Origin of the sequence: Burkholderia sp. BCC1047, from assembly GCF_902833155.1 — a bacterium.
Lineage (GTDB): Bacteria > Pseudomonadota > Gammaproteobacteria > Burkholderiales > Burkholderiaceae > Burkholderia > Burkholderia sola.
This window is the reverse complement of record NZ_CADFEH010000004.1, coordinates 1-227,182: the sequence shown is the minus strand read 5'-3', so window position 1 is coordinate 227,182 and position 227,182 is coordinate 1. Positions and strand designations below refer to the sequence as shown.

206 protein-coding genes, 1 tRNA gene and 4 pseudogenes (1 of these 211 cut by a window edge) are annotated in these 227,182 nt (G+C 66.9%); 71 read left to right on the top strand and 140 right to left on the bottom strand.

The window, feature by feature from the left end; all coding sequences use genetic code 11:
* The 5 genes from HWX55_RS07115 to HWX55_RS07095 form a co-directional block, all read right to left on the bottom strand.
* On the bottom strand, nt 1–726 hold the 5' portion of the coding sequence (locus HWX55_RS07115) for a C45 family peptidase (RefSeq protein WP_175975012.1). 324 nt of this gene lie to the left of the window's left edge; only the first 726 of its 1,050 coding nucleotides appear in the window; the start codon lies at nt 724–726; its stop codon lies off the left edge, out of view.
* 20 nt (nt 727–746) lie between these two features.
* Nucleotides 747–1,475, bottom strand: coding sequence for a glutamine ABC transporter ATP-binding protein GlnQ (gene glnQ, locus HWX55_RS07110; RefSeq protein ID WP_069230959.1), 729 nt, complete (start codon nt 1,473–1,475; stop codon nt 747–749).
* On the bottom strand, nt 1,472–2,179 hold the full coding sequence (gene glnP / locus HWX55_RS07105) for a glutamine ABC transporter permease GlnP (RefSeq protein ID WP_174388474.1): 708 nt from the start codon (nt 2,177–2,179) through the stop codon (nt 1,472–1,474). Before glnP ends, glnQ begins: the two co-directional genes overlap by 4 nt.
* A 15-nt stretch (nt 2,180–2,194) precedes the next feature.
* Nucleotides 2,195–2,947, bottom strand: coding sequence for a glutamine ABC transporter substrate-binding protein GlnH (gene glnH, locus HWX55_RS07100; protein ID WP_175975010.1), 753 nt, complete (start codon nt 2,945–2,947; stop codon nt 2,195–2,197).
* A 394-nt stretch (nt 2,948–3,341) separates the two neighbouring features.
* Entirely contained in the window at nt 3,342–6,881 is a 3,540-nt protein-coding gene (locus HWX55_RS07095; RefSeq protein ID WP_175975008.1) for an ABC transporter ATP-binding protein, read from the bottom strand.
* Between the two features lie 119 nt (nt 6,882–7,000).
* Here HWX55_RS07095 and HWX55_RS07090 point away from each other — a divergent pair, with 119 nt between their 5' ends.
* Entirely contained in the window at nt 7,001–7,948 is a 948-nt protein-coding gene (locus tag HWX55_RS07090; RefSeq protein WP_175975005.1) for a LysR family transcriptional regulator, read from the top strand.
* Between the two features lie 34 nt (nt 7,949–7,982).
* On the opposite strand, the gene HWX55_RS07085 is transcribed toward HWX55_RS07090, so the two are convergent.
* Nucleotides 7,983–8,354: an MAPEG family protein gene (locus HWX55_RS07085; protein ID WP_175975003.1), complete on the bottom strand. Its 372-nt coding sequence runs from the start codon at nt 8,352–8,354 to the stop codon at nt 7,983–7,985.
* A gap of 302 nt (nt 8,355–8,656) precedes the next feature.
* Between HWX55_RS07085 and alr the strand changes: the two genes are divergently transcribed.
* Nucleotides 8,657–9,778 (top strand): alanine racemase, encoded by a 1,122-nt coding sequence (gene alr, locus HWX55_RS07080; protein ID WP_175975001.1) that lies wholly within the window; start codon nt 8,657–8,659, stop codon nt 9,776–9,778.
* A 165-nt stretch (nt 9,779–9,943) separates the two neighbouring features.
* On the opposite strand, the gene HWX55_RS07075 is transcribed toward alr, so the two are convergent.
* Both HWX55_RS07075 and HWX55_RS07070 read right to left on the bottom strand, forming a co-directional pair.
* Entirely contained in the window at nt 9,944–10,738 is a 795-nt protein-coding gene (locus HWX55_RS07075; RefSeq protein WP_175974999.1) for an enoyl-CoA hydratase, read from the bottom strand.
* Between the two features lie 184 nt (nt 10,739–10,922).
* A pseudogene (locus HWX55_RS07070) lies at nt 10,923–12,190 on the bottom strand (MFS transporter).
* A gap of 296 nt (nt 12,191–12,486) precedes the next feature.
* On the opposite strand from HWX55_RS07070, the gene HWX55_RS07065 reads away from it, so the two are divergent.
* Nucleotides 12,487–13,365, top strand: a complete 879-nt coding sequence (locus tag HWX55_RS07065) for a LysR family transcriptional regulator (protein WP_175974997.1) — start codon at nt 12,487–12,489, stop codon at nt 13,363–13,365.
* A 22-nt stretch (nt 13,366–13,387) separates the two neighbouring features.
* On the opposite strand, the gene HWX55_RS07060 is transcribed toward HWX55_RS07065, so the two are convergent.
* From HWX55_RS07060 to HWX55_RS07030, 7 genes are all read right to left on the bottom strand, one after another.
* Nucleotides 13,388–13,846, bottom strand: a complete 459-nt coding sequence (locus tag HWX55_RS07060) for a DUF3592 domain-containing protein (protein ID WP_175974995.1) — start codon at nt 13,844–13,846, stop codon at nt 13,388–13,390.
* A gap of 144 nt (nt 13,847–13,990) precedes the next feature.
* Nucleotides 13,991–14,356, bottom strand: coding sequence for a response regulator (locus tag HWX55_RS07055; protein ID WP_006486240.1), 366 nt, complete (start codon nt 14,354–14,356; stop codon nt 13,991–13,993).
* 36 nt (nt 14,357–14,392) lie between these two features.
* Nucleotides 14,393–15,352, bottom strand: a complete 960-nt coding sequence (locus HWX55_RS07050; RefSeq protein WP_175974993.1) for a chemotaxis protein CheX — start codon at nt 15,350–15,352, stop codon at nt 14,393–14,395.
* A gap of 22 nt (nt 15,353–15,374) precedes the next feature.
* Nucleotides 15,375–15,956 carry a hypothetical protein gene (locus HWX55_RS07045; protein ID WP_175974991.1) on the bottom strand — a complete coding sequence of 194 codons (582 nt, stop codon included), beginning with the start codon at nt 15,954–15,956 and terminating at the stop codon, nt 15,375–15,377.
* On the bottom strand, nt 15,953–16,681 hold the full coding sequence (locus tag HWX55_RS36315) for a methyl-accepting chemotaxis protein (RefSeq protein WP_175975100.1): 729 nt from the start codon (nt 16,679–16,681) through the stop codon (nt 15,953–15,955). Before HWX55_RS36315 ends, HWX55_RS07045 begins: the two co-directional genes overlap by 4 nt.
* Nucleotides 16,682–16,703: 22 nt before the next feature.
* A complete protein-coding gene (locus HWX55_RS07035) occupies nt 16,704–19,091 on the bottom strand; it encodes an MCP four helix bundle domain-containing protein (RefSeq protein WP_175974989.1) in 2,388 nt (795 codons plus the stop codon).
* Between the two features lie 328 nt (nt 19,092–19,419).
* Nucleotides 19,420–19,653, bottom strand: coding sequence for a virulence-associated protein (locus HWX55_RS07030; RefSeq protein ID WP_244140514.1), 234 nt, complete (start codon nt 19,651–19,653; stop codon nt 19,420–19,422).
* A gap of 162 nt (nt 19,654–19,815) precedes the next feature.
* On the opposite strand from HWX55_RS07030, the gene HWX55_RS07025 reads away from it, so the two are divergent.
* Nucleotides 19,816–20,499: a phospholipase gene (locus tag HWX55_RS07025; protein ID WP_175974986.1), complete on the top strand. Its 684-nt coding sequence runs from the start codon at nt 19,816–19,818 to the stop codon at nt 20,497–20,499.
* An 85-nt stretch (nt 20,500–20,584) separates the two neighbouring features.
* Here HWX55_RS07025 and HWX55_RS07020 read toward each other — a convergent pair whose 3' ends face one another.
* Together HWX55_RS07020 and HWX55_RS07015 are read right to left on the bottom strand one after the other, a co-directional pair.
* Entirely contained in the window at nt 20,585–22,090 is a 1,506-nt protein-coding gene (locus HWX55_RS07020) for an amino acid permease (protein ID WP_050013765.1), read from the bottom strand.
* Nucleotides 22,091–22,167: 77 nt separating this feature from the next.
* Nucleotides 22,168–23,574 carry an aspartate ammonia-lyase gene (locus tag HWX55_RS07015; RefSeq protein ID WP_175974984.1) on the bottom strand — a complete coding sequence of 469 codons (1,407 nt, stop codon included), beginning with the start codon at nt 23,572–23,574 and terminating at the stop codon, nt 22,168–22,170.
* 142 nt (nt 23,575–23,716) lie between these two features.
* On the opposite strand from HWX55_RS07015, the gene HWX55_RS07010 reads away from it, so the two are divergent.
* Nucleotides 23,717–24,691 (top strand): LysR family transcriptional regulator, encoded by a 975-nt coding sequence (locus HWX55_RS07010; protein ID WP_175974982.1) that lies wholly within the window; start codon nt 23,717–23,719, stop codon nt 24,689–24,691.
* Nucleotides 24,692–24,747: 56 nt separating this feature from the next.
* Here the strand turns inward: HWX55_RS07010 and HWX55_RS07005 are convergent, their stop codons facing one another.
* The 5 genes from HWX55_RS07005 to HWX55_RS06985 all read right to left on the bottom strand — a co-directional run bounded on the left by HWX55_RS07005 (nt 24,748) and on the right by HWX55_RS06985 (nt 29,271).
* Nucleotides 24,748–25,809, bottom strand: a complete 1,062-nt coding sequence (locus tag HWX55_RS07005; protein ID WP_175974980.1) for an asparaginase — start codon at nt 25,807–25,809, stop codon at nt 24,748–24,750.
* Between the two features lie 313 nt (nt 25,810–26,122).
* A complete protein-coding gene (locus HWX55_RS07000; RefSeq protein WP_175974978.1) occupies nt 26,123–26,572 on the bottom strand; it encodes a DUF4279 domain-containing protein in 450 nt (149 codons plus the stop codon).
* Nucleotides 26,573–26,592: 20 nt separating this feature from the next.
* On the bottom strand, nt 26,593–27,615 hold the full coding sequence (locus tag HWX55_RS06995; protein WP_175974976.1) for a DUF2891 domain-containing protein: 1,023 nt from the start codon (nt 27,613–27,615) through the stop codon (nt 26,593–26,595).
* A 19-nt stretch (nt 27,616–27,634) separates the two neighbouring features.
* Nucleotides 27,635–28,585, bottom strand: coding sequence for a DUF979 domain-containing protein (locus HWX55_RS06990; protein WP_069618345.1), 951 nt, complete (start codon nt 28,583–28,585; stop codon nt 27,635–27,637).
* Nucleotides 28,582–29,271, bottom strand: a complete 690-nt coding sequence (locus tag HWX55_RS06985; protein ID WP_175974974.1) for a DUF969 domain-containing protein — start codon at nt 29,269–29,271, stop codon at nt 28,582–28,584. The genes HWX55_RS06990 and HWX55_RS06985 overlap by 4 nt, the downstream gene beginning before the upstream one ends.
* A 283-nt stretch (nt 29,272–29,554) precedes the next feature.
* Here HWX55_RS06985 and HWX55_RS06980 point away from each other — a divergent pair, with 283 nt between their 5' ends.
* On the top strand, nt 29,555–29,779 hold the full coding sequence (locus tag HWX55_RS06980) for a hypothetical protein (RefSeq protein ID WP_050013757.1): 225 nt from the start codon (nt 29,555–29,557) through the stop codon (nt 29,777–29,779).
* A gap of 49 nt (nt 29,780–29,828) precedes the next feature.
* Here HWX55_RS06980 and HWX55_RS06975 read toward each other — a convergent pair whose 3' ends face one another.
* A complete protein-coding gene (locus HWX55_RS06975; protein WP_175974973.1) occupies nt 29,829–30,257 on the bottom strand; it encodes a hypothetical protein in 429 nt (142 codons plus the stop codon).
* Between the two features lie 315 nt (nt 30,258–30,572).
* On the opposite strand from HWX55_RS06975, the gene HWX55_RS06970 reads away from it, so the two are divergent.
* On the top strand, nt 30,573–31,577 hold the full coding sequence (locus HWX55_RS06970; protein WP_175974972.1) for a chemotaxis response regulator protein-glutamate methylesterase: 1,005 nt from the start codon (nt 30,573–30,575) through the stop codon (nt 31,575–31,577).
* A 67-nt stretch (nt 31,578–31,644) separates the two neighbouring features.
* A complete protein-coding gene (locus HWX55_RS06965) occupies nt 31,645–32,709 on the top strand; it encodes a PleD family two-component system response regulator (protein ID WP_175974971.1) in 1,065 nt (354 codons plus the stop codon).
* Between the two features lie 36 nt (nt 32,710–32,745).
* On the opposite strand, the gene HWX55_RS06960 is transcribed toward HWX55_RS06965, so the two are convergent.
* Together HWX55_RS06960 and HWX55_RS06955 are read right to left on the bottom strand one after the other, a co-directional pair.
* Nucleotides 32,746–34,995 (bottom strand): EAL domain-containing protein, encoded by a 2,250-nt coding sequence (locus HWX55_RS06960; RefSeq protein ID WP_175974970.1) that lies wholly within the window; start codon nt 34,993–34,995, stop codon nt 32,746–32,748.
* Nucleotides 34,996–35,264: 269 nt separating this feature from the next.
* Complete coding sequence (locus tag HWX55_RS06955; protein ID WP_124638566.1) at nt 35,265–36,158, bottom strand: LysR substrate-binding domain-containing protein; 894 nt, start codon at nt 36,156–36,158, stop codon at nt 35,265–35,267.
* A 120-nt stretch (nt 36,159–36,278) separates the two neighbouring features.
* On the opposite strand from HWX55_RS06955, the gene HWX55_RS06950 reads away from it, so the two are divergent.
* Nucleotides 36,279–36,917 carry a hydrolase gene (locus tag HWX55_RS06950; protein WP_175974969.1) on the top strand — a complete coding sequence of 213 codons (639 nt, stop codon included), beginning with the start codon at nt 36,279–36,281 and terminating at the stop codon, nt 36,915–36,917.
* Nucleotides 36,918–37,132: 215 nt separating this feature from the next.
* Entirely contained in the window at nt 37,133–37,855 is a 723-nt protein-coding gene (locus HWX55_RS06945) for a haloacid dehalogenase type II (protein ID WP_175974968.1), read from the top strand.
* A 54-nt stretch (nt 37,856–37,909) separates the two neighbouring features.
* Here the strand turns inward: HWX55_RS06945 and HWX55_RS06940 are convergent, their stop codons facing one another.
* Both HWX55_RS06940 and HWX55_RS06935 read right to left on the bottom strand, forming a co-directional pair.
* Entirely contained in the window at nt 37,910–38,701 is a 792-nt protein-coding gene (locus HWX55_RS06940) for a uracil permease (protein ID WP_175974967.1), read from the bottom strand.
* A 93-nt stretch (nt 38,702–38,794) separates the two neighbouring features.
* The gene (locus HWX55_RS06935; RefSeq protein ID WP_175974966.1) at nt 38,795–39,754 is read right to left on the bottom strand and encodes a LysR family transcriptional regulator; all 960 of its coding nucleotides are present in this window, start codon (nt 39,752–39,754) and stop codon (nt 38,795–38,797) included.
* A 156-nt stretch (nt 39,755–39,910) separates the two neighbouring features.
* Between HWX55_RS06935 and HWX55_RS06930 the strand changes: the two genes are divergently transcribed.
* The 3 genes from HWX55_RS06930 to mmsB all read left to right on the top strand — a co-directional run bounded on the left by HWX55_RS06930 (nt 39,911) and on the right by mmsB (nt 43,781).
* A complete protein-coding gene (locus tag HWX55_RS06930; RefSeq protein ID WP_175974965.1) occupies nt 39,911–41,230 on the top strand; it encodes an MFS transporter in 1,320 nt (439 codons plus the stop codon).
* Between the two features lie 116 nt (nt 41,231–41,346).
* Complete coding sequence (locus HWX55_RS06925; RefSeq protein WP_175974964.1) at nt 41,347–42,873, top strand: CoA-acylating methylmalonate-semialdehyde dehydrogenase; 1,527 nt, start codon at nt 41,347–41,349, stop codon at nt 42,871–42,873.
* Nucleotides 42,874–42,890: 17 nt separating this feature from the next.
* On the top strand, nt 42,891–43,781 hold the full coding sequence (mmsB, locus tag HWX55_RS06920) for a 3-hydroxyisobutyrate dehydrogenase (RefSeq protein ID WP_175974963.1): 891 nt from the start codon (nt 42,891–42,893) through the stop codon (nt 43,779–43,781).
* A gap of 115 nt (nt 43,782–43,896) precedes the next feature.
* Here the strand turns inward: mmsB and HWX55_RS06915 are convergent, their stop codons facing one another.
* Entirely contained in the window at nt 43,897–44,229 is a 333-nt protein-coding gene (locus HWX55_RS06915; RefSeq protein ID WP_050013746.1) for a hypothetical protein, read from the bottom strand.
* A gap of 539 nt (nt 44,230–44,768) precedes the next feature.
* On the opposite strand from HWX55_RS06915, the gene HWX55_RS06910 reads away from it, so the two are divergent.
* Complete coding sequence (locus tag HWX55_RS06910) at nt 44,769–45,530, top strand: DUF4397 domain-containing protein (RefSeq protein WP_050013745.1); 762 nt, start codon at nt 44,769–44,771, stop codon at nt 45,528–45,530.
* Between the two features lie 123 nt (nt 45,531–45,653).
* On the opposite strand, the gene HWX55_RS06905 is transcribed toward HWX55_RS06910, so the two are convergent.
* Together HWX55_RS06905 and HWX55_RS06900 are read right to left on the bottom strand one after the other, a co-directional pair.
* Complete coding sequence (locus HWX55_RS06905; protein ID WP_175974962.1) at nt 45,654–46,205, bottom strand: DUF3005 domain-containing protein; 552 nt, start codon at nt 46,203–46,205, stop codon at nt 45,654–45,656.
* A gap of 199 nt (nt 46,206–46,404) precedes the next feature.
* Complete coding sequence (locus HWX55_RS06900) at nt 46,405–46,653, bottom strand: hypothetical protein (RefSeq protein WP_175974961.1); 249 nt, start codon at nt 46,651–46,653, stop codon at nt 46,405–46,407.
* Between the two features lie 234 nt (nt 46,654–46,887).
* On the opposite strand from HWX55_RS06900, the gene HWX55_RS06895 reads away from it, so the two are divergent.
* The 3 genes from HWX55_RS06895 to HWX55_RS06885 all read left to right on the top strand — a co-directional run bounded on the left by HWX55_RS06895 (nt 46,888) and on the right by HWX55_RS06885 (nt 50,436).
* A complete protein-coding gene (locus tag HWX55_RS06895) occupies nt 46,888–48,438 on the top strand; it encodes an NCS1 family nucleobase:cation symporter-1 (protein WP_175974960.1) in 1,551 nt (516 codons plus the stop codon).
* A gap of 23 nt (nt 48,439–48,461) precedes the next feature.
* Nucleotides 48,462–49,190: an aspartate/glutamate racemase family protein gene (locus tag HWX55_RS06890; protein ID WP_175974959.1), complete on the top strand. Its 729-nt coding sequence runs from the start codon at nt 48,462–48,464 to the stop codon at nt 49,188–49,190.
* A 61-nt stretch (nt 49,191–49,251) separates the two neighbouring features.
* A complete protein-coding gene (locus HWX55_RS06885; protein ID WP_175974958.1) occupies nt 49,252–50,436 on the top strand; it encodes a LysR family transcriptional regulator in 1,185 nt (394 codons plus the stop codon).
* A gap of 36 nt (nt 50,437–50,472) precedes the next feature.
* Here HWX55_RS06885 and HWX55_RS06880 read toward each other — a convergent pair whose 3' ends face one another.
* Nucleotides 50,473–52,044 carry an MFS transporter gene (locus HWX55_RS06880; RefSeq protein ID WP_175974957.1) on the bottom strand — a complete coding sequence of 524 codons (1,572 nt, stop codon included), beginning with the start codon at nt 52,042–52,044 and terminating at the stop codon, nt 50,473–50,475.
* A 100-nt stretch (nt 52,045–52,144) separates the two neighbouring features.
* Here HWX55_RS06880 and HWX55_RS06875 point away from each other — a divergent pair.
* Both HWX55_RS06875 and HWX55_RS06870 read left to right on the top strand, forming a co-directional pair.
* Nucleotides 52,145–53,022: pseudogene (locus HWX55_RS06875) on the top strand (LysR family transcriptional regulator).
* A gap of 162 nt (nt 53,023–53,184) precedes the next feature.
* Nucleotides 53,185–54,168 (top strand): ABC transporter substrate-binding protein, encoded by a 984-nt coding sequence (locus HWX55_RS06870; protein WP_175974955.1) that lies wholly within the window; start codon nt 53,185–53,187, stop codon nt 54,166–54,168.
* 22 nt (nt 54,169–54,190) lie between these two features.
* Here the strand turns inward: HWX55_RS06870 and HWX55_RS06865 are convergent, their stop codons facing one another.
* A complete protein-coding gene (locus HWX55_RS06865; RefSeq protein ID WP_175974953.1) occupies nt 54,191–54,565 on the bottom strand; it encodes a phage protein NinX family protein in 375 nt (124 codons plus the stop codon).
* 219 nt (nt 54,566–54,784) lie between these two features.
* Here HWX55_RS06865 and HWX55_RS06860 point away from each other — a divergent pair, with 219 nt between their 5' ends.
* The 6 genes from HWX55_RS06860 (at nt 54,785) to HWX55_RS06835 (ending at nt 60,643) form a co-directional block, all read left to right on the top strand.
* Nucleotides 54,785–55,852, top strand: a complete 1,068-nt coding sequence (locus HWX55_RS06860) for an ABC transporter substrate-binding protein (RefSeq protein ID WP_175974952.1) — start codon at nt 54,785–54,787, stop codon at nt 55,850–55,852.
* Nucleotides 55,853–55,866: 14 nt separating this feature from the next.
* A complete protein-coding gene (locus HWX55_RS06855; RefSeq protein WP_175974950.1) occupies nt 55,867–56,709 on the top strand; it encodes an ABC transporter permease in 843 nt (280 codons plus the stop codon).
* Nucleotides 56,710–56,733: 24 nt separating this feature from the next.
* The gene (locus HWX55_RS06850; protein ID WP_175974948.1) at nt 56,734–57,549 is read left to right on the top strand and encodes an ABC transporter permease; all 816 of its coding nucleotides are present in this window, start codon (nt 56,734–56,736) and stop codon (nt 57,547–57,549) included.
* Nucleotides 57,550–57,598: 49 nt separating this feature from the next.
* The gene (locus HWX55_RS06845; RefSeq protein WP_175974947.1) at nt 57,599–58,444 is read left to right on the top strand and encodes an ABC transporter ATP-binding protein; all 846 of its coding nucleotides are present in this window, start codon (nt 57,599–57,601) and stop codon (nt 58,442–58,444) included.
* 148 nt (nt 58,445–58,592) lie between these two features.
* The gene (locus tag HWX55_RS06840) at nt 58,593–59,546 is read left to right on the top strand and encodes a TauD/TfdA family dioxygenase (RefSeq protein ID WP_175974945.1); all 954 of its coding nucleotides are present in this window, start codon (nt 58,593–58,595) and stop codon (nt 59,544–59,546) included.
* A gap of 149 nt (nt 59,547–59,695) precedes the next feature.
* Nucleotides 59,696–60,643 (top strand): TauD/TfdA family dioxygenase, encoded by a 948-nt coding sequence (locus HWX55_RS06835; protein ID WP_175974942.1) that lies wholly within the window; start codon nt 59,696–59,698, stop codon nt 60,641–60,643.
* A 45-nt stretch (nt 60,644–60,688) separates the two neighbouring features.
* On the opposite strand, the gene HWX55_RS06830 is transcribed toward HWX55_RS06835, so the two are convergent.
* Nucleotides 60,689–62,350 carry an ABC transporter substrate-binding protein gene (locus HWX55_RS06830; RefSeq protein ID WP_175974941.1) on the bottom strand — a complete coding sequence of 554 codons (1,662 nt, stop codon included), beginning with the start codon at nt 62,348–62,350 and terminating at the stop codon, nt 60,689–60,691.
* 357 nt (nt 62,351–62,707) lie between these two features.
* Here HWX55_RS06830 and HWX55_RS06825 point away from each other — a divergent pair, with 357 nt between their 5' ends.
* On the top strand, nt 62,708–63,115 hold the full coding sequence (locus HWX55_RS06825) for a DUF427 domain-containing protein (RefSeq protein WP_050017347.1): 408 nt from the start codon (nt 62,708–62,710) through the stop codon (nt 63,113–63,115).
* Nucleotides 63,116–63,628: 513 nt separating this feature from the next.
* Nucleotides 63,629–64,624, top strand: coding sequence for a sulfonate ABC transporter substrate-binding protein (locus tag HWX55_RS06820; RefSeq protein ID WP_175974939.1), 996 nt, complete (start codon nt 63,629–63,631; stop codon nt 64,622–64,624).
* Nucleotides 64,625–64,628: 4 nt separating this feature from the next.
* On the opposite strand, the gene HWX55_RS06815 is transcribed toward HWX55_RS06820, so the two are convergent.
* Nucleotides 64,629–65,213 carry a putative glycolipid-binding domain-containing protein gene (locus HWX55_RS06815; protein ID WP_175974937.1) on the bottom strand — a complete coding sequence of 195 codons (585 nt, stop codon included), beginning with the start codon at nt 65,211–65,213 and terminating at the stop codon, nt 64,629–64,631.
* A gap of 207 nt (nt 65,214–65,420) precedes the next feature.
* Between HWX55_RS06815 and HWX55_RS06810 the strand changes: the two genes are divergently transcribed.
* Complete coding sequence (locus HWX55_RS06810) at nt 65,421–66,329, top strand: LysR family transcriptional regulator (RefSeq protein WP_175974935.1); 909 nt, start codon at nt 65,421–65,423, stop codon at nt 66,327–66,329.
* 4 nt (nt 66,330–66,333) lie between these two features.
* Here HWX55_RS06810 and potE read toward each other — a convergent pair whose 3' ends face one another.
* Both potE and HWX55_RS06800 read right to left on the bottom strand, forming a co-directional pair.
* Nucleotides 66,334–67,719 carry a putrescine-ornithine antiporter gene (potE, locus tag HWX55_RS06805; RefSeq protein WP_175974933.1) on the bottom strand — a complete coding sequence of 462 codons (1,386 nt, stop codon included), beginning with the start codon at nt 67,717–67,719 and terminating at the stop codon, nt 66,334–66,336.
* A gap of 78 nt (nt 67,720–67,797) precedes the next feature.
* Nucleotides 67,798–70,062, bottom strand: coding sequence for an Orn/Lys/Arg decarboxylase N-terminal domain-containing protein (locus tag HWX55_RS06800; RefSeq protein WP_175975098.1), 2,265 nt, complete (start codon nt 70,060–70,062; stop codon nt 67,798–67,800).
* A 542-nt stretch (nt 70,063–70,604) separates the two neighbouring features.
* On the opposite strand from HWX55_RS06800, the gene HWX55_RS06795 reads away from it, so the two are divergent.
* Together HWX55_RS06795 and HWX55_RS06790 are read left to right on the top strand one after the other, a co-directional pair.
* Nucleotides 70,605–72,785 carry an ornithine decarboxylase gene (locus HWX55_RS06795; RefSeq protein WP_175974931.1) on the top strand — a complete coding sequence of 727 codons (2,181 nt, stop codon included), beginning with the start codon at nt 70,605–70,607 and terminating at the stop codon, nt 72,783–72,785.
* Between the two features lie 59 nt (nt 72,786–72,844).
* Nucleotides 72,845–73,366 carry a hypothetical protein gene (locus HWX55_RS06790; RefSeq protein WP_175974929.1) on the top strand — a complete coding sequence of 174 codons (522 nt, stop codon included), beginning with the start codon at nt 72,845–72,847 and terminating at the stop codon, nt 73,364–73,366.
* Between the two features lie 37 nt (nt 73,367–73,403).
* On the opposite strand, the gene HWX55_RS06785 is transcribed toward HWX55_RS06790, so the two are convergent.
* From HWX55_RS06785 to HWX55_RS06775, 3 genes are all read right to left on the bottom strand, one after another.
* Nucleotides 73,404–74,561, bottom strand: coding sequence for an iron-containing alcohol dehydrogenase (locus tag HWX55_RS06785; protein WP_175974927.1), 1,158 nt, complete (start codon nt 74,559–74,561; stop codon nt 73,404–73,406).
* The gene (locus HWX55_RS06780; RefSeq protein WP_175974925.1) at nt 74,558–74,893 is read right to left on the bottom strand and encodes a putative quinol monooxygenase; all 336 of its coding nucleotides are present in this window, start codon (nt 74,891–74,893) and stop codon (nt 74,558–74,560) included. The genes HWX55_RS06785 and HWX55_RS06780 overlap by 4 nt, the downstream gene beginning before the upstream one ends.
* Nucleotides 74,894–75,132: 239 nt before the next feature.
* Nucleotides 75,133–75,852, bottom strand: a complete 720-nt coding sequence (locus HWX55_RS06775) for an SDR family oxidoreductase (RefSeq protein ID WP_175974923.1) — start codon at nt 75,850–75,852, stop codon at nt 75,133–75,135.
* A 134-nt stretch (nt 75,853–75,986) separates the two neighbouring features.
* Here HWX55_RS06775 and HWX55_RS06770 point away from each other — a divergent pair, with 134 nt between their 5' ends.
* The 3 genes from HWX55_RS06770 to HWX55_RS06760 all read left to right on the top strand — a co-directional run bounded on the left by HWX55_RS06770 (nt 75,987) and on the right by HWX55_RS06760 (nt 79,138).
* Entirely contained in the window at nt 75,987–76,964 is a 978-nt protein-coding gene (locus tag HWX55_RS06770; RefSeq protein WP_175975096.1) for a LysR family transcriptional regulator, read from the top strand.
* A 142-nt stretch (nt 76,965–77,106) separates the two neighbouring features.
* Nucleotides 77,107–78,495 carry a nucleobase:cation symporter-2 family protein gene (locus HWX55_RS06765; protein ID WP_124679727.1) on the top strand — a complete coding sequence of 463 codons (1,389 nt, stop codon included), beginning with the start codon at nt 77,107–77,109 and terminating at the stop codon, nt 78,493–78,495.
* Nucleotides 78,496–78,712: 217 nt separating this feature from the next.
* The gene (locus HWX55_RS06760) at nt 78,713–79,138 is read left to right on the top strand and encodes an NUDIX hydrolase (RefSeq protein ID WP_175974921.1); all 426 of its coding nucleotides are present in this window, start codon (nt 78,713–78,715) and stop codon (nt 79,136–79,138) included.
* 61 nt (nt 79,139–79,199) lie between these two features.
* Here the strand turns inward: HWX55_RS06760 and HWX55_RS06755 are convergent, their stop codons facing one another.
* From HWX55_RS06755 to HWX55_RS06695, 13 genes are all read right to left on the bottom strand, one after another.
* Complete coding sequence (locus HWX55_RS06755) at nt 79,200–79,412, bottom strand: hypothetical protein (RefSeq protein ID WP_175975094.1); 213 nt, start codon at nt 79,410–79,412, stop codon at nt 79,200–79,202.
* A gap of 173 nt (nt 79,413–79,585) precedes the next feature.
* Complete coding sequence (locus HWX55_RS06750; protein ID WP_175974919.1) at nt 79,586–80,578, bottom strand: GNAT family N-acetyltransferase; 993 nt, start codon at nt 80,576–80,578, stop codon at nt 79,586–79,588.
* A 57-nt stretch (nt 80,579–80,635) separates the two neighbouring features.
* Nucleotides 80,636–81,178 (bottom strand): glycoside hydrolase family 19 protein, encoded by a 543-nt coding sequence (locus HWX55_RS06745; protein WP_175974917.1) that lies wholly within the window; start codon nt 81,176–81,178, stop codon nt 80,636–80,638.
* Nucleotides 81,165–82,046 carry a DUF4239 domain-containing protein gene (locus tag HWX55_RS06740; protein ID WP_175974915.1) on the bottom strand — a complete coding sequence of 294 codons (882 nt, stop codon included), beginning with the start codon at nt 82,044–82,046 and terminating at the stop codon, nt 81,165–81,167. The genes HWX55_RS06745 and HWX55_RS06740 overlap by 14 nt, the downstream gene beginning before the upstream one ends.
* A 2-nt stretch (nt 82,047–82,048) precedes the next feature.
* Entirely contained in the window at nt 82,049–83,107 is a 1,059-nt protein-coding gene (locus tag HWX55_RS06735) for a hypothetical protein (protein WP_244140512.1), read from the bottom strand.
* Between the two features lie 34 nt (nt 83,108–83,141).
* Entirely contained in the window at nt 83,142–83,801 is a 660-nt protein-coding gene (locus tag HWX55_RS06730) for a hypothetical protein (RefSeq protein ID WP_175974914.1), read from the bottom strand.
* Between the two features lie 92 nt (nt 83,802–83,893).
* Nucleotides 83,894–85,585, bottom strand: a complete 1,692-nt coding sequence (locus HWX55_RS06725; protein WP_175974912.1) for a S8 family serine peptidase — start codon at nt 85,583–85,585, stop codon at nt 83,894–83,896.
* Between the two features lie 161 nt (nt 85,586–85,746).
* Complete coding sequence (locus HWX55_RS36040) at nt 85,747–86,874, bottom strand: hypothetical protein (protein ID WP_244140511.1); 1,128 nt, start codon at nt 86,872–86,874, stop codon at nt 85,747–85,749.
* Nucleotides 86,875–87,072: 198 nt separating this feature from the next.
* Entirely contained in the window at nt 87,073–87,249 is a 177-nt protein-coding gene (locus tag HWX55_RS06715) for a hypothetical protein (protein ID WP_244140510.1), read from the bottom strand.
* 17 nt (nt 87,250–87,266) lie between these two features.
* Nucleotides 87,267–87,521 (bottom strand): LuxR C-terminal-related transcriptional regulator, encoded by a 255-nt coding sequence (locus tag HWX55_RS06710; protein WP_175974910.1) that lies wholly within the window; start codon nt 87,519–87,521, stop codon nt 87,267–87,269.
* A gap of 554 nt (nt 87,522–88,075) precedes the next feature.
* A complete protein-coding gene (locus HWX55_RS06705; protein ID WP_175974908.1) occupies nt 88,076–88,651 on the bottom strand; it encodes a DNA-3-methyladenine glycosylase I in 576 nt (191 codons plus the stop codon).
* A gap of 39 nt (nt 88,652–88,690) precedes the next feature.
* A complete protein-coding gene (locus HWX55_RS06700) occupies nt 88,691–89,470 on the bottom strand; it encodes an SDR family oxidoreductase (protein ID WP_175974906.1) in 780 nt (259 codons plus the stop codon).
* Nucleotides 89,470–89,823: a nuclear transport factor 2 family protein gene (locus tag HWX55_RS06695; RefSeq protein WP_244140509.1), complete on the bottom strand. Its 354-nt coding sequence runs from the start codon at nt 89,821–89,823 to the stop codon at nt 89,470–89,472. The genes HWX55_RS06700 and HWX55_RS06695 overlap by 1 nt, the downstream gene beginning before the upstream one ends.
* A gap of 65 nt (nt 89,824–89,888) precedes the next feature.
* Here HWX55_RS06695 and HWX55_RS06690 point away from each other — a divergent pair, with 65 nt between their 5' ends.
* Nucleotides 89,889–90,242 carry a winged helix-turn-helix transcriptional regulator gene (locus HWX55_RS06690; RefSeq protein WP_175974904.1) on the top strand — a complete coding sequence of 118 codons (354 nt, stop codon included), beginning with the start codon at nt 89,889–89,891 and terminating at the stop codon, nt 90,240–90,242.
* A gap of 63 nt (nt 90,243–90,305) precedes the next feature.
* Here HWX55_RS06690 and HWX55_RS06685 read toward each other — a convergent pair whose 3' ends face one another.
* Together HWX55_RS06685 and HWX55_RS06680 are read right to left on the bottom strand one after the other, a co-directional pair.
* Complete coding sequence (locus tag HWX55_RS06685; RefSeq protein WP_175974903.1) at nt 90,306–91,646, bottom strand: APC family permease; 1,341 nt, start codon at nt 91,644–91,646, stop codon at nt 90,306–90,308.
* 138 nt (nt 91,647–91,784) lie between these two features.
* On the bottom strand, nt 91,785–92,630 hold the full coding sequence (locus tag HWX55_RS06680; RefSeq protein ID WP_175974901.1) for a carbon-nitrogen hydrolase family protein: 846 nt from the start codon (nt 92,628–92,630) through the stop codon (nt 91,785–91,787).
* Between the two features lie 176 nt (nt 92,631–92,806).
* Here HWX55_RS06680 and HWX55_RS06675 point away from each other — a divergent pair, with 176 nt between their 5' ends.
* Entirely contained in the window at nt 92,807–93,625 is an 819-nt protein-coding gene (locus tag HWX55_RS06675) for a helix-turn-helix transcriptional regulator (RefSeq protein ID WP_124554053.1), read from the top strand.
* Nucleotides 93,626–93,677: 52 nt separating this feature from the next.
* On the opposite strand, the gene HWX55_RS06670 is transcribed toward HWX55_RS06675, so the two are convergent.
* On the bottom strand, nt 93,678–94,724 hold the full coding sequence (locus tag HWX55_RS06670) for an AraC family transcriptional regulator (RefSeq protein ID WP_175974899.1): 1,047 nt from the start codon (nt 94,722–94,724) through the stop codon (nt 93,678–93,680).
* Between the two features lie 58 nt (nt 94,725–94,782).
* Here HWX55_RS06670 and HWX55_RS06665 point away from each other — a divergent pair, with 58 nt between their 5' ends.
* Complete coding sequence (locus tag HWX55_RS06665; RefSeq protein WP_175974897.1) at nt 94,783–95,838, top strand: aldehyde reductase; 1,056 nt, start codon at nt 94,783–94,785, stop codon at nt 95,836–95,838.
* Nucleotides 95,839–95,955: 117 nt separating this feature from the next.
* Here HWX55_RS06665 and HWX55_RS06660 read toward each other — a convergent pair whose 3' ends face one another.
* Genes HWX55_RS06660 through HWX55_RS06620 form a run of 9 tightly spaced genes read right to left on the bottom strand, consistent with a single transcriptional unit; the run spans nt 95,956 to nt 102,813 of the window.
* Nucleotides 95,956–96,390 (bottom strand): HrpB1 family type III secretion system apparatus protein, encoded by a 435-nt coding sequence (locus HWX55_RS06660; RefSeq protein WP_244140508.1) that lies wholly within the window; start codon nt 96,388–96,390, stop codon nt 95,956–95,958.
* 30 nt (nt 96,391–96,420) lie between these two features.
* Complete coding sequence (gene sctT, locus HWX55_RS06655) at nt 96,421–97,227, bottom strand: type III secretion system export apparatus subunit SctT (RefSeq protein WP_089436243.1); 807 nt, start codon at nt 97,225–97,227, stop codon at nt 96,421–96,423.
* Nucleotides 97,228–97,278: 51 nt separating this feature from the next.
* Nucleotides 97,279–97,764 carry a type III secretion system protein gene (locus HWX55_RS06650; protein ID WP_175974895.1) on the bottom strand — a complete coding sequence of 162 codons (486 nt, stop codon included), beginning with the start codon at nt 97,762–97,764 and terminating at the stop codon, nt 97,279–97,281.
* Nucleotides 97,765–97,779: 15 nt separating this feature from the next.
* A complete protein-coding gene (sctN, locus tag HWX55_RS06645; RefSeq protein WP_175974894.1) occupies nt 97,780–99,171 on the bottom strand; it encodes a type III secretion system ATPase SctN in 1,392 nt (463 codons plus the stop codon).
* Between the two features lie 51 nt (nt 99,172–99,222).
* Entirely contained in the window at nt 99,223–100,236 is a 1,014-nt protein-coding gene (sctL, locus tag HWX55_RS06640) for a type III secretion system stator protein SctL (RefSeq protein WP_175974893.1), read from the bottom strand.
* Nucleotides 100,230–101,024: a type III secretion protein HrpB4 gene (locus HWX55_RS06635; protein ID WP_244140507.1), complete on the bottom strand. Its 795-nt coding sequence runs from the start codon at nt 101,022–101,024 to the stop codon at nt 100,230–100,232. The genes sctL and HWX55_RS06635 overlap by 7 nt, the downstream gene beginning before the upstream one ends.
* Nucleotides 101,021–101,815: a type III secretion inner membrane ring lipoprotein SctJ gene (gene sctJ, locus HWX55_RS06630; RefSeq protein ID WP_175974892.1), complete on the bottom strand. Its 795-nt coding sequence runs from the start codon at nt 101,813–101,815 to the stop codon at nt 101,021–101,023. Before sctJ ends, HWX55_RS06635 begins: the two co-directional genes overlap by 4 nt.
* 1 nt (nt 101,816) lies before the next feature.
* On the bottom strand, nt 101,817–102,215 hold the full coding sequence (locus HWX55_RS06625) for a serine kinase (RefSeq protein ID WP_124554048.1): 399 nt from the start codon (nt 102,213–102,215) through the stop codon (nt 101,817–101,819).
* Nucleotides 102,216–102,243: 28 nt separating this feature from the next.
* Nucleotides 102,244–102,813 carry an HrpB1 family type III secretion system apparatus protein gene (locus HWX55_RS06620; protein WP_175974891.1) on the bottom strand — a complete coding sequence of 190 codons (570 nt, stop codon included), beginning with the start codon at nt 102,811–102,813 and terminating at the stop codon, nt 102,244–102,246.
* 377 nt (nt 102,814–103,190) lie between these two features.
* Between HWX55_RS06620 and sctU the strand changes: the two genes are divergently transcribed.
* From sctU to sctS, 6 genes are read left to right on the top strand one after another with little or no spacing between them, the layout of a single operon-like run.
* Nucleotides 103,191–104,249 (top strand): type III secretion system export apparatus subunit SctU, encoded by a 1,059-nt coding sequence (sctU, locus tag HWX55_RS06615; RefSeq protein ID WP_175975084.1) that lies wholly within the window; start codon nt 103,191–103,193, stop codon nt 104,247–104,249.
* 5 nt (nt 104,250–104,254) lie between these two features.
* The gene (locus HWX55_RS06610) at nt 104,255–106,231 is read left to right on the top strand and encodes an FHIPEP family type III secretion protein (RefSeq protein WP_175974890.1); all 1,977 of its coding nucleotides are present in this window, start codon (nt 104,255–104,257) and stop codon (nt 106,229–106,231) included.
* Between the two features lie 16 nt (nt 106,232–106,247).
* Nucleotides 106,248–107,192 carry a type III secretion system protein SctP gene (gene sctP, locus HWX55_RS06605; RefSeq protein WP_175974889.1) on the top strand — a complete coding sequence of 315 codons (945 nt, stop codon included), beginning with the start codon at nt 106,248–106,250 and terminating at the stop codon, nt 107,190–107,192.
* Between the two features lie 7 nt (nt 107,193–107,199).
* Nucleotides 107,200–108,324: a type III secretion system cytoplasmic ring protein SctQ gene (sctQ, locus tag HWX55_RS06600; RefSeq protein WP_175974888.1), complete on the top strand. Its 1,125-nt coding sequence runs from the start codon at nt 107,200–107,202 to the stop codon at nt 108,322–108,324.
* Nucleotides 108,311–108,967: a type III secretion system export apparatus subunit SctR gene (sctR, locus tag HWX55_RS06595; RefSeq protein ID WP_059582633.1), complete on the top strand. Its 657-nt coding sequence runs from the start codon at nt 108,311–108,313 to the stop codon at nt 108,965–108,967. Before sctQ ends, sctR begins: the two co-directional genes overlap by 14 nt.
* A gap of 10 nt (nt 108,968–108,977) precedes the next feature.
* Nucleotides 108,978–109,241 carry a type III secretion system export apparatus subunit SctS gene (gene sctS / locus HWX55_RS06590; protein WP_050011159.1) on the top strand — a complete coding sequence of 88 codons (264 nt, stop codon included), beginning with the start codon at nt 108,978–108,980 and terminating at the stop codon, nt 109,239–109,241.
* Here sctS and HWX55_RS36035 read toward each other — a convergent pair.
* A complete protein-coding gene (locus HWX55_RS36035; RefSeq protein WP_244140506.1) occupies nt 109,211–109,921 on the bottom strand; it encodes a hypothetical protein in 711 nt (236 codons plus the stop codon). The two genes, sctS and HWX55_RS36035, sit on opposite strands and share 31 nt — an antisense overlap.
* On the opposite strand from HWX55_RS36035, the gene HWX55_RS36030 reads away from it, so the two are divergent.
* From HWX55_RS36030 to HWX55_RS06565, 5 genes are all read left to right on the top strand, one after another.
* On the top strand, nt 109,916–110,428 hold the full coding sequence (locus tag HWX55_RS36030; protein ID WP_244140505.1) for a hypothetical protein: 513 nt from the start codon (nt 109,916–109,918) through the stop codon (nt 110,426–110,428). The genes HWX55_RS36035 and HWX55_RS36030 overlap by 6 nt on opposite strands.
* A 113-nt stretch (nt 110,429–110,541) precedes the next feature.
* Complete coding sequence (gene hrpD5 / locus HWX55_RS06580; RefSeq protein WP_175974885.1) at nt 110,542–111,579, top strand: HrpD5 family protein; 1,038 nt, start codon at nt 110,542–110,544, stop codon at nt 111,577–111,579.
* Nucleotides 111,580–111,602: 23 nt separating this feature from the next.
* Complete coding sequence (locus HWX55_RS06575) at nt 111,603–111,863, top strand: hypothetical protein (RefSeq protein ID WP_011660757.1); 261 nt, start codon at nt 111,603–111,605, stop codon at nt 111,861–111,863.
* 173 nt (nt 111,864–112,036) lie between these two features.
* Nucleotides 112,037–112,246: a hypothetical protein gene (locus HWX55_RS06570; protein ID WP_006765597.1), complete on the top strand. Its 210-nt coding sequence runs from the start codon at nt 112,037–112,039 to the stop codon at nt 112,244–112,246.
* A gap of 123 nt (nt 112,247–112,369) precedes the next feature.
* Nucleotides 112,370–112,825 (top strand): molecular chaperone Tir, encoded by a 456-nt coding sequence (locus HWX55_RS06565; protein ID WP_089489224.1) that lies wholly within the window; start codon nt 112,370–112,372, stop codon nt 112,823–112,825.
* A 144-nt stretch (nt 112,826–112,969) separates the two neighbouring features.
* Here HWX55_RS06565 and HWX55_RS06560 read toward each other — a convergent pair whose 3' ends face one another.
* The 4 genes from HWX55_RS06560 to sctC all read right to left on the bottom strand — a co-directional run bounded on the left by HWX55_RS06560 (nt 112,970) and on the right by sctC (nt 118,274).
* Nucleotides 112,970–114,406 (bottom strand): secretin N-terminal domain-containing protein, encoded by a 1,437-nt coding sequence (locus HWX55_RS06560; protein WP_175974883.1) that lies wholly within the window; start codon nt 114,404–114,406, stop codon nt 112,970–112,972.
* The gene (locus HWX55_RS06555; protein WP_175974881.1) at nt 114,403–115,173 is read right to left on the bottom strand and encodes a response regulator transcription factor; all 771 of its coding nucleotides are present in this window, start codon (nt 115,171–115,173) and stop codon (nt 114,403–114,405) included. Before HWX55_RS06555 ends, HWX55_RS06560 begins: the two co-directional genes overlap by 4 nt.
* Before the next feature lie 88 nt (nt 115,174–115,261).
* Entirely contained in the window at nt 115,262–116,470 is a 1,209-nt protein-coding gene (locus tag HWX55_RS06550) for a PAS domain-containing sensor histidine kinase (protein WP_175974879.1), read from the bottom strand.
* Nucleotides 116,471–116,510: 40 nt separating this feature from the next.
* Nucleotides 116,511–118,274 (bottom strand): type III secretion system outer membrane ring subunit SctC, encoded by a 1,764-nt coding sequence (sctC, locus tag HWX55_RS06545; RefSeq protein ID WP_175974877.1) that lies wholly within the window; start codon nt 118,272–118,274, stop codon nt 116,511–116,513.
* Between the two features lie 109 nt (nt 118,275–118,383).
* On the opposite strand from sctC, the gene HWX55_RS06540 reads away from it, so the two are divergent.
* On the top strand, nt 118,384–119,484 hold the full coding sequence (locus HWX55_RS06540) for an ATPase, T2SS/T4P/T4SS family (RefSeq protein WP_027782676.1): 1,101 nt from the start codon (nt 118,384–118,386) through the stop codon (nt 119,482–119,484).
* 106 nt (nt 119,485–119,590) lie between these two features.
* Here HWX55_RS06540 and pilV read toward each other — a convergent pair whose 3' ends face one another.
* The 10 genes and pseudogenes from pilV to HWX55_RS06490 all read right to left on the bottom strand — a co-directional run.
* Entirely contained in the window at nt 119,591–121,288 is a 1,698-nt protein-coding gene (pilV, locus tag HWX55_RS06535; RefSeq protein WP_175974875.1) for a shufflon system plasmid conjugative transfer pilus tip adhesin PilV, read from the bottom strand.
* A complete protein-coding gene (gene pilM / locus HWX55_RS06530) occupies nt 121,281–121,760 on the bottom strand; it encodes a type IV pilus biogenesis protein PilM (RefSeq protein ID WP_175974873.1) in 480 nt (159 codons plus the stop codon). Before pilM ends, pilV begins: the two co-directional genes overlap by 8 nt.
* Nucleotides 121,761–121,812: 52 nt before the next feature.
* Entirely contained in the window at nt 121,813–122,367 is a 555-nt protein-coding gene (locus HWX55_RS06525) for a type 4 pilus major pilin (RefSeq protein ID WP_175974871.1), read from the bottom strand.
* 103 nt (nt 122,368–122,470) lie between these two features.
* Nucleotides 122,471–123,547, bottom strand: coding sequence for a type II secretion system F family protein (locus tag HWX55_RS06520; protein WP_175974869.1), 1,077 nt, complete (start codon nt 123,545–123,547; stop codon nt 122,471–122,473).
* A complete protein-coding gene (locus HWX55_RS06515) occupies nt 123,537–125,321 on the bottom strand; it encodes an ATPase, T2SS/T4P/T4SS family (protein ID WP_175974868.1) in 1,785 nt (594 codons plus the stop codon). Before HWX55_RS06515 ends, HWX55_RS06520 begins: the two co-directional genes overlap by 11 nt.
* A 4-nt stretch (nt 125,322–125,325) precedes the next feature.
* Nucleotides 125,326–125,856, bottom strand: a complete 531-nt coding sequence (gene pilP / locus HWX55_RS06510; RefSeq protein ID WP_244140503.1) for a type IV pilus biogenesis protein PilP — start codon at nt 125,854–125,856, stop codon at nt 125,326–125,328.
* Nucleotides 125,857–125,902: 46 nt separating this feature from the next.
* A complete protein-coding gene (gene pilO2, locus HWX55_RS06505) occupies nt 125,903–127,219 on the bottom strand; it encodes a type 4b pilus protein PilO2 (RefSeq protein WP_175974865.1) in 1,317 nt (438 codons plus the stop codon).
* 25 nt (nt 127,220–127,244) lie between these two features.
* Entirely contained in the window at nt 127,245–128,990 is a 1,746-nt protein-coding gene (locus tag HWX55_RS06500) for a PilN family type IVB pilus formation outer membrane protein (protein WP_175974863.1), read from the bottom strand.
* Complete coding sequence (locus HWX55_RS06495; RefSeq protein WP_175974860.1) at nt 128,990–130,153, bottom strand: toxin co-regulated pilus biosynthesis Q family protein; 1,164 nt, start codon at nt 130,151–130,153, stop codon at nt 128,990–128,992. The genes HWX55_RS06500 and HWX55_RS06495 overlap by 1 nt, the downstream gene beginning before the upstream one ends.
* 529 nt (nt 130,154–130,682) lie before the next feature.
* Nucleotides 130,683–130,989, bottom strand: a pseudogene (locus tag HWX55_RS06490) (transposase); the annotation flags it as partial.
* Nucleotides 130,990–131,244: 255 nt separating this feature from the next.
* Between HWX55_RS06490 and HWX55_RS06485 the strand changes: the two are divergent.
* Both HWX55_RS06485 and HWX55_RS06480 read left to right on the top strand, forming a co-directional pair.
* Nucleotides 131,245–132,681 carry a helix-turn-helix transcriptional regulator gene (locus tag HWX55_RS06485; RefSeq protein ID WP_175974858.1) on the top strand — a complete coding sequence of 479 codons (1,437 nt, stop codon included), beginning with the start codon at nt 131,245–131,247 and terminating at the stop codon, nt 132,679–132,681.
* Between the two features lie 182 nt (nt 132,682–132,863).
* Nucleotides 132,864–133,331 carry a lytic transglycosylase domain-containing protein gene (locus tag HWX55_RS06480; RefSeq protein WP_175974856.1) on the top strand — a complete coding sequence of 156 codons (468 nt, stop codon included), beginning with the start codon at nt 132,864–132,866 and terminating at the stop codon, nt 133,329–133,331.
* A gap of 206 nt (nt 133,332–133,537) precedes the next feature.
* Here the strand turns inward: HWX55_RS06480 and HWX55_RS06475 are convergent, their stop codons facing one another.
* Entirely contained in the window at nt 133,538–134,092 is a 555-nt protein-coding gene (locus HWX55_RS06475) for a hypothetical protein (protein WP_244140502.1), read from the bottom strand.
* A gap of 441 nt (nt 134,093–134,533) precedes the next feature.
* Between HWX55_RS06475 and HWX55_RS06470 the strand changes: the two genes are divergently transcribed.
* Both HWX55_RS06470 and HWX55_RS06465 read left to right on the top strand, forming a co-directional pair.
* Nucleotides 134,534–136,738: a hypothetical protein gene (locus HWX55_RS06470; protein ID WP_244140501.1), complete on the top strand. Its 2,205-nt coding sequence runs from the start codon at nt 134,534–134,536 to the stop codon at nt 136,736–136,738.
* A 260-nt stretch (nt 136,739–136,998) separates the two neighbouring features.
* On the top strand, nt 136,999–137,814 hold the full coding sequence (locus HWX55_RS06465) for a phage tail tip lysozyme (RefSeq protein WP_175974855.1): 816 nt from the start codon (nt 136,999–137,001) through the stop codon (nt 137,812–137,814).
* Between the two features lie 192 nt (nt 137,815–138,006).
* On the opposite strand, the gene HWX55_RS06460 is transcribed toward HWX55_RS06465, so the two are convergent.
* The gene (locus HWX55_RS06460; protein WP_175974853.1) at nt 138,007–138,366 is read right to left on the bottom strand and encodes an HrpB1 family type III secretion system apparatus protein; all 360 of its coding nucleotides are present in this window, start codon (nt 138,364–138,366) and stop codon (nt 138,007–138,009) included.
* A 19-nt stretch (nt 138,367–138,385) separates the two neighbouring features.
* Complete coding sequence (locus HWX55_RS06455) at nt 138,386–138,691, bottom strand: hypothetical protein (protein ID WP_027782660.1); 306 nt, start codon at nt 138,689–138,691, stop codon at nt 138,386–138,388.
* A gap of 283 nt (nt 138,692–138,974) precedes the next feature.
* Here HWX55_RS06455 and HWX55_RS06450 point away from each other — a divergent pair, with 283 nt between their 5' ends.
* Nucleotides 138,975–140,684 (top strand): hypothetical protein, encoded by a 1,710-nt coding sequence (locus HWX55_RS06450; protein ID WP_175974851.1) that lies wholly within the window; start codon nt 138,975–138,977, stop codon nt 140,682–140,684.
* Nucleotides 140,685–140,889: 205 nt separating this feature from the next.
* Nucleotides 140,890–141,744, top strand: a complete 855-nt coding sequence (locus tag HWX55_RS06445; RefSeq protein ID WP_175974849.1) for a formyltransferase family protein — start codon at nt 140,890–140,892, stop codon at nt 141,742–141,744.
* 156 nt (nt 141,745–141,900) lie between these two features.
* Here HWX55_RS06445 and HWX55_RS06440 read toward each other — a convergent pair whose 3' ends face one another.
* The 9 genes from HWX55_RS06440 to fdnG form a co-directional block, all read right to left on the bottom strand.
* Nucleotides 141,901–143,031 carry a hypothetical protein gene (locus HWX55_RS06440; protein WP_175974847.1) on the bottom strand — a complete coding sequence of 377 codons (1,131 nt, stop codon included), beginning with the start codon at nt 143,029–143,031 and terminating at the stop codon, nt 141,901–141,903.
* A gap of 154 nt (nt 143,032–143,185) precedes the next feature.
* Nucleotides 143,186–143,674 carry an HrpB1 family type III secretion system apparatus protein gene (locus HWX55_RS06435; protein ID WP_175974845.1) on the bottom strand — a complete coding sequence of 163 codons (489 nt, stop codon included), beginning with the start codon at nt 143,672–143,674 and terminating at the stop codon, nt 143,186–143,188.
* Nucleotides 143,675–144,246: 572 nt separating this feature from the next.
* Nucleotides 144,247–144,342, bottom strand: a tRNA-Sec gene (locus HWX55_RS06430).
* Between the two features lie 32 nt (nt 144,343–144,374).
* Nucleotides 144,375–146,300, bottom strand: coding sequence for a selenocysteine-specific translation elongation factor (gene selB / locus HWX55_RS06425; RefSeq protein WP_175974843.1), 1,926 nt, complete (start codon nt 146,298–146,300; stop codon nt 144,375–144,377).
* The gene (gene selA / locus HWX55_RS06420) at nt 146,297–147,736 is read right to left on the bottom strand and encodes an L-seryl-tRNA(Sec) selenium transferase (protein WP_175974841.1); all 1,440 of its coding nucleotides are present in this window, start codon (nt 147,734–147,736) and stop codon (nt 146,297–146,299) included. Before selA ends, selB begins: the two co-directional genes overlap by 4 nt.
* 71 nt (nt 147,737–147,807) lie before the next feature.
* Nucleotides 147,808–148,743 (bottom strand): formate dehydrogenase accessory protein FdhE, encoded by a 936-nt coding sequence (gene fdhE, locus HWX55_RS06415; RefSeq protein ID WP_175974839.1) that lies wholly within the window; start codon nt 148,741–148,743, stop codon nt 147,808–147,810.
* A gap of 390 nt (nt 148,744–149,133) precedes the next feature.
* Nucleotides 149,134–149,760: a formate dehydrogenase subunit gamma gene (locus tag HWX55_RS06410; RefSeq protein WP_089489179.1), complete on the bottom strand. Its 627-nt coding sequence runs from the start codon at nt 149,758–149,760 to the stop codon at nt 149,134–149,136.
* Entirely contained in the window at nt 149,757–150,671 is a 915-nt protein-coding gene (gene fdxH, locus HWX55_RS06405; RefSeq protein WP_175974837.1) for a formate dehydrogenase subunit beta, read from the bottom strand. Before fdxH ends, HWX55_RS06410 begins: the two co-directional genes overlap by 4 nt.
* Before the next feature lie 10 nt (nt 150,672–150,681).
* Nucleotides 150,682–153,753: a formate dehydrogenase-N subunit alpha gene (gene fdnG, locus HWX55_RS06400; protein ID WP_143328897.1), complete on the bottom strand. Its 3,072-nt coding sequence runs from the start codon at nt 153,751–153,753 to the stop codon at nt 150,682–150,684.
* Nucleotides 153,754–153,907: 154 nt separating this feature from the next.
* Here fdnG and HWX55_RS06395 point away from each other — a divergent pair, with 154 nt between their 5' ends.
* The 3 genes from HWX55_RS06395 to HWX55_RS06385 all read left to right on the top strand — a co-directional run bounded on the left by HWX55_RS06395 (nt 153,908) and on the right by HWX55_RS06385 (nt 157,296).
* Nucleotides 153,908–154,852 (top strand): YihY/virulence factor BrkB family protein, encoded by a 945-nt coding sequence (locus HWX55_RS06395; protein WP_175974835.1) that lies wholly within the window; start codon nt 153,908–153,910, stop codon nt 154,850–154,852.
* A gap of 419 nt (nt 154,853–155,271) precedes the next feature.
* Nucleotides 155,272–156,429, top strand: a complete 1,158-nt coding sequence (locus HWX55_RS06390) for a porin (RefSeq protein WP_175974833.1) — start codon at nt 155,272–155,274, stop codon at nt 156,427–156,429.
* Nucleotides 156,430–156,822: 393 nt separating this feature from the next.
* A complete protein-coding gene (locus HWX55_RS06385) occupies nt 156,823–157,296 on the top strand; it encodes a VOC family protein (protein WP_175974831.1) in 474 nt (157 codons plus the stop codon).
* 154 nt (nt 157,297–157,450) lie between these two features.
* Here HWX55_RS06385 and HWX55_RS06380 read toward each other — a convergent pair whose 3' ends face one another.
* From HWX55_RS06380 to HWX55_RS06370, 3 genes and pseudogenes are all read right to left on the bottom strand, one after another.
* On the bottom strand, nt 157,451–158,242 hold the full coding sequence (locus HWX55_RS06380; protein ID WP_175975078.1) for an AadA family aminoglycoside 3''-O-nucleotidyltransferase: 792 nt from the start codon (nt 158,240–158,242) through the stop codon (nt 157,451–157,453).
* Nucleotides 158,243–158,287: 45 nt separating this feature from the next.
* Nucleotides 158,288–158,383: pseudogene (locus HWX55_RS06375) on the bottom strand (ATP-binding cassette domain-containing protein); the annotation flags it as partial.
* Between the two features lie 220 nt (nt 158,384–158,603).
* The gene (locus tag HWX55_RS06370) at nt 158,604–159,053 is read right to left on the bottom strand and encodes an HU family DNA-binding protein (RefSeq protein ID WP_011548077.1); all 450 of its coding nucleotides are present in this window, start codon (nt 159,051–159,053) and stop codon (nt 158,604–158,606) included.
* Between the two features lie 257 nt (nt 159,054–159,310).
* Between HWX55_RS06370 and HWX55_RS06365 the strand changes: the two genes are divergently transcribed.
* Nucleotides 159,311–160,429: an acyltransferase gene (locus HWX55_RS06365; RefSeq protein WP_175974829.1), complete on the top strand. Its 1,119-nt coding sequence runs from the start codon at nt 159,311–159,313 to the stop codon at nt 160,427–160,429.
* A gap of 368 nt (nt 160,430–160,797) precedes the next feature.
* Here HWX55_RS06365 and galU read toward each other — a convergent pair whose 3' ends face one another.
* A complete protein-coding gene (gene galU / locus HWX55_RS06360) occupies nt 160,798–161,685 on the bottom strand; it encodes a UTP--glucose-1-phosphate uridylyltransferase GalU (protein ID WP_027782643.1) in 888 nt (295 codons plus the stop codon).
* A 230-nt stretch (nt 161,686–161,915) separates the two neighbouring features.
* Nucleotides 161,916–162,059 (bottom strand): hypothetical protein, encoded by a 144-nt coding sequence (locus HWX55_RS06355; protein ID WP_006479318.1) that lies wholly within the window; start codon nt 162,057–162,059, stop codon nt 161,916–161,918.
* Between the two features lie 216 nt (nt 162,060–162,275).
* Here HWX55_RS06355 and HWX55_RS06350 point away from each other — a divergent pair, with 216 nt between their 5' ends.
* Nucleotides 162,276–163,451, top strand: a complete 1,176-nt coding sequence (locus HWX55_RS06350; RefSeq protein WP_175974827.1) for an acyltransferase — start codon at nt 162,276–162,278, stop codon at nt 163,449–163,451.
* A 399-nt stretch (nt 163,452–163,850) separates the two neighbouring features.
* Here HWX55_RS06350 and HWX55_RS06345 read toward each other — a convergent pair whose 3' ends face one another.
* The 3 genes from HWX55_RS06345 to HWX55_RS06335 are packed head-to-tail and all read right to left on the bottom strand — an operon-like array spanning nt 163,851 to nt 170,009.
* Complete coding sequence (locus tag HWX55_RS06345) at nt 163,851–166,310, bottom strand: glycosyltransferase family 4 protein (RefSeq protein WP_175974825.1); 2,460 nt, start codon at nt 166,308–166,310, stop codon at nt 163,851–163,853.
* On the bottom strand, nt 166,307–167,773 hold the full coding sequence (locus tag HWX55_RS06340) for a flippase (protein ID WP_175974823.1): 1,467 nt from the start codon (nt 167,771–167,773) through the stop codon (nt 166,307–166,309). The genes HWX55_RS06345 and HWX55_RS06340 overlap by 4 nt, the downstream gene beginning before the upstream one ends.
* 19 nt (nt 167,774–167,792) lie before the next feature.
* On the bottom strand, nt 167,793–170,009 hold the full coding sequence (locus HWX55_RS06335; RefSeq protein WP_175974821.1) for a hypothetical protein: 2,217 nt from the start codon (nt 170,007–170,009) through the stop codon (nt 167,793–167,795).
* 445 nt (nt 170,010–170,454) lie between these two features.
* On the opposite strand from HWX55_RS06335, the gene HWX55_RS06330 reads away from it, so the two are divergent.
* Genes HWX55_RS06330 through HWX55_RS06320 form a run of 3 tightly spaced genes read left to right on the top strand, consistent with a single transcriptional unit; the run spans nt 170,455 to nt 173,553 of the window.
* Nucleotides 170,455–171,519: an acyltransferase gene (locus tag HWX55_RS06330; RefSeq protein WP_175974819.1), complete on the top strand. Its 1,065-nt coding sequence runs from the start codon at nt 170,455–170,457 to the stop codon at nt 171,517–171,519.
* Nucleotides 171,520–171,554: 35 nt separating this feature from the next.
* Complete coding sequence (gmd, locus tag HWX55_RS06325; RefSeq protein ID WP_175974817.1) at nt 171,555–172,601, top strand: GDP-mannose 4,6-dehydratase; 1,047 nt, start codon at nt 171,555–171,557, stop codon at nt 172,599–172,601.
* The gene (locus HWX55_RS06320; RefSeq protein ID WP_175974815.1) at nt 172,588–173,553 is read left to right on the top strand and encodes an NAD-dependent epimerase/dehydratase family protein; all 966 of its coding nucleotides are present in this window, start codon (nt 172,588–172,590) and stop codon (nt 173,551–173,553) included. Before gmd ends, HWX55_RS06320 begins: the two co-directional genes overlap by 14 nt.
* 109 nt (nt 173,554–173,662) lie before the next feature.
* Here HWX55_RS06320 and HWX55_RS06315 read toward each other — a convergent pair whose 3' ends face one another.
* The 12 genes from HWX55_RS06315 to HWX55_RS06260 all read right to left on the bottom strand — a co-directional run bounded on the left by HWX55_RS06315 (nt 173,663) and on the right by HWX55_RS06260 (nt 187,043).
* Entirely contained in the window at nt 173,663–174,853 is a 1,191-nt protein-coding gene (locus HWX55_RS06315) for an O-succinylhomoserine sulfhydrylase (protein ID WP_175974813.1), read from the bottom strand.
* 260 nt (nt 174,854–175,113) lie between these two features.
* Nucleotides 175,114–176,646, bottom strand: a complete 1,533-nt coding sequence (gene purF / locus HWX55_RS06310) for an amidophosphoribosyltransferase (protein WP_050011268.1) — start codon at nt 176,644–176,646, stop codon at nt 175,114–175,116.
* 51 nt (nt 176,647–176,697) lie between these two features.
* Nucleotides 176,698–177,192, bottom strand: a complete 495-nt coding sequence (locus tag HWX55_RS06305; protein WP_027782633.1) for a CvpA family protein — start codon at nt 177,190–177,192, stop codon at nt 176,698–176,700.
* 7 nt (nt 177,193–177,199) lie between these two features.
* Nucleotides 177,200–178,039: an SPOR domain-containing protein gene (locus HWX55_RS06300; protein ID WP_175974811.1), complete on the bottom strand. Its 840-nt coding sequence runs from the start codon at nt 178,037–178,039 to the stop codon at nt 177,200–177,202.
* A gap of 29 nt (nt 178,040–178,068) precedes the next feature.
* The gene (gene folC / locus HWX55_RS06295) at nt 178,069–179,379 is read right to left on the bottom strand and encodes a bifunctional tetrahydrofolate synthase/dihydrofolate synthase (protein WP_077177763.1); all 1,311 of its coding nucleotides are present in this window, start codon (nt 179,377–179,379) and stop codon (nt 178,069–178,071) included.
* A gap of 99 nt (nt 179,380–179,478) precedes the next feature.
* The gene (accD, locus tag HWX55_RS06290) at nt 179,479–180,351 is read right to left on the bottom strand and encodes an acetyl-CoA carboxylase, carboxyltransferase subunit beta (RefSeq protein ID WP_009691548.1); all 873 of its coding nucleotides are present in this window, start codon (nt 180,349–180,351) and stop codon (nt 179,479–179,481) included.
* Between the two features lie 64 nt (nt 180,352–180,415).
* The gene (gene trpA / locus HWX55_RS06285; RefSeq protein ID WP_175974809.1) at nt 180,416–181,231 is read right to left on the bottom strand and encodes a tryptophan synthase subunit alpha; all 816 of its coding nucleotides are present in this window, start codon (nt 181,229–181,231) and stop codon (nt 180,416–180,418) included.
* A gap of 42 nt (nt 181,232–181,273) precedes the next feature.
* Nucleotides 181,274–182,125 (bottom strand): site-specific DNA-methyltransferase, encoded by an 852-nt coding sequence (locus HWX55_RS06280; protein WP_124632525.1) that lies wholly within the window; start codon nt 182,123–182,125, stop codon nt 181,274–181,276.
* A gap of 9 nt (nt 182,126–182,134) precedes the next feature.
* Nucleotides 182,135–183,328 (bottom strand): tryptophan synthase subunit beta, encoded by a 1,194-nt coding sequence (trpB, locus tag HWX55_RS06275; RefSeq protein WP_175974807.1) that lies wholly within the window; start codon nt 183,326–183,328, stop codon nt 182,135–182,137.
* Between the two features lie 54 nt (nt 183,329–183,382).
* The gene (locus HWX55_RS06270; protein ID WP_175974805.1) at nt 183,383–184,084 is read right to left on the bottom strand and encodes a phosphoribosylanthranilate isomerase; all 702 of its coding nucleotides are present in this window, start codon (nt 184,082–184,084) and stop codon (nt 183,383–183,385) included.
* Nucleotides 184,081–184,893, bottom strand: coding sequence for a tRNA pseudouridine(38-40) synthase TruA (gene truA, locus HWX55_RS06265; RefSeq protein WP_050011275.1), 813 nt, complete (start codon nt 184,891–184,893; stop codon nt 184,081–184,083). The genes HWX55_RS06270 and truA overlap by 4 nt, the downstream gene beginning before the upstream one ends.
* Nucleotides 184,893–187,043 carry a FimV/HubP family polar landmark protein gene (locus HWX55_RS06260; protein WP_175974803.1) on the bottom strand — a complete coding sequence of 717 codons (2,151 nt, stop codon included), beginning with the start codon at nt 187,041–187,043 and terminating at the stop codon, nt 184,893–184,895. The genes truA and HWX55_RS06260 overlap by 1 nt, the downstream gene beginning before the upstream one ends.
* A gap of 812 nt (nt 187,044–187,855) precedes the next feature.
* Between HWX55_RS06260 and flgE the strand changes: the two genes are divergently transcribed.
* The gene (flgE, locus tag HWX55_RS06255; protein ID WP_175974801.1) at nt 187,856–189,100 is read left to right on the top strand and encodes a flagellar hook protein FlgE; all 1,245 of its coding nucleotides are present in this window, start codon (nt 187,856–187,858) and stop codon (nt 189,098–189,100) included.
* 95 nt (nt 189,101–189,195) lie between these two features.
* On the opposite strand, the gene asd is transcribed toward flgE, so the two are convergent.
* From asd to HWX55_RS06215, 8 genes are all read right to left on the bottom strand, one after another.
* Nucleotides 189,196–190,317, bottom strand: coding sequence for an aspartate-semialdehyde dehydrogenase (gene asd, locus HWX55_RS06250; RefSeq protein WP_175974799.1), 1,122 nt, complete (start codon nt 190,315–190,317; stop codon nt 189,196–189,198).
* 85 nt (nt 190,318–190,402) lie between these two features.
* Entirely contained in the window at nt 190,403–190,522 is a 120-nt protein-coding gene (locus HWX55_RS06245) for a hypothetical protein (RefSeq protein ID WP_006756675.1), read from the bottom strand.
* Nucleotides 190,523–190,645: 123 nt separating this feature from the next.
* Nucleotides 190,646–191,713 (bottom strand): 3-isopropylmalate dehydrogenase, encoded by a 1,068-nt coding sequence (leuB, locus tag HWX55_RS06240; protein ID WP_011548096.1) that lies wholly within the window; start codon nt 191,711–191,713, stop codon nt 190,646–190,648.
* 79 nt (nt 191,714–191,792) lie between these two features.
* On the bottom strand, nt 191,793–192,443 hold the full coding sequence (gene leuD / locus HWX55_RS06235) for a 3-isopropylmalate dehydratase small subunit (RefSeq protein ID WP_050011279.1): 651 nt from the start codon (nt 192,441–192,443) through the stop codon (nt 191,793–191,795).
* Nucleotides 192,444–192,511: 68 nt separating this feature from the next.
* Nucleotides 192,512–192,658 (bottom strand): entericidin A/B family lipoprotein, encoded by a 147-nt coding sequence (locus HWX55_RS06230; protein WP_011548098.1) that lies wholly within the window; start codon nt 192,656–192,658, stop codon nt 192,512–192,514.
* Nucleotides 192,659–192,661: 3 nt separating this feature from the next.
* Nucleotides 192,662–194,071 (bottom strand): 3-isopropylmalate dehydratase large subunit, encoded by a 1,410-nt coding sequence (gene leuC / locus HWX55_RS06225; RefSeq protein ID WP_175974797.1) that lies wholly within the window; start codon nt 194,069–194,071, stop codon nt 192,662–192,664.
* 176 nt (nt 194,072–194,247) lie between these two features.
* On the bottom strand, nt 194,248–195,177 hold the full coding sequence (locus HWX55_RS06220) for an alpha/beta hydrolase (RefSeq protein WP_175974795.1): 930 nt from the start codon (nt 195,175–195,177) through the stop codon (nt 194,248–194,250).
* A 168-nt stretch (nt 195,178–195,345) separates the two neighbouring features.
* Nucleotides 195,346–195,951 (bottom strand): TetR/AcrR family transcriptional regulator, encoded by a 606-nt coding sequence (locus tag HWX55_RS06215; protein ID WP_175974793.1) that lies wholly within the window; start codon nt 195,949–195,951, stop codon nt 195,346–195,348.
* Nucleotides 195,952–196,124: 173 nt separating this feature from the next.
* Between HWX55_RS06215 and HWX55_RS06210 the strand changes: the two genes are divergently transcribed.
* The gene (locus HWX55_RS06210; RefSeq protein ID WP_175974792.1) at nt 196,125–196,850 is read left to right on the top strand and encodes a glutathione S-transferase; all 726 of its coding nucleotides are present in this window, start codon (nt 196,125–196,127) and stop codon (nt 196,848–196,850) included.
* A 52-nt stretch (nt 196,851–196,902) separates the two neighbouring features.
* On the opposite strand, the gene HWX55_RS06205 is transcribed toward HWX55_RS06210, so the two are convergent.
* From HWX55_RS06205 to HWX55_RS06185, 5 genes are all read right to left on the bottom strand, one after another.
* The gene (locus tag HWX55_RS06205; protein WP_175974790.1) at nt 196,903–198,450 is read right to left on the bottom strand and encodes an amino acid permease; all 1,548 of its coding nucleotides are present in this window, start codon (nt 198,448–198,450) and stop codon (nt 196,903–196,905) included.
* Nucleotides 198,451–198,552: 102 nt separating this feature from the next.
* Nucleotides 198,553–199,017 (bottom strand): Lrp/AsnC family transcriptional regulator, encoded by a 465-nt coding sequence (locus HWX55_RS06200; RefSeq protein ID WP_050011284.1) that lies wholly within the window; start codon nt 199,015–199,017, stop codon nt 198,553–198,555.
* A gap of 97 nt (nt 199,018–199,114) precedes the next feature.
* Nucleotides 199,115–199,873: an arginine deiminase family protein gene (locus tag HWX55_RS06195; RefSeq protein ID WP_175974788.1), complete on the bottom strand. Its 759-nt coding sequence runs from the start codon at nt 199,871–199,873 to the stop codon at nt 199,115–199,117.
* A gap of 209 nt (nt 199,874–200,082) precedes the next feature.
* Nucleotides 200,083–201,333, bottom strand: a complete 1,251-nt coding sequence (locus HWX55_RS06190) for a DUF1479 domain-containing protein (protein WP_175974786.1) — start codon at nt 201,331–201,333, stop codon at nt 200,083–200,085.
* 111 nt (nt 201,334–201,444) lie between these two features.
* A complete protein-coding gene (locus HWX55_RS06185; protein ID WP_050011286.1) occupies nt 201,445–201,834 on the bottom strand; it encodes a VOC family protein in 390 nt (129 codons plus the stop codon).
* Between the two features lie 71 nt (nt 201,835–201,905).
* On the opposite strand from HWX55_RS06185, the gene HWX55_RS06180 reads away from it, so the two are divergent.
* Both HWX55_RS06180 and HWX55_RS06175 read left to right on the top strand, forming a co-directional pair.
* Entirely contained in the window at nt 201,906–202,871 is a 966-nt protein-coding gene (locus tag HWX55_RS06180; RefSeq protein WP_175974784.1) for an AraC family transcriptional regulator, read from the top strand.
* A 574-nt stretch (nt 202,872–203,445) separates the two neighbouring features.
* A complete protein-coding gene (locus HWX55_RS06175; RefSeq protein WP_175974782.1) occupies nt 203,446–204,183 on the top strand; it encodes a hypothetical protein in 738 nt (245 codons plus the stop codon).
* 284 nt (nt 204,184–204,467) lie between these two features.
* On the opposite strand, the gene gltA is transcribed toward HWX55_RS06175, so the two are convergent.
* The 7 genes from gltA to HWX55_RS06140 form a co-directional block, all read right to left on the bottom strand.
* Nucleotides 204,468–205,769, bottom strand: a complete 1,302-nt coding sequence (gltA, locus tag HWX55_RS06170) for a citrate synthase (RefSeq protein ID WP_050011289.1) — start codon at nt 205,767–205,769, stop codon at nt 204,468–204,470.
* Nucleotides 205,770–205,835: 66 nt separating this feature from the next.
* Entirely contained in the window at nt 205,836–206,108 is a 273-nt protein-coding gene (locus tag HWX55_RS06165) for a succinate dehydrogenase assembly factor 2 (protein ID WP_050011290.1), read from the bottom strand.
* A gap of 7 nt (nt 206,109–206,115) precedes the next feature.
* Nucleotides 206,116–206,817 carry a succinate dehydrogenase iron-sulfur subunit gene (locus HWX55_RS06160; protein ID WP_059237255.1) on the bottom strand — a complete coding sequence of 234 codons (702 nt, stop codon included), beginning with the start codon at nt 206,815–206,817 and terminating at the stop codon, nt 206,116–206,118.
* A 21-nt stretch (nt 206,818–206,838) separates the two neighbouring features.
* Nucleotides 206,839–208,614, bottom strand: a complete 1,776-nt coding sequence (gene sdhA, locus HWX55_RS06155) for a succinate dehydrogenase flavoprotein subunit (RefSeq protein ID WP_050011292.1) — start codon at nt 208,612–208,614, stop codon at nt 206,839–206,841.
* 3 nt (nt 208,615–208,617) lie between these two features.
* Entirely contained in the window at nt 208,618–208,986 is a 369-nt protein-coding gene (sdhD, locus tag HWX55_RS06150) for a succinate dehydrogenase, hydrophobic membrane anchor protein (RefSeq protein WP_006487767.1), read from the bottom strand.
* A gap of 4 nt (nt 208,987–208,990) precedes the next feature.
* The gene (gene sdhC, locus HWX55_RS06145; RefSeq protein WP_175974780.1) at nt 208,991–209,407 is read right to left on the bottom strand and encodes a succinate dehydrogenase, cytochrome b556 subunit; all 417 of its coding nucleotides are present in this window, start codon (nt 209,405–209,407) and stop codon (nt 208,991–208,993) included.
* Nucleotides 209,408–209,575: 168 nt separating this feature from the next.
* Nucleotides 209,576–210,400: a GntR family transcriptional regulator gene (locus HWX55_RS06140; protein ID WP_006479356.1), complete on the bottom strand. Its 825-nt coding sequence runs from the start codon at nt 210,398–210,400 to the stop codon at nt 209,576–209,578.
* A 288-nt stretch (nt 210,401–210,688) separates the two neighbouring features.
* Here HWX55_RS06140 and HWX55_RS06135 point away from each other — a divergent pair, with 288 nt between their 5' ends.
* From HWX55_RS06135 to acnA, 5 genes are all read left to right on the top strand, one after another.
* On the top strand, nt 210,689–211,675 hold the full coding sequence (locus HWX55_RS06135; RefSeq protein WP_006479357.1) for a malate dehydrogenase: 987 nt from the start codon (nt 210,689–210,691) through the stop codon (nt 211,673–211,675).
* 185 nt (nt 211,676–211,860) lie between these two features.
* Entirely contained in the window at nt 211,861–212,868 is a 1,008-nt protein-coding gene (locus tag HWX55_RS06130) for an aldolase/citrate lyase family protein (protein ID WP_175974778.1), read from the top strand.
* 230 nt (nt 212,869–213,098) lie between these two features.
* Nucleotides 213,099–213,614 (top strand): hypothetical protein, encoded by a 516-nt coding sequence (locus HWX55_RS06125; protein WP_050011294.1) that lies wholly within the window; start codon nt 213,099–213,101, stop codon nt 213,612–213,614.
* Nucleotides 213,615–213,636: 22 nt separating this feature from the next.
* A complete protein-coding gene (locus HWX55_RS06120) occupies nt 213,637–215,088 on the top strand; it encodes a bifunctional 2-methylcitrate dehydratase/aconitate hydratase (protein ID WP_175974777.1) in 1,452 nt (483 codons plus the stop codon).
* 56 nt (nt 215,089–215,144) lie between these two features.
* Complete coding sequence (gene acnA / locus HWX55_RS06115) at nt 215,145–217,862, top strand: aconitate hydratase AcnA (RefSeq protein WP_175974775.1); 2,718 nt, start codon at nt 215,145–215,147, stop codon at nt 217,860–217,862.
* Nucleotides 217,863–217,967: 105 nt separating this feature from the next.
* Here the strand turns inward: acnA and HWX55_RS06110 are convergent, their stop codons facing one another.
* From HWX55_RS06110 to HWX55_RS06070, 9 genes are all read right to left on the bottom strand, one after another.
* Complete coding sequence (locus tag HWX55_RS06110) at nt 217,968–218,399, bottom strand: DUF1801 domain-containing protein (protein WP_175974773.1); 432 nt, start codon at nt 218,397–218,399, stop codon at nt 217,968–217,970.
* The gene (locus tag HWX55_RS06105) at nt 218,396–218,827 is read right to left on the bottom strand and encodes an SRPBCC domain-containing protein (protein ID WP_175974771.1); all 432 of its coding nucleotides are present in this window, start codon (nt 218,825–218,827) and stop codon (nt 218,396–218,398) included. Before HWX55_RS06105 ends, HWX55_RS06110 begins: the two co-directional genes overlap by 4 nt.
* Nucleotides 218,824–219,147, bottom strand: coding sequence for a metalloregulator ArsR/SmtB family transcription factor (locus HWX55_RS06100; protein ID WP_175974769.1), 324 nt, complete (start codon nt 219,145–219,147; stop codon nt 218,824–218,826). The genes HWX55_RS06105 and HWX55_RS06100 overlap by 4 nt, the downstream gene beginning before the upstream one ends.
* A gap of 215 nt (nt 219,148–219,362) precedes the next feature.
* Nucleotides 219,363–220,775 (bottom strand): hypothetical protein, encoded by a 1,413-nt coding sequence (locus HWX55_RS06095; protein WP_175974768.1) that lies wholly within the window; start codon nt 220,773–220,775, stop codon nt 219,363–219,365.
* A complete protein-coding gene (locus tag HWX55_RS06090; RefSeq protein ID WP_175974766.1) occupies nt 220,772–221,029 on the bottom strand; it encodes a PAAR domain-containing protein in 258 nt (85 codons plus the stop codon). Before HWX55_RS06090 ends, HWX55_RS06095 begins: the two co-directional genes overlap by 4 nt.
* 22 nt (nt 221,030–221,051) lie before the next feature.
* Nucleotides 221,052–221,783, bottom strand: coding sequence for a hypothetical protein (locus tag HWX55_RS06085; RefSeq protein ID WP_175974764.1), 732 nt, complete (start codon nt 221,781–221,783; stop codon nt 221,052–221,054).
* Nucleotides 221,784–221,955: 172 nt separating this feature from the next.
* The gene (locus tag HWX55_RS06080) at nt 221,956–222,666 is read right to left on the bottom strand and encodes a hypothetical protein (protein WP_244140500.1); all 711 of its coding nucleotides are present in this window, start codon (nt 222,664–222,666) and stop codon (nt 221,956–221,958) included.
* On the bottom strand, nt 222,666–224,606 hold the full coding sequence (locus HWX55_RS06075; protein WP_175974760.1) for a DUF3274 domain-containing protein: 1,941 nt from the start codon (nt 224,604–224,606) through the stop codon (nt 222,666–222,668). Before HWX55_RS06075 ends, HWX55_RS06080 begins: the two co-directional genes overlap by 1 nt.
* A 3-nt stretch (nt 224,607–224,609) precedes the next feature.
* On the bottom strand, nt 224,610–227,039 hold the full coding sequence (locus HWX55_RS06070; protein WP_175974758.1) for a type VI secretion system Vgr family protein: 2,430 nt from the start codon (nt 227,037–227,039) through the stop codon (nt 224,610–224,612).
* Nucleotides 227,040–227,182 lie beyond the last annotated feature (143 nt).

The window sequence follows — 227,182 nt, the reverse complement described above, 5'->3', positions numbered from 1 at the left end:
CGCGTGGCCGCCGAGGTGCGCGACGTCGACGATCGAACAACGTGCGACGCTCGCCTCGATGCTCAGCACGCGCGCATCGCCGGTCGCACCGATCGTGTGATGAAAGCCGCTCGCGCGCGCATGCGATCGCAGCACGTCGGCCGCCGCGTCGAGCGACGTCGCGTCGAGCACCGCACGCGCGAGGACCATGCGCGGCACGCCCGGCGCCGGCGTGCGGATCCGCAGGTTGTTGATCGCCTGCGCGATGCCCGCGCGGTTCGCGGCAAACGTATGGCCCGGCAGCGAGCCGGGGTAGTAGAAACTGATGAAGCCGGGCTTTCCCTGCGGCTGCACGTCGACGAGCAGGCAGCGTTCGCGCAGGTACGGATCGCCGTCCTCGTTGTGCGCGATCCAGCGCGTGCCGTTCGCATCGCGCGCGGCGAGCGTCGTGCAGCCGTCCGGCGCGTTGTGGATCAGCTCGCCGCGGCAATTCCACAGGAAGATGTCGTCGGCGTGCCAATCGACGCCCGCCGCGATCCCGTCCAGTTCCGCGACGAGGTCGGGATACGCGGCGAGCGCGGCCTGTCGTAGCGCATCGACGAACGGATGGCCGCGCCAGCGGCGCACGGCCTGCCATGCGCTGCTCTGCTGCATATACGCGTCGAATATCGGGCGGGCAAGCTCGCCGAGGCGCACACCGATGTCGAACGGCGTGCCGGCGATGACGGCAGAAAGGGAAAGCGGCATGTCGGAGGGTTCGGTTCCGTTCAGGACACGTGTTTCAGGAATTCCTTCAGGCGCGGCGTCGGCGGCCGGTCGATCAGGTCGACCGGATGGCCGTCCTCGGCGATGCCGCCCTGATCCATGAACAGCAGCCGCGTGCCGACCCGCTTCGCGAAGCCGATCTCGTGCGTGACGACGATCATCGTCATCCCTTCGGTCGCGAGATCCTGCATCACTTTCAGCACTTCGTGGCGCAACTCCGGATCGAGCGCCGACGTCGGCTCGTCGAACAGCATCAGCCGCGGCCGGATCGCGAGCGCACGCGCGATCGCGACGCGCTGCTGCTGGCCGCCCGACAGCTCCGACGGATAATGATTCGCGCGCGATTCGAGGCCGACCTTGTCAAGCAACGCCATCGCCTGGTCGCGCGCGTCGGCGCGCGACGCGCCGCGCACCTGCATCGGCCCGAACATCACGTTCTCGAGCGCGGTCATTTGCGGGAACAGGTTGAACTGCTGGAACACCATGCCGGCTTCGAGCCGGATGTTGCGGATCGTCGTCGCGTTGCCGCGCACGCTCTGGCCGTCGACCAGCAGCTCGCCGCCGGTGATTTTCTCGAGCGCGTTGATACAGCGCAGCATCGTCGATTTGCCGGAGCCCGACGGGCCGACCACGACGACCACCTCGCCCGCGTCGATCCTCAGGTCGATGTTCTTCAGCACCGGCACGTGGCCGAAGCTCTTCGACACGTTCTGGAATTCGATCATGCTCATAAGATTTTCATCCGCTTTTCGACGATCCGCAGCGTCAGCGTCATCGCGCCGGTCAGAATCAGGTAGATGACGGCCACCGCGCTCCAGATCTCGACCGCCTGGAAATTGCCCGCGATGATTTCCTGCCCCTTGCGCGTCAGCTCGCCCACGCCGATCACGATGAACAGCGACGTGTCCTTCAGGCTCACGATGCACTGGTTGCCGAGCGGCGGAATCAGCCGTCGGAACGCCAGCGGCCCGACGATCTTCAGCAGCACGCGCGGCATCGACAGCCCCATCGCGAGCCCCGCTTCCGTCAGCCCCTTCGGGATCGACAGCAGCGCGCCGCGCACCACTTCCGCGAGATACGCGCCGGAATTCACCGTGATCGCGATGATCGCGGCCGTCAGGCCGTCGATGCGGATATGCGCGAGCAGCGGCAGCGCGAAATACAGGAACATCACCTGCACGACGATCGGCGTGCCGCGAATCAACTCAATATAGACCTGTGCGAGCACGTTCATCGCCTTCGGTCCGTATGCGCGGAACATGCCCGCGATCATCCCGACGATGAAGCCGCCCACCAGCCCCAGTAATGCGATGAACACCGTCAACCGGACCCCGTCCATCAGGTCCGGCAACGCCGCCCAGATCGCCGACCAATCGAAATTCACTTGTCGCTCCCCGTTCGATTCAAGACCGGCGCGGCCGCCCGGCCGCGCCATCGCGCATGATCACGCTCACATCTTCGGCGGCTCGGCGCCGAACCACTTCTTGTAGATCTGCGCGTAGCGGCCGTCGGCCTTGATCTTCACGAGCGACGCATTGACCTTCGGCACGAGCGCGCTGCCCTTCGGAAAGCCGATCCCGTACTTGTCGCCGCTGACCGGCTGGCCCGCGACCTGCACCTTGCCCTTGCCTTCGTTGTTCACGAAGAACAGCACGTTCGGCGTGTCGTGCATCGCCGCGTCGACGCGGCCGGCCTCGAGCGCGAGGTACGCCTGGTCGATGTTCGGGAACTGGCGGATCTCCTTCGGCTTCAGGTGCGCCTTGATCCAGTCGATCGTCGCGGTGCCCGTCTTCGCGGCGATCACCTTGCCGTTCAGGTCGTCGATCGACTTGATCGACGTATTGCCGGCTTGCACCATCGCGGCGAGCCCGCTGTCGTAGTAAGGCGCGGAGAAGTCGATCGCCTTCTTGCGCTCCTCCTTGATCGTCATCCCGGACAGCGCGACGTCGATGTTCTGCGTCTGCAGCGCCGGGATCAGGCCCGCGAAATCCATCGGCTGGATCGTGTATTTCCAGCCCTGGTCCTTCGCGATCTCGGCCCACAGGTCGAGATCGAAGCCGACATACTTGTCGCCCTGCTTGAACTCGAACGGCATGAACGACGTATCGGTCCCGACGACAAGCGTCTTGGTGTCCGCGTGCGCGAGGCTGGCGCCGAGCGCGGCAGCAACCGCGACGGCTTTCAGGAAGGAACGGCGACTCATGGTTTCTCTCCGCATGATTGAGCGATGTAACCGGCCACCGGGCCGGCGGAACGACGACAGCAAGCCGCACCGCAACATGCGATGTCGAATTAGACCTTAGTGAAACAAGTGTTGTCAATGGCGATACTACGACAACAAAAAAGTCCGCAACAAATAAATGCGTCGAGACAAACCCGGGGCACGCGGTGCGGATAGATCGGAGGAAAGCGGGAAAATGGCGGAGCAGAACGCCCCGCCCGATCGTGGCGGGCCAGTGGATGGCCGCACGGGGAAAGAAGACGCCGCGCCGTACCGGGATGGCCGTGCGCGCGCAGCCGCACCGCCTGCCCGGCTCAGCACATGTTGTCGGACGCGCGCGGAATCGGCGAACGACCGTGCGCCGATCCCGCGTCGTTCACGCCGCGACCCCGCTCGCCTGATGCGACACGAGCCGCGCATACGCGCCCTGCCGCGCCATCAGCTCCGCGTGGCGGCCGGCCTCGATCACCGCGCCCTGCTCGATCACGAGGATCAGGTCGGCATGGCGCACGGTCGACAGGCGGTGCGCGATGATGATCGACGTGCGTTGCGTCATCAGGTCCTCCAGCGCCGCGCGGATCTGCTGTTCGCTGATCGTGTCGAGGTGCGACGTCGCCTCGTCGAGAATCAGCACCGGCGCATCCTTCAGGAACGCGCGCGCGATCGCCACGCGCTGACGCTGGCCGCCCGACAACTGCACGCCGCGCTCGCCGACGCGCGTTGCGAGCCCGTCCGGCAGCCGCGCGACGAAGTCGCCGAGCGCCGCATGGTCGATCGCGCGCCGCACGTCCGCGTCCGACGCATCGCTCGCGGCGAGCCGGATGTTCGCTTCGAGCGTATCGTTGAACAGGTAGGTATCCTGCGCAACGAGCGCGATGTGCTGCCGCAGATCGTCGATCCGCAGGTCGCGCAGGTCGACGCCGCCGAGCGTCACGCGGCCCTGCTGCGGATCCCAGAAGCGCAGCAGCAGGCTCGCGATCGTCGACTTGCCGGCGCCCGATGCGCCGACCAGCGCGACCGTGCTGCCGGCCGGCACCTCGAAGCTCACGCGGTCGATCGCGGGCACGCTGCGCCCCGGATACGTGAACGACGCCGCGTCGAACCGCACCGCCGAATGGCCCGGCATCGCGTGCGTGCCGTCCGTCACCGTCACGGGCTCCTTCTCCAGCGCGCGCAAGCGGCGCGTCGACGCGATCGTGTCGGCAAGCTGGCGCGCAACCTGGCCGATCTCGGCCACCGGCATGAACGCGGCCACCGCGACCAGCACCAGCAGCGGCAACGACTCGCGCGGAAACCCGCCGCGTGCGCACCACCACGCACCGAGCGCCGCGACGGCCAGCCCGCCGAGCCCGCTCGCGACTTCCAGCGCGGCGCTTTGCATCGACAGATCGTCGAGCAGCTTCGCGCGCTGCCGGCGGTACGCATCGACTTCGGCGACGAACGCCGCGCGCCGGCGCGCGATCGCCTGGAACGCGGTGAGTTCCGCGAGCCCCTGGATCGTTTCGGTCAGATGCGCGCCGAGCTGGCCGAGCGCGTCGCGCGCGCCGGTGCCGAGCCGGTCGACGTCGCGCCGGGCCAGCACGGGCGCGAGCCCGGCCCACAGCAGGAACGGCAGCAGCACCAGCGCGAGCGGCCACGCGACCGACGCGAGCAACACCAGCACGCCGGCCGGTACGAGCACCGCGACGAACGCGGGTGCGAGCGTATGCGCGTAGAAATATTCGACGGTCTCGACGTCCTGCGTCGCGAGCGCCACGAGATCGCCGGAGCGGCGCCGCAGCAGTCCGGCCGGCGCGAGCCGTTCGAGCGTCGCGAACAGCGCGATGCGCATTTCCGCGAGCAGCCGGTACGCCATGTCGTGCGCGAGCCATGATTCGAGCCAGTGCAGCACGGCCGCGACCGGCGCGATCACGAGCAGCGCAACCACGAGCCCGGTGCCGACATGACCGGTCGGCACCGCGCCGACCACGAGCGCACCGATCACGCCGACACCGATGAACGCGAGCACGCGGCCGATCCCGAACAGCACGGTCAGCACGACCTTGCCCTTCCACGGCCGCACGAAGCGCAGCAGCGTCTGCAACGTCTCCGGCCAGCCGATCGTCGCCGCGTCGTCGTTCAGCGGCCGCACTTGCGGGGCCGACGACGCGCGCGCGGTCGCGCCGGCCACCGCCGCCGCGCCGACGGTTTCGGCGACCGCTTCCAGCTGCGGCCCCATCAGCCGTCGATACGGGCCGTCGCGCGCGATTAGCGCCGCATGCGTCCCTTCGTCGACGACCTGCCCCTGGTCGAGCACCAGGATGCGATCGGCGCCGATCACGCTGGACAGCCGGTGCGCAAGCACGAGCGTCGTCCGCCCGCGCGTGAGCCGGTCGAGCGCCTGCTGGATCAGTGCTTCGTTTTCCGCATCGCCCGACGACAGCGCCTCGTCGAGCAGCAGGATCGGCGCGTCGCGCAGCAGCGCGCGGGCAATCGCGATGCGCTGGCGCTGGCCGCCCGACAGCATCAGCCCGCGTTCGCCGATGCGCGTCGCGTAACCGTCGGGCAGCGCCGAGATGAAATCGTGCGCATTGGCCGCGCGCGCGGCGGCGATCATGTCCGCGTCGCTCGCGTCCGGGCGGCCGAGCCGCAGGTTGTCGGCGACGCTGCCGTCGAACAGCGTCGCATCCTGCGCGACGACCGCGATCATCTCGCGCACCTGGTCGGCATCGAGCGTGCGCACGTCGTGGCCGCCGATCCGGACCGCACCGCCCTGCGCGTCGTGCTGGCGCAGTAGCAAGCGCACGATGGTCGACTTGCCGGCCCCGCTCGGCCCGACGATCGCGACCGTCTCGCCCTCGCGCACCGAGAAACTCAGCGCCGCATGCGCGTCCGCACGGCGCCCCGGATACGCGAAGCTGACGTCGTCGAACACGATCTCCGGCCGCAGGCCCGCTACGCGCGGCGCGTCGACGGAACGCGCATGACCGCCCGCGTCGAGCAGCGCATGGATCGCATTCGCCGCCGACTGGCCGATCATCCCTTGGTGCAGCACCGCGCGCAGGTCGCGCAGCGGCCGGAAGATCTCGCTGCCGGCCATCAGCACGATCAGCAGCGCTTCGAGGCTCATGTCGCCGTGCCGCACGCGCCACGCGCCCACCGCGATCGCCGCGGCCGCGCCGAGGCCGGTGCCGAGATCCGTGAAGAGCCGCGTCAGCAGCCCGAGCGCGAGCACCCAGAACGTGCTGTCCGACAGCGCGCGCGCCTTCGCGGCCAGCTTCGCGCCGAACGCGGTGCTCTGCCCGAACGCCTTCAGCGTCGGCAGGCCCTGCACTGCGTCGAGAAACTCCTCGCCGAACGCCTTGAACGCGGCCGAACGCGCGAGCGCCGCGCGCTTGTCGGCGCGATGCACGAGCTGCGGCAGCGCGAGCGTGACGAGCGCCGCGACGAGCAGGATCGCGGCCGTCGGCGCGTCCCACCACGCGAGCACCGCGAAGATCATGACCGGCGCGCACGCGGCGATCACGAGCTGCGGCAGGTAGACGCCGAAGAAGGTCTGCAACTGCTCGACGCCGTCGACGACGGCCAGCATCACGCCGCCCGTGCGTTCGCCGCTGAACCATGCGGGGCCGAGCGCGGCGATCCGGTCGAACAGCCGCGCGCGCAGCGTCGCCTGCACGCGGCCGGCCGTCTGCTGCGCGAGCACCGTGCGGCGATGGTCGAGCCATGCGCGCAGCAGCACGCAAGCCGCCGTTGCAGCGACGGCCTCGCCGATGCCGCGCGCCGGCGCACCGGAAAACACCAGCGCCAGCACGCGACCGAGAAACACGAAGCGCAGGATGCCGACACCCATCGCGAGCAGCCCGAGCGCGACGGCCGCCGCCACGCGCCAGCGCAGTCCCGCCATCATTGCCCATAGTCGTCGGTCGAAATACATGCAGCCCTCCGGTCGGTGTTTCGTTGCGTTTTTATTGACCGGATCGAGGCTACCCGCGCCAGCCGCGCGCGGCAAAAGATGATTTTTCAACGGGTGTTGAGTCAACTACAATACCCCGCATGTCGCATCTTCCTCCCCTCAGCGCGCTGCGTGCTTTCGAGGCGGCCGTCCGCCTCGGCGGGTTCGCGCGCGCGGCGGCCGAGCTGAACGTGTCGACCAGCGCGGTCAGCCATCAGATTCGTTCGCTCGAGGAATCGCTCGGCGCGCGGCTGCTCGAACGCAGTACGGGGCTCGGCGGCATCAGCCTCACGCCTGCCGGCGCGCGTCTGCTGCCGGCCGTCGGCGATGCGCTGTCGCGTCTCACCGACGCGTGCGCCGAGATTCGCGGCACCGCGCAACGGCTCACCGTGTCCGCCAACGCGCCGTTTTCGTCGATGTGGCTCGCGCGCCGTCTCGCGGAATTCTCGTCGCTGCATCCCGACACCCCGCTGCATGCGGTCGTGCTCGACGACGAGCCGGATTTTGCGCGCAGCAGCGTCGATCTGGCGATCGTGCACGTGCCCGCGCATCGGCTGCGCGCAGACGACGACGTGCTGATCCGGGAAACCGTGTTTCCGGTCTGCAGCCCCGAACTGTTTCCGTACGCATCGGAGCACGTCTGCCGCTCGCGGCTGCTGCAGGAGATGCACGAGAATAGCCCCGAGATCGACTGGCGCAACTGGGCGGTGCACTTCGGCTTGCCGGACGACTTCGACACGAAGATCGTCCGCTACAGCAGCTTCAGCCAGGTGATCGGCGCGGCCGTCGGCGGCGCAGGCATCGCGCTCGGCCGCGTGCCGCTGATCGAGCCCGAACTGCGCAGCGGGCGCCTGGTGCCGCTGGTGCCGGGTCTCGCACGCGATGCGTCATGGCGCTTCGTGCTGCGCCGCCATCCGTCGACGCGGCACCGGCTGCTCGACCCGTTGATCGCGTTCCTGCGCAGCGAAGCGGACGCGCCGCCGTTCGTGTCGAAGATCGTTGCGCCCGCATCCAATGACAGTCACGCACGAGGCGCGGGCGGCGCCTGACGAGCGCCCGCACGCGTTGCCCGTGGGCAGCCACTTACGGCGTCGCGAAGAACAGCCCGACGACGCACGCCATCCCGCCGAACCACACGAGCGAACGCAGCGACGCCCAGTTCAGCAGGTACATCAGCGCATAGACGACGCGGATCGCGACGAACGCGATCGCGAGCTGGTCGACGCGATGCACGTTCGCGCCGTTGTGCCATGCCACCACCAGCGCCGCCGTGAACAACGCGAGCGCTTCCCATGAATTCTGATGCGCGGCCTGCGCGCGTGCGCGCCAGCCTTCGAGCTTCGCCAGGTAGTCGCGCGGCGTACGGTTGTCGTAACCCTTGCGGGCCTTGGCGAGGAACGTCATCGGGAATGGCAACAGCGCCACGATGAACAGGCACAGCTGGGACGTCGTCATCAAAGTCTCCTCCGTTATGATTACATTGATCAATGACAAGATCGCCGAGAGCTTAGCACTGCATCGTGCCGTTCGCGCACCGGTTTTCTAGACGGGAGACTCGGCCGCACACGCCGCGGATGACGGCGCCCGGCCCGCGCCGCTGCCAAAATTTCCACCAAATCATCGACAAATACGTTAATTAAAACTGGTCGAACACCCATAACATAGCGCTCAACACTGGCTTGACGCGCCCTCGCGCCCGGCCAGCCGTTTCCACCGCGCTACCCTGCGCCGAACGACATCCGACCCGAGCCCTTGCCATGCCCCGTCCCATCGTCGCCCATATCCGCCCCGACGCCGTTCGCCACAACCTCGATTTCATCCGCCGCACCGTCGCGCCATCGCGCGTGTGGGCCGTGATCAAGGCCAACGCGTACGGCCACGGCATCGAACGGATCTACCCAGGCCTCGCGGCCGCCGACGGCATCGCGCTGCTCGATCTCGACGAAGCCGTGCGCGTGCGCGAGCTCGGCTGGGACAAGCCCGTGCTGCTGCTCGAAGGCGTCTTCGAACCGGCCGACGTCGAGCTGGCCGATCGCCATCGGCTGACGGTCGCCGTGCACTGCGACGAACAGCTCGACCTGCTGATCGCCGCGAAGCCGCAGCAGCCGATCGACATCCAGTTGAAGATGAATTCCGGCATGAACCGGCTCGGCTACCGGCCGGCCGTGTTCCGCGCCGCGTGGGAACGCGCGGCGAGCGCGCCGTCGATCGGCAAGATCACGCTGATGATGCATTTCGCGAACGCCGATGAAGGCGAAGTCGATTGGCAGCTCGACCAGTTCGACGCGACCACGGCCGGGATTCCGGGCGAGCGCTCAGTGTCGAATTCGGCGGCCGTGCTGTGGCATCCGCGCGCGCACCGCGACTGGGTGCGGCCCGGCACGATCCTGTACGGCGCATCGCCGACCGGCGCAGCGCGGGATATCGCCGACACGCCGCTGACGGCCGCGATGACGCTGACCAGCAAGATCATCGGCGTGCAGACGCTCGCACCCCAAGAGACCGTCGGCTACGGCCGCCGCTTCACGGCCGACCGGCCGATGCGGATCGGCGTCGTCGCGTGCGGCTACGCGGACGGCTATCCGCGCCACGCGCCGACCGGCACGCCGATCGCGGTGGACGGCGTGATGACGCGCGTCGTCGGCCGCGTGTCGATGGACATGCTGACCGTCGACCTGACGCCGTGCCCGAACGCGGGCATCGGCTCGAGCGTCGAGCTGTGGGGCGACCAGGTGAAGGTGGACGATGTCGCGGAAGCGAGCGGCACGATCGGCTACGAGCTGATGTGCGCGCTCGCGCGCCGCGTGCCGGTCGCGATCGTGCCGCCCGGCGCGTCGACCGTGCAGCCGGCGCTGCGCACGGGAAGCTACGGACGCTGACCGGCGGTGCTGCGGCGGTGCCGCGGTGCCGCGGTGCGACGATGCGGCGGTGCGTGACCGTGTCGTCGCGCATGCCGTTCTACTTGCTCGCGGGCCGCGTTGGCGGCCCGTCTGCTTTGCGGCGAACCGACTTCGCGCAACGCGCTCCCTGCTTCCATCACCGCATCACGAACGCCACGTCGGCTTGCGCTTCTCGAGAAATGCGTCGATCCCTTCGCCCGCATCCTCTTCCATCATATTGCGCGCCATCACGTCGCCCGCGTACGCATACGCTTCGTCGAGCGGCAACTCGCGCTGACGATAGAACATCTGCTTGCCGACCCGCACCGCGGCCGGACTCTTCGCAACGATCTCCGCGACCTTGCGCGCGACGGCCGCATCGAGCGCGTCCTCGGGCACGGCTTCGTTGACGAGCCCCCACGCGGCGGCCGTCGCCGCATCGACGAAACGGCCGGTCACCAGCATGTCGAACGCGCGCTTGGCCGCGACGTTGCGGCTCAACGCGACGGCCGGCGTCGAGCAGAACAGCCCGACATTGATGCCCGACACCGCGAAGCGCGCGGTATCGGCCGCGATCGCGAGGTCGCATGCCGCGACGAGCTGGCAGCCGGCCGCCGTCGCGATGCCATGCACGCGCGCGATCACCGGCACCGGCAACGCGCGCATCGCGAGCATCACGCGGCTGCACTGCGCGAACAGCGTGCGGTAGTAGTCGAGTTCGGGCTTGGCGCGCATCTGCCGCAAATCGTGGCCGGCGCAGAACGCCTTGCCTTCGGCGGCCAGCACGACGCAGCGCACGTGCGGATCGGCGGCCAGCGTATCGAATTCATCGTGCAGTGCCGACAGCATCGCTTCGGACAACGCGTTGAATTGCTGCGGGCGATTCAGGCGCAGCGTGACGACGCCGTCGTGCGCATCGCGCAGCAGGATCGGCTCGGCTGTCTGGTCAATGGGTTCCATGGTGTTCCGCTTGACGGGTTCGGCAGGTTTCGATGCGGCGCGACCGGACGAAACGCTTGTCCGTCCGTTCGCCGCATCGTCACGAAATGGTCCTCCACATTCCGCACGGCGTCCAGCCGCGGTGCCGCACGCGCACGCGCATACGCGGCGGCCCGCCATGCGCAACGCCCGTGCCCGTCTCGCGTCAACGGCGTCGTTGCGCGGCGTCCGCGCGGCCTGCCGTCCTCGCGGCCAGCGCGGCGATCGCATAGGCGACGCAGCCGAGCGCCGCGACCGTCCACAGCGCATCGGTCAGATCCGGCAACAGTATCGTCGCGGCGCCTGCGACGGCCACGCCGAGCAGGCTGCCGGCCTGACGTGCTGCGTTGAGGAACCCGGACGCCACGCCCGCCGCGTCGGCAGGCACCTGTTCGAGCACCGTCGCGATCATCGGCGCGACCGACAGCGCGGTCCCGGTGCCGAAGGCGGCCATGGCGATCCAGACCACCGGCCACCTCGCATGCAGCGCGAGCGCAAGCGCGATCGCCGGAATGGCCAGCGCGGCCATCGCAAGACCGTTCGCCATCAGCGTGACCGGACGAACGCGGCCATGCAGTTTTCCCGACAGCAGATTGCCGAGCGACAGACTCAGCGCGAACGGCAGCAGTGTCAGCCCGATCTGCCGCGCGCTCAAGCCGAAGCGCCCGTGCAGGTACAGGCTCAACACGAACAGCAACCCGAAGTAGCCGACGTAGACGAGACTGCCCATCAGGTTCATCGCGACGAACACGCGATTGCGAAACCACGCGAGCGGCACCATCGGATGGCGCGCACGCCGCTCGACGACGACCAGTACCCCGGCGGCGAGCGCGGCGAACAGCAATGCGGCGCGGACCTCCGTGGCGCCGGCGCCGCGGGTCGGCAATTCGATCACCGCGAAACACAGCGCGCCGAGCGCCGCCGCACCGACGCACTGGCCGGCCCAGTCGAAGTGGCGCACATCCCGCGCGACCGATGCGCGAACGAGCGCGGCCGCGCCGGCAAACGCGACCGCGCCGGTCGGCACGTTGATCAGGAACGCGCTGCGCCAGCCGAAATCGTCGACGAGGATGCCGCCCAGCACCGGCCCCACCGCGACCGCGACCGACGCGATGCCGGCCCACACCGCGATTGCCCGCGCGCGCTCGGCCGGCACGTCGAACGTGCTGCGCACGATCGCGAGCGATGCGGGCAAAAGAGCGCGGCACCCATGCCCTGCACGAAGCGCGCGGCCACGAGGATCGCCACCGACGACGCGACGCCGCACGCCGCCGATGCGCCGACGAACAGCGCCAATCCGGCAAGGTACACGCGCTTCGCGCCGAACCGGTCGGACAGCGCACCGCCCGCGAGGATCAGCGCGGCGAAGCTGAGCGTATAGGCGTCGACGATCCACGCGAGCTCCGCGACCGTCGCGCCGAGGCTCGTGCGCATCGCCGGCAGCGCGACGTTGACGATCGTCGAATCGAGCACCGCCATGAACATGCCGACCGCGACGAGCGCGAGCGTCAGGCGCTGCTCGCGCGCCGTCGCGCGGCTCGGGGCCGCCACAGCGAGGGTAACGGGGACGGAAACGGAACGGCAATCGGACATGACACCTCCATGCAGATGCCGGAAGTCTAGGACCGGGTGCGCGATGCGGAAAAGTGATAATTTCGCATTTCCCCGATGCAGATTTGCATCACCGTTTCCTGTCCGTCGCCGCCTGCCCGATGACACAATCAGTCCGTATGAACTGGGACAACGCCCGCTTCTTCCTTGCGCTGGCGCGCACCGGCACGCTGCGCGGTGCCGCGGCTCAGCTGAATGTCGACCAGGCGACGGTCGGGCGCCGGATCGCCGCGCTCGAGGACGAGCTGTCGGCCCGGCTGTTTCTGCGCACGCCGTCCCTCTATGTACTGACGACCGCGGGCGAAGCGCTGCTCGAACCGGCCGAAACGATGGAGCGCGCGTCGCTCACGATCGAACGCCGCGTGATGGGGCTCGACGAGCAACTGGCCGGCTCCGTGCGCATCGCGACGACCGACACGCTCGGCAAGCGCTTCGTCGTGCCCGCGATCGCCCGCGTACGGCGCCGGCATGCCGGCATCGACGTCGTGTGCGTGACGTCGGCGCAAATCACCAACCTCACGCGCCGCGAGGCGGATCTCGCGATCCGCACGTTGCGGCCGGAATCGCCGGATCTGATCGCCAGGCGGCTCGGGCATCTCGAAACGGGCATCTACGCATCGCGCGCTTACCTGGCCGAACGGGGCGAACCGGTCGCGGGCAGCGCGTTCGACGGGCACGATCTGGTGATGTATCAGCAGCCGGTGGTGCCGACGATGTGGGACGCGCTGTGCGGCGAGCCGACGTCGCGCGGCCGCGTGATGTTCCAGACCTCGTCGACGATGATGCTGGTGGAGGCGACGCTGGCGGGGCTCGGAATTTCGGAGCTGCCGTGCTTCCGCGCCGACACCGAGCCGGAACTCGTGCGACTCATGCCGCAGCGGTGCAATCATTTCGACGTGTGGCTCGTCGCCCATGCCGATCTCTACAAGACCGCGCGCGTGCAGGCGGTGATCGAAGCCGTCGTCGAGGAGTTCGCGACGGCGGCGGCGAGCCGATAGCCAGCCTCCACGCTTCAGGGCGTCAGCGCGCGGTCGCGTTCCGCCCGCTGCGCCATGCACGCACACCCGACCACAACTGACCGACGCCGACGGCGAAAAACACCGCCCCCATCGCGCCGATCGCCAGCACGCCGCCCCAGATCGCGCCGAACGTATTCATCCGCGCGGTCATCTTCGGCGCGTCCGGCGCATAGCGCACTTCGACCGTCGCGCCGTCCTGCACGCTGACGTCGCCGCCCTGCGCATATTCGACCTGCTCGCCCGTGAGCGTCGTGAACGCGATCTCCGGATGATGCGCGCCCGCGTTCAGCTTGACGACACGCCCCGGCACGACGACCGACGTTCGCAGGAATTCGCGCGTCGACTGCGCGTACAGCGCGACGCCGATCAGGATGCACGTGCCCACGATGGTAAAAACGACGCCCTTCGCGATCTGCATTCCCGTGTGCCGCGCAGCGGGTCGCCCGTATTCGGATGCCATCGGTTTCGTTCCGTTCCTGATGTTCGTCAATGCCGGGCGTGCGGCGCACGATGCGCCCCACGCCGCCCTCGGCATCCGGCAGGATACGGACATCCCGGCGCGCTGTAAATTGCGCGCGCAACCATTCGACGGCCCGCTGGCGCGTCAGCCCGCGAGCTTCTTCAGCGCGTCGAGCACCGCGTCGCCCTTGAACGGCTTCACGATCCAGCCCTTCACGCCGGCGGCCTTGCCGCGCTCCTTCATCGCCGGGCTGCTTTCGGTCGTCAGCATCACGACGTTGACCGCCGTGTTCGCGAGCTCGCCGCGAATCTTCTCGACCATCGTCAGGCCGTCCATGTTCGGCATGTTCACGTCGCTGATCACGAGGCGCACGCCGGGCGTCGCCTTGAGCTTCGCGAGCCCGTCCTTGCCGTCGACGGCCGTCGCGACGTCGAGCCCGTGATTGCGCAGGAAGCCCGCGACTTCGTCGCGCACCGTGCCCGAATCGTCCACCACCAGAATCTTTGCCATGTCGTCTTCCCCTTTCGTCGTTGCCGACTTCAACATTCAAAACAGTTCGAGTTCGCCCGCTTCGACCATCGCCCCGACGTCCTGCACCGATTCGCGGAAATCCTCCGGCGACCAGCTCAGGCTGAACACGAAACGCTGGTCGAGACGGACCGAGCGCCCCGAGGCCGGATCGGTCATCCGGTACTTGAAGCAGAGCTGCGGACAGTCGCCGCCGAACGAGATGAACTTCTGCTTGTGATTGACGACGAGCGGCACCTGCACCGGATGGCGCGCCAGCGCCTCCGCGTCGCCGAGATAGCGGTTCTTGAACGCGCCCCACACGAGGTTGGTCAACTCGCCGAGCACGCTGTTCACGTCGCGGAAGTCCGGCGCGCGGCCGCCGTCGCGCGTGCCGCCGAGCATGTCGAGCAGCGGCTGCTCGCTCGTCTGCAACAGCATGTAGCCGCGGCACCATGCGCTTTCGAGCGCGATCAGGCTGAACACCTCGCCGAAGATGATCTGGTCGCGGACGATGCACGGCGTATCGTGCTCGATCGTCATGCCCGGAAACAGACTGTCGAGGCGCGCCTCGGTGATCTCCGAGATGCCGCGCACCAGCGCATTCGGGTAGTCGCGGCCGAACAGATATTCATCGATCGCGCGCTCGAGCGGCGTCATGTCGTCGGCGACGTAGGCCGCGCACGCGACACGGGCGAGCGCATCGGGCAGCCCGTCGCGCGACGCGAGCGATTCGCGGCGCAGGATGATCGGCAGCTCGGGCCGCAGCGCGTCGATCTGCGTCGCGATGATCGCGCTCTCGGCCGGCGAGCCGCCGTAATCCTCGGCGAGCAGGATCGCGCCGAGATCGATGTTCGAGCGCAGCACCTTCAGCAGCCGGCTGCGCCGCACGGTCAGGCCGACCAGGTTGTGCGCGTCGCAGAAACGCTTGATCGCGTCGGCGTGCACGGGGCTGTCGTCGAGTACGAGCACCTTGCTGACGGGTTGGTCTTCGGTCATCTGATGGATTCCTGATGGTCGGTCAGAACAGTTCGAGCTCGCCGCCGGTGTCGACCGTGGCCGTTTCCGGCACGTGGAAATCGACCGGCGCGTTCGCGCACACGCACAGCGTCGCGCCGATCCGCACGTCGCCGTCGAGCGTCAGGTCGTATGCGGCCACGTAATCGGGCGAGAGCGCGTGCATGAAGTCGAGGCTCGCGCCGCTCAGCAGGTAAGGCGTCGACATCCCGAGATCGGGAAACGGCGCGGTCAGCGCCTGGTTGATCGCGCCGCAACACAGGTTCGCGACTTCCATGAACGCGTCGGTCAGCGGCCGCTGGCTGTTCGCGCCCGCCGCCGCACCGGCGAAATGGCGGCGCGTCGCGTCGTCGTCGCTGAAGCGCAGCGCGAGCAGCAGGCGGAAATGCAGCGCGGAGATCGTCAGTACGACCATATGTTCGGGCACCTTCGACTTCGAGCACGACTTCGCGTGCACCTGATCCGGCGTACCGTTTGCGTGCCCGGCGGCCGGCCGGATGTCGCACGCGCCGCCGGCCGCGAGCCGCGTGCGCGCGGCATCGAAAAAGATCCGCTCGAAACCGGCCCTCGCCTGTGCGCTGATCACGCGGCTTCTCCTTCGATCCGTGCATGCAGCTGCCCGGCCAGCGTCTCGACCGTCGCGAGCGCGGCCGTAATCATCTTGCCGCCGGCCTGGATGTCCTGGAACGTCGCGGCCGTCACGAGATCGTTGCGGTTCAGGCTGTCGCGATAGCTGTTCGACAGCTCCTGCGAGCGCGCGGCCAGCCCGCGCACCTCGCTCGCGACGATCGAGAAGCCGCGCCCGGCCGTGCCTGCACGCGCGGCCTCGATCGACGCGTTCAGCGACACGATCGACACGTGCGCGACGATCGCCGACAGCTCCTGGTTCTTCGCGCGCATGTCCTGGTTCTGCGTGGTCAGCGAGATCATCTGCTCGTGCCAGCGCTCGAACGTGCCGGCGAGCCCACGCAAACGCGCGGCTTCGTCGGCGATCTTCATCGCATGCTGCGCGAGCGCCGCGCGGTCGGCCGACAACGCCTGCACCGCGTCGCGCTGCGCGCCGTTCGCGGATGCCTCGCGCATCAGCGCCTCCTCCAGTTGCGCCTCGCGTTGCGCCCATGCGTCGGCTGCTTGCGCATGCGCCGACGCCGCTTCATCGGCGCGTGCGGCGGCTGCGTCGAGCGCACCGCGTAACGCGTGCGCATCGCGCTCCACCGACGCGACGAGCCGTTGGCGCATCACGCGAAACACGACCGCCGCCGCGACCGCGACGACCCCACCGCCCGCCAGCGCGGCGGCTATCTGGATCATCCATGCCTGCACGATCACGCCGTCACTCCGCCGCGCCGATATCCGCGCTGCGCGCGTGCTGCACGTGCCCCGCGCCATGCGCGGCAGCGTCCGCCGCGAAGCGCGCCGGCAGCGACACGATCGTCTCGAATGCGCGATACGGCGCGCCGACGCGATCGTCGGTGAAGCGCAGCGCGATATCGCCGCCGTCGCGCTTCAGGAAATTGCGCACCGCGTCCATGCCGACGCCGCGCCCCGATACTTCGGTCACCGTCTGAGCGGTCGAGAAGCCCGGCCGGAAGATGAGCTCGGCGACGTCCTCGTCGGACAGCGCCGCTTCATTGTCGGCATCGATCCAGCCGCGCTCGCGCGCGATGCCGCGAATCCGGTCGAGCGCGAGGCCGCGGCCGTCGTCGGCGAGCACGAACCACAGTTCGCCGCCGCCCACGCCGACCGCGATGTCGATCGTGCCGGACGCCGGCTTGCCGGCCGCGCGCCGCGCGTCGGACGATTCGATCCCGTGGTCGACCGCATTGCGCAGCAGGTGCATGAACACGTTCTTCAGCGTCGCGACGATCTCGCTGCGCACGCGCTGGCCGTGGCTGTCGATATGCACGACGGGCGCCGGCTTGCCGAGCTCGGCCGCGAGCGACGGCAGCGACTCGATCACGCCGCCGAGCGCGTCGCCGATCCCTTGCGTGCCGAGCTGGCTCAGCATGCGGCGCACCGCATCGCGCGCCGCGTGCCAGTCGGACGCGTTGGCCGGGTCGGCGCCGTCGAGCACGCGCAGGCTCTCGCTGATGTGCGCGCGCTCGACCATCAGGAAATCGGCGCCATTCGGTGCCGGCTCGCCGCTGCGGCCAAGCGTGACCGCGTTGATCGTCGCATAGTGATCGACGGCTTCGCGTACGCGCGCCAGATCGTCCATCAGCGCGTCGCGGTTCCATTCGGGGCCGCCGTCCGCGCGGCGCAGCGATTCGTACGCCTGCTCCGCTTCGTGGACGATGTTCGTCAGGTGCTGCAGGCTGTACGTGCGTGCATTGCCCTTGATCGTGTGCATGTTGCGGAACAGCGCCGCGACGATCGAGTGATCGACGCGCTCGTGCTGGCGGATCATCCGTTCGTTCTCGCTGAGGAAGCCCTTCGCGCTGTGCACGAAGTCGTGGAACTTGTCCTGGCTGATCGACAGAATCTCGCCGATCATCTCGAGGCGCCGCTGCTGTTCGCCGGCCTGCGCGGTCAGCTCGCGGATCTCGGTCACGTCGCGCACGCACAGCATCAGGCGCACCACGGTGTCGGTCTCGTCGGTGATCGCCGACCAACTCAGGTCGAGCCACTTCTCGCGGCCGTCCGGCATCCGCTTCGCGACTTCGTTGACGAGCAGGTGCTCGTTGAACTCGAAGTTCATGCTGTCCTCGCCGAGGCACGCATGCACGGCCGCGTCGACCTGCGAGCGCGCATCGGCGCCGATCGCCGAATCGTCGAACACGAGCGCCATCAGGTCGCGCCCGGCGATGTCGTTCGTCTCGAAGATGGTTTCGAGGTACGCCGAATACTCCGCATGCACGACGCCGCCTTCGACGACGGTCAGGATGCCCTGCTGCATGTTCTGCAGCATCGCCTGGATGTCGGCCGTCTTCTGCTTCAGTTGCGCGGCGTTCTCCTGGATCTTCTCGATCATCCCGTTGAACGCGACGATCGAATGGCCGATTTCGTCCATCCGGCCCACCGGCACGCGGCGCGTGAAATCCTGGCTCGTCGCGATCTCGCTCATCGCCGTCTGCATCCCGATCAGCGGACGCGTGATCTGGCGATACAGCACGAAGCCGAGTGCGGTCAGCAGCACGATCACCGTGCCGGCGACGCTCGCGATCGCGGTCGCCGTGGTCGCAAGCATCCCGTTCAACGCACCGATCGCGTCGTCCTTCTGGCGGTTCTTCTCGACGCGCAGCGTGTCGACGATGCTTTCGAGTTCGTCGCGATACTGCGCGACGTTCGCGAACAGGTACGCCTGCGCCATCTCGGCCTTGCCGTCCGTCTTCATCTTCACGGTGTCGTCGATCGCCGCGAAATAGTTCGCGGCGCTGTCCTTCGCCTGTGCGACGAGCCCTTCCTGTGCGCGGCCGACCGCTGATTTCGCCTGCGCGTCGAGCGCGGTGCGCAGCGCGGCCTGCTTCGCCTTCAGCTCGTCGCGCGCCTGCGCGGCGGTGTTCGCGTCGGGCGCGTAGACGAGCGTCATCGTCGCGATCTGGATGTTCTTCACGTCGGCGACGAGATCCGCCGACGCGAGCGCGCTCGGCACGATTCCCTGGGTGACCTGACGCACCTCGGCGGCGCTCTTGCGCGTCTGGTACACGGCGTAGACGCCGATCGCGGACAGCGCGAAGAACGTCAGGACGACTAGCAGCGTAATGCGATGACGGATGGTCATGAACACGGCTCCCCGCAGCGATCGGGTTTCGATCGCCCTTTGGTCTATTGAGAGAATGTGAGCGCCGAATTATCGGGGATGGTGTATGACTGTCCGATGACCGAAAATCAATCGGTCATTGAGAAAATCGCAATGGTTAATTGCAGGGAGAAAAGGCTAAAGTTCTTATTGGACTGGCCGTTAACTGTCGGCCTGGGCGTCCCGTCCGGCCTACCCGGCGACCTCGGCAAATCGGATCTGGATATTCATTCTTTTATTTCTCGATCCGACAATTCAATCCGGTCGAATACCGGTAAAACGTTTGCGCATTCGCTTCGCTGCCGCAACGTCAAATGCATCCGCTCTCGTCTGAAATCGCGGGGCGCGACGCGAGCGCGTTTTCAAACTCCGGGTTGACTGGTTCGATCAGAGGTGCCAGCCACGCCCACTGCTCCGGCGCCGGCTCGTTCGCGCTCACTGCGCTGCGACGAGGTTCATGGGAACCGCAAGCGCCCAATCCCGCGTCCTTGGGAAACCGTTCAGCTTTAGCATCGTCGGCTTCAAATCTTTTCGTCGAATTCATCGGATCTCCCGGTGTGTCGGTGGTCGCACCCGATTCTGACAAAAAACTTTCAAGTCGGTCAATTCATTCCCAGTGAGAAAGAATCAATCGCAATCCGGCGATTCACCTCACCCCCCCGGGCGTTCTAGACTGTCGGATCACTCCCCCAACCGGACCCACGCAATGACCGACGTCCTGCCGCTGACCACCGAACCCGAATCCGGCCTTCGATACCGGCTGCGTCCGGCCACCGGCCGCGCCGCCGCCCGCCTATTGCTGCTGCATGGCGTCGGCGGTAACGAAACCAACCTGCTGAACGTGGCCGACGCGATCGATCCACGCGTCGAAATCGCGTTCCTGCGCGGACCGCTCACATTCGGGCCCAATCAGCATGCGTGGTTTCCGGTGCGTTTCGGCCCGAACGGCCCTGAAATCGATGCGGCGCGTGCGGACGAGAGCCGCGTGCAACTGATCACGCTGCTGCATGCGTTCCGCGCGCGGGATGGCGCAGCCCCCGCGTTGCCGACCGTGATCGCCGGCTTCAGCCAGGGCGGCATCATGAGCGCGAGCGTCGGCCTCACGTCGCCGGGCGACGTCAGCGCGTTCGCCGTGCTGTGCGGGCGCGTCCTGCCGGAAATCGATCCGCTGATCGCGCCGCGCGATGCATTGAGCACGCTGCAGGCGCTGGTGATGCACGGCCGCTTCGACGACAAGTTGCCCATCGCGTGGGCCGACACGGCCGACGCGAAGCTGACGGCGCTCGGCGTCGCGCACGACACGCGGCTGTATGCGGCCGGCCACGAGCTGACCGCGGAGATGGCCGGCGATTTCGGCCGATGGGTCGGCGAGCGCGCCGGGCTGAACTGAATGTGAATTGAACCGGAACCGAACGCACCGGGGGCGCCGGCCCGCGAACGGATCGACGCCCCCGGTGCATGACGTCAAGCGTTCATCACGCGTTCTGCGCGGGATCCGCAACGGCGCGCACGGATGCCGGCATCGCCGCCGCCCGTTCGCGCTCGGCACCACGTTTCGCCAGCTTCCAGCCGATCACCAGCGCGAGCACGACGACCGGAATCATCGCGATGGTCCACGTGCCGCCGGGGTAGTCGAACGCCATCAGCACCAGCACGCCGACGAGGAACGCGAGCGTGAGCCACGACGTGAACGGCGCGCCGGGCATCCGGAACGATACGGCCTTCATCTCGCCGCGATCGACCGCGCGACGGAACAGGATCTGGCACATCACGATGAAGCCCCACGTCGTGATGATCCCGAGCGACGCCATGTTCAGCACGATCTCGAACGCCTGCGCCGGCACGATGTAGTTCAGCGGCACGCCGATCGCGTTGATCGCGACCGTGATCAGGATCCCGCCGTACGGCACGCCGCGCGCGTTCATCCGCGACACGAAGCGCGGCGCCGAGCCGCCCATCGCGAGCGAGCGCAGCACGCGGCCCGTCGAATAGAGCCCGGAATTCAGGCTCGACAGCGCGGCGGTCAGCACCACGACGTTCATCACGGTCCCGACGTACGGCACGCCGAGCTTGCTGAAGAACGTGACGAACGGGCTTTCATGCGAGCTGTACGCGGTCCACGGCAGCAACAGCGTCAACAGCACGACCGAGCCGACGTAGAACAGCGCGATGCGCCACATCACGCTGTTGATCGCCTTCGGCAGCACCTTGCGCGCGTCGGCCGTCTCGCCCGCCGCGACGCCGACGAGTTCGATGCTCGCATACGCGAACACGACGCCCTGCACGATCAGCACGGCCGGCAAAATCCCGTGCGGGAAGATCCCGCCGTGATCCGCGACGAGATGCAGCCCCGTCATCTGCCCCGCCACCGGATGGCCGCTCGCGAGAAACACGGCGCCGACCGCGAGAAACACCGCCAGCGTGCCGACCTTGACGAGCGAGAACCAGAATTCCATCTCGCCGAACACCTTCACGCCGATCATGTTCATCACCGACACGATCCCGAGCGCGCCGAGCGCGAATACCCATTGCGGCACGTCGGTGAACACGGCCCAGTACTTCATGTAGATCGCGACCGCGGTAATGTCGACGATGCCGGTCGTCGCCCAGTTCAGGTAGTACATCCAGCCCGCGACGAACGACGCGCGTTCGCCCATGAACTCCCGTGCGTACGACACGAAGCTGCCGCTGGTCGGCCGGTGCATCACGAGTTCGCCGAGCGCGCGCATGATCAGGAACGCGAACACGCCGCACACGAGATACACGAGCGCGAGCGCGGGCCCCGCGCTTTGCAGGCGACCGCCCGCGCCGAGAAAGAGGCCGGTGCCGATCGCACCGCCCATCGCGATCATCTGCACGTGCCGCGGCTTCAACTGCTTCGCATAGCCGGCTTCGTGCGACGCGAACATCGCATCGGGATCGGCATGCGCGGCATCCGCGCCGCCGGCCGGACCGGCCGGGCGCTCGCTGGGGTGTGTCATCGTGAGTCTCCGTTGTTTGTAGATGTGTCGCGCCCCGCTGCGGGAGCGCTTTCGGTACGACCGCGAACCGGCTCGCGTCAGAACGCGCGCGGCCGGATCAGCGCTTCGGGCTGCAGCGCTTCGTCGAGCTGCGCCTCGGTCATCAGTTCGCGCGCCAGCACGACCTCGCGGATCGACTTGCCGGTCGCATGCGCTTCGGCGGCGACGGCGGTCGCGCGCTTGTAGCCGATATACGGATTCAGCGCGGTCGCGAGCGCGACCGAGCGCTCCATCGTTTCGCGCAGCCGTTCCGGATTCGCGGTGATGCCGCTCACGCATCGCTGCGCGAGCGTCGTGCACGCGGCCGTCAGGTGGCTGAAGCTGCGGAACAGCGCGCTCGCGATCACCGGTTCGAACGCGTTGAGCTGGAGCTGGCCCGCCTCGGCCGCGAAGGTGATGGTCACGTCGTTGCCGAACACCTCGAACGCAACCTGGTTGACGACTTCCGGAATCACCGGATTGACCTTGCCGGGCATGATCGACGAGCCGGCCTGCACGGGCGGCAGGTTGATTTCGCCGAAGCCCGCGCGCGGGCCGCTCGACAGCAGCCGCAGGTCGTTGCAGATCTTCGACAGCTTGACGGCGATCCGCTTGAGCACGCCCGACACCTGGACGAACGCGCCGCAATCCTGCGTCGCCTCGATCAGGTTCGGCGCGGTGCTCAGGTCGAGCCCGGTGATGCGGCGCAGCGCGGCCAGCGCCTTCTCCGCGTATTGCGGATGCGCGGTGATGCCCGTGCCGATCGCGGTCGCGCCGAGGTTGATCTCGCGAATCAGCCAGCCGGCTTCCTGCAGCCGCGCGATGTCTTCCGTCAGCATCACCGCGTAGGTCGAGAATTCCTGGCCGAGCGTCATCGGCACCGCGTCCTGCAACTGCGTGCGGCCGAGCTTCAGCAAGCCGGCGAACGCGTCGGCCCGCTCCGCGAATGCATCGCGCAGCCGCGCCATCGCTTCGAGCAGGTGCTCGACCGCGAAGCACGTCGCGATCCGGATCGCGGTCGGATAGACGTCGTTGGTGCTCTGTGCGAGATTGACGTGCTCGTTCGGATGCAGGTATTCGTACTGCCCGCGCGCGTAGCCCATGATTTCGAGCGCGCGGTTGCAGATCACCTCGTTCGCGTTCATGTTGGTCGACGTGCCGGCGCCGCCCTGGATGACGTCGACGACGAACTGGTCGTGCAGCCGCCCTTCGCGGATCTCGACGCACGCGGCGGCGATCGCATCGCGGAACGGCCGCGGCAGCAGCCCGAGTTCGCAATTGGCGTCGGCCGCCGCTTCCTTCACGGACGCGAGCGCCATCACGAGGTACGGCAGCGACGCGATGGTGCGGCCCGAAATGTCGAAATTCTCTTTCGCGCGCAGCGTGTGGACGCCGTAATAGGCGGTATCCGGAATGCTTCGTTTACCTAAAAGATCCGCTTCGACGCGGAAGCCGTTCTCTGCCATCGTGCCCTCCTGAAATGTCTCGTGCCGCTCGCCGGCCGCCGCTTGCCGACGCGACGGGTTCGCATTCTATGCCTTTGCAAAAACAAGCTCGCTTCTGTATTATCGAAAGCGGTTTTGCGTGGGACGCAACAGCGAGAATCGAATGAAAAAAGGCGCGAGAGAAACCGGCATCGATCACCTGGGCGCGATGCGCGCGTTCGTGCGCGTGGTCGAAACAGGGAGTTTTTCGGCGGTCGCGAAGGAGATGCACGTGTCGACGTCGACGGTCGCGCGCAAGGTGACGGCGATCGAGGAGGCGCTCGGCGTCGCGCTGCTGCACCGCTCGACGCACAGCGTGACGCTCACCGAAGCCGGCCATATCTATCTGGAGCGCGCGGTCACGCTGATCGCCGATCTCGACGACACGCTGCGTGTCGTCGCCGAGCTGAATGCGCAGCCGAGCGGCCCGCTGAAGCTCACCGCGCCGGTCGCGTTCGGCCGCCGTCATCTCGCGCCGCTGATCGCGCCGTTTCTCGCGCGCTATCCGACGATCCAGCTCGACGTGCGGCTCACCGACAACCACAACGACCTCGTGGCCGGCGGCTTCGATCTCGACATCCACGAAGGCGAGAACTACCTGGACAATCTGGTCGTCCACCGGCTGTCGCGCAACGACAGCATCCTGTGCGCGACGCCCGGCTACCTCGATCGCTGCGGACGCCCGACGACGCCGGACGACCTGAAGCACCACAACTGCCTGCGCTACGTGCACCCGGAAGGCGATCCGCGCTGGGAGCTCGTGCGCGGCGACACGCGGCACAGCGTGCTGCCGGCCGGCAATCTCGTCACCGACCATTCGGAGCTGCTGCTGGAAGCGACCTGCGCGGGGCTCGGCATCGCGGAATTCGAGGTCTGGCTGGTGCGCGACCTGCTCGCGAGCGGCCAGCTCGAAGCCGTGCTGCCGCGCTACCGGCTGCAGAACCGGCTGACCGGCGAATTCATCTACATCGCGTATCTGGCGAACCGGCGCAGCTCGGCGAAGCTGCGCGTGCTGAAGGATTTTCTCGCGGAACACCTCGCGCAGATCGGCGAGCTGTCGGATCGGGAGCTGGCGAAGATTCGCGACGCACGCGCGTAGCGCGCGCCGATGCGGCCCGGATTGCGGGCCGGCGGCATCGGGCGCGGCGACCGCGTTCAGGCCGCCTGCAATTCGAACGGGAACGTCGCGTGCCCGAACTCGACGCCCTGCGTGTTCAGCATCCGCGGCCGGTGGAACGCTGACAATTGCGCGCGCTGCTCGGCCGTGCCGATCTGCAACCGCTCGAGGATTTCGCTGACGACCATATACAGCACGTCGAGATTGCCGTCCTCGATCTTCACCGAGATGCCGAGCGCACCGTCCGCGCCGAGTTGCCGCGTGCGTTCCGACGCGCGCACACCGATTCCGTAGCACGCATCCGCGCCGAGCTTGCCGACCACCTGTCCGCCGAACGCGTTCATCAGCACCGTGCAATAGCGCCCTTCGCCTGCGACCAGCTCCGGATGAGCGGTCATCGCACGGTGAATGCGCGCCAGTGCGCGAATGCGGTCCGTGAGCGCGCCGCCCGCTTCCACCGCGTCCGCGCCGTCGGCCAGCGACGCGTACAGGCGCGCCAGCCGATCCAGCGAGAACGCCGGGGTCGGCAGGTTGCAGCCGTCGATGCCCCAGTCGACCTCGTCGTCGCGCAGCCCGCATGCATCGGCCACCACCTGCTTCACGCGCACCTGCATCGGATGGTCGGGCAGATGGTAATCGGCGATCGCGGCGCCGATCGCCTGCGCGCCGGCCAGCATCCCGACGTGCTTGCCCGAACAGTTGCTGCATACGCCGGTCGGCGTGTAGTCGCGCTTGATCCACGACCGGTACACCGCGTCCGACAACGGCGGATGACCGCCGCAGCGCAGATCCGATTCGTGCGCGGCGACCTTCGCGAGCATCGCGCGCGTGCGTTCGATGTGACGATCCTCGCTGCTGTGCGACGCGCACATCAGCGCGATGTCCGCGTCGTCGAAGCCGAAGCGCTCCGGCGCGCCCGTCTCGATCACCGACAGCGCCTGGGCCGGCTTGGCCGCCGACCGCGCGAGCGTCATCCGGAACGGATCGCCGAACCGGGCCAGCAGCCGGCCGCGTGCATCGACGACCGCCACATGGGCGACGTGCGTGTTCTCGATCGCCTTCCCGCGGTACGTGACGACCGCTGCGCGTGGGGTGTCCATCCTCTTCTGTCTCCTTGCTCGCGGGCCTGATGCCGGGGCCCGTCCAACCGGTACGGCAGTGTAGCGAGTCGTCGCCGCCGCGCGCCGGCCCTGATATGGAAAGCGGTGTTGCATGGGACGCAAAGGCGGTCGCCTTCCACGAAAGATTGACTGAATTAGTACAAAAACCCTTCCATCGGTTACCTATTTACCGCTCGGCGGCGCACTGCAGTGGGAACCGCCCGCAAGCTCGCGCCCGTGCCGTGGCGGGGGGCGGATTGAGGAAGTACGTGCGTCGCGTCAGGCGTCACGGAGACGCGAGCAGCCTTAGACGCTATCGATACTCGTCGATCTCGATCACTTCCCCGACTGATTCAATCAGCTGGCGGGTAGTGTCCGACACGTAGGGCACACGATCACCATTCTCGTTGTCCCAGTAGCAGAAGAACCGCATATGCGCCCCTGCTTGTTCGATACGCTCGACGAGACCGTCACGTGGCAACGAGAGTCGTTCGATCAGGTAGCGCAGGTGCGGCTCCAACCGATCGCTTTGAACGGCAGCCCTGCTTTCCAGCGCCCACAGATTGAGCTTTCCGGGCCGGGAACTCAGCCGCCCGGACGGCAGCAGATAGGGCTTCCCTTTCGTGATCGTTCGACTCGGGAAGATGCCGAAGAAAGCGGTCCACGTGTCCGGGTGCGCGCCGTCCGATGAAATGACGAACGTCGCGTGCGCAAGAGCGCTATCGGTGGGCGTCGCCCTACTCGGTAGGAGTTTGTCGCTCACTAACGTGTCGGTTTCGCGCGCTACGCGTCCAGCGCGAGCAACGCGAACGTCGCGAGCCAGTGCTCGCCCATATAGTCCCCCGCCACGTGCGCGAGCGCGCTCGCGAGATGCCGGTCGGCCGCATCGAGCAGCTTCGCGCGCCGCGCATCGCCTTCCGGCAGCGCGCCGGCCAGCGAACGCTGGCACCACGCACGGCTCAGGTTCAGCCCGTCCAGATGCGCGATCTTGCCGTCGCTGCGGTCGCTGACCGTCGCCGGCTCGAACAGCGTCGCCGGCTCGCCGCGCGCGAGGTCGGGCAGGAAGCGCGCGAACCAGCCGTCGAATTCGGCGGCCGGCAGCACGCGCCGCATCAGTTCGGCTTCCATCAGCGCGGGCGACAGGAATTCGTCGCCCGACGGCTCCCACGCCTGGCACGCGACGTCGTTCAGGTGCCAGCGCTTCGCGGTATCGACGATCAGTGCGGCGAGCCCGTCGCGCTGCGTATCGCGCGCGAAATCGAGCGTGAGCGCCAGCGCGAACGCGGTGTTGAAGTGCGTGCCGACGCGCAGCGGATAGGTCGCCTTCGGCAGGAAAGTCTCGAAGCGCGACACGAACAGGTCGGCCAGCGGCGCCATCGTCTTCGCCCAGCGTGCGGCCTGCGGCAGCACGCCCTTCAGCGCGAGCCGCTCGAGCTGCGCGACGAGCGCGAGCAGCCATGCCCAGCCGTACGGCCGCTCGAAGCCGCTGTTGTGCGGCAGCGCGAGATACGCGCGCTCGCCGGCGACGTTCGCATCGGTGAAGTGCGCGTCGACGATCGCGACGATGCGCTCGGCCTCCGGCAATGCCGGGAAGCGTTCGAGCACGCGCAGCACGAGCCAGTAGCCGTGCACGCACGAGTGCCAGTCGTAGCTGCCGTAGAAGATCGGGTGCAGTGCGCGCGGCCCCTGCACGTCGTGCGGACCTTCGAGCGCATGCGTGAGCTTGTTCGGATATTCGCGGGTCAGGTGCGCGAGCGCGAGCGACGCGAATTTCGACGCGAGTTCGGGGGTGAGTCGGTCGGTCATGAGGATCTCGTCCATCGAATCAGAAGCGGAATACGAACGCGTACATCAGCAGCGTGTTCACGGCCAGCAGCAGCACGGCCGTCGGCCACTGCGCCTTGATCACGCCGTTCTTGTCCTTCAGTTCGAGCAGCGCCGCGGGCACGATGTTGAAGTTCGCGGCCATCGGCGTCATCAGCGTACCGCAGAAGCCGCTCAGCATCCCGATCGCGCCCATGATCGCCGGATTGCCGTGGAACTGGTGGACGATCAGCGGCAGGCCGATGCCGGCCGTCATCACTGGAAACGCGGCGAAGCCGTTGCCCATGATCATCGTGAACAGCGCCATGCCGACCGTGTAGGCCGCGACCACCGCGAACGGCGAGTCGATCGGCACCCACTCCTTCACGAGCCCCGACACCACGCCGCCGACGCCCGCGACCGCGAACAGCGCGCCGAGCGCCGCGAGCATCTGCGGCAGGATCGCGGCCCAGCCGACCGCGTCCATCGTGTGGCGCGCTTCCTTCAGCGCATGCACGGGCGAATCGCGCAGCATCGCGAGCGCGACGACGAACGCGACGATCGTGCCGAGCACGAGCGAGATCAGCGTCACGCTCTTCGGCTCGACGAACGGCACGAGCTTCAGCGCGAACGTGCCGATCAGCGTGACGAGCGGAATCAGCAGCGCGGGCAGGAACAGCCGGTTGCCGAAGCGCTGCGCGAGCGTCTCGCGCCGCACGGCCGCCGCTTCGCCGGCCTCGTCGGACCGGCCGCGGCCGAGCTTGCCCGAACCGGCGATCAGCGCGAGCGCGATCGCCAGGCAGCCCATCACGAAATGCGGCAGCAGCGCGCCGAACAGGAACGTGATCGCGTAGATGGCCCAGAACGCGAAATTGACGACGCGCCGTGGGTTCGTGCGGTCCGTCAGGTTGAAGTACGCGAACGCGGCGAACATCAGCCCGGCGAGCGTGTACAGCGATTCGAGGCCGATCATCGCGCGCCCTCCTGCGTCATCAGGCCGAAGCCGCGCGCGAGCCGGCGGTCGAGCAGCGCGAGGCGCGTGCAGTGGATCAGCAGCGCGGCGATCGCGGTCGGGATCGCCCACACCGACAGGTGCAGCGGCTCGATGGCGATGCCGTTCTGTTCGAGAAAGCCCTTGATCAGCAGGATCGACTGGATCGCGATGAAGATGTCCTCGCCGAAGAACACGGCGACGTTGTCCGCGCCGGACGCATGCGCGCGAATCTGCTGGCGCACCGATTCGGGCAGCTCGCCGTGCCGGCCGACCGCGGCGGCCTCGGCCATCGGAGCGATCAGCGGCCGCACCATCTGCGCGTGGCCGCCGAGCGACGTGAGGCCGAGTGCGGCGGTCGCCTGGCGCAGCACGAAGTACAGCATCAGCACGCGGCCGGTGGTGGCCGCCTGCACGCGCGCGATCATCCGCTTCGCCTGCTCCTTGAGTCCGTTGCGCTCGAGCAGCGCGATCACCGGCAGCGTGAGCCAGATCAGCCCCATGTAGCGGTTCTCGGCGAACGCCTTGCCGAACGCGCTGACGATGTCGACGAGATTCAGCCCGCCCGCCAGCCCGGTCGCGAGCCCGGCGATCGTGACCACCAGCAGCGCATTGAAGCGCAGCGCGAAGCCGATCACGACGATCGGCACCCCAATCAGCACCAGCATTTCCCCTCCTTGTGTCTGGACGCGCGGCACGTCGTCCGCGCGCGGCCGGCCCGGTTTGCATCGGGCTCGGACGGCGAAATCTAACACGAGACTTTATCGATAAAAAGTCGACAATTTGCGGGTTCGGGTAAACGTTGAAGCCGCCGGATACCGTGCACGCGGCATGTGTCGGGGGTGTTTCATCGGACAAATCGAGCGGGTCGGCCGGCCGGCCCGCGCGCGTGGCGCGCCCGCGGGACGCCGACTACACTGAAAAGCATCGGCAACGTACGGGAGAGCCGCCATGATTGACGTATTCCAGACCATCGGCAGCCGCGCGTTCTCCGCGCATCTGGCGAAGGACGGGATGGTGACGCTGATGGAGCAACGCCATGAGGTCGACCGCGTGACGCTCGCGACCGCCTATGCCGCGCTCGTCGAGGAAGCCGAGCAGGAAGACGACCTGCGCGACGCGACGGTCGAGGGGATGATGCGCGCGCTGATCCAGGGCTACGCGCGCAGCCATTGAAGGCGCAGCGGGTGCGTCCGCCGCGCGGCCGATGCTGCGGTACGGGCCGCTATGCAGCCGGCGTGCCCGCGCCCACGCCGAACCACCGGCCCTCGCGCAGTTGCCGGTAATCGGCCTGCGTGAAGATCCTCAGCAAATTCGCCACCGCGCCGTTGCTGGCACGATCGCGTTCCGTCATGAAGGCTTCGACCGCGTCGCGGCCGGCAAACAGGATCGTGCTGAAATAACGCTCGCGCTCCGCGTCGCAGAGGTTCGTCGCGCTCAACTGGTACGGATGGTGAAGCGCCGCGAACAGGAAGTAGTAGCGCTCCGCGTCGTCGCGCAGCACGCGCACAGCGTCGGGTTCGACCGGAAAATCGCGGTAGAACGACGCGTGTCCGCTCTCGATGTAGATCCGGTACAGCAAACGGCCGTCCTGCTCGATCACGATCGGCGCGTACGGTTCGCGGCTGACGAGGACGGTATCGGGCACGGTCATCCGGTTCTCTCCTTTCTTTTTCGTCGATGCCGGCACGGTAACATGCGGACTTTTGCGGCGTGTCCGGAAGGGATCGACTGGCCCGCTTGCAGGCAATGCGGCATCGCCATAGAGGAAACGCACTGAAACGGCACCATGCGCAAATTTTTCGATTGCCGCCGCCCGCGCCGCATGACAGCATTCGGGCGTCGTCAACCCAAAAGAATGCCGCGCCGTCCGGCCGCCGATGCCGCCCGGACGCGCCGAACCGGCTGCACCTTCCATGAACCCGGCCCACCTCCAACAACACTACGAACCGACCGGAGAATTCCGCTTGTGAACATCGGCATCGTCAACGACCTCCCGCTTGCCGTCGAGGCGATGCGCCGCGCGATCGCGCGACGGCCCGAGCACCGCGTGCTGTGGGTCGCGACCGACGGCGCGCAGGCCGTCGAACTGTGCGCCGCGCAGCCGCCCGACATCGTGCTGATGGATCTGATCATGCCGAAGTTCGACGGGATCGAAGCGACGCGGCGGATCATGCGCTCCGAACGACCGTGCGCGATCCTGATCGTGACGAGCTGCATCGGCGCGAACGCGTGGCGCGTGTTCGAGGCGATGGGCGCCGGTGCGCTCGACGCGGTCGATACGCCGCGGCTCGGCGACGGCGCGGCCGGCGACACGACGAAACTGCTGCTCGCGAAGATCGACCAGATCGGCCGCCTGCTCGACGCGCCGGGCGGCACGCGCGTCACGGGCGCGGCCGCGCGCGGCGGCGCCGGCCCGCTGGTCGCGATCGGCGCATCGGCCGGCGGCCCCGGCGCGCTCGCGTCGATCCTCGGCAGCCTGCCGGCCGATTTCAATGCGCCGATCGTGATCGTGCAGCACGTCGATCGCGCGTTCGCCGAAGGCATGGCGCAATGGCTCGACGGTCAGACCCGGCTCGCCGTGCGCGTCGCGCACGAAGGCGACCGCCCGCAGCCGGGCGTCGCGCTGCTCGCCGCGACCGACGATCACCTGCGCATCACGCGCGCCGGCACGCTCGAATACACGCGGGAACCGGCCGCCACGCCGTATCGTCCGTCGGTCGACGTATTCTTCAACAGCCTGACCGAGCACTGGCCCGGCCGCGTGATCGGCGTACTGCTCACCGGGATGGGACGCGACGGCGCGATCGGCCTGAAGGCGCTGCGAATGAAGGGCTACCATACGATCGCGCAGGACGAGGCGACCAGCGCCGTGTACGGGATGCCGAAGGCAGCCGCGACGCTCGGCGCGGCGCGCGCGATCCTGCCGCTCGGACGCATCGCGGGCGAGCTGGCGGCGCTCGCGCGGATCTAAGCCCGACGATGACCGCGCGCAACGCCCATGCCTGCCCTTGCAACAACCGCAACAACCCGCATCGACCATGACGATTGACCTGACTCGCCCGCCGGGCGGCCCGACCGGGTCGCCCGCCGACGCGCCGGCGATGGTGCTGCTGGTCGACGACCAGACGATCGTCGCGGAAGCCGTGCGCCGCGCGCTCGTCGACGAGGACGGCATCGACTTCCACTACTGCCCGCGCTCGGACGACGCGATGGCCGCCGCGATCGAGACGCGCCCGACCGTGATCCTGCAGGATCTCGTGATGCCCGGCACCGACGGGCTGAGCCTCGTGCGCGCGTACCGCGCGAATCCGGCGACGCGCGACGTGCCGATCATCGTGTTGTCGACGCAGGAAGAACCGGTGATCAAGAGCGCCGCGTTCGCGTGCGGCGCGAACGACTATCTGGTCAAGCTGCCCGATCGCATCGAGCTCGTCGCGCGCATCCGCTACCACTCGCGCTCATATATGAACCTGCTGCAGCGCGACGAAGCCTATCGCGCGCTGCGGCAGTCGCAACAGCAACTGCTCGAGGCCAATCTCGAGCTGCGGCGCCTCACGCACTCCGACGGCCTGACCGGCTTGTCGAACCGGCGCTATCTCGACGAATACCTGGCCGCCGAGTGGCGGCGCGGCACGCGCGAGCGCGGCGAGCTGTCGCTGCTGATGATCGACGTCGACAACTTCAAGCTGTACAACGACACGTACGGGCACGTGTCGGGCGACAGCGTGCTCAAGCAGATCGCGTCGACGATCGAGCGCTGTCTCGGGCAGTCGGGCGATCTCGCCGCCCGCTTCGGCGGCGAGGAATTCGCGGTCGTGATGCCGGCCACGTCGCCGGGCGCCGCGCGGCTGCTCGGCGAGAAGATCCGGCTCGCGGTCGAGGCGTTGCGCGTGCGGCACGCGCATTCGTCGACGGGCAACCAGATCGTGACGATCAGCATCGGCGGCGCGAGCATCGTGCCCGCACCCGGCCTGCCGACGACCGTGCTGATCGAGGCGGCCGACCGCGCGCTCTATCGCGCGAAGCACGAAGGCAAGAACCGGGTCGAGATCGATCCGTCGCCGACGCCGCCGGGCGCCGGCGGGTTCGGCGCTCGCAGCTAGCGCACTCGCGCGCCAGGTCCGGCGAGCGCGCCGCGGTCACGCGGCGCCGAGCCGGCGCGCGTAGTCGTGCGCATCCAGCGGGCGGCTGAACAGATAGCCCTGCTGCATGTCGCAGCCGATCTGCTGCAGGAACCACGACTGAGCCTGCGTCTCGACGCCTTCGGCCGTGACCTTCATGCCGAGCGAATGCGCCATCGCGACGACCGCCTGCGTGATCGCGACCGAGTCGTGATGATCGGGCACGCCCGACACGAACGAACGGTCGACCTTCAGGTTGTGCAGCGGAAAGCGCTTCAGGTACGCGAGCGACGAATAGCCGGTGCCGAAATCGTCGACCGAGATCCGCACGTTCATGTCCGTGAGCGCTTCGAGCATCGGCAGCACGGTGTCCGTGTCGTTCATCAGCACGCCTTCGGTGATCTCGAGTTCGAGCGCGGACGGGTCGAGCCGCGTTTGCGCGAGACAGCGGGCGACCGATTCGACGAGCCCTTCGTGAAACTGCCGCGGCGACAGGTTGACGGCCAGCATCAGGTCCGGCGCGATCGTGCGGCGCCACTCGGCCGCCTGCCGGCACGCGGTTTCGAGCACCCATTGGCCGATCGCGACGATCAGCCCCGTGTCTTCCGCGACCGGAATGAATTCCGCCGGCGACATCGGTCCGAGCTCCGGGCTCGTCCAGCGCAGCAGCGCTTCGGCGCCGACCGTGCGGCCGGTGCGCGCGTCGACCACGGGCTGATACGCGAGCCGCAGCATGTCCGACGCCAGCGCGCGCCGCAGCGACTGTTCGATCGCGAAGCGGCGCTGCAGCCGCAGGTTGAGCTGCGCGGTGAAGAACGTGAAATGGTTGCGGCCGTGCTGCTTCGCGTCGTACATCGCCGAATCGGCGTTGCGCATCAGCGTCACGGCGTCGTCGCCGTCGCGCGGCGCGACGCTGATGCCGATCGATACGCCGAGCCAGTATTCGTTGTTCGCGATCGCGAACGGCTTCGCGATCGCGTCGATGACCTCGCGCGCGAGCCCCGCGAGGCGCTCGGGATCGTCGCAGTCGTCGACGAGGATCACGAACTCGTCGCCGCCGACGCGCGTGAGCGCGTAGCGGCCGTCCGCGCAGCCCGCGAGCCGCGCCGCGACGCTGCGCAGCAGCGCGTCGCCCGCATCGTGGCCGGCGGTGTCGTTGACCTTCTTGAAGCCGACCAGATCGATGAACAGGATCGCGACGCGCGCGGGCCCGGCCGCCGCATCGCGCACGCCGAACAGCTCGCGCATGCGGTCGCCGAGCCAGCGGCGGTTGTAGAGGCCCGTCAGCGCATCGCGGGTCGCCATGTAGCGCAACTGCTGCTGCGCTTCGCGCACCGGGCCGATGTCGTTGAACGACACGAGCACCGAGTCGGCCTGCGTCTCGCCCGGCCGCACGATCGGCACCGCGTTGCCGCGCACCCAGATGATGTCGCCGTCCGCGAGACCGAAGCCGACCGTGTAGTCGAGCATCGGCGTGGCCGTCTCGAGCGCGCGCCGGCTCGGCCAGTCGTGCGGGTCGATCGGCGTGCCGTCCTCGTACAGCTTGCGCAGGATCACCGTGGACAGCCGACGGCCGACGAGTTCGCCCTTCGCGCGGATCATCCGGTTCGCGCTCGGATTGCTCGCGATCACGACGCCCTCGCGCGACACGACGAGGATGCCCTCGCTCAGGCTGTTGACGACGAGCCGGTGATGTTCCTCGCTGCGCGCGAGCTGCCGTGCGATCCGGTCCTGGTGCACCGCGAGGCCGACGCTGTTGCCGATATCGCGCAACAGCCCGGTTTCCTCGTCGCTCGGGCGGCACGGCCGGTGATGATAGACGGCGAACGCGCCGAGCACGACGCCCGCGTCGTCGAGGAACGGCACCGACCAGCACGCGCGCAAGCCGAGCGGTAACGCGATGGCGCGATAGTCGGCCCACAGCGGATCGGTTTCGATGTCCTCGACGGTGACCATCCGGCGCTCGTACATCGCGGTGCCGCACGAGCCGGCCGCGGGGCCGATCGTCGCGCCGTCGATCGCCGCGCTGTACTGCGCGGGCAGCGACGGCGCCGCGCCGACGCGCACGTGCACGCCGTCCGTATCGAGCAGCAGAATCGTGCACGACGCGCCGTCGCCGAGCAAAGCCTCGGCACGCCGGCAAACTTCGACCAACAGTTCCGGCAGCGGCGTGTTGCGTGTGATCAGCCTCAGCACACTCTGCTCGGATGCGAGCACTTCCGCGGCGAGCCCGAGGCTGTAGCGAGAACTTTGCGGTTCGGTATTCAAGTGAATCCTGCCGTCTGTCCGACCGGGTCTGGTGCGCCCGGTTCGTTATCGATATTTCGTGCCCTGTTCCGCTCCGGGTTTACGCCGATCCCCGGTGCGCCCCGTTTGCGCGCCGAGCGAGGGCGCGCCGAAATGTATTTAACACCAATCCGTGACGATCGACATACCTGCTTCCATCAGGGGATACGCTCGGTTGCCGCGCGGCGGGCGGGCGGCGCCGCGGCGATGATGGGTTGCTGCGTCGCACGACAGTGCGGGCGCGCGGCCCGTCAATCCTTCCGGATGTGCTCGGCCAGGAAGTCGATCAGCAGGCGCACGCGCGGCAGCAGCCCGCGCCGCGACGGAAACACCGCGTGCACCACGCCGCCCTTCGGCGCCCAGCCGGGCAGCACGTCGACCAGCGTGCCGTTGCGCAGGTCGTCCTCGACGACCATGCACGGCAGTTGCACGATGCCGACGCCATGAATCGCCGCATCGCGCAGCGCGTGCATGTCGTCGGTCACGAAACGCGGGTGGTGGCGCAATTGCGCATGCTCGCCGTTCGGCCCGATCAGTTGCCACGCGTGATGCCGCGCCGGCCCCCAGTCGAGGCTCGGCACGCCGATCAGCTCGGCCGGGTCCGACGGCGCGGTGCGCCCGGCCAGCCACTGCGGCGCCGCTACCAGCCGCTGCGGGCTGTCGGCGAGCACGCGCATCACGAGATCGCTGTCCTCCAGCGGCGGGAAGCGCACGCGCAGCGCCAGGTCGAATCCTTCGCTCAACAGGTCGACGCGGCGATTCGTCGCCTCGAGGTGCACGTGCACCTGCGGATGAATCGCCATGAAGCGTGCGACGAGTTCGCTCACGCGGTATTCGAGCAGCGCGGTCGGGCAGCTCACGCGCACGATGCCGCGCGGCTGCGCGTGCCGGCGCTCGATCACCTCGCGCGCGGCGTCGGCTTCGACCAGCACGGCGAGACAGCGCTCGTAGAATTCGCGCCCGGTTTCGGTGACCGTGAAATGGCGCGTCGTGCGCTGCAGCAGCCGCACGTCGTACCGCGCCTCCAGCGCCGCGATGCGCCGGCTCAGTGTCGATTTCGGTACGTCCAGCGCGCGCCCGGCCTGCGTGAACCCGCCGTGTTCGACCACCTTCACGAAATAGTACAGGTCGTTCAGGTCATCCATGATTGTTCCATTCATAGAACACTGACGGCATTTTAAGGGACTGGAACGCCGGTTGTTGCACGCATAGCATCGTGTTTCGACGTGTCCCTTCACATTCCCGAACTATCTCCGGAGGCAACCATGGCAAGCGAACCGATTCGCGACCCCGCGAACGACCACCTGCTCACCCCGCAGAACGCGGCGTTCATCGTCATCGATTACCAGCCCGTCCAGGTGAACTCCATCGCGTCGATGGATCGCCAATTGCTGATCAACAACATCGTCGGCGCATCGAAGGCGGCGGTTGCGTACGACCTGCCGATCGTCCATTCGACCGTCAACGTGAAGACCGGGCTGAACAAGCCGCCGATCCCCCAATTGCGCGCGGCGCTCGAAGGCTATCCGACCTACGACCGCACGAGCATCAACTCGTGGGAAGACGTCGAGTTCCGCCAGGCCGTCGAGGCGACCGGCCGCAAGAAACTGATCATGACCGCGCTGTGGACCGAAGCGTGCCTGACCTTCCCGGCGCTCGACGCGCTGAAGGCCGGCTACGAGGTGTACGTGGTCGTCGATGCGGTCGGCGGCACGTCGGTCGCCGCGCACGAAGCCGCGCTGCGCCGCATCGAACAGGCGGGCGGCCAGATGATCAGCGTCGCGCAGCTGTTCTGCGAATTGCAGCGCGACTGGGCGCGCAGCGCCACCGTGCCGGCGTTCGTAAACCTGTTCATCGAAACCGGCGGCACGGCCGGCATCCAGTTCTCGTACGACAAGAGCTGATTGGTCCGCAGGGGCGCGGCGGCCGGCGCTGTGGGGCCGGCGCCGCGCACCCTTGCCCTGCTTCGGGGCGCCCGCGCGACCGGCGCGCGCGCCCCGCATCGCGGCCTCCCCGGCCGCGTTTTCGTATCCGTGATTCAATGTCGATCGAACCGGCGCCGCGCCATCTGGCGGCACGGCGATGTGAACCCTCATCGAACGACCTTCACTGGATCCCCATGACGAACCCTGCCGAAATCAAGGCGCTCGTTTTCGATGTCTTCGGAACGATCGTCGACTGGAGAAGCGGTGTCGCACGCGGCGCGGCCGCGTTCCTGGACCGCCACGCGCCGACGCTCGACCCGTTCGCGTTCGCCGATGCGTGGCGCGACGAATATTCGCCGTCGATGGAAGAAATCCGCAGCGGCCGCCGCCGCTACGTGCGGCTCGACGTGCTGCATCGCGAGAACCTCGTCCGTACGCTCGACCGTTTCGGGATCGTCGACGTGCCCGATGCCGACATCGACGCGCTCAATCTCGCATGGCACCGACTTGATCCGTGGCCCGATGCCGTCGCCGGGCTGCGCCGGTTGAAGCAGCGCTACATCATCGCGCCGCTGTCGAACGGCAATATCCGGCTGATGGTCGACGTCGCGAAGCACGGCGGGCTGCCTTGGGACGCGATTCTCGGCGCCGAGGTGGCCCGCGCGTACAAGCCGTCGCCGGCCGTCTATACCGAAGCGGTCGAGATTCTCGGCGTCGCGCCGGCCGAGCTGTGCCTGGTGGCCGCGCATAACGGCGATCTGGCGGCCGCGCGCCGGCTCGGGCTGTCGACCGCGTTCGTGCTGCGGCCGACCGAGCACGGGCCCGGCCAGACGACCGACCTGCAAGCCGACGATGCGTGGGATTTCGACGTCAGGGATCTGAACGAACTCGCGGATCGGCTGGGTTGCCCGGGTTGAGTGCCGGCGACGCGGCCCGCCCCCGCGCCGCGATCGCGAGGCGGCGCACCTCCGCTACTTCACCACCGCCCGCCATGCGGTTCGCGCGTAGATGAGCAGCAACGGCAGCAGCGCCAGCGCGAACAGCAGGCACAGCGCGAGCACCCACACTGGCCATTGCTGCGGATTCCCGTGCGCCCAGTAACGGTACGGCACGCTCAGGAAGGCAAGTTCCATCAACAGCGCGCCAAGCGGCACGAGTCCGTTCAGCACCGCCGCCACGCCGAAGCGCGCCGCGCCGTCGATCTTCTTCCCGGCCCCGTACGCCGCGATCAGGTACACGAAATACCCGATGATCGCGACCATCACCGTGCCGCCGGCCAGCAGCCCGACACTCCGCACGCTCCGTTCGTGCCACTGATGCGCCCCTTGCGGCAATACGACATCGATCTTCTCGCCGATTTCGGGCACGGCGCCCGAGCGAATGTTGCCGGGTAGCGTGATACGTTCGCCATCCGGCATCACGGCTTCCAGGATCGACGTGTACTTGATGCACCGGTACGACGAGGTTCGCCCCGAACTGTCGCGGCGCTCGCAGGTATCCCACTCGGACTGGTAGGACACGACGGTCGCTTCGTATTTCGGCGACACCGTGAGTGCGTAAAGCTCGTCGCCGATCCAGTACGCGAACGGGAACAACAGCGACACCAGGCAAAAACATACGAGCCACCAGAACGCGACCGCGCCGCCGGAGCCGCGCTTGCCGCCCGTCTGTCGGCGCACCATGCGCGACGCGAGCCAGTAGGCGGTCACGCCGAATACCACCACGCACACCACGAAAACCTTGCCCGCATGCGTCAACGCCATTTGCCCTCTCCCCGCTAGCCAGTCGAATCGCCGCCGGCCGTGTTGTCATCCAGATCGATCGTCGCGTCGCCGTCGCGCCCCGCCCGTCGACCGCTACGCCGGCTCGTCGACGAACCTCAGCGTGCCCGACTCCCCCGACAGCAGCGCGCGATTGGCGTCCGCCGCCGCGCGCAGGTAATCCCACAGCGCGGTCACGCGCCGCAGCTTGCGCAGATCCTCGCGGCACGTCAGCCAGAAACACCGCGTGACGACCACGTCGTTCGGCAGCACGGGCACCAGCGCCGGCTGCGTGGCCGCGATGAAGCACGGCAGGATCGCAAGGCCGCCGCCCTGCAGCGCCGCGAAAACCTGCGCGATCACGCTCGTCGTGCGCAACCCGGCCGTAGCACCAGGCACCGCACGGTCCAGGTACAGCAGCTCGTTGCTGAACGCGAGATCGTCGACGTAGCTGATGAATGCGTGCTGCGCGAGATCGTCCGTGCAGGTAATCGGCGCGTGATTCGCCAGATAGTCGCGCGTCGCATAGAGCCGCAACTGGTAGTCGCACAGCTTCGTGACCACGTAAGGCCCGCGCTCGGGCCGCTCGAGCGTGATCGCGAGATCGGCCTCGCGCTTCGGCAGGTTGACGAAATGCGGCACCGGCAGCAGGTCGACCGTCACGTGCGGATGCGCGGCGCGGAACTGCGCGAGCTGCGGCGCGAGGAAAAAGCAGCCGAACCCTTCGGTCGACCCGATCCGCACGTGGCCCGACAGCGCCTCGCCGGTATTCGCGACCTGGTCGCACGCGGATTGCACGGTCGTCTCCATCGCATCCGCATACGCGACGAGCCGCTGCCCTTCGGCCGTCAGCGTGAAGCCGCCGGAGCGCGACTTGTCGAACAGCAGCGTGCCCATCGCGGCTTCGAGCGCGCGAATGCGCCGCGCGACGGTCGTGTAGTCGACACCGAGCCGCTTCGCCGCGCCGCTTGCGCGCTGCGTGCGCGCGACTTCGAGGAAAAAGCGCAGGTCGTCCCAGTTCAGGTTGCCGGAAACCGGCTCGGTGGCATGTCGCATCGGCGAGGAAAAAAGCGGGGGTCTCCGGGCCGGCCGTCGATATGCATAAATGCACATCCAACCGGTTTCTTTATCGGTACATCGTGAATCTGCGCATAACTATACTCGACCGTGACCTGCGGACCATGAGCCGCGGGCAATAAAACCGGAGACACCATGCAGACCCGATCCACCCTCGATGAGCATGCGACCATCGCGACGCCGGCGCCCGAGCGCACCGCGAAGCATTACCTGCTGGCCGGCTGGGCCAGCATGGCCGGCACCACGATCGAGTGGTACGACTTCTTCCTGTACGGCACGGCCGCCGCGCTCGTGTTCAACCGCATCTTCTTCCCGTCGCTGGACCCGGTCGTCGGCACGCTCGCCGCGTTCGGCACGTTCGCGGTCGGCTTCATCGGGCGGCCGATGGGCGGCATCGTGTTCGGCCACTTCGGCGACCGCATCGGCCGCAAGTCGATGCTGATGATCACGCTGCTGCTGATGGGCGTGCCGAGCATGATCATCGGGCTGATCCCGTCGTACGACAGCATCGGCTACTGGGCCGCCGCGCTGTTGATCGCGATGCGCTTCCTGCAGGGGATGGCGGTGGGCGGCGAATGGGGCGGCGCGGTGCTGATGGCCGTCGAGCATGCGCCGAAAGGCCGCAAGGGGCTGTTCGGCAGCCTGCCGCAGACGGGCGTCGGGCTCGGCCTGATCCTGTCGTCGCTCGCGATGGCCGCGGTGGCCGCGCTGCCGGAAGCCGACATGCTGTCGTGGGGCTGGCGCGTGCCGTTCCTCGCGAGCATCGCGCTCGTCGGCCTCGGCTGGTTCATCCGCGCGAAGGTGCCGGAATCGCCCGACTTCGAGAAGGTCCGCAAGCAGGGCAAGGCCGAGAAATCGCCGGTGACGGCCGCGCTGCGCCGCCATCCGCGCGAAGTGCTGACGATCGTCGGCGCACGCGCCGCCGAGAACACCTGGTTCTACATGGTCGTCACGTTCGCGCTCGCTTACGCGACGCAGCAGCTGCATCTGCCGAAGGCCGAGATGCTGCACGCAATCACGGCCGGCGCCGCGCTGTCGCTCGTGACGATGCCGCTGTGCGGGCATCTGAGCGACCGCATCGGCCAGCGCCGGATGTTCGCGATCGGCCTCGTGCTGATGTGCGCGTTCGCCGCGCCGTTCTTCATGATGCTCGGCACGCAGCAGACGTCGTATGCATGGTGGGCGATCGTGCTCGGCCTCGGCGTCGTGTTTCCGATCCTCTATGCGCCGGAATCGCTGCTTTTCGCGCAGCAGTTTCCCGCGGAAATCCGCTACAGCGGCATCTCGCTGTCGGTGCAGCTGGCCGGCGTGATCGGCGGCGGCTTCGCACCGATGATCGCGACGTCGCTGCTGAAGGCCGGCGGCGGCCAGCCGCACTACGTGATCGCGTACCTCGTCGGCTTCGGCGTGTTCGCGCTCGCGTGTACCGCGTTGATGCGTCCGGCGCGCGCCTGAGCACGCCGGCCGGCATTCGATCGAATCCAGTTCGTCCTGCCGCCCGCCGCGCCTGCACGCGCGGCGGACGCAGCCCCCCTTTGTCCTCGCCACACCGTTTCCCCGGAGAGAGTTCCATGAACGCCGCAGTTCCCCAGACCACCCTCGCCCTGCCCACCGCCAAGCTGCTGATCGACGGCGCGTTCGTCGACTCGCAAAGCGCCGAACGGGGCGACATCGTGAACCCCGCGACGCAGCAAGCGATCGGCCGCGTGCCGTACGCGACGCTCGACGAGGTCGATGCCGCGATCGCGTCCGCGCAGCGCGCGTTCCAGACGTGGAAGACGACGCCGATCGGCGCGCGGCTGCGCATCATGCTGAAGTTCCAGGATCTCGTGCGCCGCAATCTCGAACGGATCGCGCACACGCTGACGGCCGAGCAAGGCAAGACGCTACCCGATGCGCAAGGCGACATCTTCCGAGGCCTCGAAGTGGTCGAGCACGCGTGCTCGATCGGCACGCTGCAGCAAGGCGAATTCGCGGAGAACGTCGCGGGCGGCGTCGATACCTACACGCTGCGCCAGCCGATCGGCGTGTGCGCGGGCATCACGCCGTTCAACTTCCCCGGGATGATTCCGCTGTGGATGTTCCCGATGGCGATCGTCTGCGGCAACACGTTCGTGCTGAAGCCATCGGAGCAGGACCCGCTGTCGACGATGCAGCTCGTCGAACTCGCGCTCGAGGCCGGCGTGCCGCAAGGCGTGCTGAACGTCGTGCACGGCGGCAAGACGGTGGTCGACCGCCTGTGCACGCACCCGGACATCAAGGCGATCTCGTTCGTCGGCTCGACGCGCGTCGGCACGCACGTGTACAACCTCGGCAGCCAGCACGGCAAGCGCGTGCAGTCGATGATGGGCGCGAAGAACCACGCGGTCGTGCTGCCCGATGCGCACCGCGAGCAGTCGATCAACGCGCTCGTCGGCGCGGGCTTCGGCGCGGCCGGCCAGCGCTGCATGGCGACCTCCGTCGTCGTGCTGGTCGGCAGCGCGCGCGACTGGCTGCCCGATCTCGTCGAAAAGGCGAAGGCGCTGAAGGTCAACGCCGGAGCCGAAGCCGGCACCGACGTCGGCCCGGTCGTGTCGAAGGCGGCGAAGGAACGCATCCTGTCGCTGATCGACGCCGGCGTGAAGGAAGGCGCGACGCTGCTGCTCGACGGCCGCGACGTAAAGGTGCCCGGCTACGAGCATGGCAACTTCGTCGGCCCGACGATCTTCTCGGGCGTGACGACCGACATGTCGATCTACACGGAAGAAATCTTCGGGCCGGTGGTGGTCGTGATGGAAGCCGACACGCTCGACGACGCGATCGCGCTCGTCAACCGCAATCCGATGGGCAACGGCGTGGGCCTGTTCACGCAGAGCGGCGCGGCCGCGCGCAAGTTCCAGAGCGAGATCGACGTCGGCCAGGTCGGCATCAACATCCCGATCCCGGTGCCGGTGCCCTACTTCAGCTTCACCGGTTCGCGCGGCTCGAAGCTCGGCGATCTGGGCCCGTACGGCAAGCAGGTCGTGCAGTTCTACACGCAGACGAAGACGGTCACCGCGCGCTGGTTCGACGACGACGCGACGGCCGGCGGCGTGAACACGACGATCGCGTTGCGCTGACCCGACGGAGCCCGCACATGGAAATCGCCTTCATCGGACTCGGCAACATGGGCGGCCCGATGGCCGCCAACCTGCTCAAGGCCGGCCACGCGCTGACGGTGTTCGACCTCGACGCGCATGCGGTCGACGCCGCGGTGCGCGCCGGCGCGACCGCGGCGGCGTCGCCGCGTGACGCCGCCGCGCGCGGCTCGGTGATCATCACGATGCTGCCGGCCGCGCAGCACGTGCGCGCGGTCTACCTCGGCGACGACGGCGTGCTGGCCGGCGCACGCGCCGGCGCGACGCTGATCGACTGCAGCACGATCGATCCCGGCACCGTGCGCGCGGTGGCCGACGCCGCCGCGCAGCGCGACTTTCCGCTCGCCGACGCGCCCGTGTCGGGCGGCACCGGCGGCGCGCAGGCCGGCACGCTGACCTTCATGGTCGGCGCGGACGGTCCGCTGTTCGAGCGCATCCGCCCGGTGCTGCTCGACATGGGCAAGAACGTCGTGCACTGCGGCGGCACCGGCACCGGGCAGATCGCGAAGATCTGCAACAACCTGCTGCTCGGCATCTCGATGATGGGCGTCGCGGAAGCGATGGCGCTCGGCGCGGCGCTCGGCATCGAGCCTCCGGTGCTGGCCGGCATCATCAACACGTCGACGGGCCGCTGCTGGAGTTCGGACGCGTACAACCCGTATCCGGGCGTCAGCGACACGGCGCCGGCCGCGCGCGGCTATGCGGGCGGCTTCGCGGCGAACCTGATGCTGAAGGATCTCGGGCTCGCGACCGAAGCCGCGCGCGGCGCCCATCAGCCGGTCTGGATGGGCGCGCTCGCGCAGCAGTTGTATCAGTCGATGAGCCAGCAGGGGCTCGGCACGCTCGACTTCTCCGCGTGCGTGAAGCTGTACGAGGCGCAGCCGGCCTGACCCGCCCGGCCGACGCCGGACGTGCGCCGACCCGCGATGTGCCCGTAGGGCATCGCGGGTCGGTTTGCATGCGGGGGAAGGAAAACGCGGGCGGCGCGATCATGCCGCCGATCGGTCAACCGCGCGGGTTCGACGCCGTCTCGAAGGTCGGATGGCACTCGAACGCGAGTTCCGAGCGCGCGTCGACACGGCGGCCGGCGGTCAGCGATTCCTGCTTCATGCTCGCGCGCATCCCGCGCTGCGAGCAGTAGTTGGTGGCTTCGCTGACGGCCTTCTGATGGGCGTCGGCCCACGTCGTCGACACGCCGACCGTGCGCGTCGTCACGGTGAATACGTTCGGGTTCGACGTCGCGGTCACGTCGGAAGCAGTCGAACACGCGGCGAGCAAGCATGCAGTCGCCGCAATGGTCAACCATCGCAGGGTTCGAAAAGAGACTGGAATGGACATGGAGGGCAAGCGCACGCCGGTCGGCGTGCATTAAGCAACATAGGCGACAGTATGCCTGCTCGATCGCCGGAGATCATGCCCCTTTCGGTGAACACATTGTTTCGAATGGTTAAACGATGGCCGAATCAGGCAAGATTTACAGCCGTCGCCGGCCATCGTTTTCGTCCGACAGGTCATTTCGTCCGGCGCGCCGCCCCGCGCGGACGTTCACGCCGGCGCGACCGTCGATGCGCGCCCGCCTGCCGGATTCTCGCGCACGCTCCCGCGAGCGTGCGGCACGCCGGCTGGCCCCGGCGCGTGGTGAGCGGATGTGCTTTTTACAACCGCGTCGATCGCGCAGCCCGCTCCCCCCACGCCCCGCGTCGCGCACCCCGCCGTCGTTCGCCGGCTTTTTCTGCGCACAGGCACATCGCTTGCGTCATCTCCGCGCCCGCCATCCGGCGGACAGCCATCTTCCTTCCAACCGGCGCTGCGCCCCGCGCGATCCTTTGCGCGGTGGTCCCGCATCGCAAGGCAGGTTTCCTGAACGAGAGGACGACATGAAATCAATACGAACGATAGTGGCCCTGTGCTCGGTCATTTCCGTGCTCACAGCGTGCGGCGGCGGCGACGACGCCGGGACCGTACTCGGCATCTCGAAGCCGCAGGCGCGCTTCATCAACGCGGTGCCGGCCGGCCCGAACCTCGACTACTACCTGAACGCGAAGGTCGACCAGTCGGGCGTCGCATACAAGGGCGTGACGCGCTATCACGACATCGACTCGGGCACGCAGACCGCGAGCTACGACGTGTCGGGCACGACCGCGACCGTCGCATCCCAATCGTTCAGCGCCGCGAACGGGCACCACTACACGACGATCGCGCTGCCGAGCACGACGTCGCTGATCTCCGTCATCGACGATCCGTACGCGAAGGGCTTGCTGTCGGACAAGGCGCGCGTGCGCGGCTTCAACGCATCGCCGAACGCGCAGAACGTGGACGTGTACGTCGTGCCGCCCGGCACCGACATCACGACGCAGAGCCCGACGCTGGCAGGCGCGGCCTACCAGAATGCCGTGCCGGCGTCGACGCAGGATTCGGTCTACCTGAACGGCGGCACCTACCAGGTGATCGTCACGACGGCCGGCAGCAAGTCGCCGATCCTCAAGACCGCGCCGGTCAGCATCGCCAACAACGCGGACTGGCTGCTCCTGACGATTCCGTCCGGCGGTATCGGCGACGTGACGCCGAACGACATTCACGTGCTCGTCGCGCAGGGCAACGACGCCGATACGTCCGCGCAGGAGCTGGGGCCGCAATAACGCAGGAACTCACGCGGCAACGGGCCGAAAACGACACACGGCGGCCGGTGCGATTGCATCGGCCGCCGTGTGTCGTATACCGGTATCAAGCGCGGTATCAAGCGTCGGTATCGGTGCCCGCTATCAGTCGTCGGCCCGTTCGAGGCAGATCACGTGCTCGGCGCGCGTCCCGTCGCCGTGCTCGACGTCGACGTCGCCGACATGGCGCACGCGCCAGCCCGGCCGCGTCGCGATCTGCGGCATGTTGCCGGACGGCCGGCTCTCGATTCCGCCGAGCCCTTCGTCGGGCGTATCGACCGCTTCGTCGAGCGACGCGTTCGAATAGATCACGTTGTCCTGCAGTTCCGACGCGCCGGTGCGCGCCTCCATGCCTTTGCCGTCGACGTCGACCGTGTTGTCGGTCATCGCCATGTTCGCGTTGTCGAGCGTGACGATCCGGCCGGCGGCCCGGCGCACCGGATCGCCGCTGTCGACCGCGTGCGCGTCGACGTCGATCTCCGGCAGGCCGGTCGGCATTTTCCCGGCAACGGCCTCCGGCGTCAGCGGACGCTGCGCCGTCTGGGCGGCCTGGGTCGCCGCATCCGGCATGTCGCCGGCCGCCGGCGTCTTCACCGGGCTCTTCGCAATCTGTTCCCGCTGCTTTTCCGGGGTAGGGTTCGATTCCGCGTTCTGCATCGCACCTCCTTGCCCGGCCGGCGGACGTCGGCGTCACGCCGTCGTCGCCGGGCCGGAATTCGCTACAACGGTCCTTGCAAATCTTTCATGCGCACCGCCCCGCACGTGCGCCGTTCGGCGCACGCGCCGACGGACACGGCGCTTGGTGGGCGAACGGGCGGCAAGCTGGCGCGCCGCCCGCCGATCCCCCGAATGCCGGTCAACCGCCGCCGCTCGCGCCGGCCGGCGCGGAAGCCGCACCCGGCAGGGTCGTGCCGGCCGCGCCGCTGCTCGGCATGCCCGACGGTGCGGTGGAAGGCGCGGCCGACATGCCGCTCGCTGCGCTCGAATCCGAACTGGCTGCGCCGTTGTCGCCCTTCTTCTGGCAACCCGCGCCTGCCGCCAGGCCCGCGATCAGGATGCCGGCGAAGACGGCTCGCGATACGTGACGAATGGAATATCGCTGCATGACACCTCCGCTGATGTCGATGTGGATGGAACCCGCTGACTCGCAATATGCGTGCCGTCGCCCCTCTCCGCGGCCGCGCGCCATTGCATTCATTTTTCAAATGACGCCCAGCCGAATATTTAATTTCCCATCGCGGTAGCCGCCGCCCATACTCGCGAACAAATCCGAGACATAACGTCCACCGGGGCCCGGCCCGCGCTGCGTACGACATGCGGCCGGTTTCGTGCCCCGCACATGGAAGGAGACAACGGCGTGCAACTGGAAGCCATCCACCGCGCGGGCATCGGGCCCGGCGCGGACGACGCATCGCATCGAACCGACACGGCCGCGCGCGATCCCGCGCCGAGCCCGCGGCTGCACAACGCCGACCTCGCGCCCACCCAGGCCGAAGGCCGCACGTGGGGCCGCTACAGCATCTTCGCGCTATGGACCAACGACGTGCACAACATCGCGAACTACTCGTTCGCGATCGGGCTGTTCGCGCTCGGCCTGTCGGGGTGGCAGATGCTTGCGTCGCTCGCGATCGGCGCGGTGCTCGTGTACAACTTCATGAACCTCACCGGCTACATGGGCCAGAAGACCGGCGTACCGTTCCCGGTGATCAGCCGGATGAGCTTCGGCATCTACGGCGCGCTGCTGCCCGCGATGATCCGCGCGGTGATCGCGATCGCATGGTTCGGTATCCAGACCTATCTCGCGTCGGTCGTGCTGCGCGTGCTGCTGACCGCGATCTGGCCGGGCCTCGCCGCGCTTGACCAGAATGCGATCTTCGGGCTGTCCACGCTCGGCTGGATCACGTTCGTCGCGATCTGGCTCGTGCAGATCGGCATCCTCACGTACGGGATGGAGATGGTCCGCAAGTACGAGGGACTCGCCGGCCCGGTGATCCTCGTCACGACGCTGTCGCTCGCCGCATGGATGTTCAGCCGCACCGGCGGCCAGCTCGCGATGTCGATCGGCAAGCCGATGACCGGCGTGAAGATGTGGACGGAAATCTTCGCGGGCGGCTCGCTGTGGCTCGCGATCTACGGCACGCTGGTGCTCAACTTCTGCGATTTCGCCCGCTCGTCGCCGAGCGCGAAAACCGTGCGCGTCGGCAACTTCTGGGGCCTGCCGGTCAACATCCTCGTGTTCGCGACGATCAGCTTCGTGCTGGCCGGCGCGCAGTTCAAGCTGAACGGCCACATCATCCACAGCCCGACGGAAATCATCGCGACGGTGCCGAACAAGCTGTGCCTCGTGCTCGGCTGCCTCGCGTTCCTGATCGTGACGGTCGCGGTGAACATCATGGCGAACTTCGTCGCGCCGGCCTTCGTGCTGACGAGCCTGGCGCCGCACCGCCTGTCGTTCCGCCGCGCGGGCCTGATCAGCGCGACGATCGCCGTGCTGATCCTCCCGTGGAACCTGTACAACAGCCCGATCGTGATCGTCTATTTCCTGTCCGGCCTCGGCGCGCTGCTCGGCCCACTGTACGGGATCATCACGGTCGACTACTGGCTCGTGCGCAAGCAGCGCGTGAACGTGCCCGACCTCTATACCGAAGCGCCGACCGGCGCCTACTTCTACACGCGCGGCGTGAACCGCAAGGCGCTCGCGGCGCTCGTGCCGTCCGCGCTGATCTCGATCGCGCTCGCCGTCGTGCCGGCCTTCAGCGCGATGACGCCGTTCTCGTGGCTGCTCGGCGCGGCGATCGCGGGCAGCGTGTACTGGCTGACGGCCGATCGCAAGCGGCATTACGAAGCGCGCTCGGGCGAACACATCGCGGTCGCCTGCGCACACCACTGACACACACGCATACGGAGCCACCAATGAGAATCCTGGTAGTCAACGTCAACACGACCGAGTCGATCACCGACGCGATCGCCGCGCAGGCACAGGCCGCCGCGTCGCCGGGCACGGAGATCGTCGGGCTCACGCCGCGCTTCGGCGCGGAGTCGATCGAAGGCAACTTCGAGAGCTACCTCGCAGCGATCGCCGTGATGGATCGCGTGCTGCGCTACGACGAACCGTACGACGCGGTGATCCAGGCCGGCTACGGCGAACATGGCCGCGAAGGGCTGCAGGAACTGCTGACGGTGCCCGTCGTCGACATCACCGAAGCGGCCGCGAGCGTCGCGATGCTGCTCGGCCATCGCTACTCGGTCGTCACGACGCTCGACCGCACAGTGCCGCTGATCGAGGACCGCCTGAAGCTCGCCGGGCTCGATGCGCGCTGCGCGTCGGTGCGCGCGAGCGGCCTCGCGGTGCTCGAGCTGGAAGAGAACCCGGCCCGCGCGATCGAATCGATCGTCGGCGAAGCGCAGCACGCGGTGCAGGACGATCGCGCGGAAGTGATCTGCCTCGGCTGCGGCGGGATGGCCGGCCTCGACCGGCAGATCGAGGAATGCACGGGCGTGCCGGTCGTCGACGGCGTGTCGGCCGCGGTCGCGCTCGCCGAATCGCTGGTGCGCCTGAAGCTGAAGACGTCGAAGGTCCGCACGTATGCGCCGCCGCGCCCGAAGCGGATCGTCGGCTGGCCGGGCACCTTCGCGAAATGACGGGCCGCCGGCCGGCCGCCGTGCGGCGCGCTCAGCCTGTCTCGCCGGGACGCGTATCGGCATGCGGCACCCGCTAGACCCGGCCGCCCTGCCCCGCGACGCGGGCGACGCCGCGTGCGCGCTCGACGTGCTCGATGCGCGGCTGATGCGCATCCTGCTCGTGCTGCTGACCGAGCGCACCGTGTCGCGTGCGGCCGTGCGCCTGAACATGTCGCAGCCGGCGACGAGCGCCGCGCTCAAGCGGCTGCGCACGCTGCTCGGCGATCCGCTGCTGGTGCGCAGCCGCTACGGAATGGTGCCGACCGAGTTCGGCGCGCGACTGATCGAGCCGCTGCGCAACGCGCTGCGCGTGATCGACTTCATCCGCGTCCAGCAGCCGAGGTTCGACGCGCGCACGTCGGTGCGCACCTACCGGATCGGCTGCCCCGACTATCTGAACGTGCTGTTCGTGCCGAAGCTCGTCGCGCTGTTCCGCGAGCGTGCGCCGAACGCGCAACTGGTGTTTCATCCGCTCGGCGACGGGTTCGACGACGAGCGCGCGCTGGCCGACGGCGAACTCGACGTCGTGATCGACAACCGGCCCGCACGCCGGTCGCGCTTCCGGCAGGACGAGCTGTTCGACGACCGCGTCGTGTGCCTGATGCGCGCGACGCATCCGCTCGCGCGGCACGGCGCGATGACGGCCGCCGGGTTCGCGGCGGCGCCGCAGCTGTGCCCGACGCCGTCGTGGCTCGAAGCGTCCGGCGCGATCGACCGGCAGCTCGAACGCGTGGGCCTGCAGCGGCGCATCGTCGTCACGCTGCCGCATTTCGAACTCGCCGCGCATGCGCTGGTGTGCAGCGACCTGATCCTCACCACCACGTACCGGCTCGCGCGGCACTACGCGAAGCTGCTGCCGCTCGCCGCGGTCGCGCTGCCGGCCGAGCCGCCGGACATCGCGTACCGGATGACGTGGAACGAATCGGGCGCGTGCGCGGAAGGCGGTCGATGGCTGCGCGGGCTGATCGCGGAGGCGACGCGCGCGTGGCTCGACGCCGATGCGATGCTGCCGGCGGTCGCCGCGGTCGCCGCCGTTGCCGCTTCCGAGGCCGATGCACACGCGCCGAAAACCGCGCCGGCCGTCGCCGATCCGCCCGGGCCCGCCCGACGTACGCGCCGCAGGTCGGGCACGCATTGTCATGCGTCGCCTCCGGCGCGCGTCGCACAGGCCGCACGCATTCATCGCATCACGACGAAGTCGCACTGACCGACCCGAGCGTCGACAGCAGGATCGTGCGCGACGTCACGCGCGTCCGCGCATCGGTTGCGCAAGCAACTTGTACGCAACGACGGCCGAACCGAGCGCCAGCACGCCGCTCACCGTCAACGCATCGGCGAACCCGCTCGCGAACGCGACGGGCGCCGCCTGCGCGAGCGCGCCGGCGGCCGACGGCGGCACGCGGCCGAGCGCCTGCGCGAGATCGCCGGCCAGCAGGCTCGACATGAAGGATGCATCGGCGAACGCGCGCAGGCCGGGCGTCGTGGACAGCAGGCTGTCGAGCCGCGCATGCGTAGTCGCCGCCAGCACCGCGCCGAGCACGCCGACGGCCGTCACGATCGCCGAGAAGCGCGTCGTCGTGCTGATGCCCGACGCCATGCCCGTGCGATCCGGCGGCACGCACGCCATGATCGCCTTCTGCGTGTCGCCGTTCATGATGCCCGCGCCGCATCCCGTCACGAACATGCCGAGCGCGACGAGCCGGTAGTCGCCGCTGGCCGTCAGCGCCGCGGTCGCAAGATTGCCCGCGCCGATCAGCGCGAGCCCGCCTGCCAGCACGCCGCCGGACGACACGCGCGCGGCGAGCGCCGCACCGAGCGACGGGCCGGCGATCATCGCGAACGCGAACGGCAGCATCCCGAGCCCCGCATCGATCGCCGACATCCCGAACGCGTTTTGCAGATACAGCGGCAGGAACGTCATCATCACCTGCGCGCACGCCGCGTAACCGAACATCGCGAGCACCGCGCCGACGAAGCGCGGCTGGCGAAACAGCGCGAGATCGATCATCGGCCGCGCCTGCCAGCGCTCCGCGCCGACGAATGCCGCCAGCAGCGCGGCCGCGAGCGCGAGCCGGCCCAGCGTCGCGGCCGACAGCCAGCCGTGCGACGGCGCGCCGATCAGCGCCGCGATCGCACAGGCGAGCGCCGCGCCGAACAGCAGGCTGCCGGCCGCGTCCACGCGCTTCGCCTGCGGATCGTTCGATTCGTCGATCGCGACGCGCGCGCCGGCCGCCAGCAGCAGGCAGACGGGCAGGTTCAGCAGGAATACCCAGCGCCAGCCGATCCATTGCGTGATCGCCCCGCCGACGAGCGGGGCGATCGCCGTCGCGATTCCCATGCACATGCCCCAGATCGCCCACGCGCGCGCCCGCTCACGCCCGTCCGGGAAACGGTTCGCGATCACCGCGAGCGCGGCGGTCAGCAGCAGCGCGGCGCCGCCGCCCTTCACCGCGCGCGCGGCGATCAGCCAGCCGGCCGACGGCGCGATGCCGCAGCCGAGCGACGCGACGAAGAACAGCGCGAGCCCCGCGAAGAGCATCCGCCGGCGCCCGAAGCGGTCGGCGAGCCCGCCGGCCGGCAGCAGGCACGCGGCGAATGCGGTCATGTACGCGCTCACGACCCATTCGATATCGGCGAAGCTCGCGTGAAAGCCGCGCGCGATGCTCGGCAGCGAGACGGCCACCACGTTCGTGTCGAGCACGATCAGCGCGCAGGTCGCGGACGCGACGGCGAGCGTCGCGGCGGCAGGCAAGTTGCCGCCGGTGCGCGAGGCGGCAGCCGCGCTCGCGCGCGACGCCGGTGAAGACTGGGACATCGGCCACTCCGGAACAGGATGAACGAGCCGTATGCTAGGCTTGCCCTCTATTGCCTGTCATTGACACTTCAATGCCATTTCGTTGACGAAAAGTGCAACCATGAGCCAGCTCGAATTCCGTCACGTGCGCGCCTTCCTGAGCGTCGCGCAACATCTGCACTTCGCGCGCGCGGCCGATGCGCTCGACATGGCGCCGCCCGCGCTCACGCGGCAGATCCAGGAAGCCGAGCGCGTGCTCGGCGTGCGGCTCTTTCACCGGTCGCGCCGCGCGGTCACGCTGAGCGCGGCCGGCGAAGCCTATCTCGCGGAAGCGCGGGCCGCGTTCGACCATCTGCAGCGCGGTCGCGAACTCGCCGCGCTGGCCGAACGCGGCGAACTCGGCCGGATCGAGATCGGCTATGTGTCGTCGGCCGTCTATTCGGGCACGCTGCAGCGCACGGTCGGCGCGTTCCGCACCGCGCACCCGCGCATCGAGCTGAACCTGCGCGAAGTGCCGATGGACGACGTCGCGAACCAGCTCGACGCAGGCCGCCTCGACCTCGCGTACGTGCGCCCGCCGTTGCCGCTGCCCGGCGGCCTGCGGATCGTCACGCTGCAGCGCGACGTGTTCGTCGCGGCCGTGCCGGCCGATTCGCGCCATGCGGCGATGGCACCGTGCGCGCGGCGGACCTCGCCGACGCGCGCTTCGCGGTGCCCGAACAGGAGCTCGGCACGCTCGAAGTCGCGCGCCGCGGCCGCTTCGCGCCGGTCGTGGCCGCGCGGCCGGGCGGCCTGCTGGCGGTGCTCGCGTGCGTGTCGGTGAACGGCTGCGTCGCGGTGATTCCCGATGCGCTCGCGGCTTGCGTGTCGCTGCCGGGCGTCGTGTACCGGCCGATCGCCGGCAAGCCGATCATGTCGGCGCTCGCGCTGGCGCACCGACGGTTCGAAAAGGCGCCTGCGGTGCGGGCATTCCTGCGCACGGTCGCGCCGGCCGCGTAAGGCGCGCTCGCAAGGCTCGGGCGTCGGGTCAGCGGCGGCCGCATCGACGGTCATCACGCGAATATGCATTCCACGATTCGATGTTTGTCGGCCGGAAACCGATTCCGTAACCTGCCCGGCAGCCGCGCCGCCCGCGCGCGGATCACCGAGGACACGCCGCCGATGACCCACTCCTTCGCCACCGCGCGCCGCCGCACGCTGCAGCGCCTTGCCGCCCTCGCCGCCGCGCCGCTCGCGGGCGGCCTCGCGCTGCCCGCCCGCGCGGCCGGCGACCTGTCGGGCGTCACGCTCGTCCTCGGCGACCAGGCCGGCGGCCTGCGGGCGCTGGCCGAAGCCGCCCGCGTGCTCGACGGCGCGCCGTACCGGTTCCGCTGGGCCAACTTCCAGGGCGCCGCGCCGCTGTTCGAAGCGCAGCGTGCGGGCGCGATCGACCTCGCACCGGCTGGCGACCTGCCGGTCCTGACGGCCGCGCTCGGCGATCCGTCGTTGCGGATCGTCGCGACGCGCGTCGGCTCGCCGACGTCGCTCGGCATCGTCGTGCAGCCCGAATCGCCGGTTCGCACGGTGGCCGACCTGAAAGGGCACACCGTCGTCGTGTCGTCGGCGCGCGGCAGCATCTCGCAATACCAGTTGTACGGCGCGCTGCGCGAACACGGGCTCGCGCCGCGCGACGTCGACGTGCGCTTCGTGCTGCCGGTGGACGCGTTCGCCGCGTTCGAGGCGAAGCGGATCGGCATCTGGGCCACGTTCGATCCGTACTACGGGCATGCGGTGCGACGCGGCGCGCGCATCGTCCGCGACGGCAGCGGCATCAATTCGGGGCTCGCGTTCCTCACGTCGCCAGTCGACACGCTCGACGATCGCGGCAAGCGCGCGGCGCTGGCGGACGTGCTCGCACGGCTCGCCCGCGCGGGCCAATGGGCGCTCGCGCACCCGGCCGACTACGCGAGCGTCTATGCGTCGCTCACGCGCCTGCCGCCCGACGCGGCCACCGATATCGCGCGCCGGGCCGCGCTCGCGCAACGCAGCCTCAGCGACGCCGACATCGCCGTGCTGCAGCGCGTCGCCGATCGCGCGGCGGCGGACGCGATCCTGCCGCGCCGCGTCGACGTCGCGTCGATCGCCGTCCGGCAGGTGTCCGCCTGAGCGACGCGGCGCGAGGACGTGCTCAGCGCGGCCGCGCCATATCGAGATCCGGCACGTCGTCGCCGAACGTCGACGCGACGAGCGTGCGCATCGCGGCGATCAGCAGCGTCGGCCCCGACTGGTTGAACGTGCAGCGCTCGCCCGCAGCCGGCACGGCGCGGTGCAGCACGGCATGCCACGCGCCCCGCCCGCCGTCGCGCTCGAACGCGGCGAACGGCAGCCGCTCGACGATCGGGCCGCCGTCCGCCCAGGACGATGAGGGCGCGAACGGTGTCGGCACGCCGCCTGGTTCGCGGACTGACGTGCATCCGGACGCGTCGGTACGCGGCGCATCGTGGCCTTCCGCCATCGCGACCCAGTAATCCAGCGGCGCGCCTGTCAGATCCTGGACTTGCATGGGCGTCTCCGCATCACCGTTCTCTTGAACGACATCCTGGCTATCGCACGCACAGCCGCCAGGACTGCGTTCCAGGCGCGACATGGTTTCATCCCTCGTCGCGCTGCGATAAGCATAGTTCAAATCGTTTCTTGTCCGCCCCAAACGCGTCATCGAGAATGATCCGACGGACCGACACCCGGCACCGCCGCCCCAACCCTACTCCTGACCGATCGATTCATGCTCCCACTGCGCCTGCTGCGATCGCTGCTGATCGCGTCCCTTTTTGCGTTGCCGGCCACCGCCGCGCACGCGGACAAACTCACCACCCTGCGCATCGGCGTCGCCCAGCAAGGCGCCGGCGATCCACCGACGTTCGGCGGATCGAGCGCCGCCACCGTGCAATTGCAGCAGCTCGTCGAAAAGGAATTCGCCGCCGACGGCATCAAGGTGGAATGGCTGTTCTTCAAGGGCGCCGGCCCGGCCGTCAACGAGGCGATCGCGAACAAGGCGCTCGACTTCGCGTACCAGGGCGACCTGCCGGCCGTACTCGCGCGTTCGAACGGGATCAAGACGCGCCTGCTGCTTGCCGCGAGCGTACGCTCGGGCATCAAGATCGCGGTGCCGCCCGACTCCGCGATCCGCTCGATCAAGGACCTGAAGGACCGCCGCGTGTCGATCTTCCGCGGCACCAACCTGCAGCTCGTCGCCGACAACGCGCTCGCGAAGAACGGTCTCGGCGAACGCGACCTGCGCGTGATCAATCTCGACGCCGCCAGCTCGCTCGCCGCGCTCGCGTCGAAAGGGATCGATGCGTCGGTCGGCGACTACGCGCTCTACAAGCTGCGCGACGCGGGCCTCGCGAAGATCATCTACGAGTCGCAGAACGACGGGCCGCAACTGACGCGCCAGACCCACCTGCTGGTGCTCGACGATTTCGACCGCGCGCACCCGGACATCGTGCAGCGCGTCGTCACCGCGTTCGTGAAGGGCGCGCAATGGTCGTCGGACGAGGCGAACCGCGATGCGCTGTTCAAGCTGTGGACGAAAAGCGGCGTGCCGTATTCGTCGTGGCAGGCCGACTACGCGAACCAGCGCCTGAAGGACCGCCTGTCCCCGCTGATCGATCCGTTCGTCGTCGCGCGCTACAAGGCCGTCGCTCAAGATGCGCTGAACCTCAAGCTGATCCGCCAGCCGGTCGACGTCGACGGCTGGTTCGAGCCGAAGTATCTCGACAACGCACTACGCACGTTGAAGCTCGAAAACTACTGGCCGCGTTATGACGCGGCCGGCAAGCCCCTCTCCTGACCGGACCGGCCCCGATGAGCGACACCGCGTTTCCCGTCCCGTCGTCCGAGTCGCACACGCTCGCCGTGCCGCCGCGCCGCGCGGCAGCGCTGAACCGGCTCGCGTGGCAGCTCGCGCCGTGGGTGCTGCCCGCGCTGCTGTTCGCGTTGTGGAGCGTCGGCAGCGCGCGCGGCTGGATCGCGCCGCAAATCCTGCCGCCGCCCGAACGCGTGGTCGACACGCTGGCCGAACTCGCGTCGAGCGGCGACCTCGTGCGCCACACGCTGATCAGCCTGCAGCGCGTGCTGGTCGGCTTCGCGGCCGGCACGCTGCTCGGTGTAACGATCGGCGTCGCACTCGGGCTGTCGCGCACGCTCGAAGCCTACGTGCTGCCGAGCTTCAACGCGCTCGTGCAGATTCCGGTGCTCGGCTGGCTGCCGTTCCTGCTGCTGCTCGTGGGCGTCGGCGAGCCGCTGAAGTACCTGCTGATCGCGCATGCGGCGCTCGTCCCCGTCACGCTGAGCACGTTGCAGGGGTTTCACCAGACGCCGCCCGCGCTCGACGAAGTCGCGCGCGGGTTCGGCTACACGCGCCGGCAACGCATCGTCCACGTCGTGCTGCCGGCTGCGATCCCGATGCTCGCGACCGGCGTGCGGCTCGCGTTCACGAAGTCGTGGCTCGCGCTCGTCGTGGTCGAACTCGTCGCGTCGTCCGAAGGGCTCGGCTACCTGATCGTGTACGGACGGCAACTGTTCCAGCTCGATCTCGTGATGGCGGCCGTGGTCGTGGTCGGCGCGGTCGGCCTGCTGATCAATCGGGTGCTCGACGCGCTCGAGGCCCGCCTGCGCCGCGGCGTGCCGTCCGCGTTTCGCGGCTGAGCCGCCCTCGAAGGAGAATCGCCCGTGCCGCATGCCGCTACACCGTCGCTCACAGCGCCCACCACGACCGCCCGCCGCCTGCATGCGCCCGACTGGCGCGGCGTCGTGCTGCCGCTCGCCGCGTTTGCGTGCTGGTGGGCCCTCGCTTCCGCACACCTCGTGAAAAGCGGGCTGTTCGTCGGCCCGGCCGACGTGCTGCACACCGCGTGGGCGCAGGCCACGAGCGGCGCGCTCGGCCGAGCGCTGTCGGCGTCGCTCGCGCGCGAAGCGTGCGGGTTCGCGATCGGCGCGACGGGCGGGCTGTTGCTCGGCGCCCTGCTCGGGCTGTCGCGCGTCGCCGCGCGGATGGTCGGCCCGAGCTTCGACACGTTCAAGCAGATCTCGCTGTTCGCGTGGATTCCGCTGATTTCCGTGTGGTTCGGCCTCGGCGACGTCGCGAAGGTCGTGTTCCTGTCGCTCGCGGCGCTGCTGCCCGTCGCCGCCCATACCTGCGACGGCATTCACGCGGTGCCGCGCACGTATGTCGACGTCGCCCGCGCGCTGCGCTACTCGCGACTCCAACTGATCCGCTACGTGATCCTGCCGGCCGCGCTGCCGTCGATCTTCACCGGCCTGTATCTCGGCCTGATCTATTCGTGGCTCGCGACGCTCGGCGCCGAATACCTGCTCGTCGCCGGCAGCGGGATCGGCAACACGCTGATCGACGGCAGCGAGCAGTTCCGGATGGATCTCGTGCTGTTCGGAATCATCGTCGTCGGCGTGACCGGCTGGGCACTGAACGCGACCGCGCGGGCGATCGAACGCAAGGTGCTGGCCCGGCGCGGCGACCTCGCTCGCTGAGCGCCCTTTCCTTCCCCTCCTTCCGTATCGCATCCTTTTCCGTACCGCCATGACGACTCTCGCCTCCGATTCGCTCGACATCCTCCATGTCAGCAAGCACTACGCGCAACGCGGCGCGGCGCTCGCCGTGCTCGACGACGTGTCGCTGCACGTGCGCGCCGGCGAATTCGTCACGATCGTCGGCGCCAGCGGCTGCGGCAAGTCGACGCTGCTGCGGCTCGTCGCCGGGCTCGACACCGATTACACCGGCGAAATCCGCGCCGGCGGCGAGCGCGTACGCGACACGTCGCTGCAGCGCGGTATCGTGTTCCAGGATCACCGGCTGTTCCCGTGGCTGACCGTCGAACAGAACATCGGCGCCGCGCTGCGCAACGCGCCGCTGGACGCCGCCGCGAAACGGCGCGCGATCGCGGAACACATCGCGCTCGTCGGACTGAACGGCTTCGAGCACGCGTTTCCGAACCAGTTGTCGGGCGGGATGGCGCAGCGCGTCGCGATCGCGCGCGGTCTCGTGAACCGGCCGCGCGTGCTGCTGCTCGACGAACCGTTCGGCGCGCTCGACGCGCAGACCCGCGCGAAGATGCAGAACGAACTGCTGCGCATCTGGGAACAGGAGCGCATCACGATGATCCTCGTCACGCACGACGTCGACGAAGCCGTCTATCTCGGCGACCGCGTCGTCACGATGGCGCCACGTCCGGGCCGCATCGCGCGCATCGTCGACGTCGCGCTGCCGCGGCCGCGCCGGCGCGATTCGCCGGCATTCGCGCGCTTGCGCGACACGGTGCTCGCCGATTTCGACGACAGCGAACCGCCGGATGACGACGGTTCGGGCGGCAAGCGCATCGACACGGCGCGCCCGCACCGGATCGGCGAATGGCGGCTCGCGTGGTGATCGCATGACGCGCCAAATCGTTCAGCATCACGACACATATCGATCATCGCAGCGCGCACGCTAAGGTTGTGACGATTCATCGGTTCCGGTTCCGCGCCGCGCCTGCTTGAATGGAGACTCGACCGACCCGACTCCCAGGAGACTCCCGATGTCCGATGTCCAGCACGCCGCTCACTCGTCTTCGCCTGCTTCGCACGCCGCGCCACGCACGGCCGCCGTCCCGCTTCAGCTTCGCCAGGTCGCCGGCAGGATCGGCGCCGAGATTGCCGGCGTGCGGCTGTCGGCCACGCTCGACGACGCGACGTTCGACGCGATCAACGCCGCACTGCTGCGCCACAAGGTGCTGTTCTTCCGCGGCCAGCACCATCTCGACGACACCGCGCAGGAAGCGTTCGCCCGCCGCTTCGGCGACACGGTCGCGCACCCGACCGTGCCGTCCGTCGACGGCAGCGCGGCGCTGCTCGAACTCGATTCCGCGCACGGCGCACGCGCCAATTCGTGGCACACCGACGTGACCTTCGTCGACGCGTACCCGAAGATCTCGATCCTGCGCGCGGTCGTGATCCCGCCGTTCGGCGGCGATACCGTATGGGCCAATACGGCCGCCGCGTATGCGCATCTGCCCGATTCGCTGCGCGCGCTCGCCGACACGCTGTGGGCGCTGCATACGAACGCGTACGACTATGCGTCGACGCACGTGCACGCCGACGATACGCAACTGAAGCGCTACCGCGAAGTGTTCACGTCGACCGTCTACGAAACCGAGCACCCGGTCGTGCGCGTGCATCCGGAGACCGGCGAGCGCACGCTCGTGCTGGGGCACTTCGTGCAGAAGATCAAGGGACTGTCGTCGCAGGATTCCGCGCACCTGCTGCAGGTGCTGCACGAACACGTGACGCGCCTCGAGAACACCGTGCGCTGGAACTGGCAGGAAGGCGACGTCGCGATCTGGGACAACCGCGCGACGCAGCACTACGCGATCAACGACTACGGCGATGCGCGCCGCGTCGTGCGCCGCGCGACCGTTCACGGCGACGTGCCGGTCGGCATCGACGGCCGCCAGAGCGTCCTGCTGAAAGGGCCGGGCGCCACGCTGCAATAACGTCCGCGTCACGCGACGGCGCCGTCTCCCGCGCGCCGTCGCGCTCCTTGCTGGAGGACACCCGCCATGAAGCTCGCACCACCGGACCGATACTTGCACGCGCAACGATGTCGTTCCTCCGTCCCGTTCACTTCCGCCAGGAGCGTCGCATGAGCGCCCTACTCGAACCCGCCGCCCACCCGGTCGACGTGATTCCGCTGTCCGCCCATATCGGTGCGGAAATCCGCGGCGTCGACCTCACGCAACCGTTGACCACGCCGCAGATCGCGGCGATCCGCGCCGCGCTGCTGAAATGGCGCGTGATCTTCTTCCGCGAACAATTCCTCACGCACGAGCAGCATGTCGCGTTCTCCGCGCAGTTCGGCGAGCCGACCGTCGGTCACCCGGTGTTCGGGCACGTCGACGGCCACCCGGCCGTCTATTCGATCGCGAAGCATCGCAAGGCGACGCGCTTCGAAGGCGAACCGGTGCGCCGGCCCTGGACCGGCTGGCATACCGACGTGACGGCCGCCGTGAACCCGCCGTGGGCGTCGATCCTGCGCGGCGTGACGATCCCGCCGTACGGCGGCGACACGCACTGGACCGATCTCGTGCGCGCGTACGAAACGCTGTCCGCGCCGCTGCGCGGCTTCGTCGACACGCTGCGCGGCATCCATCGCTTCACGCCGCCGCCCGGCGCGCGCGCGACCGGCGCGTTCGACGACGCGGTCGAGCGCCGCCCGCTCGTGACCGAACATCCGCTCGTGCGCGTGCATCCGGAGACCGGCGAACGCGCGCTGTACGTGAGCCCGAGTTTCCTGAAATCGATCGTCGGGCTGACGCCGCGCGAGAGCCAGGCGCTGCTCGAACTGCTGTGGGAGCACGTGACGCGGCCGGAATTCACGATCCGCTTCAAGTGGGAGCCGCGCAGCATCGCGTTCTGGGACAACCGGGCGACCGCGCATCTCGCGCCCGTCGACATCTTCGATCTCGACTTCGACCGCCAGCTGTATCGCACGACGCTCATCGGCGACGTGCCGGTCGGCCCCGACGGCCGGCCGTCGGTCGCGCTCGAAGGCACGCCGGTCGAAACCGCGGCCGCCGTCGCACTCAACTGATGCAGCGAACGCCGGCGCGTACGAACGCGCCGGCTCCCACTTTCCTCAATCGAGCCACACGCCGTCGAACCGGTGCCCGCCGAGCGGCGAGAACGTCAGCCCGTGCACGCGTTTCGAGATCGGCAGCGATACGATCGACGTCGCGATCGGCGTGAATGGCACCTGGTCCTTGAACACCACCTGCGCCTGCTCGTACAGCGCCGTGCGCTTCGCGACGTCGCCATTCGAGCGTGCGGCGGTCACGAGTTGCTCGAAGTCCTTGTTGCACCACTTCGCGAGATTGCTGCCGTGCACCGCGTCGCAGCCGAGCAGCGTGCCGAGCCAGTTGTCGGGGTCGCCGTTGTCGCCCGACCAGCCGTACAGGATCGCGTCGTGCTGGCCGTCGTGCTTCGCACGGCGGTTGTATTCGCCCCATTCGTAACTGACGATCTTCGCGCGCACGCCGATCTTCGCCCAGTCCTGCTGGATCAGTTGCGCCATCAGCTGCGCGTTCGGGTTGTACGGGCGCTGCACGGGCATCGCCCACAGCGTCAGGTCGAAGCCGTTCGGGAAGCCGGCCTGCGCGAGCAGCGCCTTCGCGGCGGCCGGATCGCGCGGCGCATCCTTCAGACGCGGGTTGTACGACCATTGCGCGGGCGGCATCGGGTTCGTGGCGATCGTCGCGTCGCCGTTGAACACGGTCTTGATGATCGCCGTCTTGTCGATCGCGATGTCGAGCGCGCGCCGCACGTCGACGCGATCGAGCGGCGGATGCTGCGTGTTGTACGCGACGAAGCCGACGTTGAAGCCCGTCCCCGAAAACAGCGTCAGCTTCGGGTCGCGCCGCACCGTCTCCAGATCGGCCGGCCGCGGAAACGCCGACACCTGGCATTCGCCGGCCACGAGCTTCTGCAATCGCGCGGCCGGATCGGGCGTGATCGCGAACACGAGGCGCGCAAGCTTCACGTCGTCGGGCTTCCAGTAGTCGGGATTCGCGTCGTAGCGGATCAACGCGTCCTTCTGGTACGTACGCAGCACGAACGGCCCGGTGCCGACCGGGAACTGGTTGATGTCAGACTCGCGATGGCGCGCCGCGAGCTGCCCCGCATATTCGGCCGACAGCACCGACGCGAACGCCATCGCGAGATTGCGCACGAACACGACGTCGGGCGACTTCAGCACGAAGCGCACCGTGTAGTCGTCGACCTTCTCGATACGCTCGACGTTGTGGTCGAAGCCCAGATCGCTGAAATACGGGAAGCTGACCGGATAAGCCTTGCGGAACGGATCGTCCGGGTCGAGCATCCGGCGGAACGTGAACACGACGTCGTCGGCCTGGAACGGCCGCGTCGGCTTGAACCATGCAGTGGTCTGGAATTTCACGCCGCGCCGCAGGTGGAACGTGATCGTGCGCTGGTCGGGCGACACGTCCCAGCTCGTCGCGAGCGCCGGTTCGAGATCGAGCGTGCCGCGCTTGAACTGCACGAGCCCGTTGTAGACCGGGTACGTGCTCGCATCGAAATCGGTGCTCGTCGTGTGCTGGCCGGGATCGAAGCCGGCGGGGCTGCCTTCGGTGCAGTACACGAGCGTCTTGCCCGCCGGCGCCGCGAGTGCGTGCGTCGCGGCGCCGGCCAGCAGCAGCGACGCGGCGATGCAGCGGAGCGCGGCAGCGGCAGGCGATACGCCGCGCGAACGGTGCGCGGCTGACGAAACGAAAGGATTCTTCATGGTGATGGACGGAAGAAAGAGGTGTCATGCGAATGACGACCGTCGATCTTCGCGCGCCGCCCGCCGATCGCTTACCAATTAATTCCGCGTTGCTTATCGTCGCGGATGCATCCCGCTGCCGCTGCATCGGAATGGCCATGCGAGCGCCGTGGACATGCCGAATACCGTTGCGGCGGCCCGCCCCGGGCGTGCGCATCGAAACCATTCGCGCCGCCGGTCTTCCGGCCCTCTGCAGGTTCTCCGGAATGGGTGCATCGTATCGGTTGGCCGACGCCGGCATCGGCGCGCGGGAATCCGCCCGGCGTGCACATGTCGGCACGGCGCGTCCGTGCGCGCCGCTCTTCCTGGAGGACCCAGATGTCGATCAACCCCGATACGCCCTCTCGTCCCGTGAAGTCGCCGGGCCCCGATCACCCGATCCTGATCGAACCGCATTCGTCGCGCGTGATCGTGAAGGTCGCCGGCAAGGTCGTCGCCGATACGCGCCATGCGCTGGTGCTGCGCGAGGCCAGCTATCCGGCGGTGCTGTACATTCCGCGCGAGGATGCCGACATGTCGCTGCTCGAACGCACCGACCACGCGACCTACTGCCCGTACAAGGGCGATTGCGCGTACTACTCGATTCCGGCCGGCGGCGAACGCTCGACCAACGCGGTGTGGACGTACGAGCATCCGAATCCGGCCGTCGAATCGATTCGCGGGCACCTCGCGTTCTATCCGGACCGCGTCGATTCGATCGAGGAAAGCCTGCTCGTCACCGCGTGAGCGCGGCGGCGCGCCGCCGCGTCACCGTTCACGCATCGTCCGGCCGCTGATTTGCATATGCGGATTCATTGGTTGGCCGCCGTCCCGCCGGGCCTTATCGTTTCGACTCGTCTCGACTCCGGCGCGGGCCGGCCCGTTGCGCGCGTCGCCCGCATCCGGCCCGGTCCCGCGCCGGCCGCGCCGCCTTCGCGCGCGCCCCGTGAACCCGCCAGCAGGACGCCTTAGGGCGTGTTCACGCTAATAACGGGTTTGCGAACGTGCCTTTCCGCCCGCAGTGCAAGGAGTAAGGAGCGCCGTTTGGCCGTGCCAAACAAGCGACGCACGACGCCGCAATGTGGGCGGAAAGGCACGTTCCCCTGTTTGGAAAAATTCATTCGCGGGGCTGGCCCCCAGAAGGGCCGATCGCCGCGTCATGCTCCTCGCGAATACGTCGAGTATTCGCTTCGTCGCAATCCTCGCGCTCGGCCCTTCTGGGGGCCAGCGCAAACCCGTTATTAGCGTGAACACGCCCTAATGAACGACACACCGCACACAGACCTTGAAACGACCCCGGCGAACCCGCGCCGCCGCCAGTGGCTGCATGGCGCGGCCGCCGGACTGGCCGGGCTCGCGCTCGGCCCGCTCGCGGCCGTGCCCGCCCGCGCCGCCGCTGACAGCGGCACGCGGCTGCGCGTCGGCTTCCAGAAATACGGCAACTTCGTCGTGCTCAAGGCGCGCGGCACGCTCGAGAAGCGTCTCGCGAGCCAGGGCGTCGCCGTGCAATGGCTCGAATTCCCGGCCGGCCCGCAACTGCTCGAAGGGCTGAACGCCGGCGCGATCGACGTCGGCACGGTCGGCGAAACTCCGCCGATCTTCGCGCAGGCCGGCGGCGTCGAGTTCGTCTACATCGGCAACGAGCCACCCGCGCCGCAGGGCGAGGCGATCGTCGTGCTGCCCGATTCGCCGATCCGCACCGTCGCGCAACTGCGCGGCAAGAAGGTCGCGTTCAACAAGGGTTCGAACGTCCACTACCTGCTGGTGAAGGCGCTCGAACATGCGGGCCTCACGTATGCCGACATCCAGCCGATCTACCTGACGCCGGCCGACGCGCGCGCCGCGTTCGTGCAGCGCAGCGTCGATGCGTGGGTGATCTGGGATCCGTACCTGGCCGCAGCCGAACGGCAGCTCGGCGCGCGCGTGGTCGCGAACGGCGAAGGGCTCGTGCGCAACACGCAGTATTACCTCGCGGCGCGCAAGTACGCGGCCGCACACCCGCAGGTGCTGCGCGCGCTGCTCGACGAAGTCGACGCGGTCGATCGCTGGGCGCGCGATCACGTGCCGGAGGTCGCCGCGCAACTGTCGCCGCTCGTCGGCCTCGACGCGCCGACGCTCGAAGTCGCGCTCAAGCGTGCCGGCTACGGCGTGCAGCCGATCACCGATGCGACGGTCGCGTACCAGCAGAGCATTGCCGACGCGTTCAGTACGCTGAAGCTGATTCCGGGCAAGCTGTCGGTCGCCAGCGCGCGGTGACGCGTCACGACGCAGCCACTCCGCCGATGCGCCGCCATTCGTCGTAGTCGGTGACGAGGCCCGCATCGTCGATCCCGATATCGGCCGCATACGTACCGCTCTCGTAGCGGTACACGTACGGCGCCGTGCGCGTATAGCGCTGCTCGCCGCGCACGATGGCGAGATCCGGGAAACGCAGCCACGCGGTGCGAATCTCCGCCGACTCGCCGACGGCGAGCGCCAGCCGGCGGATCGGCAGCGTATTGGTCGACGGACTGAAGCCGAGATCGATGTCGGTCGCGCCCGCGAGCGCCGGCGCAGCGATACCGTCGATCGTCCACTGCCCCGCGTCGCACGCGATGTCCCATTGCCGGGGCGGCGCGGTGCCGGTCCAGTGCGTCACGCGCGCCGAGCGCGTGAGCCAGTCGGCGCCGCATGCGACCGCGTAGTCGATACGAAACGGCGTGCCGTCGATCGCGCCCGCCACCGCACCCGCCAGCGCGATGCCCGTTCGCGACTCCTCGAGCCGGCACCATTCGGCCGCCTGCCACGTCTGCACGATCTGCCATGCGACGCAATGCGTCCGTCGCGCTTCATTCCGTTGCGTCATGTCGCGTCTCCTGTCGGCCGGACGAAAGAAGGCCGATTTTCGCTCACGGCGCGGACGAACGCACGCGGCTTCGGCAGCACCATCGGCGCACCGGCCGATAGTCAGTATCGGTCCGACGCACACCATCGCGTCGACGCCGCTTTGGTACCATCCGTCGATCGGTAAAAATCGAACCGGAAAACATCGGAAAACACGAGGCGCGACTGCATGGATTTGTTGGCGATGATGCGCATCTACGTGAGAGTCGTGGAGCGCGGCACGATGTCCGGCGCGGCGCGGGATCTCGACATGGGCCAACCGGCCGTCAGCGAGCGCATCGAGAAACTCGAAAAGCATCTGGGCACGCGGCTGCTGATGCGCAGTGCGCGCACGCTCGCATGCACGGAGGAAGGCCGCCTCTTCTACGAGCGCAGCAAGGCGCTGCTCGAAGCGGCCGAACTGGCCGTGGCGTCGGTGTCGAGGACGGAGAACGCGCTCGACGGCACGATCCGGCTCGCGGCGCCGCAGTGTTTCGGCGAGGTCGTGCTGCCGGCCGTGCTGATGCAGATCCGCACCGCGTATCCGAAGCTGCACATCGACCTGGTGCTGAACGACGAGATCGTCGATCCGGTCACCGAGGGCGTCGACATTTCGATCCGGGCCGGCCAGCTCCGCGACGGCGGCTTCGTCGCCTACGCGCTCGGCGCGGTCGGCCGCGTGCTCGTCGCCGCGCCGTCGTATCTCGAGCGGCACGGCCCGCTCGACACGAAGGCCGATCTCGCGAACCATCCGTTCATCCGGGTGAAAGGCGTGTTCGCGAACGAGCAGGTGCCGCTGCGGCGCGACGGCGGTGCCGTCGAATACGCGCGCATCCGCACGGTCATGACCGCGAGCCACTGGCGCCCGATGTTCGACACGATCGCGGCGGGCGGCGGTATCGGCGTGGTCCAGCACCCTGCTTGCGCCGACGCGCTCGCGCACGGCCGGCTCGTCCGCCTCTTGCCGCACTACGACGTGCCCGACTTCGCGCTCAATGTGCTAGTGCACGCGCAGCGGCCGCTGCCGCCGCGCGTGCGAGCCGTCGTCGATCTGTTGAAACGCACCCTGCCGCCGCTGCTGACGACGCCCGACCGCTAGGGCTTCACGCCTGCAGCGACTTCCCCGGCTCCTTCACGTGCGCGTCGACTTCCATCTGGTAGAAGCGCGCGCTGACGAAGCCGAACAGCGTCCAGCCGAGGAACACGCACAGGCCGCCGAGCATCAGCGCCTGCTCGCCCGAACTGTAGAGCGCGTAGAAGCTGTACGCGGTCGCGACCATCGCGACCGCGTTCGTCACCAGCGCCTTGCCCGGCGGCACCTTCGCGACCTTCTGGATCGTGATCAGCGCGGCCATCGACATCACGTAGGGCACGAGGTTCGTGACGACCGCGAGATCGACGATCTTCTGGAACTGGCTGCTCAGCTCCGGGCTGATCGTCAACAGCGCCAGCGCGACCTGCGCGACCAGCAGGATCACCATGCCGACGATCGGCGTGCCCGTGCGCGTCGCGCGGGCGAACACCGGCAGGAAATAGCCGACGTCCGCCGAACTCTTGAACACCTGCGCGACCGTGAACTGCCAGCCGAGCAGCGAGCCGATGCACGCGATCACCATCAGCGCGGTGACGATCGTGCCGACGGTCGGCGTGAACATCGTCGCGAACGCGAGGCCGAACGGCGCGTTCGACGCCGCGAGGATCGCGTTGGGCACGATCCCGGCGATCACGTTGGTCGACACGATATAGAAGATCGCCGACGCGATCGTGCCGCCGAGCACGGCGATCGGCACGTTGCGCTCCGGATTCTCGACGGCGTCCGCGTTCGCGCACGCCGATTCGAGCCCGAGGAACGCCCACAGCGTCACCGCGATCGAGCCGCCGACGGCCGGCCCGAACGGCAGGTTGTGCGGATTCCACGCGGCGCCCCAGGTCGCGCCGCTGAACCAGAACCAGCCGATCAGCGATACGACGACGACCGGAATGATCACGCCCCACACCGTCACCGCGCCGATCCGGCCGGTGATGCGCGAGCCGCCGAAGTTCGCGACCGTCGTCAGCACGAGCAGGAAGATTGTCCACAGGCCCGTCTGCAGCGGCGACAGCGTCGCGTCGAACAGCACGGTGCCGTAGCCGACCGCCGTGACGCCGATCGCGACGTTGGCGATCACGAGCGACAGCCCGTACGTGTAGTTCGCCATGTAGTTGCCGGCCTTGCCGAACGCGTATTCCGCGTAGCCGCCCATCCCGCCCGGCTTGCGGCTCAGCATCCCGCAGCGCGCGAACGCATAGGCGAGCGCGAGCGAGCCGCCGGCCGTGACGATCCACGACAGCAGCGAGATCGTGCCGACCTGCGCGAGCTTCGCCGGCAGCAGGATGATGCCGGAGCCCATCATGTTGACCGCGGTGAGAATGGTGAGCTGCCAGACGTTCATCCGGTTCTTCGGCGCGGCCGCCGGGGCCGCGTCGGCCAGGTGCGCTGCGTTGTCCATGGTGTTCGATCCTTCGATGTGAGGCCGTCGCGCGGCCGGTCGCTCGTTCGCCCGGTCAGGCTTCGGGGCTTCGGGGCTTCAGGCCGTCAGGCAGTACACGCGATACGTGCCGTCCTCGACTTCCACGCCGTGCGTGTCGTGCGCGAAGCCCGGAAAACGCCGGTCGTATGCTTCGAGCGCCTTCAGGTAGCCGAGCACCGGGCCACCGGCCGGCCCCGCGTTCTCGCCCGGCATCAACAGCGGAATGCCCGGCGGATACGGCACGACGCCGGTCGCCACCGTGCGCCCGGCCAGTTCGTCGAGCGTGACCTGCTCGACGCGGCCCTGCACGAGATGCTCGTACGCGCGCACCGGGCTCATCTCCGGCTTCGGCAGGATCGAGAACGCCTCCGACATCAGGCGCGTCGTGCCGAGCTGCTCCATCGCCGCGAACATCGTGTCGGCCAGATCCTTCAGCCCCATGCCCGCATAGCGCGAACCATGCTCCTGAGCGAGCGACGGAATCGCCATGTCGAGGGGCAGGTTCGCGTCGTAGTCGCGCTTGAAATCGCACAGCGCGCTGACGAGCGAGCCCCACTTGCCCTTCGTGATGCCGATCGAGAACAGGAACAGGATCGTGAAATCGGTCGTCTTCTCGACGACGATCCCGCGTGCATCGAGATACGCGGTGACGACGCTCGCCGGGATGCCGACCGGCATCAGGCCGCCGGCCGGCGCGACGCCCGGCGTGACGATCGACACCTTGATCGGGTCGAGCATGCAGTAGCCGTCCTCGATATTGCCGAAGCCGTGCCATTGCGCGCCGGGGCGCAGCACCCAGCACGCCGGATCGGTCGCGAGCAGCTCGGGCGGCGCTTCGTGGAACGGCAGCGTGCGGCCCGTGCGCGCCTCGAGCACGGTATCGGGCTGCCAGCATTCGAAGAACCAGTCGCCCTTCGCGCCGAATTCGCCGTTCATCCGCGCGATCATCTGCCGGAACGCGACGGCCTCCTCGATCGATTCGCGCGTCAGCGCGGCGCCGCCGGGGCCGTCCATCATCGCGGCCGCGACGTCGTTCGACGCGATGATCGCGTAGTTCGGCGAAGTCGACGCGTGCATCATGAACGTTTCGTTGAACTGACCGTGCGGAATCGGGCTGCGGCCGTCGCGCACGTGGATGTACGACGCCTGCGACAACGCGGTCAGCAGCTTGTGCGTCGACTGCGTCGCGAATACCGTCGGCCGGTCCTTGTGGTGGTCGCGCGGGTCGCCGTGCATCGCATGGCGGTCGCGGTAGATCGGATTGAAACGCGCGTAGCCGTACCACGCTTCGTCGAAGTGCAATCGGTCGACGCTCGCGCCGAGCAGCTCCTCGACGCGCGTCACGTTGTAGCAAAGGCCGTCGTACGTCGAGTTCGTCACGATCGCATGCTTCGGCTGGCGGTCGGCGAGCCCCGCCGCGAGCGGGTTCGATGCGATCGCCTCGCGGACGGCCGCTTGCGTGAGGCGCTCCGATGCGATCGGCCCGATGATCCCGTAGCGGTTGCGCGTCGGCACGAGGTAGGTCGGAATCGCGCCCGACATCGTCATCGCATGCTCGGCCGACTTGTGGCAGTTGCGGTCGCACAGCGCGATCTGGTCGCGGCTCACGCTCGCCATCAGGATGATGCGGTTCGACGTCGACGAGCCGTTCGTCACGTGATACGTGCGATGCGCGCCGAACACGCGCGCCGCATAGCGTTCGCTTTCGCCGATCGGGCCCGAGTGATCGAGCAGCGAGCCGAGTTCGCCCACCGAGATCGACAGGTCCGAGCGAAACAGCGATTCGCCGAAGTATTCGAAGAACGCGCGGCCGACCGGCGATTTCAGGAAGCCGGTGCCGCCCGTGTGGCCCGGCGTATGCCACGAGTATTCGTAGACACGCGAGAACTTCGCGAGCGCGCCGAACATCGGCGGCAGCACGGTCGAGCGATAGCGTTCGATCGCCGCGTGGATGCGCCCGCCGATGAAGTCGGCCGTATCCTCGAGCAGCCACACGAAATCGTCGACCTTGCCCATCACCGCGGCCGGCACCGTCGACGCGACGCTGCGGTCGGCCAGCAGGAAGATCGGCACGTTGGCATTGCGATGCCGGATCGCCTCGACCACGGCCTCGGACGGCCCGTGGCCGTCCACGCCGAGATCCCAGTCGAGCAGCACGCACTGGATCGACGGATCGGAGCGGATCAGCACGATGGCATCGTCGGCGGACGTCGCCGTCAACACGTCGATACCGCGTTGCGCGAGCTCCGCGCTCAGCGTGCGCACCGCACGCCCGGTTGCCGTTTCCTGCGCGATCTCGTCGTCGACGAGTAACGCACGCATGCCGAGACGACGCATGCCGCCAATGGAAGTGTTCACGTTGTTGCCCTCGCTGTTGCGTTGCTTCGATTGGTATCGTTCGTCTCACGAGCACGCGGACGGCAGGTCACGGGCAGCGGCATGAGACGCTCGCCATTCCGGCTTGATTCGCCATCCAGTTCGGAGCCGACTATGCCATGAACGCCTTACGATGAAAAGCCGACGATTCGATGAAACCATCGGCGCATTTCCAATAGGATTTCAACATTGGATCATTTTTATATGCGCCGCAGCATGCCAATTCCCGATCAATTGATCAGGCTCATCCGTCAATGAAATCGACGATTCCGATCGATTGAATTCGCATGCCTTTGTTGCTACGATCGGCAGCGCCGGGCACTGTCCGATCACGGCCGTGCCGCGCTGCTCGACGCTTGCCGGTGCAGTCCGCATTCGGCGTTCGGCATACGCGGGAGCGTTTCAATCGGCTGCAGCGCATGTCGTATTGACATCACGCACCGGCGCGAATGCGGCTCCCGTTTCAGGTCATTTACCGGAGAGTTCGCGTGAGCCTGTTGAAAATCGCAGTCGAGCCAGCGCTGATCGGCGCCTTCCTCACCACGCACGAACAGGTCGACGTATTCCAGACCGATTTCACGAATATCGCGGCAGTCGTCGTCGGCATCGAGGCCGCGGAAAAGGTGCTGAAAACCGTCGAGCGAACCGGCTTCGCGATTCCGTTCTTCGTCGCGGTCGAGCCCGACCAGGAAGTGCCGCCGTCGGTCCTGCCGCGCGCGAGCGGCGTGATCCCGCTCCGGCACGGCGGCCGCCATTACCACGGCCGGCAGATTTCCGCCGCCGCCGACATCTACAGCGAGAACCTGCTGCCGCCGTTCTTCAAGGTCATGCGCGACTACGTGCAGCGCGGCTACGTCGAATTCGACTGCCCGGGCCACCAGGGCGGCCAGTTCTTCTCGAACCATCCGCTCGGCCGGATGTTCTTCGATTTCTTCGGCGAGACGCTGTTTCGCGCGGATCTCTGCAACGCGGACGTCCGGCTCGGCGACCTGCTGATTCACGAAGGGCCCGCGCTGGAAGCGCAGCGCAACGCCGCGCGCATCTACAACGCGGATAAAACTTATTTTGTGCTGAACGGCACGTCGACGTCGAACAAGGTCGTCACGAGCGCGCTGCTCGCGCCCGGCGATCTCGTGCTGTTCGACCGCAACAACCACAAGTCGGTGCACCTCGGCGCGCTCGTGCTGTCCGGCGCCCGGCCGGTCTACCTCGAAACCGCACGCAATGCGTGGGGCCTCATCGGCGGCGTCGACAGCGCGGCGCTCGGCGAAGCGCGCATTCGCGACGCGATCCGCGACGTCGCGCCCGAGCGCGCCGACCTGCCGCGCCCGTTCCGGCTGGCGGTGATCCAGCTCGGCACCTACGACGGCACGATCTACAACGCGCGCGAAATCGTCGACCGGATCGGGCATCTGTGCGACTACATCCTGTTCGATTCGGCGTGGGTCGGCTACGAGCAGTTCATTCCGATGATGCAGGACTGCTCGCCGCTGATGCTGACGCTCGGGCCCGACGATCCCGGCATCTTCGTCACGCAGTCGGTGCACAAGCAGCAGGCCGGCTTCTCGCAAACATCGCAGATCCACAAGAAGGACAGCCACATCGAAGGGCAGAAGCGCTTCTGCGATCACCGGCGCTTCAACAACGCGTACATGATCCACGCGTCGACGAGCCCGTTCTACCCGATGTTCGCGGCGCTCGACGTCAACGCGCAGATGCATGCGGGCCCGGCCGGCAGGCGCCTGTGGCGCGACTGCGTCGCACACGGCGTCGATGCGCGCAAGCTGCTGCTGAAAACCTGCCGCCAGATTCGCCCGTTCGTTCCGCAGCAGATCGACGGCCGCCCGTGGGCCGACTACCCGACCGAGCAGATCGTCGACGACCTGCGCTTCTTCCGCTTCCACCCGGCCGACAGGTGGCACGGCTTCGAAGGCTATGCGGACGACCAGTATTTCGTCGATCCGTGCAAGCTGCTGCTGACGACGCCCGGCATCGATCGCGACACGCACGAATACGCGCCGTTCGGCGCGCCGGCGCCGATCCTCGCGCGCTACCTGCGCGAGCACGGCGTCGTGCCCGAGAAAGCCGATCTGTACACGATCCTGTTCCTGCTCACGCCGTCGGAGAGTGCCGGCAAGCTGCAGCATCTGGTCGCGCATCTCGCGCAGTTCGAGCGCCATCTCGACCAGGACACGCCGCTGCGCGAAGCGATTCCGTCGCTGTGCGAAGCGTATCCGGAGCTGTACGGCACGATGCGCCTGCGGCAGCTGTGCCAGCGCATGCACGATTTCTACCGCAGCCACGACATGAAGCATCTGCAGAAACAGATGTTCCGGCGCGCGCAGTTCCCGAAGCAGGCGATGCTGCCGCAGGCCGCGAATACCGAGCTGATCCGCAACAACGTCGAACTCGTCCCGCTCGAGCGCATCGAAGGCCGGATCGCGACCGAAGGCGCGCTGCCCTATCCGCCCGGCATCTTCTGCGTGGTGCCCGGTGAAGCGTGGGGTGGCCCGGCGCTCGACTACTTCCGCGCGCTCGAAGCCGGGATCAACGCGCTGCCGGGCTTCGAGCCGGAAATCCAGGGCGTGTACCTGCAGACGAAGCCGGACGGCACGAAGCAGGCGTCGGCGTACGTGGTCGCGGCCGGCGCCGACGCGTCGCGGGCCTGATCGCGATCCGTGCCCGACCCGCGCGGCGCTTGCGCGCCGCGTGTATCATCGCCGCCATCATGCCCATCCGACCGCTTCGCTCTATCCTGATCGCCCCGGCGCTCGCCGTCTCCATTGCCGCGCATGCGCAGCAGGTTGGCGTGGTCGCCGACGGCGTCTACTACACGCCGAATACGCATCTCGCGGCAGGCACGTCGCTGCAAGTGCTGCCCGACGACGACAAAGGCGTCGCGCGCTGCTGCGCGACAGTCACTGGCCGCGCCGGCAAGCCCGGCAACCAGATTCTCGACAGCCTGCACGACGACCGCACGATCGCCGCGTACGCGCTGTCGCTGCCGAAGTCGGTGCCGACGGACACGCGCGGCTTCGGCGTCGTCGGCACCGCGCATTTCCTGCGCCAGGGCGCACACCCGGAAGCCGTGCTCGACGGCGGCTTGCAACTCGCGTTCTCAACCTGCACGTCGGTGGAAGGCACGCACTATCTCGGGCGCAAGGTCGGCGCCAACACGTTGCTCGTACACCTGTATCAGTACTTCGACGGCGAATTCGAGCCGACCTGCAAGGATCGCGACTTGAAATAACGGAACCCGGCCGGCGGGCGGCATCGCGCCCGCCGCGTCACCACGCCTGCCGGTAAATCTCCAGCGCGTCGGCCTCGGTCACCTCGCGCGGATTGTTCACGAGCAGACGCGTCTGCAACATCGCGTCCGACGCCATCCTCGGCAAGTCGTCCTCGCCGATACCGACCTCGCGCAGCGTGCGCGGAATCCCCGTCGCGACGATCAGCCGGTCGATCTCGGCGATCAGCGCGTGCGTTTTCGCTTCGTCGCTGCCCGCCGCCGACGGCGCGACGATGGCCGCCAGTTCCGCATACAGCGGCGCGGCCGCCGGCGCATTGAAACGCAGCACGTGCGGCAGCACCAACGCATTCGACAACCCGTGCGGCACGTGGAAGATCCCGCCGACCGGATAAGCCAGCGCGTGCACGGCCGCGACCGGCGCATTCGCGAACGCCTGCCCCGCGAACATCGCGCCGACCAGCATCGCTTCGCGCGCGTGCCGGTTCTGCCCGTCGTCGCATGCGGCCAGCAGGTTGCGCGACAGCAGCGTCAGCGCGTGCGTCGCCAGCATGTCGGATACCGGATTCTTCAGCCGCGCGGACGTGTACGCCTCGATCGCATGCACCATCGCGTCGATGCCGGTGGCGGCCGTCGCGGCGCGCGGCAGGCCGAGCGTGAGTTCCGCGTCGAGGATCGCGACGTCCGCGAACAGGTGCGGCGATACGACGCCCATCTTGCGCGCCTCGCCGACCGTGACGATCGACACGGCCGTGACCTCGGAGCCGGTGCCGGCCGTGGTCGGCATCTGCACGAGCGGCAGCCGCGCGCTCGCGACCTTGTCGACGCCGTACATGTCGGCGAGCGCCTGCTGCCCCGGCGCGAGCACCGCGATCAGCTTCGCGACGTCCATCGACGAGCCGCCGCCGAGACCGAGCACGAGCTCGGCATCGGCCGCGACGGCTCGCGCGGTTGCTTCGAGCACCACGTGCTCGGGCGGATCGGCGATCACGTCGTCGATCACGGTGACCTGCCAGCCGTGCGCGGCGAGGCTCTCCAGCGCGGGCGCGAGCACGCCGCTGCGATGCAGGAACGCATCGGTGACGACGCACAGCCGCGCGAGCGCCGGAAAGCGTTCGCGCAACAGCGCGCCGAGCCGGCGCGCGGCGCCGAATTCGACGATCTGCGTCGGAACGGTGCGGAATTGAAACGGGTTCATCGGGTGCCTCCCGGGGGCGTCGCCGTGCCGGTGTCCGGCTGCACCATGTAGCGGATCACGTCGCGACGCTCGAGCAACGGCATGATCGCGCCGACACCGATCCGCTGGAAATGCGGCGTTTCCCGATGCACGTCGAGGCCGTCGGCCTCGCTGTAACGCTCGAGGATCACGATGTGGTCGGGATTCTCCGGCGACCGGAAGTACGCGTAGTCGAGGTTTTTCGGCTCGGTGCGCGTGGCCGGCGCGAGTTCGGCCAGCAGTTCGACCACGCGGTCGCCGTTGCCGGGTTTCGCGAAGAAATGCGCGATGACTTGCAGATAGGGTTCGTTCATGCTGCGCTCCTTGTTCGATACAAGCCCGTCACGACGGGAGCGCCCCCCATCCGCCATGAACCGGATGGATTCAAACGCGATGAGGCGGCACCGTATCGATGACGCGTCGTCGCATTGTATTGAATCGGCACGGCCTGCGCTGCGCCGCGACCGGGCTGTGACCAGCAGGCCGAACGCGCCACACGTTCACGGCGAGCCGGAACCTGGCCGGCCGCTACGCGGTTGCGCCGCCGCCCCGGCTACCACGGCACCGTCCGCCCCAGATAGTCGAGGTATTCGAGCCCGGGGCGCGCCCGCTTCGCGAGCAGCACGTCGACGAGGCTCGGCACGCTTTCGTCGATGGTCAGGCGCGCATCGGGCCCGCCGAGTTCGGTGCGGACCCAGCCGGGCGCCATCAGCGCCAGCGCGCGACGCGTGTCGGCCTGACGCACCGCGAAGCTGCGCATGAACTGGTTCAGCGCGGCCTTGCTGCCGCGATACACCTCGCGCATCCCGCTGACGTTGTTGGTCACGCTGCCCTGCCCCGACGACATCGCGCCGATCAGCCCGTCGTCGGTCACGAGATCCTGCAGCGTCTCGATCGCGCGCATCGGCGCCAGTGCATTCGTGATCATCACGCGCACGAATTCGTCGGTCGTCACTTCGCCGATCGTTTCATTCGGATCGTTGGTCGTGCCCGCATTCACGAACAGCATGTCGAAACGCCGGCCCGACAGGCGCTCGCGCAGCGCGGCCAGTTGCGCGGGCTCGCAGATGTCGAGCGTGCCGATCTCGAGCCGGCCGTCGAACCGGTCGGCCAGATCGTGCAGCTTCGTGCGCCCCGATCCTTCGCGCACGGTACCCGTCACGTTCCAGCCCTTGTTCAGGAATGCCTCCGCCATTGCCAGTCCGAGGCCGCGCGACGCCGCGACCAGGAGGATCGCGGAGGTATTTCGTCGATTCGATTCAGTCGATTGCATGGTTTTTCGCCTTTGCCGTGTTTCGTCATGCGCCCACTATAGGCGCGCACCACACCAGGCGCCAGACGCACCGGATGCAACCCATCATTGCATCGAGCGCCATGTCAAACCTCCCAGTCGCGTATCCTGTCCGCATGGAAGACATCGACCTGAACCTCGTCACCGCGCTCGACGTGCTGCTGTCGGAGAGCAGCGTGACCGGCGCCGCACGCCGGCTGGGCCTGAGCACGTCCGCGATGAGCCGCACGCTCACGCGGCTGCGCCTCGCCACCGGCGATCAATTGCTCGTGCGCGCCGGGCGCAAGCTCGTGCCGACGCCTCATGCCGCCGCGCTGCGCGACCGCGTCCATGCGGTCGCGCGCGCCGCGCGCGCCGTGCTCCGGCCGGCGACGGCCGACGTCGATCTTGCAACGCTCACGGCTACGTTCACCGTTCGCGCGGCCGCATCGTTCATGGAAATGCTGGCCGGCCCGGTCGTCGCCGCACTGGCCGACGTCGCGCCGCACGTACGGATCCGCTTCGTCCCGAAGCTCGACCGCGATCCGCAGGCGCTGCGCGACGGCACCGTCGACCTCGAGATCGGCAAGCGCGGCGACGACGCGCCCGAGCTGCATACGCGCATGCTCTTTCACGACTGGCACGTCGCGGTGGCGCGCGCCGGGCATCCGTTGTTCGCGTCGGCCCGGATCACGGCCGCGCGCTATGCCGCCTGCCGCCACGTGATGGCGGCCCAGCTCGGCGATTTCGGCGGGCCGGCCGACGACTCGACCGGCCATGACGGCCCGGACCCTGCGGTGCACGTCGTCGTGCCGGGCTACCCCGACGCGATGCGTGTCGCGGCCAGCACCGACCTGATCGCGCTGGTGCCGCGCTCGAGCCTCGGCAACGCGTGCTCGCCCGGGCTCATCGAAGCGCTCGGGCTGCGCAGCTTCGAGGTCCCGGTCCGCCTGCCGGCGATCCTCGTGTCGGCGCTGTGGCATCCGCGCCTGCACGGCGACCCCGCCCATCGCCGTCTGCGCGACACGGTCATCGCCGTGTGCCAGCGCGCGTATCCGGATTCCCGTCCGCCACGCACGACGGCGCGCGGCAACGGAGCCCGCGCGGCCGGCTGACGTCGGTTTACGGGCGTGCTTGCCGGCCAGCCGCGCGGCCGGCAACGCACCGCCGACGCCCCACTACCGCGGCCCGGCCGGGCGGCGCCGCCAGCCCCTTCGGCTAAAATGCCGCACTTTCCACCTTGCCCGCCCGCTCGCCATGCAACCCGCCTCCTCCGCCCCATCCGCCTCCCACGGCGCCGACGCCGCAGACGCGGCCCGCGACCTCGTCTACGGCCCGAACGACCGGCCGGCGCCGATGGTCGCCTTCGTCGCCGCGCTGCAGCACCTGCTGGCGATCATCGTGCCGATCGTCACGCCCGGCCTGCTGATCTGCCAGGCGCTCGGCGTGTCCAGCCGCGATACGACCCTGATCGTGTCGATGTCGCTGGTGATTTCCGGCATCGCGACCTTCGTCCAGTGCAAACGCTTCGGCCCGCTCGGCGCCGGCCTGCTGATCGTCCAGGGCACCAGCTTCAACTTCGTCGGCCCGCTGATCGCCGGCGGCAGCCTGATGGTCAAGCAGGGCACGCCGGTCGAGACCGTGATGGCCGCGATCTTCGGCGTCGTGATCGCCGGGTCGTTCATCGAGATGGGCGTGTCGCGCATCCTGCCGTTCGTGAAGCGCCTGATCACGCCGCTCGTCACCGGCATCGTCGTGCTGCTGATCGGCCTCACGCTGATCAAGGTCGGCCTGATCAGCATGGGCGGCGGCTACGGCGCGATGGCCAAGGGCACCTTTGCAAGCGCCGAGAACCTGACGCTGTCGGGCCTCGTGCTCGGCACGATCATCCTGCTGAACCGCGTGCCGGTCGTCTGGGTGCGCAGCACCGCGCTCGTCATCGCGCTCGCGATCGGCTACCTCGCGGCCGCGTTCCTCGGCCGCCTCGACTTCACCGGCATGCACCAGGCCGCGCTGTTCCAGGTGCCGACGCCGCTGCATTTCGGCATCGGCTTCTCGTGGGCGCTGTTCGTGCCGATGCTGATCATCTACCTCGTCACGTCGCTCGAGGCGATCGGCGACGTGACGGCCACCAGCAAGATCTCGAACGAGCCGGTCGAAGGGCCGGTGTGGATGCAGCGGATCAAGGGCGGCGTGCTCGTCAACGGCGCGAACTCGCTGCTGGCCGGCGTGTTCAATACGTTCCCGAGCTCGGTATTCGCGCAGAACAACGGCGTGATCCAGATCACCGGCGTCGCGAGCCGTCACGTCGGCATCTGGATCGCGGCGATGCTCGTCGTGCTGGGCCTGTTCCCGGTCGTCGCCGGCGTGTTGCAGGCCGTGCCGGAGCCCGTGCTCGGCGGCGCGGCGATGGTGATGTTCGGCGCCGTGGCCGCGTCGGGCATCAACATCCTCGCGGGCGTTCACCTCGACCGCCGCGCGCTGCTGATCATCGCGGTGTCGCTCGCGCTCGGTCTCGGCGTGTCGCAGGTGCCGGACATCCTGAACAGCCTGCCGCATGCGCTGAAGAACGTGCTGGAATCGGGCGTGGCGACGGGCGGCATCTGCGCGCTCGTGATGAACTGGTTCCTGCCGGAAAGAAAGTAACGGCAATCGCGGTGCGAACCGCATGACCACGGGGCGCGCGTGACGGGCCGCGTCGGTCGTCGCGCCAAACGGCATCGGCGGTCCGGCGCACCGCCCTGCCACCGGCCTTGCGCTTTCGGCCGGCACGCAGCGTGCCGGCCGCGCATCGGCGGCAATCAATCGTCAAACCCGGTCAGGGCGCCTTGGCCGATCGATTTCAGCTGGTTAGAATCACCGCATGCCCCAAACCCTCGCGCCCGACCAAACCCCCGAAACGACTGCCGTTCCGATCAAGGAACGCGCGACCGTCGTCTGCTATCGCGATGCGCGCGTGTTGCTCGTCACGCGCGCGGCGTCGCGCTGGGCCCTTCCCGGCGGCACGATCAAGCGCGGGGAAACCCCGCTGGAAGCCGCGCATCGCGAATTGGGCGAGGAAACCGGCATGACCGGCCAGGATCTGGTGTACTCGATGCAGTTCACCGGACTCGCGAAGATCCATCACGTGTTCTTCGCGGAAGTCGGGCCGGACCAGACGCCGCAAGCGAGCAACGAGATCGAGAAATGCAAGTGGTTTCCGATCGACAGCGTCGACCGTCTGCGCGCGAGTCTTCCGACGAAGCGAATCGTCGAACTCGTCTACAACCACGAAATCCGCAACGCGTAGCGCCCGCCCGGAGCCGGCGACCGGCTCGAGTCGGGTGTCGCGATCGGCGGTGCGCGAACGCTCAGTGCGCGCGCTTTCTTCGCAGTTCGTGCGTGGAATAGACGACGAGGAAGATGCCCAGCATCGCGACGCCGGACGCCATGAAGTCGTTTGCGCTGCCCGAGCTGCGCAGCGCCGCCGGGAAAATACCCAGACTCAATCCCGCACCAGCAAGAAGCAATCCTGCTGCCACGCCCCAGATCGGTCCGGCGGACTTGTCGATTATGTTTTTCATACAGCACCCGTCTACGGTCGTTACCTGAACGGTATCGGCAATCAGCGCCGCGTCTACCTTCAGCGATTCCACTATAACCGGAAGAAAATCCGCAAGCTTCTGGTGCTTTTCCCGATCAAGTTTCGCCGGCCGCGGCCGCCACGTGCGGCCGGGGTCGCGCAACCTGCCGCAGGTCATTGGGTGCGCCCGTCCAGCTTCCGGATCACGTCGTCGTAGCCGATCGGCCGCGCTTCGGCGTCGCACCCGTAGTCGCCCGCCCAGTCGCCGATGAAAATTGCCCCGTTGTCGTGTCCGTGCTCGGCCCCCCGGTCGTAACTCTCCTCCGAGTCGAACGCCCGTTTTCGCAGATCGTCATAGTTGTCTCGATGCCCGCAGCCGAACGTCACCCGTTTGCATTGCCCGTTGTCATGCAGGTCCATGAAATAGATCGGACGACGCCTTTCGATACGCTCGCCGTGCGCCAGCGTGCGCTCATAGACATGCGCGGTCGCACCGCCCTCTCCTTCGTCACGGCACGTCAAGTCGAGCCGGTCGTAGAAGTCGTGTGCCTTCGCGTGCGAGGTCAGCTGCATGCGAACCCGCTTGTCGTCACTGACGCCCTCGGTCATGTGCCGCACGGCCTCGTTGAGTATCTGGATTCCCAGCCCCTGTCCTCGCGCGTTCCTGTCCACGCACAGCACATGCAATTCGACCTGCTTCGCGATGTCGGTTGCGTTCGACGCCTTCGGCCGGAAGGTTTCGTATGCGAATACGCCGACCGGCTTCGCCTTCTGATACGGTGTCGCGCCGTTCGCGCCGATGTCCTTGCAAAGGTATCGGCTCAGCTCGGGTTGATTCGGTCTCGACTGGACGTACAGACGCGCGCCGTCGCCCTGCTTGCTATGCCCGCGATGGAGCGGGTAATAGTTGCCATAGAGCCAGTAATCGTCCGCATGAGCCCAGTCGGGGCTGCACAGCGAGTTGACGGTATTGTCGACATCGCCGGTGCTTTGAAGATGATGCAGTTGTTTCCCCCACGTCGAATTCAACGCGTTCCCCTCTTTCACGGCGACAGGCTGGCATTCGATTTCCGCCGTTGCGTACCCTGGCACGGCGCCGAACGCGATCGCCGCCGCGATCAACGCACCCCGCATCGCGACGCATTCACCCCAGATTCGCGTGTTCATGATGCTTCCCTCCGTTGGTTGGTGTTGGTTGGTCCGTCTTCGCTGCATACCGCACGCTCACAGACATATCGCCTGCTTCGCGATCGCCCATCGGCGCATCCGGTCCTCGAGTCCGTTGACACCGCCGTTGATGCGTCTCGTCAGCAACGCGAAATCGCCGGAGTCGGCGATCGCGTTGCAGCCGTGCCGCGCCCACCACCAGGCCGCCGAACGTGCGGCCAGCGGCTCGCGCTCGAGGCGTTCCGGCTCGCGTTCGAGATCGACGCCCAGCGCGTTGCCGCATTCGCGATAGTTCGCACGCCCGGTGATCTGAATGAGCCCGCGTCCGAGAAAGCGCCGGCCGTCGCCCGGCTGAACGTTGCCGAGCCCGCTCGCCTTGCGCGACGGCGGCTCGTACGCGCGCTGCGCGGCTGTCGGCCCCCACAGTTCGCGCGTGAGCGTGAAGCCAAGCGTCTCGTGGCCGGTTTGCGCGACGAACGCCGCAACGCGCGCAGGCGTCGAAATATCGAACTCGGCCATCGCGGCGGCCAGCGCCGGATGCCAGCGTTGCGCGAGCGCGGCGGATACGGCGGCGGCGGCCCGGAATTCATCGAGTGTCATCGTGGTCTCCTTGCGGCATCTGTTCAGGCACGCGCGTGGTGCGCTGGCCCGGCGGTGGGGAAACGGTCGGGGCGGCCGAGCCGCGACGTCGCGATTGCGCGTCCATCGCGGCGACGATCGCGCGCAGCGGCTCGGGCTTGACGCTGACTTCGCCCGCGAACGGACGGTCGACGGCAAGCACGAAGAAGAACGCGAGGCCGAGCGTGAGCGCCCAGCTCGTCACGAGTGCGATGTTGAAACGCGTGCCCGGCAGGATGTAGAGCAGTAGAAACGACACGACGCTGGTCAGCACCACCACGCCCCACAGCGTGACCGGCATCGCGGCCTCGAGCGTCAGCAGGCGCTGTTCGCGATGCTTCGCCATTTCGTTCGCTCGCGCGAGCACCTCGCCGAGCAGCACGCGCTGCCGCTCGCTGCGCGGCTCGATCCGGTTCGCGAGGTCGAACAGGCGATCGAAGCGGACCGCCGTCTGTGCATCGGCACTCGCGTGCTGCTGCATCGTCGGCCACTCGTCACGGACGACGCCGTCGAGATAGGCACGCAGCGCGCCGCGTGCCGCATCCGCGACCGGGTCGCCGAACGCGGCGAGATCGCGCGACAGTTCGCCGGCCGCGGTCGCTTCCGCCTCGACAGTGTGCTCCGCGCCGTTGTATGCGTCCCACACGCTGATCGCCGAAAACGCGATGAGCAACGAGTTGATCGTCGTGATGACCGACACCATCGTGATCGCCATCGCGCGCTGCTCGGGCAGCAGGTCGACGGGCAGAATGCGCCGGAACAGCGCATAGCCGCCCAATGCGGCCAACGCGGTCGCGATCACGATGAACACGCCCATCAGCCAAGACGGCCAGTTGTAAAGAAAGAGCATGATCATTCCCCGATTGCGCTTGCGCCGTCGCGACGCCCCGCCTGCGGCACGTCCGCCGACAGCATCGCGCGCGTGAATTCGGCGAGCCGCTGCTTGACCGCATCGGCCGGCATCCCCGTTTCAAGCGATTGCTGAAGCCGCAGCAGATCCGCTGCGAGTTCGCTTTGCCATTGCACGCGCTCGGTCGCCGCATGGGCGCGATGCGCTTCGAACGTGGCTTGCGCGGCGGCCGCGGTATCGCCGCGCACGAGCGTCTCGAGCGTCTCCACGAGCCGATGCAGCAGCCGATGCACGGCCGTCGCCGAAAACCCGCCGAGCATCGCGAGCGCCGGCTTGCCGAAGCTGCGCATGCTGTCGCCGTCGTACAGATGGGGCGGCAGCAGCTCGACCAGGATCAGGCCGGCGATCACGCCGAGAATCAGCCGCGCGCCGTACGACGCGTCGTACTTCGGGTCGTAGGTCGAATTCGCGACATAGCGGTGCGCCTGGAACAGCGTGGCGAACGACGCGCCGAGCCCCGCGCAGCACAGCAGGAACAGCGCATTCCACAGCAGCTGCGTGCCGTGCGAATCGAGAAACCCCTGGTCGATGTTCGCGACCGACACCTCCGGCGACAGCGACGTCGCGATCACGGCGACCAGGAACGTCGCGGCGGAAAGCGTCAGCGCGCGAATCAACGGCACGGGCCCGAGCCACGCGAAGCGCGACCGGACGCGCAGTTCGCGGTCGAGCAGCGTGACGGCCAGCGGCGTCGCCGGCGCGATCGCAACCGCGAGCCGGCGATGAATCGCGGCAAGCGCATACGATGCGCCGTGCACGGACGACGCATCGGCCCCCGCGGTGTCGGCCGCCGTATGCGATACCGCGGCCATCAGCATCGACAATTGCGCGATCAGGTCCGGGGCGACGGCAATCCCGTGCTGCAGCGCGTAGCGCGCCATCGCATTGCATTCGATCAGCAACTGCCCGACCAGATCGCGCCTCGACGGCGCCGCGTTCGCCCCGTCCGCTTCGGGCGGTGCGTCCATCGCTGTCCGGAACCACGCACGACGCGTTCGCATGGCGATTCTCCACGGTGACGATTGGCGACGTGCGCTACAGCCGCACTTCGTCGCCGCAATTGCCGCCCTGCGCCGCGACGAGCATGCCGCCCTTGTCGCGATAGACGAACACGTCGGACCAGTCGCGCAGCCGGTAGCGCACTTCCGCGAGCCGTCCGTCGGGCGTGCACAGGAACTGCACGGACTTGTCCGCGCCGAGGAAGAAGTCATGCAGTTGCGCGTTCTTCAACTCGTCGAGCCGCACCACCTTGTTGTCATGCTCCGCCAGGTAGCGGCCCAGATTCGTGAGGCCGACCGCGCGCGCCATCGCCGCGAGCTCGGCGGCGTAACCGGCGGGCGCGTATCCCGTGCAGCTTCCGTAGCGATTCCAGTGCTGCTGGAACGCGTCGGCGCTCGCGGCCGCGATATACGGCGCGGCCTCGTCGGACAACGTGCCGGCCGGCACCGGCGTCGTGTCGCAATCGCGCCGCGGCGTGTACAAGCCGATCGCGGTGATCCGGATCGGCGCGCCGTCCGCGGCCTGGCGCACCGCAGGCGGCTGGCCCGTCGTGCACGTCGGGGCGCCCTCGCCGCCGACGCACGTGCCGAACTTCCAGGACAGCGCCAGCGTCCAGTCCTGCGCGTGCGCGCCGGTTCCGCTCAGAATCAGGCTGGCGACGCAGGCAGCCCGGGTGATGCGCAACAGGGTCGACATGATGCGTTTCTCCTTGTATGTGTGACGACTTGCGCCGGCCGACGAAGTCGGCCGGACGTCAGCAGCCGGCGGCCGGCGCGGCTCGCATGCCGTCAGCGGGCCGCCTTCTGCAACAGCTGCCGAAGATTCTGGAAGCGCGGCAGGCCTGCGCCGAAGCGATTCGTGACGTCGTACTGAACGATCGGCGTGCAGATCATCCGGATTAGCTGAAACAGCGCGGCGACGCGTTCCGGCCTGCGCGGCCCGAGATGGCCGGCGATCTGCGGATCGCTCACCAGCAGCGCCGCGAGCCCCGTGATGTGCGGCGCCGCCATCGACGTGCCGGATTCGGCGTTGAACGCCCCGCCCGGCACCGTCGATACGACACCGACTCCCGGTCCGCACACGCCGATCTGCGGGCCGTGGCACGAGAACGTCGGCGAGAACAGGCCGTCAGCCGTCGCAGCCTGCGCGACGATTTGCGTTTGCTCCCACGTGTTGACGGGCAACTCGCGATGCAGTCCCAGCGCCGACACCGCGAGCACGTACGGCGACGATGCCGGGTACTGGACAGGTCCGCCCGAATTGCCGGCCGCGACGATACATGCGACGCCGGACTGCACGGCCTCCATCAGTTTCTGCTCGACGGCGAGCGACGCCTGCGGTGCGCCGAGGCTCAGGTTCACGACGTCGATGTCGTGATCGATGCAATAGTCGAGCGCCTGGATCAGCGTGCTGAACTGGCCGCCGGGAAAGATCTTCAGCACATGAACCTCCGCGTCGGGCGCGAAGCCGCGCATCGCCATCTGCGCGTCGGCCGCCTGCGGACTGATGCGCGCGGCGATCACGCCCGCACAATGCGATCCGTGGCCGATCACGTCGTCCTTCCACGTATCCGGGTTCTGATCGTTGGTCAGATCGGCGCCGCGCACGATATGGTTCAACAGCGGATGGGACGCGTCCGCCCCCGAATCCACGATCGCGACGCGGACGCCGCGCCCCGTCGCCGTGGCGGGAAGCTCGTCGAGGCCCATCAGGCGCTGCCCCCACCCGAGCGGAGCACGCGGCGGCACGTTCGGGTTCGGCTGGGACAACGGCGTGAGCCGCACCACATTCGCCTGCTCGCTCGACAGCACCGGCGCCGACAGGTAGACGTTCCAGTACGTGTGCGCCGGCCGCACCGCCAGCGACTGAAGCGGACCGGGCGCCATCTGCGCGACGGCCAGCGTCGTTTCGCCTCGCGCGTCGGTCGTGCCGCTCACCGGGAAGCCGTCGCCCGTGAGCGTCACCGGAACGCCGGGCTGCGGTTGATCGTCCGCACCGAGCACGCGGACCGTCACCGGGCGCAGGATGGTCGACGCAATCGCCGCCTGCGGACGAAGCTCCGCGCCGGACTCCTGTTGCGGCTTTTTCCCGTAGCCGAGCGGATGGTCCTCCTCGACGATCATTTCCGGCGGCGCCGTCGCCTGCAGCAACTGCGCGTGTGCGGGATCCATCTTGACGACGTACGTGTCGGTCGCCTCGTCGGGCCGAGCGGACATCATCTGCGCGTTCTTGTGGCTGTTGATCACGCGCACGACTTCGACGCCGGGCAGCCGGCCGACCGCATTGTCGAGGTCGTGTGCCGACATCGGCGTCACCGCGGCCTGGCGAGCGAGCACGCCGCGCCGGGGCGCAATCAGATACTGGCGCTTGCCGCTCGTCACATGAACTGCTTCATCGGGCGGCATCGCATCCGGTGCGGCGGCACCGTCCGCCGGCACGGCTGCCGCCTTCGCGGCGGCGGGCTTCTTGTCCTTGTCCATCGCAATCTCCTTCGTGGCGCGACACTCGAGGCACGCCGTGGGTCAGTCGGTCGCAAGCGACGGACGCGCCGCCCGAAACGATCGGGGCGTTGCGCGACGCGCGTCCGTCGGGTGCGCCACCGCGGCGGCCGCGGGTGGCGCAGGTCTACAGTCGCGACAGGTCAGTGGTATGCCGGCTGGGCGGGGATCGCGGCGAACGGCAGCAGCCCGCCGAGCCGGCCGAGCAGCTCGCCGAGTACCGGCGCGGCCGTACCGATCACCGCGCCGCCGATGCCTTGCGGGGCGAACGCCGCTTGAGGCTGCGCCGAGAACGGCAGCAGCCCGCCCAGTTGGCCGGCGACCGTGCCGACCGTCGGTGCGACCGACTTCAGGAGGTCGCCGAACACGCCTTGCGGGGCGAACGCTGCTTGCGGTTGCGCCGAGAACGGCAGCAGCCCGCCCAGTTGGCCGGCGACCGTGCCGACCGTCGGTGCAACAGACTTCAGGAGGTCGCCGAACACGCCCTGCGGGGCGAACGCTGCTTGCGGTTGCGCGGCGAACGGCAGCAGCCCGCCGAGCCGGCCGAGCAGCTCACCGAGTACCGGGGCGGCCGTGCCGATCACGGCACCGCCGATGCCCTGCGGCGCGAACGCTGCTTGAGGCTGCGCCGAGAACGGCAACAGTCCGCCCAGTTGCCCCGCGACCGTACCGACCGTCGGCGCGACCGACTTCAGGATGTCGCCGAACACGCCCTGCGGGGCGAACGCTGCTTGCGGTTGCGCGGCGAACGGCAGCAGCCCGCCGAGCCGACCGAGCAGCTCGCCGAGCACCGGCGCGGCCGTGCCGATCACGGCACCGCCGATGCCCTGCGGCGCGAACGCCGCCTGCGGCTGCGCCGAGAACGGCAGCAGCCCGCCCAGTTGCCCCGCGACCGTGCCGACCGTCGGCGCGACCGACTTCAGGATGTCGCCGAACACGCCTTGCGGGGCGAACGCTGCTTGCGGCTGGACCGAGAACGGCAGCAGCCCGCCCAATTGCCCCGCGACGGTGCCGACCGTCGGCGCGACCGATTTCAGGATGTCGCCGAACACGCCCTGCGGGGCGAACGCCGCTTGCGGTTGAGCCGAGAACGGCAGCAGCCCGCCGAGCCGGCCGAGCAACTCGCCGAGCACCGGCGCGGCCGTGCCGATGACCGCGCCGCCGATGCCCTGCGGCGCGAACTCCCCTTGCGCAACCGTCGTCGCGTAAGCCGGAACATATCCCGAGACCGCGTGCGGAACCCCCGGCAATGCATGGTGTACATGAGTCATTTTCGAATCCTTAATGAAGAGGAATCAGTCGGAGCACGACTCGCAGGCCCTGCGTCGCGTGCGCCGTCGACATGCCGGCCGTCGACGCATCCATCGGCCCGGTACGCATGGCCCGGTGCAAACATCGGACGAATCGGCAGATCGATTCTGCGAGTCGGGTCCTGTCGGTTCCATACGGCAAATGCGGTATGCGTCTCGCTACGGCGAGCCGGGCGCGGTGACGGGAGACGGAGCGGTGAGCCAGCCGGAAAGCACGGCCGTATGGAGGAGCGCGCAGATGTTGGGCGACGCGGTCTTGCCGAGAAGATGCGCGCGATGCTTGCGCGCGGTCTGGTCGCTGATGCCGAGCGCGCGAGCGACCTGCTTGTCGCTCATGCCCGCGGCAAGCAGGTTCAGGATCTCGCGTTCGCGCGACGAGAACGGGTCAGGACGACCCTCGATACCGTTTTTTTGAGCACGTCAGGAAAAAGGGCGAAATAGCGCATGGTCAGCTCCGCCGATTTCCTGACGCCGAACTTATCGAGGAGGTTTTCGCGATGCTTGCGCGCGGTATAGAGGGAAACGGACAGTTCGGCCGCGATTTCACGGTCGGTGAGGCCTCGCGAAATCAAGCCCAACACGACTGTCTCACGTGCGGTGAGTTTCAATATGGATCCCCGTCGACAATTGAAAGGGCATCCCCTTCTTTGTCACGGGAGCGACGGTCTCCTTTGAATATTCACGAACAACCTCACGGGCGACCGGACATCACTCCCGATGCAGGCAACATGCCAAGGTGGATGCGCTTTGGAATGCTTTGTTATTTTCCGGTCGCCCATTACAAAACGACTTTTTTTGATTATTACCGGCTGCAGGATCGTGGGGGCAGCCGTGTGCCGACTATTTGAATTCGGGGCGATCGTGAGCATGCATCATACGCCCACCGCTCGATTTCTCATGATGATTGATATTACTGATTGAATCCGCCCACTGCGCATGCACTCAATTTCCATTTCATTGGTGAATTTATATTTTTGTTTATTATTTCAACCATTAAAAACAAAATAGAAACGCTCACCGGCGAATTTCAAATGACGACATCGAATCCGACGATTGAATGCGATCCAGTTGGCGGTTGGCGCTCAAGCCGGATCTACCGGCCGCCATGGCGGGTGACGTCATTCAGGTCAGCGCGTTCCGCCCGGGCCGCTCATCACCTGTCTCATTTGCGGCTGACTGCCGCCCGTCGGTAGCAGGCCGCCGAATGATCGTTGACGATGCCGACGGCTTGCATCCACGCGTACACGATAGTCGGACCGACGAACTTGAACCCCTTTTTCTTCAGGTCTTTCGAGATTCGCTCGGAAAGGGGCGAACTCGATATCCAGCTTTCCCCATCGCCCTGCACGCTCTTGCCATCGGTGAACGACCAACAGAAGTCGCTGAATCGCTCGCCGCGGCCTTCCATGTCGCAATAGATCCGCGCGCCACCAATCGTCGCCTCGATCTTTGCTCGGGAACGGATGATTCCAGGATCGGCCATCAATCGCAGAATGTCGCGCTCACCGTAGCCGGCGACCGTCGCCGGATCGAAGCCCGCAAATGCATGGCGGAATGCCTCGCGCTTGCGCAGCACAATGATCCAGGCCAGCCCGGCTTGAAATCCTTCGAGCATCAGCATTTCCCACAGGAGCCGCGAGTCGCGAACCGGGACGCCCCATTCGTGGTCGTGATACGCCTGCATCAGCGGGTCGCCGTCGGCCCACGCGCATCGCGCGACGGGGCGCTTGTCGTTCATTCGTTTGTCATCCGTGGTTGTCGATGGCCATTCGTGTGCTCACGCAGTCGGAATCGTGCCGCCGTCGATCACATACTCGGTTCCCGTGATCGCCGCCGCGCGCGGGGACGCCAGGAAGGCGATCAGATCCGCCACTTCGCCGGGCGTCGCCGGCCGCCCGAGCGGAATGCCGCCAAGCGAATCCATGATGATCTGCTTGCCGCCCTCATAGTCGGTTCCGGCCTGCGCGGCGAGCCGCTCCGCGAAAGCGACAGCCGCTTCGGTTTCGATCCACCCGGGAGCAACACGGACCACGCGAACGCCCATGGGCGAGACTTCCTTCGACAGGCTCTTGCTGTAGGTCGAAAGCGCGGCTTTCGCTGCCGCGTAGGCGGTGGTCGATTCCGGCAACGGAAGCGCACGCTGGATCGACGTGACGTGAATGACAACCCCTGAGCGTTGTGCCAGCATGCCCGGCAACAATGCGCGATCCAGTCGAACCGCGGGCAGGAGATTGAGGTTCAGTTCGTTCTGCCACGCGTCGTCGCCCAATGCAGCGAAACCGCCGGCAGGCGATCTTGAACCGCCCACGACGTGGACGATCACGTCGACGCCGCCAAAGTTGGCCATCACGGCCTCGGCCACTGCTTCGCAGCCTTCGATGGTCGCCAGGTCCGCCGCGACGAAGATGTCGGCCGGCGTACCGGCCGGCGGCGTGCGCGCCGTGGTGATTACCTTCGCGCCGAGTTCGCGGAACAGGCCGACGACGGCCTTTCCGACGCCCATCGTCCCGCCTGTCACCAGGACGCGCTTACCCTGCAATTCCAGCGTCATGGACATCAATGAATCTCCAGCGACGTGATCTTGTGGCCTGCCAGATCGAATACGTGATCGAGCAGCACCGGGCTTCCAGGGAAGTTCCCGACCACCCTTGCCCTGACCGTCACGCGATCGCCATCCCGGGAGACGTCGGCAGGCTCGACCGCGAACTCGAATTTCTCGCGCGACTCGCGCTTCCACGACTCGATCGCGTGGTGCCCCCGGTACGTCCGGTCCTCGTCGACGACAACCGCGTCCGGCGTGAAGCAGTGCGCGGCCCGACGCATCGGCGAGCCGTTGCTGAATTCGAAATAGGCGGGGACGGGATCCGGCAGTAACAGGGTCATGTCTGCATTCTCGCGGTGGGCTTTCATGACGGACATTCTCGTCATAGACTCACCATTCCACAAGAACGCACTAAAAAGTAAGTGACTGAGCCATGGGAAAGGAATACACGCCAGCGACGGCTGCGCTCGGAGTAGAACACGTGATTCAGCTGCTTGAAGGGCGCTGGAAATTGATCATTCTTTTCCATCTCTTCGACGGAAAAGTGCAGCGATATTCCGATTTCGAACGATTGATCCCGGGCATTTCCCAGAAGATGCTGGCGCAGCAACTGAGGCAGCTGGAAGCCGACGGAATCGTTTCGCGCAAGCTCTATCCGCAGGTGCCGCCGAAGGTCGAGTACCGGCTCACGGATTGGGGGCAGGCGTTGTGCCCCGCACTGGATGCCATGCTGAAATGGGCGGAGCAACGCGCGCACTTTCCGTCATCATCCGATTCGGCAAAATGACCCGCCTGTCGGCCGATGCGCCGCGCGTGTTTCGCATACGAACACCCGCCGCCCGCTCGTCGTTCAAATCGCCACTTCCGGCGGTGCCTGGCGAAACAGCCGCGTCATCCAGCACAGATACACGAGCCCGAGCACGAACCATGCGACGCCGAGCACGAGCGCCGTCTTCTCGAGGCTCACGAGTAGCCAGATATCGGACACCGCGCCGATCAACGGAAACACGAGGCCGCCGAATACCCCGATCCTGCGCTCACGGTGATGGCCCGACAGATACAGCCGGATCACGCAAAGATTGACGGCAGTAAAGGCGAGGAACGCGCCGAAGTTGATGAACGACGTCGACGTGGCGACATCCAGCTTCAGCGCGATCAATCCGACGACGCCGGCGAGCGCGATGTTGATCGCGGGTGTCTTGAAGCGCGGATGAATGAACCCGAAGATGCGCTTCGGCAAGATTTCGTCGCGGCCCATCGCATACAGCAGCCGCCCGACGCTCGCTTGCGCGGAGATGCCCGATGCGAACTGCGCGAGGATCAGGCCCGCGAGGAACACGGTGACGAACAGGTCGCCGCCGATCATCTTCGCGACTTCGAACGCGGCCGAATCCGTATCCTTGAATTCGACGCCGGGATGCGCGAGCTGCATCGTATACGCCGCGATCACGAAAATCGCGCCGCCGATCAGCGCGATCAGCAGGATTGCGCGCGGCATGTTCTTTTTCGGATCGATCGTTTCCTCGGTCAGCGTCGAGACGGCGTCGAAGCCGAGATACGAATACGCGGCGATCGCGGCGCCTGCCATCGTCGCGCCGAACGGCACGTGCGGCTTGAAGAACGGCTCCGCCATCGCGATGCCGCCCGGGCCCGCCGCAGCCGACGCATAGTGCCAGCACAGCACGACGAACATCGCGACGATCGCCAGTTGCACGACCATCAGCACGATATTGAAGCGCGCGGCCAGTTCGATGCCGACGATGTTCAATCCGCTCGTCAGCACGATGAACGCGACGATCCAGATCCAGGTCGGCACGTGCGGAAATGCCGCGTTCAGGTACGCCGCACCGATCAGCCAGATCACCATCGGCAGGAAGAAATAATCGAGCAGCGTCGCCCAGCCGATCATGAAGCCCAGGTACGGGTTGAACGTCCTGCGCGTGTACGTGTAGGCCGAGCCCGCGGCCGGATAGAGCCGCGCGAGCTTGCCGTAGCTGAGCGCGGTGAATGCGATGGCGATCAGCGCGAGCAGATAGGCGAGCGCGGCCGTATCGTCGCTGGCCTTGGCGAGCACGCCGTAGGTACCGTAGACGATCAGCGGCGCCATATAGGCGAGACCGAACAGCAACACGGACGGCAGGCCGAGCGTGCGCTTCAGGCGAACGGGTTCACTGGATGACGACGCTTGCATGTGATCTCCTGGGCCCCTCTGGGGCCGATGCGAGTGCCTGGGTGCCGTGCGGCAGGCATTTCCGGCATGTCAATGGGACGACCGGGCATGTGCGGGCATCGTGCCTGCTCCATGCATCGGATGGACCGGGGATTCGGGCTACTCGGTGCGGCGACGGCCCGCGTCGATCGTGAGCACGCGACTCCCGTCAACCTGTTCGACAGGCGACAGACCGAGCGCCACGCGTGCGTCGTGCAGATAGCTGTAATGCTCGCGACTTGCTTCGAGGCGCGTCGGATCGAGGCTCGCCGGTGCGACGGCTTCGTCCCGGCCGAGTTCGATCGTGCTCTCGCCAAACGGATCGACCAGCGTGGACAGGCCGGCGAACGTCAGATCGTCGTCGCCGGTCCCGCAACGATTCACCATCACCGCGAACATCTGGTTCTCCATCGCACGTGCCGCGATCGCGCGGCGATGGACAGGCCCGAACGGGTCCATGTTGCCGTTGGTGACGATCAGCAGATCGGCGTCGAGCGCGGCGACCGCGCGGGCCGTCTCGGGGAATTCGATGTCGTAGCAGATCAGCAGGCCGACCGTCAGGCCGTTCCAGACGCAGGTCGCGAAGCGGTCGCCCGGCGTGAATACGCCGACATCCGACGCCCACAGATGGGTCTTGCGATAGCGCAGGACGATGTCGCCTCGCTCGTCGACGAGTACCGTCGTGTTGTAGAACCGTTCGACGTCGCGCTCCGCGAGGCCCACCGCGACGGCAACGCCCTTGCGACGTGCCGCGTCGCGTACCGCCAGCAGCCGCGGGCCGTCGAGCGTCTCGGCGACGTCGGCGACGTTCTCCCGCGTCGGAAAACCCGACAGCGTCGTTTCGGGGAACACGATCAGTTTCGTGCCGCCGGCCACGTCGGCGCGCTCGATCGTGTCGATCACCTTGCGCGTGTTGTGCACGACGTCTCCGTCGACGAGCGACAGTTGCGCGAGTTCTACCTGCATGAAGCCCTCTCCTTCCAATTGCCTTTCAGTGGCATGTCGTATGCGTTGCGCGTGCCATGCGACGCGCGTCGAGCGAAGCAGCGAACGGCCTGCCGCCCGTCGAATCGAGGCCGATTATCGGGTTATTATTTTTGACCTGAAATTCCCCGCCAGGGTTACCCTCACCGGAGCACACGATGGACCTCGAATGGCGAGATCTCGCTTTTCATCGGGAGATTGGCTCGGCCATCGACGCCCTCGACGGCCCGCATTTCTGGGCGCGTCTCACGCGCGTACTCGAGCGGCATCTCGATTTCGACAACTGGGTCGCGCTGCGCTTCGCGCGCGACGCGGCGCCGCTCGTGCTCGCCGAACAGGCGATGCCGGACGGCAAGATCGACCTGATGTTCCAGGACTATCTGGCCGCGCTCTACCAGCTCGATCCGTTCTATCTCGCCGCGTTCGAAACGCAGGCGTCGGGCTTCTACACACTCGCCGACGTCGCGCCGGACAACTTCCGGATGACCGAGTATTACCAGCGGTACTTCAAGAAGAACATCGTCGGCGACGAAGTGCATTTCAACGTCGTGATCGATCGCGATCACACGCTCGGTTTCTCGCTCGGCAAGACGAGCAAATACGACGAGCGCGAGATCGCATTGCTTACGCTTTACACGCCCTGGGTGCTGTCGTTGATGCAGCAGCGCCTGCGCTTCGAAACGTTCGTCGTGAACGAAACGCCGCGCGCAAGGCAACCAGAAGCGCCCGATCCGCACACGCGCTTCGGCATGCTGACCGGAAAGAGCGGGCGCGGTGCATTGACGACGCGCGAAACCGAAGTGGCGATGCTGTCGTTGAGCGGCTTCTCCACGCGGGCGATCGGGGAGAAACTGTCGATCTCGTTCGAGACCGTGCGCGCACACAAGAAGCACATCTATGCAAAGCTCGGCGTCGGGTCGCAGTCGGAACTCTTTGCGCTGTTCTACGATCCCGCGGGGGCGGGTGAATCTGCGTGATTGTTGAAACTGTCGGCGCGTCCGTATGCGAGCGCCGAGCCGCTCGCGCATTTCACCGAGGTTCCGATGGAAGCGACTGCAGCGTCGCACCGCTAGCCTCGACGTCCGCGCGAACGCCGACGCGCTTACTGCCTACGCCTTCAGAAGCAGTCCGTACGATATGGCGATATGCGATTGGCGAATACCCGGACATGCGCTTGAACGCATGACTGAATGCGCTTTCCGACGAGTAACCGAGCGACTGCGCAAGCAGCGCGACCGGAATGTTTTCGTCGCGCAAGCGGCGCTCCGCAACACGCATGCGCCACTCGCCGAGATAGGCCAACGGCGCGACCCCGGCGCTCGCCCTGAAGTGAGAAGCGAACGTGGTGCGTGACATCGCACATGCGGCGGCAAGCTCATCCAGATGCCACGAACGTGCGGGATCGCCGTGCATCAGTCGCAATGCGGGAGCGATGCGCGGATTGCCGAACGCGCGCAGCCATCCCGTCAAGGACGCGGACGTTTTCAGATGGGCGCGCAGTATCTGAATGAAGAGCAACTGGGAAAGCTGGGCCGATACGAGCTGCGCGCCAGGCAGATCGGCCGCACGCTCTTCCACGAGTTGCTCGAGAAGCCAGCGGACCTTCACTGCCTGCGGCGAGACGGCCGGCACGTGAATCCATGGCGGCAGAACGTCCGACAGCAAGCTGCCGGTGACCGGATCGAGCAGTACGTGCCCGCCGATCTGCGCGAAGTCGCGGCCGTCGCCCAGTTTCACCGCCGACTTTCCGGCGCCCGAGAACAACGCCATCGCGTCGACGGGCGGAACGCAAGGTTCGCTTGCGAGGACGAACGACCGTTTTGCCGCCAGTAATCCGACGTCACCGCTTTCAAAGCGGATCGGCGTTTCTGCTCCGTCGATAGCAACCCAGCACGTGCCCTTCACCACCGCAAAGAACTTGATCTTGTCGGGTGCCGGAAATCGAACGGCCCAGGCGCCGCCGGCGGAGAAGCCTCCCGTCGCCAGCGATTCGGCGCTCGTGAGTCTCAGGATGTCGGAGAAGGGGTCGTTACTCATGATCGTACTGTCGCGCAAGTAAATCGCACTATAGAGCATTAACAAGCCGCGGGCCGGGTCTTAACCTTCCGGTTCTTCGTCCCGGACACTCAACGACATGACCAGCAATACCCACGACGTATCGGTTCTCGTAACCGGCGGCACCGGCTTCATTGCGCAACACTGCATCCTGGCGCTGCTCGATCGCGGCTATCAGGTACGGACCACGGTTCGCTCGCTCGCACGCGAGACGCAGGTGCGCGCGCAGCTCGAAAGAGGCGGCGCAGAACCCGGAGACCGTCTGTCATTCGTCGCGGCGGATCTCCTTTCCGACGACGGCTGGCAACAGGCAACCGCCGGCTGCACCTACGTCGTGCATGGCGCGTCGCCCACGCCGACCGGCACGCAGACGAGCGAAAACGATTGGGTCAAGCCCGCCGTGGCAGGCACGCTGCGCGTGCTGCGTGCGGCGCGGGATGCCGGTGTCAAGCGCGTCGTACTGACCTCCGCTTTCGGTGCGATCTGCGCCGGACACGGGCCAATGAGCCGCCCCTTCGACGAGACCGACTGGAGCAATCTGACGGCCGCCGATGTCTGGCCTTATCAGAAGTCGAAGACATTGTCGGAACGCGCGGCGTGGGATTTCATCGCGCGAGAAGGACGCGGCATGCAACTGTCCGCGATCAATCCGGTGACGGTTCTCGGGCCCGTGCTCGGCGACGACTATTCGCATTCCATCCGCCTGATCCGGGGCATGCTGGACGGCCAGCCCGGCAATCCGCGCATCAATTCCGGCTTCGTCGACGTGCGCGATGTCGCCGACCTGCATGTGCGAGCGATGACCCACGAAGCCGCGAACGGCGAGCGCTTCATTGCCATTGCAGGCGAAAGCATGTGGCTCGCCGAAGTCGCGCAGGTGCTCAAGGCACGCATGGGGGATGCCGCGCGCCATGTGTCCACCCGGGTGCTGCCCGACTGGCTGGTGCGCATCGGCGCGCTCAGGGATCCGGCGCTGCGAGGATCGCTGCCGTTGCTCGGCCGCAATCTGAACGCCACCAGTCAGAAAGCCATCAGCTTGCTCGGCTGGTCGCCGCGCCCGCGCGAGGACGCCATTGTCGCCACGGCCGAAAGCCTCGTGCGCCTCGGGCTGCTGCGCGATGCCGGCCGGCGATAGCACGCGCATCGCCTGCCTGCCGGTTGCACGGCGAAGCAGGCCGTGATTAGTTCGCCCGGCCCGTCGCGCCGGGCGCGGCATCAGCGTATCGACGCGCGTTTCAGGCCTCAGTGGGACCTATCCGCGCCCGATCGCGGGCGCTGCAAGCAGCGCCTGGGCGGTGCGCGTCGCCATCGGGTCGTCGGATTGGTACGCCGCTGCGTACGCATAGGTACGCCACGATGCATCGCCGAGCGCGTAAAGACATACAGCCGCGAGCGCCATGCCGCGCGACGACAGCGCGCCATCGCGCTCCACCCGGCGCAATTCGCTCAGCGCCTCGCCCCACGCGCGTGCCCGCACATGCCACCAGGCCAGCACCTCGCGCATTTCGCCGTTCCCGGGACGCAGCACCGCCATCGCGTCGAGCAGGTCCTGAACGTCCGAAAACGTATCCAGCGCCGCACCGGCCCACAGCACGTCCATCATCCCCGTAACGATCGCGTTGTCGCTCAACGTCTCGATCATGTCCTTCTCCCGGCTTTTTCCGTCAATCGCCATCGGCGAACGCATACTTGCGCTCGCTCGCGCATTCGGCGCGTTTCACTTGCCGCCCGCGAGCGCCCTCGCCTCGGCCGCGATGCCCACGAGCGACAGCTGATCACGTACCTGATCGATGAAAATCGCCGCCATCAGGGCGAGCATCAGGATCGTGAGCGCGCCTTTCACGGGCTGCGCCAGAGACGGCAGATCGAGCTTTTGCGAGACCTTCCCGGTAAAACCGAAGCCGATATCGATCAGCAGCAGCATCAGCATCATCGGCGTGGCCAGCTTCGCCACCGTTTCCATCAGCGAGTCGGTCTTCAGCAGCACGAACGATTCGAGTACCGATCCCCCGGCCGGCGTGAGGTTCGCCAGCGGCCACCAGGTATACGATTCGTAGATCGCGCCGAGCAGAAACGTCATGCCGCCCAGGCACCAGAACGCCGCGATCGCGAACTGGCTCAGCAGCGTGGAAGTCAGCGACGTCTGCTGCCCCTGGCTCGGGTTCTGCATCTGCAGTTGATTGAAACCGGTCAGATCGTCGACGTACGTGCCGACGCTTTCGGCGGCCCAGAACACCGTCGACGCCGCGAAGCCAAGGCCGACGCCGATCAGCGCCTCCTTCAACCCGATGCCCACGAGCATCGTCGCATCCCCCTGCTCGAGCAGGCCGCGTTGCCCGTATGCGATGAAGCTGCCCCACAGCAGCGCCAGCGCGGTGCGCACGCGGCCTTGCACGACGTTGTCGGACGTCGGCGGAAAAATCATCATCAGGACCATCAATCGTTCGCTGCAAAGGCCGAGCACGATCAGAAACCTGACCAGTTGATGGCTCGATTCGATCGATGCGAAGGTAATCTCGCTCATTTCAGTCGCCTGTCGTTCAATGGATACCGGCTGGCGAGCGCGCTCGCCGCCTCAAAACGCCGGGCTGGGCCGGCGGCTCTCCGATGTTTCCTCGTCCTGCGCGTCCTCGATCGCGAGCTCGATCGCCTTGACGAGCGTGTCGCGCCGCTTCTCGTAGATGTCGATGCGGGCACGGTTGCGCAGGATCTCCGTGCGCAGCGCACCGATCTGCGCCTCCTTCGCCGCCAGCGCCTGCCCGGCCTGCGCCGCCCGGGCCTCGAGCATCGCGTGCTGCTCGGCCGCGTGCGCGCGGAATTCGCGCAGCTTCAGATACGCGTCCGCCCGGAAGGAAACGCTGCCCAGCATCGCGTCGATCTTGCCGTCGTGCGCGGCCAGCCCGGCCGCATGCGCGCGCACCGCCGCGCGGCTTTCCTCCAACGCGTCGATGAGCGCCTGCAGCTCGCCGCGCAAGCCGCCGAGCGCCGCATTGAGCTTGCGATCGAGCTGGCGGCGGCGCGAGAGCACGCGCTCGAACGCGGCAACGCGGCGGTCTTTCATCGCTTGCCTCCGGCATCAGGACTGCACGATCTCGCCGAGGGCCGCGAGCGTGTCGTTCGGGTCGACGAGCAGATCGGTCGGCTGGCCGAGGAAATCCCGAATCGCGTCGATCTTCGCGATGGCTTCGTCGGCAAGCGCATCGGTGCCGCTCTGATACTCGCCCACCTGCAGCAGCAATTCGACCTCCTTGTGCTTGGCCATCAGCCGCCGCACGTGTCCCGCCGCCGCCACGTGCTCGCGCGGCACCACCTGCGTCATCACGCGCGACAGACTGCCGAGCACGTCGATCGCCGGATAGCGGTTCTGGGCCGCAATCTCGCGCGAAAGAATCATGTGGCCGTCGAGAATGCCCCGTACTTCCTCGGCGATCGGGTCGCCGCCCGATTCGTCCTCGGCCAGCACGGTATAAAGGGCGGTGATCGAACCATGCTCGGAGCGGCCCGCGCGCTCCAGCAGCCGCGGCAGCTCCGCGAAGATCGACGGCGGAAAGCCGCGCCGCGTCGGCGGCTCGCCCATCGCCAGGCCGATTTCGCGCTGCGCGCGCGCAAAGCGCGTCAGCGAATCCATCATCAGCAGCACACGCATGCCGCGGTCGCGGAAGTATTCGGCCACCGCCGTTGCCGCATAAGCGGCCTTCGCGCGCTCGATCGACGAGCGGTCCGATGTCGCGCAGACGACGACCGAGCGGGCCATTCCCTCGGGCCCGAGAATGTGCTCGCAGAATTCGCGCACTTCGCGACCGCGCTCCCCGATCAACGCGATCACGTTGACGTCGCAGCGCGCCCCGCGCGCGAACATGCCCATCAACGTACTCTTGCCGACGCCGGCCGGCGCGAAGATGCCCATGCGCTGGCCCTCGGCCAGCGTCATCATGCCGTCGACGACGCGCACGCCCGTCGGCATCGGGGTATCGACGACGGGCCGCGACATCGGATCGGGCGGATCGGCGATGACGGGCTGCCACTCGTCGCATTCGAGCGGCCCCTTGCCGTCGATCGGCTCGCCCAGGCTGTCGATCACGCGGCCGAGCAGGCGGGGGCCGATGCGCAGCGAAAGCGGACGCCGGAGTCCCACCACGCGTGTCGCCCGCGACACGCTGCCGAGCCGGCCGAACGGCGAGAGCAGCGCGACGTCGCGCGAGAAGCCGACCACCTCGGCACGCTGCAGCAACGCGCCTTCGGGCGAGCGCAGCTCGCATAGCTCGCCGAGCGTCGCGTCGAGTCCCGATACGCGTACGAGCGTGCCGATCACTTCCTGGACCTTGCCGCATGCCGCGGGTTGTGGGCGGGCGCGCAGTTCGCGCTCCATCGCATCCATCAGCGCCGAGAAGCCGCGTACGTCCCGTGGCTGCGCGATGCGCACCCCGCTCGCTTCGTCGGTTTCGAAACCGTCCGCGCTGTCGATCATGGCGCTCCCTTCGTTGTCATGTCTTCTTCCACGTACCGCGCGAAGGCGCGTTCAGATGGACATCGCGTCGGCGTCGGCATACGCGGCATCGGCCCAGCCCTCGTCGCGCAGGTCGCCCGCCGTTTGCAGGGCCGCGACATCGTCTTGCCAACCTTCTTCGTCGCCGATGTTGCCGATGTCGCTGATGTCGCCATCGCCACCGTCGTCCGCGCGCGCATCCGGGTCCGCCAGGCCCTCGCCGGCTCCGACGGCGTACTCGCCGATCGGCACCTCGTCGTTGCCCGCGAAACCGGTCTGCACGTCGACGGCTTGCGCGTCATCCCCGGGCCGCGCATACGGCGTGTCGCGCGATGGGTCCTCCACCACGCTCCGCACCGCACGCGCCAGGGCATCGCGCATCGCCGCCAAGTGCAACGACAAGCTCGCGTCGATCGCGCCCAGGTCGGTTTCGGCGACGCATGCGCCGGGCGCAAGCGTCGCGTCGGCCGCCACGCACAGCCGCACGGAGCGCCCGGCCTCGCGCCACGCCGCAGCCGCTTCGTCGAAGGCCGCGCTCGCCGCGGCCAGATCCGACGGATGAACACGCAGATGAACGGGGCTGCCGTCGGCAACGATCCGCTCGACCGTCGCGGCCGCGCGGGCAAACAGCGCTTTGGACTCCACCGACGCGACGATCTGCTCGACCGCCAGCGTCACCAGCCCGGCCAGCCGGTCATGCTGCCCGGGCGCGAGCCGGCAGGCTTCGGCATGCGCGGCCGCCGCGCGTTCGTGCCAATCGGTCAGCCCCCGCCGCAAACCGTCGTCGTAGCCGCGCTCGGCCGCTTGCGCGAACTCGCGCATGGCGCGCTCGACGAGTTCGTCCGCGCGAGCGCGGGCTTCGTCGAGCAGCATGCGGGCCTCGGCGCGCGCCGCGTCCAGCGCCTCGTCGCACTGCCGGCGCATCTCCGCGTACGCCGCATCGATCTCGACGATCGCCGCCACGCGTTCGTGGCGCAGGACGTCGCCTTCGACGCCCACGCCGAGATCCGTGCCTTCGGCCTGCGGATTGCGTAACCAGATCACCATGGTCCCTCCGGAAACAAGTCGGGCAGTTGCGAGACGATCGAAAGGCTCGGGCTCGAGCCTTCCGAAGACGGTAGCGACGGCGGCAACGAAGGGAACGGCAACGCCCCCTCGTCGTCGCGCGCCGGCATGGCCAACCGCATGATCGCGAGCGGGCCGCCCGGCGCCCATCGGCAGTCGCGCGCGAACAGCCGAAAGCCGAGCCACGCGAGGTCATCGCCATCGGCCGCGTCGAGCGGCACTTGCATGACCGCTGCCGCGTGGTGCGCGCGCGCGGCAAGCGAGTGCGCATCGCCGGCAAGCTCGCGCCCGCGCGCGAAGAGCAGATTGACGCCGCGCGCCCCGATCCAGCCCGTCAACTTCTCGCGACGCGGCCGGTCGATCCACGCGCGCAACGGCTCCGCCTGCTCCACGAGCGCGCGCAAGCGGAATACGGTCAGACAATCGTGCGCCGGCAGTAACGCAAGCGCCGTCTCCGGCGCGTTGAACGCGGCAAGCGGCGGCACCGGCATGCCCCATTCGTCGAGCAGCGCATCGGCAAGCGCCTCGGCCTGCGCGGGGTTGCATGCGCCGATTCGGTCCGCACCGGGCACGCGTGCAAGCCACGTCGGATGCATCCAGTCGAACAGCGTACGCCGGCGCCGATGGTAGGCGGCCAGTCTCGCCGCCACGGCCGCCGGCGTCTCGCCGTGCGGGGCGGCAACGCCGTCGGCGGCTGCGTCGTATGCGCTCACCATGGGCTCACCCATGCTTACGATGCCGGCCACGCGATCGTTCGGATCGACGGTCATGCCGGCGCTTTCGCCGCACGCCCCGCCCGGCGCGCGAGCAGGCCCGCAAGTCCGCCGCCGCCCTTGAGCAGGTTGCCGCGCAACAGCGCGAAGCCGCCGGCGATCGTCAACAGCAGCACGCCGAGCGCGCCGCCCGCATAGACGACCCAGCCGTCCTGGCGGTGCGGGTGGGCAGGCGGATCGAGCGCATCGGCCGGCACGCTGGTCACGCTGACCTGATCGTAGGTCAGCCCCTCTATGCTGTGCACGACCAGGTTCTTGATCGCCGGCGTCATCCGCTCGAGATTCGCGTCGGGCCGATACTTGATGAAGACCGATGCGGACGACGGCTTGACCGACTGTGCGAGCGGGTCGTTGTTCGGCAGTACGATCTGCACGCGCGCCACGACCACGCCGTCGATCTTCGACAGCGTGTCGTCGAGTTCCTGCGACAAACCGTAAATGAAGCGCACGCGCTCCTCGGTCGGCGTGGACACGAGCCCGTCCTTCTTGAACAGCGAGCCGAGGTCGTCGAATTTCTTGCGCGGCAGGCCGCGTGCGCGCAGCACTTCCACCGCATGCACGATCTGCTTTTCGTCGACGCTGACCGACCAGGTCTTGCCGCCATCGGGCGTGCTCTTTTGCGCGTCGACGCCGGACATCAGCAGCGCGGCCGCCATTTCGTTGCAGTCGCTTTCGGTCAATTGCCCGTAGAGCTCCTGCTTGCAAGCCGCAAGCGACAGCACGAGCGCCGCCACCGCGGCGAGCCGCCATGCGGAGGGCAGCCTCGAAGGTACGAAGTTCGGTTTCATGCTATTGGTTCTTCATGAGCGTCTGCACGGCGTCCTTGGACGACTGCACGGTCGCCATCTTCACCTGCAGATCGGCGTTCAGGCTGGCGATCTCGAGCTGGATGGTCATGTCGGCGGCGGCAAGGCGCTCCATCGACAGCGCGCTCATGTGCTGAGTCATATAGAGCACGTCGTTCGGCACTTGCCGGTAATAGTCCGCCTGCTCCTCGACTGCTTTCGTCACGAGGTCCGCGCGCTCGGTCGGGTGGACGGCTGCCGCATGCTGCGGCGCCGAAGCCATCATCGCCTGGAATTTGTCGACGAGCGGCTGCGATACCGCGTCCGCATTCGGCGCCGCGGGCGTCGTGCCGGTGACGCGGGCCAGTTCGTACTGGAGTTGCGATGCAGTCGTGATGCTCATTTCGTTTCTCCTGGTAGGGGCAACAGGCTCAGACACGCATGTACTGCATCCTCAGCAGCATGTCGCTGGATGAGGACGACGGCGTCGCGACCGCTTCGCCGTCTTCGGCATGCGCTCCGTTCTCGAACGCGAGCGCGGAATCCGGCGCAACGAAGCGGCCCGTGCGCTTCGCGGTCGCGACCGCCTGCTTCAGCTCCTCGCTCGCAAGCAGAACCTTCGCGAGCCGTTCAACCTCTTCGTTGCCGCCTTCCTCCAGCAGGTGTCGGGCCTCCTCCTGCCAACCGAACTCCTGGCGGGCCTTCAGGCACTGCAGCAACATTCCCTTGCTGGCCGGCAGACAGACCGAGCGCTCGACCAGATCTCGAAAGAGCCGTTCGGCCTCGTTCCATTCCTCGCGCACCATATGCAGCCAGCCGTCGAAAAACGCGAATTCGGCGGAATCCGGGCGCAGCAGATGCAGCACGTCGACGAGGTGCTCGAGATCGTCGATGTCGACTTGCGCCGGCGTGCCTGCGCGGGCCAATGCCACCCTGACCAGGTCGACGATCGCGCCGACGACTCCCGATGGGCACTGCGGCCGATCCTTCAGAACGTCCATCCTTTCCCCCAACGAAATCAGATTCGATCCGATGGGCCGCACCCGATGAGGCGTGGCCTTCCGTTGACGCTAAGTTACGCAACACGATCGGCGCGCCACGTGCCGCGCACGAAGTCGCACAACGAATTGCGAAGCGCCGCGTGCGACGGGCGGCGGTCCGTGCCGCTTTCGCGGACGTCTTCGCACGTGCCCGCCGCCGCGCGGGTTGCCTTGCTCACGTGGCCCTGCGCCCGGGCGACGCGCCGTCGCGCCGCCTCGCTTCGCAGCCCCTGCCCTTGCTTCGCATCGCCGTCGCGCCGGATAGCGCGGCGCCGCTAACGTTGCATCGGGGCGCCCCATCCCGGGTGCGCGCCTGCGACAAGCGAAGGACAGCGGTCATGAGCGACGAGAAAACCGAAGAGCCCACAGACAAGAAGCTGGACAAAGTCCGCGAGGAAGGCCAGGTCGCGAAGAGCTCCGACCTCGTCGAAGTCGCGTCGCTCGGCTCGATCGTGCTCGTGCTGACGGCGGGCCAGCACTATCTGGCCGATACGCTGCGCGCGATCGTCAAGGAGGCGGTCGATTTCACCCACGGCGAGCGCGAGTTGCAGGACCTCTGGCCCATCCTCGTTCATATCGGCCTGCAGGCGCTCGGTCTGCTGTGCGGGATCGCGGCCGTTGCGCTCGTCGCCGCCATCATCGCGCTCGCCCCCCAGACGGGACTCAAGATTTCGCTGAAAGCCGTGATGCCGAAGCTTGCGTCGGTCAGCCCCGGGTCCGGCTTTCAGCGCATCTTCTCGATGAACTCGGCGATCGACCTCGCGAAGATGGTCGGCAAGGCCGCGATTCTCGTCGCCGTCATGTGGCAGACGATCAAAAGCGCGATGCCCGTGGTGGCGAGCGCGCTCGATCAGTCGCTACCGCAGTTGATCGACGTGCTGTGGTCCGTGCTCATGCATGTGGTCGTGGTCGCGCTCGGCGTGTTCGTCGTCATCGGCGCGTTCGACTACAAGCTGCAGAAGTGGCTCTTCATCCGCAAGAACCGGATGTCGAAAGACGAGGTGAAGCGCGAGCACAAGGAGAGCGAAGGCAACCCCGAACTCAAGGGCGAGCGCAAGCGCATGGCCCGCGAGATGTCGCAGGAAGGCCCGAAAGGCGGCGTCGCGCGCGCGAACGTCGTCGTGGTCAACCCGGTTCACTACGCGGTCGCGCTGCGCTACGACCCGGCGGAGTTTCCACTGCCCGTCGTCCTCGCCAAGGGCCTCGACGAGCAGGCGCTGCGGCTGCGCCAGCAGGCGATGCACGCGCGCGTGCCCATCGTCGCGAACCCGCCCGTCGCGCGCATGCTGCACAAGGTGCCGCTCAATCAGCCGATTCCCGAGGAACTGTTCGAAGTCGTCGCCGCGATTCTTCGCTGGGTGGACGGCCTCGCGCCTCAAACCGCCACCACGGAGTAGTGGACATGTTCAAGACCATGAAACTGCCCGGCATCGGCGAGGCCGGCATCGCCGTCCTGCTGATCGCGATCGTCTCGCTGATGATCCTGCCGCTGCCCCCCGCCATCATCGACGGGCTGCTCGCGATCAACATCATGATCAGCATCACGCTGCTTATGGTGACGATGTATGTGGGCCATATCGCCACGCTGTCGGCGTTCCCGTCCGTGCTGCTCTTCACGACGCTGTTCCGGCTTTCGCTGAACATCGCGTCGACGAAGTCGATCCTGCTGCATGCCGATGCCGGCGAAATCATCGAAAGCTTCGGCCAGCTCGTCGTGGGCGGCAATCTCGTCGTCGGCCTCGTCGTGTTCGTCATCATCTCCGTCGTGCAGTTCATCGTGATCGCCAAGGGCTCGGAGCGCGTCGCCGAAGTGGGAGCCCGCTTCACGCTCGATGCGCTGCCCGGCAAACAGATGAGCATCGACGCCGACCTGCGCGCAAACATCCTGACGCCGGACGAAGCCCGCAGGAAACGCGCGAGGCTCGCCATCGAAAGCCAATTGCATGGCGGCATGGACGGCGCGATGAAGTTCGTGAAAGGCGATGCGATCGCCGGCCTCATGATCACGATGATCAACATCGTCGCGGGCATCGCCGTGGGCGTCGCCTATCACGGCATGTCGGCCGGCGACGCGGCCAACCGCTTCTCGGTCCTCTCGATCGGCGACGCCATGGTCTCGCAGATTCCGTCGCTGCTGATCTCGGTGGCCGCGGGCGTCATGATCACGCGCGTGGACGAAGGCGGCGACCATGGAAATTCCTCCCTCGGCGAAGACATCAGGCGCCAGTTCACGAGCAGCTCGCGCGCGCTGTACTTCGCCGCGCTGCTGCTGCTCGGCTTCGCCGCCGTGCCCGGTTTCCCGGCGGCGCTCTTCGCGTTGCTCGCCGGGCTGCTCGGCTTCGTCGGCTACCGTCTGCAGAAGAAGCAGGATGGCCCGGCCAAAGGCGCCGGCAAGCCCGTAGGCGCACTGCAGCGCGCCGGCGCCAAGGGCGACGCGCCGTCGATCCTGCCGCGCCCGCCGCAGTTCACCTGCCCGCTCGGCGTGCGCCTCGCCGCCGACGTCAGCGCGCGTCTCGCGGCCGATGCGCTCGACCGCGCGTTCGACGCCCAGCGTCACGCGCTGCAATCGGCAGTCGGCCTGCCGTTCCCCGGCATCATGATGTGGACCGACGGCACGCTGCCCGAAGACAGTTACGAAGTGCTCATCTTCGACGTGCCGCAAGGGCGCACCACGCTCGCCGAAACGCGCGCGGTACACGCGGCGGCCGACGGCGGCGCCACCGAAGCGCCTGCCGCCGCGGCGACCCCGGAAGCATTGATTGCACGCCACACGATCGACCTGCTGCGGCGCAATGCGCATCTCTTTCTCGGCATCCAGGAAGCACAGTGGATGCTCGATCAGCTCAACGAGGACTACCCGGGCCTCGTCGCGGAAGTACAAAAGGCACTGCCGCTGCAGAAAATGGCGGACGTGCTGCGCCGGCTGCTGGAGGAGGACGTGCCCGTGCGCAATATCCGCAGCATCACCGAAAGCCTGATCGTCTGGGGACCGAAGGAGAAGGACATGCTGATGTTGACCGAATACATCCGCATGGAGCTCGGCCGGCTCATCGCCTATCGCGCGACGGGTGGCGTGCGGGATTTGCCCGTCGTACTCGTCGACGTTCAGGTCGAGCAGCACATCCGGCAGTCGATCAAACAGACGCCCACGGGCAACTTCCTCGCGCTGCCGCCCGACGAAATCGCCCAGCTCGTCGGCAAGATCGCCGACATCGTCGGCGATACGCCGCGGCAGCCGCTGGCGCTCGTCGCGTCGATGGACATCCGGCGCTACATCAAGCGGATGATCGAGGCGCGGCTGCCGTGGCTGCCCGTGTATTCGTACCAGGAGCTCGGCGCGCACGTCGATCTCCAGCCCGTCGGCCGCCTGGCGATGTGATCGAGCGAGCCGCGCCATGCACACCTGCCCCCCTCATCGCGCCCGCGTCATCGCAGCGCCGGCCACGCACACCGACCCCGCACCCGAGATGCCGGCCGCGCAATTGAGCCGCCAGGCCGCGCTTTTTCAGCGCCTGCGCGAAGGCGCGCGCGCCGGCGCATCGGAAACGCCCGGCGACGAGCCGCCATGCGCCGCACCGGCCGAGCCTCCATTCGGCGAGCAAGCCGAACCGCTCTACCCGGTCCCCGGGTTCGTCGCGGAGGACCATCGCGACGATGCCGGCAGCGGCGAGCGCGACGACGACGCACAGGCCGGCTCCGGCGACGAACGCGATGACGCTGCCGCGCACGCTCGATCGGCAGCGCCGGTGCCGACTCCGGTGCGTGCGACGATTCATCCGCCCATGCATTCGACGATGCACCTGCCGGTGCAGTCGGCCATGCATGCGCCCATGCATGTACCGGCATATTCGACGATGCCCACGCCGACGCCGATGCCGGCGCGCGGCGCGGCGCCGCTTTCACCGCAGAGGTCGCCCAACGCCCGGCCATCGACGGCTGCGCCGGACACGCCGCGCGTTCAAGCCACGCGCGAGCCGCAGCACTCCGAAGCAGGCGGCCCGCACGCCGTGGTCGCCGTACGGGCACCGGCGCGCACGGGCCAGGACATGAACCGGTTCGTCGATTCGATCGTCGCCGAGGTGTCGGACTTCTGCGCCAATCCGATCGTGTTCGCAAGCGGCGACTGGCAGATCACGATTCCCATCGATCCGGCGCTGCTGCCAGGTTGCACGTTGAACCTCGTGCTTTCGCATTTCCAATTGACGCTTCGCTTCGACACCACGGACGCACGGTCGCGCGAACTAATCTCTCAGCATGCGGCGACGTTACGCACCAGCCTCGAGGAAGTGATGCAAAACCGCTTCGACGGCGCGCGCAGCGTCGAGATCATCGTCACGTAAAACGAATATGGACACCACACGAACGCTACTGACAGACCACGTTGCGGCGGGCGCCCAGGCGCCGGCGGCGGCCGTGTTGCTCGATCCCGCGCGGCTGCCCGCGCTTGCGGCCGCCACCGCGCGCCAGCATCGGCTCGCCGTCGACGAGCGCCTGAGCGCACTGCTCGCTCACGCGCTCGGCGTCTCGGCCTTCAGCGTCGGTGCGCACGATGTCGTGGAGCCGGAGCGCGCCGCCGTCGTGCGCTTGCGCTGGGGCATGGAGACGGCCGCGGTGCGCATCGACGTCGGACAGCACACGGGGCTCGCGAGCGTCGTCGCGTCGGACGAGCCCGTCAACGCGCGCTTGCGCCATGCCGTGTGCGCGATCCTGCTCGATCCGCTGCGGCGCGCGCTGCAAACGCTCGGCTTCGACGGCGTGGAAGTCGTCTCGCTCGAACCTGCCGCGCGTCAGCCGTTGAGCGCGCCTTGCTGCGCGCTCTCGCTGCGCGTGGGCGATACCCGCTTCGATGCGGTTGTCGAGCACGTCGACAGCGGCTGGCTCGACGCGCTCGAAACGCTCGTGGCCCGGCAATGCACGCCGTTCGCCACCCACGTCAGCGAGATCGCCGTACCGGGCCGGCTGCAGATCGGCGAGAAAACGATGAACGTGACGACGCTCGATTCGCTGCGCGCGGGCGACGTCATCTTGCGTGCCGTACCCGAAGCCACCCGCGCGCTCTTCGCGAGCGAGCGCTCGTCCGCCCCGATGCACGTCGTCTGGGGCCGCTACGGGACGCGGCAACTGCGCGCCGTGGCAGACGTCACCCACCACCTGATGACCTTGAACGAGGACCCCACCATGAGCCATGAGACGCAGTTCAACGCGCCGCTTACCGATTCGATCGACACGCCCGTCGAAATCAGCCAGCTGGACCTGCCGCTGAAGCTCGAGATCGACACGGTTTCGATGCCGGTCGCCCAGCTCTCGGCGCTGCGCGCGGGCTACGTGCTCGAGCTTCCGACCGCGCTGCCCGATGCGCGCGTGCGGCTCGTCACCTACGGGCAGACGATCGGCTTCGGCGAGCTCGTGAGCGTCGGCGATCATCTCGGCGTACGTCTCGTTCAGCTGTCGCGCAGCCATGGTTCAGTTTAGCGATCTCACCGGGCTGCTGATCACCGTCGTCGCGATCAGCCTGATCCCGTTCGTGGCGATGGTCGCGACCTCGTACGCGAAGATCGTGGTCGTGCTCGGGCTGTTGCGCAACGCGCTCGGCGTGCAGCAGGTACCGCCGAACATGGTGCTCAACGGCATCGCGGTCCTCGTCTCCGCATACGTGATGGCGCCGATCGGCATGCAGGCCATGCAAACCATGCAGACGATGCACCGCACCCCCGGCAGCGACACGTCGCTCGTCGTGCTCGATGCCTTCGATGCGGCAAAGGAGCCGTTTCGCGCCTTTCTGAAGAAGCACGCGCACGAGCGCGAAAAGCGGTTCTTCGTGCGCTCGGCAGCCGTGGTCTGGCCGAAGGACATGGCGGCGAAGATCCGCGAGGACGACCTCATCGTGCTCGCCCCGGCCTTCACGCTGACCGAGATGGCCGACGCCTTCAAGATCGGCTTTCTGCTGTACATCGCATTCATCGTCGTCGATCTCGTCATCGCCAACGTGCTGATGGCGATGGGCCTGAACCAGGTCCAGCCGACGAACGTCGCGATTCCGTTCAAGCTGCTCTTGTTCGTCGTCATGAGCGGCTGGTCCACATTGATTCACGGTCTCGTCATGACCTATCGCTGAGGCGCGCACCATGGAAACCGATACGCTCGTTCGCATCACCTCGCAGGGCCTGCTGCTCTGCCTATCCGTCTCGATGCCGGTGGTGGTCGTCGCCGCGCTGTCCGGCCTCGCGATTTCGTTCGTGCAGGCCATCACGTCGATGCAGGACCAAAGCATCTCGTACGCGGTGAAGCTGGTGGCCGTCGTGGCCACCGTGCTGATGATCGGCGCCTGGGGCGCCGCCGCGATCCTGCGCTTCGCCAATCAGATCGTCACGCTCGCGGTGCCGTCGTGAATTCGCCGATCCGCAACAACCACGGCCACCACGCCGCCGATCTCGCGCAGCAGGCGCAGGCCGGCGCCGAGCACACGGGGCAGATGACCCAGGCGCGCGGCTTCACGGGCGTGAAGGTGCAGCACACGAAGATGCAGCGCGCGCGCCTGCAGCACAACAAGATGCTCGCCGCCGCTTTCTACCGCGGCAAGCGTTTTGCCGAAGGCATGCACAAGCCGCCGCCCCCTTCCGCGCAAAAGCTGATGCGCCAGCTCGGCCAACGGCCGCGGCCAGGGGGCTCGGCGAAGGCGCAGGGCAAAGAGGCATCGGCTCACGAACGGCCGGACGACCCGCACGCGCTCGAGCCCAGGCACGAGCACGAGCACGAACACCCGCACGAGCGCGAACGCAAGCACGAGCAGGGTCAGCAGCAAAAGCACGGACAGCAGCAAAAGCGCGAGCGCGATCAGCAACACGGCGACGGGCAACAGCATCGCAACGGCCATGGGCACGATCGCGGCTCGAATCAGCAGGGCGAAGAACAGGGGCAGCCGCAGCAGCGTGGGCCGCGCGACGGGCAGCCTCGGCGCGACGGCCGTCAGTCCGGCGAAGGCCGCGACACACCGCGCAAGTTCGCGATCGGCAAGGCGGGCCGGGCCAAGGCCGCCGCACGCAGCCAGCCGCTCGCGGCGACGATGCAACTGCTCGCGACGCAAAAGCTCGGTGCACCGGACTTGCCGGCCGAACTCGCGGCGGCGTGCGCGAAGGAGGTGCTGCGGCTTGCCGCGCAGGTGGAGCTGGGGCCCTTGCTGGCGGTGCCGATGCTGCTCGCCATGCGCTCGCCGATGGCGCTCCGGCGCAATGCTGCCCGGCTTCACGCGCACCGCCATGCGGCGCTGATGCAAAGCGCCACGACCCCGGGCAAGGCCGCCGCGGTGGCCGGGCTTCTCGGCGTATCGCTCGACAACACGCTCGCGCGCCAGCGCGCGGGCGTCGAATACTCGTACGACGATCAATCGATCGCGGCAGTGAAGCAACGCATTCTCGACACGCAAGCCGCACTGTCGGCCGGCGCCGCCGTCACGGGCGGCGCGATCGGCGGTCAAACCGGCGCCGTGCGGCAAGGGGCGGCCAAGGCAACGACCGGCGCTTCGGATAAGACGTTCGAAGTTCGCATGGCGCCGGCCGCGCCAACGGCAAAACCCTAAACTGATTTTGACGGTCAAGGCCCGGCGGCCGATGCGCGAAGCAGCGACACGCCGGAGCGGCGACCCGCAAGAGCAACCGCATGACCCACGTCGGATACACGGATACCACGATCATGAAAGCGCTTCGAGTACTGACCGGCACCCACGCCGGAGCCCAGGTCCGGCTCACGAGCGGCACCTACCGGATCGGCGCCGCCGAGCACGCGGATGTCTGCATCAGCGACTGGACGGTCGAGGACATCGAGCTTTGCGTGGGCGAGGACGGTGTGGCGCGGATCCGCTCGGCGAACGGCGACGAGGTGCTCGTGGCGGACTTCGTGGCCGTGCCGTTCGGCGATGTCGTGTTTTGCGTGGGCCCCGATGACGAAGCCTGGCCGCGCGATCTCGATCTGCTGGCGGGCCTGTGGAAGACGGCCGAGCCGCCTGCCGACACCGCGACGGCAGCTGACGCGGATAGCGGCGCGCCGGATCGGGACCCGGCCCATGCGGACGAACCCGGCGCCGGCCACGCGGCGACCGCGTCGCCCAAGGTGCGCTGGCGCACGGCCGTGCTGGCGCTCGCCTGCACCGCTGCGATCGGCGGCATCGCCGTGGCCGGCGTGATGTTCGCGGGCACGCAGTCGAGCGAAGCGGCGAGCGTGAGGTTCGATGCCGACGCGATCGCACGGCAGTTGCAGGAGGCCTTGCACCGCGAAGGCCTCGGCGATCTGCAGGCAATGGCCCGCAAGGACAGTGTGGCGGTGCGCGGCATCGTGACGAGCACCGACGAAAGCGCGAAGGCGCAGCGGATCATGGACAGTCTCGCGCGCGGCAAGGTGCGGCGCGAATACGACGTCGCGCAGCAAGACGTGGACAACATCCAGCAGTCGCTCGCCGGCACGGGCGCGGCAGTGAGTTACCAAGGCCACGGCATCTTCCGCGTGAGCGGCAGCGTGCAGTCGATGACGACCTTCCGCACGCTGATAGCAGGTATCAGGGCCGACCTTGGCGACAACGTCAAGCGCGTCGACGTCGACGTCAAGGAGGCGCAGGCGCTCACGCCCGATGTCGAGTACACGTCGGTGATCGCCACGGGCGGGCTGCGCTACATCGAGACGCCCGACGGCACGAAGCATCTGTTCGCGAGCAGCAGGGACGAAGCAAACAATTGACCTCGACCACCAAAGGAACCGACATGTACGACGCATTGCTTCCCATCGCGCAGGATCTGAACGCGCTCGATGCCACGCTCTCGGCGCCCGACGGCGCGCAGCGGGTCGCGCGCATCGCGGCGGCCTTCGACGAAACCGCGCGCCGAATCAGTACGGCCACGCAGTCCGCGGCCGACGAGCGCGAGCGGCTCGATCTGCAAAAGCTCTATCGCGGGATGATCGCGGCGCGCCGCATCGTGCTCACGCTGCAGGAGCGCCACAGCGCCCGTGGCGCGGCGCTTTGACGGCATCCGCGGCGATACGGAAGACGGTTGGACAGTTTGCAGTTGCAGCATCCGGCTGCGCGTCAGCCGGTCCGGACCGGCGGCCACCACGGCCACGGGCCTTTTACCGAAGCATCAGGCGTCAACCCACAGCAGTGCTTTTTTCATCACTTTCTTGATAAGGGGAATACATCATGTCTTCATCGATCGGTAGCTCGGGCGTCTCGCAAGCCGGTTCGCAAAACGCCGACATGGTCGGCCAGATGCAGGCCATGGCCAACCAGAACAACGCCATGACAATGGCCGCCATGCAGATCAACATGCAGCAGCAGGAAACGTCGGCGCTCGCCTCCGTCGGCAACAACGGCGCGAAGAACATCGCCGACGCCGCGAAGGGCCAGTAAGCCACTCGCGTTGCCGCGGTCCGTTCGCGCGAGGGGCACGAAGGCGGAAAGCCCGGCTTTCCGGCTCCGTGCCCCCGCTTTTTTGCAACCGGGCCGCCCTATTTTCGCCGGAGATTGCCGCCCATGAGCAGGGAACGTTTCGTCGAGTTGATTCACGAGGTTTGCGCGGTGGTCGGGCTGCCCGACGCCGAGTATGTCGTCGACACGCAAACGCTCGAGATCGAAGGGTTCGACGTCCATCTCGACCACCACGAGGCCGACCCCGATTCGGTCTATGTCAGCTTTCATTACGGCGCCGTCACGCCCGGCCGGTCGCTCGTCGTTTTCCGGCTCATGCTCGAGGCCAACCTGCTCGTCTACGCGCAGGACCAGGCGCAACTGTGCCTCGAATCCGATACGGGCAACGTCGTGCTGCTCGTCCATCTGCCGATGGGCCCGACGATCACCGGCGATTATCTCGCCGATCTCTTCTCGCACTACGCCGAACACGGCCGCTACTGGCAAAACAACATCCTCGAATCGCCCGACGAAATGTTCGAGGGCATCGCGTCGGGCAATTTCATGTGGCTGCGGGCGTGAGCCCGGCGAGCGCGGGCGCACCGCAGGCAAGGGGCGCATCCGCGCGCGCATCGCTGCCCGGCCAGCCATCGCATTCGTTCGTACACGGCACGTCGCTTCACGCTCACGCGATCGCGGACGCTCGGCGGATCGGCCGATCTGCGGCTATGCCGCCACGCGCGGTATCAGCAAGACGAGGCGGCGACGCGTGCCGCCCTCTCCCGCGCTGCCGGAACCGGGATCGTCCGCGCGACGCTCGACATCGCCCCTGTGCCGCGCCGGCCCCTCGATGACGAGGCACTCGCCCGGCGCCAGGCTTTCGTCGACGGCCCGATAGCGGCGCGCATCGCGGCGGCGCCCCAGTTCCACGCGCAAGCCGATACGCGGCATCGACGCGGCGCCTTCGACCGTCGGGGCAATCGAGAGCCACAGATCGCGGGCGCCGTCATCGGGCAGGTCATCGTCATCGCGGCGTGCGAGACGTGCCTCGTGGCGGTCGATGACGGCCGGCGAGCGGTCGTGCGTGAGCGCCGTTTGCGACACCTCGATGTCGGCGCGGCCGCTGCTGGCCAATGCCTTGAGCTGCGCGAGCAGCGCGCGGCCGCCGTCGGGCGCGATACCTGCATCGCGGTGCGCGCGCGCGTCCGCCGTCGCCTGCTCCGCGCCTGCCCCGTCGGCCCCATCGGCCATGGCCGGCGGCAGCGCGGGCCGCAACGCGTCGAGCGCGTCGCCATCGACATCCACCACCCACGTCTGGACCGATACGAGCTGCGCACGCACGTCCAGGCTGGCGACGAGCGCGCCGTCGGCGTCGATACGCTCGGCCCGATCGCGTATCAGGATGGAATTCGTGGTCGCATCCGCTTCGATCGCCGGCAACGCCGCATCGAACTCGACGATCCGCGGCGCATCGGCAACGGCAGTCCCGCTCGCCACGGTCGGGCGCTCGAAACGGCGCCGCAAGAGCGTGGCCACACCGGGCACGACAAGCGTGCGGCCATCGACCACGCGCGTTTCATCGGCGGCATTCGCGGCACTCAGGCGAAACACCCGCACGGACAAACGCACGCGCTCCCGCGCGTCGCGCTCGAAGCGCTCGGCCGCGGCACGAATACGCTCCACGTAGGTCGCCGGCCCGCGCACGTTCACCGTTTGCGCGACGGCATCCACCGCCAACGGGAAGTGCGTATCGGCAAGACCTGCCTGCTCGAGCGACGCACGCAGCGCATTCGCCAAAAGGAAGTGAGGCCGGATGGCGATATGCACCTGCTCGTTCGCGGGCGACACATGCAGGACCGCACCGTCGTAGTACCAGACGAATCCGTACGAACGGCTCATGATGTCGAGAAAGCGCTGCGGCGGCATCGCGAAACGGCCGCTCACGACGCCCTCCACTTGACCGTCGATGCGCAGCGCAACGTGCTGCCCCGCCGCGAAGGCATTCAGGACCTCCGCCAGGCCCGCGCCGTTCGTCACGTAGACGAAGCGGGCGCCGGGGCCACCGGCCCACGCCATGCTCGCCGCCTGCGCATGCAGGGTGGCCGCGCAGACGAAGGCAGCGACGGCGCCGCGCGCGAGCGCTCGCATGCGTGCCGCGCTCATGCGGCGCCTTCCGGCGACGCAGCGGCGCCCGACGCACCGGCGCCCGACTGATCCGTATCCGGCTTGAGGGTCAGGCGGTAACCGGTCGCATAGACCGATTGCACGGTCCAGCCGACGCCGGCCGCCTTCAGGCTCGCACGCAGGCGGCTCACGTACATGTCGACGGAGCGGCTTTGCACGGCCGCATCCCAGCCCCACACCACGCTCATCAGATCCTGCCTCAGCACGACGGCGCCCGTGTGCCGGGCGAGATGCCAGAGAATGTCGAACTCCTTGGTGCCGAGCTTGTGCGCCACGCCCGCCACCACGAGCGAGCGCGCCTGCTGATCGAGCGCGCATTCGCCGTCGACGAACATCTTGCGGCCCTGCACGTTCATCGGCGCGAAGCGCCGCAGCAGCGCGCGCATGCGCGCGAGCAGCACCTGCCTGTCGTAGGGCTTCACGAGATAGTCGTCGGCGCCCGCATCGAGTATGCGCACGATGTCGGACTCCGCCGAGTGCACGGTCTGAAAAATCACGGGCATGATCGATTGCGAGCGGCTGCGGATCTTCTGCAGCAGCTTGTCGCCGGAAACGCCCGGCAGATCCCAGTCGAGAATCGCGAGATCGGCCCACTGCTCCGACAGAAATTGCTGCGCGTCGAGCCCGCTGTGAAAAGCGTCGATGTGGTAGCCCTCGCTCTTGAGCCAGGAATGAATGAGCGCGTGGTGCGCGACGTCGTCCTCGACGAACAGAATGCGTACGGGTTTGCCTGCAAGCGATTTCATGTGAACCCTTGGTTCTGACGGCCGCGCGGGAGCCGGCGCCCACTCCGCGCAACGCGTGTCAAACGAATACGGGCCGCGCGCTGGCGCCTCACTCGCCGCGCGCCGCGCGCAACGCGCGGTCGGCATCGACGAGCGACGTCGCGTGCGGCTTCGCGGCGACAGGATTCAGGCACGGCAGACGCAGCACGAACACGGTACCGCCTTGTCCGTTGAGCTCGGCGTAAAGCGCGCCGCCGTGCATGCCGACGATCTGCACGGCGAGCTTGAGCCCGAGACCGAAGCCCGTTGCCGTCCGCTTGCCGAGCTTCTCGAAGTCGGTCAGCCGATCTCCCGCGACGAGACCCGGCAGCCCGCCCGCGCGATCGTCGACGACCACCTCGGCGAAACCGTCCGCCTGCCGGATCGACACCGTCACCGCCTCGCCGCGCGGCGACGCGCGAACGGCATTGTCGATAACGTTCTGGACCGCGCGCGCCACGAAGTTGCGCATGCCGCTCACCCAGAGCGGCGCGCTGTCGGGCAGCCACAAGTGTAGCGCGACGCCGCAATAGACGGCGGTGACCTCCAGCTGCGAGATGATCTGGCGCAGCGTCGCGCGCAGATCGAACCGTTTGAAGTCGCGCGCCTGCAAATGCTCGGTTACCGACGAGAAGATGAACTGCTCGCCGAGCGAAAGCACGTACTGCGCGAGCGCGGTGATCTGCTGCATGCCGCCGCAGCGCTCGAACGCGTCGGGGTCGCTCGCATCGAGCTGCGTGAGCGCGCTGATCGAATTGAGCGGCGAGCGCAGATCGTGCAGCAAAAAGCGCAGCGACATGGCGCGCTCGTCGAGCGAGCGAGCGAACGGCGTCACGTCCGTCACGGCGATGACGGATTCGCCCGCCCCCGCACCGGCGCACGCACCGGCGGGGCCCGCCTGAATCCAGAAGGTCGAATCGTCCACGCGTACCTCGCGGCCCGCTTCGAGATCGCGCAACCGCGGCACGTCCGTCATCTCGAAGCGCTCGCTCAGCGCCACGCTGAAATCGACGCCCGCGGGCAGCGTCATCGCCAGCATCTCGAGCGCGCGCGCGTTCGCGTGGACGACCGCGCCCGCGCGATCGAGCACGATCACCCCGCACGGCAGCCCGCGCAGCGTGCCGCGCAGGCGGCGCGCGTCGTCGTCGGACAGGCGGCGATCGGCGGCGCCCTCGCCGCATGCGTCGACGGGCAAGCCCGATTGGGCGGCCCGCGGCTCGGGCTGCTCCGCGGGCTGCACGCCCGGCAGCGAATGCGGCTGAGTACGGGATTCGTTCACATGGCCTCCTGCATTCCCCGGGGCGGGCGGTTGCGGTGCATCACGGCGAGATGACGCGCGGCGACAGCAGGAAGAGCCGCTCCATGTGGCTCTTCTGGCGGTTGTCGGTCCGGAAGAGCGCGCCGATCAACGGAATCTTCGAGAGCCCGGGCACCCCGGTCACGCCCATCGTCGCGCTGTCCGCGCGATAGCCGGCGATGAGCAGCGCCTGCCCCTCCTCGATGAACGCCTGCGTGTTGATCGTGCTGTTCTGGATCACCGGCAGGTTGCTGACCGTCTGATCGGTGAGCTGGCCGTCCTGAATCGCCACGTCGAGCTTGATGCGCGTGCGCCCGTCCTCCTCCACGACCATCGGCAGCACACGCAGCGAGATGCCCGTCGATACGCTGTAGAGATCGCCCGACGTGTATCCCGACACCGGCACGAAAAACTGCGTCTGGTTGTCCATCACGGCCTCGATGTTGTTGAGCGTGACGACCTTCGGGCTCGCGTCGATCTTGGCGGCCTTCGTCTGCTGCAGTGCCGAGATGCGCGCCATCAGATAACGGCCGGCGTCGCCGAGCACGGCGGCCACCGATGCGCCCACGGGCGTCGCCGCCGCGAGCATGTTGCCCGCCAGCGCCGTCTGGCCGAAGTTCTGCGAGAGCGTGCCGTTGTAGGTGCTCTGTGCGAGCGTGCCGGTACCGGTCTGCACGTCGACGTGGCTGTTGTGCGCGGTCCAGTCGACGCCGAGCTGATGCAGCGCGTCGTCGTCGATCTCGATGATGTGCGCCTCGATCTCGATCAGTTGCGGTTTGACGTCGAGGCGATCGATCAGTTTGCCGTACTGATCCATCCGGTCGGCCGTATCGCGAATCACGACGGAGTTCGTGCGCTGGTCCGCGACGATGACGGGCAGTTGATCGTCGCTCGCCGGCGCCGTGCTCGTGTTCTGCGGCGGCGGCGGCTCACCCACCGCCGCCGCCACGGCCGGCGAAGGCTGCCCGGTGAGCCCGGCGAACATGCCCTTGCCGGCCGCGCCCGACGGCACCGGCGGCGGTACGTACGGGCCGTTGTAGGCATTGCCGTTCACGTCGTTGATCGGCGTGGTGCGCTTCACGCCGCTCGCCGCGCGGCCACCCTCGCCGCGCTTGTCGGCGGCCTTGGCCGCGCCCGGGTGGTAGATGCCGTTGAGCACGGCCACCACGCCCTGCAGCGTGACCTGCTGGCCGTCGATGGGCACAGTGCGGTCGTGCGCCCACGCGTGATAGAGCGGAAAGACGCGTACCTGCGTGCCGCTTCGATGCGCCGCGTTGTTGTCGAGCCGCGAGGCCACGTTCGTCACCATCTGCACGTAGCGTGGCGGCCCGCTCACGAGCGCCGTGCCCTGCGCGCTGTCGTAGACGATCGGAAAGCGCTCGTCGGCGATGCGCAGGCGGTCGAGCGCATCGCGCAGCGCGCCCGTATCGGCCGAATCGAGCTTCACGAGCGTGCTCTGCAGTTCGGCGGCCGTCGTGATGTCGAGCACTTCGCCGTCGTAGTACCACACGAAGCCGAACGACGCCGCGAGCGTATCGAGAAAACGCCGCGGCGGCAGATGGAACTTGCCGCTCACGGTGCCGCTCACATCGGCGGCGATGCGCGTGGGGACGCCCTGGCTCGCGCCGAAGTCGCGCAGCACGTCCTTGATGTCCTTGCCCTGCGCTTCGTAGTCGACGATCGACGACTTCCAGCGCACGGCCGCCGCCTCGGCGACGGGGGCGGTCGCCCCGAATGCGAGCGCGGCGGCGAGGGCCACGGTACCCAGTCGGCGAGCCCAGTTCATGACGCGCCGCCCGCGATGAAGCGTACGCAGCGCGGCCCGGTGCTTCTCCGACACATCGACAAAGTTTTCATGTAAGTTCCGACTATCTTTCATAGGAAGGGCATTGACGATGAACGCTCCGAGTCACGAACGTCGCGACCTGACGCGCGAGATTCTCGAATTGATCGACCTGCGGCAGACTTTCACCGACATCCATATCGAGCAGGACCGGCCGATCATGATCAAGGCGCCGCGCGGGTGGCTCGCCGTCGGCGAGGAGCCCGTGCTCCACGACGAAATGCTGCCCACGCTGGCGTCGATCGAACCGGACTGGGAGGCGCAGCTTCAGCACGGCGCGATCGATCGCCCGTTCGTGCTCACGCGCTGCCGCCTTCGCTGCAACATCTACCGCACCAATGGCGGCCGCAAGCTCGTCATCTCGATCCGGCGCCTGCCGCTGCAGCCGCTCGCGCTCGACAAGCTCGGCCTGCCCGCCTACGTGCGCTCGATGATCGACAGCGCCAAGGGGCTGATCCTCGTGACGGGCCCGACCGGCTCGGGAAAGACGACGACGATCGCGTCGCTGCTCGAGCACATCAACCGCACGCGCAACAGCCACATCGTCACGATCGAGGAGCCGATCGAATACGAACTCGAGGGCCGCACGTCGATCGTCTCGCAGCGGCAAGTGCCGACCGACACGCCGAGCTTCTCGGCCGGCCTGCGCGAGGCGCTGCGGCAGAAACCCGACGTCATCATGGTCGGCGAGGTGCGCGATCCCGAGACGGCGGAGACGGCGCTGCAGGCCGGCGAATCGGGCCACCTCGTGCTCGCGACGATGCACACGGGCAGCGCGATCGGCACGCTCACGCGACTGCTGTCGTTCTTTCCGGCCGAGCAGCGCGAGCGCTATGCGGCCGCGCTCGCGAACTGCCTCATCGGCGTGATCTGCCAATGCCTCGTACCGACGGAGGATGGCGAGAACTTCGTGCTCGCGAGCGAACTGCTCTTCAACAACAATCAGCAGATCAGCGGACTGCTGACCGATCCGGGCAAGCTGCCGTACCTTGCCGAGTTCATGAAGCGCAAGGAAGACAACATGTCGCGCATGCTCAACGATCACCTCTTCAGCCTCGTATCGAAGCAGCAATGCCTGCCGCGCGACGTGCTGCGCGCGACCTACAACCGGCTCGAGCTGCACGAAATGCTGCAGACGCTCGCGCCGCACTGAGCCCGCGCGAACGCGGCGCCGGCGCAATGGCGCGGCTTTCGCCGGTCGCGCCGTGCGTGACGGTGCTGCGAAGGTGTGCGGGGTCGATGGGCTCACGGTCGGGCGCTCAGTAGTAGGAGTTGATCGTCCAGCCCGCCGCGACGGGCGTGTTCCACACCGTCTGGCCGGACTCCCCGCAAAAGCTGCTGACCCACGGCGTCGTGATACCGGCGTACGTCGCCCAGTTCGTCGTCACGACGATCGTGTAGGTGCCGGGCGTGCCCGCCTGGGACAGCGCGTTGTTGATCCCGCCCGAATCGTCCTGAAGCGTCGGCGTCTGGCTCTCCGTATGCCCGAGGTTGTGGTTGCCGCCGTCGGTGATGTCGATGCTCTGCGAGAGCTGCCCCCGGTTGCCGGTGGGGCCGTTGCACATGCCGTCGTTCAGGTGCGCCCAGGTGGACGCGACGATGATCCCCGGCTTGGTGAGGTTGACGGTCGTCCTGAACGTATATGAGTACGTACCGTTGCTGCCGTTGTACGAATAGGCGCCCGACTGGAAGTTCGTCGCCGGCTGGCCCGTGCAGGCCGAGTAATCGCCCGCGCCGTTCGGGTTGGCCATCACGAGCTGACAGCCCGTGAGCGACGACGCCGGCTCGATTTCGCTTTGCGTTTGCCACCTGCCGCCGCGGCACGACAGCACGCGTCCGTTCGCATCGGTGGAGACGAGCGTCGTGCTCGCCGACACGGGGGCGATGGCCGAATTCTGCGGCGCGGGCGGACATGGGTCGCCGACGGTGTGCGCGTTGCCGAGCGCGAGATTGCCCGCTTCGTCCACCGCCAGCGCCTGCCATGTGGCGCCGTTGTACGCGTAGGCCCGATTCGTCGCGACGGTGAGCCGCACGTCGCCCTGATGCGCGGCCACGCCCGCGAGCGCCGCTTCGTCGGCCACCGGTTCGCGCCAGTGATAGGCCGCCTGCGGCACCCAGAGGTTCTGCGTGCCATCGCAATTGAGGACGTTGCCCGAAGCGTCGGCCGCGATGGCGCCGGGCTGCGTGCAGGCGGCATAGTCGATCTGCCGCGCGAGCACGATCGGCACTTGCATCGTGTTCGCCTGCGGATTGCCCGGCACGGCCACGCGGTACAGATAGTCGACGTTCTGCGCCTGCGTGCCGTCGTAGAAAATGAGGCTCGCCAGATGGCCTGTGCCCGTTTTCTTGCCTGTGCACGATGTATTCGCCGGGTTCGGCGTATCGATTTTCCAGGTGCCGAAGGCGCCGACGGCTGCGCCGTTCGCATTGTTCGTCGCCTGGATCGAACCGCCGCCCGGGCCGGCGTTCGCCGCGATGTAGCCGAGTTCGGGATCGGGAATGGTCCGGCCGCCCTCCGTGACGAGCAGCGCCTGCAACGCCATCGGGTTCGCGCCGCCCGGGGCCGCGTAGACGAGCAGGCACGGCGCCTGACCATAGGGGTTCGTGCCGCCCAACGCATTCGGAAGGTAGGTCGACAGCTGATACGTCGAGCCGGTCAGTTTCGCGATCACCGGCGAGGTGGTCGTGGCCTGGGCCGCGAGCGCCGTGTAGTTTTGCCGAATGAGCCGCGTGGCAGCCGCCGTCAGCTGCGACTGATAAAGCGCGGCCTGCTGCGCGCGCGTATCGTCGAGCGACGAGTTCGTGAGCGTGACGAGGCCCGCCATCATCAATGCGGCGAGTGCAAGCACGGCCAGCATCTCCACCATCGTGAAGCCGGACATGCGGCGAGCCGGCCGCGCGCGGGGGCCCGGGCGCCGCATGCCGGTGCGGGCAAGGGTGTGGGTGCGCTCAGTCATACGCTTGCGCCATCCATACCGGCATGCCGTTCGGGATCGCGTTCGCCAGTGCGGCCGGCAGCGGCACCGCCGGGTTGCCGGGGGACACGAGGTTGGCGCCGAGCGCCACACCGGCCAGCGCCGAGCCCTGCGCAATCTGCTCGATGCCGTCGACCGCGGCCGCGGCCGCCGCCGACGCCGCATAGACCACGACCAGGCTGCCCGCATAGCCGGTATTGGGCTGGACGTAGTTCCGCCACATCGGATCGGGAACGGTCGCCCCGAGGGAGGGCGCGAGGCTCGCCGCCGGCACGCTGCCGACGAACGACGGGTTGGCGCGCGCGAAGGCCACCACGGCCTGCCGGTAGGCGCTCATGTTCGCCGCGAGCGCCATCGCCGACGGCGCGAGCGGTGCCGGCGCCGCCTCGGCGCCGAGCAGCGCGTAGGCACCGGTCAGCATCGCGAAGGCGGCGACGATCCAGATCAGGAACATGGCGGGCGGCTCGTGGCGTCAATCGGGGCGAAGGCCGGTACTCGGGCCGCGATCAGGCCGAGGTCCAGACGATTTTCTTCGCACCGCCGGCACACGCCGCCTGAGCGGCGGCGGGCGTTACCGGCACGGTTTGCGCCGCATTGCCGATCGAGACGGCCGTCCACGTTCCGCCAGCCGATGCCGCGTTGATGCAGACGTCCGTCGGCACGGAATCGAATTCGATCGTGAAGGTACCGCTGCCCGTGCCCGTCACGGCTACCGCGCCACCCCAGGCATCGGTGACGGTATTTGCCGCGGTGTCGATGACGAGCGTCGTCGGGATGATGCCGGCGGCAATGGCGACGGTCGTCGTCAGCCCGTTGTAGCCGTTGGTCTGCCCCATATACAGCTTCTTGACGCCGGTCTGGATGGCCGTCACCTGCTCGGCCGTCTGATTCGACGAAGCACTGCCGAATGCGCCGCGCAGCAGCGCAATGGCGCCGATGACGACGATGGCGGCGATCCCGAGATAGGCGATCGCTTCGAGCAGCGTGGCGCCACGCTGCATGCGCCGCGACCCGCGGCTGCCCACCCGGGCGCGAATCGATGCGACGGTCTTGACATTCATGTTGCTCTCCTTGGTTTCCTCAATCGGCACTGAAGAAAGACGTGCCCTCTCCTTTCGACACCCGTTCGTCTGCACTGCGCCTACACGTCATTACACGGCACGCTCAATGCAGACTCCGAGCCAAAGCCGCAATTTCCTGCTGAATTCCGAAGAAGCCGCTGATGAGCCACGACAGCACGAGCGCGAGCACGACGATCGCCGCGCCGTTGACCACGCGCATCTGCGCCTCGATCGTCTCCACGCCGTCGGTCATCCATTCGTTGGCGATCGCGTGCAGCGCCTCGGCGAAGCCCTTGTATTCGGCATACACGCACAGATCGTCGACGATCTCCTCCGAAGGAAACCGGTAGCCGGCGTTCTTCATCGCCTCGCCGACGTTGAGCCCCGACTTCACGCCGAACAGCATGTCGTCGATTCGCCGCCTGAGCCACGGCTTCGCATCGGTGGCCAGCCGCGCGAGCGAGCGTTCGACCGTGAAGCCCGCCGCCTGCAGCGACGAAAACGCGACGAGAAAACCGCAGCCCGTGATGAGCCGATAGATCGAGTAAGGCGGGTAGCGGTCGAGCCAGACCCGCACGTTGCCGGACCAGCGCGGCATCGAGTAAAAGAGCGCCGCGACGAGAATCGCGAGCACCGCGAGGCAGTAGATCATGCCGCCCTGCACGAACCGGGACAGCTCGTAGAGCGACTTCGCCACGCCGTGCCAGCGCTCCGGGTTCACGATCGACGCGAAGCGCGGAATCACGAGCTGGCCGAAGAGGTACACGTACCCGATCGTCATCGCCACGATCACGCACGGGTAGGTCAACCCGCCGACGATGGCCGTGCGGATCCGGCGGCTGTACTGCACGACGTTGCACACGTTCAGCAGCGCGGCCTCCAGGCGCCCCGACTGCTCGCCGGCCATGACGATCATCTGTTCGGTATGCGGCACCCACCACGCCATTGCCTCGGCCAGCATGCCGCCGTTTTGCACGACGCTGCGCCAGTCCGCGAGCGTCAATGCCAGCGGCTCGTTCGGCTTGCGGCCCTCGTGCGACGCACGCAACTCGAGTTCCTCGAGAATCTTGAGCAACGGCAAACCGTTCGCGAGCATTTTCGCGATCTTGCGATAGAGCCGCAGGCGCGCCTGCGTCGTGAGCTGCAGGCGCGCCCAGCGCCGGTTGAGCTCAAGTGCCATAGCCGCTCCCGAGCGGCTGCGGCCGCCCCCCGCTGCCCGGCATGAACGGGCCGACCACGCGCTCCGCCATGCGCGGATCGACGAGGCCCGCCGCCACTTTTTCGAGCGCGTGCTGCGCGACCGTCTGCCCCGCGAGCTCGCCGAGCCAGTACGCCTGCGCATCGGGCTTGCGCCCGGCGCGCAGCAATTCGCAAAACGTCGCGTCGGTGCGCACGACCTCGGCCACCACGGTCCGGCCGACCGTGCCGTTCTTGCAATGCGGGCAACCGGGCCCGGCCACGCGCACCGCGTCGAACCGCGCGCCGACGGCCCGCTTCACGCGCGCGACGAGCCCCATGTCGAGCTGCGCGATCGACTCGGCCAGCGGGCGCGAGCAGTGCGGACACAGCAGCTTGACGAGCCGCTGGCTGATGAGCCCCGTGACGAGCGATTCGTCCGTCACCATCGCGATCGGCAAGCCGAGATCGACGAGACGGTCCACGATCGCGAGCGCGCCGTTCGCGTGCACCGTCGTCCAGACCTGATGGCCCGTCATCGCGGCGCGCAACGCGCTTTGCGCCGATGCGCGGTCGCGCACCTCGCCGATCATGATCGTATCGGGATCGAGCCGCATCGCATTCGCGATCGCGGCGGCGAACGCGAGCGAGCGCGCCTCTTCCGTCGGCGCGTTGACGACGGGCGTCTGCACCGCGCCCTCGATCGGGTACTCCACCGGGTCTTCCACGGTGATGACGTGGATCGAGCCGGCCATCTCGCGCAGTTGCTTCGTCAGCACGCGCTGCAACGTCGTGGATTTGCCCGAGCCGGTCGGGCCGCTGATGATGTTCATGCCGTGCGGCTGCTGCGCGAGCAGCTCGAACGCGTTCGCCTGCGCCACCGTGAAGCCGAGCTCCGTCAGGGCCGTCGCCTCGCCCGCATCGTTGTAGAGCAGCCGCAGCACCATGACGCTGCCGACGCTCGTGGGCGCCGTCGCGATCCGCACGCCGAAAAGCCGGTCCGGCAGCTTGTCCCGATCGCCGATGGCCGCGTCCTGGCGCTCGTTCGGCTTGTAGGTGTTGTCCGATACGCTCGACATCGCCGCATAAAGCGTGGCGAGCAGCCGCTCGCCGTACTCGCGCGTCTGCTCCGACATGCGCACGAGTTCGTTGTGGATGCGAAACAGAATCTCCGTGCTGAAGCGGTTCACACGGATATGGATATCCGACGCACGCGCATCGCACGCCCGCGCGATCAGGTTCTTCGCGACGACCTGCATCTGCGTGTGATCGATGCGCTCGGCGCTGCCGTCGCGGCGCGGGCCCTGATAGCTGCGCCTGATCGCATCGAGCGCCACGAGCCGCGTCGTATAGCGGCAATTGAGCCGTTCGAGCCGCGCGCAGTACGACAGCACGAACGGATTCATTTCGTGCCCTTCGGCCACGAGCAGCGTGCCGTCGTCGAGCAGACAGAGAAACTTGCGCTCCTCGTCGCTCGCGGCGAACTCGCCGCTGTCGGAAAGCGGGCGCGCCACGGCGGCGAGCGGCAGCGCCTGCCCCGGCGGCTGGCTTTGCGACGCCGTTTGCGCGGGCTGCACCGAAGCGGCGGCGGCAGCGGCCACGGCGCTCAGCACCGGCTCGCGTGGCCGCGCAACGGGCGCGAGCGCCGGCGCGGCCGGGGCCACGGGCTGAACCTGCGTCACGGACGGATCGGTTTCGATCGGCTTCACGGCGCGCGAAAGAATCAGCGGCGTCACGCTTTTGGGCGTCTTGCCCGGCGGTGTCGGAGACGAACTCATCGCATCACCTCGCAGACATCGGCAAAGCAGGCAGCGTCGGCACCGGCGGCACGCCGGGCGAGCCTGTCGACGCCACGTTGCGCGCGGGCTGCTGCCGCGCGCTCGCGGAGACGGTCAGCGTCGTGCGCCGTCCGTCTTGCGATGCGAGGACGATCGCACCCGGGCGAATGGCCGCCACGCGCATGCCGTTGGGCAGCGTATCGCCGGGCCCGACGTCGAACTCCGCGCCGTCGCTCGTCGCCACCGTTGCGCCGAGCTTCTTGCCAAGCCCTTGTGTCGCCACGAGCGACACGTCCGAATACGACGAGACGGTACTGCCCATCCGGTGCAGCGCTTCTTGCCGCTCCGCCACCTGCGCTTGCGCGTCGAGCTTTTTCAGCTGGGCCTTGAGGATCATCGTTTCCTCCTGTAGCCGCATCAGTTCGTTGGCTGCCTGCACGGCGGCCGGCGTCGGAACGACGTTCATGCGCGGCGCCGCTTCAGCGGGCGCGGCGGCCGTGGCAGCTGCGGCACCGGCCTCGCCGAACGCGGCCAACGGCCACGCCCCGCAGCAGGCGAGCACCAGTACAGTCAATGCAGCGTCATTTCTCATAGAGCACTCCGTCGAGCGTCCACTGCCCGGATTTGTATGAAAGCGTCTCGACGCGCACACCCGGCTCGTCGAGATACCTGATGAGGCTGTCGGGCCGCACGTCGTCCAGTTGCGCCGACATGCGCCAGGTCTGCCAGCTCGGCGCCGGGGGCGACCCGCCGCCCGGATGCAGTCGGTCCAGCGTTTGCGAAGCGAGGCTGCGCTGCGGCGCGCTTGCCGGCTGCAGCGTGAACGTCAGGCCGATGCCCAGCAACTGGAAGGCGGAAAGCATGCGCAAGCGCACGCCGCGCACGCCATCGAGCACTTCGTCGCCCCCCACGGGCAATGCCAGCGGCTCCACGTAGCTCGCATGCTCGCCGTTGCCGTCGATCGTCGCGCGCGGCTCCGCCGCCATCAGCATCGCCACGTTCGATCCGCCCCGCGACCAGCTGTAGCTGACGTTCGACGCGCGGCAAACGTAGTCGTCGAGTTCCCAGCCGCCCGGCGCGATGTGCGTGAAGTGATCGAGGCACGCGCGAACGAATGCATCGGGCCGTGGCTCGCTGGCCCACGGGTGCGGCGCTTCGGGCGGTGCCGCGGGCTTGGGCGGATGCAGCGCGAGCTCCGCGCGCATCCGCTCGAACGCCTGCTGCCGCTCGAGTTCCATGCGGTGGCGCCGGTACGCGACGATGCCGGCCGCCACCGCGGCCGCCACCACGATCGCAGCGGCGGCGAGCAGCACCTCGCGCCGCGGTGCGCGTCGCGAGACACGCGACAGATTGAGCCAGCGCGGCAAATGCGGCTTGCCGCCCCGGCGCGGGATCATGTCCTCGATGCGCCGCGCGTAGAAGTTGTGGAACCCCTGCACTTCCAGCTGCGGATCGCCGATGACGACGTTCCAGCCGCCGAGGCTGTAATCGCCGTGCAGCCGCTCGAACACTTCCTCGCTGGAACCGATCCAGTCACCGTTCGGCAAAAACGCGCCGTCGCGCACGGCGAAGTAGGCCCAGCGCCCGTCGGGCAGATGAAACGCACCGAGCCAGTTCGGCGCCGGCTGCTGGCGTCCGTCGTAGAACGCGCCTTCGGCCGCGATCGTCTTCGACACGAGCGCGCCCAGCGACGGCAAGCCCAGTTGCGCGCCCTCGCGCGTGCTCGCGAAACCCGCGCCCGCGAAGGTGCGGTCGATACGCAGCACCATCGCATCGAAATTCAGGCGCGCGGCGAGTTCCACGGCCTCCGCGCGCAGCGCGTGCCGGCGCGAGAGCGATTGCCAGAAAAGGCCGCATATGAAACGCTGGCGGCCGATCTGGATGACTTGCGTCGCCATGACGGATCCTGTGCCCGAGCGCGCGTCAAGCGCCGTTGATCGCGATCGGCGACAGCAGGATGACGATCACCTCGCGCGTGCCGGAGGCGTTGAACCCGCCCATCGCGTAGTTCGACGGATGGCCGACGCCTTGCCGGTTATCCTGATCGGTGATGCCCTCGTAGCCGCTGATGACGAGCGTCTGCCCCGACTTCACGGCGATGCGCTGCAGGAAGTTGCGCGTATCGACGGTCGGCAGCTGGATCTGCTGGTTCGCCGGGCCGAACGGCACAAGGTTCACGAGCGACGAAATGTTGCTGTAGAACTGCATCATGATCGTGCCGTCGTCGAGGATGTGCGGCAGCACCGTGAGGTTGAAGCCGGTCGTGATCGTGCCCGGCGTGAGCGACGTCTGGCTGCCGATGTTGACGGTGTTGGTCGTCGAGATCTGCGCGAGATAGCCTTGCTGCTCGGCCACCTGCACGGGAACGGGCTGATCGTTGAGCGTCGTGATCGAGGCCGAGGTCTTGCGGTGCACCGTGCCCTGCGTCGACAGCGCATCGATGATGGCCGTCGTGCTCGACGCGCGGCTCGACGGCGTGATCACCGTGGCCGAGAGCTCGCTCGGGTTCTGGATCATGCTCGTGAACGCGGTGGTGATGCCGAACTGCGTGCCGAGCGCCTGATAGACCGCGTGCCAGTTGATGCCGTAGCTGTCCTGCGCGGAAAGCGTGACCGAGAGCACCGTCACGTTGACGAGCACCTGCCGCGCAAGCACGCGGTTTTGCTGCTCCATGAACTCGCCCACGCGCTCGAGCACATCGGGCGTATCGGTGACCGAGATCGAGCCCGTGGCGGGCGAGGTGATGACCGAGCCTACCGGAGAGAGCATCGCCTTGATCGCCGTCTGCAAGCCGTTGTACACCGAGAGCTGCGCGTTCATCGTGATATTCGCGGTGTTGTCCGACGACACGGACGGCGAACCGGACGACCCGCCACCTCCACCGCCACCGCCTCCGCCGCCGATGCCCGCGCCGCCTGCGCCCGATCCGCCCGCCCCCGCGCTGTTGCTCGACGCGCCGCCGCTGTTGCTCGCCCCGCTCACGACGTTCGTATCCAGCTTCGAGTCGCCCGGAATGGCGACGACCTGATAGACGCGCGTGGCCGTGTAGAAGAAGACGATCGCGCCGTCCTCGTACTTCCAGTAGACGCCGAAGCGAGCCGACGCCGTGTCGAGCAGCCCGCGCAGCGTGCCGCCCGAATACGCGATGCGCACGGGCGAGGATACGCTCGGCACGCGCGCGGCCACCGTCGCGGCGCTGGTGCTCGGCGCGGGCCCCTGCAGCAGGCCGGGGGGCAGCGGCGGCAAGCCGGGATAGGCGCCGGCGCCGCCCATATCGACCGCGGTCTGCGTCGCGCGCGCGGCCGCTTCGCTCGTGCCCGGCGCAACCTTGGCCGGCAGGTGCGCGAGGCGCGAAATGCGATCGGCGAACATGCGCAGCGAATCGACCGTGCCGTCGAAGCTCGCCGGCTCGTCGAAGAGCTTCGGCAGCGTCGATTTCGTCGCGAGCTTGATCGTCTTGCCCGAAAGCCAGAGTTCGTCCTTGACGATGACGTCCTCACTGCCCGGCACCGCGCGGTTGTCGCCGTTCGAGAGCTTGCCGAGCAATTGCCCCGCACGCGCGGTATCGGCCTGCGAGCTGCGCTCGATCTTGTCCAGGAGACCGGTGCACCCCGCGAGCAGCGACAGGCATGCGACAAGGATGACGAAAGGACGACGGAGGACGCTCATCAACTTGCTCCTTTGGGAACGACGCGCATGACGCGGTTGCGCTGGTACAAGACCACCTGGATCGGCACCTGCGAGCCCGCGAGCGCATTGGTCACCTGACGCAGCGCTTCGGCGAGCGTGCCGTGTATCGTGGCCGTCGCGTCGACCTGAAAATCGGTCGGCACGTCCCAAATGAATTGCCAGCCGGCTTCGCTCGCCCAGCGCGCGAGCGCGTTGCGCACGGAGCCGTCCGACAGGCGCATCTGCCACTCCATGCGCTCGGGCGCCGCCGCGGGTGCGAACGCCGGCGTCGCGGTGGGTACGAACGCCGGCGTCGCGGCGGGCGCCGACGCCGGCGAGCCCGGGCCGGACGCCCATTGCGTAGCGGCGAGCAGCGGGGGCTCAATGGCGTCACGCTTTGCTGGCGCCGGTACCTGCGCTCGCGGCGGTGCTGAAACACGTGCCGGTACCGATGCCGGCATGGCTGGCCCGGCTGCCGGTGCGGGCGACATCACCAGAGCGGGTGCGGGTGCGGGTGCGGGTGCGGGTGCGGGTGCGGGTGCGGGTGCGGGTGCGGGTGCGGGTGCGGGTGCGGGTGCGGGTGCGGGTGGGACCGCCAGTGCGGCCGCCGGTGTGCGAGCCGATACCGGTGTTGCGGGCATCGACGTCAAAACACGCGCCTGCGCCACGGTCTGCGCCTGTCCAATGGCAGGCCCCGCCGCGGGAGCCATCGCCGCCGCGCCCGTGGGCAAGGTGGACGACGCATTCGTGGCGCCACCGTTGATGCGCGACGCCGCGCCGGCCGCCGGCGAGAAAGGCCGCGGCGCGTCAACGTTTGCGCGCCGCGCATGCGCAATCACCGTGAGCAGACGCATATCCGTATCGATCCGCGCCTGCAGCGCAGGATCGACCGACAGCACCTCGCCGAGCGCATGCACGACCGGCGAACCGGCGCGCCAGCTCACGGGCGCGTCGGCCCATGCGCCCGCGTTCGGCACATTGATGCTGTAACTCGTCGGCATGATCTGCTCGAGCGCGCGCAGCAACGGAACGTCGTGGCCGCCCGTGCGCACGACGCCGCCCAGGCGCTGCCCGCCGTCGACGATGACTTGCTGATCGGAAGCGTGCGCGACCGTGCAGGCGAACCAGACGCCGCCCAGCAGCGCCCGAATTGCCGGCGGCATCGCCGCTATCCAGACATTCGCCCTCGCCCGGCCCCACCTCTTATCGCTCACGCACCTCGGATGCGCCGGAAGCTCTATTTTTTTTGTTGCCACGTTCTTTTCAATCTGCTTGAACCATGCCAATAGCCGCCCTAAAAGCAGTACCGAAAGGCGTCAGGAATTCGAAAGAAATTGTGTAAGAAAACAGTAACGACGCGTAAGGATATCACTACAGATCAATGGGTGTTTACGGCAAAGTACACCGCGCCTTTAAGTAAAAAAATACTCTCGGAAAATCGTTCTTTCTCGGCCGGCATGGATGATACAGGCACTGGCACGAACGCGTCGTCCTCGCGGCACAATCCCCGCCCAGCAAGGCACTTCGGCCGATGCCACGTATTTTTTGGACGTTTTGACGCGAATCACGGAATGGCCGCCCGTGGAAATATGCCAGATACAATGATGTGCTACGGCGCCGTTCGCGGGCGAGTCGCCAATTGGGTGCCGTGCGCGAGGTATCCGGAATTCCGCGTGTGACGCGGATTGAGATTCAAACTCCAATGTTTAATCGTTCTGGATAAACAAGCGCGAACCGATTCATGGCGCGCTTCCAATCGTGCCGGGAACCGGTTCACCTCGCCAGGACGTTGCGCAGCGCCAACCAGATCCGTTTGAGCGCCGCCTCATCCGACGGCAAGCGGTCTCGACCGTCGTTTCCGGGAAGCCCTTCAGGCCGTCGACCACCGCGATCAGGATGTCCTGCACGTCGCCCAGTTTCACGTCGTCGACCGCGCGCAGCCAGAACGCGCGCCTTCGGTCTGCTCGATCCATAGACCGAACACGTCCCGCGTGCCGTCGCCGTGCACCGCGGCAAACAGCGCACCGCGGCAGCCAACGTAACAAATCATCAAACAACCGCGACGCAGGCCTCCCGCTCGTGCTTGAAGGTCCACCGCAGCACTGCCCTCTCCGGCCAACGCTGATGCCAAACCGAAGGTAACAAACCATCACAAACACGCGCCTAAATCGGCCCGCGATGAAAACATGCGCTCACGGCTTCACGAATCGTTTCACGCCGCTTAACGCATCGCTCATCGAGTCAGGAGCACGACATGTTCTCAACGATCTACTTCGCCGCCGCCTCGGCCCTCGCCTTCGACGACACCCCTGCGGACGTCGCCTCGAAAATGCTCCAGGGCCAGTTTCTCGACGCTGTCCGCCACGCCGCACGCCATGCCGATACCGACACGGCGCAAGCCCAGCCCGGCTACGCACAGCTGCAAGTCTGCGCCGACCTCGAGCTGATGCTCGGCCGCCACGAAGAAGCAGAGGAAACGTATCGCCGCGCGCAAAAAGCCATTCGCGCCCATCGCGACGATCTGCGTATCGCGTCGTGCCGCAATACCGGCTGGCAAGCGTTGTTCCGCAACCAGTTCAACGTCGCGCTCAGTTGCTTCAAGCGCGTCGGCGAGGAAAAGGCGGCCACGCCGCGCCAACGTCTCGACAGCCTCGTCGGTGCGACACTCGTTTCGTTTCATCTGGGCTTGATCCAGGCGGCGTGCCATCGCCTCGGCGAACTGGCCGCGCTGGCGGCAACGCAGGACGATCGCCGCTGGAGCTACCTCGTGGAGGCGCTGCGGCGTGACCTCTTCGCGCAGCACGAACTGCACGGTGCCGAGCGACTCGCCGATCACATCTACTGGCGCTCGGCAATCGCGGAGTTCGAGCCGGGCGAGGCACCGGTACCCGGCTCGCAGCCCGCCGGGACCGTGCTGCCGCTGCTGGCCGAACGACTCTCGCACCTGAACCGGCTCGTGTCGCTGGCCGACGGCCGGACGAGCGCGGGCGACACGCTCAAGCAATACGTGAGCTGGAGCCGCCAGGCCGGCCTCAACGATTATCACCGCAGCCTGTGCCTCGAAATCACGCTGGCCGCGATCGCCGGCCACGCGACGCCGTTGGCCGAAGCGATGCTCGATGCGTCCGGCGCGGCGAATTCGCAAGGCAGCCAGCATGCGCGCTGGTACCTCGACTACCTCTACTGCCGCGCGAAGATCATGCAGCAGCAGATGCGCACGCAGGAATTCGCGCAGTTCTACGGCCGCTACGCGCTCGCCTCGATTCAGCACGTGCGCGCGGACAGCATGTCGATGCCCGCCGCCGCGGCCGATCACATGCAGGCATCGCGCGCGGCGCAGCGCTCCGACGACGTGAGCGCCCGCCTGCCGGCGAAATACCGCCGCGCCTATCGCTACCTGATGGACAACCTCGACCAGAAGGACCTTTCGGTGCGCGAAGTGGCATCGCATGTGGGCGTGACCGAGCGCGCGATGCAGGCCGCGTTCAAGAACCACCTCGGGCTGTCGCCGAGCGAGCTGATCCGGCGCCAGCGGATGGAGCGCATTCGCGACGATCTGCTCGACGACGGCGCACCGGCCACGCGCGTGCTCGACGTCGCGAACAAGTGGGGCGTGCGCCATCGTTCGACGCTGGTCAACGGCTACCGGCGCGTGTTCCAGGAAGCGCCCTCGGAAACGATGGGCCGCTGAGGGCAGCGGTGTGCGGCGCCAAAGCGCCTGCACCCCCGATCGGTAACACGGCCGGCCCGCGGCTTTTTTTCCGCCAACGCCGTCCGACGAAACGCACACGCGTGGGTCGGACGGCGTTTTTATTCGCACGTCGGTGCGAAGCGATTCCCGCACCGCTGCTCTTACCGGATACCGGATGATCCATGACGCGACTATTCACACCCAAGCCGGCGCTCGTGCTGGCGCTTGCCGTTCTGTCCGCGCGGCCCGCCGAAGTGCGCGCGCAGACCCTCGACTGCTTTGTGGCGGCCGCGGCCTATCAACATGTGAGCCCCGTCGTGCTGCGCGCGATCGCGTGGCAGGAATCGCATGGCAACGCGAACGCGCGCCATCGCAACCGGAACGGTTCGACCGATTACGGCATGATGCAGATCAACTCGATTCACCTTCCGCTGCTGTCGCGCTACGGCGTCTCGGCGGACGACCTCATGAACCCCTGCTCGAGCGTCTACGTGGCTGCGTGGCACCTGCACAAGATGATGGTCAAGTACGGGAACACCTGGGCGGCGATCGGTGCGTACCATTCGGAGACACCTGCCGAGCGCGATCGCTACGCGCGTTCGGTGGAACGCATCGTCGAGCGCATGAAGCTGGCGGATGACGGGCAGTAGGATGAGCAAGGGCGGCCGGGAGACCCGGCTGCCCGCGAACGTCATCGACAGGGAAAGCGACGTTGCATGAGGAAGTCGTCCCGTATGGCGAGCGCCAAGGCAAGCGCGAAGCGCGGGGACGAAGCAGGAACGAGGCCGGCAGGAAGCGGGGACGAACCGTGGCGTTCGCGAGCCGCGCGCGACAACGCCGCGGCCCGCCGTCGCCGTTACTGCCCCTTCGCGGCGTTCGAAATGTTGCTGGCGCCCTTGTTACCCACCGACGCCAGTGCCGACGTGAGCTCCTGCGACTGCTGGTTGACCGCGGCCGCCAGCGTGTTCGCGTTGTTGAGCCGCGTCATCTCGTTTTGCTGCTTCATGAAGTCGTTTTGCATCGCAGCCATTTGCGTCACCGGGTCCCCCGCGCCGAGGGCCGATGGACGCACGATGTCAGCCGCCGCATGCATGGCGGTGGACGCGACGCCGGGCGGCATGAACTGGCTTCCGGCATGAAGCGCCGAACTCAGCATCTGTGCGCCGACGTTCCCCCCGCGCCTCGGCAGGCTGGCAAAGTTGCGGGGCGGCGGAGGCGGAGGTGGCGGCGCGCCGTCGGCCCCCTTGAAGCTGGATAGCCCGTCCAGTTGGCCTTTGCTGCGCGCGGGTGATTGTTTTTGCGCGCCGTCGGCCGCACCGTTGTTCGTCCCTTTCTCGAACTGCGCGACGCGGGACTGGACGAGCCCCGGCCGAATGCCTAATTCGCTCATGGCGAACTCCTTGAGTGACATGACGATTTCCGTCGCCTGCAACATCGCTCGATGTCGGCGCGGCACGGTCCCCGCATCCCACTCACGCGGAGCGATATCGAGGAATGCAAACGCAAGCTTATGCTCGACGGCATTGCGCAACGCACGCGACGCGACGCGGCGAGCGAAATTGCGAAGCGCGCATGCGCACATGTGATGAAGTGCGCAAAAAGATCCGCGGTCGTAGCACCGGCGCCGGCATCGACGTGCGTTTTTTTGCACGCCACTTCGGATTCGGCAGGCTGTCACCGTGATGTCGTTTTACCTTTCCAACACGAGAACCCACGTTCGCAAAGCGCGAAGACGGAATCGACGGGCGAACGCACGTCGACCGCCTGGACGCGATGAGGCAGCGCGCAAGTCCGTCGAGGCCTTTGTCGCGAGGCGACGTCGAACGATCGAAATCAACCGAAAGGAAACGTCATGCCGATCAGCAATAACACGCAAGTACGGTCATCATCGCTCGACCTCCCGCGCAACGACACGCAGCCCGCGCCGGCCGCGCGCCAACGAAGCGCATCGATGACCGGCCCGCGCCCCTCCGGCGGCGCATTGCTCGGCGCGCTGAGCAATGCGCCCGCCCTTCCGGCGCACACCGGCACCGATGCACCGGCGCCGGCGGGCCCGCTTTCGACGACATCGCAACCGGCCGGGACGGCGCAGCCCCCATCGCCGGCGCTGCCGACACCGTTGCCGATCAGGCGCAACTCGCTGCCGCCGCGCGCATCATCGTCGTCAGGCGCCGCGATCGGCCGCGAAGGTGGTGGCTCACGGTCGCTGCCCGGTTCGGGCAAGCTGAGCGCTCAACGTGCAGCGCTGGGAGACGAGACGGTGCCGGTGCTCGACTTGTCGGGGGGCGGGCAGTCGACCGAAGAATTGCCCGTACACGACGAACCGCAGCCACACACGCCTGCATCGGAGCACGACAGTGCGGCGCCCGTTCAACATCAGGAGCTGGTGGAAACGAAGGCCGCCGGCAAGCAACCGGCCACGTCGCGTTCGGGCAGCCCGCTGCCGCACGAGAAGGAAACCACGGGGCTGACAACCGCGACGACGAGCGAGGCCGAATCGAAACCCGAAACGTCCCGCGCGGCCGGCACGCTATCGCACGCGAAAGAGACGCCCGAGCGCCCGGAAGCGGAAACGGCGAAAGCGTCCGGAGAAAAGCCCGCGACGTCCCGTTCGGCCAGCCCGGTGCCGCTCCCGAAAGCGTCGCCCCAGCTCGAGGAAGAGGCAAGGACGAGCGCGGCCGGCAAAACGCCCGCGACGTCCCGCTCGAGCAGCCCACTGCCGCTCGATAAGGAACCGCCCGCCCCCCCGAAAATCGCCACGAGTGAGCCCGAAGCAACCGTTCCGAGCTCGTCGTCCCGGATCGCACTGGAAACCCGCACGCTGGCCGCCGGGACATCGGTGGCCGAGGATATCTCGGCGGTCGCGGAACCCGAAGACACACGTCCGGCATCGGCCGCCGCGATCAGCGACCACCTGTCGGCCGCGCTGTCCCGGCCGGGGCAAATCCGATCGTTCATCTCGAACGTCGGCGACATGCTGACTCGGAACCCTTACGGCGCCGCGCAACCGCTCAAAGGGTGGACGGCCAACCTCGTCAACGCGTTCAGTCATGAATTCGTCGCAACCGGCGGCGCCACGCTCTTCCGGGAGTTGTGCTCGATGGCGACCGAAGCCGTCCTCGACAAGACCGGCGCCGGGCCCGAAACACGCGGCGTCATCACGGCCTCGCTGTTCACGGCGGCGGCGATGGGCAACCTGGTCGCGATGTTGCACAAGTATCACACCGGCACCGCGGACAAGAAGACCTACACGGGCCACGCTGCGCAGCTCATCGCGCTGATCACGACGGTGGGCCTCGCCGCCCATGCCGGCAAGAACGACGAGGGCAACGGGCATCTTGGGCAGCTCGCCGGCATGCTGCCTAGCGCGATCAAATCGTACGCATACCTGGCGCGCGACGTGATCAACGTGTTCCGCCCGCTCGAAGGCAATCACGACGCCGGCTACGAGCACCCCGTCACAGGTCAGGCGCTCAACGGCGTTCCGTATTTCGGAAACCAGCTCGCCGTGAACACCGCGCAGGCCAGCTCGCAATGGTCGGCCACGTCCTACGTCGACAGCCTCATTCACCACACGAAGACCAACGCAGCGATCAAAGGCCTGTTCGGCTATTCGGCAGCGAATGCCGCCGGCGAGGGGCTGGATGCGATCGGGGGACGCGTGGCCTCGGAAATCTCGACGCACGGCTTCACGGGCAAGGCGCTCGATGAACTGAAGACGCTGCGCCTGAGCTGGGGCAAGATCGACACCTCCGAAACCAGCACGGCCAGGCAGCTCGGGGACAAGGCGGCCGGCGCGGGAATCGCGCGTCTCAGCCTGTTCCTTTCCCTTTATGCGGCCACCGCCGTGGTCAATCACGCGGTGGGGGGTAGAAGCGATTGGTCCGCCGGCGATAAGAACTTCACGGAGAACGCGTTTGGCGCACTGCTCATCATCGCGGGATGCCTGCCGTTTGCCGCGAGCACGTCGAGCCCGTCGAACCGGTCGAACGAGCGGCGAGCGGTCGACGCCGACAACGCGGTGGAACTTGGCTTGATGCATCGCACGACCGCCTGAGCACGCGGGCCGCGCCGAGCTAGCGAAACGACGAAGGTTCGTGCGGGTGGCCGCATCGGTGGCGCGGCGGCTCGCCTGCCGCAAGCCGCTTGCATCGGCATCGCGGCCGCCGCCCGGTTCGGCGGTTCGGCAATCCGGCGACGGCTTCGCATCCGTCAACGCGCTGTAAGCGCCGGGCAATAAATTAGGTTTCGCGGGCGGCCGCTCTCGGCCCTCCATCGGCAGCTGATGAATAACGTCATCCTCACGCGGAGAAAATCATGTCTACCACGGCAGTGCAAGGCTATAACGCCGGTTATCTGAACGGCATCGACGATGTCGGCGGCAGCGGCGGCACGAACGAATCGCAGCTCGCACAACTGCTCGAGTTGCTGATCGAAGAAATCAAGCAGATTCTCGATCCCTCCAGCCAGAATTCAGGCGATGCGGGTGGTGTGGGCGGCATCGGCGGCGGTGCGCCTTCGTACTCCGCGCCGCCCGCCTATGCCGGCGGTGGAGGCGCCGCCCCCGCTGGCGTAAGCGGCGGTGGCGGCCAGGGCGGTGGCGGCGCGTCGCCAGGAATAGGCGGCGGTGGAAGCGGTGGCGGCGGCCACGGCGGCGGCAACACGCTGCCCAATGTATCGGGCGGCGACGCCGCGCACGCCATCGCACAGGACCTCAAATCGCGCTACGGCCTGACCGACGCGCAGGTCGCCGGCGTGCTCGGCAACCTGCAGCAGGAAAGCGGGCTGAAAGGCAACGTCAATCAAGGCGGAGCGACAGGCGCGCCCTCCGGCAACTTCGCGGACGACAACGCCAACGGTTGGGGTCTTGCGCAATGGGGCGGCACACGCAAACAAGGCGAAATCAACTATGCGAAGGAGCACGGACTCGACCCGGGCAGCCTCGAAGCCAACATCGGCTTCATGAATCAGGAACTCGACACGACATACAGCAAGACGATCACGGACATCAAGCAGACGACGACGGCGGACCAGGCGGCACTGGTCTGGGACAAGGACTACGAACAGGCGACCGATCCGCAAATGGAAAACCGCAACAAGTACGCCGAGCAATTCCTCGCGCAAGGTCTGTGAACGCGAACGCGTCCGCCCCCCGGGGCGTTTGAAGCGCGCACGATCCCGCCCGATGTCCGGGCGGGATTTTTTTGCCCGGCATTTTCCGCCGCGCGACAACGCCGCTCGTCGGCAATACATGGACGACGCGGATTCGAGGGAAACGACGCGATGGGATTCGCCGAGCGGGGCCGAAGGCCCCGGCAGCGACCATCAGTCTCTTTCGAGCAGGCGCCGCATGGCAGCGCGCACGTAGGGATCGGCACTGTCCTCGTGTGCCGTCGCATAGCCATGCCACGACGGATCGTCGAGGACTTTCAGACAGATTGCCTTCAGTTCGGGCGCGCGATCGTCGGGCAATCCGTTCACGATCTGCCACGCTTCGTGCGGACGCCCGCGCACCAATGCGATCGTCACGGCGAACACGTGCACCTCGCGCGTTTCGGGGTAGACATCGTGCATGCGCGCCAGCAGCGCCTCGGCCTCGTCCAGCTCGTTGGCCTCGATATGCTCGATGATCGCCTGCGCGATGGCCGGCGCATCGGCCGGCAGTTCGGTAAGAAGCTCCATCATGCTCGTCACCGTCCGTGCATCAGGCTGCGCCAGTGCCTGAGGTCAGCGTTCGCACCGCCTCCTTGCCGCCCGCCAACGCGAGCGCGGTAGCGGCGCCCTCCGGCGTCAGGTTTTCCGCGAGCGCCGTGCCGCCCTCGAGCGCCTCGAGCCCACCCTTCGCAATGGCCCCCGCCCCCGCAAGGGCTTCCTTCGGGTTGCCGCTCAGCAGCCCCTTGCCGAACGTCGCCGCGCCGTGCAGCGCGTTGCCGACACCATGGAGGACATCCCCGGCAGCCTTGGTGACATCCCCGACTACGCTCTTCACAATATTGCCGATGAAGCTCATTCGTTTTCTCCTTGATCGTGAACGAAACGCGCGTTCGATGAAACGCGCGACACCGAACCGCGTGAAGGCGGCCCTCGTTCCAATCTAATGAATGCGGATGCGAAAGCATTCGCGCGCGCGAAACCGCACCGCGAAAACCGAATGAGCGACACCCGCGAGACGGCTCGGCGGCATGCCGCCGCGAACCCGCTTCGCCAATCCGGACGATGCTTCGCGCGGTTCACGGGAGTGTCATGACCGGCCCGCACAGTCCAGTCCATCTTGTCTCCTGGTCGAGAACATCATGGCGCCCCCACCCAAGCTCGAGCTCCGGTCGCATGCGATCGAATCCGCCGCCCTCACCCGCACGGCGAGCGACCCCGGCCCCTCCACGGGAGCGAAACCCGCGCCGGCGCCAACCCGGCGCGCGAGTGCCGGCGCGCTCATCGACGAACTCGGCAGCCTCGGCAAGCGCCCGTGCGCGGAAGGTCCGCCCGCCGCGCCCGCTGCTCCCAGGCCCGCGGCGGCTATCGCGGCGCAGAAGCCCGGTGTCGACGACATCGGCGCATTCGTGCCGGGTGCCGGCAGCAAGGGCCGGCGATTCGCCGATTTCGCGCACGCGATGGGCGTCAACCGCAAAGGCATGACGTTGACGGCCTTCGCCGCCAAGCGGCCCGCGAAAGACGGCCTGAACGGCGCATCGACGGCCGCGCACGGACAGTTCGGCTACGACGCGGCGCCCGCGACCGACCTCGTGAACGCGCTGGCCTCGGGCTCGAACGCCGCCGCCGCGCATTCGATCCATGGCCGTTACGAAAACAAGGTCAAGGCGATGCTCGCCAGCGACGTCGAACGCTTCGAGCACCCCGAAAAACGCCCTCCGGGCGGGCCGATCCCCAACCAGGTCGACAACCTGCTGCTGACGAAAAACAGCAACGGAGAATGGCAATACGACAAAGGCAAGCTCTCGCGCATTGCGCGAGACGACGCGCATCCGCTCACGCAGCATGCCCGCGACGTATTGACCGCCATGAGCATCGCGGAGAACAAGGGCAAACAACGTAACGGCGCGCTCTACCAGTCGGTCACGTCCGCCATCGGCCTGACGGCAAGCGGGCTGCTCATAGGCGGCTCGCACGGCGCGCTGGCGCCGCTCGCGGCATCCGGGCACCTGACCAACGCGGTCAAGGAAGCGCTCGATTTGAAGAAGCCGTTTGTCGAAGGCCGGCAAAACCTGCGCAATGCGAAAGCCGCCACGATTCAACGCTACGTCGACACGGTATTGGCCCCGCACGACTACACGGGCCAGACGCGGGACGAGCGCCTGCGCGCGGCGCTGCAAGCGAGCCGCACGAAGATCGACGATCTGCGCGCGATGGAGGCGCGGCCGGAGGACGAAGGCCTGCCTGCGGACTTGCGCAGCCCGCACGCGCAGGCGGGCATCTATGCGTCGCTCTATGACGATGCACGCCGCTACGCCAACAGCACGACGTCGTTCGGCAAGCGTTTGATCTCGGGCATGCACGCCGAAGACAAGGCGAAGGTACACAAGGATGCCGAGCGCGACATCGTGGTCAAGCACATTCTGTCGATGGTCACCCAGAGCATCGGGCGCCTCGATCCAGCCTCGCTTGCGGCGCTCGCGGGTGCCGACATGGCAGTCGATGCGTCCGGCTCGCAACGCGCCAGGCAGGCGCTCGCGATCGTGGCCAACCATCCGCGCGCGAGCCGCAATCGGGATCTGATCGCCGCGCACACGCTACTGATGGACAGCGGCATTCCGAAGGGCGAAGCGGCGCTTCTGCTTTCGCAGCTTGCCCGCGCGCGGCGCGAAAAACCGCAAGCGGCGCCGGCGCCGCGCGATACATCGGCTTCCAGCCCGAGCGCCGCACCGCTGACCGAAAGCGAGCGGCTCAAACAGATCGCCAACATCATCGGGCATCCCGGCCTCACGGCAACCGCCGCCAAGACGGCGGAGGACGCCATCAAGAAAAACCTCGGGCTGAGGTCTTGACGCGCGGCGCGGCATCAGGCGCAATAGCGACGCCGTCGCCGCGGCACGCAGTCGGCGATTGATTTGCCGGTTCGCGGCACTCGACGAAACTTCGGAATGCGCGGGCGGCCCTCCACCGTGCGCGCTTACCGTGAAGCGGGGTGGCCGTCGGCCGTCATCGCCGTCCATGCCGCCATGACCTTCACTGCGAAAGGGAGAACCGATCATGCGATTCGCGTTCGCCGGCTTCGATCGCTGGCGCGTCGTCTTCGACGCGTTCGTGGCCGCCGGCTGGGAACCTGTGGCGCTCTACTCGATTCCGGTCGACAACCGGCTCGACTTCAATAGCGAGCTCGTCGAGCGCGCGGACAAGCTGCGCATTCCGGTGCAGCTGTCACGCATCGAGGAAGACGATCTGCGCTGGCTCGCCGAACGGCAATGCGAGGCGCTGATCGTGGCCGGCTACAACTGGAAGATTCCGGCGTGGCAGCCCTATCTGCGCCATGCGGCGAACTTCCATCCGTCACCGCTGCCCGACGGGCGCGGCCCGTACCCGGCCATGCGCGCCATCCTCGAGGGGCGGCGCGAGTGGGGCATCAGTTGCCATCGAATCGATGCCGATTTCGATACCGGGGACATCATCGATTCCGAATGCTTTCCGCTCGATGCCGACGAATGGCACGAGACGCTGCAGCTGAAGCTGCTGATGGCCGCCCGTCGGCTGGCCACGCGCGTGGCCAGCGACTTCGATCGGCTTTGGAACGAACGGCGTCCGCAAGGTGCGGGCAGCTACTGGCCGCGCCTTGCCGATGCCGAGCGCACGATCGATTTCGCGCAGCCCGTGGCCGAGGTGATGCGCGTCGTGCGGGCCTGCGGGAACGTCGAATCGATCGCGCCGCTCTTCGGCACGACCGTCCACGTGCGGCGCGCCACCGCGTGGCAGGAAGCACACACGTACGAACCCGGGCAGATCGTGCATCAGTACCGGCGCTGGGTCGTGGTCGCCGCGCAGGACGGCTTCGTCGCCTTGCTCGAATGGAGCCCGCTGAACGCGTCCCTTCGTCAGCAGATGGGGGGCTGAATCCGGACATCGGTTGCGCCGGTAAACAACGAAGCGGCCGCGCTGCGGTGTTTCGCAGCGCGGCCGCTGATTGTCGCCGATCGTCGCTTCCTGCAGCCCCCGATCGGCGGCCGCTCGGGTCGCCGATCGGGATGATCGCCGGAACGGCCGGCGACGTTACTTCGTGCTGACGCCGGCGATCGTACCCGTGTGAATGCCGGTGATGTTCTCGAAGGCGACCGCGGCGCGCGTCTTGCCCGGCGTCAGCACGTTCGCGCCGCCCAGCGCATCCGAAAGCGCCTTGCTCGCGTCGTGGCTGATCTTGCCACCGCCATGCGCGTTCGCCGTCTGCTGCAGTTGTGCGCCGATCGCCGCCGCATCCGACTGGCTCAGCTTGCCCGACTTCACCGCGTTGGCGAGCGTCTTCGCCGCGGCATTGCCGTCGCCGTGCGACAACGCGCTTTCCATGGCCTGGAAGTCGGCGCCATCCTGCGCGTTGAAGTTGGCCAGCGCCTTGCCTTCGTCGGCCATCTGCAGCGGCTTGCCGTCCTTCAAGAGGTCGCCCGTACCCGGCGTGAAGCCTGCCGTCGCGCCCGTCGTCGGCAAGCCACCCGTCGTCGGCAGCGTATTGGTGTTCGCCGGAAAACCGCCCGTGCCGGGCAAGCCGCCGGTCGTCCCCGGCTGCGCCGCCGCGCCGCCCGCGCCACCCGTTGCGTTGCCCGCCGCGCCGAGTCCGCCTTGAGCCGCCCATTGGAAATTGCCGACCGCGGACTTGCCGTCGGTGCCCGCCACGTCGTGCGTGTCGATCTGCTGGTAGGCACTCGGGTTCGCGAGCATGGTCTGCGCCGCTTGCTGCACCGTGGGCGGCGTGCCGCCGTCGGCGTTCGTCGCGAGTTTGTACATCGTGTTCGGGTCCGACGCGTTGATGCCATGCTGCCCCATGTACGAGGCCAGCACGCCCGCCGCGTTTTGCACCGTCATCCCCCCGGTGCCGCCCGGCATGGCGCCTGCGCCGCCCCCCATGCCGCCGGGCGTCGCCCCCACACCACCGGGCGTGGCGCCCATACCGCCGGGCATTGCGCCCGCGCCGCCACCGGGCATGCCGCCGGCGCCGCCCGCACCGCTCGGCATGCCGCCGCCCTGCCCGTTCTGCCCGCTCTGCATCTGCTTGAGCAACTGGCTGATGAGGCCGATGAGATCCTTGAGCACGTCCTGCGTCGAGCCTGTCGACGCACCGTTGGTCAGCCGTTGCAGGTAGCTCGCCGGATCGGTGGGGTAGGTGGTCATATTCGGAACGTTCAGATTCATGATGTTTCCTTCCTGTCGGGTAAGTGTTTGCTTGACCGTGGGTACTACGAAGCAAAGTCAGTCTAGGTTGCTGTCGCTGCTACAAGCGCACCGATGCGAAGGCTGCAATCGAAATGCGAATCGCCCGGCGCGCGGAAAACGTGAAAACGGATGCTCATGCGCGGACCCACGTCATCGACGCGGAGAATCCGCTGTCGCCGGCCGGCACGCCGTGCGTGCTCGTCGGCGCGTCGGTGGACGCATGCGCTTGAACGCCGACGTCGAGCTTTGCCGCACGCTCGAGCAGACGCGCGCCGATCTTCGCGCCCTCGATGCTTTCGCGCTGGTCGGCTGCGCTGAGCGCATAGCTGTGCCACAGCGGGTCTTCGAGGCCGAACAGACACACCGCCATCAGTGCGGTATGAAGCCCCGAGCGCTTCGCTTCGGTGTCGTCGTCTTCGAGCACGCGGCGCGCGTCGCCCCATGCCTGGCGCCGGACGTAGCGCCACGCGGCGACCGTCCCCGCCCCGGGCCACCTGGGCCAAAGCACGCGGATCGCTTCGAGGAGATCCTCGAAGTCGGCTTCGTCGTCGAGCTGCGAAGCCGTCCACAGCACCTTGGTTAGGCCGCCGGCAATCTCGTCCCTGCATCCTGTGTAAGTCACGATGTCCTCGTCTGCTGGAGTGCTGCAATCAAAAAGCGCACGGCGGCGCCGCGCACAGCCGTGCCGCGCTTGCTGCCGGCTCGTGCGGTGGACGTCCCCTGGCGGTTAGTCTCTTGTATCGGGTCGGCTTTCGCCGACGCGATGCGAACGGAACGATCGGGATGCGAAGCGAGCACGGAGAAGAAAACCGACCGCGGCGATGGGATCGATCGGTGCGATAGGCCGGATCGTTCGCCGTGTATCGAAACGCGGAGGATTTGCTCGATGCTCGGCGTCGAAGAACGCTCGCAGCCCGCCGGGGCCGTCGCTCCAGTTCACGGATGAACGCTGGCGGTTCTTCCCAAGGAAGCGCTGGACGATTGCTTGACGTGCGAACGCTGCTTCGAGCGTGGCAACACAAGCTGTAGATGATCGACGTACCGCGCCGGATTCGCGCCGATGCGATGGCCCAAGACCATTTGGGCGTCGAATATTGCGTTGATACGGCCGCGTACGCGACGTGCGGTTTCTGGCTTCTCCGTCCATCTCGGTTGGAGCCGCGGAAACCGCCGGAATGCGCGCAAAGCCATGACTGGCGGAAGGCAGCCAGAGTCGAACTGACCCGGGAGTGTCTGACACCCCCAACTGGATTTGAAGTCCAGCCGTACCACCGGATACGAATGCCTTCCGTGGGAAAAAGAAACCGAAGAACGACGAGCGCCTACGCCTGAATACCCACCCAACCGCTGTCAGGCCGCAGGTAGTGAAGATCGCGGTGGAAGCGAGTATACCCAACCCGATCGAAGAACTCGAGAATCTGGATCGCGCGCTTGCGACCGAGCCCCGTCGCGTCGCGGAACGTCGCCGCATCGAGCCCGCCGCCGCGCGACGGCGCGAGATGCGCGACCAGCTCCGCCAGCTCGCGCGCGACGTCCGCATGATAGAACAGGTCGCGCACGACCTGCTGCACGTCGCCGCGCCGTGCGAGCTTGCGCAACAGCGCGCGCACCGCGTCCTCGGCCGCGCCCGTGTCGCGCGCCAGGTCGCGCACCCACGGCGGATCGAAACGCCCCGCATGAATCAGCGGCAGCAGTTGCCGCGCCAGCGCTTCCTCGCGCGGCTCGAGGCTCACCGAATGCGACGGCAGATGCAGCCACGGCCCGCTGCGCACGACTTCGCCGCCGGACACCAGCGCGTCGACGAGCGCGCGCCACAGCGCATCGCTCGCGAGCGGCGCAGCCATCCGCCGCAGGCGCGCGGCGTCGAGCCCCTGCTCGTCGGGCATGCGCTCGTGGTACGCATGCAGCGTATCGACCGCCCACGTCTGCAACGCACGCCAGTGCGCATGCGAAATCACCGCGCCTTCGTTCGACGCGGCATCGCGTTGCCCGATCGCCAGCGCATCGCCGGGCAACGCCAGCACATTCGGCGCGAACCCCGTCAGATGCGTGAGCGTCGCGCGCGCGATGCCGAGCGGCGCCTGCGCGAGCAGCGCATCGACGCGCCCTTCGTCGAGCCACGCCGCGAGCGCATCGAGCCACGCGCGGCGCGCAGGCGTACGGCGCTTGCGGGCCGGCCCGAACGGATCGAGCACCCGGCCGCCGCCGACGGTGCGCGTCGCCTGCGGATTGCGGACGATGAAACGGTCGCCCGGCAGCGCGAACACCGGCTCGTCGAACACCAGTTGCACGCGCATCCGCTGGCCGGCCGCGAGCGTGTCGCCGTCGAGCAGCGCGACGTGGGCCACACGATGCAGCGTGCCGAGATGCACATGCAGCGGCGCCCAGTGGGTCAGCGTCAGACCGGCGTCCGAGAGCAGCGTCAGCTCGACGTCCAGGCGCGGCGACGTCGCGACGAGCCGCGCATCGGCGACGGTGTCGCCACGCTCGACGTCGGCCTTGTCGACGCCGGCCAGGTTCAACGCACAACGCTCGCCCGCGCGGCCGGCCTCGACCGGCCGGTTCTGCGCATGGATGCTGCGCACGCGGGCCGCGCCGCCCGTGCGCACGATCGCGAGCGTGTCGCCCGTCGCGACGCGGCCCGCGAACGCGGTACCCGTCACGACGGTGCCCTGCCCGGCAAGCGTAAACACGCGATCGACCGCGAGCCGGAACAGCCCGTCGTCGCGACGCGTGCGCCACGCGATCGCCGCGTCGGCGAGGTGCTGCTTCAACGCGGCGACGCCCGGATCGTCGGCCACGGTCGCACGCGTTTCGAAGATCGGCACGCCGGCCAGCGTCGAATCGTGCAGCCACGCGGCGATCTCGTCGCGCACCTCGGCGACGCGCGCGGCATCGACGCGATCGCATTTCGTCAGCGCGACGGCGCCATGCGTGACGCCGAGCAGTTGCAGGATCGCGAGATGCTCGCGCGTCTGCGGCATCACGCCGTCGTCGGCGGCAATCACGAGCAGCGCGAAGTCGATCCCGCACGCGCCGGCCGCCATCGTATGAACCAGTTTCTCGTGGCCCGGCACGTCGATCAGGCCGAGCACGTCGCCATTGTCGAGCGGCGTATACGCATAGCCGAGCTCGATCGAGATGCCGCGCGCCTTCTCTTCCTTCAGACGATCGGTGTCGACGCCCGTTAGCGCACGCACGAGCGTGGTCTTGCCGTGGTCGATGTGCCCCGCGGTCCCGACGATCATGCGGCGGGCCCCGCGAGCGGCACGCATTGCGCGACGAACGCCGCTTCGTCGGCCGCTTCGAGGCAGCGCAGGTCGAGCCACAGCGCGTTGTCGGCGATGCGGCCGATGACCGGGCGCGGCCATTCGCGCAGCCGCTTCTCGAGCTGCGCGAGCGCGCGGCCGCTGCGCTTGCCGTCCGCCGAGCGCACCACGAGCCCGGCGCTAGGCAACTGGTCGACCGGCAGCGCGCCGCTGCCGATCTGGCTGAACATCGGCTCGACGGTCACGTCGAAACCGCTGCCGAACGCAGCCTGCAACGCGGGGCGCACGCGTTCGGCCGCGTCGGCGATCTCGCGCTGCGGGCGCGTCAGCAGGCGCAGCGTCGTGAGCCGGTCGCGCAGGAATTCTGGCGACTGATACAGACGCAGCACCGGTTCGAGCGCCGCGAGCGTCAGCTTGCCGACGCGCAGCGCACGCTTGAGCGGATGCTTCTTGATCTTCGCGATGAGCGCACGATCGCCGACGATCAGGCCGGCCTGCGGGCCGCCGAGCAGCTTGTCGCCGCTGAACGTGACAACGTTTGCGCCGGCGGCGACGGTTTCCTGCACGGTCGTCTCGTGCGGCAGGCCCCATTGCGACAGGTCGGCCAGCGTGCCGCTGCCGAGATCGACGGCGACCGGCACGCCGTGCTCGCGCGCGAGCGGCGCGAGTTCGGCGAGCGTCGCCTCCTTCGTGAAGCCGCTGATCGCGTAGTTGCTGCAGTGCACCTTCATCAGCAGCGCCGTGCGCGGGCCGATCGCGTCCGCGTAGTCGCGCAGATGCGTGCGGTTGGTCGTGCCGACCTCGCGCAGCTTCGCGCCGGCGCGGCTCATGATGTCGGGAATGCGGAATGCCCCGCCGATCTCGACCAGCTCGCCGCGCGACACGACGACTTCCCGCTTCGTCGCGAGCGCCGACAGCGTCAGCAGCACGGCCGCCGCGTTGTTGTTGACGACGGTCGCCGCTTCCGCGCCCGTCAGTTCGCACAGCAGAGCGTCGATCAGGTCGTCGCGGTCGCCGCGGCGTCCGGTGGCGAGATCGAACTCGAGGTTGACGGGCCGCGTGAGCGCGTCGACCACCGCGCGCACCGCGTCGTCGGGCAGCAGCGCGCGCCCGAGGTTCGTGTGCAGCACGGTGCCGGTCAGGTTGAACACGGCCCGCACCGCGCCCGCGCTCTGCGCGGCCAACGTATGCGCGACGGCCGCGGCGATGCGCGGCTCGTCGAGCGGCTCGGCCGCGGCGGGATCATGCTGCGCGGCCGTGCGCCAGCGTTCCAGTTCGGCGCGCACGGCATTCAGCACGCGCGTGCGGCCATAGTCGGCGACGAGCGGCTGCAGCGGCGCCGACGACAGCACGCGCTCGACCGACGGCACACGCGCCAGCACGGCATTCAATTCATTCACACCCGGTTCGGTCACGTCGTTATCGCTCCAGTCTCATGCTTCGCAGTCGGCCGGGCCGACGCTCGCGCACCGCCCCGGCCCGTACGTCAGTCCGCTTCCCGCGACACGTCCGGCCACAGCAGCGGGTTCGGCGAACTGCGCTGGTAGCCGGCTTCATTCATCAGCAGGTCGAGCGTGAGGCTCGCGAGATCGTCCGCCAGCGGCTCGAACTCGTAGTCCTTCTCCTGATAGCCGATCTTGCGATAGGTCTTGCATTCGTCGCACGATTCGGCCTTGACGGCTTCGCTGCCGCCTTCGATCCCGTGATATGCGATGCCCTTCGTCGAATCGCAATGCGAGCACTTGGTGCGCACCATGTGCCACTCGGTCGTGCACAGCCCGCACTGCAGGAAACGGTAGCCCTGATACTGGCCGCCGACCCGCACGACGCTCGCAACCGGATGCGTGCCGCACACCGGGCACAGCCCCGGCTGGTCGAGATACGGAACGTCGGTCGGCGTCACGCGGCTCGCGAGGTCCGTCCACACGACCTGCAGCGCGGCCATCAGGAATGGCGCGGTGGCCGGATCGACTTCGGCGAAGCGCAGCGCGAGGATCGCGTCGGCCTGCGCGTCGAGCTCGGCGGGCGCCATCAGGCGCAGCCGGTCGAGCAGCTTCGCCAACTGCGGATTGACGAGCCCGGCGCTTTCGACGCGGTCGAGCAGTTCATACAGCACGGCGCGCCAGCGCGAATCGCGCTCGCCGTCGAGCGCCGGCACGAGCGGCATCGAATGTTCCTGCGCGCGTGCGATCGCTTCCTTCGACGGCAGCGGCAGCTCCAGCGTCTGCAGCGTCGCGTGCTGCGCATCGGCGACGGTGGCCATCAGCCGCAGATAGCCGCTGATCGGGTTCAGGTCGGCAAGCTTGCGCAGCCGCGCGGCGCGCGCCGCGAACGCGGTCGCGCGCTCCGGCAGACGAAAGCGCGGAATGGCCGAATGATCGAGTGCCGAGATCTCGGTCGGCTCCAGAATGCGTTGTGTCACGAAAATATCTTCCAAGGGGGCTGTTTGCGCATGGAACGCGCATGCGTTGCCACGAGAAGGGCCGCTCGCGAGGCGCGCGACGCCGCGAATACTGACGTATTCGCAAGGAGCGCAACGTGGCGAGCGGCCCTTCTCGTGGCAACCCGTGTCTAATTATCCATTTTAGGGGAATGCCCGAAATCACCCACATGGCGGCGTCGCTCGTCACTTGTTTGGCTCGGCCAAACGGCGCTCCTCGCTCCTTGCCCTGCGAGCGATTTCGGGCATTCGCATGCGCGTTCCATGCGCAAACAGCCCCCAAACAAGCGCCGACGAATCGGCGCTCTCGGGCGATTCCTGCGGTTGGCGGAGCAGCACGCCGCAATCGGCGTACCGCCCCGCTCCGCTGCGTTACTTCACGCTTTCACGGAACCACTTCGGGTGATGCTTGCGGGCCCAGCCCAGCGTGACGGTGCCGCGCACCATCGCGCCGATCGAACCCTTCACCCACAACGCCGCGTAAATGTGCACGATGATGCTCGCGATCAGCACGAAGGCCGCCACGGCATGCACGACAGCGGCCGCGCGGATCACCCCGATCGGGAAGTAGAACGAGAAGTAGCGCCGCCAGATCACGATGCCCGACAGCAGGAGCAGCAGCAGGCAGGCCACCAGCGTGAAGAATAGCAGCTTCTGCCCGGCGTTATAGCGCCCGACCGGCGGCAGCTTGTCTTCCTGGTTCGTCAGCACGTCGCCGATCTGCCTGAGCCACTGCCGGTCGTCCGCGTCGAGCGCATTGTGGTGCCAGAAGCGCACCACGAGAATCGCGAACGACACGAACATCACGAGGCCGACGAACGGATGCAGGATCCGCGTCCACTGGCCGCCGCCGAACAGCGCGGTGAGCCAGAACATCGACGGATGAAACAGCGCGAGCCCGGACAACGCGAGCAGCACGAACGTGATCGCGGTGATCCAGTGGTTCGTACGCTCGTTCGGCGTGTAGCGGACGATCAGGTTGGGGTCGTCGTGGTTCATTTCGCGTCCTCCTTGATGCGTCGCGCTTCGTCGCGGGCCGCGGCTTCCTCGTCGTCGGTGACCTCGTTCGGACCGACCCGCGTGTAGTGGAAGAACCCGGCCAGCGCGGTCAGCGCGAGGCCGGCGACCGCCAGCGGTTTCGCGATGCCCTTCCACAGCTTCACCATCGGGCTGATCGACGGGTTGTCGGGCAGCCCGTGATACAGCGACGGTTTGTCCGCATGGTGCAGCACGTACATCACATGCGTGCCGCCCACGCCTTGCGGGTCGTACAGCCCCGCATGCTCGAAGCCGCGTTCCTTCAGGTCCTCGATCCGCTCGGCCGCGTGCTGCTTCATGTCCTCCTTGGTGCCGAACACGATCGCGCCCGTCGGGCAGGTCTTCACGCAGGCCGGTTCCTGGCCGACCGCGACGCGGTCGGAACAGAGCGTGCACTTGTACGCGCGATGATCCTTCTTCGAGATCCGCGGCACGTTGAACGGGCAACCGGTCACACAGTAGCCGCAACCGATGCAGTTCTCCTCGTGGAAGTCGACGATCCCGTTGTTGTACTGCACGATCGCGCCCGGCGACGGACACGCCTTCAGGCAGCCCGGATCCTCGCAGTGCATGCAGCCGTCCTTGCGGATCAGCCACTCGAGGTCGCCCGCCGGGTTCTCGTATTCGGAGAACCGCATGACCGTCCACGAATGCTCGGTCAGGTCGGCCGGGTTGTCGTACACGCCGACGTTGGTGCCGACCTCGTCGCGCAGGTCGTTCCACTCCATGCATGCCGTCTGGCATGCCTTGCAGCCGATGCACTTCGATACGTCGATCAGCTTCGCGACGCTCCCGGTCACCGGTTCGCGCACCGTGGACGGTGGCGTCGTGGTGGCCGAGACCCGCTTGATATCCAGCGATTGCAATGCCATCTCTTTCCCCTTACGCCTTTTCGACCTTCACCAGGAACGACTTGAATTCCGGTGTATAGGAGTTGCCGTCGCCCACGGACGGAGTCAGGGTATTGGCGAGATAGCCGGGCTTCGTCAGACCCTTGAAGCCCCAGTGCAACGGGACGCCGACCGTCTGGACCTTCTTGCCGTCGACCGTCAGCGGCTTGATCCGCTTCGTGACGAGGGCGACCGCGATGATGTAGCCGCGCTTGGACGACACCTTCACGCGTTCGCCATGCGCGACGCCGACTTCCTTCGCGAGGTCTTCGCCGATCTCGACGAATTGCTCGGGCTGGATGATCGAGTTCAGCCGCGCATGCTTGGTCCAGTAGTGGAAATGCTCGGTCAGCCGGTACGTGGTCGCCACGTGCGGGAAGTCCGCCACCTTGCCGAACGACGCACGATCGTCCGGGAACACGCGCGCGGCCGGGTTGTTCAGCGCCAGCGGGTTGTTCGGGTGCAGCGGGTTCGCCGCGAGCGGCGTCTCGAACGGCTCGTAGTGCTCGGGGAACGGACCTTCGTTCATCCCCGCGCGGGCGAAAAAGCGCGCGACGCCTTCCGGGTTCATGATGAACGGCGCCATCCCGTTTTCGGGCGGTTCGTCGGCCTTGAAGTCCGGCACGTCGGCGCCCTTCCACGCGCTGCCGTTCCAGCCGATCAGCTTGCGGGTCGGGTCGAACGGCTTGCCGGCGACGTCGCACGACGCGCGGTTGTACAGGATCCGCCGGTTCGCGGGCCATGCCCACGCCCAGTTCAGCGTCTGGCCGATGCCGGTCGGGTCGGAGTTGTCGCGCCGACCCATCTGGTTGCCGGCCTGCGTCCACGCGCCGCAGAAGATCCAGCAGCCGCTCGCGGTCGTGCCGTCGTCCTTCAGTTGCGCGAACGCGGCGAGCTGCTCGCCCTTCTTCACGAGCGTCTTCGCCGGGTCCTTCGGATCGGGCAGATCGGCGAGCGCCTTCCCGTTGAACTCCATCGCCAGTTCTTCGGGCGTCGGGCTTTCCGGGTTCGCGTACGGCCAGGTCAGGTTCACGATCGGGTCCGGGTACTTGCCGCCGTCCTTCTGATACAGCTTGCGCATGCGCAGGAACAGCCCCGACATGATCTCGAGGTCGCTCCTCGCTTCGCCCGGCGGCTCCGCGCCCTTCCAGTGCCACTGCAGCACGCGGCTCGAACTGACGAGCGAGCCGTTTTCCTCCGCGAAGCAGGTGGTCGGCAGGCGGAACACCTCGGTCTGGATCTTCGACGCATCGACGTCGTTGTAGTCGCCGTGATGCTTCCAGAACTCGGACGTCTCGGTCGCGAGCGGATCCATGATCACGAGCCACTTCAGCTTCGCGAGGCCCGCCGCCGTCTTCACCTTCGACGGCGCCGCCGCGAGCGGATTGAAGCCCTGGCAGATGTAGCCGTTCATCTTGCCGGCATTCATCAGCTCGATCGCCTGCAGCAGGTCGTACTGCTTGTCCAGCTTCGGCAGGTAGTCGTACGCCCAGTTGTTCTCCGCGGTGGCCGCGTCGCCCCACCACGACTTCATGAAGCTGACGTGGAACGCCTTGTAGTTCTTCCAATAGCTGAGCTGATTCGGCCGCAGCGGTTCCTGCACGCGCTTCTTGATGTACGCGTCGAAATCCTGCTCGGCCTGCATCGGCAGCGTCATGTAGCCCGGCAGCAGGTTCGACATCAGCCCCAGGTCGGTCAGCCCCTGGATGTTCGAGTGACCGCGCAGCGCGTTCATCCCGCCGCCGGCGATGCCGATGTTGCCGAGCAGCAGCTGCACCATCGCGCCGGTGCGGATGATCTGCGCGCCGATCGAGTGGTGCGTCCAGCCGAGCGCGTACAGCACGGTGCCGGCGCGGCCGGGAACGGCCGTGGTCGCGAGCATCTCGCACACCTTCAGGAATTTGTCCTTCGGCGTGCCGCAGACCTGCTGGACCCTCTCCGCCGTATAGCGCGCGTAGTGCTGCTTCAGCAGGTTGTAGACGCAGCGCGGATGCTGCAGCGTCGGGTCGACCTTGACGAAACCGTCGTCGCCGCGCTCGTAATCCCAGCTCGATTTGTCCGGGTACGCGTGCTTCTCCGCGTCGTAGCCGGAATAGATGCCGTCGTTGAACGCGAAATCCTCGCGCACGATGAACGAGAAGTCCGTGTAGTTCTTCACGTACTCATGCTGGATCTTGTCGTTCGTCAGCAGATAATTGATGACGCCGCCCAGGAAGACGATGTCGGTGCCGGTACGGATCGGCGCGTAGTAATCGGCCACCGAGGCCGTACGCGTGAAGCGCGGGTCGACGACGATCAGCCGCGCCTTGCGGTGCGCCTTCGCCTCCGTTACCCACTTGAAACCGCACGGATGGGCCTCGGCTGCATTGCCGCCCATCACGAGAATCACGTCCGCGTTCTTGATGTCGACCCAATGGTTCGTCATCGCTCCACGGCCAAACGTCGGGGCAAGACCTGCCACCGTCGGGCCATGTCAGACACGCGCCTGATTGTCGAATGCGAGCATCCCGAGACTGCGGATGGTCTTGTGCGTCAGGTAGCCGACCTCGTTGCTGCCCGCCGAAGCCGCCAGCATGCCGGTCGTCAGCCAGCGGTTGACCTTCGCGCCGTCTTCGGCCGTCTCGACGAAGTTCGCGTCGCGGTCGGCCTTCATCAGCTTCGCGATGCGGTCGAGCGCGTCGTTCCACGAGATGGGTTCCCACTTGTCCGAGCCGGGCGCACGATACTCGGGGTGCGTCAGGCGGTTCGGGCTGTGGATGAAGTCGATCAGGCTCGCGCCCTTCGGGCACAGCGTGCCGCGATTGACCGGGTGGTCGGGATCGCCTTCGATATGGATGATGCTCGGCTGCGCGTTTTTCGCGCCGTCGCCGAGGCTGTACATCAGGATGCCGCAACCTACTGAACAGTAAGGACAGGTGTTGCGCGTTTCGACGGTGCGCGCCAGTTTGTACTGTCGGACTTCGGCCAGCGCTTCGGACGGAGAAAAGCCCATCAGGGCAAGACTCGATCCGGCAAGCGACGTGGCGGTCACCTTCAGGAACTGGCGCCGGGACATTTGTAGCATGGCGGTCTCGGCGTTATTGTGGGGTGGGGTACGACTGAAAGGAATTATAGACAGTTCAGGCAACTCTGACCGAATCCTCGGATCAATACCGATTTGTCCGACCAACCTGCGATCAACCCGCGATGATCCGCGTTCCGCGCGCAACCGAACCGTCATGAAACGACAGATCACTTCCGAAGCCACCCGTCTCGCCCAGCAGCAGGCCAACTGGGCCCTCACCGCGTTCAAGCGCTTTTCGTCCGACCGCTGCTCCGCGATGGCCGCGGGCATCGCGTTTTTCTCCGCGTTCTCGCTCGCGCCGACCCTCGTGATGGTGATCGCGGTGGCCGGCTGGTTCTACGGCGACGACGCCGCGCGCGGCCAGGTGTTCGAACAGGCGCACCAACTGATCGGCGACGACGCGGCGGCCAGCATCCAGACGATCGTGCAGAACGCACACCGCGCGGGCCAACGCGGCGGCCTCGCCACGCTGATCTCGTTCGCCGCGCTCGCAATCGGCGCGTCGGCCACGTTCGCGTCGCTCAGCGCCGCGCTCAGCGTGATCTGGCCGGCCACCGAAAGCCGCTGGTCGAGCATGCTCGGCCTCGTGCGCGTGCGGCTGATTTCGTTCGGGCTCGTGCTGGGCGTCGCCTTCCTGCTGATCGTGTCGCTCGTGCTCGACACCGCGATCACCTTCGTCGGCACCTGGCTGCTCGGCGATTCCCCGTACGTGGTTGTCACGAACCTCATCCAGTTCTTCGTCGGCATCGCGGTGCTCGCGGCCGCGTTCGCATCGCTGATGAAATTCCTGCCGGATGCGCGCGTCGCGTGGCGCGACGCGGCGATCGGCGGCGTCGTGTCGGCGATCCTGTTCTCCGGCGGCAAGAAGCTGTTCGCGCTGTATCTCGCGCATGCAGGCACCGCGAGTGCGTTCGGCGCGGCCGGATCGTTCGCGGTCCTGCTGATGTGGCTGTACTTCTCCGCGATCGTGCTGCTGCTCGGCGCGGAATTCGCGGCGGCCCGCGGCGACGCGCATCGGCCGGCCGAGCATCCGGCGCCGACCGCGTCCGCTCAGGCAGTTCAACCCGGTCACACCGACGATCGCCCGCGCGACGACTGATTCACCCGCCCTCTGCAAGCGGACGCGCATCGGTCTAACGCGCGCCCGGCACACGCCTCTCCCCTTTGCAACCCCGTCGTCCCGCCGCGCATGCGCGCGGTGTCGACGCATGCGTGGCACGCCGACATGCGCCCACCTGCAACGGCAAACGTTTGCACACCCTCGTTTCGTTGCTGCAACCGGCCAAAACAACGGATCTACGGCCATGCGCATCAACTATTGAAACAATCGCGGCGCAGCAATTGTCAACTGTTTCATAAACAGGAACAGTTGCTGATGTGCTTGATCTATATGGACTTTTTCCCGCTGTTACCTTTTCGAGACACTTTATTTTTTGAGCTTTCTTGCGTGTATGGCACTGAGCTATTCTCCAATCCGCAACAAATAACGATGAATCACTTGCGTGGAGAAACTCAACGATGAAGAAACTTGCTCTCTCGACCCTCTCGCTCGCCCTGCTGGGCGCCGCTGGTGCTGCTCAGGCTCAGTCGAGCGTGACGCTGTACGGCGTGATCGACACGTCGATCACCTATGTTCACGGTAACGACGGTCAAGGTAACAATTCGTGGTCGATGGGTAGCGGCAACCTGCAAGGCGCCCGCTTCGGCCTGAAGGGTTCGGAAGACCTCGGCGGCGGCCTGAAGGCGATCTTCCAGTTGGAAAACGGCTTCAACTCGGCAACGGGTGCACTGGGCCAAGGCCAGCGCATGTTCGGCCGCCAGGCTTTCGTCGGCCTGCAAAGCGACCAGTACGGTACGCTGACGCTGGGCCGCCAGTACGACCCGCTCGTCGACCTGGTTCAGGCAGTCACGGCTGACAACTACTTCGGCAGCGTGTTCGCCACGCCGGGCGACGTCGACAACAACGACAACAGCCTGCGCGTCAGCAACGCGATCAAGTACACGTCGCCGGTCTGGGCTGGCCTGCAAGTCGAAGCGATGTACGCACTCGGCGGCGTCGCCGGCGCAACCGGCAAGGGTCAGACGTGGGCAGCAGCTGCAGCCTACAACAACGGCCCGGTCGGCCTGGCTGCAGGTTACTTCCACGCGAACAACTCGGCTCCGCTGAGCGCCGCTGGCGTGCGCACCGGCTGGGCCGGCACGTCGGACGCGATCTTCGACGGTTCGGGCAGCTTCATCAACAACGCCTACTCGTCGGCATCGTCGATCGGTATCGCGCAAGTCGCTGGCCAGTATGCATTCGGCCCGGTGACGGTCGGTGCCGGCTACAGCAACGCGCAATACAAGGCTGATGCGAACTCGGGCTTCGGCACGAACCAGAAGTACAACACGGGCCGCGCATTCGTCACGTACCAGGCATCGGCACCGCTGCTGCTCGGCCTCGGCTACATCTACACGAAGGGTAGCGGCCAGACCGACGCCAAGTACCATCAGGTTTCGCTCGGCGCGGACTACTCGCTGTCGAAGCGCACCGACGTGTACCTGGTTGGCGCATACCAGCACGCAAGCGGCCACAACGCCGACGGCACCGAGGCGCAAGCGTCGGTCGGCTCGTACGGCATCGCCGGCAAGAGCTCGCAGGAAATCGTCGCACTCGGCCTGCGTCACAAGTTCTAAAAACGAAGTATCCGGTGTGCATGGCGTCTCCGACGCCTTGCCGCCGACCTGGAAAGCCAGCCCCGGTTTCGGCCGCGGCTGGCTTTTTTTCGTCCGTCTCCGGCAGGCGAGGCCGACATCGACCGCAAGGCCTCCGCGCCCAAGCCGGGACCCGATGCAAGCCGGCGCGCCGGCAGCGGCGCCTGGCGGCTGCAATCCACCCGCAACCCCGTTTCCGATGGCCGGAGAGGTCGCCGTTTCTCCGTTGAGCGCCTATCATCCGCACAGCCGGCGCCGCCCGGGTTAACCGACGCAGGATTTATTTGCGCCGCGTGTCGATTTCGGCGGGCGTCGTCCGTCGTATCGATGGCGGCATACGGTTTGCCCCGCACCCATGCAGACAGGAGACTCGTCATGACGATTCAGAAGATCACGCCTTTCCTCTGGTATTCGACGGAAGCCGAAGAAGCCGCGGCCTTCTATGCCGGCATCTTTCCGGATTCGCGCATCGTGCGCGTCACGGCCGTGCCCGGCACCGACGGCACGCGGATGGTCGAATTCGAGCTGTTCGGGCAGCCATTCTTTGCGATGAGCCACCCGCGCACGGAGGCGTTCAATCACTCGATCTCGCTGCTCGTCAGCTGCGCGGACCAGGCGGAACTCGACCGCTACTGGAGCGCCCTGCTCGACAACGGCGGCACGGCCGACGGCTGCGGCTGGCTGAGGGATCGCTACGGCGTGTCATGGCAGATCGTTCCGGAAGCGCTCATCCCGATGATGGCCGACCGCGACGCGGTCAAGGCCGGCCGCGTGGCCGCCGCGATGATGCAGATGACGAAGTTCGACGACGCCGCGCTGAAAGCCGCCTTTGCGGGCACCGCGGGCTAATGACAGGCGTCCGGCTGCGCATGCGTGATGCCGCGCCGGATCGCCGTCTGCGCGCACCCGGCTCGACGGGTCGCGCATGCATCCGGCTCGAACGGGTTCGCTATCCGTGGCAGGCGGGCCGTAAGCCGTTAACGTGCTTCGCCGGCGCCCGCCGCTATGCCGACAGCATCGACTCGATCGCGCGCCGCGCGTAGCCGATGAATTCGGCCAGCGGCTCGCCCGACAGAATCGCCGCGCCCGCTTCGCCATCGACATAGGCAGCACGCGCAGCCGCGACGACCGGCCGGTGCGCGTCCGGCAAACGCGTCAGCACCCACGTCGCGGCGGCGTCCTTCGGTGCGATCCCGCCGGTCGCGGCGCTGTACCAGATGCGCGCGAGCGCGAGCACAATGTTGCACTCGTCGCCGCGCCAGTCCGGCTCGGCCTTCCACTGCGCAACGGTCGCGAGCAACGCGGCGACGAAGTCGCGCACCGGCACCGGCTCGAACAATACGTTCGCGGGCGACCCGACCAGCGCGACACTGTGCTGTTGCGCCTTCGTCAACAGGATGGCCAGATCGTGATCGATCAGCGGCGGCTCGACGATGCCGGCTTCCAGATCGCCGCGCAGCCACTCGCCGAACTGCAACTCGCGTCGCGCGGGATGACGCCACGGCACCACGTCGCCGTGCGCGATGACGGTGACCTCCAGCGCACGCATGCCGCTGCTGCGACCCGGCGGCGCAGACACGCCGAGCAGGTCCGACATCAGCGCGCGCCGCAGCGCTTCGTCCGGGCGTACCGCTACCGTCACCAGCAAATCGATGTCGCTGCGCGGTTTCAGGCCGCCGTCGAGCGCCGATCCGAACAGGTGGATCGCTTGCAGCGTCGCGCCGAGATGCCGTTCGATCGCGACGCGTGCGGCGGCGAGCTGTGCGGCGATCTCATGCGGAATGAAATCGGTCATCACGACGGCAAACCTGACGACGCGCGCCCAACGGAACGCGAAGAAACGACACCCGGGCAGCGCCACTGCGAGCGTCGACTTCCCCGATCGCGATTCGCCGACGATGCCGAGCGTTTCGCCCTGCCGCAGCGACACCGACACGCGTCGCGCGAACGAAGCTCGCCGCTCGGCGATGGGGATGCAGATGCGCGACATACGATCCGCCGCGCGTCATACGCCGGGCAACCGGTGATCGCCATGCCGCCTGTTCGCCGCCGCGCGCGTTGCGCGGCGCAATAAAAATCCCCGCACGCTTTCGCGTACGGGGATCTCGGGACATCGCAACGGCTGCCGACTTGCATTCGGCAGTCGTTGCGCGGCATTACGCTGCCGCGTCCTTCAGCTTCTTCAGCGCACGTGCCTTCACGCGCACGCTGGCCGGCTTCGCCGGGAACCAACGCTCTTCGCCCGTGAACGGATCCTTGCCGAAGCGCTTCTTCTTCGCCGGCACGACTTGTGCCGTGATCTTCAGCAGGCCCGGCAGCGTGAACTCGCCCGCGCCCTTCTTGTGAACCGAGCCCAGCACGACGTTCTCGAGTGCGACGAGCACTGCCTTGACCGCCTTCACTTCGACAGCTGCGCGCTCAGCGATGTGCGTTGCGAGCGATGCCTTCGTGAACTTGTCCTTCAGCGGCGTCGGAGCAGCCGGTGCTGCCTTTGCGACAGCCTTCTTGGCCACTACTTTCTTCGCGGGCGCAGCCTTTTTGGCAGCCACTTTCTTGGTGGCCGGTGCGGCAGCCTTCTTGGCCACCTTTTTTGCGGAAGTCGCCATGTTTCTCCTACCAGGTGTGGTCGTTGGATACACGAAGCGTGCAACGCGCGCGCTTCAACGCCGGATTCTACAAGCGCCTTGACGCTTCGTGCAGTACTTTTATGCGTTTTCGCGGGGTTTCCCGCAGGTTTTGTTGCGCGCGACCGACTTCATCGACGCCCGAGCGTGAAAAAACACCTTCACGTATGGGCCCGAACGCGAATTACGTTCGATATTTGCGCACCTATACTGGGCGTGCTCAATGCCCGGATGCCTCCATGCGCGAAGTCAGATACGTCAAAGGACTCGACGGCCTGCGAGCCCTCGCCGTCATCCTCGTTTTCCTGTCCCACAAGGGCCATGTCCTTGCCGTCGACGTCGGCAAGCTTGGCGTGTGGACGTTTTTCCTCATCAGCGGATTTCTGATCGTCGGCGAGCTGCATCGCAACCGCCAGGCGGTCGAGCGCGGCGCCATGACGCGTCGCCACGCGCTCGCGCTGTTCCTCGCGAAGCGCGCGCTGCGGATCTTTCCCGTCTACTACCTGCTGCTCGCCGCGCTCGCGATCGCGCACGCGCTGTTCTACCAGCGCGACGTCAACCTCGGGCTCGCATGGCACGCGGTGTTCCTGTCGAATTACTGGATCGGCGTCGTCAAGGACGGCTGGCCGGGCTCCACGTCGCACTTCTGGAGCCTCGCCGTTGAACAGCAGTTCTATCTGATCGCCCCGCTCGCGCTGCTCGCGGTGCCCGCCGCGCGACACGTCGCGCTCGGCATCGCGGCCGTCGCGCTGTGCGCGCTCGCGCATCTCGCGCTCTACCTGTCCGACGCGTCGCCGGTGCTGATCTACGCGTTTTCCCCGTGGAATTTCGCGTTGATCGCGCTCGGCGGCGTCGGCGCGATGGCGCTCGCCGATCGCGGCGCGGCCGCCGCGCGCCGCGTGCCGCCCGGCTGGCTCGGCGCGGCCGGCGTCGCCTTCTTCCTCGTGCTGCCCGCCTGCACGGCATTGCCCGATGCGGTCGCGGGGCTCGCGGATCTCGGCCTGTCGGTGTCGCTCGGCGCGCTGATGCTGTGGATCGTCAGCGCGCCCGAGCATCCCGTCGTCGCGCTGCTCGACTGGGCGCCGCTCGCGTATCTCGGCACGATCAGCTACGGCTTCTACCTGTTCCACAACCTGATTCCGGCGCGCTTCGGCGCGCTGCCCGCGTCGTTCGCGCATGTGCCGATGCCGGAAATCGTCCGCGACGCGCTGCCGGAAATGCTGCAATTCGCGCTCGCCGTGCTGCTTGCGCACCTGTCCTGGCGTTATCTCGAAAAACGGCTGCTCGACTTCAAGAAGCCGATCGCCGCGCTGCTGGCCCGACACTTCGCCGCGCAACCGAGCACGTCGCCGCGCTGAGCGGTGGGCGGCGGGAACCGGATCGGAACGCGTCGATACCGGTGACGCCCGGCAGCCGGCGGCCAAGTGCTTGGCAGCCGATGCCGCGTCATCGCACGACACCCACGCGAGCGTCGTACAACCCGCGCAATCCATCCGCCTATCCGGTCACGCGACGAATGCGTCGGCACCGGTTTCACGCGCTACGCTCCGCCTCATCGACCTACTTCGCCGCCGCGCGCCAGCGCCCTCCGCCCGTCCGAGGAGGTGCGACATCCAGACGTCACGCACCACGCTCGTGCGCCCGCCAAAAACAAAAAAGCCCCGGCGCGCGAGCGGCCGGGGCCAACGGAACAACCACCACCTGAAACGACGGAGCGCGCGGCCGCTTAAGCGACGGCAGCCAGCGCGGGCAAGCAGGTACGCAGGTACGCCTCGAATTCGCGGCTCACTTCCGGATGCTGGAGCGCGAGCTCGACAGTGGCCTTCAGATAGCCGATCTTGCTGCCGCAGTCGAAACGCGTGCCGTAGTAGCGATACGCGAGCACCTGTTCGTTCGCGAGCAGCGACTGGACGGCGTCGGTGAGCTGCAGTTCGCCGCCCGCGCCCGGCTTGAGCTTGCGCAGATGATCGAAGATCGTCGGCATGAACACGTAGCGGCCGACCACGCCGAGGTTCGACGGCGCATCCTCGGGCGCCGGCTTCTCGATGATGCCCGACAGCTTGATGATGTCCTCTTCCCACTCCCGACCTTCGACGACGCCATACGAGCGACTGTCTTCGCGCGGGATCGTCTCCACGCCGATCACCGAGCTGTGATAGTGGTCGAACACGTCGACGAGCTGCTTGAGCACCGGCTGTTCGCCGTGCAGCAGGTCGTCGGCGAGGATCACCGCGAACGGCTCGCCGTGCACGAGCTTCTCCGCGCACAGCACCGCATGGCCGAGGCCGAGCGCTTCCGGCTGGCGCACGTAGAAGCAGTTGACGTGGCTCGGCTTGATGCCGCGCACGAGCTCCAGCAGCTTTTCCTTGCCGCGCGCCTCGAGCTCGGCCTCGATCTCGTACGACTTGTCGAAATGATCCTCGATCGCGCGCTTGCTGCGCCCGGTGACGAAGATCATCTCGGTGATACCGGCGTTGATCGCTTCCTCGACCGCGTACTGAATCAGCGGCTTGTCGACGACGGGCAACATTTCCTTCGGGCTCGCCTTCGTTGCCGGGAGGAACCGCGTGCCGAGACCGGCAACGGGAAACACGGCCCTGGTGACTTTCAACATGTTCGCATCCTGATAGCGTTGACTGCGCCGCGTCGACCCGCGACCCGGCGCGATTGTGTTCCGAACGGCATATCGAGAATCGACGGTACTGCCAATTCCGCTCCGCTCATTTTCGATATGAACTGATTGCCCGATTATTCCGGAAAAAATATAATCGCTTCAACCCGGTCGATATTGCCGAACCGATTGCCGAAGCAGAAACAAATTACCGATTTTCCGGATACAAATTCTTACGATTCGAATTCCTCGATATAGGGCACGCCGCCCCGCTCGAGGCCCGGGCGGATCGGTTCGTTCTTCAGCGCCTCGCGGTACGCCGACAGCACGGCCATGACCAGCAGTACTGCAGCGCTCGCGATCCAATGCATGTCCATCTTGCCGCTCCTTGCATCAATCAACTGGAGCTTCAAACTATCAGAAAAAAATCGGCAAATAATTCGTGCCCGTCGCGGAACCGCTTTCAGGCCGCGATAAACCCATGATGCGGAATACCGATATTTCCGGGCGAGATTTTTTTATTCATTGACCGAATTCTTGCGCATTACGATTGGATGAACTTCCCGTCCATCCGTCGCAAGGAATCGAATCGCATGCAAGCTTTCAGCGGATCGTCTCTGGCCGCGCCGCCCGTCGCCGACCATAAGGAACACGTGATCGACGCGATGCGCGGCTTCGCGGCGCTGCTCGTCGCCTATTTCCACTGCCGCCAGGTCGTCTGGGTCGGCATGCAGAGCTTCCATCAGGCTTACGGTCATGCACTCAGCCCCGGCGCGATCGCCGGCTACCTGACCTTCCCGTTCGCGTGGGGCTCGGCCGGCGTCCCGATCTTCTTCGTGATCAGCGGCTACTGCATCCACCGCAACGCGGCGCTCAAGCTCGCGGCCAATCCCGCGTACCGGCTCGACGCGCCGAACTTCTGGGTGCGCCGCTTCGCGCGCATCTACCCGGTGCTGCTCGCCGCGCTGCTGTTCACGCTCGCGCTCGATGCGGTCAGCCTGCAGATCGAGCCCGTCAGCCACAAGATCCGCGACGTCGGCCTCGTCGCGTTCCTCGTGAACCTGTTCTCGCTGCAGGGCGTCGCCGGCTACACGTACGGGTCGAACGGCGCGCTGTGGACGCTGTCGCTCGAAGTGCAGTTCTACGCGATCTACCCGCTGCTGTTCGCGCTGCGCCGGCGCATCGGCATGCCGGCCGTCGTCGCCGCGGTGGCGCTCGTCAACGTCGCGTCGGCGTGGCTGCTCGAACGGCACGACCTGCAGTTCTTCACGTCGTACTGGCTGTCCTGGACGATCGGCGCATGGATCGCCGACGTGCGCGCGCAGCAGTCGCGCGGCACGGCCGTCGTGCCGTCGCGCGCGTGGTACGTCGCGGCCGCCGTGCTGCTGGCCGCCGGCTGCGGCGCATTCCATTTCGGCCAGTACGGCGCGTTCCAGCTGTGGTCGGCCGGCTTCGCATGCTTCCTGTACCGCGCGCTCGCCCGGCCGCCGCGCACGACGCCGCCGCTGCGCGTGCTGAGCTGGTTCGGCGACTTCAGCTACTCGCTGTACCTGATCCACCTGCCGCTGTTCGTCTGCCTCGGCTCGGTGCTGTTCCACTCCGAACTGCAACTGTCGATCTGGCCGTCGTTCGCGTTCATGGCCGTCGCGGTTCCGGTCGCGTACCTGTTCTACCGGATGTTCGAACGGCCGGCGATGATGTGGTCGGCCAGCTTCAAGCCGGCCCGCACCGCCCGCGTCGTCGCGTCGACGCCCGAACAGGCCGCCTGACGCGAGCCGGACGGCTCGATCGGCCGTCCGGTCCGGAGCCCTCGCGCGGCGTGTCGCTGCGCGGGGGCTTTTTCATGGCCGGCACGCGGTTGCAGGGCGGGTCGACAGGGAATGGGCAGCCCGCCGCCCTCCGACCGCACTACGGCCCGCACGGGCGCCTTCTGCGCGGTGGCCGAAGCACGCGCGCGACGGTGTCGACTGCTCGCTTCACGTTCCCGACGGCCCGATCCTGTTCCAGAGGGCGCTCGGCTACGCTCGCGCCCGACTCCGACCCGGGGCGCAAACCAGCCTGCCCGTCCCGACCACACGCCTCGCCCGCTGAAAAGCAAAGCCCCCGCGCAGCGCAACGCCGCATGGGGGCCCCGTTTTCCGCGGCTTTCCGCCGGCTCCCGCCGGCTGCTACTTCTTCGCGCTCGCCGCCTTGGCAGCCTTCGCCGTATCCGCGAGGATCTTCTCGACCCGCTCCACGTAGGTTTCGGTCCCGAACCGGCGCACGGCGGTCGCGCGCCCGCTCGCGACGAGCCGCTCGCGCAGCGCGCGGTCGCGCTTGAGCGTCGCCAGCGCATCGGCCAGCGCGGCCGCGTTGCCCGGCTCGCAGAGCAGCCCGTTGTCGCCGTCCTCGATGATCTCGACGACACCGCCCGCGCGCGCCGCGACGACCGGCCGGCGCGCGAGCATCCCCTCGACGATCACGCGCCCGAACGGCTCCGGCGTGATCGACGTGTGCGCGACGACGTCGACGGCCGTCATGCACGCGGCCACGTCGCGCTGGAAGCCGAGGAAATGCACGCGCTCGTCCATCGCATGCTGCGCGACGTATTCGTGCAGTTGCGCCGCATAGTCGTCCTCGCCGAACAGCGGCGCGCCGACCAGCACCACGTGCATGTCCGGATGCCGCGCGGCGGCCTCCAGCAGCACGTGCTGCCCCTTCCAGCGCGCGAGACGGCTGAACGAGCCGACCAGCCATGCGTCCGCGGGCAACCCGAGGCGCGCGCGCAGCGCGGCCTGGCTCACGCCTTCCAGCGCATCGAATGGTTCGGCCGAAATCCCGTTGAACACGACGTCGACGTGCTGCGGCGTGAAGCCGGTCAGCGCGCGGAACGCCTGCGCGGATGCGTCGGAGTTCGCGATCACGCGCGTGATGCCGAACCGCGCGCAGTACTTGATCGCCTGCAACTGCTTGCCGCCGAAATGGTCGGTGCTGACGATGTCGCGCAAATGCCAGACGACCGGCTTGCGCGCGAGCCGCCCGGCGAGCGCGGCGACCACCATCGCGCGTTGCGTGTTCGCGTAGATCACCTCGGCGCGGCGCGCGCGGCGGGCGACGTCGCGCACCAGCCGCACGAGCTGCTTCACCGCGCCGAACGACACGCCGCCCTGCTTGCGCACGCCCGCGAGCGCGCCCTGCTGGACCACGTCGACGCGCGCGCCGATCTCGTCGAGCGCCGCGCGAAACGGGCCGTCGTCGAACAGCAGCACGTCGGCGTTCGCGCGCATGTGCTTCATGATCTCGAGCAGCGACAGCTCGGCGCCGCCGAGCACGCCGCTCTGGTCGAGCACGAGCGTCGCCGGGCCGCGCGGGACCGGCAGCGGCGCCGCCGTGCCGCGCTGCGCGGTCGAGCCGGGCAGCGCTTGTTCGACGTAGTCGAGGAAGCGCCGCCGGAACGTGTCGGCGGAAAACCGCTCCGCGTTCGCGCGGCACGCGTCGGGCGTGAAGCGCTGCGGCGCGCGCTCGAAATCATCGACGGCCGCGACGATCGCGTGCGGCGTCTGTTCGTCGAAGAAAAGGCCGGTCGGGTTCAGGTTCGACTGCGGGTCGAGCACGGTTTCGAGCGCACCACCCTTGCCGTACGCAATCACCGGCGTGCCGCACGCCTGCGCCTCGACGACCGAGATCCCGAAATCCTCCTCGGCCGCGAACACGAACGCCTTCGCGCGCCGCATCCGGTCGTGCAGCACCGCGAACGGCTGATAGCCCATGATCTCGACGTTTGGGCCCGCCTTCGCGCGAATCTTCTGCATCTCGGGGCCGTCGCCGATCACGACGAGCTTGCGCTCGGGCGTCTTCGAGAAGGCTTCGACGATCAGGTCGATCTTCTTGTACGGCACCATCCGCGACGCGGTCAGGTAGAAATCCTCCTTCACCGCGTTCAGCGAGAACGCGTCGACGTCGACCGGCGGGAAGATCACCGCCGCGTCGCGGTGGTAGACCTTCTTGATGCGCCGCGCGATGAACGCGGAATTCGCGACGAAGCCGTCCACCGCGTTCGCGGTGCGCGTATCCCAGTTGCGGATGTAATGAAGAATCATCCGCGCGAGCAGCGATTTCGGCCCGTGCGTGAGGTTCGACTGTTCCAGATACTGGTGCTGCAGGTCCCACGCATAGCGGATCGGCGAATGCACGTAGCTGATGTGCACCTGGTCCGGCCCGGTGAGCACGCCCTTCGCGACCGCGTGGCTGCTCGAGATCACGAGGTCGTACTCGGACACGTCGAGCTGCTCGATCGCGAGCGGCATCAGCGGCAGGTAGCTGCGGTACTTGGTGCGGGCGAACGGCAGCTTCTGGATGAACGACGTCGTCACCGGCTTGCCGCGCACGAACGCGCGATCGTCGAGGAAATCGACGAGGCTGAACAGGTCCGCGTCGGGAAAGCACGCGACGATCTGTTCAAGCACGCGCTCCGCGCCCGCATAGGTGACGAGCCAGTCGTGGACGATCGCCACGCGCAGCGCACGCGCCGGCTGTCGCGCGCCAGCGCGCTCGGCCGGGTGCAGCGCGGCGGCGTCGCCGGCGTGGACCACGGCGGCATCGGCCGTGGCGAGATTCAGGACGGCGTGTTCCGCCAGATCGCGATTCATGCGGTTCTCCTCGCATTGAGACGGGCAAACAGGTCGCGCACGAGTGCGCGCAATCCCGGCGTCATCGTGAGCGACCACGCGACGTTCAGCACCAGCACGACCGCGCACATGCCGATCGACTGGACGAGCCCCGGCCATGCCTGCGCCAGGAACAGGCTCGCGAGCAGGAACGCGAGATGGGCGAGCATGTCGAGCACGATCGCGCGCATCCGGATCGCCGACAGGTACAGCAGCACGCCGTAGTCGACGAGCGCGCGCGCCGCGACGACCACGGCCGCGCCGATCAGCCCGAAGTGATGAATGCCGAACCACAGGCCGCCGACGAAGAACGGCATCTCGACGAGTCCGGCGAATGCCGCGCGGGCCGGATTGACCTGCGACTGGATCAGGATGCGCGTGACGCTCGCCTGACCGACGAGCCACACGCTGATCACCAGCACGCGGCCGACCGGCGCCGAATGCGCGGCGAGATCGGCGCCGACCCACAGCGTGAGGAACGGCGCGAGCGCGAAGATCGCGACGATGCCGACCGGCGTGAACACGCCGTTCAGGAATTCGAGCGACTGGCGCGCGAGCGTATCCGCGTGATCGCGGCCGACCGCCGACAGGCGCGGGAACAGCGTGCGCACCAGCGCGTTCGGCAGCATGTTCAGCCGCGTGACGAGGTTCTGCGGCACCGTGTAATACGTGACGAACTTCGCGCCCATGCCGGCGCCGAGCATCACGCGGTCGAGCGTGTCGGCGATCATGCTCGTCGTGCTCGCGATCAGCATCCAGCCGCCGAAGTTGAACAGCCCCTTCGCGGTGCCCCACTGCGGCGGATCGATGCGGCGAATCCCGAGCACCTTGATGCTGGCCTGACCGAGCATCACCGCCGCGATCAGCCGCGCGACGACGGCAGCAGCCAACACCGTCTGCAGGTTCGGCGCGATCCACCACGCGGCGCCGAGCGGCAGCAGCTGGAACAGGAACGTGCCGATCGTCTGGTTCGTATTGAACACGCCGAATCGTTCGGCGCCGTTGATCGCGCCGGCGAACACCCACGACACGTTCGCGAGCGGAATCGCGAGCGCAAGCCACGGCAGCGCCAGATACACCTCGTGCTGCATCGCGGCCGACACCTTCGTGAAATACGCGGTATAGACGAACGCGCCGAAATAGATCAGCAGGCCGCCGACGATGCCGGTGCCGAGATTCAGCCAGAACGCGCTCCAGAACACGCGCGCGCTTTCGTCGGCGTTGCCGCTCGCGAGCGCCTTCGAGATGTGGTTCTGCGCGGCCATGCTCATCCCGAGATCGAGGATCCCGAAATAGCCGATCAGCGTCCATACGAGGCTGACGACGCCGTAGCGTTCGACGCCGAGCGCGTGGATGTACGCGGGCACCGTCACCAGCGACACGAAGGTCGGCAGGATCAGCCCGATGAAGTTGATCGAAACGTTCTTGAGTATGCCTTTGTCCATGCTTTAGCCCAGGGGCCCGTTACGGTTTCCAGCGGTACATGAGCACCTTGCCGCGCGCGTCTTCCTCGACGAACACCAGGTACTCGCCGTTCTCGCGCCGGAACGCGCTGATGCCGAACGGCACGTCGACCCAGCCCGACGCCTTGCCGACCTCCGCGCCCGGGCTCATCACGCCGACTTCCTTGCCGGTTTCCTTGTCGTACACGTGGATCTTGCCGACCGGCTCCACGGTGAAGAGGTAGCGGCCCTCGACCGTGATCCCGATCAGGTCGAGGATTGGCTTCGCGTCGAGTTGCCACGGCAGCGCGACCTGATAGCGCACCACCGGCGAGCCGCTCGACCATTTGTCGAAACGCACCAGCACGCGGCCGACTTCCTTGTTGATGCCCGGCTGCGGCGGCGCGTCGGCCGTATAGCCGGTCACGTACAGCGTGTCCGTCTGCGGCTCGTAGATCGCGCGGCGCAGCTGCGTGAACGGCTGCGGCATCGGGTACGTCGTGACCTTGTCGTACGAATAGATCGGGTTGCCGGCCTTGTCGACGCCGCCATAGCCGAAGCGATGAATCCCTCGCACGTCGCTCGTGCGCCAGATGTCGCCCTTCGTGTCGACCCACCAGCCCCAGCCGCCAGCCTTTGCCTTGCCCGTCGTGTTGATCTCGGACTCGTCGGCATCGATCCGGCCGTTGCCGTTCGCGTCGCGCCACAGCCAGTCGCCGCCCGGCGGCTTGTTCGGCACCTTGTCGACCGGCCGCGCGCGGCCCGCGATCAGGCCCGACGGAATCGCGACCTCGCCGTCGCGCTTCGCGTCGAAACGATAGATCTTCAGGTGATCGGCGTACATGTCGGTCAGATACAGGAACGTGCGGCCGTCGACGCGCCGCGCGATCGGCATGCCCGGATACTGGTCCGTGTGGAACACCGGGTCGTCCGGATACTTGAAGCGGTTCGACAGGAAGCCGACGTATTTCCAGTCCTGGCCCGGCGGCTTCGACAGGTCGAGCTCGAAGCGCTTGTTGCCCGTGTACACGCTGTTCGGCCGCGCCGGGTCCAGCCACGCGCCGTCGACGAACAGCAGCCCCTGCACCTGCCAGCGCAGCTTGCCGTCGGGCGTGTAGCTTTCCAGCACCGCGCCAAGCCCCGCGCCGATCGTGGCGTGGCGCGGCCCGATCCCGTTCATCGACACATAGATGTTGCCCGCGCGGTCGACGCCGACGCCCGTCAGCCCGTTGAAGCGCTGCGGCCCCGGCCGGCCCGGCACGGGACCCGCGAAGATGCCGCCGCGCTCGCCGAGCGTGCCCGACGGCGCATAGCCCTTGCCGCCTTTCGAGAAGATCAGGATCTGCTGGCGCGGCCCGTTGTCCGCGACGAGCACGCGCCCTTTCGCGTCGACGGCCACGTCCACCGCGTCGGTGCCTTCCGGCAGCGCCGGCGCGTCGTCGAGCTTGCGGCCGTCGGCCCGCACGTGCACGAGATGCGCGGGGCCGCCGAGCGTATCGGTCAGCAGCCACAGCGTGCCGTCGCCCGCCAACGCGATGCGGCCCGGCTCGTGCGCGCTCCACGTGCCCTTCTGCTGCATCGTTTCCGCGTCGTAGACATCCACCACGTCGCGCGACGGATTGGTCGCGAACAGCGTCTTGTCGTCGGCCGCGAGGCCGCCCACTTCCGCCTTCGCCTCACCGACTTCCGAGCGCGCGGGCGCCGACACCTCGTTCATCATCATGAAGCTCGCGGCCATCCGCGCGCGGCCGGTATCGGCGCGCCCGCCCGGCGCGACCTGCGGCGCCGCGCGAAACGGCGCGGGCTGCTTCATGTCGCCGATCGTGCGCCGCGAGATGCCGAACCATTGCTTGCCCTTGTCCGGCCAGATGCCGGGCGACTGCAGATGGCCGCGCTCGTTGCCGACGCCGATCGCGACATACGCGTACTTGCCGTTCACCGCGATCGCGCTGCCGCCGAGGTTGCCCCAGCCGTGCGTGCCGCCCGCGAAGCCGAGCATCTTCCCGTCCTGGTAGACGCTCGCCTCGGCGCCGCTCTCGTCCCACGGCGCATTCGTATACACCTTGCCCTCCGGCGTCACCGCGATCGCGCGAATGTCGATCTGCGTCCACGTGCCGTCGCCATAGCCGAACGTGTTGCCGATCCACGACGTCGTCGCGGGCAACACCGTTTCGGCCGGCACGGCGCTCGTCAGCAGCGCCGCGCATACCGTCATGCCAACCAGAATCAGACGTCGCAATGCGCTTCTCCAGACTCGATGCAACAGCGACCGGCGCCGCCTCGGATCGCCCGCGGCGGCGCGCTGTCGCTAAATGGGTTTCAAACGTCGCGATGCAGGTTACAAGCAAAAATAATCACAAGAAATTTGGAAATATTTGGGGATGTTTCTGCCTGAAAGATCGAACCGGAACAGCGAGTAAATGACCGCGGAAAACGGCAATAACGACCGCTCTTTCCGCGTCACCACGTAGAAAATTCCGCTCCGCGCCGCCTGTCGCGCCCGTCCGCGAGCCAACCTTTCATCCCGCGATCGCAATAACCGGCATTTGCCGATTTGTCGGCAGATAAATGGCATGCGTTTTTTTACCGATTTCTTTTCCCTAGAATCGATTGCGACTCCATATTCCATTTAAAGGCATGCAATACGTACACGCATCGGATGCGGGTCGTGAAGGAGCCGCGCGATGACGGCCCTGTCGCGCCCCGCCGACCTCGCCCCGCCGCAACACGGCCGCATCGTGCAGCTCGACGGGCTGCGCGCGATCGCGGTGGGCGCCGTCTTCCTGCAACACGCGCTGAAGGCGCCGCTGTGGATGGGCGTCGACCTGTTCTTCGTGCTGAGCGGCCTGCTGATCACCGGCATCCTGCTCGATCGCAAGGCGCGCGGGCAGTCGTACTTCAGCCACTTCTACGCGCGCCGCGTACGCCGCATCCTGCCGCCGTACGTGCTGCTGCTGCTGGTGTCGACGCTGCTGTTCGGCGCGAGCTGGCTGCCGCACTGGCCGTGGTTCGCGTTCTTCTCGACCAATATCGGGCTGTCGCTCGGCAGCATCGGCCATGACAGCCTGAACGTGCTGTGGTCGCTCGCGGTCGAGGAGCAGTTCTACATCTTCTGGCCGTTCGTCGTGCTGTGGTGCTCGGAGCGCGCACTGCTGTGGGTCGCCGCCGCGCTGATCGTCGCGGCGCCGGTGCTGCGCGCGATCGCGACGCCGTGGTTCGATTCGTTCTGGCCGATCTACTACCTGACGCCGTTCCGGATGGACCTGCTCGCGGCAGGCGCGTTGCTCGCGATCGTGCTGCGCCGCGACCGGCGCGCGCTGGAGCCGTTCTATCCGCTCGCGATCGTCGGCGCGCTCGTGTCGCTCGCGATCCTCGGCTGGCTGCACCTGTCGTTCCCGCGCTTTCGCGCCGCGAACACGCCGCTGTCGAACGCGGCGCTCTACAGCATCTCGCTGCTGCTGTGCACGTCGATCGTCGTGATCGCACTGCGCGGCCGCGGCCTCGTGCAGCGCGTGCTGACGAACCCGATGCTCGTCTACGTCGGCACCGTCAGCTACACCGTCTACCTGATCCACCTAAGCGTGCTGTACGCGCTGTGGCCGCTGCACCTGAACCGCTTCGTCACGGCCGCGCTCGCGCTGGCGATCACGCTCGCGTACGCGACCCTGAGCTGGTACGGCTTCGAACGGCGCCTGACGCGCGGGCCCGCGCGCCGCGCGGTGCCGGCCGCCGCCGGCACGACCGCCTGACTTTCATCATCCATTGCTTCTACCAGGACAACGCCATGAGCCAAACGCGTAAAAAGGCCATCATCACCGGGATTTCGGGGCAAGACGGTGCGTACCTGACCAAACTGCTGCTCGACAAGGGCTACGAGGTCACCGGCACCTACCGCCGCACCAGTTCGGTGAATTTCTGGCGCATCGCCGAGCTGGGTGTCGACACGCACCCGAACCTGACGCTCGTCGAACACGATCTGACCGACGCGGGCTCGAGCCTGCGCCTGCTCGAACGCACGCAGCCGGACGAGCTGTACAACCTGGCCGCGCAAAGCTTCGTCGGCGTGTCGTTCGACCAGCCGGCGTCGACCGCCGAAGTGACCGGCATCGGCCCGCTGAACCTGCTCGAGGCGATTCGCGTCGTGAGCCCGAAGACGCGCTTCTACCAGGCGTCGACGTCGGAGATGTTCGGCAAGGTGCAGGCGATCCCGCAAACGGAAACCACCGCGTTCTATCCGCGCAGCCCGTACGGCGTCGCAAAGCTGTACGCGCACTGGATGACCGTGAACTACCGCGAATCGTATGGCCTGTTCGGCAGCAGCGGCATCCTGTTCAACCACGAATCGCCGCTGCGCGGCCGCGAATTCGTCACGCGCAAGATCACCGACACGATCGCGAAGATCAAGCTGGGCAAAGCGACCAAGCTCGAGCTCGGCAATCTCGACGCGAAGCGCGACTGGGGCTTCGCACTCGAATACGTCGAAGGCATGTGGCGGATGCTGCAGGCCGACGAACCCGACACCTACGTGCTGGCGACCAACCGCACCGAAACCGTGCGCGACTTCGTGCGGATGGCGTTCGCGGCGGCCGGCTACCAGCTCGAATGGACCGGCAAGGGCGAGCAGGAACGCGGCCTCGATGCGGCGACGGGCAACGTGCTCGTCGAGGTGAATCCCAAGTTCTACCGCCCTGCCGAAGTCGACCTGCTGATCGGCTGCGCGGACAAGGCGAAAAGCAAACTGGGCTGGGCGCCCAAGACGACGCTCGAACAACTGTGTCAGATGATGGTCGAAGCGGATTTGACGCGGAACCAACACCATGACACGTTCTGAAACCGGGCGTCCGTCGCGCCGTGCGTTCGTCACGGGCCTGACGGGCTTCACCGGTCGCTACATGGCCGAACGCCTGCAGGCGGCCGGCTATGACGTCTGGGGCACGGTCGCGCCCGGTACACCGCGCCCCGCCGATCCGGCGTTCGCACAGTGCACGCTGCTGCCCGTCGACCTGCTCGACGCGGATGCGATGCGCGCGGCCGCGGCCGACGCACGACCCGACGCGGTCGTGCATCTCGCCGCGCGTGCGCATGTCGCCGACGACGAGCCGTCGCCGACCTACGCGGTCAACATCGTCGGCACGCGCAACCTGCTGGCGGCGCTCGCCGGCCTCGACCGCCGTCCGTCGGCGGTGCTGCTGGCCAGCAGCGCGAACATCTACGGCAACTCGACGCCCGGCGTGCTCGACGAAACCGTCGCGCCCGCGCCGGCGAACGACTACGCGGTCAGCAAGCTCGCGATGGAATATGCGGCGAAGCTCTGGGCCGACCGGCTGCCGATCGTGATCGCGCGGCCGTTCAACTACACGGGTGTCGGCCAGAGCGATGCGTATCTGCTGCCGAAGCTCGTCGCGCACTATGCGAGCAACGCGCCGCGGATCTCGCTCGGCAACCTCGACGTGAGCCGCGATTTCTCCGACGTGCGCGACGTGACGGCCGCCTATCTGAAGCTGGTCGAAGCCGCGCCGGCCGGCGAGACGTTCAACGTCTGTTCGGAACGCGCGTATTCGCTGAAGGAAGTGCTGGCGATGCTGTCGCGGATCGCCGGCTACGTGATCGACGTGACGATCGATCCGCGCTTCGTGCGGCACAACGAAGTGAAGAGCCTGAGCGGGTCGCGCGACAAGCTGCGGCGCGCGGTGGGCGAATTGCCGGTCACGCCGCTCGACGAAACGCTGCGCTGGATGGTGGACGCGATGCGTGCCGCACCGTCCGCGCACGCCGTCGGCTGAACGACGGCACGACACGCGCGCGACGGCATGCGCCGAAACGACAACGGGCCGCTCTTTCGAGCGGCCCGTTTCATTGATGCCGAGCGCAAACCGGCTGTATCGCTCAGCCTCAGCCGTCCAGGCCGCGCGCCAGATCGTTGCGAACGTCGCCCGCATGCTCGAGGCCGACCGCGAGGCGGATCAGCCCTTCGGTGATCCCCGCCGCGGCCCGCGCTTCCGGCGTGATGCGGCCATGCGTCGTGGTGGCCGGATGCGTGATCGTCGTGCGCGTGTCGCCGAGGTTGCCGGTGATCGACACCAGCTTCGTGTTGTCGATCACGCGCCACGCGTTCGCGCGCTGCTGCTCGGGCGTGTCGCCCTTCAGCTCGAACGACACGATCGCGCCGCCCGCCTTCTGCTGACGCTTCGCGAGCGCATGCTGCGGATGCGATTCGAGGCCCGGATAGAACACGCGCGCCACCGCCGGATGCGAATCGAGCCAGCGCGCGATCTCCAGCGCGTTCGCCGATTGCTTCTCGACGCGCAGCGACAGTGTCTCCATCCCCTTCAGCAGCACCCACGCGTTGAACGCCGACAGCGTCGGGCCCGCGCTGCGCACGAACGGGAACACCTTGCCCATGATGAATTCCTTCGAGCCGACCAGCGCGCCGCCGAGCACGCGGCCTTGCCCGTCGAGGAATTTCGTCGCCGAGTGCATCACGACGTCCGCGCCGAGCTTCAGCGGCTGCTGCAGCACCGGGCTGCAGAAACAGTTGTCGACGACGAACAGCGCGTTCGCGGCCTTCGCGATCTTGCCGATCGCCTCGATGTCCGCGAGTTCGGTCAGCGGGTTCGACGGCGTCTCGAGGAAGAACATCTTCGTTTCCGGCCGCACGGCTTCCTGCCATGCGTTCAGGTCGGTCGGATCGACGAAGGTCGTCGTGATCCCGAACTTGCTGAAGATCTGCGAGAACATCCCGAGCGTCGAGCCGAACAGGCTGCGCGAGCTGACGAGATGATCGCCCGCCTGCAGCGCGGACATCACGACCGACATGATCGCGGCCATGCCCGACGCCGTCGCGATGCATGCCTCGCCGCCCTCGAGCGCCGCGAGACGCTCCTGGAACATGGTGACGGTCGGGTTCGTGAAGCGCGAATAGGTGAAATAGTCTTCCGAATTCGCGAAGCGCTCGGCCGCGTCGGCCGCGCTGGAGAAGCAGAAGCTCGACGTGAGGAACAGCGCTTCCGAATGCTCGTTGAAGTCGCTGCGCAGCGTGCCCGCGCGCACCGCAAGCGTGTCGAAGTTGAGGGAGTCGTCCATGTTCCGTTTTCCGTATTCGATGGCCGCGCCGACGGTCGTGCACGAGGCGCGGACCCGGTCAAAACCGAGGCCAAAAACAAAAAAGCCCGCTATGCGTCGGCATCAGCGGGCTTCGGTGCGGTACGACAGCGATCGACTCGGGCCGGCTGCCGCCGGCCTTCGCTTTAGCTGTTTTGGGAAGTTGCCCCGCGTCCGCAAGCTGATATCAAATCGACGCAAGGCCACATCCTATCACGCCTCGACAAAAGCGTGCGCCGGCGTTACTCGACCGACAGTTGCAGGTTCATCTGCGAACGCTCGGTGTCGCCGGCCGTGTCGCGATCGGCCTGCGACGCCGGCGTGAGGCGCGCGCGCTCGATCGCATCGAGGTACTCGGGCGTCACGGCGCCGGTGATGTAGTTGCCGTCGAAGCACGACGCCTCGAAGTTCTCGAGCTTCGGGTTGATGTCGCGCACCGCACGGCGCAGATCGTCGACGTCCTGATAGATCAAATGATCGGCGCCGATGATCTTCGCGACTTCCTCGTCGGTGCGGCCGTGCGCGACGAGCTCGCCGCGCGTCGGCATGTCGATGCCGTACACGTTCGGGAACTTCACGGGCGGCGCCGCCGACGCGAAGATCACCGACTTCGCGCCCGCATCGCGCGCCATCTGCACGATTTCGTGCGAGGTCGTGCCGCGCACGATCGAATCGTCGACGATCAGCACGTGCTTGTCCTTGAACTCGATGCTCATCGCGTTGAGCTTCTGGCGCACCGACTTCTTGCGCACGGCCTGCCCCGGCATGATGAAGGTGCGGCCGACGTAGCGGTTCTTGAAGAAGCCTTCGCGATACTCGACGCCGAGCTTCGCGGCGACCTGCATCGCGGCCGGGCGCGACGAATCGGGAATCGGCATCACGACGTCGATCGGCACGTTCGGCAGTTCGCGCTTGATCTTCTCGGCGAGATAGTCGCCCATGCGCAGGCGCACGTTGTAGACCGGCACGCCGTCGAGGCACGAATCCGGACGGGCCAGATACACGTATTCGAACATGCACGGATTCAGCGTCGGGTTCTCCGCGCACTGCTGGCTGTGGAAGTTGCCGGCCTTGTCGATGAAGACCGCTTCGCCCGGCTCCAGGTCACGCACGAATTCGAAACCGATGCCTTCGACCGCCACCGACTCCGACGCGACCATCCATTCGGTGCCGTGCTCGGTTTCGAGCTTGCCGATGCAGAGCGGACGGATGCCGAACGGGTCGCGGAACGCGAGCAGGCCGTAGCCGGCGATCAGCGACACGATCGCGTACGAGCCCTCGAGGCGGCGATGCACGCCCGAGACCGCCTTGAACACCGACGCCGGATCGAGCTCGAGGCCCGTGGTCGACAGTTGCAGCTCGTGCGCGAACACATTGAGCAGCACTTCACTGTCGGAATTGGTGTTGATGTGCCGGCGGTCGATCCGGAACATCTCGTCCTTCAACTGCATCCAGTTCGTCAGGTTGCCGTTGTGCGCGAGGATGATCCCGAACGGCGCGTTCACGTAGAACGGCTGCGCCTCGGCTTCGCTCGATGCCGAGCCGGCCGTCGGGTAGCGCACTTGGCCGATGCCGTAGGTGCCGGGCAGGCTGCGCATGTTGCGCGTGCGGAACACGTCGCGCACCATGCCGTTCGCCTTGTACATGTGGAAATTGCTGCCGTCCGCCGTCGCGATGCCCGCCGCGTCCTGACCGCGATGCTGCAGCAGCAGCAGGCTGTCATAGATCAGCTGATTGACCGGGGATTGGGAGATAACGCCTACGATGCCGCACATGGCATGTCCTTCAGAATGACAAAATCGGTTCCGTCCTGCCCGGCCGCGTCGTCACACGCGTACGTACTGGGCCATGCCGTCGGGCAGGAGCTGCTTCAGCTCGTGCACGCCCTGTTCGGCAAAAGGACGCAATAGCGCATTGCGCCAGAAATCCTGTTTGGGCAGTTCGGTCAGCCCGGCCGCCGCGACCAGCAGCACCACCAGCACACAGCCGCGGACGAGCCCGAACATCATGCCCAGCGAGCGGTCGACGCCGCCCAGGCCGCTCGCCTGCGCGATCCGCGACAGCAGCGCGTTCGCCACGCCGGCAACCAGCACGACGCCAATCACGAGCAACGCGAAGGCGATCACCCACTGCGTCAGCGCGCCGCCCGGCCAGTTCGCCGGGATATACGGCACGACCAGCCCGACGTAGCGGCCCGCGATCACGATCGCCGCGATCCAGCCGATCAGCCCGAATATCTCGGACACGAAGCCGCGCCACGCACCGCGCAGCGCCGACAACACGATCACCGCCAATACAGCGTAGTCGAAAGCCGTCAGCATCGTGGCCTTACTGCGTCAGACCGGCTTCGCGCACCTTCGCGATCGCGGCGGAGGCCGCCGCGCGATCCGCGAACGGGCCGGCACGCAACAGTGTAGCCGTGCTGCCGTCTGCCTGCTTGCGATGCTCGACATATGCGGGCACGCCCGCCGATTTCAACTTGGTCGCCCACGAACGGGCTGTCGCGTCGTCCTTGAACGACCCGAGCTGCACCGCGAAGCGCGCACCGGCCGGCGACGCCGGCGACGATGCGTCGCCGCTGTCCGGGCTCGCGGCGCCGTCGTTCGCGACGGTTGCGGGCGCAGGCTTCGGTGCGGCCGGCTTCGGCGCAGGCGCAGCAGCCGGCTTCGGCGCGGGCTTCGGCGGCGTCACGCTCGCGGTGGTAGTCGGTTCGGGTTTCGCGACCGGCTTGGCCGCATCCTTCGGCGCGGGCGTCGGTGCGGCCGCAACGGCCGTGTCGGAGGCCGGCGGTTCGTCGTGCGCGACGCCTGCCTGCACGTCCGACACGTCGTCGTCGCGCGGCGCGACTGCCTGGTGCGCGGGCCGGTTCGGGATGTCGATCGCGATGTCGTCGGTCACCGGCTTCGGGTGCGAATCGAGCACCATCGGCAGCACGATCACCGCGGCCACGACGAGCGCGATCGCGCCGACGAGACGCCGGCGCGCGCGTTGCTTTTCTGGAAGGGTCGGATCGAGGAGCAGTGCATCCGATTCCGGACGCTCGGTGCGGCGCGAGCGTCGCTCGACGCGTTCAGTGCGCTCCGTGCGCACGTTCCGGGAGGCCCCGGTGCGACCGCCGCGCCGCGGGGGCGCGTCGTCGTCTTTCTTGCCGAACGAGAAAATTCCCATGAATGGCTGAGTCCGAAACTGCCCGTCAGTCAGTGTTGCTGCGATTTACGGTAGGCCAGCACGCCGGCAACCGTATGGAAACTGCCGAAAACCACGATTCTATCATTCTCGGATGCTCTTTTTAGTGCATCGCGAAACGCTTCCGCGGGCGACGCATAGCGCGTCACGCTCGAATCGGGCCCCTCCTCCACGCCAGCCTTGCGCAGCGCTGCTTCGAGCTGCTCCGCGGAAGCCGCGCGCGGCAGCGGCAGGTCGGTCACGCACCAGTGGTCGATCTCGCCCTTCAGGTGCTGCAGCACGCCGTCGATGTCCTTGTCGTGCATCGCGCCGAACACCGCGTACGTGTACGGGAAGAAGCCCATGTTGCCGAGGTTCTGCTCGAGCACGGCCGACGCATGCGGGTTGTGCGCGACGTCGAGCACGATCGCGGGCTTGCCGGGCAGCACCTGGAAGCGCCCCGGCAGCTCGACGTTCGCCAGCCCGAGCCGGATGTCCTGCGCGGACACCGGCAGCACCGGGCGCAGCGCCTCGAGCGCCGCGAGCGCGGCCGACGCATTGATCAGCTGATTCGCGCCGCGCAGCGCCGGATACGCAAGCGCCGGATAGCGCTTGTCGCGGCCGAGGTAGCTCCATTGCTGGCGCTCGGCGCCCGCCTGCGCCTCGTAGCGGAAATCGCGGCCGACGAGCCACAGATCGGCGCCGATCGCTTCGGCGTGGTCGATCAGCGTCTGCGGCGCGGCCGGATCGCCGCAGATCGCCGGCTTGCCCGCGCGGAAGATCCCGGCCTTCTCGAACGCGATCTTCTCGCGCGTGTCGCCGAGGTATTCGGTGTGGTCGATGTCGATGCTCGTGACGATCGCGCAATCGGTATCGATGATGTTCACCGCGTCGAGCCGGCCGCCGAGGCCGACTTCGAGGATCACCGCGTCGAGCCCGCGCGACGCGAACAGATGCAGGATCGCGAGCGTCGTGAATTCGAAATACGTCAGCGAGACCGGCTCGGCCAGCGACGTGCGCGCGGCTTCGACGGCCTCGAAGTGCGGCAGCAGTTCGTCGTCGGTCACGTTCTGCCCGTTCACGCGTGCGCGCTCGTTGAATTCGAGCAGGTGCGGCGACGTGTGGCAGCCGACCTTGTAGCCCGCGCGCACGAGGATCGTCTCGAGGAACGCGCAGGTCGAGCCCTTGCCGTTCGTGCCGCCGACGGTGATCACCGGGCACGCGAATTCGAGCTGCAGCGCCGCCTTGACCTGCCCGATACGGGTCAGGCCCATGTCGATGCCGACCGGGTGCGCGCGTTCGAGATGCGAAAGCCACGCGTCGAGAGTGGGAAAGGTGCTCATCGGATCAAATCTGGATCGGTACCGCCACTACGCCAAAAAACGAAGCGCGCCGCCTAGCGCTGAAGCCGGGCGACGCGCAGAGTCACAACCTTGCGCCGGTCAGGCCAGCGCGTCGGCCGGCTGTCGCTGCAGCAGCGCGAGCAACTGCGCGATCTCGTCGCGCATCTTGCGGCGGTCGACGATCATGTCGATCGCGCCCGTCTTCAGCAGGAATTCGGCGCGCTGGAAGCCTTCCGGCAGCTTCTCGCGGACCGTCTGCTCGATCACGCGCGGGCCGGCGAAGCCGATCAGCGCCTTCGGCTCGGCGATCACGACGTCGCCGAGGAACGCGAAGCTCGCCGACACGCCGCCCATCGTCGGGTCGGTCAGCACCGAGATGAACGGCAGCTTCGCTTCGGCCAGCTTGGTCAGCATCGCGGTGGTCTTGGCCATCTGCATCAGCGACAGCAGGCTTTCCTGCATCCGTGCGCCGCCCGACGCGGTGAAGCAGATGAACGGCACGTGCTGCTCCAGCGCGTTCTGCGCACCGCGCGCGAAGCGCTCGCCAACGACCGAACCCATCGAGCCGCCCATGAACGAGAACTCGAAGCAGGCTGCCACAACCGGCAGCGTGTGGATTGCGCCGCCCATCACGACCATCGCGTCGGTTTCGCCGGTTTCGTCCATCGCTTCCTTCAGACGATCGGGGTACTTGCGGCTGTCCTTGAACTTCAGCGAGTCGACCGGCACGATTTCCTGGCCGATTTCATAGCGGCCTTCCGGATCGAGCAGCCCGTCGAGGCGCTCGCGCGCGCCGATGCGCATGTGGTGATCGCACTTCGGGCACACGTGAAGGTTCGCGTCAACGTCGTTGCGATAGAGAACGGCCTCGCAGGACGGGCACTTGACCCACAGTCCTTCCGGAATGCCCTTGCGGCTTTTCGGGTCGGTCTGCTTGATCTTCGGCGGCAACAGTTTGTCGAGCCAGCTCATCGTATGGTTTCCTGTTCCGTGGCGGGGTGGGCCGACCGGCCCGTTCCCGCTTCCTGTGTTGTGTTTATCGCGCCGTGTTGCCGGCGCCGTCCAGCGCGGCGCGCAGCTCGGCGATGAACGACTTCAGCGCGGCGGCGGCACCTTCCGGTGCGGCGCTCTCGAGCAGTTGCACGAGGCGGCTGCCGATCACGACGGCGTCCGACACTTCGGCCACCGCGCGCGCCGTTTCGGCGTCGCGGATACCGAAGCCGACGCCCACCGGAACCGGCACGCGCGACTTGATGGCCGGGATTTTACCCGCAATGCTCGAAACATCCAGATTTCCCGCGCCGGTCACCCCCTTCAGCGACACGTAATACACGTAGCCGCTCGCGATCTTGCCGACGTCGGCGATGCGTTCATCGGTCGACGTGGGCGCGAGCAGGAAGATCGGATCGATCTGCGCGGCCCGCATTTTTTCCGCGAACACGCCCGCCTCTTCCGGCGGATAGTCGACCACCAGCACGCCGTCGACGCCGGCCGCGTGCGCTTCGGCCGCGAACGCGTCGACGCCCATCCGTTCGATCGGGTTCGCATAGCCCATCAGCACGACGGGGGTTTTGGCGTCGGTTTCGCGAAAACGCTTCACGTCGGCGAGCACGCTCTTCAACGTGACGCCGCGCGCGAGCGCGCGTTCCGACGAGCGCTGGATCACGGGGCCGTCGGCCATCGGGTCCGAGAACGGCACGCCGAGCTCGATCACGTCCGCGCCGCCTGCGGCGAGCGCATGCATGAATTCGACGGTTTTCGCGGGATCGGGGTCGCCGGCCGTGATGAACGGGATCAGGCCCTTACGGCCTTGTTCGGCGAGCGCGGCGAAGGTCTGCTGAATACGGGACATGGCAATTTTTCCTTGGTGCATTCGGCGATGCGGCGGCGCGATTCACGCGCACGCCGGCGCGGCGAGCGCGCTCACGCGCTCGTGCGCGATCGCACAATAGCTTTCGTTGATCTCGTAGCCGACGAAGTCGCGCCCCTGCCGTGCGCAGGCCACCGCGGTCGTGCCGCTGCCCATGAACGGATCGAGCACGCGGCCGCCCGGCGGGCAGCTCGCGAGCACCATCCGCTCGATGATTTCCAGCGGCTTCTGGGTCGGATGATCGACGCGCTCCGCGTGCTGCCGATGCAGGCGCGAGACCGACCAGACGTCCTTCGGGTTGTAGCCCATCTCCAGCCACTTGCTGCCTTCGAACAGCTTGCGCGAGCGGGCCTTCTTCGTATCGGCGTCGTACGGGATGCGGACCGGATCGAGATCGAAGTAATACGCTTTGGAAACCGCGAAAAAGCCGATGTTGTCGTGCACCGACGTGAAACGGCGCGTCGTGCCGCCCATGCTCGGCACGCGCCGGTCCCAGATGATCTCGTTGACCATCGTGAGCTGCGTCTTCAGGAAACTGAAGATTTCCGGCGCGTACTGCCACGTGCAGAAGATGTACATCGACCCGCTCGGCTTCAGCTTCGGAATCGCGAGCTCGAGCCACCCGCGCGTCCACGCGAGGAAATCGTCGCCCGAACGCTTGTCCGAATCGTTGCCGTAGTCCTTGCCGAGCCCGTACGGCGGATCGGCGACGATCAGGTCGATCGACGCATCCGGCAAGTGCGCGGCGTGGGTCAGGAAATCGCGGTTGTGCAGCTCGATACCGGACGGCAGCGCGCGCGGCACGGCAGCGGCGGGCTGAACCGCCTCCGCCTCGCTCGCGGCGCCGCCGCCCGGCTCTTCGATCAGGTCACGCATGGGTCGGGGTCAGAGCTCGATGCCCGATCGCTCGGCGACCGTGTGCATGTCCTTGTCGCCGCGACCCGACAGGTTGACGAGCAGGAGCTTGTCCTTCGGCAACGTCGGCGCGAGCTTCACGCCATACGCGATCGCGTGGCTCGACTCGAGCGCGGGGATGATCCCCTCGATCCGGCAGCAGTCGTGGAACGCCTTCAACGCTTCCGCGTCGGTGATCGGCACGTACTGCGCGCGGCCGCTGTCCTTCAGCCATGCGTGCTCGGGGCCGACGCCCGGATAGTCGAGGCCCGCCGACACCGAATGCGTCTCGATGATCTGGCCGTTGTCGTCCTGCAGCAGGTACGTGCGATTGCCGTGCAGCACGCCCGGGCTGCCGGCGATCAGCGAGGCCGCGTGATGGCCCGTGTCGAGGCCGTCGCCGGCCGCTTCGACGCCGATCAGCTGCACCGATTGATCGTCGATGTACGGATAGAAGATGCCCATCGCGTTCGACCCGCCGCCGACGCACGCGATCACCGCGTCCGGCTGGCGGCCGGCGAGCTCGGGCATCTGCACCTTGCATTCGTCGCCGATCACGCGCTGGAAGTCGCGCACCATCATCGGGTAAGGGTGCGGGCCCGCGACCGTGCCGATGATGTAGAACGTGCTTTCGATGTTCGTGACCCAGTCGCGCATCGCCTCGTTCAGCGCGTCCTTCAGCGTGCGCGAACCCGATTCGACCGGCACGACCGTAGCGCCCAGCAGCTTCATCCGGTAGACGTTCGCGGCCTGCCGGCGCACGTCCTCCGAGCCCATGTAAACGACGCACTCCATCCCGAAGCGCGCGCAGATCGTCGCGGTCGCGACGCCGTGCTGGCCGGCGCCCGTTTCCGCGATCACGCGCTTCTTGCCCATGCGCTTCGCGAGCAGCGCCTGGCCGATCACGTTGTTGATCTTGTGCGCGCCCGTGTGGTTCAGGTCTTCGCGCTTCAGGTAGATCTGCGCGCCGCCGAGCATCTCGCTCCAGCGCTGCGCGTGATAGATCGGCGACGGGCGGCCGACGAAATACTTCAGCTCGCGCTCGAATTCGGCGACGAAGTCGGGATCGTTCTGGAACTTTTCATACGCCGCGCGCAGTTCGTCCAGCGCGTGAATCAGCGTCTCGGCGACGAACACGCCGCCATACGGGCCGAAGTGGCCGCGATCATCAGGAAGGTTGTACATGGTGTCTCTCTCGATCGGTCGGTGCGCCCGCTTTTGGGGCCGCACCGGCTTGCATCACCCGGCGTCCGCTTCGCGCACCGCGCACACGAACGCCGCCATCCGGGCGTGATCCTTCACGCCCTTCGCGCCCTCCACTTCGATGCCACTCGAGACATCGACAGCAAACGGACGCAGCTGGCGGATCGCATCACCGACGTTTTGCGCGTTCAAGCCACCACTCAAAACGGCCCGACGCGCGAGCTCTGCGGGAATAAGAGACCAATCGAAGACCTTGCCGCTACCGCCGTAATCCGGCACCAAAGTGTCGAACAGGAGGCCGCGCGCTTTCGAATAATGAAGAGCCGATTCTACCAAATCGGCACGCTGCGTCGAGGGGCCGACGCGCACCGCGCGCAACCACGGCAGGCGGGCCGCGCGGCCGAGCGCATCGCACTGCTGCGGCGTCTCGTCGCCGTGGAGCTGCAGCATCGTGAGCGGCACGTCGCGCACGACGGCTTCGATCTCGGCTTCGGTCGCATTCACGAACAGCCCGACCACCGACACGAACGGCGGCGCGAGGCTCGCCAGCTCGGCCGCCTGCGCGATCGTCACCGCGCGCGGGCTCTTCGGGTAGAACACGAGGCCGATCGCATCGGCGCCCAGCGCCGCCGCGTGCAGCACGTCCTCGGGGCGCGACAGCCCGCACAGCTTGATGCGCGTGCGCGGCGGCTGGCCGGCCGCGGCGGAAGTCGAAGAAGACACGGCGTGCTCCGTCATGTTTGTGGGTCCAGATCGGCCCAGACGCTGCTCCACGGCACGCTGCCGAGCTGCGCGGGCGGGACGGCGAATTCCGCCGGGTAGCCGACGTGGGCGAGATACAGCCCGTCGGCCATGAACGTCGGGGCCGCGAGGTTGCGGTCACGGCCGGCCAGCACGTCGGCGAGCCAGTCGGCCGGATAGCGGCCGCGGCCGACCGCGACGAGGCAGCCCATCAGGTTGCGCACCATGTGATGCAGGAACGCGTTCGCGCGGAAGCGGAAATGAATGAAATGCCCCTCGCGCCGCACGTCGATCTGATACAGGTGTTTGACCGGCGTCTTCGACTGGCATTCCGACGACCGGAACGACGAAAAATCGTGCTCGCCGATCAGGTGCGCGGCGGCGGCGCGCATCGCGTCGTCGTCGAGCGGCGTGTGGATCCAGCCCGCGCGCCCGGCCAGCATCGGCGAACGCACCGGGTGCACGTACAGCGCGTAGTAGTAGGTGCGCTCGAACGCCGAGAAGCGCGCATGGAACGTGTCCGGCATCGGCTTCGCCCACTGCACCGACACGGTCGGCGGCAGGAACGCGTTGGTGCCGCGCACCCACGAAAACACCTCGCGATCGAGGTCCGTGTCGAAATGCACGACCTGCCCGAGCCCGTGCACGCCGGTATCGGTCCGTCCGGCCACCGTCGTGTGCAGCGGCACCCGCGCGAACTCGGCCAGCGCATGTTCGAGCCGGTCCTGCACGGTCTTGCCGTGCGGCTGCGCCTGCCAGCCGCAAAAAGCCGCGCCGTCGTACTGGATGCCCAGCGCGATCCGCATCACGCCTCGTCCGCCAGTTTCGCGAGCAGCGCGCGGGCGTCGTCGCGCGTCGCGGCGTCGTTCGCGTCGACCACTTCCTGCAGCAGCGTCCGCGCGCCGGACAGGTCGCCGAGTTCGACGTATTCGGCCGCGAGATCGAGCTTGTTGCGGGCGATGCGCGCGAGCTCGTCCGCGGTAAGCGCAGGCAGCGCGGCGCCCGGCGTGGACGGCAGGTCGAGATCGAAGTCGAGCTTCAGCGCGCCGAACTGCGCGCCGCCGAGCGGCGGCAGCGACGACGACGTAGCTGGGCTGCCCGCCTGGCCGGCAGACGTCACCGCGTCCGGATCCCAGTCGAACTCGTCGTCCTGGTCGGCCGGATGTTCCGGTGTCGCTTCAGCCGAACCCATCGGCGGGTGCTGCGCGGCTTGACCGTTAGTTGCAATTTTATCGGCGTCGGGCTGCGGTGCCTGCGCGGGCGGTTCCCCCGTCGTCGACGGCTCGTCCGCCGTCCGCGGCGGCAACGGCATGTCGAGACTGTTGAGCGCGCTGATCGCGTTCTGCATCAGTGTCGCGCGCTGGGCTTCGGCGCTCGAAGGGGCGACGGATGCGGCGGACGGCTCGGCCGGCTTGGTCGACTCGGCCGGCTTGTCGGCGGCAGTGGCTCCTTCCACGGGTTCTGCGTCGTGCGGAGCCTCGGCCGAACCCGGAATCGCGTCGTTCGCCGGCGACACGGCAGCGTCGGCGGGCGGCAATTCCGGCGACTCGTCGTGCGGCGCCGTCACGACGGGCGCAGGCGATGTATCCGCCGCGGGCGGCTCGATCGTTTCCGCGGCGGCGGCAGTCGCCGCGGCGAGATTCATGTCGGATGCCGCATCGCGTGCGATCGGCATCTCGGGCGTGATCGGCAGTTCGCGTTCGACGGACGGCGGGGCTTCCGCTTCCGCAGCCGCGGCGCCACCTGCTGCGGCCGCGGTCGCAACGGCACCCGCGTCGTCCGCGCGCCGACCCTTCCGGCGTTTGCGCCATGCGAAGCCGGCCGCGAGCACGATCACGGCAGCGCCGGCCGCCGCGGCCGGGCGCCAGTCCATCTGCTCGGTACGACGTGCCGAGGTCGCGACGGGTGCGACCGGTTGCACGGAAGCCGATGCCGGTTGCGGCGCACTGGCTGCCACACCCGACGCGGCTTCGTCCGCCGCCGATGCAGCGGCCGATGCACCTGCGTCATTCGCGGCCCGACGGGGCGCGGCGGGCGCCGGAGCAGGCGCGACGCCGGTCGTCGTCGCCGGCTTGCCGATGCCGTGCTTCTGCAACTCCATCAGCACGCGGTTCTTCAACGCGAGCAATTGCTGCAGGCTCGACGGCCGCGGCTGCGACGCGCCGACGGCGGGCGCCGCGCCGGCCGGCTCCCGCATGCCGGCAACCGGGTTGCCCGGCACCGGCTGCCCCGCGGCCTCGCTCGCGGACGACGGCGCCGACTGGATCGCACCGCTCCACACATGCGGGCCGCTCGCACCGCCCGTGGGCGCCGCCGGCTGCGTGCCGTCGACAACCGACGCGCCATGCGCGGCCGACGCACCGATCGACGCCGACGCACCGCTCGAAGCGGTCGCGCCCGACGCTGTCGCCGTCGCGGCACTCGCGCCGCTCACCGGAGCCGCATGCACGGCCGGCGCGACCGGCGCGGGTTGCACGGCCGAACCGGGCTGCGGCGCGGATGCGCCGTGCTGCGCGATCGCTGCCCCGCCCGATGCGGGGGCGGGCGCGGAAGCGGCCGTCGTACCAGATGCTGCGGACGCGGCGGATGCGCCGGCCGGCGCGAGCGCCGCGCCGGTCGCGTCGAGCGCGGGCACCGTCAGCGTCGCGCCGACTTTCAGGCGGCTCGCGTCGCGCTTCATGAACGCCTGCGGATTGGCGTCGAACAGCGCGCGACCGGCGCGCGCGAGCACGGCCGGATCGTGCGATTGCGTGGCCGCTTTCGCGATGTCGTTCAGCGACTGGCCCGGCTGGACCGTCACGGTAAGCGGTGCGGCGCCGCCGACGGCGGATGCCGGCAGGTCGCCGGTGCCGACTGCCCACGCCGATGCGGCGGCGCCGAGCGCCAGGATCGCCAGCGCGCCACGCACGGCGCGCGACAGACGGGACTGGCGCGGAAACAAGGAAATTCGGGACATCGTTGGCTCTATCGCCGCGCACGGGCGCGGCTCGGATTCGCGGTTGGAAGCGTCAATAAAGCGCTGCAGAAATGCAAAAGCGTCGCGCGGAACGCGACGCTTTCGGCGGGTCTGTGCGTCGTAACCGCGTAGTTTACTTCACACGATCGGGTTCCGGCCGAATTCGTCGCCGACAGGTGCCACCGGGCCCGGGCGGGCGCTCGTGTCGCGCGGGTCCGTCTGCCCGTAGCCCATGCATCCGATCGATCCAAACGAACCTGCGTGCCGCAGTTGGAAGCCGTCTCGCTGCAGCCTCGCGCCCCGCTCGAATGACGCGGCTTTTTGGCGCTCAGCGGGCGTCCGCCGCAGGATCGCGACGACAGAATCGCAAGCACTCCCTCAACAATCCATCCTGTCCGCCGTTAATGAATTAACAGCCGGAAAATCAAAACAAATCCCGACCGGCGCCCCATTCCACTCCAATCAATTCCAATTCGCCGATAAGAAGCCAATTTTCGTCTCTTATCGGAGAAATGAAAATCCACACCGCCGAAGCCCCACCCCACAAGGCTTTGACCACCTTTCTCTCGCTTGATTACTCATACAAAAGCGATCATTTCTGCATCAATTCAATTTCATTACACAAAATTACACAGACCGAATAACCGCCGTCGATACGATCGCCTTCAAACAGGAATCGGCACATTTCGACGTCGCGCTTGCCCATGCGGGAAAGGCGGGAGCGCGCCGGCCGGGCTGATGCCGTGAAGTACCGGAGGGCCATCGCGCAGTCGCACGACTGCATCACTCACCAGCTCGTTACGGGAACGAACATGGGCTATCAACAGGGTTTGAGCGGGTTGGCCGGCGCGTCGAGCAATCTCGACGTGATCGGCAACAACATCGCGAACGCAAACACGGTCGGCTTCAAGCAGGGCCGCGCAAACTTCGCCGACATGTATGCGAATTCGGTCGCGACGTCGGTCAACACGCAGATCGGCATCGGCACGCGGCTCGCGTCGGTGCAGCAGCATTTCAGCCAGGGAACGATCAATTCGACGAAGTCGTCGCTCGACGTCGCGATCAACGGCAACGGCTTCTTCCAGATGTCGAGCAACGGCGTGACCACGTACTCGCGCGACGGCACGTTCCACCGCGACAAGAACGGCGCGATCGTCGACGCGCAAGGCCGCAACCTGATGGGCTATGCGGCAGGCGCCGGCGGCGTGATCAACACCGCTCAGACCGTGCCGCTGCAAGCCCCGACCAGCAACATCGCGCCGCGCGCGACGAACAAGATCACCGGCCAGTTCAACCTGAACGCGCAGGACAAGGTGCCGACCAAGACCCCGTTCAACGCGGCCGACAACACGACGTACAACTACAACACGTCGATCCAGGTCTACGACTCGCTCGGCGGTTCGCAGCTGGTCAACCTGTACTTCGTGAAGTCGGCGGCCGGCACGTGGCAAGCCTACGCAGGCGCGCAGGGCCAGACGCCGACGAATCTCGGCACCGTCACGTTCGACGCATCGGGCCGGATCAGCTCGACGACGTCGGCCGCGACCGGCCAGCCGACCGCGAGCCTTGGCCAATTCGCGTTCTCGATCCCGAACACGACGGGCGGCGCGAATCCGCAGAACCTGACGCTCGATCTCGGCGGCACGACGCAGTACGGCGGCAAGGACGGCGTGAACAACCTCGCGCAGGACGGCTTCGCGAGCGGCACGCTGACGACGTTCTCGATCGGCACCGATGGCAAGCTGACCGGCAACTACTCGAACGGCCAGAGCGCGGTGCTCGGCCTGATCGCGCTCGCGAACTTCAACAACCCGAACGGGCTCGTGAACATCGGCGGCAACCAGTATGCGGAAACGGCCGCGTCGGGCGTGCCGCAGATCTCCGCGCCGGGCAGCACGAACCACGGCACGCTGCAGGGCAGCGCGCTGGAAAACTCGAACGTCAACCTGACGACCGAGCTCGTGAACCTGATCACCGCGCAGCGCAATTACCAGGCGAATGCGCAGACGATCAAGACCCAGCAGGCTGTCGATCAGACGCTGCTGAACCTGCGCTGAACCGCGCATGAAAAACGCGCCGCGCCGGCCCTGAATCCCAAGGCCGACGCGGCGCGTCGTATCGTGCAGCCCGGCCCGCAGGCCGGACAACGTGCTTACTTGTCGAGCAGGATGCGCAGCATGCGGCGCAGCGGCTCGGCCGCGCCCCACAGCAGCTGATCGCCGACCGTGAACGCCGACAGGTATTCGCCGCCCATCGCGAGCTTGCGCAGGCGGCCGACCGGCACCGTCAGCGTGCCGGTGATCTTCGCCGGCGACAGGTCGCGCATCGACGCTTCACGCTCGTTCGGCACGACCTTCACCCAGTCGTTCGCCGATGCGAGGATGCCGTTGATCTCGTCGAGCGGCACGTCCTTCTTCAGCTTGATCGTCAGCGCCTGCGAGTGGCAGCGCATCGCGCCGATCCGCACGCACAGGCCGTCGACCGGGATCGAACCCGGCTCGCCCATCGCCGGCTTGCCGAGGATCTTGTTGGTTTCCGCGCCGCCCTTCCACTCTTCCTTCGACATCCCGTTGCCGAGATCCTTGTCGATCCACGGAATCAGCGAACCGGCGAGCGGCACGCCGAAGTGGCTCGTCGGCATCGCGTCGCTGTTCATCGCGGCCAGCACGCGGCGGTCGATGTCGAGGATCGCGGAAGCCGGATCGGCAAGCTGTGCCTGCACCGCGCCGTTCAGCGTGCCCATCTGCGACAGCAGCTCGCGCATGTTCTGCGCGCCCGCGCCCGATGCGGCCTGGTACGTCATCGCGGTGATCCAGTCGACGAGGTTCTCGCGGAACAGGCCGCCGAGCGCCATCAGCATCAGGCTGACCGTGCAGTTGCCGCCGATGAAGTTCTTCGTGCCCTTGACGAGCGCGTCCTTGATCACGTCGAGGTTGACCGGATCGAGGATGATGACCGCGTCGTCCTGCATCCGCAGCGACGATGCCGCGTCGATCCAGTAGCCGTTCCAGCCGGCCGCGCGCAGCTTCGGGAACACGTCGTTCGTGTAGTCGCCGCCCTGGCACGTGATGATCACGTCGCACTTCTTCAGCTCGTCGACGTTGGTCGCGTCCTTGAGCGTGGTCTCGTTTTTCGCGAACGACGGCGCCTTGCCGCCCGTATTGCTGGTGCTGAAAAACACCGGTTCGATCAGGTCGAAATCGCCCTCTTCCTGCATGCGCTGCATCAGGACGCTGCCGACCATGCCGCGCCAACCTACGAGACCTACGTTCATGACTAACCCTTTGCTTTGAATGGAGCTTCCCCGCCATTTCCGTCCCCGCGTGACCGCGCGGGGAAACAGGCGGGCACGACGGCGATCAGCGTTTAATGATCGTTTTCGTGGTAATGGTTTTCGTGATGACGATGGCGCGCGCACCCGCACGGGCAGTGTTGCCGTGGAGTTTCAGGACCGGGGAGATCAGGGAAATCAGCGCCATCGTTCGAGTCTACACAAAGCCGGTGGCCCGCACAACGGCCAACGGTGCGCGAACCGGCCGATTTTTCCGGCCGTTCGCGCCCTTTTCCACATTAATTACCGCACTTCACTGCCATGCGCTTGCTTACAGCGCGGCGACCACCGCATCGCCCATCGCGGCCGTGCCGACCTGCTTGCAGCCCGGCGTCGCGATGTCGCCGGTGCGGTAGCCCTGTTCGAGCACCGTTTTCACCGCGCGCTCGATGCGATCGGCCTGCTCGGCGCGATTCAGCGAGTAGCGCAACAGCATCGCGGCCGACAGGATCGTCGCGAGCGGGTTCGCGATGCCCTTGCCCGCGATGTCCGGCGCCGAACCGTGCGACGGCTCGTACAGGCCCTTGTTGTGCTTGTCGAGCGACGCCGACGGCAGCATGCCGATCGAGCCCGTGAGCATCGACGCTTCGTCCGACAGGATGTCGCCGAACATGTTGCCGGTGACGATCACGTCGAACTGCTTCGGCGCCTTCGCGAGCTGCATCGCCGCGTTGTCGACGTACATGTGCGACAGCTCGACGTCCGCGTACTCCTTCGACACGTCGATCATGATGTCGCGCCAGAACTGCGACGTCTCCAGCACGTTCGACTTGTCGACCGACAGCAGCTTCTTCGCGCGCTTTTGCGCGGCCTGGAACGCGACGTGCGCGATGCGGCGCACTTCCGGCTCCGAATAGCGCATCGTGTCGAAGCCTTCGCGCTCGCCGGCGAACGGGCCGTCCGGCGCCGCACGCACGCCGCGCGGCTGGCCGAAGTAGATGTCGCCGTTCAGTTCGCGCACGATCAGGATGTCGAGGCCCGCGACGAGTTCCGGCTTCAGCGGCGATGCATCGACGAGCTGCGGATAGCAGATCGCCGGGCGGAAGTTCGCGAACAGCTCGAGGTGCTTGCGCAGCCCGAGGATCGCCTGCTCGGGGCGCAGCGCGCGTTCCAGCGAGTCGTACTTCCAGTCGCCGACCGCGCCGAACAGGATCGCGTCGGCCTGCTTCGCGAGCGCCAGCGTCGCGTCGGGCAGCGGATGGCCGCTCGCCTCGTAGCCCGCGCCGCCGACCGGCGCCTGTTCGAGTTCGAACTTCTCGTCGAGTGCGTTCAGCACCTTCACCGCTTCATTGACGATTTCCGGACCGATGCCGTCGCCGGGCAGCACTGCAATCTTCATGCGAAATTCCTGACTGGGTAGAGTGTGATGGAGACAGGCCGGCGAGCGCGCGCAAAGCGCGCCCGCCTCGAACGCGATGTCAGCGGACCAGCTTGGTGTTGAGCCAAGGCTGCTTCACGAGCCGCTCTGCCTCGAACTGGCGGATCTTGTCCGCGTGGCGCAGCGTGAGGCCGATGTCGTCGAAACCGTTCAGCAGGCAGTACTTGCGGAACGCGGCGATCTCGAACGGATACTCGCGGCCGTCGCCCGCGCGCACGACCTGCGCGTCGAGATCGATCGTCAGTTGAAAGCCGTTGAACGCGGCCGTCTCGTTGAACAGGTGATCGACCTGCTGCTCGGTCAGCACGATCGGCAGCAGACCGTTCTTGTAGCAGTTGTTGAAGAAGATGTCGGCAAAGCTCGGCGCGATGATCGCGCGGAAGCCGTACTGCTGCAGCGCCCACGGCGCGTGCTCGCGCGAGCTGCCGCAGCCGAAGTTCTTGCGGGCGAGCAGCACCGATGCGCCCTGGTAGCGCGGCTGGTTCAGCACGAAGTCCGGGTTCAGCGGACGCTTCGAGTTGTCCTGGCCCGGCTCGCCGTGATCGAGGTAGCGCCACTCGTCGAACGCGTTCGGACCGAAGCCCGTGCGCTTGATCGACTTCAGGAACTGCTTCGGGATGATCGCGTCGGTGTCGACGTTCTCGCGATCGAGCGGCGCCACGACGCCGGTATGTACAGTGAATTTTTCCATGATCCGTCTATCCGGTTGAAGGGCCGGCAGTCAGCCGGCGCACATCGACAAATTCTCGGCGGGAAACGTCACTCCGCGGCGCGCTTGAGCGCGCTGCCGGCGGCGTTGACGTCTTCCCCGAAGCCTCGGACGGTATTGCAGCCGGCCAGGCCGAAGCCCAACCCGGCCAGCGCCAGCGCGGCAACCAGCCGCGCGATGACCTTCGATGCCGTCACGTGTTACCCCAGCTGGCGAATGTCGACGAAGTGACCTTCGATGGCCGCGGCCGCCGCCATCGCGGGGCTCACGAGGTGCGTGCGACCGCCCGCGCCCTGCCGCCCTTCGAAGTTGCGGTTCGACGTCGACGCGCAGCGCTCGCCCGGCTCGAGCCGGTCGGCGTTCATCGCGAGGCACATCGAGCAGCCCGGCTCGCGCCATTCGAAGCCCGCATCGGTGAACACCTTGTCGAGCCCTTCGCGCTCGGCCTGCGCCTTCACGAGGCCCGAGCCCGGCACGACCATCGCGAGCCGCACGTTCGACGCGACGCGGCGGTTCAGCTTCTTCACGACGTACGCAGCCGCGCGGATGTCCTCGATGCGCGCGTTCGTGCACGAGCCGATGAAGATCTTGTCGACCTTGATCGATTCGATCGGCGTGTTCGGCTCGAGCGCCATGTACGCCAGCGCGCGCTCCATCGCGTCGCGCTTGACCGGATCCTTCTCGCGCTCGGGATCGGGCACGCGACCGTCGATCGACGTGACCATTTCCGGCGACGTGCCCCACGTGACCTGAGGAACGATGTCGGCGGCGTTCAGCTCGACCACGCGGTCGAATTGCGCGCCGTCGTCCGACTTGAACTGGCGCCAGTATTCGACGGCCTGATCCCATTCCGCGCCGGTCGGCACGAACGGACGGCCCTTCAGATAATCGATCGTCGTGTCGTCCACCGCGACCATGCCGGCGCGCGCGCCGGCCTCGATCGCCATGTTGCAAACGGTCATGCGGCCTTCCATCGTCAGCGCGCGAATGGTCGAGCCGCCGAATTCGATCGCGTAGCCCGTGCCGCCGGCCGTGCCGATCTTGCCGATGATCGCGAGCACGATGTCCTTCGCGGTACAGCCGCGCGGCAACGCGCCCTCGACCTTCACGAGCATGTTCTTGCTCTTCTTCTGCAGCAGCGTCTGCGTCGCGAGCACGTGCTCGACTTCCGACGTGCCGATGCCGTGCGCGAGCGCGCCGAACGCGCCGTGCGTCGACGTATGCGAATCGCCGCACACGATCGTCATGCCCGGCAGCGTCGCGCCCTGCTCCGGCCCGATGATATGGACGATGCCCTGGCGCACGTCGTTCATCTTGAACTGCGTGATGCCGAACGCGTCGCAGTTCGCGTCGAGCGTGTCGACCTGCAGCTTCGAGACGGGATCGGCAATGCCGTGGCTGCGGTCCGTCGTCGGCACGTTGTGGTCCGACACGGCCAGGTTCGCGCTGATGCGCCACACCGGACGCTGCGCGATCTTCAGCCCTTCGAACGCTTGCGGGCTCGTGACTTCATGCAGCAGCTGACGGTCGATGTAGAGCAGGGTCGTGCCGTCTTCCTCGGTGTGGACCACGTGGGTGTTCCACAGTTTGTCGTAGAGAGTCTGTGCCATGGGTATGCGGGGTCGTTGTGACTACAAGCCTTGCGGATGCGGTCGATTATGCCACGCAAAATCGGCCCATGGAGTACCACGATAACGAAAAAAGTGAATAAAAACAGTGAGTTGGGTGGTACACGCGATACCCGGATAAGCATTACCCGGCAAGCGCGGCGACTTGCGGCGGCGTGCTACCGGAAGAAATTGCGCAGCTCGCGCGCCAGCGCCTGCGGTTGTTCCTCGGGAATGAAATGCCCGCTATACGCGATCGTCGCGGCCGTCACATCTTCCGCCACATGTCCGAGCGGCCCCGCCATGTCGCGTATGGACCCCTGATCCGCACTGACAGCGAGCACGGGCATCTTCAGCTTCCCCAGCGCCTGCAGCGTGCGGTTCTGAGCCGACGACGCCGACACGGCCCGGTAGAAGGCCAGCCCCGCTCGCAACCCGCCGTCCCGGGTGAACACCCGGAGATACTCGTCGACGTCCGCGTCGGAGAACGACTCGGGATTGGCAGCCTTGCGACGCAAGAACCAATCGAGATACGCGCGCTCCTTGCCGGCAATCAACGTCTCCGGCAGGTCGGCGACGGTATGAAATGCGAAGTGCCACGTGCGCCATGCGTTGCCGGGCTCGATCGGCAGTGCGGCGGGCAGCGTGATGCCGGGTATCCCCGCGTCGAGCAACGCCAATCGCTTCACCGCATCGGGATACATCGCGGCAAACGGATAGGCGACCCACGCCCCGACGTCGTGAGCGGCCAGGTAAAAGCGCGCGATATTTTGCTGCTCCAGCAGGCGCGCAAGCGTTGCCGCGACGGTCTGCGTGTCGTAACCGACGAGTGGACGGTCCGAATCGCCTTGTCCGGGAAGATCCGGCGCCACGATCCTGAATTCGTCCGCGAGAAGCGGCATGACTCTCCGCCACGCGTACCAGCTTTCCGGAAAGCCGGCGAGCAGGACGATGGTCTCGCCGTCGGCGCGGCCTCCTTCGACGAAATGAAGGCGCACCCCGTCTACCGTATCGAACCGATGACGAAAGCCGCTGAGCCGCGGGTCTTCCCGACAATAGGGCGCGGCCTCGACGGGCGAAGCATCCGTGGCGGATTGATGCTGGTACATAAGTTCGTCCTCTCTACAGAATCGACTGTGCTGGATGAGGGCCCCCGAGCAGCGGGAGCACTTTCGTTCGGAAATATTAATTTCCTAATTCGGCGAGACCGGATCACGCGCACGCGCGGTTTCGCGTGTTGCTTCACATCGCGTCACCTCTCGGGTAACGCACAAACCTCAGTCGAGCAGCCGCATTGCCTCGTCAACCAGCATCGACATGTCGCTCCGGCTCTGGCCGAGCTTCCCCACCACTCGAAGCCCCTGCACCATGGCAAACAGACAACTCGACGTGGCTTGCGCGTTCAGCGCGGCATCGACGGATCCATCGGCCTGCCCTTGCTTGATCAAATCGCGAAGAAGACGCTCGATTCTCTGCATCGATTTGTGGACGATGCCGGCGATCTCGCTATCCAGCGTACTCAGAACGATGGCGCCGCCGACGACCAGACAGCCCTTTCGACCCTCGTCTCCATGCGAGACGTCCGCGTAAAAGCGCAGGAGTGCTCGCACCTTGTCCCGTCCGTTTTTTTCATCGGCAAGGATCGTGTTGAGCTCGCTGACGCGCCGATCGATGTACCGGTTCAACGCGGCGACGAATATGGCGTTCTTGTCGGCAAAGGCTTTGTAAAGACTGCCGGCGGTGAGCCCCGTCTCCCGGGACAGATCGCCGATCGAAGTCGCGTGATAGCCACGCTCGCGAAAGACGCGGACGAAGCCGTCCAGCGCTTCCTCCATATCGAATTCTCGCGGCCTGCCCACGTTCGCTGCAATTTTCGTAGCCATGCGCCATTATAGGAAACGCTCATTTCCGAATCAAGCCATGCGAACCGTACAGGCGCCACTGGCATTTCGCACTCGATCTCATAGACTATCTATTCGCAACGGGCGGCGCGCGGCCGCCCTTCCCGCCATCGCGATGCGTGCGTCCCGGCGCATCGACCAGACAGGAGCCTTGCATGCGGTACGAACTCTATTACTGGCCTGAAATCCAGGGCCGCGGCGAATATGTGCGGCTCGCGCTCGAAGCGGCCGAAGCCGATTACGTCGACGTCGCGCGCGAATCGGGGCGCGGGATGGGCGTGTCGGCCATGATGCGCATGATGGACAGCGCGAAGGCCGAATGCGTGCCGTTCGCGCCGCCGTTCCTGAAGGCGGGCGACGTGGTCGTCGGGCAGACCGCGAACATCCTGCTGTTTCTCGGCGCGCGGCTCGGGCTCGCGCCCGACGACGAAGCCGGCCGGCTGTGGGTCCATCAGATCCAGCTGACCGCCGCCGATTTCATCACCGAGATCCACGACACGCACCATCCGATCGGCAGTGGCCTGTACTACGAGGACCAGCAAGCGGAAGCGGCCGAGCGCGCGGCCGATTTCCTCGAGAACCGGCTGCCGAAATTCCTCGGCTACTTCGATCGCGTGCTCGAACAGAACCCGCACAAGCGCGGCTATATCGCGGGCAGCGCGCTGAGCTACGCGGACCTGACGATGTTCCAGTTGATCGAGGGCCTGCGCTATGCGTTCCCGAAAGCGATGAAGCGCGCGGAGCGCAAGGTCGCGGCGCTCGTCGCGCTACACGATCGCGTCGCGCGGCATCCGCCCGTCGCGCGCTACCTGGAGTCGGAACGCCGCATCCCGTTCAACGACATGGGGATCTTCCGGCACTATCCGGAGCTGGACAAGTAACGGCCCGGCACGTACCGCGGAACGTGCGCGCACGGGCGGATTTCACGCAGGATCAGCGCGGCTGCCCGTGCTGCGCGGCGGCCGCGTCGACGGCTTCCACCGAGCGCGTGAGCCACGGCCCGATGTCCATCTCCTCGTAGCGCACGAGCCGGCTTTTGCGCGCGCGGCGATACGTCCACCAGATCGCGACGAACAGCGGAATCCATACGTAGATCGACAACACTTCCATCCAGTCGATGCGCGCCGCGAAGAACGCCTGGTAATCCTGGCCGAGCGAAATCACGATGCAGACCGCGACCGCGAACACCGGCCCGAACGGAAACCATTTCGCGCGATACGGCAGTTGATCGAGTCGATAACCCTGCTTCAGGAATCCCCTGCGGAACCGGTAATGGCAGACCGCGATGCCGAGCCACGCGATGAAGCCGGTGATGCCGACCGTATTCAGCAGCCACAGATAGATGCGCTGGTTGTTGGTCAACGACGTGAGGAAGCACAACCCGCCGACGGCCATCGTCGCGTACAGCGCGTTGCGCGGCACGCCGCCCGGCGACAGCGTCGCGAACACGGCCGGCGCGCGCCCTTCCGAGGCGAGGTTGTACAGCATCCGCGTCGCCGCATAGGTCCCGGAATTGCCGGCCGACAGCACGGCCGTCAGGATCACCAGATTCATCGCACCGGCCGCGAGCGGGAATCCCGCGTGGCTGAACACGAGCGTGAACGGGCTCACGCCGATGTCGGTCACGTCGCTCTTCAGCAGGTTCGGATCGGTGTACGGCACGAGCAGGCCGATCACGAAGATCGCGAGCACGTAGAACAGCATGATCCGCCAGAAGATCTGCTTCACCGCGCGCGGAATCGTCTTGCGCGGGTTCTCCGATTCGCCGGCCGTGATGCCGACCAGCTCGGTGCCGAGAAACGAGAAGCCCGCGATCAGCGCGACGCTCATCATCGCGTGCACACCGCCGACGAACGGCGCGTCGCCGGTCGTGAAGTTGCGCCAGCCGACCGGATGCCCGGTGCCGGTATGCCCGCCGCCCAGCACGCCGGCCGCGATCAGCAGCCCGGCCGCGATGAACGCGATCACGGTGACGACCTTGATCAGCGAGAACCAGTATTCCGATTCGCCGAAGCCGCGCACCGACAGCGTATTGAGCAGGAAGATCAGCACGAGGAAGCCCGCGCCCCACCACACGCCCGGCACCGACGGAAACCAGTAGCGCATCACGATCTGCGCGGCGACCAGCTCGATCGCGATCGTCACCGCCCAGCTGTACCAGTAGGTCCAGCCGAGCGCGACGCCGAAGCCTTCGTCGACGTACTTCTCGCCGTAGATCGCGAACGAGCCCGATACCGGCATCAGCGCGGCCATCTCGCCGAGCCCGGTCACGACGAAGTAGACCATGATCCCGATCGCGATATACGCGGCGATCGCCCCGCCCGGCCCCGCCTGCGCGACCGACGCGCCCGACGCGACGAACAGCCCCGTGCCGATCGACCCGCCGATCGCGATCATCGCGATGTGGCGGCCCTGCAGACGGCGCTTCAGCGTCGTCCCGGACGATGCGGCCGTGTCCGTCGCCGCTTGCATCGCATCCATGGTGTTCCCCTTGATTGTGAACCGGCCAGCCGATTCAATTCGGAATGCAAATCGATTGATTCGGTCATTCGCGTCGAAACCGGCCCTGCCGGGCCGGTCGCATCACGCAACGCTGCGCTTGATCGACTGCAGTTCGGCCGTCGTCACGATCTTCTCGATCCGGAACCGCGGGCTTTCCAGCCACGCGTTCGCGATCCGCCGGTACTCGTCGAGATCCTCGCACGCGAGCCGCACGAGAAAATCGAACGTGCCGCTCACCAGCCAGCAATCGAGCACGGCCGGATTCGCGCGCATTTCCTCTTCGAACGGCGCTTGCGAACGCCCGTGATCGGCCAGCACGATCTGCGCGATCACGACGATCGGCTTGGTCGCGCGCGGCGCCTTGATCACCGCGCGGTACCCTTCGATCACGCCGAGCGCCTCGAGCCGCTCCACGCGCGCCTGGCACGGCCGCGGCGTGAGATTCACGAGCTCCGACAGCTTCCGGTAGGAAATCCGTCCGTCGGTACGCAGGATGTCGAGGATCCGGAGATCGATCTTGTCGAGCTGCATCTTCTTGTCGGTCATCCGCGTTCGCTCCGGTCGGGTCGTGGCTCATGCGCGGAACGTCTGCCGTTCCGCGCGGGGCCACATTATCCGGCCGAAGCCGCCGCGCGCCAATCGGCTAGAACCGCAGCGACAGGCAGGTCAGGCCGCCGTCCATCTTGCGGAACTCGCTCGTGTCGATCACGTGCAGCGGCATGCCGAGCGACGCGATCGCGTCATGCACGCGCGGATAACCGGCCGGCGTGATGAGCGTGCCGTTCACGCGCAGCGTGTTGCCCGCGTATTCGTCGGCGGCCGGGATCGCGATCCGGCGATAGTCGGCGAACGCCGGATGCGCGGCCAGCGCGTCGGTCACGAGCAGCGTGTCGTCGCCGAGCGCGTTGACGACCGATTTCAGGTGCAGGCCGGCGCCGACCGGCACCGCGACGACCGAGTAGCCGTAGCGCGACACCAGCGACTCGAATGCGGCGATGCCTTCCCTGTCGGTACGGCTCGTCAGGCCGATGAAGAAGCGCTTGCCGACCAGCATCACGTCGCCGCCGTCGAGGCGGCCCTGCTGCATCGGCAGCAGTTCGCGATGCACGCGCAGCGCCGCTTCGATGTGCGCGGTCTCGCCGCGCCGCGCGGGCGCGCCGGGGCGCGTGATCACCGCGAATTCCGGCGTGACGACCGCGACGTCCTCGACGAAATGCGAATCGGGAAACGCATCGAGCGGCGGCAATTCGGTCAGTTCGACGCCGAGCATGCGTAGCGCGTCGCAGTATGCATGGAACTGCGTGAGCGTCTTGTCGTAATCGGGTGCGCCGAGTTCGGCGGTGGTCAGGCCCGCGCCGCAGGACGGCGCGGGACGGCGAACGATCGCTTGCGTGAATTGCATCGACTCCTCCATGATCTGCGCCGCCTCCGTGCGGTGCACGGGCCGGCGGCGTTGTGTCCGGACCATTATCGGAAGCCAATTTGCGCAATTCGCGTCGATTTCGGCGGCGCCGACAGCCGATTGCGTCGAATTGCGCGCACCATGCAGCGGATTCGGCAGACGGGCCGCCCGCCGTCTCGCGAATGGCCGTTTCGCCCACCGCCCGCGCGTTACGCGCCGGGCTCGAATCCCATCTGCGCACGGCCGAGCGCCGTGAGATCGCCCTCCCCCGCACGGCCGTCGAAATCGACCTCGAAATGGTCGGCCGGGAAATCGGGCGGGCTGTCGCCACGCAGGAACGCGAGCCGCTGCCGCTGCAGGTACGCATCGTTCTTCGCGCAGCCGGGCGCAGCCGCGATGTACATCACGTTGCTGTCGCCGCTGCCGCGATGCGCGTCCTCGACCGCATGCACGACGTCGCCGTGCCAGAACACCGCGTCGCCCGGTTCCATGTGCGGGATCGGCACCAGTGCGTCGAGCAGCAGCGCGTGCCATTCGGGGCGGATCGACAGCGCGCGGCCGGGACGCGCGCCGCACAGGTCGTCGTCGGCGACGTCGTCCTGCAGCGCGCGCAGCACGACATAGGCCATCGCGTTCGCGACCGGGATCAGCTGCAGCGTGCCGTCGCCGGGCCCCTGCGGCGTCAGCGCGGTCCAGCCCTGGAACGTGCGGAACATCGAACACACGGCCGGCGACGGAATCTCCTCGACGTCGGGGCGGAACGCCGCATCGAACGGATCGTAATCGCGCCAGCGGCCGGCCAGCACGTGGCGATAAACCTGGCGGAAATTCGCGCCGAGCCAGCGCTCGACGGAGCCGCCGTCGACGTGCGGCGACAGCCCGAGCGACGCCGAGCCGGGCGGTCGGCGACGAATCCGGTCCGCGTAGGCGGGCACCTGGTCGGGATCGAAATGCGTGTGCGTACCGTCCGCATGCTGCCACAGGCGGTTCAGGAACACCCGCGCCTGCGTGAGCGCCGGCGACTGGCGCGCGGCCACCTGCGGCTTCGACCAGTAGACGCCGTAGATCTGCGGCTTGCCCGACGCGAGGTTGCCGAAATAGCGGTCTTCCGCGCGCGCATGCAGCCGCTCGGTGAAACGGTTCGCATCCAGATACGCGCCGATCTCGTCGTTCCAGTCGCGTGCCTGCCGCGCATCGAACACGCCGCGGATCACGACCGCGCCGTGCGTGCGGATCGCGGCAACCGCAAGCGGATCGACGGTCCCGCCCGCGACATCCGCGAACGGCACGACCGGAATCACGTCATCGCCATGCGCGTGCGCGCGGCGGATCGCGTCGACCTGCCGCGCGATGTCGCCCTCCACTTCGCGGAACGTGGCCGCGTAGCCGGGCAAGTCGGCGCGCAGCGCCCGTTTCGCCGTGCGGATCGCGGCCGGCAGATCGTCAATCGTCAGGTGCATCGCTTGTCTCCTCGCTGAATCGCGTTTTGATGAGCACTCAGCGTACGGCCGCCGCACGGCCATCATCGACACTATCCAGCCAACAATCGATACAATCCTGACAACCGTGCGTTACTCGGGACGATGGCAGACCACGCACAGCTTGTTGCCGTCCGGGTCCCGGAAATACGCGCCGTAGTAGTCGCGGTGATAGTGCGGTCGGAGGCCAGGCGGCCCTTCGCAGGCGCCGCCGTGCTGAAGCGCGAGCGCATGGCAGCGATCGACGTGATCGCGGGTCGGCGCATCGAACGCGATCGTGTGGCCGTTCCCCGGTTCGGGCGCGCGTCCGTCGAGCGGCTTGCCGAAGAAGAACAGCGGCCGGTCGGCGTCGGCCGGCATCCAGCCCGACCAGCCGTCCGGTTCGTGGAATTTGACGCGCAACCCGAGTTCGGCGAACAACGGCGCGTAGAAATCGTAGGCGCGCGCCGTATCGCCGACGCCCACGCAAACATGTGAAAACATGGCATCGCTCCGTCGTGAAGATCGCTCACGATCATGCCACGGCGCGCTGCCCACCCCTTCCGGAGGCTGCGATGAAACCGCAATACGAGCATGTGACGTTCGCGTCCGGCTGTTCGATCCGCGTGTATCACCGTCAGCTCGCGCGCATTCCGTTCGAGTGGCATCGCCATCCCGAGTACGAACTGACGCTGACGCTCAACAGCCGCGGCCAGCGCTTCATCGGCGATCACGTCGCGCGCTACGCGGATGACGATCTCGTGCTCGTGCCGCCGAACCTGCCGCATACGTGGTCGTCGAACGCGCGCATCGATCGCGGCGCGCCCGAGGTCGCGCTCGTCGTCTGGTTCGACGGGGACTGGGTACGGCGGCTGGCCGACTGCTGCCCCGAATACGCGCCGCTGCGCTCGCTGCTGCGGCGCGCGGCGCCGGGCCTGCGCTTCGACGTGGAGACGGCCCGTGCGATGCGCGCGCGGCTGCCGCGGTTGCTCGATCCGTCGCCGCGCGTACGGCTCGCGGCCACGCTCGACACGCTTGCCGATCTCGCGGAAGCCGGCGGCGAACCGCTCGCCACCGCGCAGGCCTACGATCGCCCCGACGCAGCCACGTCCTCGGTCGACTCCACCGCACCCGGCGCCGAACGCCTCGATCGCGTGCTCGACGCGATCGACCGGCAGTTCCACGAACCGCTGCGCATCGACGCGCTCGCGGCCGTCGCGCACCTGTCCGAACGCACGCTGCAGCGGCTGTTCGCGCGTCATCTCGGCGAAAGCGTCGGCCGCTACGTGCAACGGCTGCGGCTCGCGCACGCGTGCCGCCATCTCGTCGGCACCGACTGGCCGATCGCGACGGTCGCCGCGCGCTGCGGCATTGCGAATGCCGCGAACTTCAACCGCCAGTTCCTCGCCGCGCACGGCATGACGCCCGGCGCGTACCGGCAGTTCTTCAAGCAGCACGGCCACGCGCCCGACGACGATGCGCCCGCGCTCGACACGCGGCCGCCGTCGCTGGAGCGCCGTGCCGGATCGCGTATGGCCTGATCGGCACCGCACGCCTGAACGGCCTCGATCCCGACGAGTGCGAGCCAAATGGCGCCCGCACCTTCGATTCGACTTCGCGCGCGATCAGCGCGCATCTGCTGCCAGAGGTTCTGCTCGCGCCGGCCGAACTCGTCGCGCAGGCGGAAGAATGCCTTCACAGGCGCAATCTTTAGTTGCACTCCTCCCGGTCAATTACCGCTTCCGGATTGAAGCGTTCTCCGGTTCGCGTTTCATGCTTTTATTGCGCGTGAGTGAGGCTTCCGGGTCGCCGTACATCATTAATATCGGCACTACACCTTGTGTTAACCGGAGAAACCACATGACGAGCAGCAACAACTTGTCTCGAGTTACGTACGGCAACAGCGCTTACACGACTGATTTTCATGAACCGTACCCAGCGCCCGGCTCGGGGGCAGGGTCGGGGACTGGGCCCGCCTCTCACACGCAGCCGCCTATCCATGGGATGCCGCCGGCATTCAACGGGCGTCCATCTTCCGCGCCAACGACGACTAATCCCGCGTTTGCCGGCACCTATAGCAGCGTAAGGCGACACGGTATCCTTTCTCAAGACCAGATGCGAGATCAGCACATTGCATTTAATCAATCACACGACGGTCAAGTGGCGCGGAGCGATATCGACGTTACCCGGATACACGGTAGCTCGGATCCTCAACAGAGGGCGCGCGCCGCGCGCATGGCTGTGGAAAACTCTGCGCATGGGGCGCTGTCCGTCGCGCTCGAGCGCCATGGATACGGCCCACTGGATACTGAAACACGCGCGCCCTCGACGGAAGAGCTGCTTCGCTCGTTGAGTCCCGAACAACGTAAAGACTTTGAGGCAGCGAAGGAGTACGGTATGACGCCTGAGCAGATTCTCGGGATGATGGCGAGGGATCAACGAACAACAAGTTTGTCACCGCAGGGGCAATCGCAGGCCTACCATCGGATGCAGAATACTTTCATGGTGACAGCGCACGCCAGTGCCCCAGCGGCATATGCAACTCCGTACGAAGACACCCGTCGCAGTATTCCGCCGTCAGAGTTTCGTGGCGTTTACGTCCCGCAATCGCATGCGCACACCGCTCGTCAAGTTGATCGGGAATTAGCCGCGCGTCAGCCGGTATATCCGCAGGCCGTCGCCGTGCCGGATCGGCCCGGAATGAACCCATATTATCAGGCGCCAAATGGTAGCCAGCATCAGGTCCATGGTGTTCAGGCTCCTGACTATTACAATGCCCTTAGAGCCCAGCTCAGTTCCGAAGCCGACTATGACGCGCACATCGTAAAGACCGGCATTCGGCGCGAATGGTAAGAACGCCTTTAGCCAATCGGCAACGAACGTTGGGAGCGTAAAGCATGACCTTGACATCCTCCCTGCCCGAAGGCAGCGGAGGATGTCAATCCCATTGCACATCCGATGGGAATCAGATTGCCCGTGTTGCACGCTCATGAACGGACGGTGTGCATCGAGCGCTTACCTCGCGCCAGCGTCGGCCGCACAAATGAAAACACCCCGGCGGGATGACCCACCGGGGTGTCGTGGCATTGCGATTGCCGGACGCGAGCGGCCTGACGGCCGTTCGCGCCGCGCACGGTTCAACGTGCGTTGAGCGGCTTCGCTTCGCGCGGCGTGTCGCCGATGAACAGCTGACGCGGACGGCCGATCTTCTGCTCCGGATCCGCAATCATTTCGTTCCACTGCGCGATCCAGCCGACCGTACGTGCCATCGCGAAGATACACGTGAACATCGACGTCGGGATGCCCAGCGCGCGCTGAACGATACCCGAGTAGAAGTCGACGTTCGGGTACAGCTTGCGCGACACGAAGTATTCGTCTTCCAGCGCGATCTTCTCGAGCTGCATCGCGAGCTTGAACAGCGGGTCGTCGTGCAGGCCCAGTTCGTTCAGCACTTCGTAGCAGGTTTCGCGCATCAGCTTCGCACGCGGGTCGTAGTTCTTGTACACGCGGTGACCGAAGCCCATCAGCTTCACGCCCGAATTCTTGTCCTTCACCTGCTTGATGAATTCGGGGATGTTGTCCGGCGAACCGATCTGCTCGAGCATGTTCAGCGCGGCTTCGTTCGCACCACCGTGCGCCGGGCCCCACAGACACGCGATACCGGCGGCGATACACGCGAACGGGTTCGCGCCCGACGAGCCGGCCAGGCGGACCGTCGACGTCGATGCGTTCTGCTCGTGATCGGCGTGCAGGATCAGGATGCGGTCGAGTGCGCGGACCAGCACGTCGTTGACCTTGTACTCTTCGCACGGGTTCGAGAACATCATGTGCATGAAGTTCGCGCTGTACGACAGTTCGTTCTTCGGATAGACGAACGGCTGGCCGATGCTGAACTTGTACGCCATCGCGACGAGCGTCGGCAGCTTCGCGATCATGCGGATCGCCGACACTTCGCGGTGACGCGGGTCGTTGATGTCGAGCGAGTCGTGATAGAACGCCGACAGCGCGCCGACGGCCGCGACCAGCACCGCCATCGGGTGCGCGTCGCGACGGAAGCCGCGGAAGAAGAAGTGCATCTGCTCGTGCACCATCGTGTGCTTCGTGACGGTGTCGACGAACTCCTTCTTCTGCGCCGCGTTCGGCAGTTCGCCCTTCAGCAGCAGGTAGCAGCTTTCGAGGAAGTCGGCGTTTTGCGCGAGGTTGTCGATCGGGTAACCGCGATACAGCAGCTCGCCCTTGTCGCCGTCGATGTACGTGATCGCCGAATTACAAGCTGCCGTCGACATGAAGCCCGGGTCGTACGTGAACTTGCCGGTCTGGCCGTACAGCTTGCGGATGTCGATTACGTCCGGGCCCATCGTGCCCTTGTAGATCGGCATTTCGACGCTCGGCGAGTTGTCGCTGAACGATAGCGTGGCTTTAACATCAGACGGAGTCATGGCACATCCTCAATCGAAATAAAGAAACGGGATTCGATAACGGGCACAACGCGTTACACCTCGGCGTTACACGTTGCGCAGCATCTCCAACAGCCGGTGAATCTCCGGGCTGTCTAGGTCGCCCTCTGGTTCCTTGCGCGCGAGGAGCAAGTCCATCAGGTCGTTGTCGCTCAGATCGAGCAGGCGCGACAACGCGCCTACGTCTGCATCGGTGAGGTCATGCTCGTATCGGCTGAAGAAACGCTCGAATACGATGTCGTTCTCCAGCAGACCCCGCCGCGCGCGCCAGCGCAGGCGCGCGCGGCGGTGAGGGTCGGATTGATGCGAATCGTCGCTCATCTCGACTTTAAACCGCGCGGCGAACCATCAGTTCCTTGATCTTGCCGATCGCCTTCGTCGGGTTCAGGCCCTTCGGGCAAACGTCGACGCAGTTCATGATCGTGTGGCAACGGAACAGACGGTACGGGTCTTCCAGATTGTCGAGGCGCTCGCCGGTGGCGGTGTCGCGGCTGTCCGCGATGAAGCGGTAAGCCTGCAGCAGGCCGGCCGGGCCGACGAACTTGTCCGGGTTCCACCAGAAGCTCGGGCACGACGTCGAGCAGCTCGCGCACAGAATGCACTCGTACACGCCGTCGAGCTCGTCGCGCTCTTCCGGCGACTGGAGGCGTTCCTTCTCCGGCGGCGGCGCGTCGTTGATCAGGTACGGCTTGATCGAGTGGTACTGGTTGAAGAAGTGCGTCATGTCGACGATCAGGTCGCGCACGACGGGCAGGCCCGGCAGCGGACGCAGCACGATCTTCTGCGGCAGGTCGTTCAGGTTCGTCAGGCACGCGAGACCGTTCTTGCCGTTGATGTTCATCGCGTCCGAACCGCACACGCCTTCGCGGCACGAACGGCGGAACGACAGCGTCTCGTCCAGTGCCTTCAGCTTGACCAGCGCGTCGAGCAGCATGCGCTCATGCTGGATATCGAGCTCGTACGTCTGCATGCGCGGCGCTGCGTCCTTGTCCGGATCGTAGCGGTAGACTTCAAAAATGCGTTTTGCCATTTCGGATTCCTTTGACTCGGCTTAGAACGTGCGCGGCTTCGGCGGCACGGATTCGACCGTCAGCGGCTTCATTTGAACCGGCTTGTAGTCGAGGCGATCGCCTTCGCTGTACCACAGCGTGTGGCGCAGCCAGTTGTCGTCGTCGCGGTGTTCGTAGTCGCTGTGCGCGTGCGCGCCGCGGCTTTCCTTGCGCGCTTCCGCCGACACCATCGTCGCGCGGGCCACTTCGATCAGGTTCTCCAGCTCGAGCGCTTCGACGCGCGCGGTGTTGAACACCTTCGACTTGTCCTTCAGGTGGATGTTTTCCACGCGCGCCTTCAGGCCGGCCATCTGGTCCACGCCTTCCTTCAGCAGCGCCGACGTGCGGAACACGCCTGCGTGCTTCTGCATCGTTGCGCGGATGTCGTTCGCGACGTCCTGCGTGTACTCGCCCGAGCTCGACGTGTCGAGCTTGTTCAGGCGCGCCAGCGAGAACTCACCCGCATCGGCCGGCAGCGGCTTGTGTTCCTTCTGGTTCTTCACGTGCTGAACGATGTGGTTGCCGGCCGCACGGCCGAACACCACGAGATCCAGCAGCGAGTTCGTGCCGAGACGGTTCGCACCGTGCACCGACACGCACGAGCATTCGCCCACTGCGTAGAAGCCGTTGATCGGTTCCTTGTGATCGCGCGACGTGCCGACGACCTGACCGTGGATGTTGGTCGGGATGCCGCCCATCTGGTAGTGGATCGTCGGGACGACCGGGATCGGTTCCTTGATCGCGTCGACGTTCGCGAACTTCAGCGCGATTTCGCGGATCGACGGCAGACGCTTCATGATCGTCTCGGCGCCGATGTGCGACAGGTCGAGCAGCACGTGATCCTTGTTCGGACCGACGCCGCGACCTTCCTTGATTTCCTGGTCCATCGAACGCGACACGAAATCGCGCGGCGCCAGATCCTTCAGCGTCGGCGCGTAGCGCTCCATGAAGCGCTCGCCGTTCGCGTTGCGCAGGATACCGCCTTCGCCGCGCACGCCTTCGGTGATCAGCACGCCCGCGCCGGCGACGCCGGTCGGGTGGAACTGCCAGAACTCCATGTCCTGCAGCGCGACGCCCGAGCGGGCTGCCATGCCGAGGCCGTCGCCGGTGTTGATGAACGCGTTCGTCGACGCCGCGAAGATCCGGCCTGCGCCGCCCGTCGCGAACAGCGTCGTCTTGCCTTCCATGATGTAGACGTCGCCCGTCTCCATCTCGAGGGCCGTCACGCCGAGCACGTCGCCGTCCGCGTCGCGGATCAGGTCGAGCGCCATCCATTCGACGAAGAACTGCGTCTTCGCCTCGACGTTCTGCTGGTACAGCGTGTGCAGCAGCGCGTGACCGGTACGGTCGGCGGCCGCGCAAGCGCGCTGGACCGGCTTCTCGCCGTAGTTCGCGGTGTGGCCGCCGAACGGGCGCTGGTAGATCGTGCCGTCCGCGTTGCGGTCGAACGGCATGCCGAAGTGTTCGAGTTCGTACACGACGTTCGGCGCTTCACGGCACATGAACTCGATCGCGTCCTGGTCGCCGAGCCAGTCCGAGCCCTTGATCGTGTCGTAGAAGTGGAAGTGCCAGTTGTCTTCGCTCATGTTGCCGAGCGACGCGCCGATCCCGCCTTGCGCGGCCACCGTGTGCGAACGCGTCGGGAACACCTTCGACAGCACGCCGACCGACAGGCCCGCGCGCGACAGTTGCAGCGCTGCGCGCAAGCCGGAGCCGCCTGCGCCGACGATCACGACGTCGAACTTGCGGCGCGGGAGGGAAGTTTTGATTGCAGCCATTCTTTACACTCTCCAGAGAATCTGCGCGGCGTAGCCCGCACATGCGAGCAGCCAGACGATGGTCAGCGATTGCAGCAGCAGGCGCACACCGACGGGCTTCACGTAGTCCATCCAGATGTCGCGCACGCCGACCCATGCGTGGTAGAAGAGGGAAAGCAGCATCACGAAGGTCGCGAGCTTCATCCATTGCGCGGCGAAGATCGATGCCCAGCCTTCGTACGAAAAATCGTGCGCGCCGAAGAACAGGACGAGCAGAATGACCGTGTAGACCGCCATGATCGTGGCGGTGACGCGCTGCGCGAGCCAGTCACGCAGGCCGTAGTGAGCGCCGACGACGAGGCGCTTCGAGCCGATTCGGTTGTTGGCTGCCATTTTCTTAGAATGCTCCGAACAGTTTGAGTGCCATGGCGATCGTCAGCGCGATCGAGATGACAAAGACGACGACGGCCGTCCGCTTGCCGCCTTCCTTCGTGACGGCGTCGTGGTTGACGTCCATCAGCAGGTGGCGAATGCCGGCGCAGAAATGGTGGAAGAAGGCCCACGACAACGCGAGGACGATCAGCTTGACGACGATGTTGGAGAGGAAAGCCTTGAAGACTTCGAAGCTGAGCTCGGAGGTGAGGCTCTGGTCGAAGAGGAACAGCAGGAACGGCAGGAACAGGAACAGCAGCGCGCCGCTGATACGATGGAGAATCGACAATATCGCCGCCAGGGGCATGCGATATTTCAACGTGATGTCGCCGATTCCGATGTTCCGGTATTCCGGCCTCGGCTTTCTTACTGCGTCAGTCATGCTAGACCCCTACTATGTTGTCACACTAATCCGCGATTTTAGCGCCTTTTTATATCGCGCTGCAGCGAAAGTCTGCTCTGGATCATTGCGCGAACACGAACAAAGGCGGCCCGAAACGTGCTTCGCGAGCGTGGGAAACGCGAATGCACGCGGCTGAACCGAACGTCGTCAGCTCAAGTCATTCTGATAGTAGTACCCGGTTGTGACATACCAGCCGCGACGCACTTCCACCGGCCGGTCCCCATACGTATAGGACACGCGCTCGACCGACAGCAGCGGGAAGCCCGCCGGCACGTGCAGCAGGTCGGCCACCGCCGGATCCGCCGCGACCGCGCGGATCTTCTCCGTCGCGCGGATCATCCGCGTCCCGAACTCCGTCTCGAACATCGCGTAGAGCGGCCCCTTGTACTCGCTCAGCCGCTCGAACGTCAGCCCGCGGAACATCGCGCCCGGCAGCCAGATCTCGTCGAGCACCGTCACTTCGCTGTCGAATTCCAGCAGGCGGCGCACCTGCACGACCGGATCGGCGGGCTTCAGGTCGAGCTGCCGCGCGATCTCGGCCGGCGCGCGCAGGCGCCGGCATTCGAGCAGGCGGCTCACGTGCGGGTGCTCGGCGCCGTCGTCGGCCAGCAGACGCAGAAAGCGGAATTGCGCGCGATCTTCGTTGTGCGTTGCAACAAAAGTGCCCTTGCCCTGCCGCCGGACCACGAGGTTTTCGGCGGCCAGCTCGTCGATCGCCTTGCGCACGGTGCCCTGGCTGACCTTGTAGCGGGCCGCGAGCTCTACTTCGCTGGGAATGATCTCGCCCGGCTTCCATTCGCCGGATTCGAGACTTTGCGTGATCAATGACTTGATCTGCTGGTATAACGGGCTGAACGTCGGCGACGCGGACGCCGCGGGCGAGGCTGCGGGATCGCCCGCGCCCGGCTGCCCTGGGCCGCCTGCGCCGGTTTGATTCGCGGTGTTCGCCTGGTTCGATGTCATGGCGCGCATTTCATCACAAACCGCACTTTTTCGTCCACTCAATTTCCGCAAAACATCTGTCTTATATAAGACATATGATACCGTTTGACTTTGCGCGTGACGGCTCCTACACTCCCGGTCGAGCAAGGGTTCGCGGGTGCAACAGCGCGTCCCCGGCTACGTGCCACGGCCGTCTCCAGGTTCACCGCGTCTGCCATCGCGAGTCCTCCGCCCTGCTTCAATGCAACGCTACGCACAACGCGCATAGAATGGCGTTTTCGCTCGCGTCCAACGCTTCACCCGTCCTGGAGATTTTCAATGGCTAAGCCCGCAAAGCGCGTTGCCGTCACCGGCGCCGCAGGTCAAATCGCTTACTCCCTGCTGTTCCGCATCGCGAACGGCGACCTGCTCGGCAAGGACCAGCCGGTCATCCTGCAACTGCTCGACCTCCCGCAAGCCCAAGGCGCCGTCAAGGGCGTCGTGATGGAACTCGACGATTGCGCGTTCCCGCTGCTCGCAGGCGTCGTGATCACCGACGATCCGAAGGTCGCATTCAAGGATGCAGACGTCGCGCTGCTGGTCGGTGCGCGTCCGCGCTCGAAGGGCATGGAGCGCAAGGACCTGCTGTCGGCGAACGCCGAAATCTTCACGGTTCAGGGCGCCGCGCTGAACGAAGTCGCGAGCCGCGACGTGAAGGTGCTGGTCGTCGGCAACCCGGCGAACACGAACGCGTACATCGCGATGAAGTCGGCGCCGGATCTGCCGAAGAAGAACTTCACGGCCATGCTGCGCCTCGACCACAACCGCGCGCTGTCGCAGCTCGCCGCGAAGTCGGGCAAGCCGGTCGCGTCGATCGAGAAGCTCGCCGTGTGGGGCAACCACTCGCCGACGATGTACCCGGACTTCCGCTTCGCGACCGCCGAAGGCGAATCGCTGCTGAAGCTGATCAACGACGACGTGTGGAACCGCGACACGTTCATCCCGACCGTCGGCAAGCGCGGCGCGGCGATCATCGAAGCGCGCGGCCTGTCGTCGGCGGCGTCGGCAGCCAACGCGGCGATCGACCACGTGCGTGACTGGGTGCTCGGCACGAACGGCAAGTGGGTCACGATGGGCATCCCGTCGGACGGCTCGTACGGCATCCCCGAAGACATCATCTACGGCGTGCCGGTCACCTGCGAAAACGGCGAATACAAGCGCGTCGAAGGCCTGGAAATCGACGCGTTCTCGCGCGAGAAGATGGACGGCACGCTGGCCGAGCTGCTCGAAGAGCGCGATGGCGTCGCCCACCTGCTGAAGAACTAAGCATCACGCATCGTGCCGGGCGGCCTTCGCGGCGCCCGGCTTCGGCCCGGGCCGGCACGCCGCCGGCCCGGGCCGCCGATCCGATTCGCGCACGTTTTGCCGCCCCGCGCCGCGCCGCGCACCGGCCCAGAGCCTGCCCGAATCCGATTTCCGCCACGTTGACCCGCTTCCCTCACGTAGAAGAGATGGCTGCGCTCACTCCTGCACAAGTGCTGTACGACGGGGCGTCCCCGCCCGCGATCCTGCCCTGCTGCGATCACTACGCGGGCAGCGAGAAGCTGATGCGCAAGTCGCTCGCGCTGCAGGCCGAGCTGGGTCCCGTGTTCGACCTCACGCTCGACTGCGAGGACGGCGCGGCCGTCGGCCAGGAAGCCGCGCACGCGGCGCTCGTCGCCGACCTGCTCGGCAGCGCCGAGAACCGCTTCGGCCGCGTCGGCGTCCGCATCCACGACTTTTCCCACCCGCACTGGCGCGACGACGTGCGCATCGTGCTGCGTGCATCGCGCGCACCCGCCTACATCACGCTGCCGAAGATCGCGAGCGCCGCCGACGCGGCCGAAATGACCGCGTTCATCGAAGGCACGCGCCGCGAGGTCGGCATCGCGCAGCCGATCCCGGCCGACGTGCTGATCGAGACGCACGGCGCGCTCGCGCAGGCGGCCGCCCTCGCCGCGCTGCCGACGGTCGGCACGCTGAGCTTCGGGCTGATGGATTTCGTCTCCGCGCACCACGGCGCGATTCCCGATTCCGCGATGCGCTCGCCCGGCCAGTTCGATCACCCGCTCGTACGCCGCGCGAAGCTGGAAATCGCCGCGGCCTGTCACGCGCACGGCAAGACGCCGTCGCACAACGTGACCACGGAAGTGCGCGACATGAGCGTCGTCGCCGGCGACGCCCGCCGCGCGCGCGACGAATTCGCGTTCACGCGGATGTGGAGCATCCACCCGGCGCAGATCCGCCCGATCGTCGACGCGTTCGCGCCGCGCGCCGACGAAGTCACGCTGGCCGCCGAGATCCTGCTGGCCGCGCAGGCCGCCGACTGGGGCCCGACGCGCCACGGCGATACGCTGCACGATCGCGCGAGTTATCGGTATTACTGGTCGGTGCTGCGCCGTGCGCGGGCCACCGGCCAGCCCGTCCCGGCCGAGGCTGCGCCGCTGTTCGGCCCGGCCGCCGCGGGCGTCGCGCCGTGAGCGCGCGCCGCCCGTCGATACACGCGTTTCATGCATTCGACGTTTCGCCCACCGGACAGACGTTTGCGAAACGACAAAAAACGTAACGGAGCCCGAAAACCTGATATACGCGCGGCCAAATAGGTGAAAATAGCGGCCGCTGCGCGCTTTCGGGGCGCGTGCAGTTTCAAACCGGCCGGCAGTTTCGATTGCCGGCCCTTGTCAACTGATTATCGAAAGGTTCTGACTCCATGAAGAAACTCCTGATCGCTACCGCCATCGGCGCCTTGTCCGCCACGATGCTGGTGTCGGCTCCGAGCGCGTTTGCCCAGGGTACGGCCACCACGACCGCGAAGAAGGCCACGGCCAAGCGCCCGGCGCCGGCCAAGCGCATCATCCCGCGCAGCAAGAAGGCGCAGGCACGCGCGGCCGCCAAGGTCGATCCGGTACCGGACGGCGCGGTCAAGTGGTCCTGTAAGGAAGGTCTGTCGTTCGACCTCGCCGGCGACATGAAGCGCGACCAGGTCGTCACGGTTCACTGGGCGAAGAAGAACTACAAGCTGCCGCGTCAAGCCACGACGACGGGCGCCGACACGTTCTACGATCCGGCCGCAGGCTTCAAGCTGGTCGTGATCCCGACCAAGGCGATGCTGTTCTCCGACGCCAACGGCGGCGAGCGCCTCGCGGACGAATGCGTGACGCCGGAAATGGCGCAAGGCACGGCAGCACCGACGCAGTCGAACGAGCTGAAGCCGGCAACGAACTAAGCGCGTTCCCTCCGGCCCCTCGATGTCCGCCCCGGTCTCCAACGTCCGCCCCGCGCCGGATTCGGTACTCGTCGACATCGTCGACTACGTGCTGAACCCCGGCATCGACAGCGCGCTCGCGCTGGAGACGGCGCGTCATTGCCTGATCGACACGCTCGGATGCGGACTCGAGGCGCTGTCCTACCCTGCCTGCACCAAGCTGCTCGGCCCCGTCGTGCCCGGCACGATCGTGCCGAACGGCGCGAAGGTGCCCGGCACGTCCTTCCAGCTCGATCCCGTCCAGGCCGCGTTCGACATCGGCGCGATGATCCGCTGGCTGGACTTCAACGACACCTGGCTCGCCGCCGAATGGGGTCATCCGTCCGACAACCTCGGCGGGATCCTGGCGACGGCCGACTGGCTCTCCCGCACGGCCCGCGCGGCCGGCCGCAAGCCGCTCGCGATGCGCGACGTGCTGGTCGCGATGACCCAGGCCCACGAGATCCAGGGCTGCCTCGCCCTCGAGAATTCATTCAACGCGGTCGGGCTCGACCATGTGCTGCTCGTGAAGGTCGCGTCGACGGCCGTCGTCGGGCGCCTCCTCGGGCTCACGCGCGACGAGCTGATCAACGCGGTGTCCAACGCATTCATTGACGGCCACGCGCTGCGGACCTACCGCCATGCGCCGAACACCGGTTCGCGCAAATCCTGGGCGGCCGGCGACGCGACGTCCCGCGCGGTGCGCCTCGCGCTGATCGCGAAAACGGGTGAAATGGGCTATCCGTCGGCGCTCACCGCCAAGACGTGGGGCTTCTACGACGTGCTGTTCGACGGCAAGCCGTTCCGCTTCCAGCGCCCGTACGGCACGTACGTGATGGAAAACGTGCTGTTCAAGATCGCGTTCCCCGCCGAATTCCATGCGCAGACGGCCGCCGAGGCCGCGCTGCAGCTGCACGCGCAACTCGCTGCCGCGGGCCGCACGACCGACGACATCCGCCGGATCACGATCCGCACCCACGCGGCCGCGCTCCGCATCATCGACAAGCAGGGCCCGCTCGCCAATCCGGCCGACCGCGACCACTGCATCCAGTACATGGTCGCCGTGCCGCTGCTGTTCGGCCGGCTGACCGCGGCCGACTACGAAGACGCGGCCGCGGCGGACCCGCGCATCGACGCGCTGCGCGCGAAAACCGTGTGCGTCGAGGATCCGCAGTTCACGCAGGATTACCACGATCCGGACAAGCGATCGATCGCGAATGCGCTGACGGTCGAGTTCACGGACGGATCGAAGCTTGCCGAAGTGGCGGTCGAGTATCCGCTCGGCCATCGGCGGCGCCGTGCCGAAGGCGTCCCGCTCCTGGTCGAGAAATTCCGGACCAACCTTGCCCGCCGTTTCCCGGCCAAGCAGCAACAAGCGATTCTCGACGTGTCGCTGGACCAGGCAAAGCTCGAAGCGATGCCGGTCGATGAGTACGTCGATCTGTACGTGATATAGCCGTCAGTCATTTACAGGACTCTTTGTTTCCTAGCCTTAAACCCAGGAAAATCACCATGGCCCACAATCTCCACAAGACCCTCAAGGAATTCGACAGCGGTTCCGGCAAAGGCAAGTTCTACTCGCTGCCGCAGCTCGGCAAGGAACTGAAGACGAAGATCGAACGCCTGCCGGTGTCGATCCGCATCGTGCTCGAGTCCGTGCTGCGCAACTACGACGGCAAGAAAATCACCGAGGAGCACATCGAGCAGCTCGCGAACTGGAAGCCGACCGCGAAGCGCGTCGACGAGATTCCGTTCGTCGTGTCGCGCGTCGTGCTGCAGGATTTCACGGGCGTGCCGCTGCTCGCCGACATCGCGGCCATGCGCGGCGTCGCCGAGCGCACGGGCAAGAACCCGAAGAAGATCGAGCCGCTGGTCCCGGTCGATCTCGTCGTCGACCACTCGGTCCAGATCGACTACTTCCGCCAGAAGGACGCGCTCGACCTGAACATGAAGCTGGAATTCCAGCGCAACAACGAGCGCTATCAGTTCATGAAGTGGGGCATGCAGGCGTTCGACACGTTCAAGGTCGTGCCGCCGGGCGTGGGCATCGTCCACCAGGTGAACCTCGAGTATCTGGCGCGCGGCGTCCACAAGAAGACCGACGGCGCCGACACCGTGTACTACCCGGACACCCTCGTCGGCACGGACAGCCACACGACGATGATCAACGGCATCGGCGTGGTCGGCTGGGGCGTGGGCGGCATCGAGGCGGAAGCCGGCATGCTCGGCCAGCCGGTGTACTTCCTGACGCCGGACGTCGTCGGCGTCGAGTTGAAGGGCAAGCTGCGCGAAGGCGTGACGGCCACCGACCTGGTGCTGACGATCACCGAAATGCTGCGCAAGGAGAAGGTCGTCGGCAAGTTCGTCGAATTCTTCGGCGAAGGCACGCGCTCGCTGTCGCTGCCGGACCGCGCGACGATCGGTAACATGGCGCCGGAATACGGCGCGACGATGGGCTTCTTCCCGGTCGACGAAAAGACGATCGACTACTTCGAAGGCACGGGCCGCACGAAGGCCGAAATCGCCGCGTTCGAAAACTACTTCAAGGCGCAGAACCTGTTCGGCATCCCGAACGCCGGCGACATCGACTACACGAAGGTCGTGACGCTGGATCTGACGACGGTCGCGCCGTCGCTGGCCGGCCCGAAGCGCCCGCAGGACCGCATCGAGATCGGCCACGTCAAGTCGACGTTCACCGACCTGTTCTCGAAGCCGGTCGCGGAAAACGGCTTCGCGAAGAAGGCGGAGGACCTGGGCACGCAGTACACGACGAGCAACGGCGTCGACGTGAAGAACGGCGACATCCTGATCGCCGCGATCACGTCGTGCACGAACACGTCGAACCCGAGCGTGCTGCTGGCCGCCGGCCTGCTCGCGAAGAAGGCGGTCGAGGCCGGCCTCACGGTCGATCCGAAGATCAAGACCTCGCTCGCGCCGGGATCGCGCATCGTCACCGAGTACCTGACGAAGACGGGCCTGCTGCCCTACCTGTCGAAGCTCGGCTTCGAAGTCGCGGCGTACGGCTGCACGACCTGTATCGGCAACGCGGGCGACCTGACGCCGGAGCTGAACGAAGCGATCACGAAGAACGACATCGTCGCGGCGGCCGTGCTGTCGGGCAACCGTAACTTCGAAGCGCGTATCCACCCGAACATCCGCGCGAACTTCCTCGCGTCGCCGCCGCTCGTCGTCGCGTACGCGATCGCCGGCAACATCACGCGCGACCTGATGACCGAGCCGGTCGGCAAGGGCAAGGGCGGCCGCGACATCTACCTCGGCGACATCTGGCCGACGAGCGATGAAATCCACGCGCTGCTCAAGTTCGCGCTCGATCCGAAGAAGTTCGAGGACAACTACTCGAAGCTGACCAAGAAGGGCGACCTCTGGAGCAAGATCGAGGGTGAGACGGGCGAGGTCTACGACTGGCCGAAGTCGACGTACATCGCCGAGCCGCCGTTCTTCGGCAACGACTTCTCGATGGAGCCGGCCGCGTCGATCCCGACGGTCAAGGGCGCGCGCGCACTGGGCATCTTCGGCGATTCGGTCACGACCGACCACATCAGCCCGGCAGGCTCGATCAAGGAAGACTCGCCGGCAGGCAAGTGGCTGAAGGAAAACGGCGTGCAGAAGGCCGACTTCAACAGCTACGGCTCGCGCCGCGGCAACCACGACGTGATGATGCGCGGCACGTTCGCGAACGTCCGGATCAAGAACCTGATGATCCCGGCGAAGGCGGATGGCACGCGCGTCGAAGGCGGCCTGACGATCCACCAGCCGAGCGGCGAACAGCAGTCGATCTACGATGCGGCGATGCAGTACGTCGCCGCCGGCACGCCGACCGTCGTGTTCGCGGGCGAAGAGTACGGCACGGGCTCGTCGCGCGACTGGGCCGCGAAGGGCACGCAACTGCTCGGCGTGAAGGCCGTGATCGCTCGCAGCTTCGAGCGCATCCACCGCTCGAACCTGGTCGGCATGGGCGTGCTGCCGCTGCAGTTCAAGGGCGCGGACAGCGTGCAGTCGCTCGGCATCACCGGCGAAGAGACGTACGACATCGAAGGCCTCGGCGACGACTTCAAGCCGCAGCAGGACGTCACGCTCGTGATTCACCGCAAGAACGGCGAAACGCAGCGCGTGCCGGTGCTGCTGCGCATCGATACGCCGATCGAAGTCGACTACTACAAGCACGGCGGGATCCTGCCGTTCGTGCTGCGCTCGCTGCTCGCAGCGTAAGCGCGCGGCCGTTGCAGGTGCCGCAGCCGCCTCGCGGGCGGTTGCGGCCGATTTGGATGCCCGACCTCGTGTCGGGCTTTTTTTTCGCCTGCGCTTTGAACGGCCTTACGCCGCCTCGTCGCCGCGCGTCTTCGCGCCCGCCCGTCGCGCGTTCTTCTTCAGATGCGCGCGGTTGTATTCGATCGCCGCGCGCACGAGGTGCTTCAACGCCCGCTTGTCGATCTTGTCGCCTTCGAAAAAATCGATCGCGCGCCGCGCATTGCCTTCGAGGCCCGCATTGAACAACCCGTCGGGATCGGGCAGTTTCGCACCGTGCATGAACGTCAGCTTCACCTTGCCCTTGTGCGCGTTCGCGACCGCGATCATCCCGTCGCACGACCACACGGGGCTGCCCATCCACTTCCATTCCTCGACGATGCCTTCGTCGGCCGCAAGGATCGTCTGGCGGAGTTCGGCGAACGTCTTGCCGCGCCAGTCGGCAATGCCGGCGATCAGCGCGTCGATGCGCTCGGACGGTTGCAGCTCCGTTGCACTCATGCGGGGGCCTCCGTTTGCGTGTCGGGACGCGACAGCACCTGTTCGAGCGACTCGAAGAACCGTACCCAGCCGTGCTGCGCGCCGCGGTACGCCTGCTCCTGGTCGGGGCGGAAGCCGACCTGTTCCATGCGCAGGTGCGTGCCGGCCGGCGTCGGCGTGAGCGTCCACGTGACGACGCTTTCGAGGCCGTGGGCCGCCCACGTATAGGACAGCGTATGGTGCGGCTCGATCGCGACGACCGTGCAGTCGACCGAGCCCCAGTCCGCACGGAAGCTGAACGCACGGCCCGCGACGGGCTCGAAGTCGCTCTTCATCAGCCACGCCTCGAGCAGGTGCGGTTGCGTGAGCGCGCGCCAGATCTTCTCCGGCGGATGCGGCAGCTCGCGGTCGACGACGACGGAGCGCGTTTCGGTAGAGGCTTGGTTCATTGGTCCATCCTTTTGAGCAGATCTTCGAGGGCATCGAACCGGCGCTGCCAGAAGCTCGCCATCTGGCTCGTCCAGTCGATCAGCGGGGCCAGCGCCTGCGGCTGCGCGCTGTAGTGCGTCTGCCGGCCTTCGTGACGGTCGCTCACGAGCCCGGCCTGCTTCAGTACGCCCAGATGCTTCGATACCGCCGGCTGCGATACGCCCGCATGCGCCGTCAGCGCGGCAACCGTCAGCTCGCCCTCCGCGCAGAGCCGCTCGAACAGCGCGCGGCGCGTGGGATCGGCGAGTGTCCTGAAAAGCGTGTCCTGAGCGTTTTGCATGTCGTCCAAAATCCATAACCGGCTGGTTATGAATTGAAGGATAGCGGCTAGGCAGCGAGTGTCAAGGAGGAATTTTGCTGACGTCCACGATCGTGGCGACGGGGCCTGCGGCAAGGAAGATTGCGAGAAGTCTCCACACTACGCAGCCGGAATCCAGTCCTTTCTATTTCTTATTCAATCATCGCGTACAGTCCGACGCCACGCATCAAGCGCTCTCATGTTCGGGCTTCCATGTGTCGCAGTTGTCGGAAAAAGTCATCTTCCACCAGGTTACGCCTTAAAAACGAGCCGCCGAGTTGTATCAGAAACAGCAAGACGAACCCGCCTATACAGGCCCAAAACCAGCCTTGAGATGCGTTGAGGGCATTCAACGCAATCATCATCACGAGCAGGCAGCAACTCCCGCCCACGGTGACAGACAAGCTCAGCAGACGCGCATAGGCTGCATCGACGCGAGGCACAGGAACGAGCTCGGTTCCAACCAGGTTCAGCCGCACCTTTTGGGCGCTAACTGAAGCAATCAGTTGCGCGCCCTGGCCATGCGCGACCATCTGCGCCGCGAGCGCCTGAAGCAAGAGCGCATTTACCGGCCCCGGTTTGCCGATCGCGCGATCGACGTCGTGCACCGGCAGCTCCAGGCTTACGTCCTTGATGGCGCCCAGCGTTGCATGACGGCCCTGGGACGGTAGATCGCTCATCCAGGCGTGCCGGATTCGCCGGCGTGGCGTCTGCTCCGAGGACAGCAGCGTCTCCAGCCCGTCCACCACGGAATCGGATGGCATCGCGATCGGGCGGAATAATCGCGCCTGCGGCAAGACCGTTGCCTTGAGGCTCGCGGCTACACGCGGCGACGTAAGCAACATCGCCACAGCGGCCTCGGACCAGACCGGCTCGATGCGCTCCGCATGCAGTTGGCAGACCAGCAACAGCCGGAAATCGGACGTCCAGTCCTTGTCGAACCACGTGTCGATATTCGCCTCGTTCGCATCGAACGGCACCCACAAGAACTGCACGAGATTGGGTAGATTCAGTTTTTTCCAGACCGCTCGCAGTTCGGCCAGATCGTCCTTGTTGGCGGATTGCAGGATCACGTCGATCGCATGACCCGACGCATCATGACGCACGAGGCTGGCCGAGAACCGGCTCGTCAGTTGCTCCAGTACCACCGCAAGCCGCGATACGCCTGCCGAGCCTTCCGTTTGCGGCAAAGGCAGGATTTTGCCGGGGTTGATCGGCGCGCTGCCCTCCAGGCCAAGCAGACGTTCGCCCAACTCGGGCTCGGCCGTCAACGCGATGCTATCAACGATCATCACATGAGCTTGTGCCCATTGCCGCCATGCAGCCCGCTCGGCGCGGCACAGGAAATTCCACCAATCAACCCGCTCGATCCAATCCTCGTAGCCGGAATAGATCGCCGAGCATACGCAGCCCGATATCAGCAGCGGCAACAGGAACGCGCGCACGAAGAATGGTTCGGACATCACCGGTTTACCCTGCTCCCAGTTGAATACCGTGATGAGTATGCCGGCGGTCTGTATGACGACTACGGCAAGCACACACCACCAGATCGAGGGCGGCTTGCCGTACTGATACTCAGCGACACCTGGGAGGGCCCATGTTCTGCTCATACGATTTTCATCCCCGTGCTGCTGGCGATCACCTGGCTGCCGCACCGCGTTCGGCACATATGCACAGCCCATTTCCGGCCGCCTTCGCTGTAGCCCTCGGCACATTCAACGATCGCGTTGTCACCGTGCTCCGGACACGAGACGATGTCATGCAACAACGCGACCTTGCGGCCGTCGAGGTCGAACGTCGATGAAGCGGTCTTTACGATGCCGCCGTGTGTCGTCGCATCGCCCTGACATACTGGAAGTTTCATTATCAAATCCCACATTAAATATTTAATTTCTGTAAAGATCTGAGCACGGGTCGGGATTTTTTGCCTTACCTACCACCGGTATCCCATAAAAATTACCCGGATAGCTCTCACGATAATCATTCCAATATTTTTCGACGACGGATTTTGCCGCCCTTGATTCCGCCACCATCTCATCCGGATACCTGGAAGGATCATTCATACTCGCAATCTCGCGAGCTGCCAAACCGTCCCCGCCCTTATAGGCATCCACCAGCAATCTATATGCCTTTTCGGGATCTTCATCCACTACCCCATTGATACCAAATAAATAGACATGCATGGCGAGCAGATATTTTGCACGAGCCTCATTCATTTCAGATGCCCTCGTCAGCAAGACAATATCCTCTGAACTCGGCCTCCATGACTCCCCACCTTCCTTATATCTCCTGCATTCAAAATATGTCAAAGCCGGCGGGTATTCGCCCTTCATCGCCGCTGCCAAATATTTTCCCGCCTCACCCTCAATTTCACTCGCCTCTGATACTGATTTTTCCGCCCCGCACATATCACCATTATAATTAACGAAATTAAAATTAGATTTCCTCAAATAAACTTGATGATAAAGAATTCGACTCATATTAAGCTGACTGGCCGGGTCTCCAGCATCCGCCCTTTGACGATAAGCCTCACAATCAACCGCCAATCTCTTTCTATTTTCCTCTTGATAAAACTTTATCTCCGCAGAACGCTTTCTAGACTCCTTTTTCGACTCCACTGCGCCATCGATAAGCATTGGAACAGGGGCTAGCACCACCCCATAGGGAGTCGGAAGAGGAACGCAACCAGCGAAATGGAAAATATCAATGTAAAATAAATGCAGCCAAGAGTATTGTTTTTCATACTTAAATATACTTTCTGCGCGCCTTGACCTGAACGTTCAGGATGTCCTAAGGTAACAATGACGCATCCGGGTTAGTCGGCTTGATCGATGTGTCGCAGATAACGCGGTCCTGACCGGACGGCGTATGAAACTGTGAGAACACGCCAGGCCGCTTTGATGCGGCAAAACTCTCGCCTCTAATACCAGGCGGATAGGGTCTGCTCAAGTCGATTCCCGGCACCATCGGAGACACAACGACGTAGGCATCGTCGTCTCCCCATTTTTTTGCGATATAGAGTTTGTCTTTGGTTACGAACACCGAGTAGTTTTTCGAGTCCTCGAACGGATCAAAACTGTGCTGCATATAGACCATTGCGGCAAAACTCCTCCCGCTGTCTGTCGAATACAGCAATCCAACATCAACGCCATGATCCGATGTTCCGAGATGCGGTGGCGCACCAGACGGAAAGGCTATATTTCGCCCAGCCGGATCTGAATTAATCACTCTACCTTTATAATTTTCAATACTTGCCCTACCCAAGCCTGTTTTTATACCAGCACGTGTATCATTGTAATAGGCTTGGCCATAATTGCAGTCTCGATAGTTCTCGAGCGTAACAAAGCGATGATCATCGATTCGATAGATGATTTGGAGTGGTGAATCATAAGGCAGCACCTTCGCGTTCAGGAAATCACCCAATGAAAATACCTGCCTCTGCTGCCCCGCACATCCTTGCATCAGGACTAGCAGCACAACGATAACAATCGAGCATCTCATCACGCTCCTCCCTTCCATTGCTGTTGCCGTAGTTGTTCGGCTTCCGACTTACTTTGTTCCTCGGACACCGTGTTCCAATCGATATAGGCAGGTTTGACAATGCTTTGGGGAGCGCCAAATTCAAAATAATCGTCATAGCCCTGCGTCCAGTCAGCAAACTTCATCAGGCGTGTCCAGAACGCTGGCCTCTCATACGCATCACAAAAGCCAATCGGCAAATCGTAGGCCACCACCCGGCGCATAAACGCCTGATGCTGCGGCAACGTACTGTGATTGGTTGGTTCGGCGCGATAGGTGTCAAGTCGTTGCAGCATTTCGTCCTGGGTCTCAAGCCGAGTTGCGCGTCTCGAACTATAAATATTCTCAGTAGTAACAGTGTGCTGCGGCTGAAAAATCGAGCGCATGTACCGGTAGTCTGGATCAGCGTATTGCCCTTGACTCGGATCGATTGGATTCTTGACCCATTCACCCATCTCCGGCGCGATCAGACGTGATACATCGAAGTACTTCATTTCTTCTTCCGTGACTGGATTCGGCACCTGCTCTGCGTTAATCGTCACCGTTTTATCAGGATGAGGTACCGTCCACAGCTTCACGAGGGGCGTAAAGATGTTCCGATTGCCATTCCAAAAATCGGTCGACTTCGCTCCTGGCACAAGCTTGTCATCAGGAATCGGCGGCAACGTCCCGAACTTCTTCTCGCCAGGTGCGTCGCCCACCGGCGTACCGCGCGCCAGCATGCGCTGCTTCACGGTATCACCCAACTCACGAAGCAGTTTGTCGTCCACCCCCTGCCAGCCGATGCTTTGCAGCGGCACGGCCCCCATCACACGATCATGCGGCGTGAAGTACACGTAAAGACGGCCATGATTGTCACGCTCATGCACACCAGACTTGCGCTGGTTGTCGGGTCGCCAGAAATCCATTTCCTCTGACGCCCCGCACTGAAGCTGCATCATTCGCTCCTCGTCCATCTCGCGCTTGTCCTGCTTGATCCGATTGGCAATATTCCGGAAGGTGTTGACACGCGCCTCGGGAGTGGGACGCTCATCACCGCAGGCCAGGGCATCCGTAATCTTGTCATCAAGGGCATACGGCGAGTTCATCACGAACACAGCATCGGGCGCGCGTGTCTTACATAGGGCGGTCGCCGCCAGCGCGATCATCGTCCCCTGGCTATGCGACATCACTGACACCGTATCGCGCCGACACTCGTTGCGAATCTGATCAATCAGATCGGCCAGTCGTTGAGCCGCGTGCGCGTAATACGTGCGCGGAGGGGCATCCTGCAATTGGCGATCAGCTTCTGTATTCAACGACTCCATGTCGAACTTAAGCACATGACGTCTGAATCCCTCGTAGCTCCACAATTGCTGCAAGTTGTTGGTGCCATTCTGGAAAGGGCCACCGCCCCAATACCACGGACCGTTCTCGTTCGCGCAAGCGGGTGCCCACATATCGAAGCCGCGCGGATTGCGCATCGGGATGCGCCAGTTACGCTCCGTCCCAGGGGCTGCACTGTAGCCCCAATAGAACCGGATAACGGGAGAATAGCCGGTCGCCATAGGATCGAGCTGGCGAGGAATGGGCTTCTTCGTATCAGGGTCGATAGAGATGTAATTGTTAGCTTTCAGCTTCGTGCCTTCAGGCCGATTTAACCGATCATTAAGGCCATCATACAACGCCTGTTCCGCCGCGTCATACCACTCCCCCGTAGAATTCACACCATGCACAAAGATGATGACGCCCGGCATGTGCGGCGGGATTCGACACTCGGCCCGCACCTGAAAACTGCTCGGCGTGTGATAAGACTCCCAATACGGTTGCCCAAGATGGTCGCGCTTCATCGGCACGATGCGCGTTGCGGTGTCATGTTGATAGCGCTGCACCGCATCGTCATCGCCGCCCGTACCATCTGGCTGGTTTGACTGGTCGGTCATGAATCAGGCTTCCTTATTGTTCTGAAGCAGCAGCTTGAGCCCTCGCGCAACGTCCTCCCGGCTCAACGAGGTCTCCCCCTTACCGTTGGTGACCCCCTCGATAATCTGCCCGCTAGCCAACTGAATCTTGTACGGCCGGTTCACAATTGGTCGGCCGGTGATGTCATCGCTGAGAATGAAGCGCTCATCGTTCGCGATATCGGTCTGGCTGAATTTCGGCAGCGGCAGCGACAGCGCACCCGGTCCTTCCTTCTGGATTTCGATGATCTTGAGGATCAGGCAACCGGCCCCGCCGATCTCGACGTTATCGCCCTGTACCTTGATGTATGCCGTGCCGCCGCCGCCGAGCACCACCCCGTTAGCGGCATTGACGGTTGTAGTACCGTCGGCACTGGTGATTCGCATGTCTTTCTGCGCCACCATCTCCATTGCATCCGACTGCGCCTGGATTTGAACCTTGCCACGCGCGGCATAGAGCTTGATGCCGAACTTGTGCGCAAACAGCGACAGCACCTCGCCTGCCGCAATAGCAACATTCCGAAGCGCATTCACGTTGAATCGCGACGACGTACCGACGCTCACGTCCTTGCCCGCCGACACCATCACCCGATCCGGCGTCGCCAGGCCAATGCCGTTCGGTGCGGACAACGCGATCACGGCCGTCTTAAGGCTAGCGAGTTCGTCCTTCAGCCACGCGTTCTCGGCCTTCAGGTCCGCGATCTCCGCATGCGCGACGGCTGCGGCGTTGGTCAATCCCTGAGCCTGTGCCTGCGTCAATGCAAACTGGTTCGTCATCGGCCGCGTGTCGGACGACTGTCCAATCGCCTTCTCCTGCCTGTCGGACGACACCAGCAGGCCGCCACCCGCACGGACGTGCCCCCGATCGTCGGTACGCAGTTCGAAGCCCTCGCCGCGCAGTCGCTGGTCCCGGTCCACCGTATAGCCGAGATTGAGCTGCGTCTTGCCGTGCTCGGTCGCGACCTTGATGTGTTCCTGGCCCTCCCGGTCATCCAACTCGACGGTGTTGTTCGAGCGCGTGCGGATCGTATTGCGCGTGCCCCAGGGGACACCTGCGACGATCGGATCCGTGTGTTGGGCGGTGTGCAGCACATGGCTGATGAACGGCAGATCCACGCAGCCCCACAGGAAGCTCACGCCGACCACCGTCCCTTCGACAAGGCCGAAGTGAAATCCGGTCTGGTTCGGCCCCGCGAACGGCTTTGCCAGCCGCATTGGACAGCTTTGCAGACCGGGCGCCCGCGTGTCTCGATCCAGATGGAGATCCACGATGTATTCGCCCCGACCATCCAGATAAGGATCTCTCCAGCCTCCCGACGAAGCGATCGTCCCGGTTATGACACCGTCGATCCGTGGCCACGTTTCTTCCATCAGCGGCATTCGATACTGGCGATCGGACGGAATCGCGTCGAATTCCACGTGATACGCACTCTTCCGGCTCGCTCCGCACGTCGCCCGCACTACAAGCAGGCCATGCTTCGCATCAGACAACGTCCGGTTGGACAGTTTCAGCACCGAACCGGGCGTGAGGTCCAGCATGTCGCACTCGCCACGATATGCGACCTGTCCGGTCAGCGCTGCCTCGCAACGCAATTGCGCTTCCTCCTTCGCCTCGTCCTCGCTCTGATTCGGCATCCCCCAGGTATACGCTTCACCATACGCGGTGCGGTCGTCGCGGATGGGGCTAACCGCCTCGATCGGATCCGAGACTGCCGTTTCGGTGTTGAACGTGCGTACGATGTAAGTCGCCGGCAACGTCATCGTGTGCATCTCGAGCGCGCTGACCGACTCGACACCTCCCGCCTCCAGGCCGCTGTGCGGCCGATACGCAACCGTCAGATGCTCGGGATCGCGGCGGTAGTGCGCATAGTCGTCTCCGAAGCGCACCTGCTCGCAATGCTTGCCTTCCTCGCACACGAACCAGATGCCAGAGCGTCGGCACAAGCGCGTAATGAACGCCAGATCGTCCTCGCCCCATTGCATCACGAAGTTGCGCTTGCGATAGGTGCGATGCAGCTGGAATTCAAAGCGCGCGAAGATCTGGTTGAATTCATGCTCCCGCAGAATCTGCTCGATGATCTCGGGAATGGTTTTGTCCAGAAAGAACCGGCATTTGGGCGAATTGCGCAACAACGCCAGACGCGATTCCAGCACAATCTCGTACAACGATTGGTCGCGGTTGGTCGCCTTGAGTGCGAAGCCCGTCACCACGCCTTGCACGCGGCGTGCGCTTTCAGGCTGGCTCCACTGATCACGCGGCGGCGGCTGGATCACAAACGCACCGATTCGGTTCAGGAATTCAGCGCGTGACAGGTCATGGCGAGGGTGCGTGAACCGGATCGTGTACTTCGTCGGCTCTCCGATTCCGCGTGCCCCATCGAACTCGTAGACGTCCGCTAGCGCGGCGGCAGGCATGCCCTTGAGATCAAGGCTATAGAACTGTTGATTTGCACGGAATCCTGACCCACCCTACGCAGTAATTTGCATCGAATATTGACCCACGTAGAACACTGACCTGCTCGGCAACGGGCAGGGGAACGGAGTGATCGACGTGGCTA

Excerpts from the sequence above, each read along its gene's own strand:
- HWX55_RS06260 (WP_175974803.1), bottom strand. The coding sequence starts at position 187,043 with ATGTCCCGAATTTCCTTGTTTCCGCGCCAGTCCCGTCTGTCGCGCGCC.
- gmd (WP_175974817.1), top strand. The coding sequence starts at position 171,555 with ATGAGCCAAACGCGTAAAAAGGCCATCATCACCGGGATTTCGGGGCAA.
- HWX55_RS36040 (WP_244140511.1), bottom strand. The coding sequence starts at position 86,874 with ATGACTCATGTACACCATGCATTGCCGGGGGTTCCGCACGCGGTCTCG.
- HWX55_RS06575 (WP_011660757.1), top strand. The coding sequence starts at position 111,603 with ATGTACGACGCATTGCTTCCCATCGCGCAGGATCTGAACGCGCTCGAT.
- pilV (WP_175974875.1), bottom strand. The coding sequence starts at position 121,288 with ATGACTGAGCGCACCCACACCCTTGCCCGCACCGGCATGCGGCGCCCG.
- HWX55_RS07025 (WP_175974986.1), top strand. The coding sequence starts at position 19,816 with ATGACCGACGTCCTGCCGCTGACCACCGAACCCGAATCCGGCCTTCGA.
- HWX55_RS07030 (WP_244140514.1), bottom strand. The coding sequence starts at position 19,653 with ATGAATTCGACGAAAAGATTTGAAGCCGACGATGCTAAAGCTGAACGG.
- HWX55_RS06685 (WP_175974903.1), bottom strand. The coding sequence starts at position 91,646 with ATGCAAGCGTCGTCATCCAGTGAACCCGTTCGCCTGAAGCGCACGCTC.
- HWX55_RS07095 (WP_175975008.1), bottom strand. The coding sequence starts at position 6,881 with ATGTATTTCGACCGACGACTATGGGCAATGATGGCGGGACTGCGCTGG.
- HWX55_RS06440 (WP_175974847.1), bottom strand. The coding sequence starts at position 143,031 with ATGAATCTGAACGTTCCGAATATGACCACCTACCCCACCGATCCGGCG.
- leuC (WP_175974797.1), bottom strand. The coding sequence starts at position 194,071 with ATGGCACAGACTCTCTACGACAAACTGTGGAACACCCACGTGGTCCAC.
- flgE (WP_175974801.1), top strand. The coding sequence starts at position 187,856 with ATGGGCTATCAACAGGGTTTGAGCGGGTTGGCCGGCGCGTCGAGCAAT.
- HWX55_RS06965 (WP_175974971.1), top strand. The coding sequence starts at position 31,645 with ATGACGATTGACCTGACTCGCCCGCCGGGCGGCCCGACCGGGTCGCCC.
- HWX55_RS06665 (WP_175974897.1), top strand. The coding sequence starts at position 94,783 with ATGACCAGCAATACCCACGACGTATCGGTTCTCGTAACCGGCGGCACC.
- HWX55_RS06495 (WP_175974860.1), bottom strand. The coding sequence starts at position 130,153 with ATGCCGCCGGCAATTCGGGCGCTGCTGGGCGGCGTCTGGTTCGCCTGC.
- HWX55_RS06395 (WP_175974835.1), top strand. The coding sequence starts at position 153,908 with ATGAAACGACAGATCACTTCCGAAGCCACCCGTCTCGCCCAGCAGCAG.
- HWX55_RS06380 (WP_175975078.1), bottom strand. The coding sequence starts at position 158,242 with ATGACCGATTTCATTCCGCATGAGATCGCCGCACAGCTCGCCGCCGCA.
- sdhD (WP_006487767.1), bottom strand. The coding sequence starts at position 208,986 with ATGGCAGCCAACAACCGAATCGGCTCGAAGCGCCTCGTCGTCGGCGCT.
- mmsB (WP_175974963.1), top strand. The coding sequence starts at position 42,891 with ATGGAAATCGCCTTCATCGGACTCGGCAACATGGGCGGCCCGATGGCC.
- sctU (WP_175975084.1), top strand. The coding sequence starts at position 103,191 with ATGAGCGACGAGAAAACCGAAGAGCCCACAGACAAGAAGCTGGACAAA.
- folC (WP_077177763.1), bottom strand. The coding sequence starts at position 179,379 with ATGAGCACCTTTCCCACTCTCGACGCGTGGCTTTCGCATCTCGAACGC.
- HWX55_RS06860 (WP_175974952.1), top strand. The coding sequence starts at position 54,785 with ATGCTCCCACTGCGCCTGCTGCGATCGCTGCTGATCGCGTCCCTTTTT.
- hrpD5 (WP_175974885.1), top strand. The coding sequence starts at position 110,542 with ATGAAAGCGCTTCGAGTACTGACCGGCACCCACGCCGGAGCCCAGGTC.
- HWX55_RS07085 (WP_175975003.1), bottom strand. The coding sequence starts at position 8,354 with ATGACGACGTCCCAGCTGTGCCTGTTCATCGTGGCGCTGTTGCCATTC.
- HWX55_RS06485 (WP_175974858.1), top strand. The coding sequence starts at position 131,245 with ATGTTCTCAACGATCTACTTCGCCGCCGCCTCGGCCCTCGCCTTCGAC.
- HWX55_RS06130 (WP_175974778.1), top strand. The coding sequence starts at position 211,861 with ATGGCTGCGCTCACTCCTGCACAAGTGCTGTACGACGGGGCGTCCCCG.
- HWX55_RS06070 (WP_175974758.1), bottom strand. The coding sequence starts at position 227,039 with ATGCCTGCCGCCGCGCTAGCGGACGTCTACGAGTTCGATGGGGCACGC.
- HWX55_RS06955 (WP_124638566.1), bottom strand. The coding sequence starts at position 36,158 with ATGGATGACCTGAACGACCTGTACTATTTCGTGAAGGTGGTCGAACAC.
- HWX55_RS06340 (WP_175974823.1), bottom strand. The coding sequence starts at position 167,773 with ATGGACAAAGGCATACTCAAGAACGTTTCGATCAACTTCATCGGGCTG.
- galU (WP_027782643.1), bottom strand. The coding sequence starts at position 161,685 with ATGTTGAAAGTCACCAGGGCCGTGTTTCCCGTTGCCGGTCTCGGCACG.
- HWX55_RS06915 (WP_050013746.1), bottom strand. The coding sequence starts at position 44,229 with ATGTCCATTCCAGTCTCTTTTCGAACCCTGCGATGGTTGACCATTGCG.
- HWX55_RS06790 (WP_175974929.1), top strand. The coding sequence starts at position 72,845 with ATGCCCATCCGACCGCTTCGCTCTATCCTGATCGCCCCGGCGCTCGCC.
- HWX55_RS06500 (WP_175974863.1), bottom strand. The coding sequence starts at position 128,990 with ATGAGCGTCCTCCGTCGTCCTTTCGTCATCCTTGTCGCATGCCTGTCG.
- potE (WP_175974933.1), bottom strand. The coding sequence starts at position 67,719 with ATGGACAACGCAGCGCACCTGGCCGACGCGGCCCCGGCGGCCGCGCCG.
- HWX55_RS06695 (WP_244140509.1), bottom strand. The coding sequence starts at position 89,823 with ATGAAAGCCCACCGCGAGAATGCAGACATGACCCTGTTACTGCCGGAT.
- HWX55_RS06825 (WP_050017347.1), top strand. The coding sequence starts at position 62,708 with ATGTCGATCAACCCCGATACGCCCTCTCGTCCCGTGAAGTCGCCGGGC.
- HWX55_RS06350 (WP_175974827.1), top strand. The coding sequence starts at position 162,276 with ATGCAAGCTTTCAGCGGATCGTCTCTGGCCGCGCCGCCCGTCGCCGAC.
- HWX55_RS06220 (WP_175974795.1), bottom strand. The coding sequence starts at position 195,177 with ATGTACCAGCATCAATCCGCCACGGATGCTTCGCCCGTCGAGGCCGCG.
- HWX55_RS06475 (WP_244140502.1), bottom strand. The coding sequence starts at position 134,092 with ATGTCACTCAAGGAGTTCGCCATGAGCGAATTAGGCATTCGGCCGGGG.
- trpA (WP_175974809.1), bottom strand. The coding sequence starts at position 181,231 with ATGTCCCGTATTCAGCAGACCTTCGCCGCGCTCGCCGAACAAGGCCGT.
- HWX55_RS06610 (WP_175974890.1), top strand. The coding sequence starts at position 104,255 with ATGTTCAAGACCATGAAACTGCCCGGCATCGGCGAGGCCGGCATCGCC.
- HWX55_RS06880 (WP_175974957.1), bottom strand. The coding sequence starts at position 52,044 with ATGTCCCAGTCTTCACCGGCGTCGCGCGCGAGCGCGGCTGCCGCCTCG.
- HWX55_RS06670 (WP_175974899.1), bottom strand. The coding sequence starts at position 94,724 with ATGCTCTATAGTGCGATTTACTTGCGCGACAGTACGATCATGAGTAAC.
- sdhC (WP_175974780.1), bottom strand. The coding sequence starts at position 209,407 with ATGACTGACGCAGTAAGAAAGCCGAGGCCGGAATACCGGAACATCGGA.
- truA (WP_050011275.1), bottom strand. The coding sequence starts at position 184,893 with ATGCGGATCGCGCTGGGCATCCAGTACGACGGCGCGGCTTTTTGCGGC.
- HWX55_RS07065 (WP_175974997.1), top strand. The coding sequence starts at position 12,487 with ATGAACTGGGACAACGCCCGCTTCTTCCTTGCGCTGGCGCGCACCGGC.
- HWX55_RS06895 (WP_175974960.1), top strand. The coding sequence starts at position 46,888 with ATGGAAGGAGACAACGGCGTGCAACTGGAAGCCATCCACCGCGCGGGC.
- HWX55_RS06745 (WP_175974917.1), bottom strand. The coding sequence starts at position 81,178 with ATGACACTCGATGAATTCCGGGCCGCCGCCGCCGTATCCGCCGCGCTC.
- HWX55_RS06110 (WP_175974773.1), bottom strand. The coding sequence starts at position 218,399 with ATGAGTGCAACGGAGCTGCAACCGTCCGAGCGCATCGACGCGCTGATC.
- HWX55_RS06725 (WP_175974912.1), bottom strand. The coding sequence starts at position 85,585 with ATGGACAAGGACAAGAAGCCCGCCGCCGCGAAGGCGGCAGCCGTGCCG.
- HWX55_RS06800 (WP_175975098.1), bottom strand. The coding sequence starts at position 70,062 with ATGCGTGCGTTACTCGTCGACGACGAGATCGCGCAGGAAACGGCAACC.
- HWX55_RS06565 (WP_089489224.1), top strand. The coding sequence starts at position 112,370 with ATGAGCAGGGAACGTTTCGTCGAGTTGATTCACGAGGTTTGCGCGGTG.
- HWX55_RS06940 (WP_175974967.1), bottom strand. The coding sequence starts at position 38,701 with ATGGCGTTGACGCATGCGGGCAAGGTTTTCGTGGTGTGCGTGGTGGTA.
- HWX55_RS06890 (WP_175974959.1), top strand. The coding sequence starts at position 48,462 with ATGAGAATCCTGGTAGTCAACGTCAACACGACCGAGTCGATCACCGAC.
- HWX55_RS07060 (WP_175974995.1), bottom strand. The coding sequence starts at position 13,846 with ATGGCATCCGAATACGGGCGACCCGCTGCGCGGCACACGGGAATGCAG.
- HWX55_RS06450 (WP_175974851.1), top strand. The coding sequence starts at position 138,975 with ATGGCGCCCCCACCCAAGCTCGAGCTCCGGTCGCATGCGATCGAATCC.
- selB (WP_175974843.1), bottom strand. The coding sequence starts at position 146,300 with ATGATCGTCGGGACCGCGGGGCACATCGACCACGGCAAGACCACGCTC.
- HWX55_RS06165 (WP_050011290.1), bottom strand. The coding sequence starts at position 206,108 with ATGAGCGACGATTCGCATCAATCCGACCCTCACCGCCGCGCGCGCCTG.
- sctC (WP_175974877.1), bottom strand. The coding sequence starts at position 118,274 with ATGAACTGGGCTCGCCGACTGGGTACCGTGGCCCTCGCCGCCGCGCTC.
- HWX55_RS06810 (WP_175974935.1), top strand. The coding sequence starts at position 65,421 with ATGGATTTGTTGGCGATGATGCGCATCTACGTGAGAGTCGTGGAGCGC.
- HWX55_RS06840 (WP_175974945.1), top strand. The coding sequence starts at position 58,593 with ATGTCCGATGTCCAGCACGCCGCTCACTCGTCTTCGCCTGCTTCGCAC.
- HWX55_RS06300 (WP_175974811.1), bottom strand. The coding sequence starts at position 178,039 with ATGGGAATTTTCTCGTTCGGCAAGAAAGACGACGACGCGCCCCCGCGG.
- gltA (WP_050011289.1), bottom strand. The coding sequence starts at position 205,769 with ATGACTCCGTCTGATGTTAAAGCCACGCTATCGTTCAGCGACAACTCG.
- HWX55_RS06480 (WP_175974856.1), top strand. The coding sequence starts at position 132,864 with ATGACGCGACTATTCACACCCAAGCCGGCGCTCGTGCTGGCGCTTGCC.
- HWX55_RS06195 (WP_175974788.1), bottom strand. The coding sequence starts at position 199,873 with ATGCAATTCACGCAAGCGATCGTTCGCCGTCCCGCGCCGTCCTGCGGC.
- HWX55_RS06140 (WP_006479356.1), bottom strand. The coding sequence starts at position 210,400 with ATGCGCGCCATGACATCGAACCAGGCGAACACCGCGAATCAAACCGGC.
- glnP (WP_174388474.1), bottom strand. The coding sequence starts at position 2,179 with ATGGCGCGGCCGGGCGGCCGCGCCGGTCTTGAATCGAACGGGGAGCGA.
- HWX55_RS06855 (WP_175974950.1), top strand. The coding sequence starts at position 55,867 with ATGAGCGACACCGCGTTTCCCGTCCCGTCGTCCGAGTCGCACACGCTC.
- HWX55_RS06980 (WP_050013757.1), top strand. The coding sequence starts at position 29,555 with ATGATTGACGTATTCCAGACCATCGGCAGCCGCGCGTTCTCCGCGCAT.
- sctT (WP_089436243.1), bottom strand. The coding sequence starts at position 97,227 with ATGAGCGAGATTACCTTCGCATCGATCGAATCGAGCCATCAACTGGTC.
- HWX55_RS06820 (WP_175974939.1), top strand. The coding sequence starts at position 63,629 with ATGAACGACACACCGCACACAGACCTTGAAACGACCCCGGCGAACCCG.
- HWX55_RS07010 (WP_175974982.1), top strand. The coding sequence starts at position 23,717 with ATGAAAAAAGGCGCGAGAGAAACCGGCATCGATCACCTGGGCGCGATG.
- HWX55_RS06090 (WP_175974766.1), bottom strand. The coding sequence starts at position 221,029 with ATGAAACTTCCAGTATGTCAGGGCGATGCGACGACACACGGCGGCATC.
- HWX55_RS06975 (WP_175974973.1), bottom strand. The coding sequence starts at position 30,257 with ATGACCGTGCCCGATACCGTCCTCGTCAGCCGCGAACCGTACGCGCCG.
- sctS (WP_050011159.1), top strand. The coding sequence starts at position 108,978 with ATGGAAACCGATACGCTCGTTCGCATCACCTCGCAGGGCCTGCTGCTC.
- HWX55_RS06785 (WP_175974927.1), bottom strand. The coding sequence starts at position 74,561 with ATGAACCCGTTTCAATTCCGCACCGTTCCGACGCAGATCGTCGAATTC.
- acnA (WP_175974775.1), top strand. The coding sequence starts at position 215,145 with ATGGCCCACAATCTCCACAAGACCCTCAAGGAATTCGACAGCGGTTCC.
- HWX55_RS06190 (WP_175974786.1), bottom strand. The coding sequence starts at position 201,333 with ATGCACCTGACGATTGACGATCTGCCGGCCGCGATCCGCACGGCGAAA.
- sctR (WP_059582633.1), top strand. The coding sequence starts at position 108,311 with ATGGTTCAGTTTAGCGATCTCACCGGGCTGCTGATCACCGTCGTCGCG.
- HWX55_RS06870 (WP_175974955.1), top strand. The coding sequence starts at position 53,185 with ATGACCCACTCCTTCGCCACCGCGCGCCGCCGCACGCTGCAGCGCCTT.
- HWX55_RS06715 (WP_244140510.1), bottom strand. The coding sequence starts at position 87,249 with ATGAGCGACAAGCAGGTCGCTCGCGCGCTCGGCATCAGCGACCAGACC.
- HWX55_RS06735 (WP_244140512.1), bottom strand. The coding sequence starts at position 83,107 with ATGCGAACGCGTCGTGCGTGGTTCCGGACAGCGATGGACGCACCGCCC.
- HWX55_RS06185 (WP_050011286.1), bottom strand. The coding sequence starts at position 201,834 with ATGTTTTCACATGTTTGCGTGGGCGTCGGCGATACGGCGCGCGCCTAC.
- sdhA (WP_050011292.1), bottom strand. The coding sequence starts at position 208,614 with ATGGCTGCAATCAAAACTTCCCTCCCGCGCCGCAAGTTCGACGTCGTG.
- sctJ (WP_175974892.1), bottom strand. The coding sequence starts at position 101,815 with ATGAAACCGAACTTCGTACCTTCGAGGCTGCCCTCCGCATGGCGGCTC.
- purF (WP_050011268.1), bottom strand. The coding sequence starts at position 176,646 with ATGTGCGGCATCGTAGGCGTTATCTCCCAATCCCCGGTCAATCAGCTG.
- HWX55_RS06750 (WP_175974919.1), bottom strand. The coding sequence starts at position 80,578 with ATGAACACGCGAATCTGGGGTGAATGCGTCGCGATGCGGGGTGCGTTG.
- HWX55_RS06385 (WP_175974831.1), top strand. The coding sequence starts at position 156,823 with ATGACGATTCAGAAGATCACGCCTTTCCTCTGGTATTCGACGGAAGCC.
- HWX55_RS06835 (WP_175974942.1), top strand. The coding sequence starts at position 59,696 with ATGAGCGCCCTACTCGAACCCGCCGCCCACCCGGTCGACGTGATTCCG.
- asd (WP_175974799.1), bottom strand. The coding sequence starts at position 190,317 with ATGAACGTAGGTCTCGTAGGTTGGCGCGGCATGGTCGGCAGCGTCCTG.
- HWX55_RS06075 (WP_175974760.1), bottom strand. The coding sequence starts at position 224,606 with ATGACCGACCAGTCAAACCAGCCAGATGGTACGGGCGGCGATGACGAT.
- HWX55_RS06635 (WP_244140507.1), bottom strand. The coding sequence starts at position 101,024 with ATGACCGTCGATCCGAACGATCGCGTGGCCGGCATCGTAAGCATGGGT.
- HWX55_RS06675 (WP_124554053.1), top strand. The coding sequence starts at position 92,807 with ATGGACCTCGAATGGCGAGATCTCGCTTTTCATCGGGAGATTGGCTCG.
- HWX55_RS06680 (WP_175974901.1), bottom strand. The coding sequence starts at position 92,630 with ATGCAGGTAGAACTCGCGCAACTGTCGCTCGTCGACGGAGACGTCGTG.
- HWX55_RS06910 (WP_050013745.1), top strand. The coding sequence starts at position 44,769 with ATGAAATCAATACGAACGATAGTGGCCCTGTGCTCGGTCATTTCCGTG.
- HWX55_RS36030 (WP_244140505.1), top strand. The coding sequence starts at position 109,916 with ATGCAACTGCTCGCGACGCAAAAGCTCGGTGCACCGGACTTGCCGGCC.
- glnH (WP_175975010.1), bottom strand. The coding sequence starts at position 2,947 with ATGAGTCGCCGTTCCTTCCTGAAAGCCGTCGCGGTTGCTGCCGCGCTC.
- HWX55_RS07055 (WP_006486240.1), bottom strand. The coding sequence starts at position 14,356 with ATGGCAAAGATTCTGGTGGTGGACGATTCGGGCACGGTGCGCGACGAA.
- leuB (WP_011548096.1), bottom strand. The coding sequence starts at position 191,713 with ATGAAGATTGCAGTGCTGCCCGGCGACGGCATCGGTCCGGAAATCGTC.
- HWX55_RS06950 (WP_175974969.1), top strand. The coding sequence starts at position 36,279 with ATGGCAAGCGAACCGATTCGCGACCCCGCGAACGACCACCTGCTCACC.
- HWX55_RS06210 (WP_175974792.1), top strand. The coding sequence starts at position 196,125 with ATGCGGTACGAACTCTATTACTGGCCTGAAATCCAGGGCCGCGGCGAA.
- sctL (WP_175974893.1), bottom strand. The coding sequence starts at position 100,236 with ATGGTGATCTGGTTACGCAATCCGCAGGCCGAAGGCACGGATCTCGGC.
- HWX55_RS06160 (WP_059237255.1), bottom strand. The coding sequence starts at position 206,817 with ATGGCAAAACGCATTTTTGAAGTCTACCGCTACGATCCGGACAAGGAC.
- HWX55_RS06455 (WP_027782660.1), bottom strand. The coding sequence starts at position 138,691 with ATGAGCTTCATCGGCAATATTGTGAAGAGCGTAGTCGGGGATGTCACC.
- accD (WP_009691548.1), bottom strand. The coding sequence starts at position 180,351 with ATGAGCTGGCTCGACAAACTGTTGCCGCCGAAGATCAAGCAGACCGAC.
- HWX55_RS06935 (WP_175974966.1), bottom strand. The coding sequence starts at position 39,754 with ATGCGACATGCCACCGAGCCGGTTTCCGGCAACCTGAACTGGGACGAC.
- HWX55_RS06555 (WP_175974881.1), bottom strand. The coding sequence starts at position 115,173 with ATGAAATCGCTTGCAGGCAAACCCGTACGCATTCTGTTCGTCGAGGAC.
- HWX55_RS06245 (WP_006756675.1), bottom strand. The coding sequence starts at position 190,522 with ATGGCGCTGATTTCCCTGATCTCCCCGGTCCTGAAACTCCACGGCAAC.
- HWX55_RS06180 (WP_175974784.1), top strand. The coding sequence starts at position 201,906 with ATGAAACCGCAATACGAGCATGTGACGTTCGCGTCCGGCTGTTCGATC.
- HWX55_RS06410 (WP_089489179.1), bottom strand. The coding sequence starts at position 149,760 with ATGAACCACGACGACCCCAACCTGATCGTCCGCTACACGCCGAACGAG.
- HWX55_RS06660 (WP_244140508.1), bottom strand. The coding sequence starts at position 96,390 with ATGCGTTCGCCGATGGCGATTGACGGAAAAAGCCGGGAGAAGGACATG.
- HWX55_RS06540 (WP_027782676.1), top strand. The coding sequence starts at position 118,384 with ATGAACGCTCCGAGTCACGAACGTCGCGACCTGACGCGCGAGATTCTC.
- HWX55_RS06755 (WP_175975094.1), bottom strand. The coding sequence starts at position 79,412 with ATGAAAAACATAATCGACAAGTCCGCCGGACCGATCTGGGGCGTGGCA.
- HWX55_RS36315 (WP_175975100.1), bottom strand. The coding sequence starts at position 16,681 with ATGATCCAGATAGCCGCCGCGCTGGCGGGCGGTGGGGTCGTCGCGGTC.
- HWX55_RS06830 (WP_175974941.1), bottom strand. The coding sequence starts at position 62,350 with ATGAAGAATCCTTTCGTTTCGTCAGCCGCGCACCGTTCGCGCGGCGTA.
- HWX55_RS06525 (WP_175974871.1), bottom strand. The coding sequence starts at position 122,367 with ATGAATGTCAAGACCGTCGCATCGATTCGCGCCCGGGTGGGCAGCCGC.
- HWX55_RS07090 (WP_175975005.1), top strand. The coding sequence starts at position 7,001 with ATGTCGCATCTTCCTCCCCTCAGCGCGCTGCGTGCTTTCGAGGCGGCC.
- HWX55_RS06815 (WP_175974937.1), bottom strand. The coding sequence starts at position 65,213 with ATGACGCAACGGAATGAAGCGCGACGGACGCATTGCGTCGCATGGCAG.
- HWX55_RS06120 (WP_175974777.1), top strand. The coding sequence starts at position 213,637 with ATGTCCGCCCCGGTCTCCAACGTCCGCCCCGCGCCGGATTCGGTACTC.
- HWX55_RS06740 (WP_175974915.1), bottom strand. The coding sequence starts at position 82,046 with ATGCTCTTTCTTTACAACTGGCCGTCTTGGCTGATGGGCGTGTTCATC.
- sctP (WP_175974889.1), top strand. The coding sequence starts at position 106,248 with ATGCACACCTGCCCCCCTCATCGCGCCCGCGTCATCGCAGCGCCGGCC.
- HWX55_RS06175 (WP_175974782.1), top strand. The coding sequence starts at position 203,446 with ATGCGAGATCAGCACATTGCATTTAATCAATCACACGACGGTCAAGTG.
- HWX55_RS06205 (WP_175974790.1), bottom strand. The coding sequence starts at position 198,450 with ATGGATGCGATGCAAGCGGCGACGGACACGGCCGCATCGTCCGGGACG.
- HWX55_RS06560 (WP_175974883.1), bottom strand. The coding sequence starts at position 114,406 with ATGAGCGCGGCACGCATGCGAGCGCTCGCGCGCGGCGCCGTCGCTGCC.
- HWX55_RS06095 (WP_175974768.1), bottom strand. The coding sequence starts at position 220,775 with ATGAGCAGAACATGGGCCCTCCCAGGTGTCGCTGAGTATCAGTACGGC.
- HWX55_RS06520 (WP_175974869.1), bottom strand. The coding sequence starts at position 123,547 with ATGGCACTTGAGCTCAACCGGCGCTGGGCGCGCCTGCAGCTCACGACG.
- HWX55_RS07075 (WP_175974999.1), bottom strand. The coding sequence starts at position 10,738 with ATGGAACCCATTGACCAGACAGCCGAGCCGATCCTGCTGCGCGATGCG.
- HWX55_RS07015 (WP_175974984.1), bottom strand. The coding sequence starts at position 23,574 with ATGGCAGAGAACGGCTTCCGCGTCGAAGCGGATCTTTTAGGTAAACGA.
- HWX55_RS06705 (WP_175974908.1), bottom strand. The coding sequence starts at position 88,651 with ATGAACGACAAGCGCCCCGTCGCGCGATGCGCGTGGGCCGACGGCGAC.
- HWX55_RS07050 (WP_175974993.1), bottom strand. The coding sequence starts at position 15,352 with ATGACCGAAGACCAACCCGTCAGCAAGGTGCTCGTACTCGACGACAGC.
- HWX55_RS06760 (WP_175974921.1), top strand. The coding sequence starts at position 78,713 with ATGCCCCAAACCCTCGCGCCCGACCAAACCCCCGAAACGACTGCCGTT.
- HWX55_RS06280 (WP_124632525.1), bottom strand. The coding sequence starts at position 182,125 with ATGCGTGACCTGATCGAAGAGCCGGGCGGCGGCGCCGCGAGCGAGGCG.
- HWX55_RS06125 (WP_050011294.1), top strand. The coding sequence starts at position 213,099 with ATGAAGAAACTCCTGATCGCTACCGCCATCGGCGCCTTGTCCGCCACG.
- HWX55_RS06105 (WP_175974771.1), bottom strand. The coding sequence starts at position 218,827 with ATGAACCAAGCCTCTACCGAAACGCGCTCCGTCGTCGTCGACCGCGAG.
- glnQ (WP_069230959.1), bottom strand. The coding sequence starts at position 1,475 with ATGAGCATGATCGAATTCCAGAACGTGTCGAAGAGCTTCGGCCACGTG.
- HWX55_RS06215 (WP_175974793.1), bottom strand. The coding sequence starts at position 195,951 with ATGGCTACGAAAATTGCAGCGAACGTGGGCAGGCCGCGAGAATTCGAT.
- HWX55_RS06570 (WP_006765597.1), top strand. The coding sequence starts at position 112,037 with ATGTCTTCATCGATCGGTAGCTCGGGCGTCTCGCAAGCCGGTTCGCAA.
- HWX55_RS06865 (WP_175974953.1), bottom strand. The coding sequence starts at position 54,565 with ATGCAAGTCCAGGATCTGACAGGCGCGCCGCTGGATTACTGGGTCGCG.
- HWX55_RS06515 (WP_175974868.1), bottom strand. The coding sequence starts at position 125,321 with ATGAGTTCGTCTCCGACACCGCCGGGCAAGACGCCCAAAAGCGTGACG.
- HWX55_RS06320 (WP_175974815.1), top strand. The coding sequence starts at position 172,588 with ATGACACGTTCTGAAACCGGGCGTCCGTCGCGCCGTGCGTTCGTCACG.
- HWX55_RS06925 (WP_175974964.1), top strand. The coding sequence starts at position 41,347 with ATGAACGCCGCAGTTCCCCAGACCACCCTCGCCCTGCCCACCGCCAAG.
- HWX55_RS06900 (WP_175974961.1), bottom strand. The coding sequence starts at position 46,653 with ATGCAGCGATATTCCATTCGTCACGTATCGCGAGCCGTCTTCGCCGGC.
- HWX55_RS06775 (WP_175974923.1), bottom strand. The coding sequence starts at position 75,852 with ATGCAATCGACTGAATCGAATCGACGAAATACCTCCGCGATCCTCCTG.
- trpB (WP_175974807.1), bottom strand. The coding sequence starts at position 183,328 with ATGTACAACCTTCCTGATGATCGCGGCCACTTCGGCCCGTATGGCGGC.
- HWX55_RS06330 (WP_175974819.1), top strand. The coding sequence starts at position 170,455 with ATGACGGCCCTGTCGCGCCCCGCCGACCTCGCCCCGCCGCAACACGGC.
- HWX55_RS06990 (WP_069618345.1), bottom strand. The coding sequence starts at position 28,585 with ATGATCGGCCTCGAATCGCTGTACACGCTCGCCGGGCTGATGTTCGCC.
- HWX55_RS06460 (WP_175974853.1), bottom strand. The coding sequence starts at position 138,366 with ATGATGGAGCTTCTTACCGAACTGCCGGCCGATGCGCCGGCCATCGCG.
- HWX55_RS06985 (WP_175974974.1), bottom strand. The coding sequence starts at position 29,271 with ATGCTGGTGCTGATTGGGGTGCCGATCGTCGTGATCGGCTTCGCGCTG.
- HWX55_RS06845 (WP_175974947.1), top strand. The coding sequence starts at position 57,599 with ATGACGACTCTCGCCTCCGATTCGCTCGACATCCTCCATGTCAGCAAG.
- HWX55_RS06930 (WP_175974965.1), top strand. The coding sequence starts at position 39,911 with ATGCAGACCCGATCCACCCTCGATGAGCATGCGACCATCGCGACGCCG.
- HWX55_RS06620 (WP_175974891.1), bottom strand. The coding sequence starts at position 102,813 with ATGGACGTTCTGAAGGATCGGCCGCAGTGCCCATCGGGAGTCGTCGGC.
- alr (WP_175975001.1), top strand. The coding sequence starts at position 8,657 with ATGCCCCGTCCCATCGTCGCCCATATCCGCCCCGACGCCGTTCGCCAC.
- HWX55_RS06690 (WP_175974904.1), top strand. The coding sequence starts at position 89,889 with ATGGGAAAGGAATACACGCCAGCGACGGCTGCGCTCGGAGTAGAACAC.
- HWX55_RS06200 (WP_050011284.1), bottom strand. The coding sequence starts at position 199,017 with ATGACCGACAAGAAGATGCAGCTCGACAAGATCGATCTCCGGATCCTC.
- HWX55_RS06770 (WP_175975096.1), top strand. The coding sequence starts at position 75,987 with ATGGAAGACATCGACCTGAACCTCGTCACCGCGCTCGACGTGCTGCTG.
- HWX55_RS06365 (WP_175974829.1), top strand. The coding sequence starts at position 159,311 with ATGCGCGAAGTCAGATACGTCAAAGGACTCGACGGCCTGCGAGCCCTC.
- HWX55_RS06445 (WP_175974849.1), top strand. The coding sequence starts at position 140,890 with ATGCGATTCGCGTTCGCCGGCTTCGATCGCTGGCGCGTCGTCTTCGAC.
- HWX55_RS06390 (WP_175974833.1), top strand. The coding sequence starts at position 155,272 with ATGAAGAAACTTGCTCTCTCGACCCTCTCGCTCGCCCTGCTGGGCGCC.
- HWX55_RS06765 (WP_124679727.1), top strand. The coding sequence starts at position 77,107 with ATGCAACCCGCCTCCTCCGCCCCATCCGCCTCCCACGGCGCCGACGCC.
- HWX55_RS06730 (WP_175974914.1), bottom strand. The coding sequence starts at position 83,801 with ATGTCGACCCTGTTGCGCATCACCCGGGCTGCCTGCGTCGCCAGCCTG.
- HWX55_RS06355 (WP_006479318.1), bottom strand. The coding sequence starts at position 162,059 with ATGGACATGCATTGGATCGCGAGCGCTGCAGTACTGCTGGTCATGGCC.
- pilO2 (WP_175974865.1), bottom strand. The coding sequence starts at position 127,219 with ATGGCGACGCAAGTCATCCAGATCGGCCGCCAGCGTTTCATATGCGGC.
- HWX55_RS06905 (WP_175974962.1), bottom strand. The coding sequence starts at position 46,205 with ATGCAGAACGCGGAATCGAACCCTACCCCGGAAAAGCAGCGGGAACAG.
- HWX55_RS06780 (WP_175974925.1), bottom strand. The coding sequence starts at position 74,893 with ATGAACGAACCCTATCTGCAAGTCATCGCGCATTTCTTCGCGAAACCC.
- HWX55_RS07020 (WP_050013765.1), bottom strand. The coding sequence starts at position 22,090 with ATGACACACCCCAGCGAGCGCCCGGCCGGTCCGGCCGGCGGCGCGGAT.
- pilM (WP_175974873.1), bottom strand. The coding sequence starts at position 121,760 with ATGTTCCTGATCTGGATCGTCGCCGCCTTCGCGATGCTGACCGGTGCC.
- sctN (WP_175974894.1), bottom strand. The coding sequence starts at position 99,171 with ATGATCGACAGCGCGGACGGTTTCGAAACCGACGAAGCGAGCGGGGTG.
- HWX55_RS06700 (WP_175974906.1), bottom strand. The coding sequence starts at position 89,470 with ATGTCCATGACGCTGGAATTGCAGGGTAAGCGCGTCCTGGTGACAGGC.
- HWX55_RS06100 (WP_175974769.1), bottom strand. The coding sequence starts at position 219,147 with ATGCAAAACGCTCAGGACACGCTTTTCAGGACACTCGCCGATCCCACG.
- HWX55_RS06345 (WP_175974825.1), bottom strand. The coding sequence starts at position 166,310 with ATGAATCGCGATCTGGCGGAACACGCCGTCCTGAATCTCGCCACGGCC.
- HWX55_RS06270 (WP_175974805.1), bottom strand. The coding sequence starts at position 184,084 with ATGACGGAGCACGCCGTGTCTTCTTCGACTTCCGCCGCGGCCGGCCAG.
- HWX55_RS06080 (WP_244140500.1), bottom strand. The coding sequence starts at position 222,666 with ATGAGATGCTCGATTGTTATCGTTGTGCTGCTAGTCCTGATGCAAGGA.
- HWX55_RS06315 (WP_175974813.1), bottom strand. The coding sequence starts at position 174,853 with ATGGACGACTCCCTCAACTTCGACACGCTTGCGGTGCGCGCGGGCACG.
- HWX55_RS06625 (WP_124554048.1), bottom strand. The coding sequence starts at position 102,215 with ATGAGCATCACGACTGCATCGCAACTCCAGTACGAACTGGCCCGCGTC.
- HWX55_RS07005 (WP_175974980.1), bottom strand. The coding sequence starts at position 25,809 with ATGGACACCCCACGCGCAGCGGTCGTCACGTACCGCGGGAAGGCGATC.
- HWX55_RS06995 (WP_175974976.1), bottom strand. The coding sequence starts at position 27,615 with ATGACCGACCGACTCACCCCCGAACTCGCGTCGAAATTCGCGTCGCTC.
- HWX55_RS06370 (WP_011548077.1), bottom strand. The coding sequence starts at position 159,053 with ATGGCGACTTCCGCAAAAAAGGTGGCCAAGAAGGCTGCCGCACCGGCC.
- HWX55_RS06945 (WP_175974968.1), top strand. The coding sequence starts at position 37,133 with ATGACGAACCCTGCCGAAATCAAGGCGCTCGTTTTCGATGTCTTCGGA.
- HWX55_RS06470 (WP_244140501.1), top strand. The coding sequence starts at position 134,534 with ATGCCGATCAGCAATAACACGCAAGTACGGTCATCATCGCTCGACCTC.
- fdxH (WP_175974837.1), bottom strand. The coding sequence starts at position 150,671 with ATGGCATTGCAATCGCTGGATATCAAGCGGGTCTCGGCCACCACGACG.
- HWX55_RS06885 (WP_175974958.1), top strand. The coding sequence starts at position 49,252 with ATGCGGCACCCGCTAGACCCGGCCGCCCTGCCCCGCGACGCGGGCGAC.
- HWX55_RS06305 (WP_027782633.1), bottom strand. The coding sequence starts at position 177,192 with ATGCTGACGGCTTTCGACTACGCTGTATTGGCGGTGATCGTGTTGTCG.
- HWX55_RS06465 (WP_175974855.1), top strand. The coding sequence starts at position 136,999 with ATGTCTACCACGGCAGTGCAAGGCTATAACGCCGGTTATCTGAACGGC.
- leuD (WP_050011279.1), bottom strand. The coding sequence starts at position 192,443 with ATGGAAAAATTCACTGTACATACCGGCGTCGTGGCGCCGCTCGATCGC.
- sctQ (WP_175974888.1), top strand. The coding sequence starts at position 107,200 with ATGGACACCACACGAACGCTACTGACAGACCACGTTGCGGCGGGCGCC.
- HWX55_RS06135 (WP_006479357.1), top strand. The coding sequence starts at position 210,689 with ATGGCTAAGCCCGCAAAGCGCGTTGCCGTCACCGGCGCCGCAGGTCAA.
- HWX55_RS07035 (WP_175974989.1), bottom strand. The coding sequence starts at position 19,091 with ATGACCATCCGTCATCGCATTACGCTGCTAGTCGTCCTGACGTTCTTC.
- HWX55_RS06650 (WP_175974895.1), bottom strand. The coding sequence starts at position 97,764 with ATGAAAGACCGCCGCGTTGCCGCGTTCGAGCGCGTGCTCTCGCGCCGC.